Annotated in this window: 70 protein-coding genes and 5 pseudogenes (2 of these 75 only partly in view); 41 read left to right on the top strand and 34 right to left on the bottom strand. The window is 72.5% G+C overall.

Annotated elements, in window-relative coordinates; translation table 11 throughout:
- The 3 genes in view from K4G22_RS27615 to K4G22_RS27605 are tightly spaced (at most 17 nt apart) and all read right to left on the bottom strand, a layout consistent with a single transcriptional unit that may run on beyond the window.
- On the bottom strand, positions 1 to 2,314 hold the beginning of the coding sequence (locus K4G22_RS27615) for a type I polyketide synthase (protein ID WP_228083179.1). It extends 6,113 nt beyond the left edge of the window; 2,314 of the gene's 8,427 nt are visible here — the first part of the coding sequence; its start codon is at positions 2,312 to 2,314; its stop codon lies off the left edge, out of view.
- 13 nt (positions 2,315 to 2,327) lie between these two features.
- Positions 2,328 to 11,963 (bottom strand): type I polyketide synthase, encoded by a 9,636-nt coding sequence (locus tag K4G22_RS27610; protein ID WP_228083178.1) that lies wholly within the window; start codon positions 11,961 to 11,963, stop codon positions 2,328 to 2,330.
- Between the two features lie 17 nt (positions 11,964 to 11,980).
- Positions 11,981 to 20,044 (bottom strand): type I polyketide synthase, encoded by an 8,064-nt coding sequence (locus tag K4G22_RS27605; protein WP_228084246.1) that lies wholly within the window; start codon positions 20,042 to 20,044, stop codon positions 11,981 to 11,983.
- A gap of 393 nt (positions 20,045 to 20,437) precedes the next feature.
- Here K4G22_RS27605 and K4G22_RS27600 point away from each other — a divergent pair, with 393 nt between their 5' ends.
- The 5 genes from K4G22_RS27600 to K4G22_RS27580 all read left to right on the top strand — a co-directional run bounded on the left by K4G22_RS27600 (position 20,438) and on the right by K4G22_RS27580 (position 25,754).
- Positions 20,438 to 21,166: a response regulator transcription factor gene (locus K4G22_RS27600; protein WP_228083177.1), complete on the top strand. Its 729-nt coding sequence runs from the start codon at positions 20,438 to 20,440 to the stop codon at positions 21,164 to 21,166.
- A complete protein-coding gene (locus K4G22_RS27595) occupies positions 21,163 to 22,623 on the top strand; it encodes a sensor histidine kinase (RefSeq protein ID WP_228083176.1) in 1,461 nt (486 codons plus the stop codon). The genes K4G22_RS27600 and K4G22_RS27595 overlap by 4 nt, the downstream gene beginning before the upstream one ends.
- A gap of 133 nt (positions 22,624 to 22,756) precedes the next feature.
- On the top strand, positions 22,757 to 23,560 hold the full coding sequence (locus tag K4G22_RS27590) for a polyphosphate polymerase domain-containing protein (protein ID WP_228083175.1): 804 nt from the start codon (positions 22,757 to 22,759) through the stop codon (positions 23,558 to 23,560).
- Between the two features lie 11 nt (positions 23,561 to 23,571).
- Positions 23,572 to 24,258: a DUF4956 domain-containing protein gene (locus tag K4G22_RS27585; RefSeq protein ID WP_228083174.1), complete on the top strand. Its 687-nt coding sequence runs from the start codon at positions 23,572 to 23,574 to the stop codon at positions 24,256 to 24,258.
- Between the two features lie 2 nt (positions 24,259 to 24,260).
- Positions 24,261 to 25,754, top strand: a complete 1,494-nt coding sequence (locus K4G22_RS27580; RefSeq protein ID WP_228083173.1) for a CotH kinase family protein — start codon at positions 24,261 to 24,263, stop codon at positions 25,752 to 25,754.
- 25 nt (positions 25,755 to 25,779) lie between these two features.
- On the opposite strand, the gene K4G22_RS27575 is transcribed toward K4G22_RS27580, so the two are convergent.
- The 6 genes from K4G22_RS27575 to K4G22_RS27550 form a co-directional block, all read right to left on the bottom strand.
- Positions 25,780 to 26,460, bottom strand: coding sequence for an alpha/beta fold hydrolase (locus tag K4G22_RS27575; protein WP_228083172.1), 681 nt, complete (start codon positions 26,458 to 26,460; stop codon positions 25,780 to 25,782).
- A complete protein-coding gene (gene atzD, locus K4G22_RS27570) occupies positions 26,457 to 27,518 on the bottom strand; it encodes a cyanuric acid amidohydrolase (RefSeq protein ID WP_228083171.1) in 1,062 nt (353 codons plus the stop codon). Before atzD ends, K4G22_RS27575 begins: the two co-directional genes overlap by 4 nt.
- Positions 27,515 to 28,876: a nucleobase:cation symporter-2 family protein gene (locus K4G22_RS27565; RefSeq protein WP_228083170.1), complete on the bottom strand. Its 1,362-nt coding sequence runs from the start codon at positions 28,874 to 28,876 to the stop codon at positions 27,515 to 27,517. Before K4G22_RS27565 ends, atzD begins: the two co-directional genes overlap by 4 nt.
- Positions 28,873 to 29,559: a biuret amidohydrolase gene (gene biuH / locus K4G22_RS27560; protein ID WP_228083169.1), complete on the bottom strand. Its 687-nt coding sequence runs from the start codon at positions 29,557 to 29,559 to the stop codon at positions 28,873 to 28,875. Before biuH ends, K4G22_RS27565 begins: the two co-directional genes overlap by 4 nt.
- Before the next feature lie 180 nt (positions 29,560 to 29,739).
- Positions 29,740 to 30,453 (bottom strand): GntR family transcriptional regulator, encoded by a 714-nt coding sequence (locus tag K4G22_RS27555; protein ID WP_228083168.1) that lies wholly within the window; start codon positions 30,451 to 30,453, stop codon positions 29,740 to 29,742.
- Positions 30,454 to 30,575: 122 nt separating this feature from the next.
- The gene (locus tag K4G22_RS27550; protein WP_228083167.1) at positions 30,576 to 31,031 is read right to left on the bottom strand and encodes an Lrp/AsnC family transcriptional regulator; all 456 of its coding nucleotides are present in this window, start codon (positions 31,029 to 31,031) and stop codon (positions 30,576 to 30,578) included.
- Positions 31,032 to 31,165: 134 nt separating this feature from the next.
- On the opposite strand from K4G22_RS27550, the gene K4G22_RS27545 reads away from it, so the two are divergent.
- From K4G22_RS27545 to K4G22_RS27505, 9 genes are all read left to right on the top strand, one after another.
- Positions 31,166 to 31,609: a nucleoside deaminase gene (locus tag K4G22_RS27545; protein WP_228083166.1), complete on the top strand. Its 444-nt coding sequence runs from the start codon at positions 31,166 to 31,168 to the stop codon at positions 31,607 to 31,609.
- A gap of 320 nt (positions 31,610 to 31,929) precedes the next feature.
- A complete protein-coding gene (gene dxr / locus K4G22_RS27540) occupies positions 31,930 to 33,066 on the top strand; it encodes a 1-deoxy-D-xylulose-5-phosphate reductoisomerase (RefSeq protein ID WP_322785141.1) in 1,137 nt (378 codons plus the stop codon).
- Between the two features lie 114 nt (positions 33,067 to 33,180).
- Entirely contained in the window at positions 33,181 to 33,726 is a 546-nt protein-coding gene (locus K4G22_RS27535) for a hypothetical protein (RefSeq protein WP_228083164.1), read from the top strand.
- A 20-nt stretch (positions 33,727 to 33,746) separates the two neighbouring features.
- Positions 33,747 to 34,316, top strand: coding sequence for a SigE family RNA polymerase sigma factor (locus tag K4G22_RS27530; protein ID WP_228083163.1), 570 nt, complete (start codon positions 33,747 to 33,749; stop codon positions 34,314 to 34,316).
- Complete coding sequence (locus tag K4G22_RS27525; protein ID WP_228083162.1) at positions 34,282 to 34,995, top strand: hypothetical protein; 714 nt, start codon at positions 34,282 to 34,284, stop codon at positions 34,993 to 34,995. Before K4G22_RS27530 ends, K4G22_RS27525 begins: the two co-directional genes overlap by 35 nt.
- A 344-nt stretch (positions 34,996 to 35,339) precedes the next feature.
- Positions 35,340 to 36,014, top strand: coding sequence for a lytic polysaccharide monooxygenase auxiliary activity family 9 protein (locus tag K4G22_RS27520; protein WP_228083161.1), 675 nt, complete (start codon positions 35,340 to 35,342; stop codon positions 36,012 to 36,014).
- A 208-nt stretch (positions 36,015 to 36,222) separates the two neighbouring features.
- A complete protein-coding gene (locus tag K4G22_RS27515) occupies positions 36,223 to 39,744 on the top strand; it encodes a CHAT domain-containing protein (RefSeq protein ID WP_228083160.1) in 3,522 nt (1,173 codons plus the stop codon).
- Between the two features lie 4 nt (positions 39,745 to 39,748).
- Complete coding sequence (locus K4G22_RS27510; RefSeq protein ID WP_228083159.1) at positions 39,749 to 40,399, top strand: hypothetical protein; 651 nt, start codon at positions 39,749 to 39,751, stop codon at positions 40,397 to 40,399.
- Positions 40,400 to 41,044 (top strand): RES family NAD+ phosphorylase, encoded by a 645-nt coding sequence (locus K4G22_RS27505; RefSeq protein WP_228083158.1) that lies wholly within the window; start codon positions 40,400 to 40,402, stop codon positions 41,042 to 41,044.
- Here K4G22_RS27505 and K4G22_RS27500 read toward each other — a convergent pair.
- From K4G22_RS27500 to K4G22_RS27485, 4 genes are read right to left on the bottom strand one after another with little or no spacing between them, the layout of a single operon-like run.
- Positions 41,035 to 41,607, bottom strand: a complete 573-nt coding sequence (locus K4G22_RS27500; protein ID WP_228083157.1) for an FHA domain-containing protein — start codon at positions 41,605 to 41,607, stop codon at positions 41,035 to 41,037. The two genes, K4G22_RS27505 and K4G22_RS27500, sit on opposite strands and share 10 nt — an antisense overlap.
- Entirely contained in the window at positions 41,604 to 43,625 is a 2,022-nt protein-coding gene (locus K4G22_RS27495; protein ID WP_228083156.1) for an AAA family ATPase, read from the bottom strand. The genes K4G22_RS27500 and K4G22_RS27495 overlap by 4 nt, the downstream gene beginning before the upstream one ends.
- A complete protein-coding gene (locus K4G22_RS27490; RefSeq protein ID WP_228083155.1) occupies positions 43,622 to 45,289 on the bottom strand; it encodes a hypothetical protein in 1,668 nt (555 codons plus the stop codon). Before K4G22_RS27490 ends, K4G22_RS27495 begins: the two co-directional genes overlap by 4 nt.
- A complete protein-coding gene (locus K4G22_RS27485; protein ID WP_228083154.1) occupies positions 45,286 to 47,562 on the bottom strand; it encodes a protein kinase domain-containing protein in 2,277 nt (758 codons plus the stop codon). The genes K4G22_RS27490 and K4G22_RS27485 overlap by 4 nt, the downstream gene beginning before the upstream one ends.
- A 152-nt stretch (positions 47,563 to 47,714) precedes the next feature.
- Between K4G22_RS27485 and K4G22_RS27480 the strand changes: the two genes are divergently transcribed.
- Complete coding sequence (locus K4G22_RS27480; RefSeq protein ID WP_228083153.1) at positions 47,715 to 48,407, top strand: 4Fe-4S single cluster domain-containing protein; 693 nt, start codon at positions 47,715 to 47,717, stop codon at positions 48,405 to 48,407.
- An 18-nt stretch (positions 48,408 to 48,425) separates the two neighbouring features.
- Here K4G22_RS27480 and K4G22_RS27475 read toward each other — a convergent pair whose 3' ends face one another.
- Positions 48,426 to 49,565 (bottom strand): macro domain-containing protein, encoded by a 1,140-nt coding sequence (locus K4G22_RS27475; RefSeq protein WP_228083152.1) that lies wholly within the window; start codon positions 49,563 to 49,565, stop codon positions 48,426 to 48,428.
- A gap of 291 nt (positions 49,566 to 49,856) precedes the next feature.
- Between K4G22_RS27475 and K4G22_RS27470 the strand changes: the two genes are divergently transcribed.
- Genes K4G22_RS27470 through K4G22_RS27460 form a run of 3 tightly spaced genes read left to right on the top strand, consistent with a single transcriptional unit; the run spans position 49,857 to position 52,702 of the window.
- On the top strand, positions 49,857 to 50,498 hold the full coding sequence (locus K4G22_RS27470; RefSeq protein WP_228083151.1) for a hypothetical protein: 642 nt from the start codon (positions 49,857 to 49,859) through the stop codon (positions 50,496 to 50,498).
- A 1-nt stretch (position 50,499) separates the two neighbouring features.
- Positions 50,500 to 51,264, top strand: coding sequence for a hypothetical protein (locus K4G22_RS27465; protein WP_228083150.1), 765 nt, complete (start codon positions 50,500 to 50,502; stop codon positions 51,262 to 51,264).
- Positions 51,239 to 52,702 (top strand): hypothetical protein, encoded by a 1,464-nt coding sequence (locus K4G22_RS27460; protein WP_228083149.1) that lies wholly within the window; start codon positions 51,239 to 51,241, stop codon positions 52,700 to 52,702. Before K4G22_RS27465 ends, K4G22_RS27460 begins: the two co-directional genes overlap by 26 nt.
- A gap of 23 nt (positions 52,703 to 52,725) precedes the next feature.
- Here K4G22_RS27460 and K4G22_RS27455 read toward each other — a convergent pair whose 3' ends face one another.
- The 8 genes and pseudogenes from K4G22_RS27455 to K4G22_RS27425 form a co-directional block, all read right to left on the bottom strand.
- Entirely contained in the window at positions 52,726 to 54,399 is a 1,674-nt protein-coding gene (locus K4G22_RS27455) for an AMP-binding protein (RefSeq protein WP_228083148.1), read from the bottom strand.
- 77 nt (positions 54,400 to 54,476) lie between these two features.
- Complete coding sequence (locus tag K4G22_RS27450; protein ID WP_228083147.1) at positions 54,477 to 55,388, bottom strand: SDR family oxidoreductase; 912 nt, start codon at positions 55,386 to 55,388, stop codon at positions 54,477 to 54,479.
- A gap of 88 nt (positions 55,389 to 55,476) precedes the next feature.
- Positions 55,477 to 56,139, bottom strand: a pseudogene (locus tag K4G22_RS32075) (alpha/beta fold hydrolase); the annotation flags it as partial.
- 246 nt (positions 56,140 to 56,385) lie between these two features.
- Positions 56,386 to 62,739, bottom strand: a pseudogene (locus tag K4G22_RS27445) (SDR family NAD(P)-dependent oxidoreductase); the annotation flags it as partial.
- A gap of 38 nt (positions 62,740 to 62,777) precedes the next feature.
- On the bottom strand, positions 62,778 to 69,311 hold the full coding sequence (locus K4G22_RS27440) for a type I polyketide synthase (RefSeq protein WP_228083145.1): 6,534 nt from the start codon (positions 69,309 to 69,311) through the stop codon (positions 62,778 to 62,780).
- Between the two features lie 83 nt (positions 69,312 to 69,394).
- On the bottom strand, positions 69,395 to 79,429 hold the full coding sequence (locus tag K4G22_RS27435) for a type I polyketide synthase (RefSeq protein ID WP_425336817.1): 10,035 nt from the start codon (positions 79,427 to 79,429) through the stop codon (positions 69,395 to 69,397).
- Between the two features lie 78 nt (positions 79,430 to 79,507).
- On the bottom strand, positions 79,508 to 107,806 hold the full coding sequence (locus K4G22_RS27430) for a type I polyketide synthase (protein WP_228083143.1): 28,299 nt from the start codon (positions 107,804 to 107,806) through the stop codon (positions 79,508 to 79,510).
- A gap of 61 nt (positions 107,807 to 107,867) precedes the next feature.
- Positions 107,868 to 154,928: a type I polyketide synthase gene (locus tag K4G22_RS27425; protein WP_228083142.1), complete on the bottom strand. Its 47,061-nt coding sequence runs from the start codon at positions 154,926 to 154,928 to the stop codon at positions 107,868 to 107,870.
- A gap of 407 nt (positions 154,929 to 155,335) precedes the next feature.
- Between K4G22_RS27425 and K4G22_RS27420 the strand changes: the two genes are divergently transcribed.
- Complete coding sequence (locus tag K4G22_RS27420; protein ID WP_228083141.1) at positions 155,336 to 155,806, top strand: nuclear transport factor 2 family protein; 471 nt, start codon at positions 155,336 to 155,338, stop codon at positions 155,804 to 155,806.
- 45 nt (positions 155,807 to 155,851) lie between these two features.
- The gene (locus K4G22_RS27415) at positions 155,852 to 156,274 is read left to right on the top strand and encodes a nuclear transport factor 2 family protein (protein ID WP_228083140.1); all 423 of its coding nucleotides are present in this window, start codon (positions 155,852 to 155,854) and stop codon (positions 156,272 to 156,274) included.
- 112 nt (positions 156,275 to 156,386) lie between these two features.
- Here K4G22_RS27415 and K4G22_RS27410 read toward each other — a convergent pair whose 3' ends face one another.
- On the bottom strand, positions 156,387 to 157,808 hold the full coding sequence (locus tag K4G22_RS27410) for an NAD(P)/FAD-dependent oxidoreductase (RefSeq protein WP_228083139.1): 1,422 nt from the start codon (positions 157,806 to 157,808) through the stop codon (positions 156,387 to 156,389).
- Positions 157,809 to 158,354: 546 nt separating this feature from the next.
- A pseudogene (locus K4G22_RS32070) lies at positions 158,355 to 158,657 on the bottom strand (MarR family transcriptional regulator); the annotation flags it as partial.
- Positions 158,658 to 158,714: 57 nt separating this feature from the next.
- Here K4G22_RS32070 and K4G22_RS27405 point away from each other — a divergent pair.
- The 4 genes from K4G22_RS27405 (at position 158,715) to K4G22_RS27390 (ending at position 163,003) form a co-directional block, all read left to right on the top strand.
- Positions 158,715 to 159,635, top strand: coding sequence for an ABC transporter ATP-binding protein (locus K4G22_RS27405; RefSeq protein ID WP_228083138.1), 921 nt, complete (start codon positions 158,715 to 158,717; stop codon positions 159,633 to 159,635).
- Positions 159,632 to 161,239, top strand: a complete 1,608-nt coding sequence (locus tag K4G22_RS27400) for an ABC transporter permease (protein ID WP_228083137.1) — start codon at positions 159,632 to 159,634, stop codon at positions 161,237 to 161,239. The genes K4G22_RS27405 and K4G22_RS27400 overlap by 4 nt, the downstream gene beginning before the upstream one ends.
- Before the next feature lie 155 nt (positions 161,240 to 161,394).
- Entirely contained in the window at positions 161,395 to 161,826 is a 432-nt protein-coding gene (locus tag K4G22_RS27395; protein WP_228083136.1) for a PPOX class F420-dependent oxidoreductase, read from the top strand.
- 133 nt (positions 161,827 to 161,959) lie between these two features.
- Complete coding sequence (locus tag K4G22_RS27390) at positions 161,960 to 163,003, top strand: LacI family DNA-binding transcriptional regulator (RefSeq protein ID WP_228083135.1); 1,044 nt, start codon at positions 161,960 to 161,962, stop codon at positions 163,001 to 163,003.
- A gap of 14 nt (positions 163,004 to 163,017) precedes the next feature.
- On the opposite strand, the gene K4G22_RS27385 is transcribed toward K4G22_RS27390, so the two are convergent.
- Positions 163,018 to 163,449, bottom strand: coding sequence for a MarR family winged helix-turn-helix transcriptional regulator (locus K4G22_RS27385; RefSeq protein WP_228083134.1), 432 nt, complete (start codon positions 163,447 to 163,449; stop codon positions 163,018 to 163,020).
- 155 nt (positions 163,450 to 163,604) lie between these two features.
- On the opposite strand from K4G22_RS27385, the gene eno reads away from it, so the two are divergent.
- The 4 genes and pseudogenes from eno to K4G22_RS27370 all read left to right on the top strand — a co-directional run bounded on the left by eno (position 163,605) and on the right by K4G22_RS27370 (position 167,150).
- Positions 163,605 to 164,882: a phosphopyruvate hydratase gene (eno, locus tag K4G22_RS27380; protein ID WP_228083133.1), complete on the top strand. Its 1,278-nt coding sequence runs from the start codon at positions 163,605 to 163,607 to the stop codon at positions 164,880 to 164,882.
- A 23-nt stretch (positions 164,883 to 164,905) separates the two neighbouring features.
- Positions 164,906 to 165,739 carry a GNAT family N-acetyltransferase gene (locus tag K4G22_RS27375; RefSeq protein ID WP_228083132.1) on the top strand — a complete coding sequence of 278 codons (834 nt, stop codon included), beginning with the start codon at positions 164,906 to 164,908 and terminating at the stop codon, positions 165,737 to 165,739.
- Between the two features lie 188 nt (positions 165,740 to 165,927).
- A pseudogene (locus K4G22_RS32065) lies at positions 165,928 to 166,053 on the top strand (helix-turn-helix domain-containing protein); the annotation flags it as partial.
- 383 nt (positions 166,054 to 166,436) lie between these two features.
- Positions 166,437 to 167,150 carry a hypothetical protein gene (locus K4G22_RS27370; RefSeq protein WP_228083131.1) on the top strand — a complete coding sequence of 238 codons (714 nt, stop codon included), beginning with the start codon at positions 166,437 to 166,439 and terminating at the stop codon, positions 167,148 to 167,150.
- 110 nt (positions 167,151 to 167,260) lie between these two features.
- On the opposite strand, the gene K4G22_RS27365 is transcribed toward K4G22_RS27370, so the two are convergent.
- Positions 167,261 to 167,743 (bottom strand): hypothetical protein, encoded by a 483-nt coding sequence (locus tag K4G22_RS27365; RefSeq protein ID WP_228083130.1) that lies wholly within the window; start codon positions 167,741 to 167,743, stop codon positions 167,261 to 167,263.
- A 225-nt stretch (positions 167,744 to 167,968) separates the two neighbouring features.
- On the opposite strand from K4G22_RS27365, the gene K4G22_RS27360 reads away from it, so the two are divergent.
- The 7 genes from K4G22_RS27360 (at position 167,969) to K4G22_RS27330 (ending at position 171,775) form a co-directional block, all read left to right on the top strand.
- Positions 167,969 to 169,150, top strand: a complete 1,182-nt coding sequence (locus tag K4G22_RS27360; RefSeq protein WP_228083129.1) for a helix-turn-helix domain-containing protein — start codon at positions 167,969 to 167,971, stop codon at positions 169,148 to 169,150.
- Positions 169,151 to 169,261: 111 nt separating this feature from the next.
- A complete protein-coding gene (locus K4G22_RS27355; protein ID WP_228083128.1) occupies positions 169,262 to 169,483 on the top strand; it encodes a hypothetical protein in 222 nt (73 codons plus the stop codon).
- Positions 169,480 to 169,689 carry a DUF7848 domain-containing protein gene (locus tag K4G22_RS27350; RefSeq protein ID WP_228083127.1) on the top strand — a complete coding sequence of 70 codons (210 nt, stop codon included), beginning with the start codon at positions 169,480 to 169,482 and terminating at the stop codon, positions 169,687 to 169,689. The genes K4G22_RS27355 and K4G22_RS27350 overlap by 4 nt, the downstream gene beginning before the upstream one ends.
- A complete protein-coding gene (locus tag K4G22_RS27345; RefSeq protein ID WP_228083126.1) occupies positions 169,686 to 170,057 on the top strand; it encodes a DUF7848 domain-containing protein in 372 nt (123 codons plus the stop codon). Before K4G22_RS27350 ends, K4G22_RS27345 begins: the two co-directional genes overlap by 4 nt.
- Positions 170,058 to 170,078: 21 nt before the next feature.
- On the top strand, positions 170,079 to 170,495 hold the full coding sequence (locus tag K4G22_RS27340; protein ID WP_228083125.1) for a hypothetical protein: 417 nt from the start codon (positions 170,079 to 170,081) through the stop codon (positions 170,493 to 170,495).
- Positions 170,496 to 170,515: 20 nt separating this feature from the next.
- The gene (locus tag K4G22_RS27335) at positions 170,516 to 170,920 is read left to right on the top strand and encodes a hypothetical protein (protein ID WP_228083124.1); all 405 of its coding nucleotides are present in this window, start codon (positions 170,516 to 170,518) and stop codon (positions 170,918 to 170,920) included.
- A 117-nt stretch (positions 170,921 to 171,037) separates the two neighbouring features.
- The gene (locus K4G22_RS27330; protein ID WP_228083123.1) at positions 171,038 to 171,775 is read left to right on the top strand and encodes a VOC family protein; all 738 of its coding nucleotides are present in this window, start codon (positions 171,038 to 171,040) and stop codon (positions 171,773 to 171,775) included.
- Between the two features lie 231 nt (positions 171,776 to 172,006).
- Here the strand turns inward: K4G22_RS27330 and K4G22_RS27325 are convergent, their stop codons facing one another.
- Positions 172,007 to 172,909 carry a LysR family transcriptional regulator gene (locus K4G22_RS27325; RefSeq protein ID WP_228083122.1) on the bottom strand — a complete coding sequence of 301 codons (903 nt, stop codon included), beginning with the start codon at positions 172,907 to 172,909 and terminating at the stop codon, positions 172,007 to 172,009.
- Between the two features lie 753 nt (positions 172,910 to 173,662).
- Here K4G22_RS27325 and K4G22_RS27320 point away from each other — a divergent pair.
- From K4G22_RS27320 to K4G22_RS27295, 6 genes are all read left to right on the top strand, one after another.
- Complete coding sequence (locus K4G22_RS27320; protein ID WP_228083121.1) at positions 173,663 to 174,784, top strand: Gfo/Idh/MocA family protein; 1,122 nt, start codon at positions 173,663 to 173,665, stop codon at positions 174,782 to 174,784.
- Positions 174,781 to 175,707, top strand: a complete 927-nt coding sequence (locus tag K4G22_RS27315) for a DUF6807 domain-containing protein (RefSeq protein WP_228083120.1) — start codon at positions 174,781 to 174,783, stop codon at positions 175,705 to 175,707. Before K4G22_RS27320 ends, K4G22_RS27315 begins: the two co-directional genes overlap by 4 nt.
- Positions 175,659 to 176,444, top strand: a complete 786-nt coding sequence (locus tag K4G22_RS27310; protein ID WP_228083119.1) for a cupin domain-containing protein — start codon at positions 175,659 to 175,661, stop codon at positions 176,442 to 176,444. Before K4G22_RS27315 ends, K4G22_RS27310 begins: the two co-directional genes overlap by 49 nt.
- A 724-nt stretch (positions 176,445 to 177,168) precedes the next feature.
- Positions 177,169 to 178,113: a carbohydrate ABC transporter permease gene (locus K4G22_RS27305; protein ID WP_228083118.1), complete on the top strand. Its 945-nt coding sequence runs from the start codon at positions 177,169 to 177,171 to the stop codon at positions 178,111 to 178,113.
- Positions 178,106 to 178,993: a carbohydrate ABC transporter permease gene (locus tag K4G22_RS27300; RefSeq protein WP_228083117.1), complete on the top strand. Its 888-nt coding sequence runs from the start codon at positions 178,106 to 178,108 to the stop codon at positions 178,991 to 178,993. The genes K4G22_RS27305 and K4G22_RS27300 overlap by 8 nt, the downstream gene beginning before the upstream one ends.
- Before the next feature lie 60 nt (positions 178,994 to 179,053).
- Positions 179,054 to 180,376: an ABC transporter substrate-binding protein gene (locus K4G22_RS27295; RefSeq protein ID WP_228083116.1), complete on the top strand. Its 1,323-nt coding sequence runs from the start codon at positions 179,054 to 179,056 to the stop codon at positions 180,374 to 180,376.
- A 47-nt stretch (positions 180,377 to 180,423) separates the two neighbouring features.
- On the opposite strand, the gene K4G22_RS27290 is transcribed toward K4G22_RS27295, so the two are convergent.
- The 7 genes and pseudogenes from K4G22_RS27290 to K4G22_RS27260 all read right to left on the bottom strand — a co-directional run.
- Complete coding sequence (locus K4G22_RS27290) at positions 180,424 to 183,282, bottom strand: helix-turn-helix transcriptional regulator (RefSeq protein WP_228083115.1); 2,859 nt, start codon at positions 183,280 to 183,282, stop codon at positions 180,424 to 180,426.
- A gap of 135 nt (positions 183,283 to 183,417) precedes the next feature.
- Positions 183,418 to 192,765 carry a type I polyketide synthase gene (locus K4G22_RS27285; protein WP_228083114.1) on the bottom strand — a complete coding sequence of 3,116 codons (9,348 nt, stop codon included), beginning with the start codon at positions 192,763 to 192,765 and terminating at the stop codon, positions 183,418 to 183,420.
- Between the two features lie 241 nt (positions 192,766 to 193,006).
- Positions 193,007 to 200,365, bottom strand: a pseudogene (locus tag K4G22_RS27280) (type I polyketide synthase); the annotation flags it as partial.
- Positions 200,366 to 200,445: 80 nt separating this feature from the next.
- A complete protein-coding gene (locus K4G22_RS27275; RefSeq protein ID WP_228083112.1) occupies positions 200,446 to 206,958 on the bottom strand; it encodes a type I polyketide synthase in 6,513 nt (2,170 codons plus the stop codon).
- A 234-nt stretch (positions 206,959 to 207,192) separates the two neighbouring features.
- Positions 207,193 to 218,307 carry a type I polyketide synthase gene (locus tag K4G22_RS27270; RefSeq protein WP_228083111.1) on the bottom strand — a complete coding sequence of 3,705 codons (11,115 nt, stop codon included), beginning with the start codon at positions 218,305 to 218,307 and terminating at the stop codon, positions 207,193 to 207,195.
- 50 nt (positions 218,308 to 218,357) lie between these two features.
- On the bottom strand, positions 218,358 to 224,942 hold the full coding sequence (locus tag K4G22_RS27265) for a type I polyketide synthase (RefSeq protein ID WP_228083110.1): 6,585 nt from the start codon (positions 224,940 to 224,942) through the stop codon (positions 218,358 to 218,360).
- 28 nt (positions 224,943 to 224,970) lie between these two features.
- Positions 224,971 to 230,686: the 3' portion of a type I polyketide synthase gene (locus tag K4G22_RS27260; RefSeq protein WP_425336816.1), read on the bottom strand. Its footprint extends 2,126 nt past the window's final position; only the last 5,716 of its 7,842 coding nucleotides appear in the window; its start codon lies beyond the right edge, outside the window; it ends in the stop codon at positions 224,971 to 224,973.

The raw sequence follows: 230,686 nt of genomic DNA, 5'->3' as shown, positions 1-230,686 counted from the left end.
CCCCCAACACCGCCCCGATCTCCTCCCGCACCCCATCCACATGCGCACTGTGCGACGCGTAGTCCACCGGCACCCGCCGCGCCCGCACCCCCCGCGCCACCACCACCCCCAAAAACTCCTCCAACGCCACCGAATCACCCGCCACCACCGTCGACCCAGGACTGTTCACCACCGCCACCCCCAACCGACCACCCCACGGCACCAACGCCACCTCCACCTCCGCCACCGACAACGCCACCGACGCCATCCCCCCAGAACCCGCCAACGACAACAACGCCGCAGAACGCCCCGTCACCACCCGAGCACCATCCTCCAACGACAACACCCCCGCCACACACGCCGCCGCGATCTCCCCCTGCGAATGCCCCACCACCGCATCAGGACGCACCCCATAGGCACCCCACAACGCCGCCAACGACACCATCACCCCCCACAACACCGGCTGCACCACATCCACCCGCTCCAACCCCGGCGCACCCACATCCCCACGCAACACCCCAGCCAACGACCAATCCACAAACGGAGCCAACGCCACCTCACACTCAGCCACCGCCCGAGCGAACACCTCCTCCCCCTCCAACAAACCCCCCGCCATCCCCACCCACTGCGAACCCTGCCCCGGAAACACCAACACCGTCCGACGCCCCTCCACCGCACGACCCCGCACCACACCAACCCCCAACCGCCCCCCAACCAACCCACCCAAACCAGCCACCAACCCCGAAACCCCCACACCCAACACCACCGCCCGCTCCTCAAACACCGCCCGGCCCCTGGCCAGTTCGCGTGCGATCACCGCCGGATGCGCCGTCTCGGGCACGGCCGTGGCCAGTCGGGCGGCCTGTTCGGCCAGGGCCTGGGGGGTGCGGGCGGAGAGCGTCCAGGGGATCACGGCGGGCGTCTTCGGCGCCTCGTCGGAGGGGGCCGACTCCGGTGCGGTCGGGGGCTGTTCGAGGATCACATGGGCGTTGGTGCCGCTGACGCCGAAGGACGACACGGCGGCGCGGCGCGGCCGGTCGGCCGCCGGCCAGGGCCGCGCCTGCGTCAACAGCTCGACGGACCCCGCCGACCAGTCCACATGCTCGGACGGCTCATCGACATGCAATGTGCGGGGCAGCAGCCCATGCTCAAGGGCCAGCACCATCTTGATGATCCCCGCAACCCCGGCGGCGGCCTGCGTGTGCCCGATGTTGGACTTCAACGACCCCAACCACAGCGGCACTTCACGATCCTGACCATAGGTGGCCAGCAGCGCCTGTGCCTCGATCGGATCGCCCAGACGCGTCCCCGTCCCATGCGCCTCCACCGCGTCCACCTCATGAGCCGCAAGCCCCGCGTTCGCCAACGCCTGCCGAATCACCCGCTCCTGCGCCGGACCATTCGGCGCCGTCAACCCGTTGGAGGCGCCGTCCTGATTGACCGCACTCCCCCGCATCACCGCGAGCACCGGATGACCGTTCCGCCGCGCGTCCGACAACCGCTCCAACAACAACATCCCCCCGCCCTCGGCCCAGCCGGTGCCGTCGGCAGCCGCCGCGAACGCCTTGCACCGCCCATCAGGAGCCAACCCCCGCTGCCGCGAGAACTCGATGAACTCACCAGGCGTCGACATCACCGTGACCCCACCCGCCAACGCCAGATCCGACTCACCCGAACGCAACGACTGCGCCGCCAGATGCACCGCCACCAACGACGACGAGCACGCCGTGTCCACCGTCACCGCCGGCCCCTCGAACCCGAACGTGTAGGCCACCCGACCCGAGGCGACCGAGCTGGCGTTCCCGGTGCCCAGGAAACCCTCAAGTTCGCTGGGCACCGGGTGCGCCAGGTCCTGGTAGTCCTGCATGTTGGAGCCGGCGAACACGGCGGTGCGGGTGCCACGTAACGCGGTGGGGTCGATCCCGGCCCGCTCGACGGCCTCCCAGGCGACCTCCAACAGCAGCCGCTGCTGCGGATCCGTCGCCAACGCCTCACGCGGCGACATCCCGAAGAACTCGGCGTCGAATCCCCCGACATCGTCGAGGAAACCGCCGTGCCGGCTGTAGGAGGTGCCGGTGTGCGCCGGGTCCGGGTGGAAGAGCCCCTCCACGTCCCAGCCGCGATCGCGTGGCAGTTCCGAGACGACGTCGGCGCCGGCGTCCAGGACGGACCACAGTGCCTCGGGCGTGTCGACGCCGCCGGGCAGCCGGCACGCCATCCCGACGATGGCCAGGGGTTCGTTGCGCGCCTCCTCGGCGGCGTGCAGGCGCTTCCTGGTGTCGTGCAGTTCGGCGGTGACCCGCTTGAGGTAGTAGCGAATCTGGTCGTCACTCATGGTCCCTCGCCTCTCAGGAAATGCCCAGCTCGTTGCCGATGAAGTCGATGAGGTCCGCGTCGTCCGCGGCCAGCAGCCGGTCGCGGCTCACATCCGTGCCCGGGTCGCCGCCGCCCGGGTTTCCGCACCGTGCCAGCAGGTCCCGCAGCCGGACCGCCGCGCGTTCCCGGTCCGGCGGGGTGACCTCGGAGGCGGCCAACGCCGCGTCGAGCCGGTCCAGTTCGGCGAAGAGCGATGCCGCGGGGTCGGGGCGGGGCGCCAGCCGGTCCCGCAGATGGGTGGCGACCGCCGTCGGCGACGGGTGGTCGTAGAGCAGGGTGGCCGGCAGCCGGAAACCGGTCTCGGCGGCGAGACGGTTCCGCAGTTCGACGGCGCTCAGCGAGTCGAAGCCCTGCTCCCGGAACGGGCGTCCCGGCTCGACGTCGTCGGGCGAGGCGTGGCCCCGCACGGCGGCCACCTGGCCGCGCACCAGGTCGAGCAGGGCGTGCAGATGGTCCTTCTCCGGCAGCGCGGCGAGCCGTTCGGCCAACCCGCCCGCCTCCTGGCGGCGCGGCCCGGCCCCGCCGCCGGACGCGGGCGCCCGCCCTGACACGCCGGGCAGCTCGCCCAGCAGCGGGTGCGGCCTGACCCGCCCGTAGGTCGCCCAGTCCACGTCGAAGACCCCGACCCGCGTCTCGTCCAGGTCAAGGGCCCTGGAGAGCGCGGTGACGGCGATCTCGGGGTCCATCGGACGCTGTCCGTACCGGCGGAACATCGCCTCGCTGCGTTCGTCGGCGATGCCGCCCCCGCCCCAGAAGCCCCAGGCGATCGAGGTGGCCGGCAGGCCGTCGGCCCGCCGCTGCTCGGCGAGGGCGTCGAGGAACGCGTTGCCGGGCGCGTAGTTCCCCTGCCCGCTGATCCCGCAGAAGGCGGTGATCGACGAGAAGAGGACAAACGCCGACAGCGGCATGGAACGGGTCAGCTCGTGCAGGTTCCTGGCACCACCGGCCTTGACGCGCAGCGCGCGCTCCTGCTGGGCCACGGTCAGATCCGGGATCAACGCGTCGTCCAGCAGGGCCGCCGTGTGCACCACCGCGCTCAGCGGATGGCGGTCCGGGATGGCGGCCAGCACCTCGGCGAGCCGCTCGCGGTCGGCGACGTCGCACGCCGCGAAGGTCACCTCGGCGCCCGCCTCGGTGAGTTCGGCCGCCAGCGCGTCGGCGCCCGGCGCCTCGGCGCCGCGTCGGCTGAGGAGCAGCAGGTGGTCTGCGCCGGCGCGCGCCAGCCAGCGCGCCACATGTGCGGCAAGCGCCCCGCTGCCGCCGGTGACCAGCACGGTGCCGCCTGGCCGCCACCGACGGCCGCCGTCCCGCGCCGGGACCGGCGCCTGGACCAGCCGGCGGACCAGCACGCCGCCGGCGCGGACGGCGAACTCCCGCTCGTCGCCCGGCGCGCCGAGCACCTCGACCACCCGGGCGACCGACCGCTCGTCCGGCGCCGCCGGCAGATCGATCAGACCTCCCTGGCGCTGTGGGCTCTCCACCTCGGCGATGCCGGCGAAGCCCCAGGTCAACGCCTGTTCGGGGGTGCTGATCCGGTCTCCGGGGCCGGCCATCTGGGCGCCCCTGGTCAGGGTCCACAGAGGAGCGGCGCCCGCGAGGTCGTCCAGGGCCTGGACCAGCCCCAGGCCGGCAGCGGCCGACCAGGGGACCCCGGGGTGGTCGGGGTGCGCGCCGCTCTCCAGGGCCAGCAGGGACAGCACGCCGTCGCCCGGTCCTCCGGCGTCCTCGATGTTCCGGGCCAGCGCGTGCCGGTCGGAGTCGGCTTGTTCGACCGGCACGATCCGCACCCGGTCCCGTCGCGCCGTCAGCCCGTCGACCAGGGCGGTGGCCCAGGGGTCCGCCGCCCGTCCCGCCGGGACGAGCAGCAGCCAGTCCCGTTCGGCGGGCGGCCGGGTCGACGGCCGGCCGGCGAGGGGCCGCCACAGCACGCGGTAGCGCCACGAGTCGGCGGCCGTCGTCGTCCGGGTCCTGCTCCACCACGCGGAGAGCGCGGGCAGCACGGTGGTGAGCGACGACTCGTCGAGCCCCAGGGTTTCGGCGAGGCCGTTGGCGTCGCCGTCCGCGACCGTCGCCCAGAACGCGCCGTCGGCCGAGCCCCGCGTGGCGTCCTCGCGGGCGGGTTCGACGGGGGTGAGCCAGTACCGCTGCCGTTGGAAGGCATAGGTGGGCAGGTCGACCGCGCGCCCCCCGCTTCCTTCGAACACCCGCTCCCAGCTCACCTCCTGTCCCCCGGCGTGCAGCCGGCCGAGGGCGGCCAGCACCGTTGTCGCCTCCGGGTGATCGCGGCGGAGCGTCGGCACCGCGATGTGGTCGCCTGGCAGTGCCTCCCGCACCAGGGTGGTGAGGACGGCGTCGGGGCCGATCTCGATCCAGCCGCTGGTGTGCGGGGCGAGGGCCTGGACGGTGTCGTGGAAGCGGACGGGCTCGCGGATATGCCGCACCCAGTGATCGGGATCGGTGACATCCCCACCCGCCACCAACGGAATACGCGGCGCGTGATACGTAAGCCGACGGGCCGTGGCCGCGAACTCCTCAAGAATCGGATCCATCAACGGCGAATGGAAGGCATGCGACACCTTGAGCGACGTGGTCTTCCGCCCCAGACCCCGAAAATGCTCACCCACCGCCGCAACCGCCGCCGCCTCCCCCGAAACCACCACCGCACGAGGCCCGTTCACCGCCGCGACACCCACCACCGACGAGAGCAACGGAAGAACCTCCTCCTCCACCGCCTCAACCGCCGCCATCGCACCACCCGACGGCAGACCATCCATCAACCGAGCCCGCGCCGACACCAACGCCACGGCATCCGACAACGACAACACACCCGCCACATGCGCCGCCGCGATCTCCCCCACCGAATGACCCGCCACCGAATCCGGAACCACACCCAGGCTCTCCAACAACCGGAACAACGCCACCTCGATCGCGAACAACGCCGGCTGCGTGTGGATCGTACGGTGGACGGCATCCGGCTCCCCCACGTCGAACACCACCTCCCGAAGCGAACGACCCGCCAACCCGGCCAACCGCCCGTCCACTTCGGCACACACCTCGTCAAAAGCCCCGGCGAACACCGGGAAGACACGGTGGAGTTCAGCCCCCATCCCGACACGTTGACTGCCCTGACCCGTGAAGAGGAACGCGAGGCCGCCCGGGGTCACGACCTCGCGGACCAGTCCGGTGGCCGGCCGGTCGTCGGCGAGGGCTCGCAGCCCCGTCAGCAGCTCCTCCTCGTCGGAGCCGATGACCACGGCGCGGTGGTCGAGGGCGTTCCTGGTGGTCGCCAACGAGTAGCCGATGTCGACCGGGTTGGCCCGCCGCTCGCTCAGGGCCGTGGCCAGTCGGGCGGCCTGCTCGGCCAGGGCCTGGGGGGTGCGGGCGGAGAGCGTCCAGGGGATCACGGCGGGCGCGCTCGGCGCCTCGTCCGACGGGGCGGACTCCGCCGGTGCCTGCTCCAGGATCACATGGGCGTTGGTGCCGCTGACGCCGAAGGACGACACGGCGGCGCGGCGCGGCCGGTCGGCCGCCGGCCAGGGCCGCGCCTGCGTCAACAGCTCGACGGACCCCGCCGACCAGTCCACATGCCCGGACGGCTCATCGACATGCAACGTCCGAGGCAGCAGCCCATGCTCAAGGGCCAGCACCATCTTGATGATCCCAGCGACCCCGGCAGCCGCCTGGGTGTGCCCGATGTTGGACTTCAACGACCCCAGCCACAGCGGCACTTCACGATCCTGACCGTAGGTGGCCAGCAGCGCCTGCGCCTCGATCGGATCCCCCAGACGCGTCCCCGTCCCATGCGCCTCCACCGCGTCCACCTCACGAGCCGCAAGCCCCGCGTTCGCCAACGCCTGCCGAATCACCCGCTCCTGCGCCGGACCATTCGGCGCCGTCAACCCGTTGGACGCACCATCCTGATTGACCGCACTCCCCCGCATCACCGCGAGCACCGGATGACCGTTCCGCCGCGCGTCCGACAACCGCTCCAACAACAACATCCCCGCACCCTCACCCCAGCCGGTGCCGTCGGCAGCCGCCGCGAACGCCTTGCACCGCCCATCAGGAGCCAACCCCCGCTGCCGCGAGAACTCGATGAACTCCCCAGGCGTCGACATCACCGTGACCCCACCCGCCAACGCCAGATCCGACTCACCCGAACGCAACGACTGCGCCGCCAGATGCACCGCCACCAACGACGACGAGCACGCCGTGTCCACCGTCACCGCCGGCCCCTCGAACCCGAACGTGTAGGCCACCCGACCGGAGAGCACGCTGCCCGCGTTCCCGATGCCGAGGTATCCCTCCAGCTCGTCGGGCGGCGACTGCGTCCGCCCGTAGTCCTGGACATTGGTCCCCGCGAAGACCCCGGCCCGGCTGCCGCGCAGGCTCGCCGGGGCGATGCGGGCCCGTTCGACGGCCTCCCAGGCGACCTCCAACAGCAGCCGCTGCTGCGGATCGGTCGCCAACGCCTCACGCGGCGACATCCCGAAGAACTCCGGGTCGAACTCGGCCGCCTCGTAGAGGAACGCCCCCCGGCTGGTGGTCGACTTCCCGACGCGGGCCGGGTCCGGATCGAACAGGTCGGGATCCCAGCCCCGGTCCGTGGGGAAGTCCGCCACGGTGTCGACGCCATCGGCGAGCAGTCGCCACAGCGCCTCGGGCGAGTCGGCCGCGCCGGGGAACCGGCAGGCCATGCTGACGAGGGCGATCGGCTCGTCGGCCGGGGCGGTCGGCCCGCTCGCCGGCCGCGTCCCGGTGGCGCCGCCGGCATTTCCTGGCAGCCGCTCGTCCAGATGGGCGGCCAGCTCGGCAGGGGTGGGGTAGTCGAAGGTCAGGGTGGCGGAGAGGTCGACTCCGAGGAGGTCGGTCAGCCGGTTCCGCAGCTCCACGGCGGTCAGCGAGTCGAAGCCCAGATCGCGGAAGGTGCGGTTCGCCTGGACGGCCCCCGGGGCGGTATGCCCCAGGACCTCGGCCACGGCGGTGCGGACCAGGCTCAGCAGCGCCGTCCGGCGCTCCTGGGGAGCGAGCCCGACCAGCCGTTCGACACCCGAAGTCCCCCGCTTGACCGGCGACTTGGTGAGCCCGCGCAGCACGGACGGCACCCCGGCCGCCCGCACGGCGGCGGCATCGAGCCGGAACGGCAGCAGGACCGGGCGCTCGCCGCGCAGCCCCGCGTCGAACAGCGCGAGACCGGCATCCGGCGTCAGAGGGCGGAAGCCGAGCCTGGCCAGTCGGCCACGGTCCGTGTCCGTGAGGTGCGCGGTCATCCCGCCGTCCGAGGTCCATGGGCCCCAGGCGAGGGCGGTGGCGGGCAGCCCCTGGGCGTGCCGGTGCTGGGCGAGGGCGTCGAGAAACGCGTTGGCCGCCGCGTAGTTGGCCTGCCCGGCCGTGCCGAAGGTGCCGGCCGCCGACGAGAAGAGGACGAAGGCCGCGAGGTCGGCGTCGCGGGTCAGTTCGTGCAGGTGCCAGGCGGCGTCGGCCTTGGGACGCAGCACGGCGGTGAGCCGGTCGGGGGTGAGGGTGGTGAGGGTGGCGTCGTCGAGAACGCCCGCCGTGTGGATGACGGCGGTGAGCGGATGGGCGTCGGGGATGGCCGCCAACAGCGCGGCCACCGCTGCCCGATCCCCGACGTCGCAGGCCACGGCCGTGGCCTCGGCGCCCGCTTCGGCCAGCTCGGCGAGCAGTCGGTCGGCGCCGGGTGCCTCGGCGCCCCGGCGGCCGGTCAACAGCAGCCGGCGGACGCCGTGTTCGGCGACGAGATGGCGGGCCGTCAGCCCACCGAGCGTGCCGAACGCGCCGGTGACCAGCACGGTGCCCGCCGGGTCGAGGGGACGTCCGGCGCCCGCCGTCGGGCGGGAGCGGGCCAGTCTGGGCACAAACGCCAGCTCGCCTCGGAGCGCCACCTGCGGTTCGCCGGTCGCACGGGCGACGGCGAGGGCACGCGCGGGAGCCTCGTCCCCGGCGTCGGGCGCCACATCGAGCAGCAGGACGCGCCCGGGGTGCTCGGTCGCCGCCGTCCTGGCCAGCCCCCACACCGCCGCGCCCGCCGGATCGGGGGACTCGTCGTCGCGCACCGCCACCGCGCCCCGGGTGAGCACCGCCAACGGCCCTTCGTTGGGGGGCTCTTCGAGCCAGGCGCGGAGGCCGGCCAGCACCTCGGCCGTCGCTCGGCGCGCCGCCTCCCGCGGTGCCTCGCCGGCCGGCTCGGGGGCGCGCAGCCAGACCACGTCCGCCTCATCGGCGTCGGGCGTCGGCCCCTCTTCGGCGGTGGGGACCTCGGTCCACCGCAGCTCGTGGAGCGCCTCCAGATGGGCGACGGTGGGCGCGGGGCCGAAGACGACCGAGCCCAGATCGGCCAGCGGTTCGCCGGCGGGGGTGAGCAAGGTCAGCGCCGCGCGGTCCTGGCCGGTGTGCGCCACCCGCACCTGGCCCGCTTCGGCGCCCGGCGACCGAAGCGTCACATCGTGCCAGGCGATCGGCACCGTCCCGTCCGGGGCCACGGACCGCACGGCGTCGTCCAGCAGCGCCGGGTGCAACAGGAAGGCTTGGCCCGCCTGTTCGGGCGGCAGCGCCACCTCTCCCGCGCTCTCGCCCGGCGTCGGCGTCGCCGCCGGCTCCGTGCCCAGCCGGCCAGCGGCGTGCCTGCGCCATTCGCCGTCGCCGTCCGGGCGGGCGTGCACGGTGAACGCGCCCTCGCCGTCGACGATCACCTGGAGTTCCAGGCCCCCGGTCTCGGGGACGAGCAACGGCTCGTGGGCGACCAGCTCGCGCACCGCGTGCCGGTCGGTGTCCACGCCGACGCGCAGGGCGAGTTCGACCAGGACGGAGCCGGGGACCAGTGCGCCACGGTCGAGCCAGGCATGGCTTCCGGGGGTGAGACGGACGGTGTGGATCTCGGTGTCGGTGTCGGCGGGTCGGGTGGTGGTGGGCAGGAACGGGTGGGTGTTGTCGTGGTGTTGGTCGGTGGTGGGGGTCAGCCAGTAGCGGGAGCGTTGGAAGGGGTAGGTCGGGAGGGCGACGGGTCGGGGTCGGAGGGGCTCGAAGAAGGCGCGCCAGTCCGGGGTGAGCCCCCGGGTGTGGAGACGGGTGAGCCCGCTGAGCAGGGAACGGACCTCGGGCAGGTCACGCCGCAGCAACGGCGTGGCGTCAGGCGCGTGCGGGGTGAGCGTGGCACCGGGCCCGACCTCGACCATGACGCCCACACCATGCCCACCCAGAGCAGTGAGGTGATCATGGAAGCGGACGGGCTCGCGGATATGCCGCACCCAGTGATCGGGATCGGTGACATCCCCACCCGCCACCAACGGAATACGCGGCGCGTGATACGTGAGCCGACGGGCCGTGGCCGCGAACTCCTCAAGAATCGGATCCATCAACGGCGAATGGAAGGCATGCGACACCTTGAGCGACGTGGTCTTCCGCCCCAGACCCCGAAAATGCTCACCCACCGCCGCAACCGCCGCCGCCTCCCCCGAAACCACCACCGCACGAGGCCCGTTCACCGCCGCGACACCCACCACCGACGAAAGCAACGGAAGAACCTCCTCCTCCACCGCCTCAACCGCCACCATCGCACCACCCGACGGCAGACCATCCATCAACCGAGCCCGCGCCCACACCAACGCCACGGCATCCGACAACGACAACACACCCGCCACATGCGCCGCCACGATCTCCCCCACCGAATGACCCGCCACAAAACCCGGAACCACACCCCAACTCTCCAACAACCGAAACAACGCCACCTCAACCGCGAACAACGCCGGCTGCGTGTGAAGCGTCCGATTCAACACCCCGGCATCACCACCCCACAGCACCCCCCGCAACCCCGGATCAAGCTGCTCCAACACCCCATCCAACGCCTCACCAAAGACCGGAAACGCCTCCGCCAACCCACGCCCCATGCCCAGATACTGAGCACCCTGACCCGGAAACAAAAACGCCACACCACCCGAAACCGGCTGACCAACCACCCCCGCACCCCCCGCCACCGCCGCCAACCCCGCAAGCAACTCCCCACGATCACCAGCGACCACCCCCGCCCGATACCCAAACACCGCACGCCCCGTCGCCAACGCGAACCCGACATCCACCGGCGGAACCTCGGAGCCCCGGACCAACGCGCCCAACCGCGCCGCCTGTTCGGCCAGCGCCTCGGGGGTCTTCGCCGACAGCACGACCGGGACTGGCCCCGTCGTCTCGGGCCGCGACTCGACCGTCTCCGCTGGTGGTGCCTGTTCGAGGATGAGATGGGCGTTGGTGCCGCTGATACCGAAGGACGACACGGCGGCGCGGCGCGGCCGGTCGGCCGCCGGCCAGGGCCGCGCCTCCGTCAACAGCTCGACGGACCCCGCCGACCAGTCCACATGCCCGGACGGCTCATCGACATGCAACGTCCGAGGCAGCGTCCCCGTTCGCATGGCCAGGGCCATCTTGATGATCCCAGCGACCCCGGCAGCCGCCTGCGTGTGCCCGATGTTCGACTTCAACGACCCCAACCACAGCGGCACCTCACGTCCCTGGCCATAGGTGGCCAGCAGCGCCTGCGCCTCGATCGGATCCCCCAGACGCGTCCCCGTCCCATGCGCCTCCACCGCGTCCACCTCATGAGCCGAAAGCCCGGCATTCGCCAACGCCTGCCGAATCACCCGCTCCTGCGCCGGACCGTTCGGCGCCGTCAACTGGCTGCTGGTGCCATCGGAGTTCACCGCGCTGCCCCGGATCACGGCCAGGACGGGATGGCCGTTGCGCCGGGCGTCGGAGAGCCGCTCCAACAGGAGCAGCCCCGCGCCCTCGCCCCACCCCGTCCCGTCGGCCGCCGCCGAGAACGACTTGCACCGCCCGTCAGGAGCCAGCCCCCGCTGCCGGGAGAACTCCAGGAAGAGCCCCGGGGTCGGCATCACCGTCACCCCGCCGGCGAGCGCCAGACCGCAGGCGCCGTTGCGGAGTTCCTGCGCGGCCAGATGGACCGCGACCAGCGAGGACGAGCACGCGGTGTCGATGGTGACCGCTGGCCCGTTCAGCCCCAGGGTGTAGGCGATGCGGCCCGAGGCCACGCTGGTGTGACCGCCGGTGAGCAGATAGCCCTCGGTGCCCGCCGTCTTCCCCTCGTGCAGGCGGGGGCCGTAGTCCTGTGCCGACGCGCCGGCGAAGACCCCGGTGGCGCTGCCGCGCAGCGTGGTCGGATCGATCCCGGCATGCTCCAGCGCCTCCCAGGCGACCTCAAGCAGCAGCCGCTGCTGCGGGTCCATCGCCAGGGCCTCACGTGGGCTGATCCCGAAGAACTCGGCGTCGAACCCGGCCACATCGGAGAGGAACCCGCCCTCCCCGGCGATGGAGGTACCGGGACCGCCGTCCGGGTCGTGCAGGCCATCGACGTCCCAGCCACGGTCGGTCGGCATCGGGCCCACCGCGTCGCGTTCCTCGGCCACCAGACGCCACAGCTCGTCGGCGCTCGCGACTCCACCCGGGTAGCGGCAGCCGACGCCGATCACCGCGATCGGCTCGGTCCGCTCCGACTCGACTTGGTGCAACCGCTGCCGTGTGCGGTGCAGATCGGTGGCGACACGGTTGAGATACGTCCGGAGCCTGTCGTCGTTGGTCATCGAAGTCCCATCGGAGATCAGGAGATGCCGAGTTCGTTGTCGATGAAGTCGAAGATCTCGTCGTTGGTGGCCGAGCTGATCCGGTCGGTGAGATCGGCGGGCGCCGAGCCGCCCGGTGCGGCCGGTGGCTCGCCGAGTCGGGTGAGGAAGTCCGAGAGCCGGCCGACCAGTCGGACGCGCGTCTCGTCGTCCGGCGCGAGCCGCGTCAGCACCGCCTCGATGCGGTCCAACTCCTCGGTGGGGTCCGGCGTTTGGGGGCGTGTCAGCAGGCTCCGCAGGAACTCCGCCAGGGCCACGGGGGTGGGATGGTCAAGCAACAGCGTGGTGGGCAACGGCAGTCCGGTCTCACGGGTGAGCCGGTTGCGCAGGTCGATCACCGTGATGGAGTCGAACCCGGAGGCGAGGAAGCCTCGTTCGGGGTCGACGAGGTCGGGCGACGGGTGGCCGGCCACCACGGCGGCGGTGGTACGGACATAGGCCAGCAGCCGCGCGCGCTGCTCGCGCGCGTCGAGGCGCGCCAACTCGTCGACGAGGCCGGCTCCTCCCGGCGTCGGCCGGCCGCCGGGGCGCCGCCCCGGGCCGCTCGCCAGTCCGGCGAGTATCCCGGGCGTCTCCTCCGCGCTCCCCGGCAGCGCGAGCCTGGCCGGGACCAGCAGGGGCCGGCCGCCGCCCAACGCGCGGTCGAACAGCTCCAACGCGGACTCGGTGGCCATCGGGGCGAGCCCCTCGCGGGCCAGTCGGGCGATGTCCCCCTGGGACAGATGGCCGGTGATGCCGCTGGCCTCGGCCCAGTACCCCCAGGCGAGGGCGGTGGCGGGCAGCCCCTGGGCGTGCCGGTGCTGGGCGAGGGCGTCGAGGAAGGTGTTGGCCGCCGCGTAGTTGGCCTGCCCCCGGACGCCCAGGAGCCCGGAGGCGGACGAGAAGAGGACGAAGGCGGCGAGGTCGGCGTCGCGGGTCAGTTCGTGCAGGTGCCAGGCGGCGTCGGCCTTGGGGCGCAGGGCGGTGGCGAGTTGGTCGGGGGTGAGGGTGGTGAGGGTGGCGTCGTCGAGAACGCCCGCCGTGTGGATGACGGCGGTGAGCGGACGCGCGTCGGGGATGGCCGCCAACAGCTCGGCGACGGCCTCCCGGTCCCCGACATCGCAGGCGGCGACCGTCACCGTGGCGCCCGAAGCGCCGAGTTCGTCGACCAGCGGGCTCGCGGCGGGCGCCGATGGCCCTCGGCGGCTGGCCAACAACAGGTGCCGGACGCCGTGCCGGGCGACCAGGTGGCGCGCGACCAGCCCGCCGAGAACACCGGTGCCGCCCGTGATCAGCACGGTGCCCTCCGGGTCGAACGCGGCCGTGGTCGGGGCCGGCGGCGTAGCGCGCCTGGCGAGCCGGGGGGTGCTGAACGAGCCGTCACGCCAGGCCAGTTGGGTCTCGCCGGTGGCCAGCGCCGCCCGCGCCACCGCTCGCGGCTCGGTGACGGCGTCACGGTCGGTGACGGTGGCGGTGGCGCGGTCGGTGGCGGCGTCGCGGTCAAGGTCGAGGTCAAGGTCGAGGTCGAGGAGAACCACCTGGTGGGGCAACTCCCGCTGGGCCACGCGGACCAGACCCCAGACCGCGGCGGCTGCCGGGTCGGGGGCCCGATCCCTCGCCCGCGCGGCCACCGCGTTCCTGGTGACGACCACGGCGGGCCGATCGGCTGGCAGGCCGGTCAGGAAGCGCAACGCCCGCTCGGTGGCCAGACGCGCCTCCTCGGCCGCGTCCCGCCCCTCGGTGACCACCTCGTGCACCAGTGGATCCGCCGTCAGCAGCGCCGCCGGATGCGGGACGGTCGCCCAGTCCACGGTGTAGAGGGTGCCCCGGGCGGCCGACGGCGGCGGGGCCATGTCGCCCAGGACCACCGCGTCGATGGTGAGCACCGTCACGCCGTCCGGGTCGGTGGCGTGCACCGCGACGGTGTCCGGGGTGAGCGCGGTGGTCCGGAGTCGCAGCGTGGCGGCCCCCGCCCCGGACAGGCGCACCCCGCGCCAGCCGACGGGGCTCCGGCCCTCCGCTGCCACGGCCCGCCAGAGCCCGTCCCACAGCTCGGGGTGGAGTGCGAAGCCGTCCGGCTGCTCGCCCTCCGAGAGGCTCAGCTCGACGTCCTCGGTGCCGGCGGGCGGGCTGGTGGGCTGGGGGCCGTCCGGTTCTGCTCGGCCGGTCAGCAGCCCGTCGGCGTGCCGGATCCACTCCTCGGCCGGCTCGTTCTCGTCGACCTCGCGCCGGGCGAAGCATGCGACCGTCCAGCGGCCGGTCTCCTCCGTGGCCGAGACGATCACCTGGAGTTCGAGGCCGCTGTCCTCGGGCACGGCCAACGCCGTGTGCGCGGTGAGTTCGGAGACGACCGCGTCCAACTCGCCGGCGGCGTACAACGCCAGTTCGAGCAGGACGGCGGTGGTGTCCGCCGCGCGGCCGGGGGCGAGGCGGCCGGTGTGGATCCGGGTGTCGGTGTCGGCGGGTCGGGTGGTGGTGGGCAGGAACGGGTGGGTGTTGTCGTGGTGTTGGTCGGTGGTGGGGGTCAGCCAGTAGCGGGAGCGTTGGAAGGGGTAGGTCGGGAGGGCGACGGGTCGGGGTCGGAGGGGCTCGAAGAAGGCACGCCAGTCCGGGGTGAGCCCCCGGGTGTGGAGACGGGTGAGCCCGCTGAGCAGGGAACGGACCTCGGGCAGGTCACGCCGCAGCAACGGCGTGGCGTCAGGCGCGTGCGGGGTGAGCGTGGCACCGGGCCCGACCTCGACCATGACGCCCACACCATGCCCACCCAGAGCAGTGAGGTGATCATGGAAGCGGACGGGCTCGCGGATATGCCGCACCCAGTGATCGGGATCGGTGACATCCCCACCCGCCACCAACGGAATACGCGGCGCGTGATACGTGAGCCGACGGGCCGTGGCCGCGAACTCCTCAAGAATCGGATCCATCAACGGCGAATGGAAGGCATGCGACACCTTGAGCGACGTGGTCTTCCGCCCCAGACCCCGAAAATGCTCACCCACCGCCGCAACCGCCGCCGCCTCCCCCGAAACCACCACCGCACGAGGCCCGTTCACCGCCGCGACACCCACCACCGACGAAAGCAACGGAAGAACCTCCTCCTCCACCGCCTCAACCGCCACCATCGCACCACCCGACGGCAGACCATCCATCAACCGAGCCCGCGCCCACACCAACGCCACGGCATCCGACAACGACAACACACCCGCCACATGCGCCGCCACGATCTCCCCCACCGAATGACCCGCCACAAAACCCGGAACCACACCCCAACTCTCCAACAACCGAAACAACGCCACCTCAACCGCGAACAACGCCGGCTGCGTGTGAAGCGTCCGATTCAACACCCCGGCATCACCACCCCACAGCACCCCCCGCAACCCCGGATCAAGCTGCTCCAACACCCCATCCAACGCCTCACCAAAGACCGGAAACGCCTCCGCCAACCCACGCCCCATGCCCAGATACTGAGCACCCTGACCCGGAAACAAAAACGCCACACCACCCGAAACCGGCTGACCAACCACCCCCGCACCCCCCGCCACCGCCGCCAACCCCGCAAGCAACTCCCCACGATCACCAGCGACCACCCCCGCCCGATACCCAAACACCGCACGCCCCGTCGCCAACGCGAACCCGACATCCACCGGCTCGGCGTCCCCCTCGCGGACGAACGCGCCCAACCGCGCCGCCTGGTGGCGCAACGCCGCTTCGGAGCGGGCGGACAGCAGCACGGGCACCGGCGTCCCTGGGCGCGGTGGCCGCTCGTGGCCCTGGGCCAGTGGCGCCTGCTCCAGGACGACATGGGCGTTGGTGCCGCTGATACCGAAGGACGACACCGCCGCACGGCGCGGCCGGTCGGCCGCCGGCCAGGGCCGCGCCTGCGTCAACAGCTCGACGGACCCCGCCGACCAGTCCACATGCTCGGACGGCTCATCGACATGCAGGGTTCGGGGCAGCAGCCCCGCGCGTAATGCCATGACCATCTTGGTGATCCCGGCGACGCCGGCGGCGGCCTGGGTGTGCCCGATGTTCGACTTCAACGACCCCAACCACAGCGGCACTTCACGATCCTGGCCATAGGTGGCCAGCAGCGCCTGCGCCTCGATCGGATCCCCCAGACGCGTCCCCGTCCCATGCGCCTCCACCGCGTCCACCTCATGAGCCGCAAGCCCCGCGTTCGCCAACGCCTGCCGAATCACCCGCTGTTGGGCAGGACCGCTCGGCGCGGTCAGACCGTTGGACGCACCGTCCTGGTTGACCGCACTCCCCCGGATCACCGCGAGCACCGGATGGCCGTTCCGCTGGGCGTCGGAGAGCCGCTCCAACAGGAGCAGCCCCGCGCCCTCGCCCCACCCCGTCCCGTCGGCCGCCGCCGAGAACGACTTGCACCGCCCGTCAGGAGCCAGCCCCCGCTGCCGCGAGAACTCGGTGAACATGCCGGGCGTGGCCATCACGGTCGCGCCGCCGGCGAAGGCCAGATCGCATTCGCCCGACCGCAGCGACTGCGCCGCCAGATGCACCGCGACCAACGACGACGAGCAGGCGGTGTCCACCGTCACCGCCGGCCCCGCAAGGCCCAACGTGTAGGCGATGCGGCCCGAGGCCACGCTCACCTGACTCCCGGTGAGGGCGTAGCCCTCGCTCCCGTCCCTCGCCTGATGGAGGCGGGGGCCGTAGTCCTGCTGGGTGGCGCCCACGAAGACGCCGACGGGTGCTCCGGAGAGCGTCCCGGGATCGATGCCGGCGCGTTCCAGCGTCTCCCAGGTGACTTCGAGCAGCAGTCGCTGCTGGGGATCGGCGGCCAGCGCCTCGCGAGGGCTGATCCCGAAGAACCCGGCGTCGAACCCGGCCACATCGGAGAGGAACCCGCCCTCCCTGACATAGGAGGCTCCTGGGCGCTCGGGGTCCGGGTGGTACAGGCCGCGCAGGTCCCAGCCACGGTCCTCGGGGAACGGGCCGACCGCGTCGCGTTCCGCCACGACCAGGTCCCACAGCTCCTCGGGGGTCCGCACGTCGCCGGGCCACCGGCCCCCGACCGCGACGATGGCCAGGGGCTCGTCGCCGTGGCGCGTCGCGGCGGCGGCAGGCGCCGGAACGCCGCCGGTGCCGGACAGTTCGGCGGCGAGCCGCTCGACGACGGCGCGGGGACTCGGGTGGTCATAGGTGAGCGTCGTGGGCAGCGGCAGGCCGGTGGCCTCGGCCAGCCGGTCGCGCAGCTCCACCGCCGACACCGAGTCGAAGCCGAGATCCTTGAACGACCGGCTGGGGTCGACGGCGGACGCGTCGGGGTGGCCGAGGACCAACGCCGTGGTGTCGGCGACGAGTTCGCCGACCGGTTGGGACGATATGACGCGCGGGGGCGCCTCCTCCGCCGTCCCCACCGGGGTGGGGGTGGCGCGGCGATGGCCGGTGTCCAGCCAGTGGCGGACGCGTTGGAAGGCGTAGTGCGGCAGATCGACCCGGCTTCCCGTGACGCCCGACGCCCGTGGCCAGTCGACGGCGCCGCCCCGCGCGTGCAGGGCCGCCGCCGACAGCAGGAACCGCCGCTGGCCGCCGTCCCCCCGGCGCAGGGTGCTGACCGCCGCCGCGTCCGGGTGGCGCTCCAGGAGCTGCCGCAGCCCGGCGGCGAGCACGGGATGGGGGCTGGCCTCCACGAAGCGGCGGTGGCCGTCGGCCAGCGCGGCGGCGACCGCCAGGTCGAAGCGGACCGGCTCGCGGAGGTTGCGGTACCAGTAGGGGGCGTCCAGCTCGGTGGTCGCCAGCGGGCCGCCCGTCACCGTGGAGTAGAAGGCGACGGGAGCGTCCGTCGGCGTGATCCCGGCGAGCGCGGCGAGCACCGGCTCCCGGACGGCCGTCACCTGGGGGGAGTGCGAGGCGTAGTACATGGGGATGCGCCGGGCGTCGACACCGCGTGCGGCGCAGTCGGCCAGCAGTGCGTCCAGGGCCGCCGGCTCTCCGGACACCACGCTGCTCACCGGCCCGTTGACGGCGGCGACGCCGAGCCGGTCCTCGTAGCCGCGCAGCAGCTCCGTCACCTTCTCGACCGGCAGCGGGAGCGAGGCCATGCCGCCCCGTCCGTCCAGGCGGGCGAGGACCCGGCCCCGGGTCGCCACCACCCGCGCCGCGGCCTCCAGGGAGAGCGCGCCGGCCAGGTGGGCGGCGGCGATCTCGCCCTGCGAGTGGCCGATGACCGCGTCCGCCTCGACGCCCGCGTGCTGCCAGAGCCTGGCCAGGGACACCATGACCGCGAAGAGCAGCGGCTGGACGACGCCCGAGTCGGTCCAGGCGGGCGCGCCGGGGGCGCCGTGCAGGGCTTCGGTCAGCGGGAAGTCCAGATGGGGGCCGAGGGCGTCGGCGCAGTCGTGGAAGTGGCCGGCGAACACCGGGCTCTCGGCGAGGAGTTGGGTTGCCATGCCGGGCCACTGGGAGCCCTGTCCTGGAAAGACGAGGACGGTGCCGCCGGCGCCCGCGTCGGCGGTGCCGCGCACCAGGTTCGGTGCCTGGCCGGCGGCGCTGATCGTCCGCAGGCCGTCCAGCAGTTCCGCGCGGCTTCCGCCGACGGCCACCGCCCGGTGCTCGAAGGCGGCCCGGGTGGTGGCCAACGAGAGCGCGATATCGCCGGCCGCGACGCCGGGCCTGGCGGTCAGGTGGTCATACAGCCGCTGTGCCTGGGCGCTCAGTGCCTCGGCGGTGCGGCCGGAGAGGGGCCAGGCCAGCGGCTGCGAGTCCGCCGGCGGGCGGGGGTCCGCCGGTGCGGGGGCGGTCGGTGCCTCGGCCAGCACGAGGTGGCAGTTGGTGCCCCCGACGCCGAAGGAGCTGACCCCGGCGATCCGGGGGCTCTCGGGCTCCGGCCAGTCGGTCGCGGCCGGCTGAACCCGCAGCCGCAGCTCGTCGAGCGGGATCTCCGGGGGCGGTGCCTCGAAGTTGAGGCTGGCCGGCAGGGTGGCGTGCCGGATGCTGAGCGCCGTCTTGAGCAGCCCGACGATCCCGGCGGCGCCCTCCAGATGGCCGACGTTGGTCTTCGCCGAGCCCACCAGGAGCGGCTTCCCCTCGGGCCGGCCCCTGCCGTGGACCGCGCCGAGGGCGCGCGCCTCCGCCGGGTCCCCGGCGCGGGTTCCGGTGCCGTGCAGTTCGACGTACTGGACGGCGTCGGGCCGCACGCCGGAGCCGGTGAGGGCCGCCCGGAGCAGCTCGGCCTGCGCCTCGTCGCTGGGCACCGTCAGATCCTCGGCGGCCCCGTCGTTGTTGACGGCACCGCCGAGGATGACGCAGTGGATCCGGTCGCCGTCGGCGACCGCGTGGCTCAGCGGCTTGAGCACCACCAGGCCCCCGCCCTCGCCCCGGACATAGCCGTTGGCCCGGGCGTCGAAGGTGTGGCAGCGGCCGTCGGGGGAGAGCGCGCCGAAGCTGGCCGCCGTCAGGGTGCTCTCCTCGGCCAGGATGAGGTTCACCCCGCCGACGAGGGCGATCGTCGACTCCCCGCTCGCCAGGCTCTCGCAGGCGAGGTGGACCGCGACCAGTGACGACGACTGGCCGGTGTCCACGCTGAGGCTGGGCCCGCGGAGGTTCAGCGCGTGCGACACCCGGTTCGCCAGGAGCGCCCGGCTGAGGCCCGTGAGGGTGTGCCGGCCGATCGCCTCCGGCGGCTGCCGGTGCGCCAGGACGGCGTAGTCGTCGGCCATGGCGCCGATGAACACGCCGGTCCGCTCGCCCCGGACGCGGTCAGGGGCGATGCCGGCGTCCTCCAGCGCCTCCCAGCTCAGCTCCAGCATGAGCCGCTGCTGTGGGTCCATCGCCGCCGCCGCCTTGGGTGAAACACCGAAGAACGCGGCGTCGAAGTGGTCCACCTGATCGATGAAACCCCCTTTCCAGGTGCGGGAGAAGGAGTCTCCAAAACGTGTCGCCGGAGCATCGGTAATCGCGCTCTCGCCGTTTTTCAACAGCTTCCAGAACGCCTCGGGGGAAGAGGCACCGGGTAAGCGGCAGGCGATTCCGACAACCGCTACCGGCTCCTTCTCTGCGTCTTGTTTTCCCTGGCAGGAGAGATGCTGCACGTGCTTCATCATCACCCTCACGGTGGACAGACCTCCAGCCGGTCAGCTGGCTGAAAACGGCATGGAAAGCACCTGGAGGAACGCGAAAAGGCGTGGGAGGAGGGGCCTCGTCATCATTGACGGAATGCGGTGGACTCACGACTCACGGCCTGGACTCATGCCGCGTCGGCTTCGAACACCCTGGCGATGCTAGGCGCGTGGCAGCCGGCCGAGCAACCCCCCTTAGTTTGCCCGGGGAATACGCCTAGGGGATGTGCTTCGCGAGGCAGGGGGACACCGCAATAACCACTTCACACGCGGGATAGGTCACGGAAAGGTCGGCTTCCCCACGCCCTTCCCCTTCCCCCGGCGCCCGGGGTGTCCTCGGCGTGTGCGTCCTGCCGGGTGGGCGAGGATCGGTCCATGCACCCGCATCTGACGACCGAGGGATCCGCTGGCGGCGGGGCCCGGATCCTGATTGTCGAGGACGATCCCAACATCCTCGAACTCCTCACCGCCTCACTGGAGTTGAACGGCTTCACCGCCCATGGCGCGGCCGACGCCAGAGCCGCGGTGCGGACGGCGGGGACCCATGCGCCGGACATCGCGATGGTGGATGTGACGCTTCCCGACCGCAGCGGCCTGAAGCTGGTGGGCGACCTGCGCGGCCTCGTGCCGGACCTGCCGGTGCTCTTCCTCACGGCTCGGGACACCGTCGAGGACCGGCTGGCCGGCTTCAGGGCCGGCGCGGACGACTATGTGACCAAACCGTTCAGCCTGGAGGAGGTCGCCTTCCGGCTCCGGGCGATCCTGCGCCGCACGGGTCGGGCCGAGGACCGGGCGGAGCCGTTGCGCTACGCCGATCTGGAGCTGGACGAGGACGCGCACGAGGCGCGGCGGGACGGGCATCCGGTGCGGCTCTCCCCCACCGAGTTCGCCCTGCTGCGCTATCTGCTGCTCAACTCGGGCCGGACGGTCACCAAGTCCCAGATCCTGGAACAGGTCTGGGGCGGGCAGACCGAGGACACGCGGGTGGTGGAGACCTACATCAGCTATCTGCGGCGCAAGGTCGACTCCCTGGGACGCCCGCTGATCCAGACCGTGCGGGGCATCGGCTACAGCCTGCGGCTGACGCGGGAGGACCGGCGATGAGCGGGGGGCGGTTCCGGCTCTGGCCGCGCGGTCTCGGCGCCCGGCTCACCCTGGCCCTGCTGTGCCTGACGGCGGTATGCCTCCTCGCCTTCGGCGCGGCCGGCACCGTGCTGCTGCGGCACTCGTTGATCGACGAGGTGGACGACCAACTCGCCGGCCTGCCGATCAGCGCCAGCCCCGCTCAGCCCCCGCCGGCGGAGGAGCGGCCTCCGCCCTTCCCCACCAGCCTGCGGGCCATCGAGCTGGACGACTCGGGCGAGGTGGAGCGGGTGGTCGGGCGGACCTCGGCCGACGAGGCGCTGCCCGACCTCTCCGGCTGGAGCCTCGATCGGCTGCGCGCGGCCAGGGGCGAGCCGTTCACCGTCCCCGGCACCGAGGGGGACGGCTCCTGGCGTGTGTTGACCGAGCCGGAACCGGACGGCGGCGTGCGGGTCGTCGCCCAGTCGCTGGACGACGTGGACGACACCCTCAGCCGGTTGGTGATCATCGAGACGGCGGTCGGGCTGACCCTGCTGCTGGCGCTCGGGGCGGGCGCCGTGGCGACGGTCCGCCTCCAGCTGCGCCCGCTGCGGGAGATCGAGCGGACCGCGCAGGCCATCGCCGGCGGCGACCTGGACCGGAGGGTCCCGGCCCAGGACCCGGCGACCGAGACCGGCCGGCTGGGCGCGGCGCTCAACACCATGCTCGGCGAGCTCGCCCAAGCCCTGCGGGAGCGCGACCGGTCGGCCGAGACGACGAGGCGCTTCGTGGCGGACGCCTCCCATGAGCTGCGGACGCCGCTCTCCTCCATCGTCGGGTTCGCCGAGCTCTACCGGCAGGGGCGACGTAGGGGGGTGGTCGCCGAGGACCCGCGCACCGAGCGCTGGATGTCCAGGATCGAGGAGGAGTCCCAGCGCATGGGGACCATGGTGAACAACCTGCTGATCCTCTCGCGGTTCGACGAGACGCCCCATCTCCAGCCGTCCGACGTGGAGTTGGGCGAGATCGCGGCGCGGGTGACGCGGGCGGCCAGGGAGCGCGCGCCGGGGGCGGTGCTCGAACTCCAGGTGTGCGAGCCGGTCTTCCTGGTGGCCGACAGCGAACGGGTGCGCCAGGTGCTGGAGAACCTGGTGGGCAACGCGCTCACCCACACCCCGGCGGGCACCCCGGTACGGGTCGAGGTCCTGCGCGCCGGCCACCCGCCGCCGCCCGGCCCCGTCACGGTGGGACAGCTGCCGCCCGGGGTGCGGGAGGTCGGCGTCATCACCGTCCGGGACAGCGGCCCCGGCATCCCGCGCGACGAGCTCCCCCGGCTCTTCGACCGGTTCTACCGGGCCAGCACACCCCAGGGGCGCAGCGGCGCCGGGCTGGGCCTCGCCATCAGCGCGGCCTTCGTCGCCGCACACGACGGCCGGCTGTCCGTGGACTCCGCCCCCGGCCGGGGGGCCGTCTTCACCGTGGTGCTGCCCCTCGGCTGAGCCGGAATCCCGGGTCGGCGGCCGGCGCCACGGGGCGGGCCTCTCAGGGTTCTCTCAGGATGTTCTCCGGGTTCTCCCACACTCGTCGTGTTCCATTCCCCTTCGTGTCACCAGGAAGTGGAAGGGAGCCGCCATGCCGCCGGCGGGCACATATCGACTGCACGCCTTCAACCGCTACGAGCTGAAGTACCTCGTCCCGGCCTCCCAGGTCGACGAGATCCGCCAGGAGATCGCCGCCCGGATGCGTCCCGACGGCCACGCGGGCGCGCATGGCTACGGGGTCTGGAGCGTGTACTACGACACTCGGGGCCTGCGCTTCTACTGGGAGAAGATCGAGGGCCTCCGCTTTCGCCGGAAGCTGCGCATCCGACGCTACGGCCCGCTCGGGCCCGCGCCCGACGACGCCCCGGTCTCGGTGGAGATCAAACAGCGGGTGAACCGGGTCACCCAGAAGCGCAGGGTGTTGCTGCCGTACGACCTGGCCAGGGAACTCTGCGACGGGCGGCGCCACATCAGGCACCCGGACGCCGACCAGGGCTTCGTGGACGAGGTGCTGGAGCTGGTGCAGCGGCTCGACCTGCGGCCCACGGCGATGACCGGCTACCGGCGTGAGCCCTATATGGGCATCGACGCCGACCTGGGCCTGCGGATCACCTTCGACCACCGGATCCGGGGCCGGGACCGTGATTTCGATCTGCGGGCCGAGAGCGAGAGCCGCTACATCGTCAACCCCCATCTGGTGGTGATGGAGGTCAAGGCGAACGAACGGGTCCCCTACTGGACCACCGACCTCGCCGCCCGGTTCGGCCTCCAGGTGCAGCGCATCTCCAAGTACTGCCAGAGCGTGGAGACCTTCGGTCGCGCGCCGCGCTCCGTCTTCCATGTCCCGGAGGCCGAGGACTCGGCCCGCCCGACGGCGCGGGACGCGCATCTCTAGAGAGGACTCGTATGGAACTCGACTTCGGGATCACCGATCTCTCCGGCACCTTCAGCGTCCTGGACGTGACGGTCGCCCTCTCCCTCGCCTTCGTCGCCAGCCTGGTGGTGGCGTGGACCTACCGGGCCACCCACCGCAACATCTCCTACAGCCAGAGCTATGTGCACACCCTGATCGTCCTGGGGATGCTGATCGCCCTGATCATGCTGGTGGTCGGCTCCAACATCGCCCGGGCCTTCGCCCTGGTCGGGGCCCTGTCCGTGGTGCGGTTCCGCAACGCGATCAAGGAGACCAGGGACGTCGGCTTCATCTTCCTGGTGATGGCCATCGGCATGGCCTGCGGCACCCGCTTCTACGCGCTGGCCGGCATCGCCACCCTGCTGATCTGCGCGGTGATCCTGCTGATGCACAAGTTCAACTGGTTCGCGCTCAACGTGCAGCGCCAGGTGGTCAAGGTCCAGGTGCCGGCGGACGACTTCGACTACGGTCCGAGCATCGACGATGTGCTGCTGCGCTTCGCCGACGAACACGAGCTGATCAGCACCGAGTCCGTGCGCGGCGGGACCATCGTGGAGATGGCGTACACCGCCCGGCTGAGGAAGAACGTCAAGCCGGCCCAACTGGTCCAGGCGCTCCGCCAGCTCAACGCCGGGCAGAAGGTCGCCGTGCTGACCGGCTACGACCAGACGGATCTGTGACCGTGGCCGGCCACACCGGCGCGGGACGCCGCCCGCCGCGTCATCTTCTGCCGCTCCGGCTGCGGCGCCACTGGAAGGCGCTGGCCGGCGCCGGAGCCGTCCTTCTGCTGCTCGTCCTGGTGCTGGGCGAGACGCGTGTCCGCCCCTACATCAGCTCCGAGTTGGTCGCCGACGAGGCGATCACCCAGAACATCGAGGGCGAGGGCGATCTCTTCGACGACGGGGAGCACACCATCGAGATCACCTTCAACGAGGACGAGTACGCCGACATGCTGCGCGTCTTCCGCGAGGAGGGCGAGAAGCAGTTCATCAGCGCCGACATCGTCATCGACGGCACCGTCGTCAACGACGTGGCGCTGCGCCTCAAGGGCAACTCCACCCTGATGAGCCTGCGTTCGGGCGGCGGGGACACCGGCCCCGGCGAAGGGGCGGGCCCCGGCGGGACAACGCTCTCCGAGGACGAGCCCGAGAGGCTGCCCTGGCTGATCAGCTTCGACGAGTACCAGACCGGACGCGGCTATCAGGGCCGCACCGAGATCGCGCTGCGCCCCGGCACCGCCACCTCGGACACCGCGCTCAACGAGGCGTTGGCCCTGGCGCTCACGGCGGCCGACGGGCAGGTCGCCCAGGACTTCACGTTCACCTCGGTCTCCGTCAACGGGGACGAGTCCGTGCCCCGGCTGCTGCTGGAGTCGCCCGACGAACCCTGGGCCGCGGAGGTGGGCGACGGCGTTCTCTACAAGGCGCGCGCGGGAGGCTCCCTCGCCTACCTGGGCGATGACCCGACCGACTACGAGGAGGCGTTCCGCCAGGTCAACGGGATCGGCGGCCAGGACCTGACGCCGGTGACGCGGCTGCTGCGGTTTGTGAACGAGTCGGACGACGAGGAGTTCGCCGCGGAGTTGGCGAACCACCTCGATGTGGAGTCCTTCGCCCGCTACCTGGCCACCCAGTCCCTGATCTCCAACGGCGACGCGATGGACGGCCCCGGCAACAACTACTACCTCTGGTACGACACCGAGGAGGAACGGTTCACCGTCCTCTCCTGGGACCTCAACCTGTCGTTCGGCGCCATGGGCGGCCCGGGCGGCGGCCAACCGCCCGAGGGCATGGAACTTCCGGACGGCATGGAGTTGCCCGACGGCGTGGAACCGCCAGAAGGGGGTCGGTTCCCCGGCGGGAGGGAACCGACCGAGGGCATGGAGCCGCCCGACGAGATGCCCGAGGGTGGGCCCGGCGGCGGCAGCGGTGCGTTGAAGGAGCGCTTCCTCGCCGATGACACCTTCCAGGAGCTCTACGAGCGGGTGTACGCCGAGATGTACGAGGAGCTGATCGGCGGCGGGGTGGCGACGGAGGTCCTGGGCTCCCTGACGGAGCGGGCCGACCGCGCCGGCGACGAAGGCGCCACCGCCGCCGGGGAGCAGCTCGCCGAGCGGCTCGCCGCCGTCACGGAGACGCCGAGCGAGAGCTCGATGTTCGGCGGCCGAGGAGATTAGCGGGGCCGCCGCCGCCCGTCGGCGCCTACCGCTGCGACTGCCAGGACTCGTCCTTCGGACGCCCGGACGAGGTCGCCTCGGCATGGGCGAGGACGACGTCGGCGAAGGTGGCGGCGGCCTCCAGGTGTGCGGCGTGGGCCGCGCCGGGGAGCGTGGCCCAGGGCACGCCGCAGTGGCGGCCGAGGGCCCGGACGGAGGCGTGCCGCGACGGTGGGGAGTCGGCGCCCGTCGTCAGCAGCACCGGGCCGCAGCCGGCGGCGGGCGGGGCCGGTTCGAAGGCGCCGAACATGGCGAACTCCCGCTCCACGACGCCGACTTCCGCCGGCGCCTGGGCCTCCGTCCAGGCCGGCCCGTAGAGGGCGCGTCCGAAACCCGCTACGCCGTCGGCGGCCAGCCCCTCGGCGACCTGGGCGAGGAGCCCGGGGGCCAGCGAGCCGGCGGCCGGCTCGTGCAGCACCGCCGCCCGCAGCGGCACGCCACGCGCCGCCAGTTCGAGGCCCAGCGTGGCGCCTCCGCTGACGCCGGCGACCACCGCGTCGGCACACAGCTCGCCGAGCGCGGCGACCTCGGTGTCCAGGTCCCCCGAACAGGGCCGGTCGGGGCGCACCACCTCGTGACCGGAGCCGGCCAGCCGACGCAGCACGGCGTCCCAGACCCGCGATGTCGTGGCGGCGCCGTGGATCAGCACCAGGCGGGGCCGGCTCATGGGGCGGGCACCCGGTAGACGACGGTGACGCTGCCGCCGCCCGGCGGCCCCTGGTGTTCGGCGCCACCGGAGACATACACCGCCGTCGTCCCGGCCAGCGCGGAGAGCAGTCCGCCGACGGCGGCCCTGGCGTGCCGGGTCGAGTTCAGATCGGAGTCGGTCAGCATGGTGTGGCGCGCGCCCCTGATCGTGCCGGACGGGTCCGCCTCGGCCTTGGCGAACACCTGCACCACCTCGCCGCCCTCGGCGTCGACCCGCGCGAAGAGGCGCTGGAGCGAATCGAGGTCGATCGCGTCGCGCATGACCCCGTGGACCGCGCGAAGGGGACCGCCGACGGCGCCGCTGGTGCCGAGCACCAGCACATGGCAGTCCGTCAGTTCCGCCCCGGCGCTGGCGGACGCGCGTGCGGACCAGACGTCGGCCGCGTGCCGCCCGGCCAGCGCGTCCAGGGCGGCGTCCTCGGCGCACTCCCCCAGCGAAAGCGCGATGCCCAGGGACGCGGCGGCGCGGGAGCGCGCCATCGACTCGTAGGTGTCCTCGGTGACGGGCTCGGCGCCGGCGGCGCGGCAGGCGGCGACCCGTTCCGAGGTGAGCAGCGGGCACTTGACCAGCACCATGTCCACCTCGTCCGGGGTGAGGCCGAGTTGTTCGGTGAGGGTGTCGACCACCTCCCGCACGGCCGTGAGCTGCGGCTCCCCGCCGATCTCGGCGGGTTCCAGGTCGCGGGTGCGCCCGACGGCGGCGACGAGCCCCCGGTCGTGTCCCGGGTGGGGCCCCGGATCGGCGACGAAGAGGTTCACATGCGGGCTGAGGACGCCCTCGGTGCCGCCGGAGAAGACGGTGACGGTGTCGTCGGGCAGCAGCGGTTCCCAGCGGGCGGCGGCGAGGCCGCGGGAGAAGTCGTTGACGCAGCCGTTGCCCTCCGTCTTGCCGACGACGGCGAGCACGTCGCCGAGCGTGCGACCGGCGGCGGCGAGCGCGTCGGCGGGGGTGAGATCGCCGGGGTCGGCGGTGGGCAGCCGCAGCAGGTCGACGGGCACGGGGGCGGGCCGGGTCATACGCGTTCCTTCGTACGGGGTGCGGTGAGGTGGTGGAAGAAGAGGTTGAGGACGAAGGCGACGATGACCGCGCTGGAGATCGCGCCGCCGGCGATGATGCGGAACCAGGAGGGGAAGCCGTCGTAGAGCGTGGGCGCGACGACGGGGATCATGCCCGTGCCGAGGGCCAGCGCCACGATCAGTCCGTTGTGCGTGCCGTCGTACTCGACGGCGCCGAGGGTGCGGATCCCGGTGATGGTGACCATCGTGAACATCACCAGGCTGACGGCGCCGATGACGGGCCCGGGCAGCGAGGCCACGGTCTCGGCGAGCTTGGGCATCAGGCCCAGCGTGACGAGCAGCACGCCAGCGGCGGCGGTGGTGAACCGGCTGCGGACGCCGGTCATCCGCACCAGGCTGACGTTCTGTGCGAACACGGTGTCGGGGAACGAGGTCGCCGCGCCCGCCACCGCGCCCGAAAGGCCGTCGGCGGCCAGCCCGCGCGCCAGGTCGGCGCGGCTCACGGGGCGGCCCGTCATGTCGCCGACCGCCATCAGGTAGGCGGTCGACTCCGCGAAGATCACGAGCATGACCACGCACATCGAGGCGACGGCTGCCAGGGGGAACTCCGGAGCGCCGAAGGGGAACGGCTCGGGCAGTCCGAACCATCCGGCGCCAGCGACCGAGCCGAAGTCGGTCATCCCCAGGAACACGGCGGCGCCGGTGCCGGCCAGCAGCCCGACGAGCACGACGGTCTGGGCGAGGAAGCCCCGGGCGAAGCGGGTGAGGACGACGATGAGGACGATCACGCCGGCGGCCAACGCCAGCTTGTCGGGGGCCGCGTAGTCGGGATCGTCGGGGTCGTCGCCCGCGATGAGGCCGATCGCCTTGCCGACGAGCGAGAGGCCGATGATGGTGACGGCCGTGCCTCGGACGACCGGCGGGAAGAACCGCACCAGCCGCGCGAACGGCCAGGCCACCAGCATGCCGAAGACACCGGCGGCCAGCATCGCCCCGTAGACGGCCGGCATTCCGTACTCGCCCTGGATGGCGATCATCGGGGTGACGGCGGTGAACGAGGCGCCCGCCACGACCGGCAGCCTGGCGCCGAACAGCCGGGACAGGCCCAGGCTCTGCACGATGGTGATGAATCCGGCGACCAGCAGGTCGGCCGCGATCAGCAGGCCGATGGTGGCGGTGTCGAGGCCGACCGCGGCGCCGAAGACCAGCGGCACGGCGACGCAACCGGTGTACATGACGGCCACGTGCTGGGCGCCGAACGCCCAGAGCCGGAGCGGCGTCGGGCGGGCGTCGACGGGGTGGACGTCCCCATCGGTGGGGGTGGTGCCGGACGTGGTCCCGGTGTTCTCCGCGCTCACGGGGTCTCCTTCAGCGCGGCGAGCCACTGGTCGCTGGTGGCGACGGCGCCGAAGACGCCGCCCTGCGTGCTGATCATGTTCAGGGCCGCCTCGTGGTTGCCGCGCTCGGTGGCGCCGGTGCAGTCGGACAGCAACAGGCACTCGTAGCCGCGGTCGTTGGCCTCGCGCATGGTGGTGTGCACGCAGACATCCGTGGTGATGCCCGTCAGCACCAGGTGGGTGATGGCTCGGGTGCGCAGCAGGAGATCCAGGTCCGTGGCGTGGAAGGAGCCCTTGCCCGGCTTGTCGATGACCGGTTCGCCCGGTTCCGGGGCCACTTCGGGGACGATCTCCCAGCCGGGCTCGCCCCGCACCAGGATCCGGCCGCACGGTCCGGCGGAGCCGATCTCGGCACCCACGCGCGCCGAGCGCCAACGCTTGTTGGCCGGCAGGTCGGACAGGTCGGGACGGTGGCCCTCGCGGGTGTGGATCACGGTCATGCCGGCCTCGCGGGCGGCGGCCAGCACCCGCGCGGTGGGTTCGAGCCCCGCACGGGTGAGCGAGATGTCGTAGCCCATGGCGTCGACATATCCGCCGGGGCCACAGAAGTCGGTCTGCCAGTCGATACACAGGAGAGCGGTACGGGCGACGGTCATATCGCCGTCGTAGGGCCAGGCGTAGGGGGTGGCGTCGACGGAGGCCATGGTGTCGGTTCCTTTCGGCCGCTGGCGCGGGCGGGACAGCCCGTTGGGGAGGGGATGACCGGCGCGGCGATTCGTCCGCCATGTCCGTGTGTTGGCGGGTTTCAGGGCGCGCTGAGGGCAGGGGGGAGCTCCAGAGGGCGGTGGCGGAGGAGGAGCGGGGAACCTCGGGTCTCGGGGGTCTCAGTCCTGGTGCAGCGCCATCTGCGCGATGGCGTGGGCGGCGCGCCTCTCGACGACATCGAGGGAGTCCCCGATATGCCGGCGGAGCGCGGTGAGCGCCTCCGGCAGCCGCCCGGCGAGGACATGCTCGACGATGTCGAGATGTTCGACGACGGTCAGCTCGACGCGGTCCTCGGTGAGGTAGTCGTACATGCGCGCCGGCCGGATCCGGGCGGTGACGGACTCCAGCGTCTCGGTGAGCCGGGGGTTGCCCGACGAACGGAGCAGGGTGTGGTGGAACTCCTCGTCCCGGAGCACGAATCCGGGATCGGGCGCGGGCGGGTCGGCGCGCAGCGCCCGCCAGTGGTCGCGCAGCGGCTCCAGCAGAGCGGCGTCGTGCCGCACCCCGTCGGATTCCAGGGCACGGGCGATGCCCCGCAGTTCCACGGTGACCCGCAGTTCGTACAGGTCGCGCAGCTCGGCGAGGTTGAGCCGGACGGTGTAGAAGCCGTCCGGCGTCCGCTGGAGCAGTCCGTCGGCGACGAGCCGGACCATCGCCTCACGGACGGGGGTGCGGGACACGCCGAGCCGCTGGGCGAGGTGAAGCTCGATCAGCCGGCTGCGCGTCCCGAACTCGCCGCGCAGCAGCAGGTCACGCAGTGCGGCGTAGGTCTCCTCGCGGCGGTTGCGCCCGGCCCGCCGGGGCGCGGGCGCCCCGGTCGGCTGTGTCGACATCGGAGTATGCACGGCTGCATCCATAGCGGGGACCCTAAGCAGCCCCAGTTTCCCCGGCTTTGATCGCTTGTTTCCGCGCCGTTACGCACTCGGGGGCGCGGGGCCACCTCGCTCCCGGGGCGTCACGGTGCCCGGGGGCCCCGGTACGGAAGGGGCTCGCTGTAGACGATGTTGGTGGTCGTACCGCCGAACTGGGCCAACGCGTCCACGACCTGTTCCAGCGCCGGCATCGAGGGCGCGGCCACTTTCAGGAGGTAGCAGTCGTCGCCCGTCGTCCGCAGGCACTCCAGGATCTCGCGGCGCTCATCGAGCAGTTGGCGCAGTGGCTCATGGTGGCTGCCGGGGTACTTCAACCGGATCACGGCGAGGATCGGGCGGCCCACCCGGGCCAGGTCCACCCGGGCGCGGTAGCCGGTGATCACACCGGTCGCCTCCAGCCGCCGGACGCGTTCGGTGGTGGCGGAGGCGCTGAGACTCACCCGGCGGCCCAACTCGGTCAGCGGCAGCCGGCCGTCGTTCTGGAGTTCGGCGAGTATCGCCCAGTCCGTGGCGTCGAGGTTTTCGGGATTCTCGGTCATCTGCTGAAAGTACCGGCAGATCCACGGCGTGCGGGCGTGAACGCGGGGAGGGTCGCCTTCACATGGCGCCGTTCACCGGCCTAGATTGGGCGACCGTTCCCCTTTCCCCCGCCCACTTCCCGGGAGCTTCACCGATGATCGACACACATCAGACGGCCTTCCTGCGCCGGGCCGTCGGCCTGGCCGCCGAGGCCAGCGCCGGCGGGAACCCGCCCTTCGGCTCGCTGCTGGTGGGCCCGGAGGGAACGGTGTTGGCCGAGGAGCGCAACACCACCGTCACCGAACGGGACATCAGCCTCCATCCCGAGCTGAAGCTGGCCGTCTGGGCCGCCCGCGAACTCGACGCGGCGACGGCCGCGGCCACCACGATGTACACCAGTTGCCAGCCGTGCGGAATGTGCGCGGGCGCGATCGAGCGGTCGGGGCTCGGCCGGGTCGTCTACGCGCTCTCCACCGAGCAGTTGGGGGCGCTCAAGCCCCCGTCCACGCCCCCGGCACCGCCCTCCCCCGCCTTCGCGTCGGACGGGCCGTATCTGCTGGCGGAGGCCAGGGTCCCGATCGAGGGCTACTACACCTGACCGCCGAAATCGCCGCACCCCGTTGTGCCACGTATTCTCGAACAGCCCATTTCCTCGTGGGAGCGGAGCAATTCGAGGCCCGAGACGCTTTCCCCGTTTACCGACCGGCCTGGCACTCCTTTCCTGTTTGAGAGGCAAGATGCATTTCTGCTGAATTTTCGGCATCGCAGCTCTGCTACACTCGCGCCCTTGCCAGGGCGGGGGCGTGGGCCTAGAAGAGTAGTTCCACAGGATGCGTCCGCACTCGATGTCGAGGGGTTTATATGCGAACGGTCGTGGTTCTGGGTTCCACGGGGTCGGTCGGTACTCAGGCCCTGGATGTGATCCGGCGCAATAGGGATCGATTCTCCGTCGTCGGCCTCGCGGCCGGCGGAGACCGTGTCCAACTGCTGGCCGAACAGGTCCTGGATATGCGGCCTTCGGTGGTCGCCGTCGCCAAGGAAGCCGCCGCCGGGGCCGTGGCGGACGCCATCGCGGCCGAGGCGGGCAAGCGCGGCCTGACGGCCGGTGAGTGGGCGCCGCCGAGGATTCTCCGTGGCGCCTCCGGAGTCGAGGAGATCGCCGCCGCCCCCGCCGATGTGGTGCTCAACTGCGTCACCGGCGCCCTCGGCATCGCCGCCACCCTCGCCACGCTGCGCGCCGGCACCACACTTGCCCTCGCCAACAAGGAATCCCTCATCGTCGGCGGCGAGTTGGTGAAGCGCGAGGCGCGCCCCGGGCAGATCGTCCCGGTCGACTCCGAGCACTCAGCGCTGGCGCAGGCGCTGCGCGGCGGCCGGCGCGAGGAGGTCAGCCGGCTCGTGCTGACCGCCACCGGGGGCCCGTTCCGTGGGCGCGGGCGCGCCGAGCTGGAGAACGTGACGGTCGAGCAGGCTCTGGCCCACCCGACCTGGAGCATGGGCCCCGTGATCTCCATCAACTCGGCGACGCTGGTCAACAAGGGCCTGGAGGTCATCGAGGCTCATCTGCTCTTCGACATCGCCTACGAGGACATCGTCGTCATGGTCCACCCCCAGTCGATCATCCACTCGATGGTGGAGTTCTCCGACGGCGCCGCCCTCGCCCAGGTGAGTCCGCCGGACATGCGCCTCCCGATCTCGCTCGGCCTGACCTGGCCGGACCGGGTCCCGGGCGCGGCGAAGGCGTTCGACTGGACGCGGAGCCAGACCTGGGAGCTGTCCCCCCTGGACTACGACGCCTTCCCCGCCGTCGCGCTGGCCCGGCAGGTCGGCGACGTCGGCGGCAGCGCGCCGGCGGTGTACAACGCGGCCAACGAGGTCTGCGTCGACGCCTTCCTGGCCGGCCGGCTGCCGTTCCTCGCGATCGTGGACACGGTGGCCAAGGTGGTCTCGGAGCTGGGGGACTCCTCGGCCGGCAGCCTGGAGGACGTCTTCGCCGCCGACGCCTGGGCCAGGAAGCGCGCCCAGGAGCTGGGAGCCGAAGCCGCGACGCGCTGAACGCGGCCGGCACGCCCCGCCGGCGCCGCGAAGAAGTTCCGGGCGGACGGATAGGTTCCGCCGTCCGGCCACGTCTGAGTCTTGACCGAACAACGCGAAGCCCGTGGAGGGTTCATGACTGGACACAAGACGCTCAGGCGCGCCGTACTCGCCGGCACCGCTGCCGCCGCCGCGATGGTGGTGCTGCTGCCGCAGGGGGCCCAGGCCGGCGGGATGGACCTGATCGAGGTCGACCCCTACGAGGCCGTGGTGATCAACGACGCCTTCGTGATGGGTCTGCTGCCCGAGGGCGACCAGAACTACGTGGTCTCCTCGCCCGACTCGTTCGACGAGAACGTCGAGGCCGCCAAGGGCTTCCCCGGCAGCCAGATCCTCCCCGACAGCATCGGCGTCGGTGTCTATGGCGAGGACGACGAGATCATCCTGATCGAGGGCGTCTGGCGGCTCGACGAGGGCGTGCCGTTCATCACCGTCACCCCCGAGGGCCAGGACTGGGGCTACGGGGCGCAGCCGGTGGCGCTGGAGGATGAGGACGGCTGGGGCACCTTCTACTTCGACCCGGCCGCCTGGGACGTCGTGGGCGTCGACTCCTACACGATCACCGCGAGCGACGCGGACGGAGAGGTCTTCGACGAGCTTGAGGTCTCCCTGAACTTCTGACGCGACCTCAGACGAAGCCGATGACTCGTGCACCCGAAGCCCAGGACGCCGACTTCAGGACCTTCGCGGTCAGCAGGTGGCCCAGGCTGCTGCGGACCGCGTACCTGCTGACCGGTCACCACCATGACGCGGAGGACCTGGTCCAAGTGGCCCTGGTCAAGGCGTACGCACGGTGGGACCGCTGCGTACGGGCGGCCGATCCGGACGCCTATGTGTGGCGGATCATGATCAACGCCCATCGCGACCGGATCCGTGGGCTTCGGGTGTTCGAATGGCTGACGACCCGGTTCCCGGAGCGGACCGCCCGGGACCGGGTCGAACCGCTCCTCGCCCGAGACGTGTTATCGGCCGCGCTGCGACGCCTCCCGCCTCGGCAGCGCGCCGCCGTCGTGCTGCGCTATGTCGAGGACCGCAGCGAGACCGAGGTCGCCGCGCTGCTCGGCACCCGGGTGGGAACGGTGCGCAGCCGAACCGCGCGGGGTCTGGAGAAGCTGCGCGCCGATCCGACGGTCGTGGACCTGCGGCCACCGACAAGGGGAAAGGAGGCGGCTGACCGTGCCGAAGCGGGAGAGCGAACCGGACTTCGCTGACGAACTACGCGGGGCGGCCGAGGCGTTGGACGTCGGGCCGGCACCGGTCGACGAACTGATCCGCCGGGGCCGGGCGCTCCGGAGGCGGCGCCGCCGGCTGGCGGTGACAGGCGCGGCGTCGGCCGGTGTGCTGGCGGCCGGGCTGGCGGCCGGCCTGGCCTGGACCCCCGTCGGCCCTGGCTCCGCCGACCCCGCGCCGCCGGCCGGCCGGACGTCGCCGCCGTTCCCGGACGACGACGAACGCCGGGAGGTACGCCCCTACGAACGGCTGGCGATCAACGACGCCTTCGTGATGGGTCTGCTGCCCGAAGGCAACCAGAACTACGTGGTCTCCTCCCCCGCGTCCTTCGACGAGGACATGGCGGCGGCCAGGGGCCACTTCGGCGACAACCTCGGGCCGCGCAGCGTCAGCGTCGGCTACCAGGCCAACGACGGCGACGTCCTCCTGATCGACGGGGCCTGGCGGTTGGACGAGACGCCGGCGCGGATCCTGATCGAGCCCGAGGGGTGGGGAGACCCCCTTCCGGCCACCCTGGTACAGCTGGCCGGGGAGTCCGACTGGGGCGTCTACTACCTCGACGCCGGCCGCCATCCGGGCTTCCCCGGCGAGTTCCGGGTGGTCGCCTACGACGCCCAGGGCGAGGTACTCGCCGAGAAGGACGTGTCCAGCTTTTTCTAGGGCACGTCGTTGGGATCTTGTCGGATCAGCCTGCGGCTCCCCCGGCCCGGCGGCTGGGAGGTGCCCCCATGACGCGGTGGATCGCGGGGCTCCGGATGGCGGCTCGCCCGTCGGGTCCCCCGGACGAGGTCCGGGTCGCGAGCCCGGGAGGATCCCCACGACGCGCCCCGGGGCACCATGCCGCCGGTGTCGCGCGGCTTCGCGCGCCCGCGCGGAGGGCCCGCCGACCTGCCGTCTGTTTCAGCGGTGTGTCGGCGGGTAAGGTCCGGTTGAATTTGGGAGCGCTCCCAACCCGGAAACGCATCACCTTCCCCACCCCCTTCCGGAAGACGGAGACCGCAACGATGTATGCAGACACCCCCACACGGCGCTGGACCCTGCGCGTGATCACCCCGGTGCTGGCGGCCATCATCGGCCTGATCGCGCTGTTCCTGAGCCCGTGGAGCGACACGGCCAAGGCGCACGGCTCGATCGTGGACCCGGCCGGCCGCGCCTACGGCTGCTGGGACCGCTGGGGCAGCGACCACATGAACCCGGCCATGGAGCAGGAAGACCCCATGTGTTGGCAGGCGTTCCAGGCCAACCCCAACACCATGTGGAACTGGATGAGCCTGTACCGGGAGAACCTGGCAGGGAACTGGGCGGCGATCCCCGACGGCAAGCTGTGCAGCGCCGGTGACGCACAGAGCGGCCTGGCCACCTCGCTCGACAACCCGGGTCCCTGGACCCCGACGAACGTCGGCAGCGACTTCAGCGTCCACCTGTACGACACGGCCAGCCACGGCGCGGACTTCTTCGAGGTCTATGTCACCAAGCAGGGCTACGACCCGACCACCCAGGCCCTCGGCTGGGGCGACCTCGAACTGGTGGAGACGACCGGGGCCTACCCGCCGGCCTCCGACATCACCTTCGATGTGAGCGCCCCGGGGCGCAGCGGCCACCACATCGTCTACACCATCTGGCAGGCATCGCATCTGGACCAGACGTACTTCATCTGCAGCGACGTCAACTTCTCCTGACCGCACCACGGTTGAGGGACGCTGAGGAGCGCGCCCGCCGGGCCCCTGGCCCGGCGGGCGTTCGCGTGTCGGGACGGGGGGCCGAACTGGGCGTTGACTGGGCGTTTTCCGTCGGATCCCGCGCACGCGCGGATGAGGGCCCGGGGAAACGGCCAGGATGAATGCGGAGCACGGAAGCCAGGCGCGGGAGCCGGGGAGGGATGAACGGATGGACGAGGAGCTGGCGCACGCGCTGGAGCGAGCGGACCGGATGTTGCCGTCGATGGACCCGGAGAGGACGTTCGGGTCCCCTCGGCGCGAGCCGACGACGTCCGCGCAGCTGGACCGGACTCTCGGTGAACTGGCTCACGCCGAGCGGGAGTTGTCCGACAACGCGGCCCATGCCGCGCTGGTTCGAGCCCGGCTCGGCTGCCTCTACGGCAAGCGGTATCTGGGCGGGACCGGGACAGCCGGGGATCAGCAGGAGGGGATCCGGCTGCTCCGTGCCGCGCGGGAGGTGGCCGGGCCAGGCGGGCTGACGGAACGGGAGCGGCTGCGGGCGGCGTTGGTGCTGGCGACGCTGCTGCTGCCGATGCCGCAGCCCGCGCCGGGCGGCGGCGTGCCGGAGTTCGAGCGGGTGGTGACGTGGGGGGTGCGCGCCTCGCAGAACGCCCCCCGGCTCAGAGCGGATACCGCGGAGGCGGACCGGCTGCTCGGCGAGTTGGAGGCGGCTCGGCTGCCGGAGCCCCTGCCGAACGAGGTCGCCCGGCTGCGCGCGGTGCTCCGCTCGTTGTCCTCGTTCGCGCTGCTGGGCGATCTGCCGGGTCTTACGGGCTTCGGCGAACGGCTGTTGCGGGAGCGGCCCGGGCTGGGCGCCGGGGGCGACATGATGCGGGCGGTCCTGGGCATGATGCGCGGGAAGCCGGCCATCCCGCCGCCCCCGGCACAGCCGGAGCAGCCGACGGGGACGCCCCAGAGCGAGACGGCGCTGGCGATGGAGGCGGCGGCGATCTCGCTGATGGGCGAGGTGGCCTCCCCCGGCCTGGTGGGCACGGAGCGGCTGGGTGAGCTGATCGCCACCTTGCAGTCCTCACCCCAGATCGCCGGCGACCCGCTGGGCGCGAACGCGGACCGGGGGATCGGCGCCATGGGCGAGGCCATGATGGCGATGCGCACCGGGAACACCGATCTCGTCGACCATGCGCACGAACTGCTGGGCCGGGTCGCCAAGGACCTCCCGGAAGGCCATGAGCTGGCCCTGGCGATGCGCGCCGTGCAGGGCGTCCTGCCGTCGCTCGGGGTGCACACCCGGGGGAACCTCCAGGACGAGGCCGAATCGGCGCGCCGGCTTGAGGCGTTCGCCCCCGAGCCGATCCGGGACGTCGCCGCGCTGCCAGGAACGCCCGACGTCCGTCGGCTGACGGTGATGGCCAGGGCGACGTTGCTCACCCTGCGGCTGCGGCGGATCTTTCTGAGCCGGGAGGCTCACACGGCCGAGGTGGAGGAGCATCTCGCCGAGCTGCGCCGCCTGGTGGAGCAGACGGACGAGCGGGACGAGATCTTCGGACCGATCGTCGCCCAGCTGGTCTTCGCCCATCTGCTGCGCGCCGCGCGGCGGGGCACCGTCGAGGACGCGCGCACGGCGGTGGGCCTCGTCGAGCGGCTGCGGGAGAACGAGGCGGCGCCACGGTTTGTGCACCAGCTGCTGGAGATGCTCTGGCCCGTGGTGTTGGCGGCCTGCGCCATCCTGGAACGGGATCCGAAGCGGCTGCTCGACGTGGTGGAGCGGGGCAGGGCGACGCTGGGGACGTCCGTGCCGATGGCGGCGAGCCAGCGGGCGATGAGCCGGGGAGCGCTCGCCGAGACGCTCGGCACCCATCATCTGTTGACCGGGGATCGGCGGAGCCTGGACGAGGCGATCGTGGAGATGCGCCGGGCCAGGGAGGAGCTGGCCGAGGACGTGGACAACCACGCCGCGCGGCTGCTGCTTGAGTCCCTGGCGCGGCTGCACGGGGAGCGCGGCGATCCGGCGGCCGGCGACCGGGAGGCGGCGATCGAGGCCGGGTTCGCGGCCCTCTATGTGACGGCCGACGATGTGCTGATGCAGCTGGGCGCCGAGCACGGTCTTGAGATGGCGCGGGGCGGGGCGGAGCAGGCGCTGCGAGTGGCGGGGTGGGCCGTCGCCGAGGGCGATCCGGCGGAGGCGGTGCGCGCCCTTGAGGTCGGTCGGGCGCTGGTGCTGCGTGCGGCGGCGGCGTCGGTGGGGGTGCCCGAGCAGTTGGCGGCGCTGGGCCGGCACGAGTTGGCCGAGGAGTGGCGGCGGGGTGTGCCGCCTGGCAGCGGTGGCTCGTCGGTCCACGAGGGGCTTTCGGCGGCGCTGCTCGCCGAGGTCGAGGCGGGCGCGCCGATGCCGAGCCGGCTGCGCCGGCGGGCGCTGGACGCGCTGCGGCCCGGGCGGGAGGGGCGGCGGACGCTGCTCTCGGTTCCGGCGCTGCCCGAGCTGGTCGCCGGGGTCGAGGCATCGGGGGCCGACGCGCTGGTGTATCTGGTGCCGGGCCGGGGCGAGGAGGACGGCGCGGCGCTGATCGTCAGGCGGTCGGGGGACGGGGGCGCGGGGGGCACGGGGGTCCTCCCGCTGCCCGGTCTCGCCGGCCCCGGGCGGCGGCCGTTGGACGCCTATCTCCAGGTCGCCGCCCGGCGTTCCTCGGCGCGTTCGCCGGCCGCCGACCGTGCCTGGGAGGCGGCGCTCGATGATCTGTGCGTCTGGGCCGGCCCCGCGGTGGTGGCGCCGCTGCTGGATCGGCTGGCGGCCGACGGCGTCGCCAGCGCGCCCACCCGGGTCGTGCTGGTGCCGTGCGGGAACCTGGGCGTGGTGCCCTGGCATGCCGCCCGGTTGGCGTCGAGGTATGCCTGCCAGGTCGCGGTGTTCAGCTACGCCGCCTCGGGGGCGCAGTTTCTCGACGCCATCGGGCGGACCCGGTCGGATCCGGGGGCGCGTCCCGTGCTGGTCGCCGATCCCCGTCTCGATCTGCTGTGGGCGGGCGACGAGGTCACCACGCTGCGTTCGGCGTTCTACGAACGGGCCGCGCTGTACGGGGAGTTCGCGATCGAGCCGGCCGAGGAGCCGCAGGGTGCGGGCACTCCGGACGAGTTGCTCGCCGTCCTCCCCGGGGCGCCTCGGGGCGGCGAGCCGGCGTCGCTGCTGCATATCGCCTCGCATGGCGAGGCCGGTGCGCGTCCCACCGTCTCGGCGCTCGTCCTGGCCGCCCCGGAGGGGGCGGCGGACGACGCGGGGCTGCTCACGGTCTCCCGGCTGCTGGACCGGCCCGGTGGTGTCGCCGCCGGCGAGCCGGGGCCGCTGGTGGTGCTCAGCGCGTGCGAGACGGACCTGAGCCGCCGGGACCACGACGAGGCGCTCACCCTGACCACCGCGTTCGTGGCACGGGGAGCCACGGACGCGGTCGGTTCCCGGTGGACGACCAGGGACGGCGCTTCCGCGCTGATGATGGCCGTGTTCCACCACCATCTGGCGGTGGACGGGTTGGCCCCGGCGGACGCGCTGCGCGCGGCGCAGCTGTGGATGTTGGATCCGGCGCGGCGTCCACCGCCGGGCGTCGAGGGGGAGTTGGCGCGGGAGGCGCGCCAGCCGTTCCTCGACCGGGTGCCGGTCTGGGCGGCGTTCATCCATCAGGGCAGCCCGCGCCCCGGCGGCGTCGGGGAGTTCGGGGGCAGCGGCGAGGAAGGGGAGTGAACGGGTGGACGCCGAGGAGCTGATCGGCCTGCTGGCCCGCCAGCGGGACCATCTCAGGGAGAACCTGACGCCCCAGGCGCAGGGCGATCTGCTGGACGCCGTCGGCGCGTTGCGGCGGGCCGGTGGCGACGAGCGGGAGCGGCGGCGCGCGCTGAACCGGGTGCGACGGGTGCTGTTGACGCTGCCGTTGGACAGCCAGGTGCGGGAGGAGGTGGACAACGGGGTGCGGCTGGATCCGGGCAGCTCCGTGGTCGACGCGGCGCGGGTGGACGAGCTGCTGCGCCTGCTGACGCCCCCGGGGGAACAGGACGGGACGGACGACGCCGCCACCTGGGAGATCCTGCGGGCGGCGCATCGGCGGCTGCTGGCCGCGCCGTCCCGGCCGGCGCCCGGCGCACAGGAGGGGCTGATCCGGCTGCCCGATCCGGAGCGGGGCGTCCGCTGCCCCGAGTTCCAGTTCGGCCCGGACGACCGCCCGCGGTCCGTGGTGCGGCGGGTCAACGCGCTGCTGCTGGCCGACGAGGATCCGTGGGGCGCCGCCGACTGGTGGTTGGGCGGGAACCGCTGGCTGGAGGGGGTCCCGGCCCAACTCGTCGGCGAGATCCCGGACACGCTGCTGATCGAGGCGGCGCGCGCGCTGGTGGAGGGGGACTGAATGCCCGCCTATCCGCCGCCCCGCGGGCTGACCCCGAACCTGACGGAGCTGCCGGCCGGCACGGAGCTGTGGCGCTGCCACCGCAGCCGCTACCAGGCGACCGGCTTCAACCCGGTCAGCGTGCACACCCACTTCGGGGGGAACCGCTTCGACGGCACGACCGACGATCCCTATCCCTATCTCTACGCGGCCGACGAGCCGGCCACGGCGCTGGCCGAGGTGTTCCTGCGGTCGCTGGCGTTCGGCGGCCCGCACGGCGAGCGGCTGGTCCCCCGGGCGCAGGCCGACGGCTACGCCCTGTCGCGGCTGGCCACCACGGCGCCGCTGAGGCTGATCCGGCTGGTCTCGGAGGAGGACCTCGCCCGCATCGGCCAGGACTCCTGGCTGCTGGAGGCGGAGGGGCCCGGCGCCCCGCAGACGCGGTACTGGGCGCGGGCGTTGCGCCGCGACGCGCGGGGGGCGCACGGCATGGTGTGGCAGTCCCGCCGCCGCAGGTCGGGCCTGGCCTACGTGCTCTTCGGCGACCGCTGTGCGGAGAGCGCGGTCAAGGCGGAGCCGACCGTGACCCATGACCTGTCCACGGCGGCGGGCCGCCGCCGGGCGAACGCCTGGCTCGCCCCGCTGCGGGCCGCGATTCACCCCTGACCGTGGAGGCGGATCGTGCCGCGCACCCGGCGGCCGAGGCCCAGCTCGTCGTGGTCCCGCAGGCGGCGGGGCTCGGTGGGCTCGACGCGCCGGCCGTTGATCCAGGTGCCGTTGAGGCTGCCGGTCCCGGTGCCGTCGGCGACCCAGGCGGTGCCGTCGTGGTCCACCGTGAGGGTGGCGTGGCGGCGGGAGACGCCGGGCGCGCCGGTGAGGCCGGGCGCGGTCGCCGGGGCCCAGGCCGGGTCCCGGCCCAGCCGCAGCGGGCGCCCAGGCCCGGCGACGGCGCGCAGGCGCGGGGCGTCCAGGGTCAGCACCAGATGGACGCGGGGGCTGGTGCAGATCGGGCAGGGGGTGACGCCGCCGGGCACGGGGTGGTCGCAGTTCCAGCAGGGCGCGGCGGCGGGCACGGCCGCCGGCGGTTCCTCGGCGGGGGCGGCTTCGTCCGGCGCCTCCGCCGGACCCTCGTCGTCGGGGAACGGCTCGTCCCATTCGTCGTCCCAGCCGTCCCAGCCGTCCCGTTCGTCCCCGCCGTCGCGTTCGTCCCGGCCGTCGCGTTGGCTCATGGCCGGGTGGGGCGCCGGATGTCCAGGCGGAGCCGCACGGTTCCGTCCCCTCGCTCGTCCACCGAGGTCACCGTGACGACGCTGTGCTCCGGCAGGTCGCCCGCGTCGAAGAGGGCTCTGGCCAGCGGGTTGACCAGCGCGGTCTCCAACTCGTTGCCGATGCCGCGCCCGCCGTTGTCCAGCCGCGCGGTGCAGCGCCCGGCGAGCCGTCGCCGCGCCTCCGGGTCGAGGCGCAGTTCGAGGCGTTGGTCGTCGCGGAGTCGGGCGGCGATATTGCCGATCTGGAGGTCGAAGATGCGGTGCGCCACCTCGGCGCCGATGAAGTCGAAGACCACCACGTTGCCGCCGAGCCGGTTCATCAGCTCGGGGCGGCCGACCACCTCGGTGAAGTGCCGTTCGACGTTGGCGTGCACGGTCGCGGCCAACGCGTCGTAGGGCGTGCCCGGTTCGACGACGCGCCGTTTGAGGCCCGTCGTCGGGTCCTCGGTGAGGACGCCGAGGTTGGAGGTGAAGATGATGACGCACTCGCTGAAGTGGGTGGTGATGCCCTGTCCGTCGGTGAGCCGGCCGTCCTCCAGCACCTGGAGGAACTTGTCGAGGACGCCCTTGTCGGCCTTCTCGATCTCGTCGAAGAGGACGACGCGGAACGGGTCGGTGCGGACCGCGCTGGTCAGCTCGCCGCCGGCCTCGTAGCCGACGTAGCCGGGCGGGGCGCCGACCAGGCGGTCGGCGGAGTGCGGCGCGGAGAACTCGCTCATGTCGAACCGCAGGCACGCCTCCGGACTGCCGAAGAGCACGGTGGCGACGGACTTGGCGAGCTCGGTCTTGCCGGTGCCGGTCGGCCCGGCGAAGAACAGCACGCCCCGCGGCCGGTGCCCGGGGTTGGCGGCCTGCGCGCCCGACAGGCCGAGGGCGGCCCGCTTGAGGATGTCGGTGGTCTTGACGACCGCCGGCTCCTGTCCCTTCACCCGGGAGCGGATGAACTCCTCCCCCGCACGGATCCGCTCCCTGACGTGCCCCCGGCGCCAGGGGTTGTCCTCGACGCCGAGCCGGTAGACGCGGACGGCGTCCGGCATCCGGGTCAGCGGCCAGGCCCGGTCGGCGGCCAGCCGTTCGCACTCGCGCATGGCGCGCAGCGTGAGCCCGTCGGCCGACCTGGCGAACTCCTGGACGGCGCGCGTCACCTCGGGCCCCAGCGGGGTGGCGGCCGGAGCCGGTGGGTCGGCCGGCTTGCGCAGGCCCGGCGGGAGCGGGTCGGCCGTGCCGGCGGCCTCGGCGAGCCGGATCCTGGCCAGCCGGCCGCGCTCCTCCAGGTCGGGCAGCGGCACCCCGATGGTGCGGACGCGGTCGCTCCCCGAGACCAGCCAGATGGGCAGGTCGCGTTCGCCGTCGGCCAGCCAGATCACCGGGTTGTAGAGGTCCCGGCCCGTGGTGGGGTGGGTCAACGGCGTGACCTCGTCGGCCAGTTTGAGGCAGCCGAGGAAGAAGTCCCGTTCGGCGTCGCTGAGTCGGTTGACGTCGGTGGGGATTCTCGCCGCGTAGTCGATCAACAGGGCGAGCCGCTGCGGGGGTTCGCTCTCCAGCGCCGTCGGCTCGGTGCGGTCCGCGCCCTGCCGGGGGCGGCGGGGCGCCTCGGCGCCGGTGGCGACGGCGCGCAGCAGCGGGCCGAGCTCGTCAAGACGGGGGCTGCGGTCGGCGCGCAGCAGCCGGCCGCGGTAGCGGCGGCCGACCCGGCCCCGGCCGAGGAGCCGCTCGACGTCGGGCAGGGCGCTGCCGGGGTGGACGGTGAAGCCGTCGACGGCGTCGTAGCGCACCAGGGCGCCATAGCCCCGGTGGCGGAGGATGTGCCAGAGCAGCCCGGCCATGTCCGTGGTGCGGTCGCGGCCCCGGTGGACGACGAGGTAGTCGTCGCGGACATTGCCGTGCAGCACGAACTGGGCGTGGACGGCGAGGGTGGCGTCCACCTCCTCGGCGAAGGAGGGCAACCGCCGGTCGGCCGTCTCGCTGGTCCTGGTCACGGGCGCTCGTTCCCCTCACCGTGGGTGCGGTGCCTGGCCCTCGGGCCCGGCCGGTCGTCGCGGGCCCGGGCGGGATGCGCGGCGTGGCGCGGGCGGCGGCCCTCGGCGTCCGGGTGGCGGACGCCGGCGACGGGCCGCCCCTCCTCGTAGCTGACGTCCAGCGGGAAGCCGGCCCGCTCCGCGGCCTCGGCCAGCGCGGCGAGGTGGGTGCCGGCCTCCCGGCAGCGCGCGTGGTCGAGCGCGCGGGCCGCGTCGGTGTCCTCGTGGTGCTCCCTGATCCGGTGCATGGTCAGCATGCGCAGCACCCCCGCCCGGTCGACGACCAGGCGCAGCCAGTGCTCGCCGCCCCAGTCGCGCGGTGCCCACTCGATGTGCCGAATGCCGGGCGCCACCTGAGTGTCCGTCACCCCCGCCTGGTCGCCGGCCTGTTGCTCCAGGGTGCGGTGCAGGAGTTGGCCGACGTAGAGGCGGGTGAGGGCGGTCTCGCGTTCCGCGACCCGGCTGGCGATCTCGGCGCGCTGCCTCGGGGTCACCGGGGCGCCGCGCGCCACCGCCGCTTCCAGGACGGCGAGTTCGGACGGCGGCACCGGCGGTGGCGCGGCGCCGTCCGGCAGCTCGGGCAACGGGTCGCGCAGCACCCGGAGTTGCTGGGCCGCCCACTCGGCGGTCTCGCGGCGGTCCTGGGCGCGCCAGTTGGCCGCGTAGGCCAGGTCGCGTGCCTCGGCGAGATGGCGGGACGCCGCGACGGGGCGGGCGGGGGCGAGCTCGACGGCGTGGCCGATCGCCGTCTCGATTCGGGCGAGTTCGGTGGGCGGCACGTCCAGGTCGAGGCCGGCCAGCAGCTCGGCGCCCAGCTCCGCGGCGCGTTCGGCGGTCACCACATCGGTGTCGGGCGCGGCGGTGTAGGGGGGCAGCGCGGCGCCGGCGGCGGCCTCGCCGTCGGCGGCGGCGTAGGCGGCGAGGGCGCGTTCGCGGCGCTCGCGCACCCGGGCCGCGCGGTGTGCGGCATCGTCGTCGCGGCCGACCACCCGCAGCGTCGGCGAGGCGGCGCGCAGCGTCCGGAGGGCGAGCGCGGACTCGGCCGCCCGCACCGCCAGGTCGGTCTCGGCGAGCCACGCGTGCACCTGGGAGATCCGCAGCCCGGTGGGGTCGAGCGCCGCCGGCAGCGGCGGCGGCTTCGGTCCCCCGCCGCCGGGGCCCGGGCCGGCATCCGGTCCCGGGGCGGTCGCCGTCCTGGCCCTGAGGGTGTCGATGCGCGCGTTGGCCCGTGCCACGGCGAAGATGGCGTCCCGCCACACCTCCTCGACGCGGCGCGCCTGTTCGCGGTCGGCGAGGAGTCCGCGCCGCGCCTGCTCGGCGCGCAGGGCGGCGTCGGCGAGCATCCGGGTGCCCGTCATCGCGGCCCTGGCGGCGAGCAGCGCCCCGCTGAGCGCGCCGAGGCCGATCAGCGCGGCCCCGGCGAGTTCGAGGAGCTGGTCGGCGACGGCCTCGCCGAGCTCGCCGGCCGATGGCAGGTCGAGCGACGGCAGCTGGACGGACGGCACATCGACGGCGGGCGCGTCGAACGACGGCGCCTCGAAGGACGGCGCGGTGGCGACCGGCGGCGGGTAGGCGACGTCGGGCACGACGAAGAGGATGTCGGGGATGGCGACGCCAAAGCTCATCGCGGCCTCCCGAGCGCGGTGGTGGACGGGGCGTCGAGCCGGCGCCAGGTCCACCAGCCGACGGCGAGCACCGTGGCGAGTGGCCAGAGCCAGGCGACGGCGGTGACGGTCGTGACGAGGAGCGCGACCACGCCGGCGAGGGCGACGGCGCCCAGCAGCCGGTTGCGGCGGGCGAGCCGCGCCAGTGGGGCACCGCCCTCGACGAGCCGCCCGGCGAGGGAGCGGCGCGGATGGTAGGCGAGGGCGCCGATGCGGAAGGCGGCCAGCAGTTCGAGGGCCAGGATCGCGGCGAGGCCGGGGACCGCGCCCGCCCAGGCGAGGACGACGCTCTCCTGCGTGGCGAGCCCGGCGACATCGGAGACGCCGATGAGGAAGATCCACGGGAAGGTCACCGCGACGGCGCCGGCCGCCGCCCAGCCGAGCGCGACGGGCCGTTGCTGGACGTTGAGCCAGGCCACGGCGTGCAGATAGTCGGCGTCACGCCGGCGCCCCTCCTCCCGTGCGCGCCGCTCGGTTCTCGCCGCCCACGCCTCCTCCTCGGCCAGGCCGGCGAGTTGGTCGGCCAGCAGCAGCCGCAGCGGGTCGCGGCGGTCGGCGACCAGCCAGCCGAACCAGGGGACCGGTTCGGGCAGCCGCCGCAGCCGGCGGGTGGCGCGCCCGTCCAGCAGCGCGCGGCAGCGCTCGGGGGCCGCCGCGGTGTGGAGCAGTCGCGCGGTGAGGCGCGCGTCGGTCGCGGTCAGCTCAGGGTGCTCGCGCAGGCGTCGGCGCAGGGTGGGGAACTCGGCGCCCAGCGCGTCCACGGCGGGCCGCCAGCGCCGCAGCGCCTCCCGCCACGCCGTGTCGACGGCGGTCAGGCCATGGCCGCCGGGGCGGGCTTCGAGGAGCGGGAGGATCGCGTCCCGCGCCAGGTCCTCGACGACGGACCTGGCGCGTTCGTCGTCGTCCTCCTCGGCGCGGGCCGCGAGGTCGGCGAGGCCCAGGGCGGGGTCGACGGCCTCGCCCCTGAAGGTCGGTTCGAGGGGCGGCGCCAGCCAGCTGATCAGCCGGACCTGGGTGGTGGGGCCCGGTGCCCGTTCCAACAGGCGAAGGAGCGCGTCGAGTTCCTCCCTCGCGGCCTCGTCGTAGCGGGGGGCGGCGGCGAACTGGCGCAGCCAGTCGGTGAACGCGTGGCGGGTGCGGCGCCGGCCGAGGGCTCGTTCGGTCTGCCCCCAGTAGGTGTCGAACGCCATGCCCAGCTCGGCGGGGTCGGTGAACTCCCGCCCCATGAAGGGGAACGGCGTCACGGTGCCGCCCGTGGCCCGTTCGGGGGGCGGCCAGTCCCTGAGGTCGATGGGCGGCGAGCCGCCGGCCAGCCACTCGGCGACCTGGTCACCGCTCCAGCGGGTGTCGGGATCGCGGGTGAGCAGGCCACGGCAGAGAGCGTGCAGCCTGGGGTCGGTGACCAGCGACAGCTCGGGCGGCCTGGCGGACAGCTCGATGGGGACATAGGCCCCGTGGGTGTGCCGCACCGGGTGGGCGCCGCCCGCGAGTTCGGCGACCACCATGCCGAGCGACCACCAGTCGTCCGACGGATGGATCAGCTGGTGGTGGAGCGCGGCCTGGGGTGAGAGGTAGGGGTAGGTGCCGCCCCAGGGGGCGTGCTCGGCCGGCCAGGGGGATGTCGCCGCCGCGCCGGGTGGGCGGGCCCTGGCGCCGGGGCCGGACGGCCGGGCGGCGAGGGAGAAGTCGACGAGCGTCAGCCGGGGGTCGGCCGGGTCGAGGGAGCCGAGCACGATGTTGGCCGGCGTCACATCGCGGTGCACGAAGCCATGGGCGTGGAACGCGCCGAGCGCGGCGTGGAGTTGCTCGACGACCGCGCGCACCAGCGGGGCGGGGGCCGGCCCGGGGCGGGCCCTGCGGTACTGGTCGAGGTCGGTGTCGCCGAAGGACGGCGCGATCTCGTAGGGGTGACCGTCCGCATCGCCCGTCTCCGTCAGACGGGTGGTGTGTGGGAGGCGTCGGGTGCGCAGCAGCCGCAGGACGTCGGGGTCGGGCGGCATGGCGCGGTCGTACCACTTCACCACGTGATCACCGCCCCCGCCGGCCGGCGTCTCCTCGGCGCCGGCGCCCCGGCCGGTGCGCAGGACGCGGAAGACGGCGGCCTGCCCCGGCCGGGTGGGGGTCCGCAGCACGTCGGTGAGCCGGAACCGGCCCCTGAGCCGGTGCGGAAGCCGGGTGATGTCGCCCCGGGCCTCGCCGTCCGGCGGCGGCTCGTATTCCGTGGGATCGGTCATGGTGGCCCCTCCCTCATTCCCCATCACTGTGGCAAGGGACTGGCAGCGTAACGGCGAATTCCGCGCGCTCTCCGGTGCGTTCCCGGGCGTAAACCGTCGGATTGCGGGGCGCCGGGGATGGAATTCGGGTGCGGGTGGAAATGCTGACGGCCATGAGGTCCGAGGAAGAAGAAGTGCGAGACGGCGGCCCCGGGTGGGTGGCGCGGATCAGCGGCGTCCACTTCCCGGTGACGGTGCTGGGCCCCGGGCGGCGCCTCGGCATCTGGTTCCAGGGCTGCCCGTTGGCGTGCGCCGGCTGCATGTCCCGGCACACCTGGGATTCGGCGGGCGGACGCGCGTGGCCGGTGGCGGAGCTGTTGGCGCTGTGGCGGCAGGCGCTCGCGGCCGGGGCCGAGGGTCTGACGGTCAGCGGTGGCGAGCCCCTGGCCCAACCGGCGGCGCTGGCCCGTCTGTTGGCGGGCGCCGCCGGGGCGCGTGGCGCGGCGGACGCCGATCTGCTGCTCTACACCGGCTACACGGAGGCCGAGATCGCCGCCGACGAGGCGCGGACGCTGGCCGTCGGGGGCGCCGACGCGCTGGTCACCGGCCGCTATGTCGCCGCCCGGGCCACCGACCTGGTCTGGCGCGGCTCGGCGAACCAACGTCTCGTGCCGCGAACGCCGTTGGGCGCGGCCCGCTACGCCCCACATCTGACCCGGCGTTCGGGCCCTCGCGCCCTCCAGATCGTCGGGCGCGGCGGCGCCCTCGCCCTGTACGGGGTGCCGCGCCCCGGCGAACTCGACGCCCTGGAGGTCGAGTTGGGCGAGGTCGGCGTCGGGTTGACCGATCCCAGCTGGCGTGTCTGACGCCCGGCAGGGGGCCCGTTACGCCGCCGGGTCCAGTTCGGCGATGGACTCGGCCGTCGCGCGGTTGCGGACGACCAGATGGACCGTCCAGGAGGGGTCGCGGGTGAGCTCCTCGTGGACCGCCCAGCCGATCCAGCTCGCGCTGGTCCCGGCGGAGACGCCGCCCCGGCCCGCGCCCATCAGCGGGAAGCAGATCGAGGACAACGGCGGGTCGAACGCGGCGCGTTCGGCCCGGGCCAGCGCGAAGGACTCGCGGACGGCGCGGGCGATGTCGCCGGGCGCCACCTCGTAGCCCTCGCGTTCCGCCAGCGGGACGGCCACCGCGGCGTGGTAGATCCGCCGCACGCCCTGCTCGGACATCGCGCCGGACGAGGTGGCGGCCACAGTACCGGGCCTGACCGGCAGCCCTGGACGGCCGAACCGCCGTACCCAGGCACTCAGTTCGCGGACCAGGACATCGTCCACGATCTCGCCGGACGCGTTCCGCAGGGCGCAGGCGCGGCGCAGCGCGCCGGAGAGGGTGGGCCAGAAGGTCTTGGACATCTCCAGATAGACGTTCTCGGAGGAGACGATGATGTCCACGTTCCGCAGCAGATCGACCGGGGAGACGTGCAGCACAAAGGGCACGGGCGCGTCGGCCACCGTGGTCTCGACGGTGAACGGCGGTGCGGCGTCGTCCCGTTGGGCCTCCGGCGCCTTCCGGGGCGGGGGCCCGGCCGCGGGTGGCGCCTCGGCGGGGGCGGAACGCCGCCCGTGGTCACGGCAGAGCGCGAGCACCGCCTCCGCCAGCTGGTCGAAGACCTGGGTCTCCTGCCGTTTGCGGAACGTCTCGGTGCTCACCCGGTACACCTCGGCCGCCGCCTTCCTGCGGTCGAAGGCGGTCGCGCCCCGGTATCCGGGGACGAGGCCGTAGGTGCGGGCCGCCGCCCGACCGAGCGCGTCCTGGTCGCCGAGGCGCCGCGCGGCCTGCCGCAGCAGCGCCTCGACGCCGGCGGGCGCGTCGTCGGGGCCGGCGGAGAGAGAGCAGGCCACGGCGGCGGCACGCAGTGCCGGCAGCGGGAGGCTGCGCAGCCCCGCGAGCCCCGGGCGGCGCAACGCACGGAGATCCTCGACGAGTTCGGCGTGGGTGGGGGGATCGGACAGCGTTTCCTGACCCATGCGTACCAACATAGAGCGTATGCGCGCCTCCGGCGCGTGACTCGACCCAACCGCGCGCCGCCGGCCCCCCGTTCACCACCGCCCTGGACACCGTGGCCGGCCGCCTTCGGGGCGAACACCGGTCGATTGCCGGGCTCTTTCCGTTCTCCGAATTCCGCCGGGCATCAGCGTGCTAATGCTTCATTAGCGCGTGTGAAGCCGAGGTGGTATTCGCCGTCGTGGCGTAGGCATCGGAGCCGATATGTGAACGAGGGAAAACGGGAGAGACGACGGGAGAGAGGGGGCGTCACCATGATCAGGACGGAGAACGTGAACCGGGTCGTCCGGCAGGCCGCGGCGGGCCGCTGGGCGCTGCGCGGGGCGCGTAGGCAGGGGCTGCGGGACGGGGCGCGGGGGCTGCCGCACGTCCCGCGGCCGGGGCCGCTGCCGTTGGCGGCGGGGAGCGCCGTCAGCTCCTATGTGACGGAGCAGCGGGCGACGGCGGGGCGCGCGGTCGAGCAGTTGCGATCCCGGCTGTTGCACCGGGAGTGGCGGCTGGTGACCGAGATCCGCTACCAGGCCGTGCAGGTGGTGACGCACTACGACGCGCGCGGGCTCACCGCGCCGGCGGCGCTGGCGCGGTTCGGGCAGCGGGTCGGCGAGTGGCGCACCAAGGCGGAGGTGTGCCGCTACCGGGCCGGCGCCGTGACGGAGCAGTTCAACCAGCGGATCGCCTGCTACTGGGACGCGGTGCGACACCACCACCGGGACGTGCCGGATCCGGCGCCCGCCTATCTGGCGCACTGGGCCCCGGCCCCCGTCGAGTTGGACGCGACCTGGCTGCGCCCCGACGGCTGGCTGACCCTGACGGACGGCACGTCCGTCTCCGCCACGGGCCGGGCGCTCGAACTGCTGGACGGGCACGGCAGGACCACGCCGAGGGGGGGCCGTTGAGATGGCCGGGACCGACCGCGTCGGGCGCCGCCTCACCGCCGCCGCACTCGCGGCCACCGCGCTCGCCTGGACGGCGGGCTGCGGAGCCGTCGGCGACGCCCTCGGCACCAGGGTCGACCGCTATGACACGGCCTGCGCCCTGCTGATCGACGGCTCGGGATCGGGCGGCGAGGCGCCCGACGGGTTCGACGCGCGCGCCAAGCTGGAGACGGCGCTGCCGGCCTTCCTCTCCGACCTGGAGTGCCGCACGCTGGCGTACGCCCCCATCACCCGCGCGTCGGAGGGCTCGATCTGCCAGGCCGAGCCCATCGATCTCGATCCGGACGCGGACTCGACGCTGGAGCGGGACGATGTCCGCGCCGCCCAGCAGGCCGTCGCGGGGGGTCGCGCCGTGGAACTCCTGGACTGCGCGCGGGAGCACAGCCCTGGGTCCGATGTGCTGGGCGCCCTGGACCGGGTCTCCACGGCCGCGCCCGACGGCGGCGACCCGTTCCATGTCCTGGTGGTCAGCGACTTCGTGCAGCGGGACGGCTCGTTCACGCTGCCGCGGGAGGATCTGACGACCCGGGAGTCCCGCGCGGCGGTGATCGACGGTCTCGGCGAACGGGGCCGGCTGCCGGAACTCACCGCCACGACCGTGTATCCCAGCGGCTACGGCATGCGGCTCAGCCAGGACTCCGACGCCTACGAGGACTTCGACGCGTTCTGGACGGAGCTGCTGGAAGGGCGGGTGGGCGCCGATGTCGACACCGGCTACCAGCACTGATCCGGGCGGCGGCCGACGCCCAGGGGCCGGCGATGGCCGGGCCAGGGGCGTCCCCGGGGCCCGGCGGGCGCGCACCCCACGGGAGCGGCGCACGCCCCTGTTCGGGGGCGAGCGCGATCCGCTCGACCACCCGGCGCTGCTGGCCCGCTGCCGGCGGGAGGGCAGGCGGGCCGCGCGTCGGCGGCTGTTCGATCCCTGGGTGCTCTCGGCCGAGGGGCTGCTGCCCCGGCTGGCGTCGCTCGCCGCCGAGCGCGACCGGCGGCGGCAGGCGCTGCTCAGGCGCGCCGCCGAGCGGCGCGGCACCGCCGAGCGGGCCGCGGCCGGCGCCAGGGCCGAGGCCCAGGCGGCTCAGGACGCCGCCCGGCACACGGCGGCGGAGCGGGCCGAGCGCGAGGCCCATCTGACGGTCACCCGGGCGCAGTTGGACCGCCTCGCCCGGGAGGCGGCGGGCCGTCGCGCCAGCCGGGAGGCGGTCACCCGCTGGCTGGAGCGGCGCGACACCCGCGGCGCGCCGGACGGGGGCGGGGCCGCCGACCGGGACGTCCCGGACGCGGACGGCGACATCGGCGCGGACATCGGCGGGAACCGGGCCCCGGTGCCCGGGGGCGAGCCCATTCCCGTGCGGTGGGAGGGCGAGAGCCGCGGCGGGCTGTCGCGGCGTGGCACCCTGGCGCTGCTGGTCTGCCTGACGCTGGTCGAACTCCCCATCTACTGGACCGCGTTCCGCCGGCTGCACGGCACCGGCGACGCGGCCTCCAACCTGCTGACCGCGACGTTCACGCTCGCCGTCGGCGCGGTGATGATCGCCGTCCCGCACATCCTCGGGCGGCTGCTGCGGGCGCTGCCGGCCACCGGCGCCAACCGGCTGTTGGCCGTGCCGGCGCTGGCGCTGCTCGCCACCTGGGCCTATGCCTGCTGGGTGCTGGGCAGCCTGCGCGGCAGCCTGCTGGCCGAGGAGCGGGCACCCCTGGTCGTCGATCCGGACGAGGCCGCGTTCCTCCCGCCCGAGCTGCGTGAACCGTCCAGCGTGCTGGCCCAGTTGAACATCGGCGAGCAGACGATGAGCCTGATGTTCTTCGCGCTGCTGCTGCTCTCCGGGGGCGTCGCCTTCCTGCTGGGCCTCGGCGTCTCGCACCCGTATCTGGCGGCCCACGGCCGGACGTCCGACGCGCGGCGGCGGCTGGCCGCCGAGGAGCGGACGGCGGCGGCCACCGCGCACCGCGCCGCCGCGCGGGCCGGCACCCTGCCGGCCGAGGAGTCGGCGCGGCGGGACGCGCTGGACGCGGCGCTGCGCGAGGTGGACGACCTGTACGAGGCGGCGGCGCACGCCTACCTCGACGGGTTGGCCTCGGCGGCGCGCGACCCCGCGGTCACGGAGGCCGCCATCCGCCTCTCCGGCACCTGGCCGCTCCTCCCCCGCCCCGCCACCGCCGACTGACCACCGGCGGGGTGCCGTGCGGCTCAGTCGTCGTCGCGGTACTCCCCCGCCGGCCGGTCGGCGGCGGCGGCCTGGTCGCGGAGCGCCACGCGGCGGATCTTGCCCGAGATGGTCTTGGGCAGTTCGGCGAACTCGATCCGCCGGACGCGTTGGAACGGCGCCAGGCGCGCCCTCGCGTGCGCGAAGACGGCGCGGGCGGTCTCGGCGTCCGGCTCCCAGCCGGGCGCCAGGGTGAGATACGCCTTGGGCACCGCCAGCCGCACCGGGTCGGGCGCCGGCACCACGGCGGCCTCGGCCACCGCCGGGTGCTCGATCAGCGCGCTCTCCAACTCGAACGGCGAGACGCGGTAGTCGGACGCCTTGAACACGTCGTCGGAGCGGCCCACATAGGTGAGGTAGCCGTCGCCGTCCCGCGCGGCGATGTCCCCCGTGTGGTAGTAGCCGTCGGCCATCGCCTCGGCGGTCAGCTCCGGATCGTCCCGGTAGCCGGTCATCAGCCCCAGCGGACGCGCCGCCAGGTCGAGGCACAACTCGCCCTCGTCGCCCGGCTCTCCGGTGGCCGGGTCGATCAGGGCCACCCGGTAGCCGGGCGCCGGGCGGCCCATGGATCCCGGCTTCACCAGCTGGCCGGGCGGGTTGGCGACCTGCACGGTGGTCTCGCTCTGCCCGAACCCGTCGCGGATGGAGACCCCCCACGCCTCCCGCACCCGGTCGATGACCTCCGGGTTCAGCGGCTCGCCCGCGCCGACCACGATCTGGGGCGGGCGCCGCAACGCGCTGAGGTCCGACTGGATCAGCATCCGCCAGACCGTCGGCGGCGCGCAGAAGCTGGTGACGCCGCAGCGGTCCATCTCGCTCATCAGCCGGCCCGCGTCGAACCGGGTGTAGTGGTGGACGAAGACGCACGCCTCCGCGTTCCATGGCGCGAACACGTTGCTCCAGGCGTGCTTGGCCCAGCCGGGCGAGGAGATGTTGAGATGCACGTCGCCCGGGCGCAGCCCGATCCAGTACATCGTGGACAGGTGGCCGACGGGGTAGGAGAGATGGGTGTGCTCCACCAGCTTGGGCCGGGCCGTGGTGCCCGAGGTGAAGTACAGCAACAGCGGATCGCCGCCCGCGGTCGGCCCGTCAGGGGTGAACGTGGCGTCGGCGGTGTGGGCGTCGGCGTAGGAGTGCCAGCCGGGCACCGGGCCGCCGATGACGATCCGGGTCCAGTCGCCCGCCACCTCGGCGAACTTCTCGATCCCCGAGGCGCCGGCGACCACATGGCGGACGCCGCCGCGCGCCACCCGGTCGGCCAGGTCCCTGGCGCCGAAGAGCGGCGTCGCCGGGATCAGCACCGCGCCCAGCTTGATCGCGGCGAGGAAGGTCTCCCACAGCTCGACCTGGTTGCCCAGCATCAGCAGCACCCGGTCGCCACGCCGGACGCCGCGCTCCCGCAGCCAGTTGGCGACCCTCGACGACCGTTCGGACAGCTCGGCGAAGGACCACACCCGGTCGGTGCCGTCCTCCTCCACGATCCACAGGGCGGGTGCGTCGTTGCCGGCCGCGATCACGTCGAACCACTCCAACGCCCAGTTGAACTCGTCGAGTTCGGGCCAGCGGAAGTCGGCGTAGGCGGTGGCGTAGTCGTCGCGGTGGGCGAGAAGGAAGTCGCGGGCCGCGCGGAAGGCGGCCGTACCGGCTGTCGAGGTCATGGGGGAACGTTGCCCGAACCGACCCGCCGATGGCTACCCGGGCGACACCGGCCGGCCGGCCGGTGTCGCCGACGGGGTCAGCTCTCGGACTCCTGGGCCATCCGGCGGCGCTGGGTGGCCATGAACACGTCGAGCCGGTGGTCGCGTTCGGTGGCAGGCGGCAGCGCGCTGAACAACGCCTTGGCACGTTGCGCGAGTTGGCCGGCCGTGGAGCGGTCGGTGATGGCGAACGTGGCGCCGGACCTCACCGCCTCGACCACGAGGGGGCCCACGTCGTCCGGGTCGGCGCCGAGGTTGCGCAGGAAGCTGGTCTCGTCCCGCTCCCGCCGGTCGTCGCGCTCCCGGTCCTCGGTGGTCGCGTCGGAGCGGGGAGCGGCGAGGTCGCGGGCGGTGCGGGAGGTGGCGGCGAGGTTGGTCGCCACCGCTCCCGGGCAGAGCACGGTGACCCCGATGGGGTGGCCCTCCAGCGCGAGTTGTTTGCCGAGGGCCTCGGAGAGGCCGACGACGCCAGCCTTGGACGCCTCGTAGATGGTGGAGCCGCCGGCGGGGGCGAGCCCCACGCCCGACGCGGTGTTGACCAGATGGGCCGGCTCGCCGCGCGCCATCAGCCTGGGGAGGAAGGTCTGCACCCCGTTGACGACGCCGCCGATGTTGATCCCGACATAGAGGTCCCACAGCTCGTAGGACATCTCCGCCAGCGAGAGCGGCCCGCCGATGCCCGCGTTGTTGACCAACAGCGTGACGGGGCCCAGGCGTTCCTCGGCCTCGTCGGCGATCCGGGCGAACGCGGGGCGGTCCCGCACGTCGAGGACGAACGCGGCCACGGAGGTGTGCGCGGACAGTTCGGCCTCGGCCTTGTCGAGCGCCTCCTGGTCGATGTCGGTGATCGCGAGTCTGACGCCTTCCCTGGCGAAGGCACGGGCGATGCCCAGGCCGATCCCCTGGGCGGCGCCGGTGATGAACGCGGTGCGCCCGGCTAGGTCGAGCACGGTGTGCCCCTCTCTGCTGCTTCGTCGCTGTGCTGCTGTCGAGTGCTCGGGCCACGGCCAGAGCCACGGCCGGGCCCGCCCGCGCGGCTCACGCCTCGAACCGTTCGCGCAGCCACCCGTCCAGGACGCCGGCGGTGTGGCTGCCGCCGGTGCCCTCCATCACGGAGAAGTGGTTGCCCGGCACGGCGATCGACGTGTGCGGGAACTTCCAGTCGGCGACGGAGTCCTCGCCGTCGGAGGTGGGGTCGATGCGGTCGCTGGCACGCAGCACCAGCGTCTCGGCGGCCACCTCCCTGGCCTCGAACCGCAGGTCCATGTAGCGGGCGCGGGCGGTGACCCAGGCGTCGCCCCAGTCCTCGCCCAGCTGGTCCTGCTGGCCGCCCCGGTCGAGTACGCCGCTGGAGATGTTCTTCACCCAGGAGTTGTCCTCGTTGTAGTCGTCGAGGTCCATCCAGTGGGTGTCCACCATCACCAGGGCAGTGGGGTCGGCGCCCAGCTCCTCAAGCCGGTGGGTGATGGCGTTGGCGAGGAATCCGCCGATGGAGTAGCCGACCACCACGAACGGGTCGTCACCAACCGCGCGGCGGATCGCCTCCGCCTGGGCGTCGACGAGCGCCTCGATCCCGGTGGGCAGCTGCTCCCCGCTCTTGAAGCCCGGCAGCGCCAGCACGGACAGCGGGCGGCTCTCGGTGAATCCCGCCGCGAAGGACGAGTACTGGTAGGGGCTGGGCTTCCAGGCGAACGTGGGCACGCACACCAGCCGTGGCTGGCGCGGGCCACGCGCCAGGGTGGTGAGCCCCGGCAGCTCGTCGATGTCCTGGGCCGAGGTGAAGTGCGGCCGGAAGTCGGCCAGTCGCAGCATCACCTCGTGGAGCTGGGGGCCCTTCCCGATGGCGAACTGGCTCTGCCAGAGCGAGCTGATCGACTCCGGCTTCGGCGGCGCCGCCTGGGCGGGCGCGCTGGGCGCGCCCCCGGTGCCGAGGGTGTCGCGGAGTTGCTCGGTCAGGTGCCGGGCCAGCGCCACCGGCGTGGGGTGCTCGAAGATCAGCGTGGGGGCGAGTTCAAGCCCGGTGGCGGCGTTGAGCCGGTTGCGGAGTTCGACGGCGGTGAGCGAGTCGAAGCCGAGCGCGAGGAACTCCCTTCCGGTGTCGATGCCTTCGGGGTCGGGGAAGCCCAGCACCACCGCGATATGGTCGCGCACCAGGGCGAGCAGGGCCTGTTCGCGTTCGGCGTCGCCGAGCCCGGCGAGCCGGCCGCCGAGCGATCCCGGGTCGCCGGCCGGCGAGGTGACGGCGGCGCGTTCGGCGGTGCGGCGCTGTGCCGGGGGCCGGATCAGCGCCCGCATCATCGCGGGCAGCGCGGTGGCCGAGCCGGCCGCGGCGGCCAGCCCCCGGATGGCGGCCAGGTCGAGGCGGGCGGCGACCAGCATCGGCTCGTCGGTGCGGACCGCCGTGTCGAAGAGCGCGTTGCCCTCCTGCGCGGTGAGCGGCACCAGTCCGTTGCCGGAGATCCTGGCCCGGTCGCGACCGCCGAGGTGCCCCGTCATCCCGCTGGCGTCGGCCCAGAAGCCCCACACCAGCGAGGTGGCGGCGAGACCACGGGCGCGCCGGTGGTGGGCCAGGGCGTCGAGGAACGCGTTGGTGGCCGCGTAGTTGGCCTGCCCCGGGGAGCCGAACACGCCGGACGCCGAGGAGTAGAGGGCGAACAGGGCGAGGTCGGCGTCGCGGGTCAGCTCGTGCAGGTTGACCACGGCGTCCACCTTGGGCCGCCACACCTGGCGCACCTGTTCCTCGGTGAGCGCGTCGAAGACGCCGTCGTCCAGCACGCCGGCAGCGTGGACGACGCCGGTCAGCGGGTGGGCGGCGGGGATGCCGGCCAGCACGGCGGCGATCTGGCCGCGCTCCGCCGCATCGCAGGCGACGATCTGCACGCGTGCGCCCAACTCATGGAGTTCGGCGGCGAGTTCGGTGGCACCCGGGGCCGCGAGGCCGGTGCGGCTGGTCAGCACCAGCGAGGTCACGCCGTGTTCGGCGACCAGATGGCGGGCCAGCAGCGCGCCCAGCGTGCCGGTGCCGCCGGTGATCAGCACCGTGCCCTCGGGCCGGAGCCCGGCGGGCACGGTGAGCACGATCTTCCCGGTGTGCCTGGCCTGGCTCATGAAGCGGAACGCCTCGGGGGCGCGCCGCACATCCCAGGTGGTGAGCGGCAGCGGGTGGAGCACGCCCGCCTCGAAGAGCCGCACGATCTCGGTGAGGATCTCGAAGACGCGCTGTTCGCCGGCCTCCCCGAGGTCATAGGCGCGGTAGCTGACGCCGGGGTGCTCGGCGGCGACCCGTTCGGGGTCGCGGATGTCGGTCTTGCCCATGGACGCGAACCGGCCGCCGCGCGGCAGGAGTTCCAGGGAGGCGTCGACGAACTCCCGGGCGAGGGAGTCCAGTACGACGTCGACGCCGGCGCCGTCGGTCGCGGCCAGGAAGGCGTCCCTGAAGTCGAGATCGCGGGAGGAGGCGATCCGCTCCTCCGCCACGCCCAGCTCGGCGACGGCCCGTTGCTTGGCCTCGCTCGCGGTGGCGAAGACCGTCGCGCCCAGGTGCTGGGCGAGCTGCACGGCGGCCATGCCCACACCACCGGCCGCGGCGTGGATCAGCACCGACTCGCCGGGCCGCACGTCGGCCAGGTCGACGAGGCCGTAGTAGGCGGTGAGGAAGGCGACCGGCACGGAGGCGGCCCGTTCGAAGGACCAGCCGTCGGGGACGCGGACCACGGCGAGCGCCGGGGTGCTGGCCAGCGGGCCGAAGCTCTTCGGGATCAGGCCCATCACCCGGTCGCCGACGGCCAGTCGGGTCACCTCGGCGCCGATCTCGACGACCACGCCGGCGGCCTCGCTGCCGAGCGGCGCCTCCTCGGGGTACATGCCGAGGGCCAGCAGCACATCGCGGAAGTTGAGGCCGGCCGCGCGCACCGCGACCCGTACCTCGTCGGGCCCCAGCGGTTCCGTGGCCGCCGGGGTGGCGACCAGCGCGAGGTCCTCCAGGGTGCCGGAGCCGGTGCCGCGCAGCGCCCAGCCGGCCGTGTCGGCCGGCGGCACCAGGCCGCCGCCCGCTGCTCGCACCAGCCGGGGCACCAGGGCCTGTTCACCGCGGATCGCGAGCTGTGGCTCGCCGCCCGCCATGGCGGCGAGGACGGCGGCGACCAGCTCCTGTTGGGCGCCGGCGCCCGGGTCGACGTCCAGCAGGACGAAACGTTCGGGGTGTTCGGCCTGCGCGGTGCGCAGCAGCCCCCAGACCGGGGCGTCGCGCAGATCGGTGACGTCCTGTCCCTGGCCGGTGGCCACCGCGCCCTGGGTCACCACGACCAGCCGGGACGCGGTGAGCCGGTCGTCGGCCAGCCACTCCTGGGCGGTGCGCAGCAGCTCCACGACGACGTCGGCGCTCGCCTCGGCGTCGGGGCCGCCGGGGGCGCACGGCAGCAGCATCACGGCGGGCGCGGGGACGCCGGCGTCCAGCACGGCCCGCAGGGACTCCAGATCGGGGTAGGCGTCCACGGCCATGCCGGCCGCGTGCACCGCCGCACCGATGCCGAACGCCTCCTCGCCGAGGACGGCCCAGACGCCGAAGGGGACGCTGTCGGTGTCGATGGGCAGCGGCGTCCAGTCGACGCGGAACAGGGATTCGGTGCCGGCCTGGTCGTCCGTGGCGAGCTGCCCCGGTGTCACCGGGCGCAGCACCAGGGACTCGACCCGGGCCACGGTCCGCCCGGAGGGGTCGGCGGCGACGAGCGAGACCTCCTCGGGCCCGGCGGAGCGGATGCGCACCCGCAGTCCGGCCGCGCCGGTGGCGTGCAGGGAGACACCGCTCCAGGCGAACGGCAGCAGCAGCGTGCCACGGTCCGCGTCGGTGGCCGCGACCGCGTTGGCGTGCAGGGCGGCGTCCAGCAGCGCGGGGTGGATGCCGAAGCGCCCGGCGTCGGCCTGCGCGGACTCGGGCAGGGCGACCTCGGCGAAGATCTCGTCGCCGCGCCGCCAGACCGCGCGCAGCCCCTGGAACACGGGGCCGTACTCGTAGCCCGCCTCGGCGGCGGCCGGGTAGAACGCGGTCACATCAACCGGCTCCGCTCCCTGCGGCGGCCAGACGGCCAGATCGGGCTCCGGCGCGGGGGCCGGCGCCTCCGCCGTCAGCACGCCCTCGCCGTGGCTGGTCCAGGGCAGCTCGGGATCGGCGTCCTCGGCGCGGGAGTACACCCGCACCGAGCGGCGCCCGGCCTCGTCCGGCAGGCCCACCACGACCTGGAGCTGAACCCCGCCGTGCTCGGAGAGCAACAGCGGTGCCTGCAAGGTCAGTTCACGCAGCTGACCGCAGCCCACCTCGTCGCCGGCGCGCAGCGCCAGCTCGACGAAACCGGTGCCGGGCAGCAGCACGCCGCCCCGTACCGCGTGGTCCGCCAGCCAGGGGTGGCCGCGCAGCGACAGCCGGCCCGTCAGCAGCACCCCGCCGTCGACGGCGAGGGTGACGGCGGCGCCCAGCAGCGGGTGACCGGCGGCGGTCAGCCCCGCGCCGCTGACATCGACGTCGTCGGCGCCGCTGTCCAGCCAGTAGCGCTGACGCTGGAAGGGGTAGGTGGGCAGGTCGACGCGGCGCACGGCGCGGCCGGCGTAGAACGCGGCCCAGTCAACGGGGCCGCCGCCCACCCACAGCTCGGCGGCCGAGGCGATCAGTCGGGCCGCCTCGTCCTCGTCGCGGCGGAGCGTGCCCACCACGACCAGCGGTCCCGCCCTCCGCTCCTCGGCCACCTCCTGGGCGCTCATGGTGAGGACGGGGTGCGGGGAGACCTCGACCAGTCGCCGGTAGCCCTGCTCCAGCACGGTCGTCAACGCGTCGGCGAAGCGCACCGGTTGGCGCAGGTTGCGGTACCAGTAGGCGGCGTCCATCTCCGCCGTGTCCAACGGCTCACCGGTCACGGCCGAGATCAACGGAACATTCCCCGCCCGTGGGCTGATCGGGGCGAGATCCGTCAGAATCCGCTCCTCGATCGCCGCCACATGCCCCGAATGCGACGCATAGTCCACCGGAACCCGACGCGCCCTGATCCCCGCCGCCTCAGCCACACCCATCAACGCCTCAAGACCAACCACCTCACCCGCCACCACCGTCGCCGAAGGCCCGTTGAACGCAGCGACCGACACCCCGCCCATGTCGGACAGCAGCTCAGCGACCCGCTCCGAACCAGCCGCCAGCGACACCATCCCACCGGACCCGGCCAGCTCACGGATCGCCGCAGAACGCAACGCCACCACCCGCGCACCATCCTCAAGAGACAACCCACCCGCCACCACAGCAGCCGCTATCTCACCCTGCGAATGACCCACCACAGCCGACGGAGACACCCCCACCGACTCCCACACAGCCGCCAGGGACACCATCACCGCCCACAACACCGGCTGCACCACATCAACCCGCTCCAACCACCCCTCGTCCTCACCCTCCAACACCCCCACCAACGACCACTCCACAAACGGCCCCAACGCCGCCTCACACTCACCCAACCGCGCCGCGAACACCGGCGACGAGACGAGCAACCCACGCCCCATCCCGATCCACTGCCCACCCTGACCCGGGAAGAGGAACGCGACATCGGTGCCCTCGCCGCTGGTGCCGCGCGTCGCGTTGATCGCCGGAAGGTCGCCGGCGACCGCGCGCAACCCCGCGGTCAGCTCGCCCGTCTCCGTGCCCCAGACGACGGCCCGGTGCTCCAGGGTGGCGCGCTCGGTGAGCAGGCTCCAGCCGATGTCCTCGGGTTCGGTGCCTTCGGCGCCTTCGGCGAGGTCGGCGACCCGTTCCGCCTGGGCGGTCAGCGCGGCGGCGCCCCTGGCCGAGACCGGCCAGGGCAGGACCGGCGCCGTCCAGGCGCGCGGCCCGTCGCCCGCGTCGGGGACGAGGGGCTCCTCGCCCGAGGCGTCGGCGGGTGCCTCCTCCACGATCAGATGCGCGTTGGTGCCGCTGATGCCGAATGAGGAGACGCCGGCGCGGCGGGGGCGCTCGCCGGCCGGCCAGGGGCGGGCGGCGGTGAGGAGCTCCACGGAGCCGGCCGACCAGTCGACCTTGGGGGTCGGCTCGTCCACATGGAGGGTGCGCGGCAGTACGCCCTCGCGCAGCGCCATCACCATCTTGATGACGCCCGCCACGCCGGCGGCGGCCTGGGCGTGGCCGATGTTGGACTTGATGGAGCCCAGCCACAGCGGCCGGCCGTCGGGGCGGTCCTGGCCATAGGTGGCCAGCAGCGCCTGCGCCTCGATCGGGTCGCCCAGGGTGGTGCCCGTGCCATGGGCCTCGACGACGTCCACCTCGGCGGCCGAGAGCCCCGCGTTGGCCAACGACTGTCGGATCACCCGCTGTTGGGAAGGCCCGTTGGGCGCGGTCAGTCCGTTGGACGCGCCGTCCTGGTTGACGGCCGAGCCACGGATGACGGCGAGCACCCGGTGCCCGTTGCGGCGCGCGTCGGAGAGCCGCTCCAGGAGCAGCATGCCGACGCCCTCGCCCGGCCCGAAGCCGTCGGCCGCCGCCGAGAAGGCGCGGCAACGGCCGTCGGACGAGGCGCCCTTGAGCCGGCTCTGCAAGACGAAGCTGGTCGGCGTGCTCATCACGGTGACGCCGCCGGCGAGGGCGAGCGAGCACTCGCCGCCGCGCAGCGCCTGGGAGGCCAGGTGCATGGCGACCAGCGACGAGGAGCAGGCCGTGTCGACGGAGACGGCGGGGCCCTCAAGGCCCAGGGTGTAGGCCACCCGGCCGGAGACCACGCTGGGCGAGTTGCCGGTGCCGAGGAACATCTCGATCTCGTCGGGTGCCTTGACGATCCGGCTGGTGTACTCGGACGGCAGGGTGCCGGTGAAGACGCCGATCTGGCTGCCGCGCAGCGCGGTGGGCGCGATGCCGGCGCGTTCGAAGGTCTCCCACGAGGTCTCCAGGAGCAGCCGCTGCTGCGGGTCCATGGCGAGCGCCTCGCGCGGCGCTATCCCGAAGGGCGCCGGGTCGAACGAGGTGGCGTCCCTGAGGAACCCGCCCTCGACCACATAGCTCTTGCCCGGCTGGTCCGGGTCCGGGTCGTAGAGGCCGTCGAGGTCCCAGTCGCGGTCGGTGGGGAACTTCTCGACGGCGTCGACCCCCTCGCGCACGACCCGCCACAGGTCCTCGGGCGATTCGACGCCGCCGGGGAAGCGGCAGGCCATGCCGACGATGGCGATGGGCTGGTGCTCCTCCAACTCCTTGACTCTCCGACGGACTTGCCGCAGGTCGGCCGTCGCCCGCTTGAGGTAGTCACGAAGCTTCTCTTCGTTGTTCATCCCTAGGTCACCTATTCAGGCCGTGTCGTGAGAGGGGGATCGTCGTGGGGGGATCAAGGAGTGCCGAGTTCGTCTTCGAGGAGGTCGAAGAGTTCGTCGTCGGTGGCCGCCGCCAGATCGTCATCGTCGTCGGCTGGGGGCGGCGCGGACGAGGTGTCCTTGAGCCTGGCGAGTGTGGCGCGCAGGCGGTCGACGATCCGGTCGCGCGCGATGTCGTCGGGGCTGGCGGCGTCGAGCGTCGCGTCGAGCCGGTCCAGTTGGGCGACGAGGGGCGGCGTGGTGTCGGCGTCGGTCACCACGAGTTCGGAGCGGATCAGCCGGGCGAGCGCCAGCGGCGACGGATGGTCGAAGATCAGCGTGGCGGGGAGGCTGAGGCCGGTCGCGGTGTTGAGCCGGTTGCGCAGTTCGACGGCGGTGAGCGAGTCGAAGCCCATCTCCTTGAACGGCCGTTCCGCGCCGACCGCTTGCGCGTTGGCGTGCCCCAACACGGTGGCGACGTTGCCCCGGATCAGATCGAGTACGGCCTTGTCACGCTCGGTGTCGCCGAGGGCGGCGAGGCGGGCCGCCAGGGCCGTGCCGCCGCCGGTGGCGGCCGTCGACCGGGCGGTGCGGCGGGTCGGGCCCGTGCGGACCAGGGCCCGCATCAGCGGCGGCAGCAGCGCCTGATCCGCGGGCGCGGTGCCCGAGCCGAGGTCAAGGCGCGCGGTGACGAGCAGCGGCTCGTGGGTGCGAACGGCGGCGTCGAAGAGCGCATGGCCCTCGTCCGGGGTCAGCGGCACCAGTCCGTTGCTGGAGATCCTGGCCCGGTCGCGACCGCCGAGGTGTCCCGTCATCCCGCTGGCGTCGGCCCAGAAGCCCCACACCAGCGAGGTGGCGGGCAGCCCCAGCGCGTGCCGGTGCTGGGCCAGGGCGTCGAGGAACGCGTTGGCCGCCGCGTAGTTGCCCTGGCCGGGGGCGCCGAAGAGGCCGGCCACGGACGAGTAGAGGGCGAACACGGCGAGGTCGGCGTCGCGGGTCAGCTCGTGCAGGTTGACGGCGGCGTCGATCTTCGGCCGCAGCACCCGTTGGAGCTGCTCCTCGGTGAGCGAGGCGAGGACCCCGTCGTCCAGCACGCCGGCGGCGTGCACGACGCCGGTCAGCGGGCGGTCGGCGGGGATGGTGTCGAGGACCTTGGCGAGTTGCTCGCGCTCCGCCGCGTCACAGGCGGCGATCTCCACCCTTGCCCCCAACGCCCTGAGTTCGGCGGCGAGTTCGGTGGCGCCGGGGGCGTCGGGACCGGTGCGGCTGGTCAGCAGCAGCGAGGTGACGCCGCGCTCGGCGACCAGATGGCGGGCCAGCAGCGCGCCCAGCGTGCCGGTGCCGCCGGTGACCAGCACCGTGCCGTTCGGGTCAAGGCCGGCGGGCACGGTGAGCACGATCTTGCCCGTGTGCCTGGCCTGGCTCATGAAGCGGAACGCGTCGGGGGCGCGCCGCACATCCCAGCTGGTGAGCGGCAGCGGGCGGAGCACGCCCGCCTCGAAGAGCCGCACGATCTCGGCGAGGATCTCGCCAATGCGGTCCGGGCCCGCCTCGCCCATGTCGAAGGCGCGGTAGCGGACCCCGGGGTGCCGCCCCGCCACCTGTTCGGGGTCGCGGATATCGGTCTTGCCCATCTCCAGGAACCGGCCGCCGCGCGGCAGGAGTTCGAGCGTCGCGTCGACGAACTCCCGGGCGAGGGAGTCCAGTACGACGTCCATCCCGGCGCCGTCCGTGGCGGCCAGGAAGGCGTCCCTGAAGTCCAGATCGCGGGAGGAGGCGATCCGCTCCCCCGCCACGCCCAGCTCGGCGACGGCCCGTTGCTTGGCCTCGCTGGCCGTTGCGAACACCCTGGCGCCCAGGTGCTGGGCGAGCTGCACGGCGGCTATGCCCACACCACCGGCGGCGGCGTGCACCAGCACGGACTCGCCGGGCCGCACGTCGGCCAGGTCGACGAGGCCGTAGTAGGCGGTGAGGAAGGCGACCGGCACGGAGGCGGCCCGTTCGAACGTCCAGCTCTCGGGGACGGGGGCCAGGACCCGGGCGTCGGTCACCGCGAGGGAGCCGAAGCCCTTGGGGATCAGGCCCATCACCCGGTCTCCGACGGCGAGTTGGGTGACTCCCGCACCGATCTCGACGACCACGCCGGCGGCCTCGATGCCCATCTCGCGGTCGGCGGGCGCCATGCCGAGGCCGAGCAGCACATCCAGGAAGTTCAGCCCGGCCGCGCGCACGGCGACCCGTACCTGTCCCGGCGGCAGCGGCGCCTCGGCCTCGGGGGCCGGCACCAGCGCCAGGGACTCCAGGGTTCCGCCGCCCAGCGCGTCAAGCCGCCAGGCGCTCTCCGCCGGCGGCACCAGGCCGCCGCCCTCGCCGACGCGGTTCATCCGGGGCACCAGCACGGCGCCGCCGCGCACGGCGGTCTGCGTCTCGGCGTTCCGCAGCGCCACCTCGACGGCCCGCACGAGCTCCTCGGCCGGGCCATCGGCGGCGGTGGGGTCGAGGTCCACCAGCAGCAGCCGGCCCGGGTTTTCCGACTGGGCGGATCTGATCAGGCCCCACACCGCCGACAGCGCCAGGTCCGCGTCGGCGTGGTTCTCGTCGGTCGCGATCGCGCCCCGGGTCGCCACGACCAGCTGGGAGGTGGCGGACCACTCGTCGGCCAGCCACTCCCGGACGGTGTGCAGGGCGTCGAGGACGGAACGCGTCGCGGCGCGGGCCGGCTCGTCCGCCAGGGCAGCCGGGATGGCGGGGGCGAACACGATCACGGGGGGCGGCGCGGCGCCGGCGTGGTCGGCCGCGGGGTCGAAGGCGGCCAGACCGAGGCCGAGCCGGTCCTCGCCCAGCACGGCCCAGTCGGCGAGCGGCGCGACGTCGGGCTCCGAGGCGGCGGCGTCCGGCTCGGCGGGCGTCCAGGCGACGCGGAAGAGCCCGTCCCGCACCGGTCCTGAGGCGGCGGCGAGCTGCCCCGCCGTCACCGGGCGCAGCACCAACGACTGGGCGTGGGCGACGGGTTGACCCGTCAGATCGGCGACGAGAACGGCCAGCCCGTTGGCGCCGGCGCGGCTGATCCGCACCCGCAGGGCGTGCGCCCCGGTGGCGTGCAGGGAGACGCCCGTCCAGGCGAACGGCAGTGCCAGGCCGTCGTCGGTGGTGCCGAAGGCGCCGAGGCTGTTGGCGTGCAGGGCGGCGTCCAGCAGCGCGGGGTGGATGCCGAACGCGGCGGCCGAAGTGTGCTCGTCCTCCGGCAGCGCGACCTCGGCGAAGACCTCGTCGCCGCGCCGCCAGACCGCGCGCAGCCCCTGGAACACGGGGCCGTACTCGTAGCCGATCTCGGCGGCGGCCGGGTAGAACCCCGTCACATCAACGGGTTCGGCGCCCTGTGGCGGCCACACCAACAGTTCGGCGTCGTCCGGCAGAGCGGGCGCCTCGGGCGTCAGCACGCCCTCGCCGTGGCTGGTCCAGGGCAGCTCGGGATCGGCGTCCTCGCCGCGGGAGTACACCCGCACCGAACGGCTCCCCGTGTCGTCGGGGGGACCCACGACGACCTGGAGCTGAACGCCGCCTCGCTCGGGGAGCAACAGCGGCGCCTGCAAGGTCAGTTCACGCAGCTGACCGCAGCCCACCTCGTCGCCGGCGCGCAGCGCCAGCTCGACGAAACCCGTCCCGGGCAGCAGCACGGTGCCACGCACCGCGTGGTCCGCCAGCCAGGGGTGGCCGCGCAGCGACAGCCGGCCCGTCAGCAGCACCCCACCGTCGGACGCGAGGGCGACGGCGGCGCCCAGCAGCGGGTGTTCGGCGGCGCCGAGGCCGAGGCCCCCGGCGTCTCCGGCGAGCAGTTGGGGCTCCAGCCAGTACCGCTGGCGTTGGAAGGCGTAGGTCGGCAGGTCGACCCGCTGGACGGCGCGGCCGGCGTAGAACGCGGACCAGTCGACGGAGGTGCCGTTGACCCACAACTCGGCCGCCGAGGCGATGACTCGAGCCGCCTCATCCTCATTGCGGCGCAGAGTACCGACGACCACGCCCGACGCGCCGGCCGCCTCCACAACCTCCTGCACCGGCACCGTGAGAACCGGATGCGGGGAGACCTCGACGACGCGGCGGAAACCCTGCTCGACCGCGTGGTTCAGCGCGTCCGCGAAGCGCACCGGCTGACGCAGGTTGCGATACCAGTACGCGGCGTCCATCTCCGCCGTGTCCAACGGCTCCCCGGTCACGGCCGAGATCAACGGAACACGTCCGGTCCGTGGGCTGATCGGGGCGAGATCGGTCAGAATCCGCTCCTCGATCGCCGCCACATGCTCCGAATGCGACGCATAGTCCACCGGAACCCGACGCGCCCGCACCCCAGCCGCCTCAGCCACACCCATCAACGCCTCAAGACCAGCCACCTCACCCGCCACCACCGTCGCCGAAGGCCCATTGAACGCAGCGACCGACACACCCTCAACAGAACCGAGGAGTTCCACGACCCGCTCCGGACCAGCCGCCACCGACACCATCCCACCACTACCGGCCAGCTCACGGATCGCCGCCGACCGCAACGCCACCACCCGCGCACCATCCCCAAGAGACAACCCACCCGCCACCACAGCAGCCGCTATCTCACCCTGCGAATGACCCACCACAGCCGACGGAGACACCCCCACCGACTCCCACACAGCCGCCAGCGACACCATCACCGCCCACAACACCGGCTGCACCACATCAACCCGCTCCAACCACCCCTCATCCTCACCCTCCAACACCCCCACCAACGACCACTCCACAAACGGCCCCAACGCCGCCTCACACTCCCCCAACCGCGCCGCGAACACCGGCGACGACACAAGCAACCCACGCCCCATCCCCACCCACTGCCCACCCTGACCCGGGAAGACGAACACCGTGCCGGCCGCCGCGTCGGAGCCGACCGAACCCGCGACGGTCGGGGTTCGCAGGCCGTCGACCAGCGTGTCGGCCGTGTCGCCCCACGCCACCGCGCGGTGTTCCAGCACGGCACGCGAGGAGAGCAACGCCCAGCCCACATCGGCCACTTCGGCGTCGGCGCCATCCATGGCGTCCGCGAGTCGTTCGGCCTGGGCGGCCAGCGCCTCCGGGCCACGGGCCGAGATCAGCCAGGGCAGCACGGATGACCGCCACACCGGCTCGCGGTCCGCGGCGACGACCACCGGGCCTGGCGCGTCCTCGGCCGGGGCCTGCTCGACGATGATGTGCGCGTTGGTGCCGCTGACGCCGAACGAGGAGACGCCGGCGCGGCGGGGGTGACCGTTCTCCGTCCACTCCCTGGCCTCGGTGAGCAGCTCCACCGCGCCGCTCGACCAGTCGACATGGGGCGTCGGCTCGTCGATGTGCAGGCTGCGGGGCATGGTCCCGGCACGCATGGCGAGGACCATCTTGATCACTCCGGCGACGCCGGCAGCGGCGCCCCCGTGGCCCAGGTTGGACTTGATGGAGCCCAGCCACAGCGGCCGGCCGTCGGGGCGGTCCTGACCGTAGGTGGCCAGCAGCGCCTGCGCCTCGATCGGGTCGCCCAGGGTGGTACCCGTGCCATGGGCCTCGACGACGTCCACCTCGGCGGCCGAGAGCCCCGCGTTGGCCAACGCGTCGTGGATGACCTGGCGTTGGGCCAGCTCGTTGGGGGCACTCAGGCCGTTGCTTGCGCCGTCCTGGTTGGTGGCGGAGCCCCGGACGAGGGCCAGGACGCGGTGCCCGTTGCGCTGGGCGTCGGAGAGGCGTTCGACGAGGAGCATGCCGACGCCCTCGGACCAGATGGTGCCGTCCGCCGCGGCGGAGAACGTCTTGCAGCGGCCGTCGCGGGCGAGCCCGCGCTGCTGGCTGAAGGCCGTGAACGGGGTGGGCGTTGGCATCACGTTGACGCCGCCGGCGAGCGCGAGATCGCAGTCGCCCTGGCGCAGGGACTGCACCGCGAGGTGCAGTGCCACCAGTGAGGAGGAGCAGGCGGTGTCGATGGTGACGGCGGGTCCCTGGAGGCCGAGCGCGAAGGCGACGCGGCCGGAGATCACACTGGCCATGGTGCCGGTGGCCACGAATCCGTCCACGCCGGGCGGGACGGCGCGGCCGGTGGCGTAGTCGGAGGACACGGCGCCGGCGAAGACCCCGGTGCGGCTGCCGTGCACCGCGGTCGGCGCGATGCCGGCCCGTTCGAACGCCTCCCAGGACGCCTCCAGGAGCAGCCGCTGCTGCGGGTCCATGGCGAGGGCCTCGTTCGGGGAGATGCCGAACGCCTCGGGGTCGAAGTGGCCGGCGTCGTGGAGGAAGCCGCCCTCGACGACATAGCTCTTCCCCGGCCCGTTCGCCTCGGGGTCGTAGAGGTCCTCGGGCCAGGCCCGGTCGGTGGGGAACGGGCTGATGGCGTCGATGCCCTCGGCGACCAGACGCCACAGCCCCTCGGGGGATTCCGCGCCGCCAGGGAAGCGGCACGCCATGCCGACGACGGCGATCGGCTCATGTTGGCGCGCTTCCAACTCCTGCGTGTGGCGGCGCAGTTGGCTGAAGTCGGCAGTGACCCGCTTCAGGTATTCACGAAGCTTCTCTTCGGTGGTCGCCATGGTCGGCACTCCTACGGAACGGGGCGGAACGTCTGGGGTCAGGAGGGAAGGTCGGGCGCCGGTGGTGGCGCCCGACACGCCCGTCAGGGCTCACCCAGCTCCCGGTCGATCAGGTCGAACATCTCGTCGTCCGAGACGGAGTCGAGGACCTCGTCGGTGAGGACGGTGGTCTCGGGGGTCCGGTCCGAGGGGGCGGCCTCGTTGCCGAGGCGCCATGCGAGGCTCTGGAGGCGTTTGGCGACGCGGGCGCGGTCCTCGTGGGCCGTGTCGAGGTCGGCGAGGGCGCTGTCCAGCCGTTCGATCTCGTCGAGGATGCGGCTGCCCGGGGTGTCGGCCGGGGTGAGCCGGCTGGCGAGGTAGCGGGCGAGCGCGGTGGGCGTCGGGTGGGCGAACGCCAGCGTGGTCGGCAGGTCGAGGCCGGTCTCGGCGACGAGGCGGTTGCGGAGTTGGACGGCCATCATGGAGTCGAAGCCCAACTCCTTGACCAGTCGGTCGGGTTCGACCTCGCGTGCCGAGGCGTGGCCCAGCACGGCGGCGATCTGCTGGCGCACCAGCAGCGTCAGGGCGCGTTCCCGTTCGGTGTCGTCGAGCCCGGCGAGTCGCTGGGTGAGCACCGCGCCGGCCTGGGCGTCGGCGGTGGCGCCGGCGGCGACGCGGCGTCCGGTGGGCGGCGCGGTCGCGGCGGCCAGGCCGCGCAGTTCGGCCGGCAGGGTGCCGTCGGCTGCGGCGCGGCGCAGCGCGCCGGGGTCGAGACGGGTGGCGACGGCGATCGCCCGGTCGTGGTGGATGGCGCGGGCGGCGCCCTCGGCCAGCCATGGGAGCGCCCTGGGGTCGCCTTGGGCGGCGGCCGTGCCCGGCCAGTGGGCGCCGGTGACGACGACGGCCGGCAGGCCGTGGGCGTGCCGCCGCTGGGCGATGAAGCCCAGCCTGGCGTCCGGGAGTTCGGCGCAGCAGACCACCGCGACGTCGGGGGTTTCGGCGGTGAGCCGGTCCAGCCGGTCGAAGGTCGCCGGGCTTCCGGTGGTGTCGACGATCGCTCGCAGCGGACGGTCAGCCGGGGTGGCCGCGAGGAGCGCGGCGAGGAGGTCGCCGTCGTCCGGGTCGCCGGGGGCGGCGGCCAGCGTGGTGGCTTCGGCGGCCGACTCGGCTGCCTGGGTGACGAGTCGCTCGGCCGCTGGGCCGGCGACGACCAGCCGGGGGCCGGCGGGGTCGGCGGCCAGCCGGTGGACGACGGCGGCGGCGAGCGGCCCGCTGCCGACCACCAGCACGGTGGAGCCGGGGGTGAGCCGGTCGGCCGCCGGGGCGGGCTCGGGCAGCGCGGTGATCCTGGGCACCAGCAACGCCTCGCCACGGACGGCGAGTTCGGTCTCACCGGTGGCGGCGGACGCCACCGCGCGCGGCAGTTGGTCGGCCGCGATATCGGCGTCGAGGTCGACCAGGAGCACCCGCCCCGGCGCGGTGCGGACGAGGTGGTGGACGTCGGCCCCTTCGGGGTCGGTGAGCGGCTCGCCCGGGGTGGTGGCCACGGCGCCGCCGGTCACCACGGTCAGCAGCGAGCCGGCCAGCCGCTTCTCCGCGAGCCAACCGTCCAGCAGTCCGGGGGTGTTGGCGGCGGGCGGGCGGACGGCGAGGACGACATCCGGCGCCGGCACGCCGGCGTCCAGGACGGCGCGCAGCGCGGCCAGGTCGGCATAGGCGTCGACGGCGTGGCCGGCGTCCTGGACGGCGGCGCCGGCGCCGAGCCCGTCCTGGCCGAGCACGGCCCAGCGGAGCGCGGCCGGCGGCTCGTCGGCGTCCAGCGGCTCGGGCAGCGACGTCCAGGCGCGCGCGAAGAGTTCGGCGCCGTCGCCGGTCGCCGCCGCGACGGTGCGGGCGAGTTGGTCGGCGGCCACGGTGCGCCGCACCAGGGTCTCGACGGTGGCGACGGGCGCCCCGGCCGGGTCGGCGAGGAGGATGGCCAGGCCGTCGTCGCCCACCGGGGTGAGGCGGACGCGGAGTTCGGTCGCGCCGCCGGCGAGCAGCGTCATCCCGTTCCAGGCCATGGGCTGGCGGATCGTGCCGGGTTGGGCGGGGGCGCCGACGCCGGCGGCCTGGAGCGCGGCGTCGAGGAGCGCGGGGTGCAGGCCGTAGCGGGCGGCGTCGGGGTGCTGGTCCTCGGGCAGTCGGGCCTCGGCGTAGGTCTCGTCGCCGCGCCGCCAGACGGCGTGCAGGCCCCGGAACGCGGGGCCGTAGCCGTAGCCGGCGGCTTCGGCGACCCGGTAGAAGTCCGCGAGGTCGACGGGCTGGGCGCCGGCCGGTGGCCAGGCCGTCAGGTCCTCGGCCGGTGCCGGCGCGCCGGCGGGGGCGAGGACCCCTTCGGCGTGACGGGTCCACGGCTGGTCGGCGGGGGCGCCGGCGGGACGTGCGTAGACGCCGAGTTCGCGGCTGCCGTCTTCGGCGGCGGGGCCGACGACCAGCTGGATCTGCGCCTGTCCTTCGGCGGGCAGCGCCAGTGGCACGAGCAGCAGCAGCTCCCGCAGCTGGCCGCAGCCCACCTCGTCACCGGCGCGGATGGCGAACTCGGTGAACACCGAGCCGGGCAGCAACGCGAGCCCGGCGACGGTGTGTTGGGCGAGCCAGGGCTGGTCCCGGACGGTGAGCCGGCCGGTGAGCAGCAGCCCGTCGCCGGCGGCCAGCGGCACGGTGGCGCCCAGCAGCGGGTGTCCGGTGTCGCCGAGGCCGAGCCCGGCCGGGTCGGCGGCGGCCGAGCCGGCCGCGTTGAGCCAGTAGCGGCGACGCTGGAACGGGTAGGGCGGCAACTCGACGTGCCCGGCCCGGTGTTCGCCGAGGAGCGCGCCCAGGTCCACGTCCACGCCACGCACCCACAGCTCGCCGGCGTTGGCGACCAGCCGTTCGGGCCCGTCCTCGGCGCGGCGCAGCGTGCCGACGGCGGTGGCCTGGGCGCCGGCCGCCTCGATGATCTCCAGCATCGGGACGTTGAGCACCGGATGCGGGGAGACCTCGACCAGCGCGGCGCAGCCCAGGTCGAGTGCGGTGCGCACGGCCCGTTCGAACTCGACGGTCTCGCGGAGGTTGGCGTACCAGTAGGCGGCGTCCATCGCCTCGCCGTCCTGGACCTCGCCGGTGACCGTGGACACCAGGGGCACCCGGGAGGCGCGCGGCTGGACGGCGGCGGTGGCGGCGAGCAGCTCCTCGCGCAGCGCGTCCATCCGGGGCGAGTGCGCCGGGTGGGTGCCGGGGACGCGTCGGCACCAGACGTCCTCGGCGGCGAGCAGGGCGGCGAGTTCGTCGAGCGCGGCGAACTCGCCGGAGACCACGATGCCGGTGGGGCCGTTGACGGCGGCGACGGAGAGCCGGTCGGGCCAGCGGGTCAGCCAGGCGTCGACCTGGTCGCGGCCAGCGGCCACGGTCAGCAGGGTCCCGCTGTCGCGGGTGGGGGCCACCAGCGCGGAGCGGGCGACGACGACGCGGGCGGCGTCCGGGAGGCTGAGCGCGCCGGCGACGGCCGCGGCGGCGAGTTCGCCCTGGGAGTGGCCGATCACGGCGGTCGGCACCACGCCGAGCGCCTCCCACACGGCCGCCAGGGAGACCATCACCGCCCACAGCAGCGGCTGGAGCACCTCGACGTCCTCCGGCCAGTCCGGCTCGGCCGCGCCGGTCAGCACCTCGGTGACGGACCAGTCGACGAACGGCGCGAGCGCCGCCTCGCACTCGGCGAGGCGGGCCGCGAAGACCGGCGACGAGGCGAGCAGATCGCGGCCCATGCCGACCCACTGGGAGCCCTGTCCTGGGAAGACGAAGGCGACGCCGCCGGCAAGGTCGGCCTGGCCGACGACCAGGTTGCCGGCCAACTCAGCTTCCGCGCCGGCGGTCTCCTGGGACGGGTCGAGGGAGAGGGCGGCGGCACCCGCGGTGAGCGCCGCGCGGTCGCGACCCCACACCAGCGCGCGGTGGTCGAACCTGGCGCGGCGGGTCAGCAGCGCGTCCGCCACATCCGCGGGGTCGGCGTCCAGGTCGGCGACGTGCCGGGCGAGGCGTTCGCCCTGCGCGCGCAGCGCGCCGGCGGCACGCCCCGACAGCGCCCAGGGCAGCACGGCCGGCTCGAACGGCGCGGGCCCCTCCCTGGTGACGGCGGGTTCGGCGGCGGGTTCGGCGGCGGGCTCCTCCAGGATGATGTGCGCGTTGGTGCCGCTGATCCCGAAGGAGGAGACGGCGGCGCGGCGCGGCCCGGCGCCGGCCTTCCAGGGGCGGGCGGCGGCCAGCAGCGCGACCGGCCCCGCGGTCCAGTCGATCAGCGGAGACGGTTCCTCGACGTGCAGCGTCCGGGGCAGTTCCTGGGCCTGCATGGCCATCACCATCTTGATGACGCCCGCGACGCCGGCGGCGGCCTGGGCATGGCCGATGTTCGACTTGACGGAGCCCAGCCACAGCGGCCGGTCCGCCGGCCGGCCCTGACCGTAGGTGGCCAGCAGCGCCTGCGCCTCAATGGGGTCACCCAGCGAGGTGCCGGTGCCATGCGCCTCGACCGCGTCCACATCGGCCGTCGTCAGCCCGGAATTGGCCAACGCCGCCCGGATCACCCGCTGTTGGGAAGGCCCGTTCGGCGCCGTCAGCCCGTTGGACGCGCCGTCCTGGTTGACCGCCGAGCCCTTCACCACGGCCAGCACCCGGTGCCCGTTGCGGCGCGCGTCGGAGAGCCGCTCCAGGAGCAGCATGCCGACGCCCTCGGCGGGGCCGAAGCCGTCGGCGCCGGCGGCGAACGCCTTGCAGCGGCCGTCGGCGGCCAGGCCCCGTTGGCGGCTGAACTCGACGAAGATGCCGGGTGTGCTGAGCACGGTGACACCGCCGGCGAGCGCCAGATCGCTCTCACCTCGGCTGAGTGACTGGGCCGCCAGGTGCAGCGCGACCAGGGACGCCGAGCACGCCGTGTCCACGGTGACGGCGGGGCCCTCCAGGCCGAGGGTGTAGGAGACCCGCCCCGAGGCGACGCTGGCCGCCGTGCCGGTGCCGACGACGCCCTGCAACTCCTCGGGAACCTGGGTCGCCGAGGAGGAGAGGCTGTTGGTGAGGGCGACGATTCCGGTGTAGACGGCGGTCTGGCTGCCGTGCAGCGTCGTCGGGTCGATGCCGGCCCGTTCGACGGCGTCCCAGGACGCCTCAAGGAGCAGCCGCTGTTGCGGGTCCATGGCGAGGGCCTCGCGCGGCGAGATGCCGAAGAACGCGGCGTCGAAGTCCCCGGCGCCGGTGAGGAACCCGCCCTCTCGGGTGTAGGTGGTGTGTGGCCGGTCGGGGTCCGGATCGTAGTAGTCGTCGATGTTCCAGCCCCGGTCGTCCGGGTAGCGGGTGATGGCGTCCCTGCCGTCGGCGACCAGCCGCCACAGGTCCTCGGGCGATTCGACGCCGCCGGGGTAGCGGCAGGACATGCCGATGATGACGATCGGGTCGTCCGCCGGGTCGCCGCCCCGCGCGACGCGCCCCACGGCGCCGGCCGGGCCCGCCGCGCCCTCGTTCGGGAGCAGTTCGGCGCGCAGGAAGCGGGCGACGGCGAGCGAGGTGGGGTGGTCGAAGACGAGGGTGGCGGGCAGCGCGAGACCGGTCGCCGCGATCAGGCGGTTCCGCAGCTCGACGGCGGCCAGCGAGTCGAAGCCCAGTTCCTTGAACGGCTTGTCGCGGGCGACGGCCCGCCCGTCACGGTGCCCAAGAACGGTGGCGACCTGGCCGCGCACCAACTCCACCAGGGTCTTCTCCCGCTCCGGCACGGCAAGGCCCAGCAGGCGGTCCACCAACTCGCCACCCTGCTCCGCCTGTTGTCCGCCGCCGGCGCGCTCCGCCAGGCGGCGGACCTGCGGCAGGTCGCCGATCAGCGGGCTGGGCCGCAGCGCGGCGAAGACGCCGGCGAACTGCTCCCAGTCCACGTCGAAGACGCTGACCGCGCGGTCCCCGCCGCGCACCGCCTGTCGCAGGGCGGTGAGCGCCAGGGCCGGCACCAGTGGCGTCAACCCCGAGCGGCGCATGCCGCGTTCGACGGCCTCCGTTCCGGTGGCCATGCCGGCGCCGGCCCACGGGCCCCAGGCGACGGAGACCGCCGGCAGGCCCGCCTCCCGGCGCCGCTCGGCGAGCGCGTCGAGGAAGGCGTTGCCGGCCGCGTAGGCCGCCTGCCCCGGCGATCCGAAGGTGCCGGCGAAGGAGGAGAACAGTACAAAGCTGGACAGTTCCCGACTTGCCGTCAGCTCGTGCAGGTTCAGCGCGGCGGTCACCTTGGGCCGCAGCACCCGGCGCATCGGCTCGGGGGTGAGCGTGTCCAGCAGTCCGTCGTCCAGCACGCCGGCGGCGTGCACGACGGACGTCAGCGGCCGGTGCCCGGGGATGTCCGCCAGGACCTGGGCCAGCCGCTCGCGGTCGGCGGCATCGCACGCCGCGAGGGTCACCTCGGCGCCGGCGGCGCGGAGTTCGTCGGCCAGCGCCGAGGCGCCCGGCGCCTCGGCACCGCGCCGGCTGAGCAGCAGCAGGTGTTCGGCACCGTTCTCGGCGAGCCAGCGGGCCAGCTCGGCGCCGATGCCGCCGGTGCCGCCGGTGACCAGCACGGTGCCGGCCGGCGGCCACGCGGCGCCGGCGGACTCCGGCGGCACCGGCGCGTGCGCCAGCCGGCGGGCCAGCGCGCCGGAGCGGCGCACCACCGCCTGGTCCTCGCCGCCGCCGGACAGCAGCCCGGCCAGCAGGCGAGCGCCTCGCTCGTCCAGCTTCTCGGGGAGATCCACCAGACCACCCCACCGCTCGGGCGCCTCCAGGCCGACGACCCGGCCCAGGCCCCAGAGCATCGCCTGCGCGGCGTCCGGCGCCGGATCGCCGGCCGCTCCGGCGACCGCACCCCGCGTGACGCACCACAGCGGGGCGACGACGCCCGCGTCGGCGAGCGCCTGGGTCAGCGTCACCGTGGCGGCCAGGCCATACGGCAACTCGTCGTCGGCGAGCGCCGGCCCCTCGGCCAGGCCCAGCAGCGACAGCACCCCGGCGAACGGGGGCGCGTCCTCCTCCGGCGCGGCGCCGGCCGGCAGTTCGAGCAGCAACTCAGCGAGGTGGTCGGCGAGTTCCATCCGGTGCGCGCCGGCGGCGTCCACGGTGAGCGGCTCCACCACCGCGCCATGGGCGGTCAGCGCGGCACGACAGGACTCGACCAGCTCGGCGTCGGTCGCCGCCGACGGCGCGACCAGCAGCCAGGTGCCGCCGCGCAGCGCGGGCGCGGGCGGCTCGACGGGCTTCCACTCCACCCGGTACCTGTGGTCCCCGGCGAGCCCCCGTTCGCGCCGCTCGCGCCGCCAGGAGGAGAGCCGCGGCAGCACATCGCGCAGCGAGTCGCCGCCGTCCACCTGGAGCGCCTCGGCGAGCACGGCGAGGTTCTGCTGTTCGACGGCGTCCCAGAATCGCGCCTCCTCCGGGTCGACGACGGCGGCCTCGTCGGCGACTGGCGCGTCCTGGAGCCAGTACCGCTCCCGTTGGAAGGCATACGTCGGCAGCTCGACGCGGCGCACCGACCGGCCGGCGAACGCGGCCCGCCAGTCCACCGAGACGCCCCGCGTCCAGACGCGGGAGAGCGCGGCGGTGAATGTCGCCACCTCGTCGCGTTCGCGGCGGGTGGTGGCGACGAACGCGGTGGTGGTGTCGTCCTCGGGCAGGCACTCCGCGCCCATCGCAGTCAACGTGGCGTCCGGGCCCAGCTCCAGGAACGTCGTCACGCCCGCCGAGCGGAGAGCACTGACCCCGTCGGCGAATCGCACCGTGGCGCGGACATGTGCCACCCAGTACTCGGCGGTCGCGATCTCGACGCCGGCCTCCTGGCCGGTGACATTGGAGATCACGGGAAGCGCGGGCGCACGGTAGGTCAACGCCCCGGCCGCCCGCTCGAACTCCGCCAGCATCGGCTCCATCAACCGCGAGTGGAACGCATGCGACACGGTCAACTTCCGTGTCTTCACGTCCTCTTCGGCGAACGTCGCACGCAACGCCTCGATGGCGGCCTCATCGCCGGCGACCACCACCGACTGCGGACCGTTGACGGCGGCGATATCGAGATCGGTCAGCCCGCGAACCGTCTCCTCCGACGCCTGCACGGAAAGCATCGCCCCGCCCGAAGGCAACGCCTGCATCAACGACCCACGCGCCGCCACCAACCGACAAGCATCCGCAAGGTCGAAAACCCCAGCCACATACGCGGCGCTGATCTCACCGATAGAGTGACCGGCGACAAAGTCCGGCCGCACCCCAAACGACTCCACCAACCGCCACAACGCCACCTCAACCGCGAACAACCCCGCCTGAGTGAACACCGTCCGATCCAAGTCACCGCTGGTTTCGTCGTTGAGCACCTCACCCAACGGACGCGGCAACAACCCATCGAACCCCGCACACACCTCACCCAACGCCTCCGCGAACACCGGGAACACGGCAGCGAGCTCCGCACCCATCCCAGCCCGCTGCGCACCCTGCCCCGTGAACAACAACGCCAACCGACCATCCACCACGGACTCCGGCGCCAACGACCCCAGCCCAGCGATCAGTTCACCAGCATCCCGACCCCACACCACCCCACGCGCCGACAACCCCGCCCGCCCGTTGACCAGCGACCAGCCCACATCCGCCGGCTCCAACTCCCCCACCACCGCAGCCAACCGCTCCGCCTGCGCCACCAACGCCGCACCCGTGTGGGCGGACACCGTCCAGGGCATCGCGGGGAGCACGTTCCCCGGGATGACGGTGGCGGGCGATTCGGCGTCGTGCGGGGCCTGCTCCAGAATCACATGTGCGTTGGTGCCGCTGATGCCGAACGACGACACCCCGGCCCGGCGCGGCCGGCCCTCGGCCACCGTCCACTCCCGCGCCTCCGTCAGCAGCGACACCGCGCCGGAGTCCCAGTCCACGAACTCCGAGGGCGCGTCCACATGCAGGGTGGGCGGCAGCACCCCGGCCCGCATCGCCATCACCATCTTGATGACGCCGGCGACACCGGCCGCCGCCTGAGTGTGGCCGATGTTGGACTTGATGGAGCCCAGCCACAGCGGCCGGTCCCCGTCCCGCTCCTGACCGTAGGTGGCGAGCAGCGCCTGGGCCTCGATCGGGTCGCCCAGCGAGGTGCCGGTGCCATGCGCCTCGACGGTGTCCACATCGGCGGCCGTGAGCAGCGAACTCTCCAACGCCTGGCGGATCACCCGCTGTTGGGAAGGACCGTTCGGCGCAGTCAACCCGTTCGACGCACCGTCCTGGTTGATCGCCGAGCCCCGGAGCACGGCGAGCACCCGATGCCCGTTGCGGCGGGCGTCCGACAGCCGCTCGACCAGCAGCATCCCGGCGCCCTCGCCCCATCCTGTGCCGTCCGCCGCCGAGGCGAAGGACTTGCAGCGGCCGTCGGCGGCCAGCCCGCGCTGCCGCCCGAACTCCACAAAGGTCGCCGGGGTCGACATCACGGTGACGCCGCCGGCCAGCGCCAGATCACACTCGCCGTTGCGCAGCGCCTGAGCCGCCAGATGCAGCGCGACGAGCGACGACGAGCACGCCGTGTCCACCGTCACCGCCGGGCCCTCAAGGCCGAACGAGTAGGCCAGCCGCCCGGAGAGCACGCTGCCGGCCGTGCCGGTGCCGATATAGCCGCCGACCTCGTCCGGCAACCGCGTCAGCCGGCTGCCGTAGTCGTGGTACATCAGGCCGGCGAAGACCCCGGTGCGGCTGCCGCCCACCGAATCGGCCGGGATGCCGGCCCGTTCGAACGTCTCCCAGGTCGTCTCCAGCAGCAGGCGCTGCTGCGGGTCCATCGCGAGGGCCTCACGTGGCGCGATGGCAAACGGTTCGCCGTCGAACTCCGCGGCCTCGTAGAGGAATCCGCCCTCGCGGGTGTAGGTCCGTCCCGGCACCCCGGGCTCCGGGTCGTAGAGGCCCTCGACGTCCCAGCCACGGTCGCCGGGGAACTCGCCGATCGCGTCCGAGCCCGTGCTCACCAACCGCCACAGGTCCTCGGGCGAGTTCACCGCGCCGGGGTAGCGGCAGGCCATCCCCACGATCGCGATCGGCTCGCGGTGCGCGGCGAGGAGCTGCCGGTTCTGCTTGCGGAGTTGCTTGGTCTCGGCCAGCGAAGCCCGCAGGGCCTCGACGATCTTCTCGTTACCGATGGGTGCCGCCATGAGCGTTCAGCTTTCTCGTGGATTCGGTCAGGAGTCGGAGTCGCCGAGTGCCATCCGCACGAGGTCGTCGACCTCCATGTCGGCCAGGCCGAGTTCCGGATCGTCCCCGGACGACGCTGTCTCCTCGTCGTCCGCCGGCTGGGCCAGTCGCAGCAGGGATTCCATCAGCCCCGACGCCCGGAGCTGGGCGAGCGGGATGGAGGCCAGCAGCTGGCGGACCTCCGCGTCCCGTGAATCCTCCGGCGGGCCGGCGCCCTCAGGGACGAGCTGCCCGACGAGCGCCCGAGCGAGCCCGGCCGGCGTCGGGTGGTCGAAGACGAGGCTGGCGGCCAGCCGCAGCCCGGTGGCGAAGCCGAGCCGGTTCCTCAGGTCGACCGCCGTCAGCGAGTCGAAGCCCAGCTCCTGGAACTGCCGGTCCACGTCGACGGCGACGGCGTTCGGATGCCCGAGAACGTGGGCGACCTCGCCGCGCACCAGGTCCGTGACGACGCGCACCCGCTCCGCCTCGCTCAGCCCGGCCAACCGCTTCCGCAGTGCCGCCGGATCGTCGGCGCCGGTGACGCCGCCGGCCGTAGCGCGCCGCACCCGGGCGCGTACCAGACCGCGCAGCATGCCGGGCAGCAGCCCACGCTCCGCCTGCCGCCGCAGCACCGACATGTCCAACGGGGCCCCGACCAGCAGGGGTTCACCGAGGACGAGGGCCTCGTCGAAGAGCGCGAGCCCCTGCTCCCGCAGCAGCGGCACCAGTCCGCCGCCGGCCATCCGCTCCCGGTCGGCGGTGCTCAACTCCCCCGCCATGCCGCCGGTCTCGGCCCACGGGCCCCAGGCGAGGGAGACGCCGGGCAGGCCGAGTGCGCGCCGGTGGGCGGCGAGTCCGTCGAGGAAGGTGTTGGCCGCCGCGTAGTTGCCCTGACCCGGCCCGCCGAGGACGCCCGCCGCCGAGGAGTAGAGCACGAACAGGGACAGATCCGCGTCCCGCGTCAGTTCGTGCAGGTTGACGGCCGCGTCGATCTTCGGCCGCAGCACCCGTCGCACCTGATGGTCCGTCAGCGTCGCGATCAGCCCGTCGTCCAGCACGCCGGCCGCGTGCACCACTCCGGTGAGCGGATGCTCGGCCGGAATGACGTCGAGGACCTTGGCGAGCTGGTCGCGCTCCGCCGCGTTGCAGGCGGCGATCTCCACGCGCGCCCCCAACCCACGCAGCTCGTCGGCGAGTTCGCGGGCGCCGGCGGCGTTGACGCCGGCCCGGCTGGTCAGCAGCAGCGACCTGACGCCATGGCGTGCCACCAGATGCCTGGCCAGCAGCCCGCCCAACGCGCCGGTGCCGCCGGTGATCAGCACGGTGCCGGGGAACGCGTTCGGCTCGTCCGTTCGCCCGCCGGCCGTGCCGACGACCCTGGCCAGCTGGGGGACGCGCGGCTGACCGTCCCTGACGAGGACCTGCGGCTCCTCCGCCGCGATAGCCCGCGCGACCACGTCGGTCACGGTGCTCTCCTCGACCCCGACATCGGGGTCGAGATCCACCAGCAGGAACCGGCCGGGGTTCTCCGTCTGTGCGGAGCGCGCCAGCCCCCACACCGGCGTGTGCATCAGATCCCTCACATCGTTGCCAGGTCCGGCTACCGCACCCTGAGTGACCACCGCCAGACGCGACAAGGCCAACCGCTCATCAACCAAGCAGGTGCGCAGGACGGCCAACACCCCAGTGACGGCCTCCCCACCCCCTACGTTCAGCGGCCGGTCGTCGTCGGCCGACGGCAGGCAGGGAAGCAGCAGCACGGCCGGCGCGTCCTCGCCAGCGTCCAGCGCGCTGAGGAGGGCGGCCATGTCCCGATAGCGGCGGGTGACTCCGGCCCCGGCGAACGCGGCGGAACCCAGCACGGCGCAGTCGGCGGCGGGCATGTCGCCACCACCGGCCAGCGGCGTCCACTCGACCCGGAACAGCGCGTCCGAGACGGGGTTGGCAGCGGCGGCGGCCAGTTGTTCCCCGGTCACCGCGCGCAGCAGCAACGAGCCGACGGCGGCCACCGGACGACCGGCGGTATCGGCGACCTGAAGTGCGATTTCGTTGTCGGCGGCCGGCACGATGCGCACCCGCAGGGCGCTGGCGCCCGAGGCGAGCAGCGAGATCCCGGACCAGGCGAACGGCAGCCGCACTCCGTTGCCGCCCTCGCGTTCCTTGGCCTCGGACTCGGTGTCGGCCGAGGCCAGGCCGTGCGCGTGCAGCGCGGCGTCCAGCAGCGCCGGATGCAGACCGTAGCGCGACGCCCGGCCGGCCTCGTCCTCGGGCAGGGCGACCTCGGCGAAGATCTCTTTGCCATACCGCCAGGCGGCACGCAACCCCTGAAACACCGGTCCATACCCGTAGCCCGAGTCGGCGAGCGTCGCGTAGAGCCCGGACACGTCGACGGCCTCCGCGCCCGCCGGCGGCCAGACGGCCAAGTCCTGGGCTTCCGGCAGCTGTTCGGGCTCGCGGTCGAGGGTGCCCTCGGCGTGGCAGGTCCACGCGTCCTCGGTTTCGGCGTTCTCCGGGCGGGAGTAGATCCGCACCTCGCGACCACCCGCCGCGTCCGGCCCGCCAACCACGACCTGCACCTGAACGGCGCCTCGCTCGGGCAGCGCGAGCGGTGCTTGGAGCGTCAGCTCCCGCACCTGCCCGCACTCCACCTCGTCGCCGGCGCGGACGGCCAGCTCGACAAAGCCGGTGCCGGGGAAGAGGACGGTGCCGGCGATGGCGTGGTCCGCCAGCCAGGGTTGCAGCCGCGCGGAGATACGGCCGGTGAGGACGACCCCGTCCTCACCCGCGAGGCTGACGGCGGCCCCCAACAGCGGATGCCCGGCGGCACCAAGACCGAGGCCCGTCGGATCGCCACCGGTCTCGCCCTCCAGCCAGTAGCGGCGGCGCTGGAAGGCGTAGGTCGGCAGCTCGACCTGGCGCAGGGACCGGCCGGCGAACGCGGCCCGCCAGTCCACCGAGACGCCCCGGGCCCAGACCCGGGAGAGCGCGGCGGTGAACGTCGCCACCTCGTCCCGTTCACGGCGGGTGGTGGCGACGAACGCGGCGGTGGTGTCGTCCTCGGGCAGGCACTCGGCGCCCATCGCGGTCAACGTGGCGTCCGGGCCCAGCTCCAGGAACGTCGTCACCCCGGCCGAGCGCAACGCACCGACCCCGTCGGCGAACCGCACCGTGGCGCGGACATGCCGCACCCAGTAGGCGGCACTCCCGATCTCCACGCCGGCCGGCTCACCCGTCACATTCGAGATCACGGGAAGCGCGGGCGCGCGGTAGGTGACGGACTGGGCAACCTCCTCGAAGGCGGCCAGCATCGGCTCCATCAACCGCGAGTGGAACGCATGCGAGACGGTCAACTTCCGTGTCTTCACGCCCTCTTCGGTGAACGTCGCGCGAAGCCGCTCGATGGCGGCCTCGTCGCCGGCGACGACGACCGATTGCGGACCGTTGACGGCAGCGATATCGAGATCGGTAAGCCCGCGAACCGTCTCCTCCGACGCCTGAACAGAAAGCATCGCCCCACCGGCCGGCAACGCCTGCATCAACGACCCACGCGCCGCCACCAACCGACAAGCATCCACAAGGTCGAAAACCCCAGCAACATAAGCCGCCGTGATCTCACCAATCGAATGCCCCGCCACAAAGTCCGGCCGCACCCCAAACGACTCCACCAACCGCCACAACGCCACCTCGACCGCGAACAACCCCGCCTGAGTGAACACCGTCCGATCCAGATCGCCGCTGGTTTCGTCCTTGAGCACTTCACCCAACGGACGCGGCAACAACCCATCGAACCCCGCACACACATCACCCAACGCCTCCGCGAACACCGGGAACGTGGCGGCGAGTTCCGCGCCCATCCCAGCCCGCTGCGCACCCTGACCCGTGAACAACAACGCCAACCGGCCGTCCACCACGGACTCCGGCGTCAACGACCCCAGCCCAGCGATCAGTTCACCAGCGTCCCGACCCCACACCACCCCACGCGCCGACAACCCCGCCCGCCCGTTGACCAGCGACCAGCCCACATCCGCCGGATCCAACTCCCCAGCGGCCTCGGCCAGGCGTTCCGCCTGCGCCACCAACGCCGCACCCGAATGGGCGGAGAGCACCCAGGGCACCACCGGTGCCGGGTCCCCCGGCAGGACGACGGTCTGTGTCGAGGTGTCGTCCGGCGCCTGTTCGAGGATCACATGGGCGTTGGTGCCGCTGATGCCGAACGAGGAGACACCGGCCCGCCGTGGGTGGCCGTTGGCCTTCCACGGCTGCGTCTCCCGGAGCAGCGCGACGGTGCCGCCGGACCAGTCCACCTGGTTGGTCGGCTCGTCCACATGCAGCGTCTGCGGGAGCTGCCCGTGTCGCAGGGCCATCACCATCTTGATCAGGCCGGCGGCGCCCGCCGCCGCCTGGGTGTGGCCGATGTTGGACTTGATGGAGCCCAGCCACAGCGGCCGGTCCTCGGCGCGGTCCTGCCCATAGGTCGCGATAAGGGCCTGTGCCTCGATCGGGTCGCCCAGCCGGGTGCCGGTGCCATGCGCCTCGACCGCGTCCACATCGGCCGTCGTCAGCCCGGCGTTGGCCAACGCCGCCCGGATCACCCGCTGTTGGGAAGGACCGTTCGGCGCAGTCAGGCCGTTCGACGCGCCGTCCTGGTTGACCGCCGAGCCCTTCACCACGGCGAGAATCTGGTGCCCCTTGCGACGGGCGTCCGAGAGGCGCTCGACCACCAGGACGCCGACGCCCTCGCCCCAGCCGGTGCCGTCGGCCGCCGAGGCGAACGGCTTGCAGCGGCCGTCAGCCGCCAGGCCGCGCTGCCGGCTGAACTCGACGAAGGCACCGGGTGTGGCCATGACGGTGACGCCGCCCGCGAGGGCCATCTCGCACTCGCCGTTGCGCAGCGCCTGAGCCGCCAGATGCAGCGCGACCAGCGACGACGAGCACGCCGTGTCCACCGTCACCGCCGGGCCCTCAAGGCCCAGCACATAGGCGACCCGCCCGGAGATCACGCTGGTCGTGGTGCCGGTGAGCGCATAGCCCTCGGCGCTGTCGGAGATGCGCTGGAGGCCCGTGCCGTAGTCGGACTGGACGCCGCCGACAAAGGTGCCCACCGCTCGGCCGCGCAGCGACGCCGGGTCGATGCCGGACCGTTCCAGGGCCTCCCAGCTGACCTCAAGGAGCAGCCGCTGCTGCGGGTCCATGGCGAGGGCCTCGCGGGGTGAGATGCCGAAGAAGTCCGCGTCGAATCCGGATGCCTCGTGGACGAAGCCGCCGTCCCGCACATAGGAGGCGCCGGAGGTCTCCGGGTCCGGGTCGTAGAGGCGTTCCAGATCCCAGCCACGGTCGACGGGGAAGGGACCCATCGCGTCGACGCCTTCGGTGAGTTGCCGCCACAGCTCCTCGGGGGAGTCCATGCCGCCGGGGAACCGGCAGGCCATGCCGACGATGGCGAGCGGCTCGTCGGTGGCGACGGCGGCGCGCTCTGTCGGCTCGTCCAACTCCGCTGTGCCGCCGCCAAGTTCGCCGAGCAGGAACGCGGCGAGCGCGGCCGGCGTCGGGTAGTCGAAGATCAGCGTGGCGGGCAGGCTGAGCCCGGTGGCCGCGTTCAGCCGGTTGCGCAGCTCCACCGCGGTGAGCGAGTCGAAGCCCAGGTCCTTGAACTGCCGCTCGACGTTGACCCCTTGGGCGTCGGCGTGCCCGAGGACGGCCGCCACATGGGTGCGGACCAGCTCGGACACCAGTGTCACCCGATCGGCGGCGGCCAGCCGCGCGAGTCGCGCGGTGAGCGAGGACGGGCTGCCCGTCTCGCTGGTGGCGGTGCGCCGCCCGGTGACCCGGATCAGGGTGCGGAAGAGCGGCGGCACGGCCTGCGCGCCGCCGGCCTGGGCACGGGTGCGCAGCGCGGCCAGGTCGAGCCGGATCGGCATGGTGACGGCCTCGTCGAGGCCCCGGGCGAGGTCGAAGAGCGCCAGTCCCTGGGCCGAGCCGAGGGGGGCCAGGCCGCCGCGTGCCAGGCGGCTGAGGTCGGCCTGCGACAGGTTGCCGCTGACCGCGCTGGCCTGCTCCCACAGGCCCCACGCGAGGGAGGTCGCGGGCAGGCCGTTGGCCCGGCGGTGGGCGGCGAGCGCGTCGAGGAAGGTGTTGGCCGCCGCGTAGTTGGCCTGTCCGGCGTTGCCGAGGATGCCGGCCGACGAGGAGTAGAGCGCGAAAAGCCGCAGGTCGGCGTCCCGGGTCAGTTCGTGGAGGTGGATCGCCGCGTCGATCTTCGGCCGCAGCACCCGTTCGATCCGCTCCTCGTCGAGCGAGCCGAGCATCGCGTCGTCCGCGATGCCGGCGGCGTGGACCACGCCGGTCAGCGGGTGGTCGGCCGGGATGGCGGCGAGCACGGCGGCCAGCTGGTCGCGGTCGGCCGCGTCACATGCCGCGACCCGCACACGGGCGCCCAACTCGGCTAGTTCGGCGGCGAGTTCGGTGGCACCCGGGGCGTCGAGGCCGGCCCGGCTAGTCAGCACCAGCGAGGTCACCCCGTGTTCGGTGACCAGGTGGCGGGCCAGCAGCGAACCGAGGGTGCCCGTGCCGCCGGTGATCAGCACCGTGCCGTTCGGGTCAAGGCCGGCGGGCACCGTCAGCACGATCTTGCCGATGTGCTTGGCCTGGCTCATAAAGCGCAGGGCGTCGGGGGCGCGCCGCACATCCCAGGTGGTGACCGGCAGCGACCGCAGTCGACCCCGGCCCAGCAGGTCGACGATCTGCCGCAGCATCTCGTTGATGCGGTCGTGGCCTGCCTCCAGCATGTCGAAGGCCCGGTAGGTGACGCCGGGGTGTTCCCGCGCCACCTGTTCGGGGTCGCGGATATCCGTCTTGCCCATCTCCAGGAACCGCCCGCCGCGCGGCAGGAGTTCCAGCGACGCGTCGACGAACTCCCGGGCGAGGGAGTCGAGTACCACATCCACACCGGCACCATCGGTACCGGCCAGGAACACATCGCGGAAGTCCAGATCACGCGAGGACGCGATCCGCTCCCCCGCCACCCCCAACTCCCGCACCACCGACTGCTTCGCCTCACTCGCCGTCGCGAACACCCGCGCACCCAAATGCTGCGCGACCTGCACAGCCGCCATCCCCACACCACCGGCGGCGGCATGGATCAACACCGACTCCCCAGCCCGCAACCCAGCCAGATCCACCAGACCGTAGAAGGCCGTCAGATAGACCACCGGCACGGAGGCCGCCCGTTCGAAGGACCAGCCCTCCGGCATGGGCACGACCAGCCGCGCGTCGACGACCGCCAACGAGCCGAAGCCCTGGTGGATGAGGCCCATCACCCGATCGCCCACGGCCAGTCCGGTGACGTCCGCGCCGACCTCGACCACCACACCGGCGGCCTCGCTGCCGAGCATCACCTCACCCGGATACATCCCCAACCCCATCAACACATCACGGAAGTTCAACCCCGCCGCACGCACCGCCACCCGCACCTCACCCACACCCAAACCACCCAACACCCCAGGAGCCGGCACCAACGCCAACGACTCCAACGTCCCACCACCCAACACATCCAACCGCCACGCCACCTCACCCACCGGCGGCACCAACCCCCCACCAACCGCCGACACCCGCACCAACCGAGGCACCAACAACACCCCACCCCGCACCACCACCTGCGACTCACCACCAGCAACCACCCGCCCCAACACCGAAACAACACCATCCACACCCGGCTCCACGTCCAACAGGACGATCCGGCCCGGGTTCTCGGACTGGGCGGTTCGGATCAGGCCCCAGATCGGGGCCGTGGCGAGGTCGGCGACGTCCTGTCCGTGCCCGACGGACACGGCACCTGAGGTGACCACCAGCAGGCGGGAGCCGGCCAGCCGCTCGTCCGCCAGCCAGTCGCGCACCGCGCGCCACGCGGCGAGCGTTCCCTCCCTGGCGGCGTCCGCCAGATCGCCGGCCGCCGCGCCGCCGCAGGTCAGGACGAGGACGCGGGGCGCCGGGCCGTCCTCGGCCGGCTCATACACCGGCAGGCCAAGCCCCCACGTGTCGTCGGTCCCGAGCAGCGCCCAAGTGCCTCGTTCGGCCGGCTCGTTCGCTTCGTCGGTCTCGCCGGCCTCGCTGACTTCGGCCGGAAGCCAGTCCAGTCGGTAGAGGGAGTCGGGAGCCGCCGTGCTCGCCGAGGCGAGTTGGCCCGTGCTCACCGCGCGCAGCGTGAGGGAGTCGATCTGGGCCACCGGTCGGCCGGTGGCGTCGGCCAGCGCGATCGACGCGCTCTCCTGGCTGTGGACCGTGCAGTGAACCCGCACCGCCGTGGCGCCGGTGGCCCACAGGGACACCCCGGACCAGGCGAACGGCAGCCGCAACTGCCCGTCGTCCTCGGGGTTTCCGCCGCCGGCGGCGCTGAGGCCGTGCGCGTGCAGCACGGCGTCCAGCAGCGCCGGGTGGATGCCGAAGCGGCCCGCCTCGGTCCCTGTGGACTCCGGCAGGGCGACCTCGGCGAAGATCTCGTCGCCGCGCCGCCAGGCGGCCCGCAGGCCTTGGAACACCGGGCCGTACTGATAGCCGGCCTCGCCGATCGCGGCATAGAAGCCGGAGACGTCGACCGCCTCGGCGTCGGCCGGGAGCCACTGGGTGCGGGCACTCTGTTCGGCCGGGGCCGCCCGCTCCAGGTCGAGCAGCCCATCGGCGTGGCAGGTCCATGCCTCCTGCTGGTCGGCGCTCTCGGGGCGGGAGTAGATCCGTACCTCGCGCCGGGCGGCCTCGTCGGCGCCGCCCACCACGACCTGGAGCTGAACGGCGCCGCGCTCGGGGATGACCAGCGGTGCCTGGAGGGTGAGTTCCCGCAGACGGGTGCAGTCGACCTCGTCGCCGGCGCGGACGGCCAGCTCGACAAAGCCGGTGCCCGGGAAGAGGACGGTGCCGCCGATGGCGTGGTCGGCCAGCCACGGGTGGGTGCTGAGGGCGAGCCGGCCCGTCAGCATCACGCCGCCCTCGGCCGCCAGATTGACCGTGGCGCCCAACAGCGGATGCCCGGCGGCGCTTTGGCCAAGCCCGGCCGGATCACCACCGGTCTCACCCTCCAACCAGTAGCGACGCCGCTGGAAGGCATACGTCGGCAAATCGACCTGGCGCAGGGACCGGCCGGCGAACGCGGCCCGCCAGTCCACATCCGCGCCCCGGGCCCAGACCCGGGAGAGCGCGGCGGTGAACGTCGCCACCTCGTCCCGTTCACGGCGGGTGGTGGCAACGAACGCGGCGGCGGTGTCGTCCTCCGCGAGGCACTCGGCACCCATGGCAGTGAGGGTGGCATCCGGGCCCAGCTCCAGGAACGTCGTCACCCCAGCCGAGCGCAACGCACTGACGCCGTCGGCAAACCGGACGGTGGCCCGGACATGCCGCACCCAGTAGGCGGCACTCCCGATCTCCACCCCGGCCGGCTCACCCGTCACATTCGAGATCACGGGAAGCGCGGGCGCACGGTAGGCCAACGCCCCGGCCACCCGCTCGAACTCCGCCAGCATCGGCTCCATCAACCGCGAATGGAACGCATGCGACACGGTCAACTTCCGCGTCTTCACGCCCTCTTCGGCGAACGTCGCACGCAACGCCTCGATGGCCGCCTCATCGCCGGCGACCACCACCGACTGCGGACCGTTGACGGCGGCGATATCGAGATCGGTAAGGCTACGGACCGACTCCTCCGACGCCTGCACGGAAAGCATCGCCCCACCGGCCGGCAACGCCTGCATCAACGACCCACGCGCCGCCACCAACCGACAAGCATCCGCAAGGTCGAAAACCCCAGCCACATAAGCCGCCGTGATCTCACCAATCGAATGCCCCGCCACAAAGTCCGGCCGCACCCCGAAGGACTCCACCAACCGCCACAACGCCACCTCAACCGCGAACAACCCCGCCTGAGTGAACACCGTCCGATCCAGATCATCACTGGACCCCTCGGCCAACACCTCACCCAACGGGCGCGGCAACAACCCATCGAACCCCGCACACACCTCACCCAACGCCTCGGCGAACACCGGGAAGACAGCGGCGAGTTCCGCACCCATCCCAGCCCGCTGCGCACCCTGACCCGTGAACAACAACGCCAACCGACCATCCACCACGGACTCCGGCGTCAACGACCCCAGCCCAGCCACCAGTTCACCAGCGTGCCGACCCCACACCACCCCACGCGCCGGCAGCTCAGCACGGCCAGTCGCCAGCGACCACCCCACATCCGCCGGCTCCAACTCCCCCACCACCGCCGCCAACCGCTCCGCCTGCGCCACCAACGCCTCACCCGAATGGGCGGAGAGCACCCAGGGCAGAACGGGGAGCCGGTCGCCGGGCAGCACCACGGCCGCCGGCTCGGCGTCCGCCGGCGCCTCCTCCACGATCACATGCGCATTGGTGCCGCTGATGCCGAACGAGGACACACCCGACCGGCGCGGACGGCCCTCGTCCGTCCACTCCTGGGGCTCCGACAGCAGCGACACCCCGCCCGCCGACCAGTCCACATGCTCCGATGGGGCGTCCACATGCAACGTGGGCGGCAGCACCCCGGCCCGCATCGCCATCACCATCTTGATGACGCCGGCGACGCCCGCCGCCGCCTGGGTGTGGCCGATGTTGGACTTGATGGAGCCCAGCCACAGCGGCCGGTCCCCGTCCCGCTCCTGACCGTAGGTGGCCAGCAGCGCCTGGGCCTCGATCGGGTCGCCCAGCCGGGTGCCGGTGCCATGCGCCTCGACCGCGTCCACATCGGCCGTCGACAACCCGGCGTTGGCCAACGCCGCCCGGATCACCCGCTGTTGGGAAGGACCGTTCGGCGCCGTCAGGCCGTTCGACGCGCCGTCCTGGTTGACCGCCGAGCCCTTCACCACGGCGAGCACCCGGTGCCCGTTGCGGCGCGCGTCGGAGAGGCGCTCGACGAGGAGCATTCCGACGCCCTCGCCCCAGCCGGTGCCGTCGGCCGCCGAGGCGAACGGCTTGCAGCGGCCGTCAGCCGCCAGGCCGCGCTGCCGGCTGAACTCGACGAACGTGTTGGGCGTGGGCATCACGGTGGCACCGCCGGCGAGCGCCAGATCGCACTCGCCGTTGCGCAGCGCCTGGGCCGCCAGATGCAGCGCGACCAGCGACGACGAGCAGGCCGTGTCCACCGTCACCGCCGGGCCCTCAAGCCCCAGGGTGTAGGCCACGCGGCCGGAGGCGAGGCTGACCATGGTGCCGGTGCCGATAAAGCCCTCGACCTGCTCGGGAATGCTGCTCAGCCCGGTGGCGTAGCCGGTCCCCAGCACGCCGGCGAAGACTCCCGTTCGGCTGCCGCGCACCGCCTCGGCGGCGATGCCCGCCTGTTCGAAGACCTGCCAGGACGCTTCGAGGAGGAGCCGCTGCTGCGGGTCCATGGCGAGGGCCTCGCGGGGCGAGACGCCGAAGAAGTCCGCGTCGAACTCCGTCGCGTCGTAGAGGAACGCGCCCTTTCGGGTGTAGCTGGTGCCGTGCCGCTCCATCTCGGGGTCGTAGAGGCGCTCGATGTCCCAACCCCGGTCGGTCGGAAAGTCGCCAACCGCGTCCGTGCCCTCGACGACCAGCCGCCACAGGTCCTCGGGCGACTCGACGCCGCCGGGGAACCGGCAGGCCATGCCGACGATCGCGATCGGCTCGTCACCCGGGTGGGTGGTGGCCACCACGGCGCCCGCCTGGTCGGCGACCTCGCCCCAGACCTCCTGGAAGACAAAGGCGGCGAGCGCCCCGGGGGTGGGGTGGTCGAAGACCAGGGTGGCGGGCAACCGCAGGCCGGTGGCCGTGGTCAGGCGGTTGCGCAGCTCGACGGCGGTCAGGGAGTCGAATCCCAGGTCCTTGAAGCGGCGTTCGGGGTCCACGGAGAGCGGATCGGCGTGTCCGAGGACCGCCGCCACCTGGGTGCGCACCAGCTCCAGCACCGTCTGGACGCGTTCGTTCTCGGCCAGCGAGGCGAGCTGCCGGCGCAGCGTCGACGCCTCGGCGCCGGAGCCCGAGCCGACCGCCGAGCGGCGGGCGCGCGGGGGGCGGACCAGTCCGCGCAGCAGACCGGGCACCGTGCCCTGGTCGGCCTGCGCCTGGAGCGCCGCCTGGTCGAGCGGGGTCGCCACCAGCAGCGCGTCATACGCCCTGCTGGCCGCGTCGAACAGCGCCAGTCCATGGTCGGACGACAGGGTCGGCACGCCGTTCTTGGCCATCCGGGCCCGGTCCTGCTCGGCCAGGTCGGCGGTCATGCCGCTGGCCTCGTCCCACAGGCCCCAGGCCAGCGAGGTGCCGGGCAGGCCGTGGGCCCGACGGTGGGCGGCCAGGGCGTCCAAGTAGGTGTTCGCCGCAGCGTAGTTGGCCTGCCCCGCGTTGCCGAAGACCCCGGCGGCTGACGAGTAGAGAACGAACATCGACAGGTCGGCATCGCGGGTCAGTTCGTGCAGGTTGACCGCCGCGTCCACCTTGGGCCGCAGCACCCGCCGCACCCGCTCCGGCGTCAACGAACCCACCAGGCCGTCGTCCAACACGCCGGCCGCGTGCACCACACCCGTGAGCGGGAACTCCACGGGCACGGCGGCGAGCGCGCCCGCCAACCGCTCACGGTCCGCCGCGTCACAGGCGACGATCTCCACCCGCGCGCCCAGGTCCGCCAGCAGGTCGCGGAGTTCGGCGGCGCCCGGTGCGTTCAGTCCGGCGCGGCTGGTCAACACCAGCGACCGCACCCCGTGGCCCGTCACCAGATGCCGCGCCAACAGCGCGCCCAACGTCCCCGTGCCGCCGGTGATCAGCACCGTGCCACGGGGGTCGAGCGGACGGGGCACGGTGAGCACGATCTTGCCGGTGTGCTTGGCCTGGCTCATGAAGCGCAGGGCCTCGGGCGCGCGCCGCACATCCCAGGTGGTGAGCGGCAACGGCCGCAACGCACCGTCCTCGAAGAGCTCCACGAGCGCCGCGAGCATCTCGCCGAGCCGGACGGGACCGGCGTCTAGCACGTCGAACGCCTGGTAGGCGACACCCGGATGGTCCTGGGCAACCTGCTGGGGGTCGCGGATATCGGTCTTCCCCATCTCGACGAACCGGCCGCCGCGCGGCAGCAGGTCGAGGGACGCGTCGACGAACTCCCGCGCGAGGGAGTCCAGTACGACATCGACACCGGCTCCGTCGGTCGCGGCGAGGAACGCGTCGCGGAAGTCCAGATCCCGGGAGGAGGCGAGATGCCGCTCGTCCACGCCGAGGCCGCGCACCACATCCCACTTGGGTCGGCTCGCCGTGGTGAAGACCTCGGCGCCGAGGTGCTGGGCGAGCTGTACGGCGGCCATGCCCACGCCGCCCGCGGCGGCGTGGATCAGCACCGACTCCCCGGCGCGCAGCCCGGCCAGGTCGACCAGGCCGTAGTAGGCGGTGAGATAGACGATCGGAACGGCCGCGCCCTGCTCGAACGTCCAACTGTCCGGCATCCGCACCACCGTGCGGTGGTCGGTGACGGCCAGCGGCCCGAACGAGCCGGGGATGATGCCGAACACCCGGTCCCCCGGGGAGAGTTCGGCGACGTCCGCGCCGACGTCGACAATCACGCCGGCGGCCTCACCGCCCAGGTTGGCCAACCCCGGGTACATGCCGAGGCCGATCAGCACATCGCGGAAGTTCAGCCCCGCCGCCCGGACGGCGACCCGCACCTGCCCCGGCTCCAGCGGAGCGGTGACCTCGGCGCCCGGCAGCAGCGCCAGGCTCTCCAGGGTGCCGGCGCCGGTCGACTCCAGGCGCCAGGCCGGCTCGTTCACGGGCGGCAGCAGCGCCCCGCCGGCACCGACGCGCGCCAGACGCGGTGCCCTCGACTGGGCCCCACGAAGGGCGAGTTGCCCCTCCCCCGCGGCCAGCGCGGCGCTGACGGCACCGACCACCTCGCTGATCTCCGGAGCCTCGACACCCTGCTCCGGGTCGAGATCGAGAAGCAGCAGCCGGTCCGGGTTCTCGGACTGCGCGGAGCGGACCAGGCCCCACACCGGGGCGATGTCGAGACGGCGCACGTCCTCCCCCGGCCCGGTGGCGACGGCGCCACGGGTGACGACGACCAGCCGCGCATCCGCGAGTTCCTCCCGGCCCAGCCACTCCTGGACGACGTTCAGCGCCTCCAGCGTCCCGGCCTCAGCGGCCCGCGCCGGATCGCCCGCGCGGGCCGGAGGGGACCACAGGACGACGGAGGGCACCGCGTCGCCTGTGCCGATCAGGTCGGCGAGGGCGGCGGCGCGCAGCGGAAGCGCGTCGCCGAGGCCGTACTGGTCCTCACCGAGGAGGGCCCAACCGGCCGTCGTGGCCCCGTCGTTCGCAGCGTCGGTGCGCAGCGGCGCCCAGTCGACGCCGAAGAGCGCGTCCCGTTCAGGGCCGGCGTCCGCCGCGAGTTCCCCGGCGGTCATGGCACGCAGCACCAGCGACTCGACGCGCGCCACTGGCTGGCCGGCGAGGTCCGCCGCCTCGATGGAGACGGCGTCCGGCCCTGCGGGAGCGATCCGCACCCGCAGGGCAGTGGCGCCGGCGGCGAGCAGCGAGACACCCGTCCAGGCGAACGGGAGCCGCGCGCCCCCCTCGGCGGCCAGTGGGCCGAAGCCGGTGGCCTGGAGCGCCGCGTCGAGGAGCGCCGGGTGGAGGCCGAAGCGCACGGCCTCCGGCAGCGCCTCCTCCGGCAGCGCGACCTCGGCGAAGACCTCGTCACCGCGCCGCCAGGCCGCGCGCAGCCCCTGGAACGCGGGACCATAGCCGTAGCCCGCCTCGGCCATCGCCGAGTAGAAACCCGACACCTCGACCGGCTCGGCGTCGGCCGGCGGCCAAGCCGCGAGGTCGGCGACCGGTTCGCGGACGGCGGCCTCGGATGTCTCGGGCGCGAGCAGCCCCTCGGCATGGCAGGTCCATGGCTCGCCGGCGTCGGCACTCTCCGGGCGCGACCACACCCGCATCTCGCGCTGCCCGGCGCCGTCGGGGGCCCCGACGACAACCTGCACCTGGACCGCTCCGCGCTCGGGCAGGACCAGCGGGGCCTGGAGCATCAGTTCGCTCAGTCGCCCGCAGTCGACCTCGTCGCCGGCGCGGACGGCCAGTTCGACAAAGCCGGTGCCGGGCAGCAGCACGGTGCCGCCGACGGCGTGGTCGGCCAGCCACGGGTGGGTCCGAAGCGAGAGCCGCCCGGTCAGCATCGCGCCGGACTCGGCCGCCAGATGCACGGCGGCGCCCAGCAGCGGATGCTCGGGGGCGACCAACCCCGCACCGCCGACATCGGCGGCCCCAGCCGGAGCTTCCAACCAGTACCGCTGGTGCTGGAAGGCATAGGTCGGCAGATCAACCTGGCGCACCGACCGTCCGGCGAACGCGGCCCGCCAGTCCACCGAGACGCCCCGGGCCCACACGCGGGAGAGCGCGGCGGTGAACGTCGCCACCTCGTCCCGTTCACGGCGAGTGGTGGCGACGAACGCGGCGGTGGTGTCGTCCTCCGCGAGGCAGTCGGCGCCCATCGCGGTCAACGTGGCGTCCGGGCCCAGCTCCAGGAACGTCGTCACCCCGGCCGAGCGCAACGCACCGACGCCGTCGGCGAACCGCACCGTCGCCCGAACATGCGCCACCCAGTACTCGGCACTCCCGATCTCCACCCCGGCCGGCTCACCCGACACATTCGAGATCACCGGAAGCGCGGGCGCGCGGTAGGTGACGGACTGGGCAACCTGCCCAAAGTCCGCCAGCATCGGCTCCATCAACCGCGAGTGGAACGCATGCGAAACCGTCAACGTCCGTGTCTTCACGCCCTCTTCGGTGAATATCGCGCGCAACGCCTCGATGGCGGCCTCGTCGCCGGCGACCACCACCGACTGCGGACCGTTGACGGCGGCGATATCGAGATCGGTCAGCCCGCGAACCGTCTCCTCCGACGCCTGCACGGAAAGCATCGCCCCACCGGCCGGCAACGCCTGCATCAACGACCCACGCGCCGCCACCAACCGACAAGCATCCGCCAGGTCGAAAACCCCAGCCACATAAGCCGCCGTGATCTCACCAATCGAATGCCCGGCGACAAAGTCCGGCCGCACCCCAAACGACTCCACCAACCGCCACAACGCCACCTCAACCGCGAACAACCCCGCCTGAGTGAACACCGTCCGATCCAGATCATCACTGGTTTCGTCGTTGAGCACTTCACCCAACGGACGCGGCAACAACCCCTCGAACCCCGCACACACCTCACCCAGGGCCTCGGCGAACACCGGGAAAGCGGCAGCAAGTTCCGCACCCATCCCAGCCCGCTGCGCACCCTGACCCGTGAACAACAACGCCAACCGGCCATCCACCACGGACTCCGGCGTCAATGAATCGAGCCCAGTGATCAGTTCACCGGAATCCCGACCCCACACCACCCCACGCGCCGGCAACCCCGCACGGCCAGTCGCCAACGACCACCCCACATCCGCCGGCTCCAACTCCCCAGCGGCCTCGGCAAGGCGCTCCGCCTGCGCCACCAACGCCTCACCCGAATGAGCAGATACCGCCCAGGGCAGAACAGGGAGCCGGTCACCAGGCAGCACCACAGCACCCGGCTCGGCATCCTCCGACGCCTCCTCCACAATCACATGCGCATTAGTCCCACTAATACCAAACGACGACACCCCAGCCCGACGCACCCGACCCCCATCCGCCACCCACTCCCGCGCCTCCGTCAACAACGACACCCCACCCGCCGACCAATCCACATGCTCCGACGGCGCATCCACATGCAACGTCGACGGCAACACCCCATACCGCATCGCCATCACCATCTTGATCACACCCGCAACACCCGCAGCCGCCTGCGTATGACCAATATTCGACTTCACCGACCCCAACCACAACGGCCGATCACCCGACCGACCCCGCCCATACGTCGCCAACAACGCCTGCGCCTCAATCGGATCCCCAAGAGTCGTACCCGTCCCATGCGCCTCCACCACATCCACATCACCCACCGAAAGACCCGCATTAGCCAACGCCGCCCGAATCACCCGCTGCTGCGACGGACCATTCGGCGCCGTCAACCCATTCGACGCACCATCCTGATTCACCGCCGAACCCGCCACCACCGCCAACACCCGATGCCCAAGACGCCGCGCATCCGACAACCGCTCCACCAACAACACCCCAACACCCTCACCCCACCCCGTACCATCCGCCCCCGAAGCAAACGACTTACACCGACCATCAACCGCCAACCCACGCTGCCGCGAAAACTCAACAAACGTCCCCGCCGTCGGCATCACCGTCACACCACCAGCCAACGCCAAATCACACTCACCCTGCCGCAACGCCTGCGCCGCCAAATGCAACGCCACAAGCGAAGAGGAACAAGCCGTATCCACCGTCACCGCAGGGCCCTCAAGGCCAAACGTGTAAGCGAGCCGGCCGGAGACCACGCTGCCGGATGAACCGGTGCCGACAAAGCCCTCGATCTCTTCGGGGATCCGGCTCAGTCGGGTTGCATAGTCGAAGTACATCGCGCCGGTGAAGACGCCGGTGCGGCTGCCGCGCACCGACTCCGCCGGCACACCCGCCCGTTCGAACGCCTCCCAGGACGCCTCCAACAACAACCGCTGCTGCGGATCCATCGCCAACGCCTCACGCGGGCTGATCCCGAACAACGACGCGTCGAACTCCGCCGCGTCATAGAGGAATCCACCCTGGCGCGTGTAGCTGGTGCCATGCCGGCTCGGGTCCGGGTCATAGAGCGCGTCGAGGTCCCAACCACGGTCGGTCGGAAAGGTGCCGATGGCGTCGCCGCCGGAGCTGACCAACTGCCACAGCTCCTCGGGCGAGTTCACCCCGCCCGGGTAGCGGCAGGCCATGCCGACGATCGCGATCGGCTCGTCCGAGACGTCTCTGGTCGCGACGACGGCCGCGTCGGCGTCCAGGCCGAACACCTCTCGCTGCACAAACGCCGCGAGCAGCACGGGAGTTGGGTGGTCGAAGACCAGTGTGGCGGGCAGCCGTAGGCCGGTGGCGGCGCCGAGCCGGTTGCGCAGTTCGAGCGCGGTGAGCGAGTCGAAGCCCAAGTCCTTGAACTGCCGCTCGCCGTCGACCTCGTGGGCGCCGCCGTGTCCGAGCACGGCCGCGACCTCCGCGCGGACCAGATCGAGGACGAACCGGTCCCGTTCGGTCCGCTCCAGGCCGGCCAGTCGGCGCCGCAGCGCCGACTCCTCCAGTCGGGCCCCGCCCAGCCCGGCGGCCGTGCGGCGGGCTCGCCGGACGCGCACCAGGCCGCGCAGGAGTTCGGGAACGGGGCCACGGGTCGCCAGGGCGTTGAGCGCGGACAGGTCGAGCGGGTTGGCGACAAGCAGGGCGTCGTCGACGGCGCCCGCCGAGTCGAAGAGGGCGAGCCCCTGCTCCGTGGTCAGCGGCACCATCCCGCCCTGCGCCATGCGGGACCGGCTCTGTCCGCCGAGCCCGCCGGTCATGCCGCTGGTCTCGTCCCACAGGCCCCAGGCCAGCGAGGTGCCGGGCAGGCCATGGGCCCGACGGTGGGCGGCCAGGGCGTCCAAGTAGGTGTTCGCCGCAGCGTAGTTGGCCTGCCCCGCGTTGCCGAAGACCCCGGCGGCTGACGAGTAGAGAACGAACATCGACAGGTCGGCATCGCGGGTCAGTTCGTGCAGGTTGATCGCCGCGTCCACCTTGGGCCGCAGCACCCGGAGGAGACGTTCGCCGCTCAGCGAGGCGAAGAGGCCGTCGTCCAACACGCCGGCCGCGTGCACCACGCCCGTCAACGGGTGGTCGGCGGGCACCCGTTGCAGCACTCCGGCCAGTTGGTCGCGGTCGGCCGCGTCGCAGGCCACGACCTCGACGGTGGCACCGGCCGCGGTGAGTTCGGCGACCAACTCGGCCACGCCGGGCGCGTCTTCGCCCCTGCGGCTGGTGAGCAGCAGCGAACGGACGCTGTAGCGGGCGACCAGATGTTGGGCGAGGACGGCCCCCAGGGTGCCGGTGCCGCCGGTGATCAACACAGTGCCGTTGGTGTCCAGGCGCCCCCACGGCGCGGCGACGCTCTCTGTCCCATCGCCCGCGCGGGCCAGCCTCGGCACCAGCACCGTGCCGCGCCGCACCGCGATCTGCGGCTCACCGGTGGCGAGCGCGGCGGCGACCTCGGAGTCGGGGTCGGGGGCGCCCGAGGGGTCGAGGTCGATCAGCACGATCCGGCCCGGGTTCTCCGACTGCGCCGAACGCAGGAGCCCCCAGACGCCGGCGTGGTCGAGGTCGGTCACGTCCTCGTCCGGGTGCACGGCGACGGCACCCCTGGTGACCACGGCCAGGCGGGTGTCCGTCAGGCTCTCGTCGGCGAGCCAGTCCCGGACGGTCTCCCAGGTCCGCAGGGTCACGGCGGCCACGCGCTCCGCCGTGCCGGTGCGGGCGGGATCTGCGGGAGTCGACTCGTCGACCAGATGCCGCACCACGGTGGGTGGTGCCTCGGCGGCGGTGTCGCCGGGCTCGGCGGTCGTCCACTCCAGCCGGAACAACGAGGCGCCGGCGCCCGCACCGGCGGCCACCTGCTCGGGTGACACCGGTCGGACGATCAACGAGGCGACGTCGGCGACGAGTTGACCGGACGTGTCGGCCACCTGGATCGCGAGGGCGCTGTCCCCGACCGGCAGAAGCCGCGCCCGGACGGCGGCGGCGCCGGACGCCGCGAGCGTCACCCCGGACCAGGCGAACGGCAGCCGAAGCTCACCGTCGTCCGCCCCGGACAGCCGGCCGGCGTGCAGCACGGCGTCCAACAGCGCGGGGTGAATGCCGAAGCGGGCCGCGGCGGACTGCTCCTCCTCCGGGAGTGCCACCTCGGCGAAGATCTCCTCGCCGCGCCGCCAGGCGGCCCGCAGCCCCTGGAACACCGGGCCGTAGAGATAGCCGGTCTCGGCGGCGGACTGGTAGAGGCCGGAGACGTCCAGCTCCTCGGCGTCGGCGGGCGGCCAGACGTGTAGTTCGGGCGCGGTCACCGGAAGCGGCGCCTCGTCGTCCGACACGAGCACGCCGTCGGCGTGGCAGGTCCATGCTTCGTCGGGCGAGGCGTTCTCCGGGCGGGACCAGATGTGCAGCTCGCGCTCCCCGGTCCTGCTGGCGGCGCCCACCATCACCTGGACGGCGACGCCGCCCCGCTCGGGGACGACCAGGGGTGCCTGGAGGGCGAGTTCCCGCAGACGGGTGCTGCCCACCTCGTCGCCGGCGCGGACGGCGAGCTCGACAAAGCCGGTGCCGGGGAAGAGGGTGCTGCCGGCGATGGCGTGGTCGGCCAGCCACGGGTGGGTGCTGAGGGCGAGCCGCCCCGTCAGCATCACCCCGCCCTCGGCGGCAAGGGTGACGGCGGCACCGAGCAGCGGATGGCCGGCCGCGACCAGGCCGGCAGAGCCCACGTTCGACGCACCGCCCTCGTCGCGCAGCCAGTAGCGGCGGCGCTGGAAGGCGTAGGTCGGCAGGTCGACCTGCCGCAGGGACCGGCCGGCGAACGCGGCCCGCCAGTCCACGTCCGCGCCCCGGGCCCAGACCCGGGAGAGCGCGGCGGTGAACGTCGCCACCTCGTCCCGTTCACGGCGAGTGGTGGCGACGAACGCGGTGGTGGTGTCGTCCTCGGGCAGGCACTCGGTACCCATCGCGGTGAGGGTGGCGTCCGGGCCCAGCTCCAGGAACGTCGTCACCCCGGCCGAGCGGAGAGCACTGACGCCGTCGGCGAACCGGACCGTGGCGCGGACATGCCGCACCCAGTAGGCGGCGGTCGCGATCTCGACGCCGGCCGGCTCACCCGTGACATTGGAGATCACGGGAAGCGCGGGCGCACGGTAGGTCAGCGACTCGGCAACCTCCTCGAAGTCGGCCAGCATCGGCTCCATCAACCGCGAGTGGAACGCATGCGACACGGTGAGCGTGCGGGTCTTCACGCCCTCTTCGGTGAACGTCGCGCGAAGCCGCTCGATGGCGGCCTGATCGCCGGCGACGACGACCGATTGCGGGCCGTTGACGGCGGCGATATCGAGATCGGTCAACCCTCGGACCGTCTCCTCCGACGCCTGAACGGAAAGCATCGCCCCACCCGAAGGCAACGCCTGCATCAACGACCCACGCGCCGCCACCAACCGACAAGCATCCGCAAGGTCGAAAACCCCAGCCACATAAGCGGCCGTGATCTCACCAATCGAATGCCCCGCCACAAAGTCCGGCCGCACCCCGAACGACTCCACCAACCGCCACAACGCCACCTCAACCGCGAACAACCCCGCCTGAGTGAACACCGTCCGATCCAGATCGCCGCTGGTTTCGTCATTGAGCACCTCACCCAACGGACGCGGCAACAACCCATCGAACCCGGCACACACCTCGTTCAACGCCTGGGCGAACACCGGGAAAGCGGCGGCGAGTTCCGCACCCATCCCAGCCCGCTGCGCACCCTGACCCGTGAACAACAACGCCAACCGACCATCCACCACGGACTCCGGCGTCAATGAATCGAGCCCAGCGATCAGTTCACCGGCATCCCGACCCCACACCACCGCACGCGCCGACAACCCCGCCCGACCGTTGACCAACGACCACCCCACATCCGCCGACTCCAACTCCCCCGCCACCGAGGCCAACCGCTCCGCCTGCGCCACCAACGCCTCACCCGAATGAGCAGATATCGGCCAGGGCAGAACAGGGAGCCGGTCACCAGGCAGCACCACAGCACCCGGCTCGGCATCCTCCGACGCCTCCTCCACAATCACATGCGCATTAGTCCCACTAATACCAAACGACGACACCCCAGCCCGACGCACCCGACCCTCATCCGCCACCCACTCCCGCGCCTCCGTCAACAACGACACCCCACCCGCCGACCAATCCACATGCTCCGACGGCGCATCCACATGCAACGTCGACGGCAACACCCCATACCGCATCGCCATCACCATCTTGATCACACCCGCAACACCCGCAGCCGCCTGCGTATGACCAATATTCGACTTCACCGACCCCAACCACAACGGCCGATCACCCGACCGACCCCGCCCATACGTCGCCAACAACGCCTGCGCCTCAATCGGATCCCCAAGAGTCGTACCCGTCCCATGCGCCTCCACCACATCCACATCACCCACCGAAAGACCCGCATTAGCCAACGCCGCCCGAATCACCCGCTGCTGCGACGGACCATTCGGCGCCGTCAACCCATTCGACGCACCATCCTGATTCACCGCCGAACCCGCCACCACCGCCAACACCCGATGCCCAAGACGCCGCGCATCCGACAACCGCTCCACCAACAACACCCCAACACCCTCACCCCACCCCGTACCATCCGCCCCCGAAGCAAACGACTTACACCGACCATCAACCGCCAACCCACGCTGCCGCGAAAACTCAACAAACGTCCCCGCCGTCGGCATCACCGTCACACCACCAGCCAACGCCAAATCACACTCACCCTGCCGCAACGCCTGCGCCGCCAAATGCAACGCCACAAGGGAGGAGGAGCAGGCGGTGTCGACCGTCACCGCAGGGCCCTCAAGGCCAAACGTGTAAGCGACGCGGCCGGAGAGGACGCTGCCGGAGTTGCCGGTGCCGAGGAAGCCCTCGACATCGGACGGCACCTCGCGCAGGCGGCTGGCGTACTCGTGATACATGACGCCGGCGAAGACCCCGGTGCGGCTGCCGCGCACCGATTCCGCCAGCACACCCGCCCGTTCGAACGCCTCCCAGGACGCCTCCAACAACAACCGCTGCTGCGGATCCATCGCCAACGCCTCACGCGGGCTGATCCCGAACAACGACGCGTCGAACTCCGCCGCGTCATAGAGGAATCCGCCCTGGCGCGTGTAGCTGGTGCCATGCCGGCCGGGCTCCGGGTCGTAGAGCGCGTCGAGGTCCCAACCACGGTCGCCGGGGAACTCGCCGATGGCGTCGCCGCCGGAGCTGACCAACTGCCACAGCTCCTCGGGCGAGTTGGCCCCGCCCGGGTAGCGGCAGGCCATGCCGACGATCGCGATCGGCTCGTCGTGGATGGCGGCCAGCGGCAGGGTGGCGGGGACGCCGGTCTCGTGGCCGCCGACCTCGTCGTGCACAAATGTGGCCAGCGCGGCCGGCGTTGGGTGGTCGAAGATCAGCGTGGCGGGGAGTCGCAGACCGGTGGCCATGGTCAGGCGGTTGCGCAGCTCGACGGCGGTCAGCGAGTCGAAGCCCAGTTCGTTGAAGGGGCGTTCGGCGTCCACGGCGTGTGCGTCGGCGTGGCCGAGCACCGCGGCTATGTGCGACCGGACAAGGTCGAGCACCAGCCGGGCGCGCTCGGGCGCGTCCAGGCCGCGCATCCGCTCGGCGAGCGGCGAGTCCGCGCCGGCGCCCGCGCTGCGGCGGCCCGGGGCGCGGGTGACGAGGCCGGAGAGCAGCGGGGGCACGCCGTCGGCGGCGGCGCGGGCCCGCAGCGCGGGCAGGTCGAGACGGACGGGGACGAGCAGTGCGTCATCCGTGCCGAGGGCGGCGTCGAGGAGTTCGAGCCCCTGGGCGGCGGAGAGCGATAGCAGTCCGCTCTGGGCCATTCGGGACCGGCTCTGCTCGTCGAGCTGGCCGGACATGCCGCCGTCCTGCTCCCACAGGCCCCAGGCCAGGGAGACGCCGGGCAGGCCGTTGGCGCGGCGGTGGGTGGCCAGCGCGTCGAGGAAGGCGTTCGCCGCAGCGTAGTTGGCCTGGCCGGGGCCGCCGAAGACGCCGGCCGCCGAGGAGTACAGCACAAACATCGACAGGTCGATATCGCGGGTCAGCTCGTGCAGGTTGACCGCCGCGTCCACCTTGGGCCGCAGCACCCGCCGCACCTGCTCCGGCGTCAACGAGCCGACCAGCGCGTCGTCCAACACGCCGGCCGCGTGCACCACACCCGTGAGCGGGAACTCCACGGGCACGGCGGCGAGCGCGTCCGCCAACCGCGCGCGGTCCGCCGCGTCACAGGCGACGATCTCCACCCGCGCGCCGTCCGTCTCCAACTCGTCCACCAGTTCGGCGACTCCCGGTGCGTCGGCGCCGCTTCGGCTGGTCAACACCAGCGACCTGACGCCGTGCCCCGTCACCAGATGCCGTGCCAGCAGGGCGCCCAACGTCCCCGTGCCGCCGGTGATCAGTACCGTCCCCGGCAGGCGGGGGTCCGTCGGGTCGTTGTCGGTCGCCGGCGCGTCGACCCGGGTGATGCGCGCGGCGTGCGGCTGGTCCTCACGGACCGCTGTCTGTGGTTCGCCGCAGCCCAGGGCGGCGGTGATGCCGGCGGCGGCGTCGACGGTGGGGTCGAAGTCGAGATCGATCAGCACGATGCGGCCCGGGTTCTCCGACTGGGCGCTTCGCACCAGTCCCCAGACGGCGGCTGCGGCCGGGTCGGACAGCTGCTCGCGGGGGTCGGTGGCCACCGCGCCCTGGGTGACGACGGCCAACGTCGCGCCGGCGAGGCCGGGTTCCGCCAGCCAGGCCTGGACGGTGTCGAGCGTCCGCAGCACCAACTCCTCGGCGGAGCGCGCCATTCCGTCCCCGCCGGCGCCCTGCGCGGGGTGGACGACGACCGACGGCCGTTCGGCGTCGGCGGCCAGCAGCGCCGCGACATCCTGGTAGGCGGGGAGACCAAGGGCGAACGTGTCGGCGCCGAGCACGGCCCATTCGGTCGCCGGCGCGACCGGCCGGCTCGCGGTGACGGGGCGCCACTCCAGCCGGAACAGCGCGTCGCGGGTGGCGGCGGAGGCGGCGGCCAGCTGGTCGGCCGAGACGGGGCGGGTCACCAAGGAGGCGACGTCCAGCACGGGACGGCCCTCACCGTCCGCGATCTGTAGGAACATGCCCTCGGGGCCGGTGCGCCCCAGGCGGACGCGTACCACCCCGGCGCCGACCGCGCGCAGGGAGACGCCGGACCAGGCGAACGGGAGACGCAGCGCGTCGTCATCACCGCCGGCCAGCCGGCCGGCGTGCAGCACGGCGTCCAACAGCGCGGGGTGGATGCCATAGCGGCTGGCCTGAGTGCGCTGGTCATCGGGGAGCGCGACCTCGGCGAAGACCTCGTCGCCGCGCCGCCAGGCGGCCCGCAGGCCCTGGAACACCGGGCCGTAGCCGTAGCCGGCTTCGGCGGCGGCCGGGTAGAAGCCGGAGAGTTCAACCGGACTGGCCCCGGCCGGCGGCCAGGCCGTCAGCTCCAACTCCGGTAGGGACGTTGCCGGTTCGTTCTGGTCGAGGATGCCGTCGGCGTGGCAGGTCCATGCCTCGTCGGTCTCGGTGTTCTCCGGGCGGGAGTAGATCCGCACGGGGCGACGTCCCGCGCCGTCCGGGGCCGAGACGACGACCTGCACCTGAACGGCGCCGCGCTCGGGCAGCGCGAGCGGCGCCTGAAGGGCCAGCTCGTGCAGATGCGGGCAGCCGGCCTCGTCGCCGGCGCGGACGGCGAGCTCGACAAAGCCGGTGCCGGGGAAGAGGACCGTGCCGCCGATGGCGTGGTCCGCCAGCCACGGGTGGGTGCTGACGGCGAGCCGCCCCGTCAGCATCACGCCGCCCTCGGCGGCCAGCGAGACGGTGGCGCCCAACAGCGGGTGCCCGGCGGCACTTTGGCCAAGCCCGGCCGGATCGGAACCGGCCTCGTGCTCCAGCCAGTACCGCTCCCGCTGGAAGGCGTAGGTCGGCAGGTCGACCTGCCGCAGGGACCGGCCGGCGAACGCGGCCCGCCAGTCCACATCCGCGCCCCGGGCCCAGACCCGGGAGAGCGCAGCGGTGAACGTCGCCACCTCGTCCCGTTCACGGCGGGTGGTGGCAACGAAGGCGGCGGCGGTGTCGTCCTCCGCCAGGCACTCGGCACCCATCGCGGTCAACGTGGCATCCGGGCCCAGCTCCAGGAACGTCGTCACCCCGGCCAAGCGGAGAGCTCTTACCCCGTCGGCAAACCGGACCGTGGCCCGGACATGCGCCACCCAGTAGGCGGCGGTCGCGATCTCGACACCAGCCTCCTGGCCGGTCACATTCGAGATCACGGGAAGCGCGGGCGCACGGTAGGTCAACGACTCGGCAACCTCCTCGAAGTCGGCCAGCATCGGCTCCATCAACCGCGAATGGAACGCATGCGAGACGGTCAACCGCCGTGCCTTCACACCCTCTTCGGTGAACGTCGCGCGCAACGCCTCGATGGCGGCCTCATCGCCGGCGACCACCACCGACTGCGGACCGTTGACGGCGGCGATATCGAGATCGGTCAGCCCGCGAACCGTCTCCTCCGACGCCTGCACGGAAAGCATCGCCCCACCCGAAGGCAACCCCTGCATCAACGATCCACGCGCCGCCACCAACCGACAAGCATCCGCCAGATCAAAAACCCCAGCAACATAAGCGGCGCTGATCTCACCAATGGAGTGCCCGGCGACAAAGTCCGGCCGCACCCCAAACGACTCCACCAACCGCCACAACGCCACCTCAACCGCAAACAACCCCGCCTGAGTGAACACCGTCCGATCCAGATCCGACGAGCTGGACCCCTCGGCCAACACCTCACCCAACGGACGCGGCAACAACCCATCGAACCCCGCACACACCTCACCCAACGCCTCCGCGAACACCGGGAACGCGGCAGCGAGTTCCGCGCCCATCCCAGCCCGCTGCGCACCCTGACCCGTGAACAACAACGCCAACCGACCATCCACCACGAACTCCGGCGCCAACGACCCCAGCCCAGCCACCAGTTCACCAGCGTCCCGACCCCACACCACCCCACGCGCCGACAACCCCGCCCGCCCGTTGACCAGCGACCAGCCCACATCCGCCGGCTCCAACTCCCCCACCACCGCAGCCAACCGCTCCGCCTGCGCCACCAACGCCGCACCACCGCGTGCCGACAGCACCCAGGGCAGCATCGGAAGCGCGTCACCGGGCACCACCACCGGCTCCGCCGAGGTGTTCTCGGGGGCCTGCTCCAGGATGATGTGCGCGTTGGTGCCGGAGACGCCGAACGCGGAGACGCCCGCACGGCGCGGGCGGTCGGTCTCGGGCCAGGGGCGTCGCTCGGTCAGCAGTTCGACGGCGCCGGCGGACCAGTCCACGTGTTCCGACGGCGTGTCGACGTGCAGGGTGGGCGGCAGCACGCCCTCCCGCAGGGCCATCACCATCTTGATCACGCCCGCGACACCGGCCGCCGCCTGCGTGTGGCCGATGTTGGACTTCACCGACCCCAGCCACAGCGGCCGGTCCCCGTCCCGCTCCTGACCGTAGGTGGCCAGCAGCGCCTGGGCCTCGATCGGGTCGCCCAGCGAGGTGCCGGTGCCATGCGCCTCGACCGCGTCCACATCGGCGGCGTCCAGCCGGGCGCTCTCCAACGCCTGCCGGATGACGCGCTGTTGGGAAGGCCCGTTCGGCGCAGTCAACCCGTTGGACGCACCGTCCTGGTTGACGGCCGAGCCACGCAGTACGGCGAGCACCGGGTGGCCCTTGCGGCGAGCGTCGGAGAGGCGTTCGACGAGGAGCAGGCCGATGCCCTCGGCCCAGCCGGTGCCGTCGGCCGCCGAGGAGAACGGCTTGCAGCGGCCATCAGCCGCCAGCCCGCGCTGCCGGCTGAACTCGACGAAGACACCGGGGCTGGGCAGGACGGTGACGCCGCCCGCGAGGGCCATCTCGCACTCGCCGTTGCGCAGCGCCTGGGCCGCGAGATGCAGCGCGACCAGCGAGGAGGAGCAGGCTGTGTCGATGGTCACCGCGGGGCCCTCAAGGCCCAGCGTGTAGGCGACGCGGCCGGAGAGGATGCTGGTGGCGACGCCGGTCATGGAGAAGCCCTCGGCGGCCTCCGGTACCCGCAGCGTGTCGATATAGCCGAAGTGCGCGCCGCCCACGAAGACGCCGGTGCCATGGCCCTTGAGGGAGGTGGGCGCGATGCCGGCCCGTTCGAACGCCTCCCAGGCGGTCTCCAGCAGCAGGCGCTGCTGCGGGTCCATCGCGAGGGCCTCGCGTGGTGAGATGCCGAAGAAGTCGGCGTCGAAGTCGGCCGCGTCGTAGAGGAATCCGCCCTGGTCGGCGTAGCTGGTGCGCGGGTGGTCGGGGTCGGGGTGGAACAGTTCGTCCAGGTTCCAGCCACGGTCGGTGGGGAAGTCACCGATGGCGTCGGTGCCTTCGGCGACGAGCCGCCACAGGTCCTCGGGTGTGTTCACTCCGCCGGGGAAGCGGCAGGCCATGCCGACGATCGCGATCGGCTCGTTGCTCCTCGCCTCGGTGAGCGCCAGGCGCTGGCGGGTCTCCCGCAGGTCCGCCGTCACCAGCTTGAGGTACTCGCGGAGCTTCGCTTCGTTGCTGGACATTCTGCTTCGTCTCCAGGGACGTTCGTGGTGGTGCTACGGGAGTGACGGAGTGGAAGGCGCCTCAGCCGAGGCCGAGTTCCTTGTTGATCAGGTCGAACATCTCGTCGTCGGTGGCGACTTCGAGCGACGCGGGGCCGCTGTCCGCGTCGTCGAGGTCCATCTCGGGCGCGGACTCGCCGTCGAGCTTCCAGAGCAGCGACTCAAGTTGCTTGACCATGCGGGCGCGTTGGGCGTCGTCGAGCGGTGCCGAGGTGAGTACGGACTGGAGTCGTTCGAACTCGGTGAACGCCGTTGGCTGGGAGGGGTCTTCGGCGGCGTTCCCGGCGGGGAACCGCTCGTCGAGGTGGGCGGCGAGCGAGGCAGGGTTGGGGTAGTCGAAGACGAGGGTGGCGGGCAGTCGCAGGCCGGTGGCGCCGCTGAGGCCGTTGCGGAGTTCCACGGCGGTCAGCGAGTCGAAGCCGAGGTCGGCGAACTCCCGTTGGACGTCGACCGTTTGGTTGGCGCCATAGCCGAGGGCCGCCGCGACATGGTGGGCGACCAGGTCGGTGAGGAAGGTGGTGCGCTGTTCCCCGGTGAGGCCGGCGAGCCTCTGTGCCATGGCGGGCCCGGTGGTGTCGGTGGCGCGCTCTGTCCTGCTGGTCGTGGGTCGGCCAGTGGCGGTGGCCGCCGGCAGGACACCTCGGAGCACGGCGGGCAGGAGGCCGGCTCGGGCCTTGTCGCGCAGCGCGGCGGTGGCGATGGCGGCGGCCACCAGCAGCGGTTGTTCGCTGTGCCGCGCGGCGTCGAGGAGGGCGAGGCCGGTGTCGGCGGTCAGCGGCTGGATGCCGGACTGGGTGATCCGGTCGAGTTCGGCCTGGGTGAGGGCGCCGGTCATGCCGCTGGTGTGCTGCCATAGCCCCCATGCCACGGAGGTGGCGGGCAGGCCCTGCGCCCTGCGGTGGTGGGCGAGGGCGTCGAGGAACGCGTTGGCCGCCGCGTAGTTGCCCTGTCCGGCGCCGCCGAGGACGCCTGCGATGGAGGAGAAGAGGACAAACGCGGCGAGTTCGCTCTCCCTGGTCAGTTCGTGGAGGTGGAGTGCGGCGTCGACCTTCGGGCGGAGCACGGTGGCCAGTCGCTCAGGTGTGAGGGTGGCGACGAGGCCGTCGTCCACCACCCCGGCGGTGTGGAAGACGCCGCTGAGGGGGCGGTCGGCCGGCAGTCCGGCCAGGAGCGCGGCGAGCGCTTCGCGGTCGGCCGTGTCGCAGGCGACGACCTCGGCGTGCGCGCCCAACTCGCGGAGCTGGGCGATGAGTTCGGCGGCGCCCGGCGCGGCCGGGCCGCGCCGGCTGGTGAGCAGCAGGTGGCGCACGCCGCGTTCCGCCACCAGGTGGTGGGCCAGCAGGGCGCCGAGCGCGCCGGTGCCTCCGGTGACGAGGACGGTGCCTTCGGCGAGCCGGTCGTCGTTCCCGGTGCCCTTTCCTGGCGTGGCCGTCTGCGGGGTGATGCGCGGGGCGCGTGTCTCGGCGCCTCGGATGGCGACCTGGCCCTCGTCGTGGGCGATGGCGCGGGTCACGGTGTCGACGATGGACTCGTCCGCGGTGCCCCGGGTCTGGTCGATGTCGACGAGCAGGAAGCGTCCGGGGTTCTCCGTCTGGGCGCTGCGCAGCAGCCCCCAGGTCGGGGCGCCGGCGAGGTCGGTGACGTCCTCGTCGGGGCTGGTGGCGACGGCGCCGCTGGTGACGACGACCAGTCGGGTCTCGGCGAGCCTGGGGTCGGCGAGCCAGGTGTGGACGACGGCCAGCGTGGCGTGCGTCGCGGTGTGCGCGGCGGACACCCGGTCGTCGGGGGTGTGCTTGGGCGAGCTGGGCGTGAACAGCATCATCTCGGGAGCCGGGATGCCCGCGTCGAGGGTGGCGGCCAGATGCTCCAGATCGTCGTAGGTGCTGACCATCATGTCGGCGTACTGGAGGGCGGCGCCGGTGGCCAGCGGGTCGGCGCCGAGCGTGGCCCAGGTGCTCCACGGCACCTGCTCCTCGTGTTCCGGCGCCGGCAGCGGTGTCCAGTCGACGCGGTAGAGCTTGTCGGTGTGGGCCGTCGTGGTGAGCTGCTCGGGCGAGATCACGCGGAACGCCAACGAGGAGGCGGTCAGGACTGGTTGACCCACCGGGTCGGTGACGGTGACGGCCATCGCGTCGGTGCCGGCCGCGCTGAGGGCGACTCGCACCCGGCTGGCACCGCTGGCGTGCAGGGTGACGTCGTTCCAGGAGAACGGCAGCCGCAGGGCGTTGCCGCCGGTTTCGATGTAGCGGCCGGCGTGCAGCACGGCGTCGAGGAGTCCGGGGTGGATGCCGTAGCGGCCGGCCTGTCCTTCCTCGGCCTCCGGCAGGGCGACCTCGGCGAAGATCTCGTCGCCGCGCCGCCAGGCGGCCCGCAGCCCCTGGAAGACCGGGCCATAGCCGTAGCCGGTGGTCGCGGCGAGTGGGTAGAGGCCGGTGACGTCGATCTCCTCGGCGCCGGTGGGCGGCCAGACGAACAGGTCGGGGCCGGTGGGTGCCGGCGCCTCGGGGACGAGCAGCCCTTCGGCGTGGCTGGTCCATGGCGCGTCGGTGGCGCTGTCGGGCCGGGAGTGGATGCGGAGTTCCCGCTGGCCGCCGGCGTCGGGGGCGCCGACGGTCACCTGGAGGGCGACGCCGCCGTGTTCGGGGAGTGCGAGCGGTGCCTGGAGGGTGAGCTCCCGCAGGTGGGCGCAGCCGACCTCGTCGCCGGCGCGGACGGCGAGCTCGACAAAGCCGGTGCCGGGGAAGAGGACGCTGCCGCCGATGGCGTGGTCCGCCAGCCACGGGTGGGTCCGCAGCGAGAGCCGGCCGGTCAGCATCGCACCGTCGTCGGCGGCCAGTCGCACGGCGGCGCCAAGCAGCGGGTGGCCGGCGGCGGCGAGGCCGAGCCCGGCCGGGTCGCCACTGCCTGCCGCGGGGCGCAGCCAGTATCGCTGCCGCTGGAAGGCGTAGGTCGGCAGGTCGACGCGGCGCAGGGACCGGCCGGCGAACGCGGCCCGCCAGTCCACGTCCGCGCCTCGGGCCCAGACCCGGGAGAGCGCGGCGGTGAACGTCGCCACCTCGTCCCGTTCACGGCGGGTGGTGGCAACGAACGCGGCGGCGGTGTCGTCCTCCGCGAGGCACTCGGCACCCATCGCGGTGAGGGTGGCGTCCGGGCCCAGCTCCAGGAACGTCGTCACCCCAGCCGCCCGCAACGCACCGACCCCGTCGGCAAACCGCACCGTCGCCCGGACATGCCGCACCCAGTAGGCGGCGGTCGCGATCTCAACGCCGGCCTCCTGGCCGGTCACATTGGAGATCACGGGAAGCGCGGGCGCGCGGTAGGTCAGCGACTCGGCAACCTCCTCGAAGGCCGCCAGCATCGGCTCCATCAACCGCGAGTGGAACGCATGCGAGACGGTGAGCCTGCGGGTCTTCACACCCGTTTCGGTGAACGTCGCGCGCAACGCCTCGATGGCGGCCTCGTCGCCGGCGACCACCACCGACTGCGGACCGTTGACGGCGGCGATATCGAGATCGGTCAGCCCGCGAACCGTCTCCTCCGACGCCTGCACGGAAAGCATCGCCCCACCCGAAGGCAACCCCTGCATCAACGATCCACGCGCCGCCACCAACCGACAGGCATCCGCAAGGTCGAAAACCCCAGCAACATAAGCGGCGCTGATCTCGCCAATGGAGTGCCCGGCGACAAAGTCCGGCCGCACCCCAAACGACTCCACCAACCGCCACAACGCCACCTCGACCGCGAACAACCCCGCCTGAGTGAACACCGTCCGATCCAGATCCGCAGAGCTGGACTCGTCGGCCAACACCTCACCCAACGGACGCGGCAACAGGCCATCGAACCCGGCACACACCTCGTTCAACGCCTGGGCGAACACCGGGAACGTGGCGGCGAGTTCCGCACCCATCCCAGCCCGCTGCGCACCCTGACCCGTGAACAACAACGCCAACCGACCATCCACCACGGACTCCGGCGCCAACGAACCGAGACCGGAACGCAACTCCTCAGCGTCCCGACCCCACACCACCGCACGCGTCGACAACCCCGCCCGCCCGTTGACCAGCGACCAGCCCACATCCGCCGGCTCCAACTCCCCCACCACCGCGGCCAACCGCTCCGCCTGCGCCGCCAGGGCGTCGGCGCCACGGGCGGACACGGGCCAGGGCAGGATCGGCAGCCGGTCGCCTGGCAGCACCACGGCGCCGGGCTCCGCGTCCGCCGGGGCCTGCTCCAGGATGATGTGCGCGTTGGTGCCGGAGACGCCGAACGCGGAGACGCCGGCGCGGCGCGGATGGTCCGTCTCGGGCCAGGCGACCGACTCGGTGAGGAGACGGACGGCGCCGGCGGACCAGTCGACGTGGGGCGTCGGCTCGTCCACATGCAGGGTCGGCGGCAGCTGGCCGGCGCGCAGCGCCAGCACCATCTTGATGACGCCGCCGACGCCGGCGGCGCCCTGGGTGTGACCGATGTTGGACTTCAACGAGCCAAGCCACAGCGGTTGTTGCTCGTCCCGGCCCTGCCCGTAGGTGGCGAGCAGCGCCTGGGCCTCGATCGGGTCGCCGAGGGTGGTGGCGGTGCCATGCGCCTCGACGGCGTCGACATCGGAGGTGGTGAGCCGGGCGCTGACCAGGGCCTCGCGGATGACGCGTTCCTGGGACGGGCCGTTGGGCGCGGTCAGGCCGTTGCTGGCGCCGTCCTGGTTGATCGCCGAGCCCCGGATGACGGCGAGCACGGGGTGCCCGTTGCGGCGGGCGTCGGAGAGGCGCTCCAGCAGCAGCATGCCGGCGCCCTCGCCCCATCCCGTGCCGTCGGCCGAGGCCGCGAAGGAGTGGCAGCGGCCGTTGGCGGAGAGCCCGCCCTGGCGGGAGAACTCGATGAAGGCGCTGGGCGAGGCCATGACGGTCGCGCCGCCGGCGAGCGCCAGTGAGCACTCGCCGTTGTTGAGGGAACGGGCGGCCAGGTGGATGGCGACCAGCGAGGAGGAGCAGGCCGTGTCGATGGTGATGGCCGGGCCTTCAAGGCCGAGAGTGTAGGCGACACGGCCCGAGATGACGGCGGCCGAGCTGCCGGTCACGCGGAAGCCCTCGACCTCCTTGGTCTCCTGCTGGAGCCGCTGGTTGTAGTCGTGGCCGACGACGCCGGCGAAGACCGCGGTCTTGCTGCCGCGCAGCGCGTCCGGGTCGATTCCGGCGCGTTCGATCGCCTCCCACGCGGTTTCGAGGACGAGGCGCTGCTGCGGGTCCATGGTGAGGGCCTCGCGGGGGCTGAGTCCGAAGAACGCCGCGTCGAAGTCGCCCGCGTCGTGGACGAATCCGCCCTGCCGGGTGCGGCTGGTGCCGAGGCGGCCCGGCTCGGTGGAGAAGAGCGCCTCCAGATCCCAGTCACGGTCGGTCGGGAACTCGGTCATGGCGTCGGTGCCGGTGGACACCAGTCGCCACAGGTCGTCGGGGCCGGTGACGCCGCCGGGGTAGCGGCAGGCCATGGCGACGACGGCGATCGGCTCGTCTTCGGTGGTGGCGGGGAGGGGCGCCGTCTCCTGCTCGGCGGGGTCGGTGGGGTCGTCGCCCAGCAGCGCGGTGCGGAGGAAGTCGGCGAGCGCCTCGGGCGTCGGGTGGTCGAAGACGACGGTCGCCGGCAGCTTCAGCCCGGTGGCCGCGCCGAGCTTGTTGCGCAGTTCCACGGCGGTCAGCGAGTCGAAGCCCAACTCCCGGAAGGCGCGGTCGGGTTCGACGGCCTCGGGGCCGCCGTGCCCGAGCACCAGCGCGGCCTGGGTGCGCACGATGTCCCGCAGGATGACGCCGCGTTCGACGGCCGTGGCGGTGGCGAGGCGTTCGGCGAGCTCGCTGTCGACGCCGGCGGCGAGGGTCTCGGACTCGGCCGCGGCGCGCCGCGCCTCGGGGATGTCGGAGAGCAGCGGGCTGGGCCTGGCCGCGGTGAAGCCGACGACAAACCTCGACCAGTCGATATCGGCCACGACCAGGTCCGGCTGCTGATCGCGAATGGCGTGGTCCAGGGCCTTCAGGGCCAGGCGTGGCTCCATCGGGGACAGGCCACGGCGCCGCAGCTGGGCGCCGCCTTCGCCGCTGCCCATGCCGCCCTCGTCCCACAGGCCCCAGGCGACGGAGGTCGCGGGCAGGCCACGGGCGCGGCGGCGCCGCGCGAGGGCGTCCAGCCGGGCGTTGGCAGCGGCGTAGGGGCCCTGGGCGCGTCCGCCCCAGATCGCCGCGCCGGAGGAGAACAGCACAAAGGCGTCCAACTCGGCGTCGGCGCCGAAGAGTTCGTCCAGATAGGCGGCCCCTGCGGCCTTCGCCGAGGCGGCCTCGACGAGTTCGGCAGGGCCGGCGTCGTCCAGGGCGACGGTGGTGGCCATGCCGGCCGCGTGGAAGACGGAACGGAACGGGGTGCCGGCGGCAGCCATGTCCGCCACCACCTGGGCGAGCGCCTCGCGGTCGGCCGCGTCGCAGGCGGCGACGGTGGCCTCGGTGCCCAACTCGGCGAGCTCCGCGACGAGTTCGGCGGCCCCTGGGGCGTTGAGGCCACGCCTGCTGGTGAGCACGACGCGATCGACGCCATGGGCGGCGAGATGCCGGGCGAGGTGGGCGCCGACGGCGCCGGTGCCGCCGGTGATCAGCGCGGGGCCGCGCGCCGGCTCGGGCCGGCTGTCCTGGGTCGCGTCCAGCGGGTGGCGGCGCAGGCGTCGGGCGAAGAGGCCGGTGGCGCGGAGCGCGACCTGGTCCTCGTCGTCGCTGCCGGCCAGTACCCCGCAGAGCCGGGTGAGGGCGCGGTCCTCGGGGGCGGCGGGCAGGTCGATCAGGCCGCCCCAGCGGTCCGGGTGTTCGAGGGCGGCGACGCGGCCGAGGGCCCACACCATCGCCTGGGTCTCGTCGCGCGGTTCGTCGCCGCTGCCGGTGGCGACCGCGCCGGAGGTGAGGCACCACAGGCGTCCGGTGACGCCGGCGTCGACCGTGGCCTGGATCAGCGCCATGGTGGCGGGGAGCGCGGCGGAGAACGCGGGCTCGTGCTCGCCGCCGTGGTCCTGGTCGGCGAGGGCAAGGCTGGAGAGGACGCCGGCGATCGGCCGTTCCCCGGCGGCCTCGGCCAGCCATGCGGCAAGCGTCTCGCGGTCGGCGGTGCCGTCCGGCACCGGCAGGTGCTCGACGGTGGCGCCGTGCTCAGAGAGCGCGCCGGTGAGGGCCTCGGTCCAGCCGTTGGCGGCGCCGGCCGGGGTGAGGAGGAGCCAGGTGCCGGTCAGACGTGGCGCCCCGGTGGCGTCGGGCAGCGGGGTCCAGGCGACGCGGTAGCGCCAACCGTCCACGGTGGACAGCGAGTTGCGCTGGCGACGCCAGGAGGCGAGTTCGGGCAGGACGCTCTGCCAGGAGTCACGTTCGCCGTCGACGGCGAGGGTCGTCGAGAGCGCGTCCAGGTCCTCACGTTCCACGGCCCGCCAGAACGCCGCCTCGACGGAGTCGGTGCGCGGGGCGCCGCTCTCCGCGTCGGTGTCGGCGTCGATGGCGCGCTCGATCCAGTAGCGCTGGCGTTGGAAGGCGTAGGTCGGCAGGTCAACCCGCTGGACGGCGCGGCCGGCGTAGAACGCGGACCAGTCGACGGAGGTGCCGTTGACCCACAACTCGGCCGCCGAGGCGATCAGTCGAGCCGCCTCGTCCTCGTTGCGGCGCAGGGTGCCGACGACCACGCCCGACGCGCCGGCCTCCTCCACAACCTCCTGCACCGACATGACGAGAACGGGGTGCGGGGAGACCTCGACGACGCGGCGGAAACCCTGCTCAACCGCGTGGTTCAGCGCGTCCGCGAAGCGCACCGGCTGACGCAGGTTCCGGTACCAGTACGCGGCATCCATCCCCGCCGTGTCCAACGGCTCCCCGGTCACGGCCGAGATCAACGGAACATTCCCCGCCCGTGGGCTGATCGGGGCGAGATCCGTCAGAATCCGCTCCTCGATCGCCGCCACATGCTCCGAATGCGACGCATAGTCCACCGGAACCCGACGCGCCCGCACTCCAGCCGCCTCAGCCACACCCATCAACGCCTCAAGACCAGCCACCTCACCCGCCACCACCGTCGCCGAAGGCCCATTGAACGCAGCGACCGACACCCCGCCCATGTCGGACAGCAGCTCAGCGACCCGCTCCGGACCAGCGGCCAGCGACACCATCCCACCACTACCGGCCAGCTCACGGATCGCCGCCGACCGCAACGCCACCACCCGCGCACCATCCTCCAACGACAACCCCCCCGCCACCACAGCAGCAGCGATCTCACCCTGCGAATGCCCCACCACCACCGACGGGGACACCCCCACCGACTCCCACACAGCGGCCAGGGACACCATCACCGCCCACAACACCGGCTGCACCACGTCAACCCGCTCCAGCCACCCCTCGTCCTCACCCTCCAACACCCCCACCAACGACCACTCCACAAACGGCCCCAACGCCGCCTCACACTCACCCAACCGCGCCGCGAACACCGGCGACGACACAAGCAAGCCACGCCCCATCCCGATCCACTGCCCACCCTGACCCGGGAAGACGAACACCGACCCCGAACCAGCATCGGCACCCACCACACCACGGACCACATCACCCGGCTCAGAACCCCACACCACCGCACGGTGATCCAACACCGCACGCGAGGAAAGCAACGCCCACCCCACATCCACCGCGTCAAACCCAACCGCCACATCCGACAACCGCGCCAGCTGTGCGGTGAGCGCCTCCGGGTCGCGGGCGGAGACCACCCATGGCGCCACGGGGGTCTCCGTCAGGGCCGGTTCGCCGGAGATCACCAGCGGGCTGGTGGCGGCGGCCTCGACGTCGGCCGGGGGCTGTTCGACGATGACATGCGCGTTGGTGCCGGACATGCCGAACGCGGAGACCCCGGCGCGGCGCGGACGGTCGGGCGTCGTCCACTCCCGGTCCTGGTCGAGGACCCGGACCGTGCCGGATGACCAGTCGACGTGCGGCGTCGGCTCCGCCACGTGCAGGGTGCGCGGCAGCACGCCGGCGCGCAGCGCCTGCACCATCTTGATGACGCCGGCGACGCCGCCGGCGGCCTGGGTGTGGCCGATGTTCGACTTGACGGAGCCCAGCCACAGCGGCCGGTCCGCCGGCCGGTCCTGACCGTAGGTGGCCAGCAGCGCCTGCGCCTCGATCGGGTCGCCGAGCGGGGTGCCGGTGCCATGCGCCTCGACCGCGTCCACGTCGGCCGTCGTCAGCCCGGCGTTGGCCAACGCCGCCCGGATCACCCGCTGTTGGGAAGGCCCGTTGGGGGCGGTGAGGCCGTTCGACGCACCGTCCTGGTTGATCGCGGAGCCGGAGACCACGGCGAGCACCCGGTGCCCGTTGCGGCGCGCGTCGGAGAGCCGCTCCAGGAGGAGCATGCCGACGCCCTCACCCCATCCCGTGCCCTCGGCGCCGTCGCCGAAGGCGCGGCAGCGGCCGTCGTGGGCCAGCCCGCGCTGCTTGCTGAACTCGATGAACGCGCCGGGCGTCGACATCAGGGTGACGCCGCCGGTCAGCGCCAGCTCGCATTCGCCGTTGCGGAGCGACTGGACGGCGAGGTGCAGGGCGACCAGCGACGAGGAGCAGGCGGTGTCGACCGTGACCGTCGGCCCTTCGAGGCCGAGGGCGTAGGCGATCCGGCCGGACACGACGGCGGCGGACGAGCCGGTGGCGTGGTAGCCCTCGACGAGTTCGGCGGCCTCGCTCAACAGGGTGCTGTAGTCCTGGAGGTTGGAGCCGACGAAGACAGCGGTCTTGCTGCCGCGCAGCGCGTGCGGGTCGACACCGGCGCGCTCCAGGGTCTGCCAGGACGTCTCCAGCAGCAGCCGCTGCTGCGGGTCCATCGCGACGGCCTCGCGCGGCGAGATGCCGAAGAAGCCGGCGTCGAACTCGGCGGCGTCGTGCAGGAAGCCGCCCTCGCGGACATAGGAGGTGCCGGGGCGTTCGGCGTGCGCGTCATAGAGCGCGTCGAGATCCCAGCCCCGGTCGGTCGGGAAGGAGGTGATGGCGTCGGTGCCGTCGGCGATCAGCCGCCACAGGTCCTCGGGGGATTCGACGCCGCCGGGGTAGCGGCAGGCCATGCCGACGATGGCGATCGGCTCGCGGGTTCCGATCTCGACGGCCGGTGCGGCCTCCGTGCTGTGCTGCTCCTCGGCGCCGAGGAGTTCGCCGCGCAGGAAGTCGGCGAGGGCGTGCGGCGTCGGGTAGTCGAAGACCATGGTCGCGGGCAGCGTGAGGCCGGTCGCGGTGTTGAGCCGGTTGCGCAGTTCGACGGCGGACAGCGAGCTGAAGCCGAGGTCCTTGAACGTCTGGGCGCCCTCGATCCGGTCGACGGAGGCGTGGCCGAGGACGGCTGCCGCCTCGGCGAGGACGAGGCCGGCGATGTGCCGCCGCTGCTCGGCTGCGGGCAGCCCGGTCAGGTGCCGCACGAGGTCCGAGTCGCGCGGCGCTGGCGTCCGCTCCCCGGTGTCGGGAGCCTCGAGGTGGCGGCGCGCCGCCGGGAGGTCGGCGAGGAGCGCGCTGGGGCGGGTCGCGGTGAACGCGGGGACGAACCGCGCCCAGTCGACATCGGCGACGGTGACGGTGACGTCGCCCTGTTCGAGGGCCTGTCGCAGGGCGTCGATGGCCAGCTCGGGCCGCATGGGGCGGATGCCGAGCCGCAGCATGTGCTCGACCTTGTCGTCGGTGACCATGCCGCCGTCGGCCCAGGCGCCCCAGGAGACGGCGGTGGCGGCCAGGCCCCGGGCGCGCCGCCGCTCGGCGAGCGCGTCGAGGTGCGCGTTGGCGGCGGCGTAGCCGCCCTGGCTGCCGCTGCCCCAGATGCCGGAGACGGAGGAGAAGAGGACAAACGCGTCGAGCGCGCGGTCGCCGAGCAGTTCGTGCAGGTGGTTGGCGCCGGCGACCTTGGCGGCGAGGACATGGTCCAGTTCGGCCTCGTCCATGTCGGCGACGGCGGTGAACTGGCCGACGCCGGCGGCGTGTACGACGGTGGTCAGCGCGGGCCGGTGCGGGGCGCCGTCAAGGTTGGCGTCGAAATCGCCGTCAAGGTTGGCGTCGAGGTCGGCCAGCAGGCGGGCGACCGCGGTCCGGTCGCTGATATCGCAGGCGACGACGGTGGCCTCGGCGCCCAACTCGGCGAGTTCGGCGACCAGTTCCGCCGCACCGGGGGCTTGCAGGCCGCGTCGGCTGGTCAGCACGAGGTGCTGGGCGCCGCCGCGGGCGAGCCAGCGTGCGACATGGGCGCCGAGGCCGCCGGTGCCGCCGGTGACCAGCGCGGTGCCGGTGGGGCGCCAGTCGCGGGCGGGGCGGGCGTCGTCGGCGAGCGGGGCGTGGGCGAGGCGGCGCAGGAAGACGCCCGATGCCCGGACGGCGCACTCGTCCTCGCCGGCGGTGTTGGCCAGCACCTCGGCGTACCGCTGGGCGGTCGCGGTGTGGATGTCGGCCGGGAGGTCCACCAGGCCGCCCCAGCTGCGCGGGTGCTCCAGGGCGAAGGTGCGTCCCAGGCCCCAGAGTTGGGCGGCGGCGGGGTGCTCGGCGCGGTCGGCGGGGGTGGGGGCGACCGCTTCCCGCGTCACACACCACAGGGCGGCGTCGAGGCCGGTGTCCACGGTGGCGCGCATCAGGGCGAGCGTCGCGCCGAGCCCGGCGGTCACCGCCGGGTGGTCGGGGAGCGGCTGGTCGGCGAGCGCCAGATAGGAGAGGACGCCGGCGACGGGGCCGTCGGCGGTCGCCTCGGCGAGGAGCGTGGCGAAGCCGTCGCGGTCGACGGTCGCCGGGTCCACGGTGCGCCGCAGGACGCGGGCGCCCCTGCCGGCCAGGGCGCCGAGCGAGGCGGCCGTCCAGTCGGCGGCGTCCCCGTCGGCGGGCTCGATGACCAGCCAGGTGCCGGTGAGCGGCGCGGTGGGCAGCTCGGCGACGGGCTGCCAACTGACGCGGTAGCGCCACGTGTTGGTGGTGGCCTGGTTCTGCTGGGCGCGCCGCCAGCTGGCGAGGGCCGGCAGCAGCGCGTTCGGCTCGGTGCCGGGCGGCAGGTCAAGGCCGAGTGTGCCGGCGAGGTCGCTCAGGTCGCCGCTCTCCACGGCCGCCCAGAACCGGGCGTCCACCTGGTCTCCCGCCGCCGAGGTGGCGGGCTCGTCCCCGGCGGGGGTGGCGGCCGGCAGCTGGAGCCAGTACCGCTCGCGCTGGAACGGGTAGGTGGGCAGCTGCACCGTGCGGGCGCCGGTGCCGGTGTAGTGGGCGGTCCAGTCGACCGTCACCCCACGGACATGGAGTTCCGCCAGGGCGTGCAGGAATGTGACGGGTTCCGGCTGGTCGCCCCGGAGCGCGGCGGCCAGCAGCGGCGGGGTGGCGTGGGCGCCGTCGGCGACGGTGTCGTCGGCTTGCGTGGCTTCCGTGGCTTCCGTGGTGGCGACGGCGGTCAGGCAGTCGTCGGCCATGGCGGTGAGGGTGCCGTCGGGGCCGAGTTCCAGGAACGTGGCGACGCCCTGGGCGCGCAGCCAGCGGATGCCGTCGAGGAACCGGACGGGCTGCCTGACATGCCGCACCCAGTAGTCGGGCGACGTCAGCTCCGCCGCCGAGGCGGCCGTGCCGTGCAGGTTGGAGACGACGGGGATACGCGGCTCGTGGTAGGTGAGGGTCCGCGCGAAGGCGGCGAACTCCTCCAACATGCCGTCCATGTGCGGCGAGTGGAACGCGTGGCTGACCCGCAGCCGCTTGGTCCTGTGGCCCCGCGTCCGCCACTCCTCGACGATCTCGCCCACCGCGTCCGCGTCGCCGGCGACGACGACGGAGTCCGGCCCGTTGACCGCGGCCAGGCTGACGGCGGTCTCCCGCCCGGTCAGGGTCTCGACGACCTCGTCCTCGGCGGCCTGGATCGCGGCCATCGCGCCACCCGCAGGCAGCGCCTGCATCAACCGGCCCCGGGCGGCGACCAGCGCGGTCGCGTCGGTGAGCGAGAGCACCCCGGCGACATGCGCCGCGGCCAGCTCGCCGATCGAGTGACCGGCGACGAAGTCCGGTCGCACGCCCCGGCGTTCGACGAGACGGAAGAGGGCGACCTCGACGGCGAACAGGGCCGGCTGGGTGTAGGCGGTCTGGTCCAGCAGCTCCGCCTCCGGGCTGCCGGGCGCGGCGAACACCACGTCGCGCAGCGGCCGTTGGAGGTGAGCGTCGAACCCGGCGAGGATCGCGTCGAGGTCGGCGGCGAACGTCGGGTCCGCCTCGGCCAACTCGCGTCCCATGCCCAGGCGTTGACTGCCCTGGCCGGTGAAGAGGAACGCGACGGAGCCGTCGACGGCATCGGTGGTGCCGCGCACGAGCTCCGGCGCGCTGCCGCCGGTGACGAGCGCTTCCAGCGCGCGCCGGGCCGCGTCCTGGTCGGCGGCGACGATCACCGCGCGGTGTTCCAGCGCGGCGCGGGTAGCGGCCAGTGAGTAGCCGATGTCGACGAGCGGCCGGGCGGCTCCGGCGGTGTGGGCCGTCAGTCGGGCGGCCTGGGCGCGCAGCGCCGGCCCGGTGCGGCCGGACATCGGCAGCGGAAGCGGCAGCGGCGTGGCCGGCGCGGCTGAGGGCTCCGGCTCGTTCGACTCGCTGGCGGGAACTTGTTCGAGGATGACATGCGCGTTGGTGCCGCTGATGCCGAACGAGGAAACCCCGGCCCGGCGCGGGTGCCCCTGTTCCTGCCACGGCTGGGCCTCGGCGAGCAGCGCCACGCCACTGGTCGCCCAGTCGACCTGGGGGGACGGATCATCGACATGCAGGGTGCGAGGCAGCACACCTTCCCGCATGGCCATCACCATCTTGATGACCCCGGCGATACCGGAGGCGGCCTGGGTGTGGCCGATGTTGGACTTCAACGAGCCCAGCCACAGCGGCTGGTCCTCGTCCCGGCCCTGGCCATAGGTGGCCAGCAGCGCCTGCGCCTCGATGAGGTCGCCCAGCGAGGTGCCGGTGCCATGCGCCTCGACGGCGTCGATATCGGCGGGGGTGAGCCCCGCGTTGCTCAGGGCCTGCCGGATGACGCGCTGCTGCGAGGGACCGTTCGGCGCGGTCAGCCCGTTGCTGGCGCCGTCCTGGTTGATGCCCGAACCGCGCACGACGGCCAGCACCTGATGGCCCCGGCGGCGCGCGTCGGAGAGCCGCTCGACGACCAGGACACCGACGCCCTCGGCCCACGCGGTGCCGTCCGCCTGCGCGGAGAACGTCTTGCAACGGCTGTCAGGAGCGAGCCCGCGCTGCCGGCTGAACTGGATGAACATCGTCGGCGACGGCATCACCGCGACACCACCGACAAGGGCCAGATCGCACTCGTCCTGACGCAGCGCCTGAGTGGCGAGATGCAGCGCGACCAGCGCGGACGAGCACGCCGTGTCCACGGTGACCGCCGGGCCTTCGAGGCCGAACGTGTAGGCAAGGCGGCCGGAGGCGACGCTCGCCGCGTTCCCCAGGCCGAGGAAGCCCTCGACGCTCTCGGGGATCTCCGGGAGGCGGGAGGCGTAGTCGGCGGACACCATGCCGGCGAAGACACCGGTCTGGCTGCCACGCAGCGAGGTGGGCGGCAGTCCGGCGCGCTCCAGGGCCTCCCAGGAAGCCTCAAGGAGGAGCCGCTGCTGCGGATCCATGGCCAGCGCCTCACGCGGGCTGATCCCGAACAACTCCGGATCGAACTCGGCCGCGTCGTAGAGGAATCCACCCTCGCGGGCATAAGTGGTGCCCGAGTGGTCCGGGTCCGGGTCATAGAGCGCGTCCAGGTCCCAGCCGCGGTCGGTCGGGAACGCCCCGATCGCGTCCACGCCCTCCTCGACCAGCCGCCACAGCTCCTCGGGCGAGGACACCCCACCCGGGAAACGGCACGCCATCCCGACGATCGCGATCGGCTCGTCCACGGCGACCGCGGCACGTGATGCCGCCCCCGACGAGGCGACGGCTGTCTCGTCCGCGCCCTGCCACACCTGGCCCAACACAAACGCACCCAGCGCCGTCGGCGTCGGATAGTCGAACACCACACCCGCCGGCAACCGCACGCCGGTGGCCGCGTTCAGCCGGTTGCGCAGCTCCACGGCCGTCAGCGAGTCGAAGCCCAGCTCCTTGAACGACCGTTCGGCCGCGACCGCCTGCGCGGAGCCATGGCCCAGGACGGACGCCACATGGCCGCGCACCAGGTCCACCACATGGCGTTCCCGCTCGCCAGCGGTCTCAAGACCGGCGAGCGCGGTGGCGAGCGCGCCGCCGCCAGCCACACCGGAGACGGCCTCCACGGACCGCCGGCAGGAGACCCGCACCAGCCCTCGCAGCAGCGAGGGCATGACGGCGCCGCGTTCCGCACGGCCCCGCAGCCCGGCGACGTCCAGCCGCGCCGCCACGACCAGCCCCTCGTCCACACCACACGCCACATCGAACGCGGCGAGCCCGTCGGCGGTGGAGAGCGGCTGAAGGCCACTGCTGGCCATCCGCCCCAGCTCGACGCTGGTCAGGTGCCCGGTCATACCGCTGGACTCATCCCACAGGCCCCAGGCGAGTGAGGTGGCGGGCAGACCGTTGGCCCGACGATGCGCCGCCAACGCATCCAAATAGGCATTGGCCGCCGCATAATTCGCCTGCCCCGGATTACCGAACACACCCGCAGCCGAAGAATAAAGAACAAACATCGCCAACCCAGCATCCCGCGTCAACTCATGCAAATTCCACGCCGCCTCCACCTTCGGCCGCATCACCCGCCGCAACTGCTCCAACGTCAACGAACCCACCAACCCGTCATCCACCACACCAGCCGCATGCACCACACCAGTCAACGGAAACTCAACCGGAATCGCAGAAAGCACCAACGCCAACTCACCACGATCAGCAACATCACACGCCACAACCTCCACCCGCGCACCCAACCCAACAAGCTCCCCCACAAGCTCAACAGCACCCGGCGCATCCAAACCAGCACGACTCGTCAGAACAAGAGACCTCACACCACGCTCAACCACCAAATGACGAGCCAACAACGAACCAAGCGTCCCCGTACCACCCGTAACCAACACCGTGCCATCCGGATCAAGACCAACCGGCACCGTCAACACAATCTTGCCAACATGCCTAGCCTGACTCATAAACCGAAACGCATCAGGCGCCCGCCGCACATCCCAAGACCGCACCGGCAACGGACGCAACACACCCCGCCCAAACAAAACCAACAACTCCCCAAGCATCTCCCCAATCCTATCCGGACCCGCATCCCGCATATCAAACGCCTCATACACAACACCCGAATGCTCCCGAGCAACCCGCTCCGGATCACGAATATCCGTCTTACCCATCTCCAAGAACCGCCCACCACGCGGCAACAAATCAAGAGACGCATCAACAAACTCCCCCGCCAACGAATCCAACACCACATCCACCCCAGCACCACCCGTAACAGCCAAGAACGCATCCCGGAAACCCACATCACGCGAAGAAGCGATCCGCTCCCCCGCCACCCCCAACTCCCGCACCACCGACTGCTTCGCCTCACTCGCCGTCGCAAACACCGTCGCACCCAAATACCGCGCCAACTGCACAGCCGCCATCCCCACACCACCAGCAGCCGCATGCACCAACACCGACTCCCCAGCCCCCAACCCAGCCAAATCCACCAACCCGTAATACGCCGTCAAAAACACCACCGGAACCGAAGCCGCCTCCTCAAACGACCACCCCTCCGGCATCCGCGCCACCAACCGACCATCCACCCTCGCCAACGGACCAAACCCACGCTGAATCAACCCAAACACCCGATCCCCCACCCCCACATGCCCAACACCCGAACCCACCTCAACCACCACACCAGCAGCCTCACCACCCAACACCGCCTCCCCCGGATACATCCCCAACCCCATCAACACATCACGAAAATTCAACCCACCAGCACGCACCGCAACCCGCACCTCACCCGCACCCAACACACCCCCCGCACCCGGCTCCGCCACCAACGCCAACGAATCCAACGTCCCCCCACCCACCGACTGCACCGACCACGCCACCTCACCCACCGGCGCCACCAACCCACCACCAACCGCCGACACCCGCACCAAACGACCCACCAACACCACACCACCCCGCACCACCACCTGCGACTCAACCCCAACGAGCGCGGCATCGACGGCCACCGACAGATGCCCCTCGGCACCGGGCTCCACGTCCACCAGCAGCAGGCGGCCGGGGAGTTCGGACTGAGCCGAGCGCACCAGGCCCCAGACCGAGCTGCGCGCCAGATCGGTGACATCCTCGCCGGCCGCCGCGGACACGGCGCCCCGCGTCACGATCACCAGACGGGAGTCCGTCAGCCGTTCGTCCGCCACGAACTCCTGTATCAACCGCAGGACCTCGCCGGCCGCCCCGACCGCGTCCCCGTCCACATCGCCCACCAGTGGCAGCAACACCGTCGAAGGCGCCGCGCCGCTACCCACCTCGCTCAGCAGCTCCGCCAGATCCGCGAAACGCACCGCCCCCACGCCGAGCGAGTCCTCGCCCAGCACCACCCAGTCCACGGCGGCGCTTCCGGCACCGTCGCCCCCGGTCGCGACCGGGGTCCACTCCAGGCGGAAGAGGGCATCCAGCTCCGACGCGCCACCAACGGCAGCCGTCAACTGATCGGCCGACACCGGCCGCAACGCCAACGACTCCACCCGAGCCACCAACCCACCAGCACCATCCGCCACCACCAACGAGAACGCATCCGAACCCGCCGGCACCAACCGCACCCGCACCGACACCGCACCCGACGCCACCAACGACACACCCGACCACACAAACGGCAACCGAAGCTCGCCGTCGTCCACCATGGACAGCCGGCCGGCGTGCAGCACGGCGTCCAACAGCGCCGGGTGGATGCCATACCTGGCCGCGGCGGAGTGCTCCCGCTCCGGCAGCTCGACCTCGGCGAAGACCTCCTCACCACGCCGCCAAGCCGCACGCAACCCCTGGAACACCGGCCCATACCCATAGCCGGCGGCCTCGGCCTCCGCATAGAACCGGGAGACGTCGACCGGCTCGGCATCCCGCGGCGGCCAAACCGTCAACTCCGTCGCGGTCGGGTCGAGTTGCTCGGATGCCAGGACGCCCTCCGCGTGCATGACCCAGAGCTGCTGGTCGGCCTGGGCGCTCTCCGGGCGGGAGTAGATCCGCACCTCACGCTGCCCGGCGTCATCCGGACCACCCACCACGACCTGCACCTGAACGCCACCACGCTCGGGCAGCACCAACGGCGCCTGGAGCGTCAACTCCCGCACCTGCCCACACTGGACCTCGTCACCCGCGCGCACAGCCAACTCGACAAACCCCGTGCCGGGGAAGAGCACCGTGCCACCAACCGCGTGATCGGTAAGCCACGGCTGACCGCGCAACGAAAGCCGACCGGTCAGCATGACGCCACCCTCGCCCGCGAGGCTGACGGCCGCGCCCAACAACGGGTGGCCCGCGGCGCTCTGGCCCAGACCGACCAGATCCCCGCTGGTGTCACCCTCCAGCCAGTAGCGACTCCGCTGGAAGGCATACGTCGGCAGCTCGACCTGGCGCAGGGACCGGCCGGCGAACGCGGCCCGCCAGTCCACATCCGCGCCCCGGGCCCAGACCCGGGAGAGCGCGGCGGTGAACGTCGCCACCTCGCCGTGCTCACGGCGGGTGGTGGCAACGAACGCGGCGGCGGTGTCGTCCTCCGCGAGGCACTCGGCACCCATCGCGGTGAGGGTGGCGTCCGGGCCCAGCTCCAGGAACGTCGTCACCCCAGCCGCCCGCAACGCACCGACCCCGTCGGCGAACCGCACCGTCGCCCGAACATGCGCCACCCAGTAGGCGGCACTCCCGATCTCCACCCCGGCCGGCTCACCCGTCACATTGGAGATCACGGGAAGCGCGGGCGCACGGTAGGTCAACGACTCGGCAACCCGCTCGAACTCCGCCAGCATCGGCTCCATCAACCGCGAGTGGAACGCATGCGACACGGTCAACTTCCGTGTCTTCACGCCCGCTTCGGCGAACGTCGCGCAAATCCGCTCGACGGCGGCCTCGTCGCCGGCGACCACCACCGACTGCGGACCGTTGACGGCGGCGATATCGAGATCGGTCAGCTCTCGGACCGTCTCCTCCGACGCCTGAACAGAAAGCATCGCCCCACCCGAAGGCAACCCCTGCATCAACGACCCACGCGCCGCCACCAACCGACAAGCATCCGCCAGATCAAAAACCCCAGCAACATAAGCGGCGCTGATCTCACCAATCGAATGCCCGGCGACAAAGTCCGGCCGCACCCCAAACGACTCCACCAACCGCCACAACGCCACCTCAACCGCGAACAACCCCGCCTGAGTGAACACCGTGCGATCCAAATCATCACTGGACTCGTCGGCCAACACCTCACCCAACGGACGCGGCAACAACCCCTCGAACCCCGCACACACCTCACCCAACGCCTCCGCGAACACCGGGAACGCGGCGGCGAGCTCCGCACCCATCCCAGCCCGCTGCGCACCCTGACCCGTGAACAACAACGCCAACCGGCCCTCGACGACCCGCTCAGACGTCAACGACCGCAGCCCAGCCACCAGTTCTTCGGTGTCCCGGCCCCACACCACCGCACGCGAGGTCAACTCCGCACGGCCAGTCGCCAGCGACCACCCCATATCGGCGGGGTCCAACTCGCCAGCTGCCTCGACCAGGCGCTCCGCTTGCTCGGCCAACGCCCCCTCGGTCCGGGCGGAGAGGGTCCAGGGGAGGACGGGGAGCCGGTCGCCCGGCAGGACGACCGCACCCGGCTCGGCATCCTCTGGCGCCTGCTCCACAATCACATGCGCGTTCGTCCCCGAAGCACCAAACGACGACACACCCGCACGCCGAGGACGCCCCGTCTCCGGCCAAGACCGCTCATCCCTCAACAACTCAACCGCACCCGCCGACCAATCCACATGCTCCGACGGCTCATCAATATGCAAACTCCGCGGCAACACCCCCTCCCGCAACGCCATCACCATCTTGATCACACCCGCAACACCCGCAGCCGCCTGCGCATGACCAATATTCGACTTCACCGACCCCAACCACAACGGCCGATCATCCGCCCGACCCTGCCCATACGTCGCCAACAACGCCTGCGCCTCAATCGGATCCCCAAGAGTCGTACCCGTCCCATGCGCCTCCACCACGTCCACATCACCCACCGACAACCCAGCACTCCGCAAAGCCTGCCGAATCACCCGCTGCTGCGACGGACCATTCGGCGCCGTCAACCCATTCGACGCACCATCCTGATTCACCGCCGAACCCGCCACCACCGCCAACACCCGATGCCCAAGACGCCACGCATCCGACAACCGCTCCACCACCAAAACACCAACACCCTCAGACCAACCCGTACCATCCGCCGCCGAAGCAAACGACTTACACCGACCATCAGCCGCCAAACCACGCTGCCGACTAAAATCAATAAACGTCACCGGCGTCGACATCACCGTCACACCACCAGCCAACGCCAAATCACACTCACCATTACGCAACGCCTGCACCGCCAAATGCAACGCCACAAGCGACGAAGAACAAGCCGTATCCACCGTCACCGCAGGACCCTCAAGACCAAACGTATAAGCCAAACGACCCGAAACCACACTCCCAGACGTCCCCGTCCCCACATACCCCTCAACATCCTCAGGAACCCGAGTCAAACGACTCGCATAATCGTGATACATCGACCCCGTAAACACACCCGTCCGAGAACCACGAACCCCATCCACCGAAATACCCGCACGCTCAAACGCCTCCCACGACGCCTCCAACAACAACCGCTGCTGCGGATCCATCGCCACCGCCTCACGCGGCGACACCCCAAACAACTCCGCATCAAAATCCGCCACATCATACAAAAACCCACCCTCACGCGCATAACTCTTCCCCCGCGCATCCGGATCCGGATCATAAAGCGACTCATCCCAACCACGATCCACCGGAAAACCACCCACCGCATCCCCACCCGCACGCACCAAACCCCACAAATCCTCCGGCGAACCCACCCCACCCGGATAACGACAAGCCATCCCCACAATCACCACCGGCTCATCCACCACACCAGAACCCGCCACAGCCCCCGACACCACCTCACCCACCACACCAGAACCCATCAACTCACCCAACACAAACCCCGCCAACGCCACCGGAGTCGGATAGTCAAACACCAACGTCGCCGGCAACCGCAACCCCACCAACTCACCCAACCGATTACGCAACTCCAACGCCAACAACGAATCAAACCCCAAATCCTTGAACGCCCGCTCCCCACCAATCACCTCACCCGACACATGCCCCAACACACCAGCCACCGCACCACGCACCACCTCCAACACCACACCCAACCGCTCACCCTCCACCACACCCGCCAACCGCCCAACCAACCCAGAACCACCAACCACACCACCCCGCACCACACGCCGACCACCCACCGACACCAACCCACGCATCACCGACGACAACCCACCACCACGAGCCACCCCCCGCAACACACCCCAATCAAACCGAACCCCCACCACCAAACCACCCAACCCCACACCCACATCAAACGCAGCCAACCCCTCATCCACCGACAACCCCACCACCACACCACCCGCAACCCCCACACCACGACCCAACACACCACCCGTCAACCCCGACTCCACACCCCACAAACCCCACGCCAACGAAACACCCGGCAACCCCAACCCACGCCGATACGCCACCAACCCATCCACAAAAGCATTCCCCGCCGCATAATTCCCCTGACCCGCATTACCAAGAATCCCGGCCGCGGAGGAATAGACGGCGAACAGCGTCAGATCGGCGTCACGGGTGAGGTCGTGCAGATGCAGCGCGGCATCCACCTTCGGGCGCATAACGGAATGGAGGCGCTCCTCGTCGAGCGACGTGATCAGTCCGTCGTCGAGTACGCCGGCCGCGTGCACCACCCCGCGCAACGGGAACTCCGCCGGCACCAACGACAACGCCCGCGCCAACTCCTCCCGATCAGCCACATCACACGCCACCACCTCAACCAACGCACCCACCGCCCGCAACTCCTCAACCAACCCCACCGCACCCTCAGCCGCCAACCCACGACGACTCGTCAACACCAAAGACCGCACCCCACAACGCACCACCAAATGCCGCGCCAACAACCCACCCAGCGTCCCCGTACCACCCGTAACCAACACCGTCCCACCCACATCAACCACACCAACCGAGGAATCCACCCCAGAAACCCCAGCCCGCACCAAACGCGGCACCACCAACCCACCACCACGCACCGCCACCTGCGGCTCATCCAACGCCAACACCGAACCCACAACCGACGCCACATCCCCCGCAGCCCCAGCCCCAACCTCCTCAGGATCAAGATCCACCAAAACCAAACGCCCAGGATGCTCCGACTGAGCCGACCGCACCAAACCCCACACCGGCGCAGCCACCAGGTCCACCACACCCCCACCACCAGCAGCCACCGCACCCCGCGTCACCACAACCAACCGACCATCCACAAACCGCTCATCCGCAAGCCATCGCTGCACGGTGTCGAGCACCCGAGCGGAGGCCGTGTGCACGAGGCTGGCCAGCTCGCCATCCACCGCGTCGTTGGTCCCGTTGCCACCCACGGGCAGCACCACCACCGGCGGCACCTCACCGTCGAGCAGCTCGCCGAGCTCCGTGACGCGGCGCACCCCGAGACCGAACCGGTCGTCGTTGTCGTCGAGCGACACCCAGGTGTCCGGCGCCGGAACCGTCTCGTCGGCGTCGGCGGAGACCAGGCCCGACGCGGTCCAGTCCAGGCGGAAGAGCACATTGCCGGCGTCGGCGCCGCCGGCCGCCGCAGCCGTCAACTGCTCGGCGGAGATGGGGCGCACGGACAGCGATGCCACGCTGGCCACCGGCTGGCCGGTGCTGTCGGCGAGGTGCAGAGACAGCGCGTCCGCGCCTCGCGGCAGCAGTCGGACCCGCACCGAGGCGGCACCCGCACCGAGCAGGGACACCCCGGACCAGGCGAACGGCAGGCGCACGTCCTCCCCGGTCCCGGCGGCGAGACCGTTCACGTGCAGGGCCGCGTCCAGGAGCGCCGGGTGGATGCCGAACGCGGCGGCCGAGGCGTGCTCCTCCTCCGGCAACGTCACCTCGGCGAAAACCTCCTCGCCCCGCCGCCAAGCCGCACGCAACCCCTGGAACACCGGCCCATACCCATAGCCAGCCGCAGCGACCTCAGCATAGAAACCAGAGACATCGACCGGCTCGGCGCCAGCAGGCGGCCACACCGTCAGATCCGGCCCCGCCGCCGCGTCCACCGCCCCGGCGACCAGCACACCCTCGGCATGGCACACCCACGCGTCACGCGCGTCAGCGTCCTCACCTCGGGAGTAGACGCGCACATCCCGACGTCCCGCACCGTCCGGCGCGGCAACGGCGACCTGCACCTGAACGGCGCCGCGGGTCGGAAGCACCAGAGGGGCTTGCAGCGTGAGGTCGGCGAGCTGCGGGCACTCGACCTCGTCGCCGGCACGGATCGCGAGCTCGACGAAGCCCGTCCCGGGGAAGAGCACCGTGCCGCTGACGGTGTGGTCGACCAGCCACGGGTGGCTGCGCAACGACAGCCGACCCGTCAACATCACACCGCCATCCGTGGCGAGCGTGACGGACGCGCCCAGCAGCGGGTGGCCGGCGGCGGTGAGACCGGCACCGCTCACATCGGCCCGGCCCATCTCCTCGACCAGCCAGTACCGCTGGCGTTGGAAGGCGTAGGTCGGCAGGTCGACCCGCTGGACGGCGCGGCCGGCATAGAATGCGGACCAGTCAACCGAGGTGCCGTTGACCCACAACTCGGCCGCCGATGCGATCAGTCGAGCCGCCTCATCCTCATTGCGGCGCAGAGTGCCGACGACCACGCCCGACGCGCCGGCCGCCTCCACAACCTCCTGCACCGACATGACGAGAACGGGGTGCGGGGAGACCTCGACGACGCGGCGGAAACCCTGCTCGACCGCGTGGTTCAGCGCGTCCGCGAAGCGCACCGGTTGGCGCAGGTTGCGGTACCAGTACGCGGCGTCCATCTCCGCTGTGTCCAACGGCTCGCCGGTCACGGCCGAGATCAACGGAACATTCCCCGCCCGTGGGCTGATCGGGGCGAGATCGGTCAGAATCCGCTCCTCGATCGCCGCCACATGAGCAGAGTGCGACGCATAGTCCACCGGAACCCGACGCGCCCTGATCCCCGCCGCCTCAGCCACACCCATCAACGCCTCAAGACCAGCCACCTCACCCGCCACCACCGTCGCCGAAGGCCCATTGAACGCAGCGACCGACACACCCTCAACAGAACCGAGGAGTTCGGCGACCCGCTCCGGACCAGCGGCCACCGACACCATCCCACCGGACCCGGCCAGCTCCCGGATAGCCGCCGACCGCAACGCCACCACCCGCGCACCATCCTCCAACGACAGCCCACCCGCCACCACAGCAGCCGCTATCTCACCCTGCGAATGCCCCACCACCACCGACGGCACCACCCCCACCGACTCCCACACAGCGGCCAGCGACACCATCACCGCCCACAACACCGGCTGGACAACGTCAACCCGCTCCAACCACCCCTCGTCCTCACCCTCCAACACGCCCACCAACGACCAGTCCACAAACGGCGCCAACGCCGCCTCACACTCACCCAACCGCGCCGCGAACACCGGCGACGAGACAAGCAGCCCACGCCCCATCCCCACCCACTGCCCACCCTGACCCGGGAAGACGAACACCGAGCCCGCGCCGGTGTCGGCACCCACCACACCACGGACCGCATCACCCGGCTCAGAACCCCACACCACCGCACGGTGATCCAACACCGCACGCGAGGAAAGCAACGCCCACCCCACATCCACCGCGTCAAACCCAACCGCCACATCCGACAAACGCGCCAACTGCCCCGTCAACGCCTCCGCACCACCAGCGGAAACCACCCACGGAAGCGTCGCCCCCTCCCACACCGGACCACGATCCGCCGCGACCACCACCGCACCAGGCACCTCATCCACCGGCGCCTGCTCCACAATCACATGCGCATTCGTCCCACTAATACCAAACGACGACACACCCGCCCGACGACCCCCACCCCCATCCACCCATTCCCGCGCCTCCGACAACAACGACACCGCACCCGCCGACCAATCCACATGCTCCGACGGCTCATCAATATGCAAACTCCGCGGCAACACCCCCGCCCGCAACGCCATCACCATCTTGATCACACCCGCAACACCCGAAGCCGCCTGCGTATGACCAATATTCGACTTCAACGACCCCAACCACAACGGCCGATCATCCGGCCGACCCTGCCCATACGTCGCCAACAACGCCTCAGCCTCAATCGGATCACCCAAAGGAGTACCAGTCCCATGCGCCTCCACCACATCCACATCACCCACCGAAAGACCCGCATTAGCCAACGCCGCCCGAATCACCCGCTGCTGCGACGGACCATTCGGCGCCGTCAACCCATTCGACGCACCATCCTGATTAATCGCCGAACCCCGCACCACCGCCAACACCCGATGACCCTTACGCCGCGCATCCGACAACCGCTCAACAACCAGAACACCAACCCCCTCCGCCCACCCCGTACCATCCGCCCCCGAAGCAAACGGCTTACACCGACCATCAGCCGCCAACCCACGCTGCCTACTGAACTCAACGAAGATGCCCGGCTTCGGCATGACCGTCACACCGCCGGCCAGCGCCATCTCGCACTCACCATTGCGCAGTGACTGAACAGCCAGATGCAGCGCCACCAGCGAAGAGGAGCACGCCGTGTCCACCGTCAGCGCCGGGCCCTCAAGCCCGAGCGTGTAGGCGACGCGGCCGGAGATCACGCTCGTAGTGGTGCCGGTGAGGGAGAAGCCCTCGGCCACGTCCGGCGTGTGCTGGAGGTCCACGAGATAGCTCGGATAGCCGGCGCCGACAAAGACACCGCTGGCCGTGCCCTTCAGCGAGGTGGGCGGCAGTCCGGCGCGCTCCAGGGCCTCCCACGAAGCCTCAAGGAGGAGCCGCTGCTGCGGATCCATGGCCAGCGCCTCACGCGGGCTGATCCCGAACAACTCCGGATCGAACTCGGCCGCGTCGTAGAGGAATCCACCCTCGCGGGCATAAGTGGTGCCCGAGTGGGACGGGTCCGGGTCATAGAGCGCGTCGAGGTCCCAACCACGGTCGGTCGGGAACGCCCCGACCGCGTCCACGCCCTCCTCGACCAACCGCCACAGCTCCTCGGGCGAGGACACCCCACCCGGGAAACGGCACGCCATCCCGACAATCGCGATCGGCTCATCCACGGCGACCGCGGCACGCGACACCGCACCCGACGAGGCGACGACCGTCTCCTCAGCGCCCTGCCACACCTGGCCCAACACAAACGCACCCAACGCGGCCGGCGTCGGATAGTCGAACACCACACCCGCCGGCAACCGCACACCCGTCGCCGAAATCAACCGGTTACGCAACTCCACACCGGTCAACGAGTCGAAGCCCAACTCCTTGAACGACCGCTCAACCGCCACCGCCCGCGCGGAACCATGGCCCAGGACAGACGCCACATGGCCGCGCACCAGGTCCACCACATGGCGTTCCCGTTCGCTGTCCGTGCCCAGCCCTGCCAGCGTGCTGGCGAGCGCACCGCCGGCCGCGCCCGAGGCGGCTCCCACCGCGCGCCGGCCGGAGACCCGCACCAGCCCTCGCAGCAGCGAGGGCACGACGGCACCGCGTTCCGCACGGCCCCGCAGCCCGGCGACATCCAGCCGCGCCGCCACGACCAGTCCCTCGTCCACACCACACGCCACGTCGAAGAGCTTCAGGCCCTCGGTGGCCGACAGGGCGACGACTCCGGAACGTCCCAGACGAGCGACATCGGCCTCGTCCAGCTCGCCGCCCATGCCACCCACGCCGCCCCACAGGCCCCAGGCGAGTGAGGTGGCGGGCAGACCGTTGGCCCGACGATGCGCCGCCAACGCATCCAAATAGGCATTGGCCGCCGCATAATTCGCCTGCCCCGGATTACCGAACACACCCGCAGCCGAAGAATAAAGAACAAACATCGCCAACCCAGCATCCCGCGTCAACTCATGCAAATTCCACGCCGCCTCCACCTTCGGCCGCATCACCCGCCGCAACTGCTCCAACGTCAACGAACCCACCAACCCGTCATCCACCACACCAGCCGCATGCACCACACCAGTCAACGGAAACTCAACCGGAATCGCAGAAAGCACCAACGCCAACTCACCACGATCAGCAACATCACACGCCACAACCTCCACCCGCGCACCCAACCCAACAAGCTCCCCCACAAGCTCAACAGCACCCGGCGCATCCAAACCAGCACGACTCGTCAGAACAAGAGACCTCACACCACGCTCAACCACCAAATGACGAGCCAACAACGAACCAAGCGTCCCCGTACCACCCGTAACCAACACCGTGCCATCCGGATCAAGACCAACCGGCACCGTCAACACAATCTTGCCAACATGCCTAGCCTGACTCATAAACCGAAACGCATCAGGCGCCCGCCGCACATCCCAAGACCGCACCGGCAACGGACGCAACACACCCCGCCCAAACAAAACCAACAACTCCCCAAGCATCTCCCCAATCCTATCCGGACCCGCATCCCGCATATCAAACGCCTCATACACAACACCCGAATGCTCCCGAGCAACCCGCTCCGGATCACGAATATCCGTCTTACCCATCTCCAAGAACCGCCCACCACGCGGCAACAAATCAAGAGACGCATCAACAAACTCCCCCGCCAACGAATCCAACACCACATCCACCCCAGCACCACCCGTAACAGCCAAGAACGCATCCCGGAAACCCACATCACGCGAAGAAGCGATCCGCTCCCCCGCCACCCCCAACTCCCGCACCACCGACTGCTTCGCCTCACTCGCCGTCGCAAACACCGTCGCACCCAAATACCGCGCCAACTGCACAGCCGCCATCCCCACACCACCAGCAGCCGCATGCACCAACACCGACTCCCCAGCCCCCAACCCAGCCAAATCCACCAACCCGTAATACGCCGTCAAAAACACCACCGGAACCGAAGCCGCCTCCTCAAACGACCACCCCTCCGGCATCCGCGCCACCAACCGACCATCCACCCTCGCCAACGGACCAAACCCACGCTGAATCAACCCAAACACCCGATCCCCCACCCCCACATGCCCAACACCCGAACCCACCTCAACCACCACACCAGCAGCCTCACCACCCAACACCGCCTCCCCCGGATACATCCCCAACCCCATCAACACATCACGGAAGTTCAACCCACCAGCACGCACCGCAACCCGCACCTCACCCGCACCCAACACACCCCCCGCACCCGGCTCCGCCACCAACGCCAACGAATCCAACGTCCCCCCACCCACCGACTGCACCGACCACGCCACCTCACCCACCGGCGCCACCAACCCACCACCAACCGCCGACACCCGCACCAAACGACCCACCAACACCACACCACCCCGCACCACCACCTGCGACTCAACCCCAACGAGGAGTGAGGAGACCGCCACCGCGATGGCCTCCTCCGAGACGGGAGCCGCCGGGTCCAGGTCGGCGAGGAACACACGGTCGGGCAACTCCGCCTGGACCGAGCGCACCAGACCCCACACCGGAGCATGGGTCAGGTCGGTGACATCCTCGCCCGGGCCGCCGGCGACCGCGCCGCGCGTGACAACGACCAGCCGGGCACCCGTCAACCTCTCATCCGCCAGGAACTCCTGGACCAGCTTCAGGACCTCGCTCGTGGTCTCCACCGCATCATCGCCGCCACCCGACAGCAGGGGCAGCACCACCGTCGCCGGCATGGCGTCCTCGTCGGCGGACGCCAACAGCTCCGCCACGCCGGCGAAGTCGCCCTGTGGCCCCAGAACGGCCCACTCCGGCCGCTGCGCCTCCAGCACGTCCCCGGGCTGAGCCTGAGCCGGGGTCCACTCCAGGCGGAAGAGGGCATCCAGCTCCGAGGCGCCACCAACGGCAGCCGTCAACTGATCGGCCGACACCGGCCGCAACGCCAACGACTCCACCCGAGCCACCAACCCACCAGCACCATCCGCCACCACCAACGAGAACGCATCCGAACCCGCCGGCACCAACCGCACCCGCACCGACACCGCACCCGACGCCACCAACGACACACCCGACCACACAAACGGCAACCGAAGCCCCTGGCTGCCATCGGTCAGCAGAGCGTGCAGGGCCGCGTCCAGCAGCGCCGGGTGGATGCCATACCTGGCCGCGGCGGAGTGCTCCCGCTCCGGCAGCTCGACCTCGGCGAAGACCTCCTCACCACGCCGCCAAGCCGCACGCAACCCCTGGAACACCGGCCCATACCCATAGCCGGCGGCCTCGGCCTCCGCATAGAAGGCGGTGAGGTTCAGCGCCTCGGCCTCCCGGGGCGGCCACGTCTCCAGGCCCGTGGCGGCGTTGGTCTCCGCGGCCTCGGCGACGAGGAGACCGTCGGCGTGGCAGGCCCACGCCTCTTCCGCCTGGGCGTTCTCCGGGCGGGAGTAGATCCGCACCTCACGCTGCCCGGCGTCATCCGGACCGCCCACCACGACCTGCACCTGAACGCCACCACGCTCGGGCAGCACCAACGGCGCCTGGAGCGTCAACTCCCGCACCTGCCCACACTGGACCTCGTCACCCGCGCGCACAGCCAACTCGACAAACCCCGTGCCGGGGAAGAGCACCGTGCCAACAACCGCGTGATCGGTAAGCCACGGCTGACCGCGCAACGAAAGCCGACCGGTCAGGACCAGGCCGCTCGCACCGGCCAGATTGACCGCCGCACCAAGCAACGGGTGCTCCGCCGCGCCAAGGCCGAGGCCCGTCGGATCGCCGCTGGTGTCACCCTCCAGCCAGTAGCGCCGCCGCTGGAAGGCGTAGGTCGGCAGGTCGACCTGGCGCAGGGACCGGCCGGCGAACGCCGCCCGCCAGTCCACGTCCGCGCCCCGCGCCCACACGCGGGAGAGCGCGGCGGTGAACGTCGCCACCTCGCCGTGCTCACGGCGGGTGGTGGCAACGAACGCGGTGGTGGTGTCGTTCTCGGGCAGGCACTCGGCGCCCATCGCGGTGAGGGTGGCGTCCGGGCCCAGCTCCAGGAACGTCGTCACCCCGGCCGCCCGCAACGCACCGACCCCATCGGCGAACCGCACCGTCGCCCGGACATGCGCCACCCAGTACTCGGCGGTCGCGATCTCGACGCCGGCCTCCTGGCCGGTGACATTCGAGATCACGGGAAGCGCGGGCGCACGGTAGGTCAGCGACTCGGCAACCCGCCCGAACTCCGCCAGCATCGGCTCCATCAACCGCGAGTGGAACGCATGCGAGACGGTCAACTTCCGTGTCTTCACGCCCTCTTCGGCGAACGTCGCGCGAAGCCGCTCGATGGCGGCCTCGTCACCGGCGACGACGACGGATCGCGGGCCGTTGACGGCGGCGATATCGAGATCGGTCAGCTCTCGGACCGTCTCCTCCGACGCCTGCACGGAGAGCATCGCCCCACCGGCCGGCAACGCCTGCATCAACGACCCACGCGCCGCCACCAACCGACAAGCATCCGCAAGGTCGAAAACCCCAGCCACATAAGCGGCGCTGATCTCACCAATCGAATGCCCGGCGACAAAGTCCGGCCGCACCCCAAACGACTCCACCAACCGCCACAACGCCACCTCAACCGCGAACAACCCCGCCTGAGTGAACACCGTCCGATCCAGATCGCCGCTGGTTTCGTCCTTGAGCACTTCACCCAACGGACGCGGCAACAACCCATCGAACCCCGCACACACCTCACCCAACGCCTCCGCGAACACCGGGAACGCGGCGGCGAGCTCCGCGCCCATCCCGGCCCGCTGCGCACCCTGACCCGTGAACAACAACGCCAACCGACCATCCACCACGGACTCCGGCGCCAACGAACCGAGACCGGAACGCAACTCCTCAGCGTCCCGACCCCACACCACCGCACGCGCCGGCAGCTCAGCACGGCCAGTCGCCAGCGACCAGCCGACGTCCGCCGCATCCAGCTCGTCGGTCGCGTCCGCGAGCCGGCCGGCCTGAGCCGTCAGGGCTTCCGCGTTGCGGGCGGAGAGGGTCCAGGGGAGGACGGGGAGCCGGTCGCCCGGCAGGACGACCGCACCCGGCTCGGCATCCTCTGGCGCCTGCTCCACAATCACATGCGCGTTCGTCCCCGAAGCACCAAACGACGACACACCCGCACGACGAGGACGCCCCGTCTCCGGCCAAGACCGCTCATCCCTCAACAACTCAACCGCACCCGCCGACCAATCCACATGCTCCGACGGCTCATCAATATGCAAACTCCGCGGCAACACCCCCTCCCGCAACGCCATCACCATCTTGATCACACCCGCAACACCCGCAGCCGCCTGCGCATGACCAATATTCGACTTCACCGACCCCAACCACAACGGCCGATCATCCGCCCGACCCTGCCCATACGTCGCCAACAACGCCTGCGCCTCAATCGGATCCCCAAGAGTCGTACCCGTCCCATGCGCCTCCACCACGTCCACATCACCCACCGACAACCCAGCACTCCGCAAAGCCTGCCGAATCACCCGCTGCTGCGACGGACCATTCGGCGCCGTCAACCCATTCGACGCACCATCCTGATTCACCGCCGAACCCGCCACCACCGCCAACACCCGATGCCCAAGACGCCACGCATCCGACAACCGCTCCACCACCAAAACACCAACACCCTCAGACCAACCCGTACCATCCGCCGCCGAAGCAAACGACTTACACCGACCATCAGCCGCCAAACCACGCTGCCGACTAAAATCAATAAACGTCACCGGCGTCGACATCACCGTCACACCACCAGCCAACGCCAAATCACACTCACCATTACGCAACGCCTGCACCGCCAAATGCAACGCCACAAGCGACGAAGAACAAGCCGTATCCACCGTCACCGCAGGACCCTCAAGACCAAACGTATAAGCCAAACGACCCGAAACCACACTCCCAGACGTCCCCGTCCCCACATACCCCTCAACATCCTCAGGAACCCGAGTCAAACGACTCGCATAATCGTGATACATCGACCCCGTAAACACACCCGTCCGAGAACCACGAACCCCATCCACCGAAATACCCGCACGCTCAAACGCCTCCCACGACGCCTCCAACAACAACCGCTGCTGCGGATCCATCGCCACCGCCTCACGCGGCGACACCCCAAACAACTCCGCATCAAAATCCGCCACATCATACAAAAACCCACCCTCACGCGCATAACTCTTCCCCCGCGCATCCGGATCCGGATCATAAAGCGACTCATCCCAACCACGATCCACCGGAAAACCACCCACCGCATCCCCACCCGCACGCACCAAACCCCACAAATCCTCCGGCGAACCCACCCCACCCGGATAACGACAAGCCATCCCCACAATCACCACCGGCTCATCCACCACACCAGAACCCGCCACAGCCCCCGACACCACCTCACCCACCACACCAGAACCCATCAACTCACCCAACACAAACCCCGCCAACGCCACCGGAGTCGGATAGTCAAACACCAACGTCGCCGGCAACCGCAACCCCACCAACTCACCCAACCGATTACGCAACTCCAACGCCAACAACGAATCAAACCCCAAATCCTTGAACGCCCGCTCCCCACCAATCACCTCACCCGACACATGCCCCAACACACCAGCCACCGCACCACGCACCACCTCCAACACCACACCCAACCGCTCACCCTCCACCACACCCGCCAACCGCCCAACCAACCCAGAACCACCAACCACACCACCCCGCACCACACGCCGACCACCCACCGACACCAACCCACGCATCACCGACGACAACCCACCACCACGAGCCACCCCCCGCAACACACCCCAATCAAACCGAACCCCCACCACCAAACCACCCAACCCCACACCCACATCAAACGCAGCCAACCCCTCATCCACCGACAACCCCACCACCACACCACCCGCAACCCCCACACCACGACCCAACACACCACCCGTCAACCCCGACTCCACACCCCACAAACCCCACGCCAACGAAACACCCGGCAACCCCAACCCACGCCGATACGCCACCAACCCATCAACAAAAGCATTCCCCGCCGCATAATTCCCCTGACCCGCATTACCAAGAATCCCGGCGAACGACGAGTACACAGCAAAGAGCTGGAGATCCATGTCCAGCGTCAGCTCATGCAGGTTGATCGCCGCATCGATCTTGGGCCGAAGAACGCGCTCAATTCGTTCGGCATCGAGATTCCGCACCAGTCCGTCGTCGAGTACGCCGGCCGCGTGCACCACCCCACGCAACGGGAACTCCGCCGGCACCAACGACAACGCCCGCGCCAACTCCTCCCGATCAGCCACATCACACGCCACCACCTCAACCATGGCCCCCACCGCCCGCAACTCCTCAACCAACCCCACCGCACCCTCAGCCGCCAACCCACGACGACTCGTCAACACCAAAGACCGCACCCCACAACGCACCACCAAATGCCGCGCCAGCAACCCACCCAACGTCCCCGTACCACCCGTAACCAACACCGTCCCACCCACATCAACCACACCAACCGAGGAGTCCACCCCAGACACCCCAGACACCCCAGCCCGCACCAAACGCGGCACCACCAACCCACCACCACGCACCGCCACCTGCGGCTCATCCAACGCCAACACCGAACCCACAACCGACGCCACATCCCCCGCAGCCCCAGCCCCAACCTCCTCAGGATCAAGATCCACCAAAACCAAACGCCCAGGATGCTCCGACTGAGCCGACCGCACCAAACCCCACACCGGCGCAGACACCAGATCCACCACACCACCACCAGCAGCCACCGCACCCCGCGTCACCACAACCAACCGACCATCCACAAACCGCTCATCCGCAAGCCAGGCGCACATCCGCTCCCACACCCGCAGCACCGAGGCGCGGGCGGCCGAGGCCGTATCGGTGCCATCGGTCCCGGCCGCGCACAGCAGGACCACGGAGGGTGCGGAACCATCGTCCGTCACGTCAAGGTCGGTCATGGTGGGCCCGGACAGGCCGAAGGTGTCCTCGCCCCAGACAACCCATTCGGCGGCGGGAACGGTCGCCGGCGTCGGCACCGCCGGCCAGTCCAGCCGGAAGAGTGTGTCGAGCCCCGCCTGCCCGGCCCCGGCGAGCTGGTCCTCGGCGACGTGGCGCAGCGTCACCGCGTCGACGGCGGCGACCGGTTCGCCGGTCGAATCAGCGATGCGGACGGAGACGGAGTCCTCCCCGAGAACCGCGAGCCGGACCCGCACCGAGGCCGCGCCGGCAGCGAGCAGGGAGACGCCGGACCAGGTGAACGGCAGACGCAGACCGTCGCCCGCGTCGAGCAGCATGGGGTGCAGGGCCGCGTCCAGGAGCGCCGGGTGGATGCCGAACGCGGCGGCCGGGGCGTGCTCCTCCTCCGGCAACGTCACCTCGGCGAAAACCTCCTCGCCCCGCCGCCAAGCCGCACGCAACCCCTGGAACACCGGCCCATACCCATAGCCAGCCGCAGCGACCTCAGCATAGAAACCAGAGACATCGACCGGCTCGGCGCCAGCAGGCGGCCACACCGTCAGATCCGGCCCCGCCGCCGCGTCCACCGCCGCGGCGACCAGCACACCCTCGGCATGGCAGGTCCACGGGAGTTCGGCGTCCGCGTCCTCCGGCTGGGAGTAGACGCGCACCTCCCGCTGGCCGGAGCCGTCGGCCGCGCCGACCACCACCTGTACCAGCACGGCTTCGCGTTCCGGCAGGGTGAGCGGCGCCTGTAGCGTCAGCTCCCGCACCTGGCCGCAGCCGACCTCGTCGCCGGCGCGGATCGCCAGCTCGACGAAACCGGTCCCGGGGAAGAGCACCGTGCCGCTGACGGTGTGGTCGACCAGCCACGGGTGGCTGCGCAACGACAGCCGACCCGTCAGCATCACGCCGCCGTCGCCGGCCAGCCGCACCGCCGCGCCCAGCAGTGGGTGCTCGGCCGCCGCCAGTCCGGCGCCACTCATGTCCGCTCGGCCGGCCTCCTCGACCAGCCAGTACCGCTGGCGTTGGAAGGCGTAGGTCGGCAGGTCGACCCGCTGGACGGCGCGGCCGGCGTAGAACGCGGACCAGTCGACGGAGGTGCCGTTGACCCACAACTCGGCCGCCGAGGCGATCAGTCGAGCCGCCTCGTCCTCGTTGCGGCGCAGGGTGCCGACGACCACACCGGCGACATCCGCGGTCTCCAGGATCTCCTGCACCGGCACCGTGAGAACCGGATGCGGAGAGACCTCCACGATGCGGCGGAAGTCCTGCCCCACGGCGTGGTCCATGGCATCGGCGAAGCGGACCGGCTGACGCAGGTTGCGATACCAGTACGCGGCATCCATCTCCGCCGTGTCCAACGGCTCCCCGGTCACGGCCGAGATCAACGGAACATCCGACGAACGCGGGCTGATCGGAGCCAGATCCGTCAGAATCTGCTCCTCGATCGCCGCCACATGCTCCGAATGCGACGCATAGTCCACCGGAACCCGACGCGCCCGCACCCCCGCCGCCTCAGCCACACCCATCAACGCCTCAAGACCAGCCACCTCACCCGCCACCACCGTCGCCGAAGGCCCATTGAACGCAGCGACCGACACCCCCTCAACAGACCCCAACAGCTCCACGACCCGCTCCGAACCAGCGGCCAGCGACACCATCCCACCACTACCGGCCAGCTCACGGATCGCCGCCGACCGCAACGCCACCACCCGCGCACCGTCCTCCAACGACAACCCACCCGCCACCACCGCAGCAGCGATCTCACCCTGCGAATGACCCACCACAGCCGACGGCACCACTCCGACGGACTCCCACACAGCGGCCAGGGACACCATCACCGCCCACAACACCGGCTGGACAACATCAACCCGCTCCAACCACCCCTCGTCCTCGCCCTCCAACACCCCCACCAACGACCAGTCCACCCACGGCGCCAACGCCGCCTCACACTCACCCAACCGCGCCGCGAACACCGGCGACGAGACGAGCAACCCACGCCCCATCCCGATCCACTGCCCACCCTGACCCGGGAAGACGAACACCGACCCCGAACCAGCATCAGCACCTACCACACCACGGACCACATCACCCGGCTCAGAACCCCACACCACCGCACGGTGATCCAACACCGCACGGGAAGAAAGCAACGCCCACCCCACATCCACCGCGTCAAACCCAACCGCCACATCCGACAAACGCGCCAACTGCCCCGTCAACGCCTCGACACCACCAGCGGAAACCACCCACGGCAGCGTCGCCCCCTCCCACACCGGACCACGATCCGCCGCGACCACCACCGCACCAGGCACCTCATCCACCGGCGCCTGCTCCACAATCACATGCGCATTCGTCCCACTAATACCAAACGACGACACACCCGCCCGACGAACACCCCCATCCACCCATTCCCGCGCCTCCGACAACAACGACACCGCACCCGCCGACCAATCCACATGCTCCGACGGCTCATCAATATGCAAACTCCGCGGCAACACCCCCGCCCGCAACGCCATCACCATCTTGATCACACCCGCAACACCCGAAGCCGCCTGCGTATGACCAATATTCGACTTCAACGACCCCAACCACAACGGCCGATCATCCGGCCGACCCTGCCCATACGTCGCCAACAACGCCTCAGCCTCAATCGGATCCCCCAAAGGAGTCCCAGTCCCATGCGCCTCCACCACATCCACATCACCCACCGACAACCCAGCATTAGCCAACGCCGCCCGAATCACCCGCTGCTGCGACGGACCATTCGGCGCCGTCAACCCATTCGACGCACCATCCTGATTAATCGCCGAACCCCGCACCACCGCCAACACCCGATGACCCTTACGCCGCGCATCCGACAACCGCTCAACAACCAAAACACCAACCCCCTCCGCCCACCCCGTACCATCCGCCCCCGAAGCAAACGGCTTACACCGACCATCAGCCGCCAACCCACGCTGCCGACTGAACTCAACAAACATGCCGGGCGTGGGCATCACGGTGACGCCGCCGGCCAGCGCCATCTCGCACTCACCATTGCGCAGCGCCTGAGCGGCCAGGTGCAGCGCGACGAGGGACGACGAGCAGGCGGTGTCCACCGTCACCGCCGGGCCCTCAAGGCCCAGGGTGTAGGCGACGCGGCCGGAGACGACGCTGGCCGTGCCGCCGGTCAGGGCGTAGCCCTCGACGTTCTGGGATGCCTCATGCAGCCGGGAGCCGTATTCCTGGGCGATCGCTCCGGCGAAGACGCCGGTCTGGCTGCCACGCAGCGAGGTGGGCGACAGTCCGGCGCGCTCCAGGGCCTCCCACGATGCCTCAAGGAGGAGCCGCTGCTGCGGATCCATGGCCAGCGCCTCACGCGGGCTGATCCCGAACAACTCCGGATCGAACTCGGCCGCGTCATAGAGGAATCCACCCTCGCGGGCATACGACGTACCCGAGTGGGACGGGTCCGGGTCATAGAGGCCGTCGAGGTCCCAGCCACGGTCGGTCGGGAACGCCCCGACCGCGTCCACGCCCTCCTCGACCAACCGCCACAGCTCCTCGGGCGAGGACACCCCGCCCGGGAAACGGCACGCCATCCCGACAATCGCGATCGGCTCATCCACGGCGACCACGGCACGCGACACCGCCCCCGACGAGGCGACGACCGTCTCCTCCGCGCCCTGCCACACCTGGCCCAACACAAACGCACCCAACGCGGCCGGCGTCGGATAGTCGAACACCACACCCGCCGGCAACCGCACACCCGTCGCCGAGATCAACCGGTTACGCAACTCCACACCGGTCAACGAGTCGAAGCCCAACTCCTTGAACGACCGCTCAACCGCCACCGCCCGCGCGGAACCATGGCCCAGGACGGACGCCACATGGCCGCGCACCACGTCGACGACATAGCGCTCGCGTTCCTCGGTGCTCGGCAGCGCGGCGAGGGCCGAGCCGAGGAGTCCGTCCACGCCCGTGCCAGCGCCGGCTTCGGCCGTCCGTCGGCCGGCGATCCGCACCAGGCCGCGTAGCACCGAGGGCACGGCCGTGCCGCGTTCCGCACGGCCCCGCAGCCCGGCGAAGTCGAGGCGGGCCGCCATGACGAGACTCTCGTCCGCGCCGCAGGCGGCGTCGAACAGCCGCAGTCCTTCGGCGGGTTCGATGGCGACCAGACCGGAGCGTCCCAGGCGGGCGACGTCGGCCTCGTCCAGCTCGGCGCCCATGCCGCCGGGACCGCCCCAGAGGCCCCAGGCCACGGAGACGGCGGCGAGCCCAAGGTCGCGGCGGTGGGCGGCGAGCGCGTCGAGGAAGGTGTTGGCCGCCGCGTAGTTGGCCTGTCCGGCGTTGCCGAGGAGTCCGGCGCAGGAGGAGTACGTCAGGAAGAGCCGGAGGTCGGCGTCGCGGGTGAGTTCGTGCAGGTTCCACGCGGCCCTGGCCTTCGGTCGCATGACCCGCTGGACCTGCTCGGGCGTCAGCGAGCTGACGGTGCTGTCGTCCACCACGCCTGCCGCGTGGACGACGCCGGTCAGGGGGTGCTCGGCGGGGATGGCGGCGAGCACGGCGGCCAGCTGGTCGCGGTCGGCCGCGTCGCAGCCGACGATCTCCACGCGTGCGCCCAACTCGACGAGTTCGGCGGCGAGTTCAGTGGCGCCAGGGGCGGTCAGCCCGGCGCGGCTGGTCAGCAGCAGCGAGGTGACGCCGCGCTCGGCGACCAGGTGGCGGGCCAGCAGCGCGCCCAGCGTGCCCGTGCCGCCGGTGATCAGCACCGTGCCGTTCGGGTCAAGGCCGGCCGGCACCGTGAGCACGATCTTGCCGATGTGCTTGGCCTGGCTCATAAAGCGGAATGCTTCGGGCGCCCGCCGCACATCCCAGGACCGCACCGGCAACGGACGTAGCACGCCCGCCTCGAAGAGCCGCACGATCTCGACGAGGAGCTCCTGGGTGCGTTCCGGCCCGGCCTCGGCCACGTCGAAGGCCCGGTAGGTGACGCCGGGGTGTTCCCGCGCCACCTGTTCGGGGTCGCGGATATCCGTCTTGCCCATCTCCAGGAACCGCCCGCCACGCGGCAGGAGTTCCAGCGACGCGTCGACGAACTCCCGCGCCAGCGAGTCGAGTACCACATCCACACCGGCACCATCGGTACCGGCCAGGAACACATCGCGGAAGTCCAGATCACGCGAGGACGCGATCCGCTCCCCCGCCACCCCCAACTCCCGCACCACCGACTGCTTCGCCCCACTCGCCGTCGCGAACACCCGCGCACCCAAATGCTGCGCGACCTGCACAGCCGCCATCCCCACACCACCGGCGGCGGCATGGATCAACACCGACTCCCCAGCCCGCAACCCAGCCAGATCCACCAGACCGTAGAAGGCCGTCAGGAACACCACGGGGACCGAGGCGGCCTGCTCGAACGTCCAGCCCTCCGGCATTCGGGCGACCAGCCGCGCATCGACCACGGCCGATGTACCGAAGCCCTGCGGGATCAGCCCGAACACCGAGTCCCCGACGGCCACATGCTCGACATCGGCGCCGACCTCGACCACCACACCGGCGGCCTCGCTGCCGAGCATCACCTCACCCGGATACATCCCCAACCCCATCAACACATCACGGAAGTTCAACCCCGCCGCACGCACCGCCACCCGCACCTCACCCACACCCAAACCACCCAACACCCCAGGAGCCGGCACCAACGCCAACGACTCCAACGTCCCACCACCCAACACATCCAACCGCCACGCCACCTCACCCACCGGCGGCACCAACCCCCCACCAACCGCCGACACCCGCACCAACCGAGGCACCAACAACACCCCACCCCGCACCACCACCTGCGACTCACCACCAGCAACCACCCGCCCCAACACCGAAACAACACCATCCACACCCGGCTCCACGTCCAACAGGACGATCCGGCCCGGGTGTTCTGTCTGCGCCGACCGCAACAGACCCCAGACGGGGGCGGTGGGCAGGTCCGTCAGGTCACCGTCGCCGCCGGTGGTGACCGCGCCGCGCGTGGCCACGACCAGCCGCGTCTCGGCGTAGCGTTCGTCGGCCAACCATGCGGTCAGGGTGGACAGCACTGCGAGGACGGTGTCCGCCGCGGCCTCGGCGACGTCGTCATCCGACCCGTCCAACGTGAGGACGGGAAGCAGCACATACGAGGGAACGTTCCCGTCGCTGGCGAGTTGGTCGAGGTCCGTGCCGGTCCGAAGGAGGTCCAGGCCAAGGCTGTCGGTGCCCAGCACCGCCCAGTCCTCCGGCGACAGCGGCTCGTTGGCCGCGTCCGCGGCGATGGGCGTCCAGTCCAGCCGGAACAGGGAGTCCCGCTCGACCTGCTGCGAGAGCGAGAGTTGGCCGGCCGAGACCGGGCGCAGTGCGAGGGACTCGATCGCCGCCACCGGCTGGCCGGCGGCGTCGGCGACGGTGATCGTGTAGCTGTCGGCGCCGCCGGGGGTGAAGCGTGCGCGCAACTCGGTGGCGCCCGAGGCGGCGAGTGAGACGCCGGACCAGGCGAACGGAAGCCGCAGTCCGCGTCCCGCGTCAAGCAGCAGGCCGTGCAGGGCGGCGTCCAGCAGGGCGGGGTGCAGGCCGAACCGGGGCGCGTCGCCCTGAACCGTCTCCGGGAGGGCGACCTCGACAAAGACCTCGTCGCCGCGCCGCCAGGCGGCCCGCAGGCCCTGGAACACCGGGCCGTACTGATAGCCGTCCGCATGGGCGGTGGGGTAGAAGGCCGAGACATCGACCGCTTCGGCACCCTGCGGCGGCCAGGCCACCAGGTCGCTGCCCGCGATTGAGGGTGCCTGCTGGCCGAGGACGCCGTCGGCGTGGCAGGTCCACGCGTCCTCGGTTTCGGCGTTCTCCGGGCGGGAGTAGATCCGCACCGCCCGGTGCCCCACCTCGTCGGCGACGCCGACGACGACCTGTACCTGGACGCCGCCTCGCTCGGGCAGCGCGAGCGGTGCCTGGAGCGTCAGCTCCCGCACCTGCCCGCACTCCACCTCGTCGCCGGCGCGGACGGCGAGCTCGACAAAGCCGGTGCCGGGGAAGAGGACGGTGCCCGCGATGGCGTGGTCGGCCAGCCACGGGTGGGTGCTGAGGGCGAGCCGCCCCGTCAGCATCACCCCGCCCTCGGCCGCCAGATTGACCGTGGCGCCCAACAGCGGATGCCCGGCAGCGCTTTGACCGAGCCCGGCCGGATCGCCACCGGTCTCACCCGCCAACCAGTAGCGACGCCGCTGGAAGGCGTAGGTCGGCAAATCGACCTGGCGCAGGGACCGGCCGGCGAACGCGGCCCGCCAGTTCACATCCGTGCCCCGGGCCCAGACCCGGGAGAGCGCGGCGGTGAACGTCGCCACCTCGTCCCGTTCACGGCGAGTGGTGGCAACGAACGCGGCGGCGGTGTCGTCCTCCGCGAGGCACTCGGCACCCATCGCGGTCAACGTGGCGTCCGGGCCCAGCTCCAGGAACGTCGTCACCCCAGCCGCCCGCAGCGCACCGACCCCGTCGGCAAACCGCACCGTCGCCCGGACATGCGCCACCCAGTAGGCGGCGGTCGCGATCTCGACGCCGGCCTCCTGGCCGGTGACATTGGAGATCACGGGAAGCGCGGGCGCACGGTAGGTCAGCGACTCGGCAACCTCCTCGAAGGCCGCCAGCATCGGCTCCATCAACCGCGAGTGGAACGCATGCGAGACGGTCAACTTCCGTGTCTTCACGCCCTCTTCGGTGAACGTCGCGCGCAACGCCTCGATGGCGGCCTCATCGCCGGCGACCACCACCGACTGCGGACCGTTGACGGCGGCGATATCGAGATCGGTCAGCCCGCGAACCGTCTCCTCCGACGCCTGCACGGAAAGCATCGCCCCGCCCGAAGGCAACGCCTGCATCAACGACCCACGCGCCGCCACCAACCGACAAGCATCCGCAAGGTCGAAAACCCCAGCCACATAAGCGGCACTGATCTCGCCGATGGAGTGACCGGCGACAAAGTCCGGCCGCACCCCGAAGGACTCCACCAACCGCCACAACGCCACCTCAACCGCGAACAACCCCGCCTGAGTGAACACCGTCCGATCCAGATCGCCGCTGGTTTCGTCCTTGAGCACTTCACCCAACGGACGCGGCAACAACCCATCGAATCCGGCACACACCTCGTTCAACGCCTGGGCGAACACCGGGAACGTGGCGGCGAGTTCCGCGCCCATCCCAGCCCGCTGCGCACCCTGCCCCGTGAACAACAACGCGAACCGACCATCCACCACGGACTCCGGCGCCAACGACCCCAGCCCAGCGATCAGTTCACCAGCATCCCGACCCCACACCACCCCACGCGCCGACAACCCCGCCCGCCCGTTGACCAGCGACCACCCCACATCCGCCGGCTCCAACTCCCCCACCACCGCAGCCAACCGCTCCGCCTGCGCCACCAACGCCTCACCCGAATGGGCGGAGAGCACCCAGGGCACCACCGGAAGCGCGTCACCCGGGACCACCAGCGGGCCCGGTTCGGCGTCCTCGGGGACCTGTTCGACGATGACATGCGCATTGGTGCCGCTGATACCGAACGACGACACGCCGGCCCGGCGCGGACGGCCCTCGTCCGCCGTCCACTCCCGCTCGTCGGCGAGCAGCTCAACGGCGCCGGCGGACCAGTCCACGTGTTCCGAGGGGGCGTCGATATGGAGGCTGCGGGGCAGGACGCCCTCCCGCATCGCCATGACCATCTTGATCACGCCCGCGACACCGGCGGCGGCCTGCGTGTGGCCGATGTTCGACTTCAGCGAGCCCAGCCACAGCGGCCGGTCCTCGGCGCGGCCCTGGCCGTAGGTGGCGAGCAGCGCCTGGGCCTCGATCGGGTCGCCGAGGCGGGTTCCCGTGCCATGTGCCTCGACCGCGTCAACGTCGCCGGTCGCGAGGCCCGCGTTGGCCAACGCGGCGCGGATGACGCGCTGTTGGGAGGGCCCGTTGGGCGCGGTTAGTCCGTTCGACGCGCCGTCCTGGTTGATCGCCGAGCCCTTCACCACGGCCAGCACCCGGTGGCCGTTGCGCCGCGCGTCCGACAGCCGTTCCAGTACCAGGACGCCGACGCCCTCGCTCCAGCCGGTGCCGTCGGCCGCCGAGGCGAACGGCTTGCAGCGGCCGTCGGCGGCCAGGCCGCGCTGTCGGCTGAACTCGACGAACATGCCGGGCGTGGGCATCACGGTGACGCCGCCGGCGAGCGCCATCTCGCACTCGCCGTTGCGCAGCGCCTGAGCCGCCAGATGCAGCGCGACCAGCGACGACGAGCACGCCGTGTCGACCGTCACCGCCGGGCCCTCAAGGCCGAAGGAGTAGGAGACGCGGCCGGAGACAACGCTCGCGGCGCCGCCGGTCAGGGCGTAGCCCTCGACGCGTTCGGACGCCTCGTGGAGTCGGGTGCCGTAGTCCATGGACATGGCGCCGGCGAAGACGCCGGTGCGGCTACCGCGCAGCGAGGTGGGCGGCAGCCCGGCCCGTTCAAGGGCCTCCCAGGAGGTTTCCAGGAGCAGCCGCTGCTGGGGGTCCATGGCGAGCGCTTCGCGCGGGCTGATGCCGAAGAACTCGGCGTCGAAGTCAGGGGCGTCGTGGAGGAAGCCGCCTTCGCGGGCATAGGACGTTCCCGAACGTGACGCGTCGGCGGCGTGGAGGCTGTCGAGATCCCAGCCGCGGTCGGTCGGGAAGGGGGTGAGGGCGTCGCGGCCTTCGGTCACCGCGCGCCACAGGTCCTCGGGGGAGGTGATGCCGCCGGGGAGGCGGCACGCCATGCCGACGATGGCGATCGGTTCGTCGGACACGGCCGGTCCGGTGACCTGGATGGCGGTGTCCTCGTGCAGGTCGAGGAGGGCGGCGCGGAGGTGGGAGGCGAGGGTTTGGGGGGTGGGGTAGTCGAAGAGCAGGCCGGAGGGGAGGGGGAGTTCGGTGGCTGCGGCGAGGCGGTTGCGGAGTTCGACGGAGGTGAGGGAGTCGAAGCCGATGTCCTTGAAGAGCCGGCCGGTGTCGATGGTGTCGCCGGGGGCGTGGCCGAGGACGATGGCGATCTCTGCCGTCACTCGGTCGAGGACGGCGCGGCTCTGCTCGGCGGCTGTCAGTCCGGCGAGTCGTTGGCCCCAGGCGGTGACGGGCTCCGGTTGGGCGTCGAGAGGCTCGTCGTCGTTGGCCGGTGTGGTGGCTTCGGGGAGTTCGGGGGGTGTCTGGGCGATGGCGGTGGCGTTCTCGGGCCGCACCCAGTAGCGCTTGCGTTGGAAGGCGTAGGTCGGCAGGTCAATGCGGCGGACGGCGCGGCCGGCGTAGAGCGTGGTCCAGTCGACGGGGGTGCCGTTGACCCACAACTCGGCTGCTGAGGCAACCAGTTGGGATGTCTCGTCCTCGTTGCGGCGCAGGGTGCCGACGACGACGGCGGTGGTTTCCGAGGTGTCCAGCAGGTCCCGTACGGCCATCACCAGGACGGGGTGCGGGGAGACCTCGACGACGCGGCGGAACCCCTGCTCGACCGCGTGGTTCAGCGCGTCCGCGAAGCGCACCGGCTGACGCAGGTTGCGATACCAGTACGCGGCATCCATCTCCGCCGTGTCCAACGGCTCCCCGGTCACGGCCGAGATCAACGGAACATCCGACGAAGCCGGGCTGATCGGAGCCAGATCCGTCAGAATCCGCTCCTCGATCGCCGCCACATGCCCCGAATGCGACGCATAGTCCACCGGAACCCGACGCGCCCTGATCCCCGCCGCCTCAGCCACAACCATCAACGCCTCAAGACCAGCCACCTCACCCGCCACCACCGTCGCCGAAGGCCCATTGAACGCCGCGACCGACACCCCCTCAACAGAACCGAGGAGTTCGGCGACCCGCTCCGGACCAGCCGCCACCGACACCATCCCACCACTACCGGCCAGCTCACGGATCGCCGCCGACCGCAACGCCACCACCCGCGCACCATCCCCAAGAGACAACCCACCCGCCACCACAGCAGCCGCGATCTCACCCTGCGAATGCCCCACCACCACCGACGGCGACACCCCCACCGACTCCCACACAGCCGCCAGCGACACCATCACCGCCCACAACACCGGCTGCACCACATCAACCCGCTCCAACCACCCCTCATCCTCACCCTCCAACACCCCCACCAACGACCAGTCCACCCACGGCGCCAACGCCGCCTCACACTCCCCCAACCGCGCCGCGAACACCGGCGACGACACCAACAACCCACGCCCCATCCCGATCCACTGCCCACCCTGACCCGGGAAGACGAACACCGAGCCCGCGCCGGTGTCGGCGCCCACCACACCACGGACCACCTGTGCGGCGGCGTCGCCGGTGCCCACGGCGCGCATCCCGGCGACGAGTTCGTCGGCCGAGTCGCCCCACACCACCGCGCGGTGTTCCAGCGCCGAACGTGAGGAGAGCAGCGACCAGCCGACGTCCACCGGGTCGTGGTCGGCGACCACCGAGGCCAGTTGCCTGGCCTGCCGTTCGAGGGCCTGGGAGCCGCGCGCGGAGACCAGCCAGGGGAGGACGGGACGGGAGCCGGGAAGGGCGGGTTCGCCGGAGACGACCTGGGTGCGGGTGTCGGCGGCCTCGCTCGGCGCCTCGGCGAGCACGATGTGGCAGTTGGTGCCGCCCATGCCGAAGGCGGAGACGCCGGCGACGAGCGGCCGGTCGGTCCGTGGCCACTCGCCGTGTTCGGCTCGCACCCGGAGGCGCAGTTCGTCGAGGGGGATCTCCGGGTTGGGGCTCAGGTAGTTGAGGCTGGCGGGCAGTTCGCGGTGGTGCAGGGAGAGCGCGACCTTGAGCAGCCCGGCGATGCCGGCGGCGCCTTCGAGGTGGCCGATGTTGGTCTTGACGGAGCCGACGGCGAGGGGGTGGTCGGCGTCGCGGTCGGTACCCAGGGCTGCGCCGAGGGCGGCGGCCTCGACGGGGTCGCCGCGTCGGGTGCCGGTGCCGTGCAGTTCGACGTACTGGACGTCGCGGGGGTCGACGCCGGCCTGGGCGTAGGCGTCGCGGAGGACCTGCTCCTGGCCGTCGGTGGTGGGGACGGTGAGGCCCTCGCCGCCGCCGTCGTTGTTCATGGCGCTGCCGAGGACGACGGCGTAGACGGTGTCGCCGTCGGCGATGGCCGCTTCGAGGGGCTTGAGCACGACGAGCCCCGCGCCTTCGCCGCGCACATAGCCGTTGGCGCGGGAGTCGAAGGTGTAGCAGCGGCCGTCCGGGGAGAGGGCGCCGAACTTGGCGGTGCCGACGGTGCTTTCGGGGATCAGGTTGAGGTTGACGCCGCCGGCGATGGCGATGTCGCAGGCGCCGCTGCGGAGGTTCTCGCAAGCCAGGTGGATGGCGACGAGGGACGACGACTGGCCGGTGTCGACGGTCATGCTGGGGCCGCGCAGCCGCAGGGCGTAGGAGACGCGGTTGGCGATGATGCTGCGGTGGAGGCCGGTGACGGTGTGGGCGTTGATGTCCTGGGCGCCGTGCCGGTAGAGGAGTGTGGCGTAGTCGTCCCAGATGGCGCCGAAGAAGACGCCGGTCTTGGTGGTGCCGAGGGAGGCGGGGACGATGCCGGCGTGCTCCATGCCCTCCCAGCTCAGTTCGAGCATGAGGCGCTGCTGGGGGTCCATGGCGGCGGCTTCGCGGGGCGAGATGCCGAAGAAGGCGGCGTCGAAGCGGTCGACATGGTCGAGGAAGCCGCCCCAGCGGGTGTTCATCTTGCCGCGGCTGGAGAAGTCCTCGTCGAAGTAGGTGTCGGCGTCCCACCGGTCCGCTGGTATGGAGGTGATGGCGCTGGTGCCGGTTTTCAGCAGCTCCCAGAAGGCGTCCGGGTTCGGGGCGGCTGGCAGTCGGGACGCGAGGCCGACAATGGCTATTTGCCCGTCATACCTCTCGTTCTTCCGTCCGGGAATCGTGGTCGTGGCGGGGATGCCCGAATCTGCCACCAGAAGCTCCATAAGATCTCGGAATGCCCGGACGTGGCCTGAGGAAGGTGGTGCCCTCTGGGGAGCCCGGGAAAGGGGCCGCCGTGGCACCGGCCGGTGGGCCGTCTCCTCACGACACGAACAAGATGTGATCACCGTAGGAGAGCGAGTGGGGAAAGGAGTACCCCTAACCCGGCCGGCGGCGAATGTCGAGGGGTCGTGCGGACCGGACCTTCGAAATGGGTGGCGGGGCGGCGGAAAGCCGTGGTGGGGGCGGTGCGGCGGGTGGTGACGGTTGTCCTGGGCGGGGCGGGTAGGGGCTGTGCGGGCGCTTTAGGGGTTCCCCTGACCGGTGGTCCGCTGTGGGGTGGTCGGACGGGAAGAGGCTGGCCGCGGTGTGTCGCCGCCGGTCCCGTTCCCCTGCCGTCGTGTCTTTCCTGGGGGTCTTCTTGCCTGACGAAGCGACGACCAAGGAAATGGCCCTGGAGCACTGTCGCCGGGTCAATGCCGGGAAGTTGGAGGAACTGCTGAAGCTGTATGCACCGGCGGTGCGTTTCGAGGACCCCGTGGGGTCGGGTGAGCGTATCGGGCATGGCGCGTTGCGTTCTCATGTGAAGAACGCGATCGCGTGTCGGGTGAACGAGGTTCCGTTGGAGCCGGTGGGTTCGCCCAGTGGCAGGTATGCGGCGATCGAGGTGACGTCGACGATGAACTACCTACCGAATGGGCCTTTTGTTGCCAGGACGGGTGTTTTCGCGCCGCCGACTGATCCGGAGACGGCGCGTATGCGCATTTCGTGCGTCATGGTGATTCGCGTCGGAAACGACGGGTTGATCGACGATATGCGTTCCTACTGGGGGCCTTCGGATGTGGTCCTGTTGGAGGGTCCCGAGCAGTGACGATCTGTTGTTCGGGGACGACCCGTGGTTCGGAGGGGTGCCGCCATGGCTGACGACGCGACGCGCAAGGCTCTCGCGCTGGAGTACTGCCGTCTGCTGAACGCGGGCGATCTGGAGGGTGTGCTGGCGCTGTTCGACCCGCGGGTGACGTTCGAGGATCCGGTGGGCACGCCGCCGAGGGCCGGCAAGGAGGCGGTGCGGGAGTATCTGGCCGGGGTGATCGACGCGGGCATCACCGAGGTGCCGAGCGAGCCACGAACCTCGATGGAGGGCCAGATGGTGGTGCTGCCGGTCGCCGGGGAGATGGACGCGCCGCCCGAGGTGAACGCGCCGCCGGGGGCGCGGATGCGGTTTCGGATGGTGAGTCTGATCCGGGTGGGCTCGGCGGGTCTGGTCACCGAGGTGCGGGTGCTGGTGGGCCGGACGGACTGCCAGATCGTCGACTCGGCGGGCGTTCCCGTGGGTTGAGCGGCCCAGCGGTTGAACGGTTGAGCGTGGAGGACGGCCGGTCGCGGCCCGTCGGGGAGGAGTCCTCGTCGGGCCACGGCCGGCCGTTGTGCGTGGTGGGGACGGGGTCGGGTCAGTCCTGGTCGGCCGGGGCGTTCACCCGGGCCCACTCCTCGTCGGTGAGGGTGGGGGCGTCGGGGGCGGGGGTGGTGCCACCGCGCAGGGCGCCGAGGACGGCGGGCGACTGGAGGCTGGTGGCGGGGGCGGCCAGGGCGCTGACGCCGGCGACGGCGGCGGCGACGGGCGCCGTGTTGAGCCCGGCGGTGCAGACCAGTTCGGTGAACCGCTCCTGGCTGTTGAGCTCCTCCTCCAGACGGGGATCGTCCGCCTGGATACGGCAGTTGGGGTAGAAGACGTCCTGGGCGGTGGCCAGGTTCCAGGGGTCGTCGACGGCCCGGGAGATGCCGCGCTGGGCGGCGGCGGCCAGCTCGGGTGTGCCGAGGTTGCGTCGCAGGGCGCGGTCGAGGGCGGCTGCGCTGCGGGCCGCCGCCGACATGCCGTGGCCGTAGACGGGGTTGAAGCCGGCGACGGCGTCGCCGAGGGCGATGAGGTTCTCCGGCCGGACGGTGTCGCGTTCGTAGTAGCGCCGCCGGTTGGCGGTGCTGCGGGAGCCCTGGACGGGGGTGAGCGGGGTGGCGAGGCCGATGAGTTCGCTGATGAGGGGGTGGGCGAGATCCTTGGCGAAGGCGGTGAACCCGTCGACGTCGGTGGGGGGTTCGCTGCCCCGGGTGCCGGAGAGGGTGACGATCCACTGGCCGTCCTCGACGGGGAGGATCAGCCCGAACCTGCCGGGCTCCCTGGTGCGGTAGTCGCTGTGGACGCTGACCATGGGGAAGCTGTCGGCGGTGCGGCCGGGGGCGCGGTAGACGCGGGTGGCGTAGGTGATGCCGGAGTCGACGACGTCTTCCTGTGGCGCGGGCACGTCGAGGGCGTCGAGCCATTTCCCGAGCCGGGAGCCTCGGCCCGTGGTGTCGACGACGAGGTCGGCGGTGAGGTCGGTGGTGGTGTCCTGGTCGAGGTCGCGGACGGTGACGGCGGTGACGCGGGTGGCGTCGCCGAGCAGGGCGACGGCCTCGGTCCTGGAGCGGACGGTGATCTGCCGGTCGGCGAGGGTGAGGTCGCGGACGGTCCAGTCCAGGAGGGGGCGGCTGGCGGCGAAGAGGAACTGGGTCTCGGGGAACCGCTGTTGCCAGCCGTAGGCGGTGAGGGAGACCATGTCGCGGTAGACGCCGATGCGCCGGGCGCCGGCGGCCTGGAGTCGTTCGGTGGTGCCGGGCAGCAGGGACTCGATGAGTCGCGCGCCGCCGGACCACAGGAGGTGGGCGTGGCGGGCCTGGGGCAACCCCTTGCGGTGGTGGGGCCCTTCGGGGAGTTCGTCACGTTCGATGACGGTGACCTGGTCGAGATGCCGCCGCAGCACGCGTGCGGTCAGCATCCCGGCCAGTCCCCCTCCGAGCACCAGGCCGTGGGTGGTCCGGGTCACCGACAAGGTCATCACTCCGTTTCTGGCGCGGAAACCGCTGGGTACGAGGCGGACGTCGCGTCTTCGCGCGCGGGTTCGCTCGGCGGCTGGCCCGGGGCCGGTGCCGTCGTGGATCGCGTTCCGTGCCGCCTCTGGACGCCATGCTGGCCGGTGGCCGGGGGGTTCGGTAACCCTTGATTTACCCCTACCCCCCTATGCCCCGCCACCCCTGTCTTGGGGTTGGGCGCGGGATGGCCGGGCGGGGGGCCGATCAGTGGGTTCGTCCCCCGTTGTCCGGGTGACGGCGTCCGGCCGGATACCCCTACGCGTCGTCGGTGGCCCGCTCGGGCCCGCGCTCGGCGCGGTGGCGTCGCCACTCAAGGACGGTACTGTCCAGCCTGGGCATCGCGAAGAGGGCGAACTCCCGCATGGTGGCGAGACGTCGGCTGGCGGCTGTGCCGTCTTCGAGGTGGCCGATGTCCTCGGCGGCGCTCCTGGCGAACTCGCGGAGCCGGTCGCCACGGATGGCGAAGACGTCGGGCCAGGGTCGTCGAGGACCCGGTACCGCTCGCGTCGGGAGCCCGGGACGTTCTCCCGGGTGACGAGGCCGAGCCCGGAGAGGTGCTGGACGGATGTGGACACCGTGCCGGAGCTGACGCCGAGGCGTCGACACCGTTCGGCGGCGGTGAGCGCGCCCTCCTCCGAGACGACGGGCGCGGCGAGACCCCGTGCCGGCGTGCGGGAGAGACCGGTCCGCGCGAACCGGCCGCCGAGCCGTTCGACGACGTGTGCCTCCGCGGTGCTCGGCCCTCCGGCGGACTTCGGCGTCGCGTCACGTCCTGCTGTCAAGGCGACACCTCCTGACCCGAGACCCTGGGGCATTTCTCACAAATCATTCAATTATCGCAAAATCCCGAACACTACCCTAGTGTGGCGAACATGACAACGCAGATCTCAATGTCCTCTCTCGTCAAGACATTTGGCGCGACACGGGCGCTTGACGGCCTCGATCTCAAGGTCGAGGCGGGTGAGGTGCACGGATTCCTGGGGCCCAACGGCGCCGGCAAGACCACCGCCATCAGGGTCCTGCTGGGTCTGCTCAGGTCCGACTCGGGCACGGTCCAACTGCTGGGCGGCGACCCCTGGCGGGACGCCGTGGAGTTGCACCGGCGTCTGGCCTATGTCCCCGGCGACGTGACGCTGTGGCCCTCCCTCTCCGGCGGCGAGGTCATCGACCTCCTCGGCCGGCTCAGGGGCAAGGTGAACACCAGGCGCCGCGACGAGTTGATAGAACGGTTCGAACTCGACCCACGGAAGAAGGGCCGGGCCTACTCCAAGGGCAACCGGCAGAAGGTGTCGCTGGTCGCGGCGTTCGCCTCGGACGTGGACCTGCTGATCCTGGACGAGCCGACGTCAGGGCTCGATCCCCTGATGGAGTCGGTCTTCCAGGACTGCGTGGCCGAGGAGCGGGATCGCGGGCGGACCGTGCTGCTCTCCAGCCACATCCTGTCCGAGGTGGAGAAGCTCTGCGACCGGGTGAGCATCATCCGCGGCGGACGCACCGTCGAGTCGGGGACCCTCGCCGACCTGCGGCATCTCACCCGCACCTCGATCCAGGCCGAACTGGACACGCCCGCTGGGGACCTGTCCGACCTCTCGGGCCTGCACGACGTGCGGGTCGAGGGCAACCAGGTGGAGTTCGACGTGGACGCCGACCAGCTCAACGCGGCGATGAGCCACCTCACCTCGCTCGGGCTGCGCGGCCTGGTCAGCCGTCCCCCCACCCTGGAGGACCTGTTCATGCGCCACTACACCACGGCCGGGGACCGGGACGAGGCGGACGCGGAGGGAGTCCGTTGAAGGACTACGCCGGCACGGGTGAGCTGCTGAGGCTCGCCCTGCGACTCGACCGGGTCAGGGCGAGCGTGTGGATCGTCGGCATGGTGATCTTCACCGTCGCATCCGCGTCCGCCAACAACGACCTGTACGACACCGCCTCCGAACGCGCCACGTTCGCGGAGAGCGTGGAGAGCAACCCCGCGCTGCTGGCGCTCGGCGGCCGGGCGTTCGACCTGTCCACCACGGGCGGCATCAACGCCTACCAACTCATCGCGTTCATGGGCACGTTGATCGGCCTGATGAGCATCCTGCTGGTGGTGCGGCACACCCGCCTCGAAGAGGAGAGCGGCCGGGCCGAGTTGGCCGGCTCCGCGGTGCTTGGCCGCAAGGCGTGGCTCGCCAGCGGGCTGCTGCTGACCATCGGCGTGAACGTCGTCATCGCGGTGCTGACCGCGCTGGGCCTGATCGGCACGGGCCTGTCGGCGGGCGGTTCGATCGCCTACGCGCTGGGCGTCGCCGGCATCGGGGTCTTCTTCGCCTTCGTCGGCGGACTGGCCGCGCAGCTCACCGACGCGTCGCGCAGCGCCATCGGGATCGCCTCCGCCGTGCTCGGCGCCTCGTATCTGCTGCGGGCCGCCGGCGACGCGGCCAGCGGCACCGACGGCGGGCCGATGGCGAACCTGACCTGGCTCTCCCCCATCGGCTGGGCCGAGATGGCCCGCCCCTGGGCAGACGAACGCTGGTGGGTGCTGCTGGTGTTCGTCGCCGGCGTCGCGGCGCTGGTCGTCGGGATCGGCGCCCTGGTGGGCCGCCGCGATATCGGCTCGGGCGTGCTCAAGCCCAAGCTGGGGCCGGTCAGCGCCTCCGCCGGGCTGCGCAGCCCCCTCGCCCTGGCCTGGCGGCTGCAACGCGGCTCACTGCTCGGCTGGGGCCTGGGCTTCGTGGTGGTCGGCGCCGCCTTCGGCGCACTGGCCGAGGGCACCGTGAGCATCGCCGAGGACAACCCCGACATCGACCAGCTGCTGCGTGACCTCGGCGGCAGCGGCGACATCGTGGATGTCTTCCTGGCGACCATCATCTCGCTGACCGCCGTGATCGTGGGCGCCTACGCGGTGCAGTCCGCGCTCCGGCTGGCCGCCGAGGAATCCGGCCACCGCGCTGATCCGGTGCTCACCACCCCCGTGCGGCGACTCGCCTGGGCCGGCAGCCATCTGACGGTGGCGGCCGTCGGTACCGTGCTGATGCTCGGCCTGGCCGGCGCGGCGGCCGGCCTCGCCCACGGGCTGAACAGCGGCGACCTGGGCGAGGTGGGCAGCGTGACGGGCGCGGCGCTGGCGCAGGTCCCCGCCGTGTGGACGCTGATCGGGGTGTGCGCGCTGCTCTTCGGCCTCCTGCCCCGCTACACGGCGGTGAGCTGGGCCGTTCTGCTGGTGGCCCTGGTCATCGGCCAGTTCGGCGATCTGCTGAAGCTCGACCAGATGGTGCTCAACCTCTCGCCGTTCTCCCATGTCCCCGACCTCCCCGGGGGCGCCTTCGACGCGACACCGCTGCTGCTGCTCCTGGCGGTGGCCGCCGCGCTCACCGGCGCGGGCCTCGCCGGACTGCGGCGACGCGACATGGCGTGACCAGCCGACCAGCCGACCAGCCGACCAGCTCACCGGCGACCGCGACGGGCCGTGTCCCCACTCCCGGGGCAGGGCCCGTCGCACCGTGCCGCCACGGCGGGAGACGCAGCTCTCCCCTTGACTCTCACACCGATGCCAGGGTGCATGATCCCCCTATGACCAATACCCCGTTCGCCCCCCGCACGCTGCTCGCCGAGAGCCGCCTCGGCGTCCTGGCCACCATCAAGTCCGACGGCCGTCCCCAACTCTCCCCCGTCCAGCCCTACTACGACCGGCAGGCCGAGGTCATCCTGATCTCGACGCGGGAAGGGCTCGCCAAGACGGTGAACCTGCGCCGCGACGCCCGCGCCAGCCTGGAGGTGACCGGCGCCGACGGCCTGTCGTGGGCCACGGCTGAGGGCGTCGCCACCCTCACCGAGCCGGGCACCGACCCGCACGGGCCCGAGGTCGAGGCCCTGGTCGACTACTACCGCCGCGCCGCCGGCGAGCACCCGGACTGGGCGGAGTACCGCTCGGTCATGGTCGCCGACCGCAGGGTGCTGATCACCCTCGCCGTCGACCACGTCTACGGCGCCGACCTCCACTGACACCACCCGGCCCACCGTTCCGGAACCGAACGAAAATGCCCGTTCCCTGAGATCCCGACGAGGCACACTGGGACCCACGTTCAGCCGCGTGGTGGGATGCCCGTGCACCATGCCCGACCGAGAGGGACCGCAGATGCCGGAGCAGCCCGCGACGCGACCGCGCGAGGCGAAGAAGCCTCCGACCATCTACGAGGTCGCGCGGCTGGCCGGCGTCTCCCACCAGACGGTGTCCCGTTTCCTCCGCAAGGACCCGACGATGCGCCCCGACACCGTGCGCAAAGTCGCCCAGGCCGTCCAGGAGTTGAACTACCGGCCCAACCTGGCGGCCCGGTCCATGCGGACCCGCCGCACCAACCGGATCGCGGTGATCCTGCCCGACTCGACGTCCTTCGTCCCCACCCGCATGCTCAGCGGCGCCGCCGCGGCGGCGCACGAGGCCGGCTATCTGCTGGACGTGGTCGGCCTCGGCGGCGACGCCGCCGCGCGGGCCGCGCGGATCGGCACCCTGCTCCAGCCGGAGAACGTCGACGGCATTCTCTCCTTCACGCCGCTCGCCGAGAACATGGAGGGCCTGGCCCCCTCGGCGCTGCGCGTCCCCATCGTGGTGGACGGGGAGTACGACGACCACATGCGCTCCCGTGGCCTGCTCGCCGACGCCACCCCGGCCGCCGATATCGTCGCCTATCTGGCCGGCCTCGGCCACCGCCGGTTCGTCCATGTCGCCGGCCCCAGGAACTGGGCGTCGGCGTGGAACCGCCGCAGGATGTACGAACGGGCGGTCGCCGAACAGGGCCTGATCTCGCACGCGGTGGTCGACGGCGACTGGAGCGTCCGCTCCGGCTGGGACGCGGCCCGCGACATCGTCGCCGGCTCAGGCGTCACGGCCGTGTTCGCCGCCAACGACCAGGTCGCGTTCGGGGTGATCCGGGGCCTCCAGAGCCTGGACATCGACGTCCCCGGGGAGGTCAGCGTCTTCGGCTGGGACGACGACGAGCTGGGGCGGTACTTCGACCCGCCCCTCTCCACCGTCGCCGTCGACCGCGAACGTCAGGGCCGCGCCGCGTTCGAGCGGCTCCTCTCCCTCCTCCAGGGCGACCGCCCGGCCGCCCCGTTGGACACCACCGTCCTCAACCGGCTCGTCCCCCGGGGCTCCACCGGACCGGCGCCCTCGCCCTGACCTGGCGCCGCCGATCAGTCCTTCCCGTGCGCCGCGAGCCGCTCCACCAGCTCGATCCCCCGCGCCAGCGACTCCCGTTCGCTCGCGGTCAGTTCGGCCTCGATCGCGCGCGCGAGCCAGTCCGCCCTGCGCTCCCGCTCCTCCTCCAGCAGCGCCTGCCCGGCGGCGGAGAGCTCGACCAGGCTCTTGCGGCCGTCGGTCGGATGAGCACGGCGGGTGATCAGCCCCTGCTCCATCAGCAGCCCGACGGCGCGGGCCATGGACTGCGGGCGCACCCGCTGATCGGCCGCCAGCTCGCTGGTCGTCATCGCACCGCTGCGGTCCAGCGCGCCCAGAACGGCCACCTGGCCGAGCGGCATCTGGTCCTCACGCTTCACGCGTCGCGTGAGCTTTCCCATCGCGGTGCGCAGTTCGGCCGCGACGGCGGCGGATTCCGGAAGAGGCATACCAAATGTTAACGGAGCACAACTAAACAGCACGCCTGAACAGCGAAACTGAACAGCAGAACTGCACAGCAATGCTGTAGAGTCTCTCGTGTCGGGTCCCGCGCCACCGTCGCCGCAGCCGAACCCGGCACGCACGCGACAACGGGAAGGCCACCATGACCGCCATCACCTCCGTCACCGGCCGCCGCGTCCTCGACAGCAGGGGCAACCCCACCGTCGAGGTGGACGTGGAGCTGGCCGACGGGTCCGTCGGCCGGGCCGCCGTCCCCTCCGGCGCCTCGACCGGCGCCCGCGAGGCCGTCGAGCTCCGCGACGGCGACCCAGCCCGCTGGCACGGCAAGGGCGTCGACCACGCGGTGCACCACGTCAACACCGAACTCGCCGCCGCCGTCAGGGGCCGCGAGGCGGAGGACCAGCCCGGCCTCGACGCCGCCCTCGTCGCCACGGACGGCACCCCCACCAAGTCCAGGCTCGGCGCCAACGCGATCCTCGGGGTCTCCCTGGCCACCGCCAAGGCAGCTGCCGCCGCGCACCGCCTGCCGCTCTACCGCTACCTCGGCGGCTCCGACGCCCGACTGCTGCCCGTCCCGATGATGAACATCGTCAACGGGGGCGCGCACGCCGACAATCCCCTGGACTTCCAGGAGTTCATGATCGCCCCGACCAGCGCGGAGACCTTCGCCGAGGCCGTGCGGATGGGCTCCGAGATCTTCCACACCCTGCGCCGCGACCTCCTCGCCGCCGGGCACTCCACGGGGGTGGGCGACGAGGGCGGTTTCGCCCCCGCCCTGCGCACCGCCGAGGAGGCCCTCGACTTCGTGGTGACCGCCATCGAACGCACGGGCTACCGCCCCGGCACGGACATCGGCCTGGTCATGGACCCGGCCTCGTCCGAGTTCTTCCACGACGGCGTCTACGACTACACCGGGGAGGGAGTGCGCCGCACCCCCGCCGAACACGCCGACTACCTGGTCGAGTTGATCGACGCCTACCCCATCGTGTCGATCGAGGACCCGATGGCCGAGGACGACCTCGCCGGCTGGCGGGACCTGACGGCACGGGCCGGCGGACGCTGCCAGCTCACCGGCGACGACGTGTTCTGCACCAACGAGACCCTCCTGCGCGAGGGCATCGCCGCCGGCGTCGCCAACTCCGTCCTGGTGAAGGTCAACCAGATCGGCACCCTGACGGAAGCCCTCACCACCGTGAACACCGCCCACCGGGCCGGCTACACCGTCGTCATGTCGCACCGCTCGGGCGAGACGGAGGACACGACCATCGCGGACCTGGCGGTGGCCACGGGCTGCGGCCAGCTCAAGACCGGCTCGCTCTCCCGCTCGGACCGCACCGCCAAGTACAACCAACTCATCCGCATCGAGGAGCAGTTGGGCACCAGCGCCCAGTACGCCGGCGCGTCGGCACTACACCGCTGAACCCGGGTGCGGGATCATCGAACATGCCCTCCGACGCCTGGCACCTGACCGACGACCTCGACACCTTCGTCGCCCACACCGAGGATTTCCTCCGCTCGCGCCCGGCCCTGCACAACACCCCGCTCACCGTGATCAGGAGATGGCGGACCCGCCCAGGCACCTATGTTCCCGGGAACGTCCTCTTCGGCCGGCTGGAGTCGGCGGGCGAGATCCAGGCGATCTGCTACCGCCCGCCGTCCCAGCGGCTGACCCTCACCCCCCTCTCCCCCGGCCGGGCCAACGCCCTCGCCGCCCAGTTGGCCGCCCTCGGCCACCACCTCGCCGGCGTCACCGCCGACGAGGAGACCGCCGCCGCGTTCGCCGACGCCTGGCAACGCCACACCGGAGCGACGCCGACGCTCCCCTTCCGCATGCACCTCTACCGCCTCGGCACCCTCACCCCACCCGACCCGCGTCCGGAGGGCCACGCCCGGATCGCGGACGAGCGGGACCACGACCACCTGATCCGCTGGTGCCGTGACCTCGCCGCCGACCTCGGGGAGACCGTCACCGTCGACGCCCACTCCTGGCCAAGCACCCGCTTCGCCGAGAAGCGCTACACCTTCTGGCAGACCCCGGACGGCACCCCCGTCTCCATGGCCGGCGTCAACCCGATGGTCGCCGGGATGGTCCGGGTGGACCCCGTCTACACCCCCGCACACCTCCGTGGCCACGGCTACGCGGCAGCCGTGACCGCCGAGGTGAGCCGAGCGGCGAACGCCGCCGGCGCCACGGAGATCGTCCTCTTCACCGCCGCCGACAACCCCACCAGCAACGCCCTCTACCAACGCCTCGGCTACCAACGAGTCACCGACTGAACCCCCTACGACTTCACCCCTCAACCACGACGGGTGAACGGGCGCCCGTAGATCGGCACCTGACGCGTCGTCGACGGCTCGGCCGCCGTGCCGCTGAGGGGCGCCGTCGAGGAAGGGCCGACGTCGGGGAGGGCATTCCCGACTTATGCTGGCAGGGACTTGGCCCACCACACGGACGGGGTTCCGTCATGTTGGACGATGGCTTGCCCGGGGAGCGGCTGCGCGAGGCGCGGCGTGCGCGGGGACTGACTCAGGAAGGGCTCGCCGAACGTGCCGGGTTGAGCCTGGGCGTGGTGAAGAAGATCGAGCGCGGTGGCTCGGCCAGGATCGAGACCTACCACGCGTTGGCCCGCGCCCTGGGGGTGCGCACCAGTCGCCTCTTCGAGTCCGATCCCCCGCACCAGGAACGTCGAGGCGACGACGACAACCTGATGTTGCTGCCGCTGCGTCAGGCCATCGCCCCGCCGGTCACCGGGCAAGGGCCGCTGGACGTCGCCGACGGCGTGGACCCCGTGCCCGATCTGGCGCATATCCGCGCCGCCGCCGACCGGTTGGCCGAGGCGTACTACGCGGACTCCTACGGGACGGTCGCCGAATCGCTCCCGCGCTGCTGCGCTCCGCCCACCACGCCGTCCGGCACTTCGACGGCGGCCCCGAGCACGCCGAGGCCCTGCGGCTGCGTTCCCGGGTCTCACAGATGGCCGGCCGCTACCTGGTCCAGGTGCGGGCCTACGACTTGGCGCATATCGCCCTGCGTGACTCCGTCCAGGACGCCGCCACCGCGCACGACCAGGGCGGAGTGGCCGCGGCGGTCTACCAACAGGGCTGGCTTCTCATCCGACAGGGCCGGCTCGACGAAGCCGAACGCGTCTCGATCGCGACGGCCGACCAGTCCGAGCCCCGCATCTCGCGGGCGAGCCGCCCCGCGTTGGGCGCCTGGGGGAAACTGCTGGTGCACGCCAGCAGCGCCGCCGCTCGCAACAACCGGCCCCAGGAGGCCCGCGAGATGCTGCGCCTGGCCCGCACCGCCGGTGTCGCCCTCGGCGACGCGACCGCCGTGGACACCGCCACATGGGGCCGGTTCGACTGGCGAACGGTCGCCTACCAGGCGATCGAGAACCAGATGACGGCCGACCAGCCCGCTCGCGCACTGAAGTTGGCGGCCCGTATGCCGCCACCCCCCACGGCGTCCTTCGGCCGCCGACACCTGCTCGATATCGCCATGGCCCACGCCGCACTGGGCGAAGGCCCGGAAGCCACCGCCATCCTGACCCGACTCCACCGCCTCTCGCCGGAGTGGCTGCGCCACCAGAAGATGGCCACCGAGGTCTTCCGCCACATCCAGCGGCACCGACGCCACCGCATGACCAAGGACCAGGCCACGCTCGGACACTTCCTCGGGGCGGTATAACCGCCGGAGACCACGGAACGTGCCCCTGGGCGAGGAGCTGGCGTGCGTGGCACGTGGCCCCCGCGCGGCGGAACGATCCCCCTTGCCGATGGGCTGAACCGGGCCGACTCTCACCCCCGGGCGGCGCCGTCGGGCCAGATCACATCGACGGGGACCCCGGCCGCACGCGCCTGGTCAACGGTGTCGGCGGTGCCGCCCTTCCCGTTGGACGGGCGTCCGTCCCAGACCGCGACCAACCGATCGGCGCGGCGCAGGAGTTCCTTCCCGGCCGCTTCGTAGGCTTCCCGCCCGGCCAGCTCGAACGGCACGGTGACCACTTCGCCGGCGGCCTCGACCAGCCGGTCGAACCGCTGGGCATCCTGCGGCTTGACCTTCCGCTGCCGATAGTCCCGCCCCGGCACGACCACGACGAGCCGTCCCCCCAAGTCCAGCACCGCCTCGGCGAAGAGGGAGTCCGCCCCCGCCGCGATGCACGAGACGCCGACCACTTCCGCCGCCTCGTGCGGGGCCAACAACTCCCGCAGCGCGGCACGCACCAGAGGCACCGTTCCGTCTGTCAGGTCCATGTGCCCGGTAACTGCGAATGTCGTCATGATGCGCATTCCCTTCATTCTTGATCAGCTGGACAGTAGTTCTCGAAGGCGTTGACGAGCATCCCGAACAGGACCGGAGACCGACTGCCCCACGGTGTAGGGATACAGCCAGTCGCTCGGCCGTGGGCGCCCCCGGAAACGGTGTCTTCCGGTGTTTCGCCGACTCACCAGCGGTACCGTTTTGAGTATCTACGTCAGTACGGTGAGAAACGGAGGCATCCCCGTATGCCCGACACCATCGGCGACAGGCTGCGCGCCGCGCGGAAGCGGTCCGGCCAAACGCAACGCGAACTCGCACGGGCCAGCGGGGTCTCCTACTCCCTGATCCAGCAACTCGAACAGGGCACCCGTGACGACACGCGGATGGAGACGGCGCGAAAGCTTGCCTCCGCCCTCCGTGTTCCGACGACCCGCCTCGTCTCCGAGCAGCCGGAAGAAGGCGCGACAGCGGCGACCGTTGCGCAGTGGGCGGCGGTCCGCCGCGCCGCGTGCGGTGTCTTCGACCAGGAGGCCCCCGCCGAACCTCCGACCGTGGGTGGCCTCAAAGCGGCTCTTGACGCAACGGCACCGCTCTACAACGCCGGCCGTTTGCAGCAGTTGGGACTCCTGCTCCCGACCCTGATTCGAGACGCCGAAACCTTGGCCGAGCTTGATCCGGCAGGTCGCTCCCTCCAGGTGCGCACCATGCATCTGACCGCGTGGCTCCTCGTACAGACTCGGCAGTTCGACGTGGCTCATGACGTGGTGGAGCGCGTGATCTCCGAGGCGCCCGACCGGCTCCAGGCAGCGGCGGCCGTCAACACGAAGGGTTGGCTCCTACTCCGTCAGGGGCACCTGGCTGACGCTGGCAGCCTGGCGGAGAAGTGGGCCGACGAGTTGGAGCCTGCCCGTATGTCACGAGCCACCATGGGCGAGCTGCACGCCTGGGGCTCCATGCTGCTACGGGTCTCGGCGGCAAGTGTGAGAAACGCACGCGATGCCAAGGCGGACGACGCGTTGCGCCTGGCCAAATCGGTGTCTGTAGCGATGGGGCAGGAGCATGCCCCGCGCGAGGACCTGCAACGGACGTTCGGCCCCACGACAATCGCCATGAAGATGGCCGAGAGCGCGATGGTGCGGGATCGGCCGAACGAGGTACTGACGTTGGCGCAGCGTGTTCCGGACGGCGGTATCGAGGCGTCGATCTACAACCTGAACCGGCACAAGCTGGATGTGGCCGACGCCCAGACTCGACTGCGCCAGCACCACCAGGCCGTGGAAACGCTCCTCGGGATCATGCGCGATCAACCGGAGTGGCTGCCGAACCAACGGTACGCACGAGACATCGTGGGCCGCATCGTCGACCGCCGTAGGACGCTGACGCCCAAGATGCGCGTACTGGCGGACCAGGTCGGCCTACCCATGTAACGCTCCTTGTGACTTTCGGCGGCGCCTCGACGGAACGCCCATCGACGCCGCGTGTACGGCTCCGTAGTTTCGTGGACACAGACGGTCAGTCACGAACGTCAGGAGCCGACCATGTCTGATACTTCACGTCACACCCCTGGACAACGGCAACGCCGCGCCAATATCGCGGATGCGGCTGCGGGCATCGCCGAGGAGATGCCGCCCGACGCCGAGCCGGGCCTCAGCGACGGGCAGTTGGGGTCCGACCCGCATGCCGAGTTGCTCGCTCGGCTGCGGGCGCGGAATGCCGCCAGTGAGAGCAACTACCGGGTCAAGAGCGGGGAGTTGCCGTGAGGTTGGCGGAGCTCGCTCTCGATTCGGACCGGGCGACATCGTTCGTCATGGAGTGCGTGGCGTGCGGGTTCTTCGGGCCGAAGGGGCAGGACGCGGAGGACGGGGCGGAGTGGGCCGGGCAACACCTGGCCCTGCACCCGGATCACCTCGCGTACCGCGAACACGTCACCCGTACCTACCGGTTCGAGGCTGGTGCGGCGACGTGACCGGCAACCCGATCATCAAGGGTGCGGACTGGGTCCTCACCGATGAGCACGGGCCCGGGGCGCCCGACGGGATCTACGCCGTGGAGTGCATGACCTGCACCGCCCGCTCCCCCCTCTTCGACAACGACGCGCACCCCGTTGCCGTGTGGGCCAGCCAACACACCGCCCAGGAGCCGGGGCACGAGCTGTTCCTCGCGCGGGCGGAAAGGCACTGGCGCGTCGTCCGCCGCAGGCACGAGGACGAGAACCCGGGGCCGGCGCCGCAGAAACCCGTGGTCGCGTTCCTGGACCGCGCCTTCGGGCCGGCGTTCGTCGGGCTGATGTGCCTCTGCACCGCCCTGACCGGGTACCTCATCGCACTCAACTGACCACCAAGGACACACCACTTCATGGACATAACCTTTATGACGCTTGCCACCACCCGGGACGGCCACCTCCTCATGGTGCAGGGACGCGACGGCTGGACGCTGCCCAACGGCACCGTTCCGCGCGGCAGTTGTCCCGTTCTCACCGCACGACAGGCGCTCATCGACACCACCGGCTACGACCGGGGGGTGACCGACGCCTACGCGATCAGCGTCACCCACACCGATCCGGTGTCCCTCACCTACGTGTTGGACGGCGGGCACTCCCCCACCATCCCGTGCAACGCCCACAAGCACCTGCCGCCCACCGCCGGTTGGCTGCCGCTGCGCGAGCTGCACGAACCACCCCCGATCGTCCGCTACGCCCTCACCGCCGCCGCCCAACGGCGCCGCGTGCCCGTACTCGTCAACGGCGAACGCCCCGACGCCGCCTACACCTGAACGAAAGCGAAAGAACAGCAATGGCACCGCAGACCCGCGTCATCGTCCTGGTCACCACGCGGAACGGATACGTCCTCCTCCACCGCGACCAGCTGCCGCAGGCCACCGTCCCCAACCACGGCGACCTCGCCCTCACCGGCAGGCTCACCCTCGCCCGCCAGACCGGACACCTCGCCGACATCACCCACGCCTGGACCGTCCGCTCCATCGGCCCCGACAACGACGGCGAACTCTGGATCCTCAACGGCGGCGTCCACGACACCGTCCCCGACGCCACCGAGGACACCCACCCCCGCACCCGCTGGGCACCCATCACCACCCTCACCGAGAACACCGAACCAACGGCCGCCATCCAGGAAGCCCTCGACGCCATCGACGCGGGCATCAGCATCCGACTCCCCGCCGCCTCCCTCTCGGGCGGGTAGATCTCGCCGACCGCGTCGACGACTTCGTCACGCGTCCTGCCCTGGCCGCCGCCGGCGGTGTCGTCCTCGACGGCCGGGGCGGCGGCTGGTGATCGCGGCGGCTTCTAGGATCTGCGCATGGCGACAAGACTTGTGCAGATCAATATGAAGGCCCACGACGACTCCAAGCTCGGTCGGTTCTGGGCGGAGGTGCTCGGTTGGGGCGTCGACAGCGAGGCACCCGGTGTGACCAACCTCGAACCCGTGGGCTTCACCTACCCCGCCCCCGAGGCCGTCTGCATCGACCTCGTCGCCCGCCCGGAAGCCAAGACCGTGAAGAACAGGGTGCACCTCGATCTGGCCACCACCTCGACCGCCGATCAGGCGGAGTTGGTCGCGCGCTTGCGGGATCTCGGCGCGACACTCGCCGACGTGGGGCAGGGCGACGTCCCCTGGACGGTCATGGCGGACCCGGAGGGCAACGAGTTCTGTGTCCTGGAGCCCCGCCCGATCTACCAGGACACCGGACCGATCGCCGCGGTGGTGGTCGACTGCACCGACCCACGAGGGATGGCGCGGTTCTGGGGCCAGGCCACGGACTGGACGTCGCACGAGGTCACCGACGACCACGCGACCATGCGCTCTGCCCATGGTGTCGGCCCCTACCTGGAGTTCGTCCGTACCCCCGACGCCAAGAGCGGGTGGAACCGCGTCCACCTCGACGTCCGCCCCTACCCGGGCGACGATTTGGAAGCGGAAGAAGCCCGACTGCGCGCCCTGGGCGCCACCGATCCCGGTATCGACCAGTCCACGATCTCCTGGAGGATTCTGGCCGACCCGGAGGGCAACGAGTTCTGCCTCCTCGCTCCCCGCTGACCCTGGGCCACGGCTCCGGCCAGCGGCCAGTCAGCGCCCGGTCAGCGCCCGGTCCGCGCCCGGTCCGCGCCCGGTCCGCGCCCGGTCAGCGGCGGAGACCGCGTTGCGTCAGCGCATGCCGTCCCCACGTTCCCCTGACCGACCGCGCAGGCGTTCCGGCACACCGCTCGGTAGCCGGGCGCGACCCGTCGTCTCTCGTCAGGGCGACGCGGCCGACGCCGGGCTCAGCGCTCAGCCGCCCAGCCGCTGAACGCGGTCGCGGAGGGCGGTCAGCAGGGCGACCAGGGCGGGTTGGGCCAGGGAGATCTCACGGATGGCGGCATAGACCGAGCGGACCGGTTCGGGGTTGGCGACCGGTCGCACCACGATGTCCGGGTGCCGGTTGATCAGGCCGAGACGGGGGAGAACCGCGATGCCAAGACCTGCGGCGACAAAGCCCTGGGCCGTCATATGGTCCTCGCTGCGCACCCCGAAGTCGGGGGCGAAGCCGGCCGCCGCGCAGGCGTCGAGCAGGGGGTCGAGGCAAGGTCCTGGCCGTTCGCTGGCCACCCATGGCTCGGCCGCCAACTCGGCCAGGTCCAGCACCCGCCGGGCCGCGAGCGGGTGGTCGGCCGGGAGGACGGCCGCGAACGGGTCGTCCAGCAGGCGTTCCAGGCGCACGCCCTCCCGGGGACGGCCGGGGTCGCCGACGACCAGGGCGACGTCGGCCCGGCCGCCGCGCACCTCGGCGAGCGAGGCGGTGGGGTCGTCGACCAGCTCCAAGTCGATCCGCACGCCGGGGTGTTCGCCGCGCAGACGGGCCAGCGCTGGGGCGACAACGGCAGCGCCGGCCGAGGTGAAGTAGCGGATGGAAAGCTGGCCGGTGCGGCCGGCCTTCAGGTCGGCCAGGGCCGTCTCGGCCGCCGCGACGCCCCGGCTCAACATCCCGGCGTGCTCGCTGAGGAGCCGACCAGCGGCCGTCGCCCGGACCCCGCGCCCGGTCCGTTCCAGCAACGGGACGCCGGCCTGTCTCTCCAGGACCGCGATCTGCTGGCTCACCGCCGAGGGCGTGTAGCCGAGGTGGGCGGCGGCAGCGGTCACCGTGCCACTGCTGATCACCGCCCGGAGGATCTGCATCCGCCGCACGTCAAGCATGAAGCAAAGCTTAACGCCAGCCGCAGCAGCATTCGCTTGTCCTGTTGGACCCGGCGAGCAACCCCGAGTAGGGAGCAGCCACGCCCACACCCCCACACCCCAGCCAGCCGAACCACCCCCGTCACACCGCCGACCGCGTCGAGGGCATCGCCGCGTTCAACGACCCACACCGCCACCAGCCGAACCACCCCCGTCACCACCCACCAGCCCAGCCGCCGTCGCCCAGCCCACGCGAACCTGGAACCACCCACCCGAAACCGGCCAAACCCCAACCACCCACCCCCACACCCCAGCCAGCCGAACCACCCCCGCCACCCCCACCAGCCCGGCCGCCGTCGCCCAGCGCACCCGAACCAGGAACCACCCCACCCGAACCGGCGAAACCCCAACCACCCACCCCCACACCCCCACACCCCCACACCCCAGCCAGCCGAACCACCCCCGCCACCCCCCACCAGCCCAGCCGCCGTCGCCCAGCCCACCCGAACCTGGAACCACCCACCTGAAACCGGCCAAACCCCAACCACCCACCCCCACACCCCCACACCCCAGCCAGCCGGTCCACCCCCGCCACCCCCCACCACCCCAGCCGCCGTCGCCCAGCGCACCCGAGCCAGGGAACCGCGTGCCCGAGCCAGGGAACCGCGTGCCCGAGCCAGGGAACCGCGCACCCGAGCCAGGGTCTTGTGTGATCGATAACTCGCCTTCTAGAGTCCCTTACCGCAAGCGCTTTCTAAAACGAGGAGCCTCCGCATGCCCTCCCCTCCCTCCCGTCTGCGCGCCGCGATCGTCGGCACGGGTGGCATCGTCACCGGCAGCCACCTGCCGGCGCTGCGCGCGCACAGCGACCGCGTCGAGTTGGTGGCCGCCATGGACGTGGCGCCCGACCGGCTCGAAGCCTTTCTCTCGACGACCAGGGAGGCGGGCATGGCGGTCGAGGGATACACCGACCTCGACGCGATGCTCGGCGCGGCCCGGCCGGATCTGGTGCTGATCGGCACCCCGCCGTCCCTGCACCGCGAGCAGACCGTGGCCGCGCTGCGGGCCGGCGCCTGGGTGCTGTGCGAGAAGCCGCTGTGCCTCTCCCTCGCGGAGTTCGACGAGATCGCCGAGGCCGAACGCGCCACCGGCGCCCACGCGTCCGTGGTCTTCCAGCACCGCTACGGCTCCGCCGCCGCCCACGCCCGTGAGCTGATAGCCGGGGGCGAGCTCGGCGCTCCGCTGGTGGCCCACTGCCAGACCACCTGGCATCGGAACACCGCCTACTACGCCGTGCCGTGGCGCGGCCGGTGGGAGACCGAGGGCGGCGGGCCGACGATGGGCCACGGCATCCACCAGTTCGACCTGCTGTTGCATCTACTCGGCGACTGGACCGAGGTGCGCGCGATGGCGGCCCGCCTGGTCCACGACGTGGAGAGCGAGGACGTCTCCACCGCGTTGGTGCGCTTCGCGGACGGGGCGTTGGCCACCGTGGTCAACAGCGTGCTGTCCCCGGACGAGGTCAGCCGGATCCGGGTCGACTGCGCGGACGCGACGGTGGAGCTCACCCACCTCTACGGGCACGGCAACGACGACTGGGTCTACACGCCGCGCCCCGGCCTGGACGACGAGGCGCGGGTCGCGCGGTGGCGCACGCCGGCGGCTGACGTGCCCAGCTCGCACGCCGCGCAACTCGGCGCGCTGCTCGACGCCTACGAGCGGAACGTCGCGCCGCCCGGCAGTGGTGCCGACGCGCGGCGCACCGTGGAGTTCGCCGCCGCGCTCTACAAGGCGGCGTTCACCGGACAGCCCGTGTTCGCCGGCGAGATCGGCGAGGGCGACCCGTACTACTCGGCCATGCACGGCGACCACCCGGATTGGAGCCCCACCCGATGACGATCGAGGTCACCCACACCCATGGCGAGCGGATCACCGTCAGCGCCGGCGACGTCGAACTGTTGACGTATGTCTACCGGCCTGACGCGGACCCGTTCGAGTCCCGCAAGCCCTATGCCCACCCGCTGCGCACCCTCTCCGGCCAGTTGGTCTCCGGCTACCGGCCCAATGACCACCGGTGGCACAAGGGCCTCCAGATGACGGCCAGCCACCTCTCCGGTCAGAACTTCTGGGGCGGCAACTCCTATCTCGGCCCCGACCGGGGCTATCAGCGCGTCGACGAGCGGGTCGGCTCGATGCGGCACGACGGGTTCTCCGAACTGGCGGCCACGGGAGACCGGTTCCGGCTGACCGAGAACCTGACGTGGGTCGAGAACGGTGGCGCCGAGTGGGCCAGCGAGGAGCGCTCCATCACGGTGCACTCCGTCCAGCCGGAGAGCGGCTCCTGGGCGTTGGACTGGTCGATCCGGCTCACCAACACCCGTGCGGAACCGCTGCGTTTCGGTTCGCCGACCACGGCGGGGCGGGAGATGGCCGGCTACACCGGGTTGCAGTGGCGCGGGCCGAGGGACTTCACCGGCGGTGAGGTGTTCGGGCCCGAGGACGGGCTGGACGCCGAGGGGCTGATGGGCTCCCAGGGTCCGTGGCTGGCGTTCGGGGCGGTGCACGACGATGTCGACGCGCGCTCCACGCTGGTGTTCGCGCACGCCCCGGAGAACCTGGATCCGGCGCGGGCCGCGCACGAGTCCCACTGGTTCGTCCGGTCCACACCGATCCCGACGGTCGCGTTCTCCTGGGCGTTCTTCGAGGAGTTCGAGCTGGCGCCTGGGGCGACGTTCGCCTACCGCTACCGGGTGCTGGTCGCCGACGGCGGATGGGACAGGGAACGGGTCGCCCGCCACCTGAAGGGACTGGACTGGTGAGCCTGCCGAACCCGCTGCCGGGGGCCGTGGGCCTCTCCCATCTGCGGGCCTACGCGTGGGAGGCGGCCGACGGGGTGTGCGGCGGCAGCCCGCATCTGCATCTGGTGTGCACGGAGGCCTATGTGGTCACCGGCGGGCGCGGCGCGGTGCAGACGCTGAGCCCCGACGGCTACCGGGACACGCCGCTTAAGGCGGGCGCGGTGGCCTGGTTCACGCCGGGCACGGTGCATCGGATGGTGCAGGGCGGTGATCTGCGGATCACGGTGCTGATGCAGAACAGCGGCCTGCCGGAGGCGGGTGACGCGGTGTTCACCTTCCCGCCCGAGGTGTTGGCCGATCCGGAACGGTACGCCTCGGTGGCTCGGCTGCCGGCCGGGACGGACGCCGAGGTGGCCGAGGCGGCCCGCCGGCGCAGGGATCTGGCGGTCGAGGGCTACCTGCCGCTGCGGGCGGCGCTGCGCGAAGGCGACGCGGAGCCCTACCGGGAGTTCCAGCGGACCGCTGCCGGGCTGGTCAGGGAGAAGGTGCCCACCTGGCGTGAGCTGTGGCGGGCGGGTGCGCTGGCCACGGCGGAGCGCACGGGCGCCCAGCTGGACGCGCTGGAGGCGGGCGAGCCCGGCTATCTGGCGGAGGCGACCGCGTTCGACACGGCGCCCTCCCGGCTCGGGGGCTACGGCATGTGCGGACGGCGCGACGAGTACGAGGTGCCGGGCACCACGCTGCCGCGACACGGTTGAGCGGCGACCGGCCCGGGACGGGACCCCGGGCCGGTCGGCCGGCTTCCCGGCCACGTCGGCGACCCGTCGAACACCGTCACGCCGCGTGTTCAACGGGGGCGCCTCGGGGGCCCGCTCCGGGGGACGGAGAACGTCATCTCCCGGGTTGGTCCTATCCATTGACACTCAAAGTGAACGATCACTAGGGTACCGCCAACCGCAAGTGATCGATCACTCTCACACTGAGCCGCAGGAGTTGCCGTGTGCGTGACAGCACGGTCGGCCGACGATGGCGTGGCCGGTGGCGGCGGGGCCGCCGAGGACGGGCGCCCGCTCCCCCGGGCGCCCGACCCGGCACGCCAGCCCCCTGACTCACCGTGATCACAACCCTCGCGGGCCGAGGCGCGACCGGCGTCCTCCCCCCGCCCGGTGACCCGCCCGCGCGAACCACGCGCCCGGCGTCCCGGCAGCGCCGCCCCGGGACGTGGCCACCCCCACTGCCGCACCCGCTCCGCCGCACGGCCCCCGCCGCCGACCGACCACACCGGCCGGCGAACCAGCGCACCGGCCGCCCCCGTCCCCGCGTTCCGTCCCGGCCGAAGGCCACGGGTGGGAACGGGAGGCGAACCCCGCGCGGACAGCGGGCCGGAGGACTCCCGTCCTCGTCAACCCCACCCGGCAGAAGCACTCAACGAGGAGCGCCCGTGCATCCCCTATCGCTGTTGGCAGGAACGGACAGTGCCCGATGAGCGCGATGGGTGAACTCCGCTCCATCAAGCGGTCGCGCCACGGGCGCGGGGCGGACGGCCGAAACCGTGGTCGCCGCGACAACAAGGCGGCGCTGTTCTTCCTGGCGCCCTGGCTGTTGGGCCTGGTCGGCATCACGATCGGCCCGATGATCGCCTCCTTCTATCTGGCGTTCACCGACTACAACCTGCTCCAGGACCCCAATTTCACCGGCCTGGACAATATTCGGCGCATGCTGGAGGACGAGCGGCTGGCGAACTCGCTCCAGGTGACCTTCACCTATGTGCTGGTGTCGGTTCCGCTCCAGTTGATCGTGGCGCTGGCCCTGGCGATGTTGCTCGACCGTGGGGTGCGCGGGCTCTCCTTCTACCGGTCGGTGCTCTATCTGCCCTCGCTGCTGGGGGCGAGCGTCGCCATCGCCGTGCTGTGGCGGTTGGTGTTCGGCACCGAGGGGCTGGTGAACTCGGCTCTGGCGCTGGTCGGCATCGAGGGGTCGGGCTGGGTCTCCGATCCGGACACCGCGCTCGGCACGCTGATCATCCTGCATGTCTGGACGTTCGGCGCGCCGATGGTGATCTTTCTCGCCGGACTGCGGCAGATACCGCGCGAGTTGTATGAGGCGGCGTCGACCGACGGCGCCTCCCGGGTGCGGCAGTTCCGCTCGATCACGCTTCCGCTGCTGAGTCCGATCATCTTCTTCAATCTGGTGCTCGGGCTGATCGGGAGCTTCCAGTCCTTCACCCAGAGCTTCATCGTCTCGGGCGGTACCGGCGGGCCGAGTGATTCGACGCTCTTCTTCTCGCTCTATCTCTACCAGGAGGGCTTCACCAGCTTCCGGATGGGCTATGCATCGGCGCTCGCATGGCTTCTGTTGATCATGATCGGCGCCTTCACCGCCTTCAATTTCTGGGCCTCGAAGTATTGGGTTTTCTACAATGACTGACGCCCTGCGGACACACACCGAGTTGGACGGGGTGCGGCGTGCCCGCCGCACCAGGCGGCGGGTGACCAGCCTGTTGAAGCATGCCTGCCTGATCGCGATAGCCCTGCTGATGCTCTATCCGCTGCTGTGGATGGTGGCCAGTTCGCTGCGGCCGAACCAGGAGATCTTCACCAGCCCCGGGCTGTTGATCGACACCTTCGACTTCGACCACTACCCCACGGGGTGGAACGCGCTCAGCTACCCGTTCAACACCTATCTGTTGAACTCGGCGCTGGTGGTGCTGGGTTCGGTGATCGGCAACCTGATCTCCTGCTCGATGGCGGCCTACGCCTTCGCCCGGCTCGACTTCCGGGCCAACAAGCTGGCGTTCGTCGCCATGTTGATCACCATTATGCTGCCGATCCATGTGCTGATCATCCCGCAGTATGTGTTCTACGCCCAGTTGGGCTGGGTGAACACCTTCCTGCCGCTGATAGTGCCCAAGTTCCTCGCCACGGACGCGTTCTTCATCTTTCTCATGGTGCAGTTCATCCGGGGCATTCCCAAGGAGTTGGACGAGGCGGCGCGCATCGACGGCGCGGGCCACTTGCGGATCTATGGGCAGATCATGCTGCCGCTGATGGTGCCGGCGCTCGCCACCACGGCGATCTTCACGTTCATCTGGACCTGGAACGACTTCTTCACCCAGCTGATCTTTATGACGAAACCGGACCTCTACACGGTCCCGGTGGCGCTCCGGTCGTTTATCGACGCGCAGTCGAGCTCCAACTTCGGGGCGCTGTTCGCCATGAGCGTCGTCTCGCTGATACCGGTGTTCCTGGTGTTCCTGTTCGGTCAACGGTTCCTGTTGCGCGGTATCGCGACCACGGGCGGCAAGTAGCTGCCGAAAGGGGCGGAGGCGGCCGTGGAGCGGCGAAAGCCAAGAACGGAGAGGAAGAGCATGACCACACGTGTGCGGCGGCGCGTGCGCGCCGCCGGGGCCGCCGTCGGCGCGGGGCTGCTCCTGGCGTCCTGCGGCATCGGCGAGGGCTTTGTCGGCACCCCGGAGCTGTCCGACGGCGAGGTGACCATCACGTTCAACTGGTGGGGCGCGGACGCGCGGACGCAGTTGACGCTCCAGGCGATCGAGTTGTTCGAGGAGGAGTATCCGAACATCACGGTCGACGCGCAGTACGCCGACTGGAACGGCTACTGGGACCGGCTGGCCATCACCGCGGCGGCCGGGGAGATGCCGGACGTCTCGCAGTTCGACCAGCTCTATCTGGCCTCCTACGCGGAGCGCGGCGCGCTGCTGGAGCTGTCCAGGGTCTCGGAGTTCCTGGACACCTCGGCGCTGGGCGCTGAGATCCTGGACTCGGGTCGGGCCGACGGCTCCCTCTACGCGGTGCCGACCGGTGGCACCGCCAACGGGATCATCATCAACACCACGCTCTTCGACGAGTACGGCGTGGCCCTGCCGGACACCGAGAGCTGGACGTGGGAGGAGTTCCAGCGGGTCTCGGTCGAGCTGACGGAGGCGTCCGGGGGCGAGGTGCACGGGGTCACGCCGTTCGGCGCCGACTCGTTCAGCCTCACGGTGTGGGCGCGGCAGCACGGTGGTGAGCTCTTCGACGCGTCGGGGGACGTGGCGCTGGATCCGGAGATCCTCGCGGGGTACTGGCAGCGGGAGTTGGATCTGATCGAGAGCGGGGCGGCTCCGTCGGCCGGTCAGCTCAGCGAGATGCACGGGCTGCCGTTGGACCAGAGCTCGGTGGTGACGGGGCGGGCCGCGATGGCCTTCATCCCGGCCGGGCAGTTCAGCGCCTACCAGTCGGCGGGGCCCGACTTCGACTACGCGATCGCCGACTGGCCGACCGATGCGGACACGTCGCCGGGGTTCCAGTATCTGAAGCCGACGATGTACTGGGCCGCTTCCTCGACCACCCAGCATCCGGCGGAGGCGGCGCTGTTGATCGACTTCCTGACCAACGACACCCGGGTCGGCCGGCTGTTCGGGGTGGATCGCGGCGAGCCGGGCAATCCGGCGTTCCAGGAGGCCATCGCGCCGGATCTGGACGAGAGCGGGCAGGAGGCGCTGGCGTTCACCAACCTGATAGCCGAGGAGATCGACGACACGCCGCCGATCACGCCGCCGGGGGCCAGCGACATCGAGAACCTGCTGAACCGCTACAACCAGCAGGTGCTCTTCGGGGAGTCGTCACCGGATGACGCGGCGCGTGGCTTCATCAACGAGCTGGGGGACTCGATCCGCGCCGCCAGCTGAGCGCGGTGCGCGGCCCCCACCGGGTGGGGGCCGCGACTCCCGTGTGTTCAGGACAGTTTGGCCTGGCGCACGGCGAGCGCCTCAGCGAGCTCGTGGCGGGAGGTGATGCTCAACTTGCGGTAGGCCCGGTTGAGATGCCACTCCACGGTCTTCACCGTCACGAACAGCGCCCCGGCGATCTCGCGGTTGCTGACGCCCTCGGCGGCCAGGTCGGCGACCCGGCGCTCCTGGACGGTGAGGCTGTCCGCGCCGGCCTCGACGACCCGCACGCGCACGCCCATGGCGGACAGTTCGGATCTGGCCGTCTTCACCAGCCGCCAGGCGCCGCAGTCCTGCGCTATCTGGAGGCCGCTGTTGAGGCGGCGCCTGGCCTGGGTCAGCCGGTCCCTGCGGCGCAGCGCGGCGCCCAGGTCGACCAGGACGGTGGCGTAGTCCAGCAGGGCGTCGGTGTCGGTCAGCAGTTCGGCCGCCTCCTCAAGGCAGCCGACGGCCGGGCCTGGCATCGCCATCAGCGCTTCGGCGCGGAGCGCCGAGGCCAGCAGCCGGGGGGCGCCGAAGTGCCTGGCGCGGCCGGTCAGTTCGGCCACCAGGCGCTGGGCGCGCTCGGTGCGTCCGGCGCGGTGCAGCAGGATCGCGGCGTCCGCGGCGTAGAGCAGCGCGGGGCCCGGCACCTCCTCGCTCTCCAGGAGTTGCCCGCCGTGGAGGATGTCCTCGACCCCCGCGTCGAGATCGCCGACGGCCCCGTGGAGCCGGCCCCGGGCGAAGAGCACCGGCGCGTACATCACCGAGCGCTTGATGGCCGGGTCGAAGTCGTAGGTGCGTAAGAGGTTCTTGGCCGAGCCGAACTCGTTGCGCGCCGTGTGCACCTCGATCAGCGCGCCGACGGCGAAGACCGCCGTGGAGCTGCGCAGCCCGAACTCGCTGGCCTTGTCCAGCATCTGCCGGGCGTCGGCCTCCGCCTCGGCCAGCCGGCCGCGCTGGCAGCGCACCCAGGCCCGCACGGCGTGGTGGGCGTCCACGGCCATGACCCGGCCGCTCTCGTGTGCGTCGCCGGCGGCCCTGGTGAGCAGCCGGTCGGCCTCGACGAGGCGGTCGCAGCAGGCCAGGGTGCAGGCCACCTGCGACCAGAGGTAGGCGGACACGTCATGGGCGTGGAAGGCGTCGTCGCCGAACGCCCCGTTCAGCGCCTGGTCGGCCAACTCGCCGACGCGGGCGGCGGGTTCGCCCCGGCGGAGCGATTCGGCCATCCGGTCGACGGCGAGGATGCGCTCGACGCCCGCGGGCCGGTCCCGCTCCTCGTGGAGCCGGCGCAGGCTGTGCTCGGCCGCGTCCCGCCAGTGCGGGGTCTGCTGGGCGAGGGCGATCAGGGCCGTGTCGAGCAGCATGCCGAGATCGGGGTCCAGGTCGCCGACCTCGGCGCGCAGCCCGTCGACCAGCCGCACCGCCTCGTCGTTGCGGGCCGCCGCCATCAGCCCGGCCGCCAGGTCGAGGCCGATCCGCCCCCGCACCAGGGGGTCGTCGGAGAGGTCCAGCGCCTGGCGGAGGTGGCCGAGGGCGTCGGGCATCCGGGAGCGGAGTTCGGCGCGGCCCAGCTCGGTGAGGAGGTCGACGGCCTCGTCCGAGGAGGGCGACTCGTGCAGCGCCCGCGTCAGATAGGTGACCGCGACGGCGGCGCGGCCCTCTCCGACGGCCTTGCCCGCCGCCCTGCGCAGCAGTTCGACGGCGGTGTCGCAGCCCCCGACGTCGCTGCGCAGGACGTGTTGGGCGATATCGTCCAGCGACGCGGCGTCGGCGGCGAGGATGCGGGCGGCCCTGGCGTGTGCGGTGCTCCGCACGCTGACCGGGAGTTGGTGGTAGATCGCGGTCCGCACGATGGGGTAGACGAAGCGCGGCGGCACCTCGGGGCAGAGCAGTCCGCTGTCGGCGAGGGCGCCGAGCGCCTCGGCGGCGAGGGGCTGTTCGATGCCGGCGACCTCCAGCGAGTGCCGCAGGTCGGCCTCGGTGCCGAGCACCGCCATGGCCTCGACCAGGGCGACGGCCGGAGCTTGCAGCGCCTCCAGCTGTCGGAGCACGCTGCGCATGACCTTCGGCGGCGCCACGTCGAACACCCGGTCGGAGAGGATGTCGCCCTCGCCGGACTCGGCGGCGGACAGCTCGTCGATCAACTCCCGCAGGAAGAAGGGCGAGCCGCCGGTCACCTGGTGGCAGGCGCTGGCCAGGCGCGGGTCGGAGACCTTCCCCAGCCAGTCCCTGACGCATTCGGCGATGCCCCGCTCGCTCAGCGGCGCGAGCCGCAGCAGCCGGGCGGCGGGGTGCGAGACGATGCCGTGGATCACGCTGGCCTGGGGCCCGAGCCGCGCGGGGTCGGTGCTGAGGGCGAGCAGGATGGGGCGGCCGTCGAGCCGGGCGGCGAGATAGCGCAGGAAACGCAGCGACGGCAGGTCGGCGCGCCAGGCGTCGTCGAGCGAGAGGGCCAGCGGGGCCTGCTCGGCGAGGCGCACACACAGCCAGTACAGGCCGTTGAAGAGGGTGTGCTGCGCGGCCTCGCCGGTCCTGGGGGCGTCCCCCGCGTGCTGTTCGAGCAGTTCGGCCGCGGCCTTGGCCGGGCCGGAGAGCAGCCGGTCACGTTCCTCGGGGGACGCCGTCGCCAGCCAGTCCTCGAAGAGCTGCCGCACGACGCCGTAGGGGAACGCCTCCTCGATCTCCTGGCCCCGCGCCGTGAGCACGCGGAAGCCGGACTCGGTGACGCGCCGGTGCAGGAAGCCCATCAGGGACGTCTTGCCGAGTCCTGGCGCGCCCTCGACGAGGAGGAGCTGTTCGGCTCCGGCGGCACAGCGTTCGATGGCGCTGTCGATGGTGTTGAGTTCGTACTCGCGCTCGACGAGCACGACGTCTTCAGTTCGCATGGTGCAGGTACTCCACGGACACGCCGACGGTGGGGGGCGCGGAGCGGCGGGGGAGCCGCCCGCCGGGCTGGTCACGGGGTGGGGCGGTCGCGGCCGGCGGGCCGCGACGCCCGGGTAACACTCCTCGTGGGTCGCTCACTCGGTTCCCAGCTCCTTGTCGATCAGAGCGAGCAGGTCCTCGTCCACGAGGGGTCGGGGTCTCTCGCGAGCCCCGTCGGACAGCGTGATGTCCACGGTCGGTTCGCCCTTCGGCTCGAACTCGCTCAGCAGCTCCCGCAACCGATCCCCGATGACCCGCCGGTCGTCCGCCTCGGACGGGATCTCACGCAGCGCGGTGGACAGCCGGTCCAGCTCGGTGAGCACTCCCTGGGATGGGGACGTCGTCTGCTGGGGGAACAGTTCCGTGGCCAGCCGGTCAGCGAGCTGGGCGGGGGTCGGATGGCGGAAGATCACGGTGCTCGGCAGCCGGAGCCCGGCGGCGGCGTTGATCCGGTTGCGCAGTTCCACGGCGGTGAGGGAGTCGAACCCGATGTCGCGGAACGGCTGTTCCGGGGCGATGTCGCCGCCGGTGCCGTGCCGCAGCACGGTCGCCGCGTGGAGGCGCACCAGGTCCAGCAGGACGCGTCGGCGCTCCGCCGGGGCGGCGCCCGAGAGCCGTTCGGCCAGGGTGCCATCGCCCGAGGTGGTGGGCGCGTTGGCCGCCGGCTCGGCGCGCCGGCGGACGGTGCCGACCAGGCCCCTGAGCACGGCGGGGAGTTCGCCGGCCGCCGCCTGCTCACGCAGCCCGGCGAGGTCGAGCCGGGCCGCCACCAGGCCGGCGCCGCCGTCGGCGACCCCCTGGTCGAAGAGCGCGAGGCCCTCGGCGGCCTCCAGCGGGGCGACCCCGGTGCGGGACAGGCGCCCCACGTCCTGGCCGTCCAGGTGTCCCGTCATGCCGCTGGCCGCCTGCCACAGGCCCCAGGCGAGGGAGACGGCGGGCAGGCCGCGCCGGTGCCGGTCGCGGGCCAGGGCGTCCAACGCCGCGTTGGCCGCCGCGTAGTTGGCCTGGCCGGCGGTGCCGAGCACCCCGGCGACCGAGGAGTAGAGCACGAACGCGTCCAGGTCCAGGCCCCGGGTCAACTCGTCGAGCAGCAGGGCCGCCTCGGTCTTGGCCCGCAGCACCCGTTGGACGCGTTCGACCGTCATGGCCTCGACCGTGGCGTCGTCCAGCAGGCCGGCGGCGTGGATCACCGCGCCGAGCCGACAGTCCCCGGGGATGGCGGCCAGCAGGCCGGTCAGGGCCGGCCGGTCGGCGGCGTCGCAGGCGACCACCCGGGGTTCGGCGCCCAGTGCGGTGAGCTCCTCGACCAGTTCGCGCGCCCCGTCGGCGGCCGGCCCTCGCCTGCTGGTCAGCAGCAGGTGACGGACGCCGTGCCGGGTGACGAGGTGCCGGGCCAGCAGCGCGCCGAGCGTTCCGGTGCCGCCGGTGATCAGCACGGTGCGGTCCGGGTGCCAGGGGCGGCGGTTGGTCAGCACCAACTTGCCGACGTGCTGGGCCCGTTGCAGGGTGTGGAAGGCGTCGGGGGCCGCCTCCATGGGCCAGCTGGTGATCGGCGGCGGCGGGAAGTCGCCGTCGGCGAAGTGGCCGGCCAGCCGCTCCAGGGCGCCGGCGATGGCGTCCGGGTGCTCGGACATCAGGTCGAAGTACTGGTAGCGCACCCCGGGATACGCGGCGGCGACGGTGGCCGCATCCCGGATGTCGGTCTTGCCCATCTCCACGAACCGGCCGCCGCGCGGCAGCAGATCGAGCGAGGCGTCGGTGAAGTCGCCGGCGAGGACGTTCATCACGACGTCCACGCCCTCGCCGCCGGTGGTGGCGAGGAACCGGTCGCGGAAGTCGAGGCTCCGGCTGTTGGCGATGTGGTCCTCGGGCAGGCCGAGCGCGCGCAGGTGGTGGTGCTTGGCCGGGCTCGCGGTGGCGAAGACCTCGGCTCCGAGATGGCGGGCCACCCGGACCGCAGCCAGGCCCAGGCCGCCGGTGGCGGCGTGGATCAGGACACGGTCGCCCCTGCCCAGCCCGGCGCCTTCGACCAGTCCGAGCCACACCGTCAGATAGGTGACCGGGGCGGACGCGCCCTGTTCGAAGGTCCAGCCGTCGGGCAGCCGGATCAGCGTGCGGGCGTCGGCGACGGCCAGCGGGCCCATCGACTCCGGCAGCATGCCCATCACCCGGTCCCCGACGGCCAGTCGGGTCACCCCGGGGCCGGCCTCCACGACGGTGCCGGCGCCCTCGACGCCCACGCCCTCAAGGCCGGCCACCATCTCCAGGGCGACGACCAGGTCACGGAAGTTCAGCCCGGCGGCGCCCACCGCCACCCGCACCTGGCCCTCGGCCAGCGGTGCCTCGGCGCGGTCCGACGGCAGCGCCACGACGATGTCCCCCGCACCGCCCGAGGCGCCAAGCCGCCACGGCCTCTCCGGCACGTTCAGCGACGGCCGGGTCGCGCGGGCCAGCCGGGGGACGAACGAGCTCTCCCCGTTCACCCTGACCTCCGGCTCGTCACCGCCGCCCGCGACGGCGCTGACCGCGAACTCCGCGTCGTCCACGGCGTGTACCAGGGTGAACCGGCCCGGCTGCTCGTTCTGCGCGGTGCGCACCAGCCCGGCGACCGCGGCCTGTTCGGGCGCGTCGCCGGTGAGGGCGAAGACCAGCCGGGAACCGGTGAGCCGCTCGTCGGCCAGCCAGGTGGTCAGCAGCGTCAGGGCCGCCCCCACCGCCTCGGCCACGGGCCGTCCGGCCCGGACGGGCAGCACGACGGTGGCCGGCGGCGGCACGGGCAGCGCGCTCAGATCCCGCGCGTCCGGGTCGAGCACATACCGGTCGGCCGCCTCGGCGGCCGGCGGCACCTCGGCGGCCGGCACCCAGTCGATCCGGTAGAGCCCGTCCACGGGCGCGGCGGCGCTCTGGGCGGCCCGCATCTCAAGCGACTCGATGACGGCGATGACGCGGCCGGCGGCATCGGTCAGGCGCAGGCTGACGGTGTCGGGCCCCTGGGGGGTGATCCGGACGCGCGCGGTGGTCGCCCCGGTGGCGTGCGGCTCGACGCCGGCGAACGCGAACGGCAGGGCCACCTGTCCTGACGAGCGGTCCAGGGAGTCGAGCAGCGCGCCGTGCAGGGCGGCGTCCAGGAGCGCCGGGTGCAGACCGTGGTGCGCGGCCTCGGCCTGCTGGTCCGGGGCGAGCGCGACCTCGGTGAACACCTCGTCGCCGCGCCGCCAGGCGGCCCGCACGCCCTGGAACGCCGGGCCGTAGTGGTAGCCGAGGGCGGCCAGTCGCGGGTAGAGGTCCTCGATGTCCACCCGCTCCGCTTCGGCCGGCGGCCACGCGTCGGTCCCGGCGGGCTCGGCCGCCTCGGCGGGGGCGAGCACCCCGGTGGCGTGGCTGGTCCACGGCGCGTCCTGGTCGGCGTCCACGGGGCGCGAGTGGGCGGTGAAGGTGTGGGCGGCGCCCGCCGCGTCCTCCGCCGCCGCCACGGCGATCTGGAGCCGCACCGCCCCGCGTTCGGGGAGCCACAGCGGCGTCTTGAGGGTCAGTTCCGCGAGCCGCCCGCAGCCGACCGCCGCGCCGGCCCGCAGGGCGAGCTCGATGAAGCCGGTGCCGGGGAGCAGCGCCCGACCGTCGACGGCGTGATCGGCCAGCCAGGGGGTGGTGGAACGCGACAGGGTGGCGACCAGCAGCGCGCCGCCGCCCTCCGCGAGCGGCACCACCGTCTCGGCCAGCGGGTGGTCCCGCCGCTCCGAACCGGCCGCCGGGGCGGCCAGCCAGTAGCGCTGGTGCTGGAAGGCGTAGGTGGGCAGGTCCACCGCCTTGGCCCCGGGGTGGACGGCCGCCCAGTCGACGTCGGCCCCGCCGGCCCACGCCTGGGCCAGGGAGCTGACGAAGCGGTCGGCCCCGCCGTCGTCGCGCCGCAGCGTGCCGACGGCGACCACACCGGCGTCGGCGTTCTCCTCGATGGCCATGGCCAGCACGGGGTGCGCGCTGCTCTCGACGAACAGGCCGTGGCCCTGGTCGATGAGGGTCGCCACGGTGTCCGCGAACTCGACGGTCGAGCGGAGGTTGGTGTACCAGTAGTCGGCGTCCAACTCCGGTCCCTCCAGCGGCTTTCCCGTCACCGTGGACACGAAGGGCAGCCGGACCGGGCCGGGTTCGAGACCGTCCAGGGCCTGGAGCAGTTCCTCGCGGAGGATCTCCACCTGGGCGGAGTGCGAGGCGTAGTCCACGGCGATCCGGCGGACCCGGACGTCCTCCTTCTCGCAGTGGGCGACGAAGTCCTCAAGCGCCTCGACCTCGCCGGCCACCACCGTGGAGTGGGGGCCGTTGACGGCGGCGACGGAGAGCCTGCCCGCCCAGGGGGCGAGCAGCCGGGTGGCGTCCGCGCGCTCCAGCGCGACCGACGCCATGCCGCCCTGGCCAGCGAGGCGCTGCCGGATGGCGCGGGAGCGCAGCGCGACCACCCGGGCCGCGTCGGTCAGGGAGAGCGCGCCCGCCACCACGGCGGCGGCGATCTCCCCCTGGGAGTGGCCGACCACGGCGGCCGGCCGCACCCCGAAGGACTCCCAGAGGCGGGCCAGGGAGACCATCACGGCCCACAGCGCCGGTTGGACGACATCGACCCGCGCCAACCGCTCCTCGTCGGCCAGCACCTCGCGCAGCGACCAGTCCACATGGGGCGCGAGCGCCGCCTCGCAGTCGGCCAGCGCCTGCCGGAACACCTCGAACTCGTCGGCCAGGCGCAGGCCCATCCCGATCCACTGCGAGCCCTGGCCGGGGAAGACGAACACCGGGCCGAGACTGTCGGCGCCCGGGAGGGTCTGCCCGGCGACCACGCCGGGCGGGGGCTCGCCGGCCGCCAGTCCGGCGAGGCCGGCCAGCAGTTCGGCGCGCTGCCGGCCCGTCACCACGGCCCGGTGCCGGAACGCCGCCCTGGTCGTCGCCAACGAGAGGCCGATGTCGGCCGGCGGGGCCGCGTCATCGGCGGCGAACTCCCCGAGCCTGGCGGCCTGCGCCGCCAGCGCCTCGGCCGAGGCGCCGGAGAGCGGCCACAGCAGCGGCCAGGGCGCCGGCCCGGCCGGCTCGTCCGCCGGCTCGTCCGCCGCCGCCTGTTCGAGGATCACATGCGCGTTGGTGCCGCTGATGCCGAAGGAGGAGACACCCGCGCGCCGGGGGCGGTCGCGCTCCGGCCAGGGCCGGCCCTGGGCCAGCAGGGACACGGCGCCCAGGGTCCAGTCCACGTGCGACGACGGCTTGTCGACGTGCAGCGTCCTCGGCAGCGAGCCGTCCCGCATCGCCATCACCATCTTGATGACGCCGCCCACGCCGGCGGCGGCCTGGGCGTGCCCGATGTTGGACTTCAACGACCCCAGGTACAGCGGGTCGTCGGCGGTCCGCCCCTGCCCGTAGGTGGCGAGCAGGGCGTGTGCCTCGATGGGGTCGCCCAGCGTGGTGCCGGTGCCGTGCGCCTCCACGGCGTCGACGTCCCCCGCGGTCAGCCCGGCCGTGGCGAGCGCCCGGCGGATCACCTCCTGCTGGGAGGCGCCGTTGGGCGCGGTCAGGCCGTTGGAGGCGCCGTCCTGGTTGATCGCGGAGCCGCGCACCACGGCGAGCACCCGGTGCCCGTTGCGGCGCGCCTCGGAGAGGCGCTCCAGCACCAGCATCCCGACGCCCTCGGCCCAGCCGGTCCCGTCGGCGCCGGCGGCGAACGCCTTGCAGCGGCCGTCGGGGGAGAGACCGCGCTGGCGGCTGAACTCCAGGAAGATGCCGGGGCTCGCCATCACGGCGACGCCGCCGGCCAGGGCGATGGAGCAGTCCGACTGGCGCAGCGCCTGGGCCGCGAGGTGGAGGGAGACCAGCGAGGAGGAGCAGGCCGTGTCCACGGTGATCGCCGGGCCCTTGAGGCCCAGGGTGTAGGCGATGCGGCCGGAGAGGACGCTGTTGGCGCTGCCGGTGAGGAGTTGCCCCTCGAAGCCCTCGGGCGCCGCGTCGAGGCGGCTGCCGTACTCCTGGGCCATGGCCCCGACGAAGACGCCCGTCGGGGTGCCGCGCAGCGTCTCGGGGAGCATCCCGGCGCGCTCGATGGCCTCCCAGGAGACTTCGAGCAGCAGCCGCTGCTGGGGGTCCATGGTGAGCGCCTCGCGCGGCGAGATCCCGAAGAACGCGGGGTCGAACCCGGTGGCTCCGCCGAGGAAACCGCCCTGCCGCGTGTAGGAGGTGCCGCCGTGCTCCGGGTCGGGGTCGAAGAGGGACTCCAGATCCCAGGCCCGGTCGGTGGGGAAGTCGCCGATGGCGTCCTCGCCGGCGGCGACGAGCCGCCACAGGTCCTCGGGCGATTCGACCCCGCCGGGGAAGCGGCAGGCCATGCCGACGATGGCGATGGGCTCGTCGTCGGGGGTCGTGCCGGCCTGGCCCGTCCCGGTGCCCGCCGCGGACGGGGCGTCGTCGCCGGCGAGTTCGGCGCGCAGGCGCTCGGCGAGGGTGGCCGGCGTGGGGAAGGAGAACAGCGTGTCCGACGGCAGCCGCAGCCCGGTGGCGAGCCCGAGGCGGTCGCGCAGCTCGACGGACATGTGGGAGTCGAAGCCGGCGTCCTTGAACGTCGTCGCCTCGGCGACGCGGCCGGCGTCGCTCTGGCCCAGCACGGCCGCGGCGTGGCGCCGCACCAGGTCCAGCAGGCGTCGACGCTGCTGGGCCCGGTCGCCGGTCGCGAGCTCACCGGCGCGGGCGCCAGCCGCCGGGGTCGCGGTGTCCCGGTCGGGCGCCGCGACGGCGGGCGGCGGGGCGGTGACGTCGCCGGCGTCGCCCTCGGGCAGCCAGTAGCCGTCGCGTTGGAAGGCGTAGGTGGGCAGGTGGACGCGCCGCGCGCCCAGGCCGTCGAAGGCGGTCTCCCAGTTCAGCGACACCCCACGGGCCCACGCCTCGGCGACGCTCGCCAGGAACCGCCGGCCGCCGCCCTCCTGGCGGCGCAGGCTGCCGACGGCGGCGACCTCCACGTCCACCGCCTCGGCGGTGGCCACGATCGGGGCGCAGAGCACGGGGTGCGGGCTGGCCTCGACGAAGTGGGTGTGGCCCTCGGCGATCAGCGCGCGCACCGCGTCGGCGAAGCGCACCGTCTGCCGCAGGTTCCGCACCCAGTACCCCGCGTCCAGCTCGGCGCCGCGCACCACCTCGCCGGTCACCGTCGAACGCAACGGCACCCGGCACTCCCGCCCCCTCACCTCCGCCAGCGCCTCGGCCAACTCCTCCCGCACGCCCTCCACATGCTCCGAGTGCGAGGCGTAGTCCACCGCCACCCGGCGCACCCGCACCTCCGCGGCCTCCCAGCGCTCCAGCAGTTGCTCCAACGCGGCCACGCCGCCGGCGACCACCGTGGAGTCGGGGCCGTTCACCGCCGCGACGGAGACGCCGGGCACGCCGTCGAGCCACTCCTCGACGCCGGCGACCGACAGGCCGACGGACGCCATCGCGCCCCGGCCCGCCAGCTTCCTCGCGATCACCCGGGACCGCACCGCCACCACGCGAGCACCGTCGTCGAGGGAGAGCCCGCCGGCCACCACGGCCGCCGCGATCTCCCCCTGTGAATGGCCCACCACGGCCGCCGGCGTGACTCCGAACGACTCCCACAGCCGGCCGAGCGACACCATCACCGCCCACGACAGCGGCTGCACCACATCGACCCGCGACAGATCGCCCCGCAGCTCCTCCCAGACGTCCCAGTCCACCCACCGCGACAGCGCCGCCGCGCACTCCCCAAGCGCCGCGCCGAACACCGGGTAGTCCTCGGCCAGTTCGAGGCCCATGCCGGCCCACTGCGCGCCCTGCCCCGGGAACACCAGCACGGGGCCGGCCCCGGTGGTACCGGCGACGCCGCGCACGAGCTCGGGGGCCGGCTCGTTGGCCGCGAGGTCGGCGACGGACCTCAGCAGCTCGTCGCGGTCGGCGCCGACGACCACGGCGCGGTGGGCGAAGTGGGCGCGGGTGGTGGCCAGCGAGAGGCCGACATCGCCCGGCGTCACCTCGCCCGGGGCGGACTCCAGCGCGTGCCGCAGCCGGTCCGCCTGGGCGGCGAGCGCCCTGGCGTCACGTCCGGTGAGCACCCAGGGCAGCGGGCGGGCCGGCGCGGTGGTGCGGTGGGTGGCCCTGCCGCCCTCGGCGAAGTCGGCGAGCACCACGTGGCAGTTGGTGCCGCCGAGGCCGAACGAGGAGACGCCGGCGACGAGTTGGCCCGGTGTCGCGGCCCAGGCACCGTGTTCGGTCCGCACCCTGAGGTTCAGCCGGTCGAGCGGGATGCGGGGGTTGGGCGCGGTGAAGTGCAGGCTGGGCGGCAGCTCCCGGTGGTGGATGCTGAGCGCGACCTTGAGGAGGCCGACGATGCCGGCCGCCCCCTCCAGATGGCCCACGTTGGTCTTGACCGAGCCGACGGGCAGCGGGTCGCCGGCCGGGCGCCCCGCGCCCACCACGGCGCCGAGGGCCGCCGCCTCCACGGGGTCCCCCGTGGGGGTGCCGGTGCCGTGCAGTTCGACATAGCGCGCCCGGCGGGGGTCGGTGCCGGCCCGCTCGTACGCCAGCCGCAGCACCTCCTCCTGGGTCTCGGGGCGCGGGGTGCCGAGGGAGTCGCCGCCGCCGTCGTTGTTGACGGCGCTGCCACGGATCACGCAGTACACGGTGTCGCCGTCGGCGACCGCGCGCTCCACCGTCTTCAGGAGCAGCGCGGCGCCGCCCTCGCCGCGGACATAGCCGTCGGCCCCGGCGTCGAAGGTGCGGCACCGGCCGCTGGCGGCGAGCGCGCCCATCCGGGCCGAGGTCGCGGTGGAGCCGGGGGCGGCCACGAGGTTGACGCCGCCGACGAGGGCCGCGTCGATCTCGCCCGCGCGCAGGCTCTCGCAGGCGAGGTGGACGGCGACCAGCGACGACGACTGGCCGGTGTCCACGGTGAGGCTGGGGCCGCGCAGGCCGAGGGCGTAGGAGACGCGGTTGGCCAGCATCGCCCGGCGGGTGCCGGTGAAGGTGTGGTGGGTGAGCGCCGCCCCGCCCCGCCGGTGCGCGAGTTCGGCGTAGTCGTCCCAGATCGCCGAGGCGTAGACGGCGGTGCGGGAGTCGCGTATCCGGTCGGGGACGGTGCCGGCGTTCTCCAGCGCCTCCCAGGCCAGTTCGAGCATCAGCCGCTGCTGGGGGTCCATGGTGACGGCCTCGCGGGGCGAGATGCCGAAGAACTCCGGGTCGAACAGGTCCACGCGGTCGAGGAAGCCGCCCTGGACCGGGGTGTCGACGTGCCGGGCGCGGCTCTCGGGGAGTTCGCCGACCGCGTCCACGCCGTCGCGCAGCAGTCGCCAGAACTCGGTGGGGTCCACGGCCCCTGGCAGTCGGCAGGCGACGCCGACGACCGCGATCGGCGCCTGTCCGTGCGTCCGCGTCGTGCGTGCACCCTCTGAGCGTCCGGATTCCTTCGTCATGCGATGTGCTCCCGCCGGTGCCGTGGGGGGTCGTCTGCGCCGCCGCGACGGCGCCGTCGCGTCGCGGTCTGGTGATTCCGCCGGTATCCCGATTCGATTCTGTGGGCGGGCCGTGGCGTTCGCCCCGGAGTCGGCCCTGGGTCGGACCCCAGCCACCACCGGGGGTGGTGACCTGGGGCGGCCCTCGGGACGTGCCGGCGCCGGGCGTCCGAGCGGATCGGACGCCCGGTGCGCTCGGCCGTCAGCTGCGCTCTAGGTCGCTGAGGCCGTAGAGGACCTTCATGTTCTCGATGCGCCCCTCGGCGCCGACCTCGAAGATGTCGATCGCCCTGATGATGCCCCGGGGCCGGTCGGGGTCGGTGATGTCGTTGAGCGCGGCGGCCACGGGCGCCGCGATGGTCCGGCCGTCCAGGGCGGCGGAGAGCCGGCCCGGCTCGATCTCGATCTCGCTCGCCAGGACGACGTCGGTGAAGAACGCCCGGATCGCGGCTGCGCCCTCGTGCTTGGCCTGGCCGTAGGGGTCCTCGACCACGGCGTTCTCGTCGAAGAGGGCCAGCACGTCCTCCAGCTTGCCCGCGTTGAGCTTGGCGAAGTAGTCGAGAATGATGTCCTTGCGGCGCTGTTCGTCCAGCATGAGCTTCCTCTTGAAGGTTGGGGTGGGAACGGCGTTGTAGTGGCGGTAGTCGTCCGCGTCGTACGGAGCGGTCGGCTCGCCGAGCCAGTAGCGCTCCCGCTGGAACGCGTAGGTCGGCAGCTCCGTCAGGCGCACGCCCCGGCCCTGGAAGACCTCGGCCCAGGTGACGTCGCCACCGTGCTCGAAGAGGTCGGCCACGTCGTCCATCGCCTCGCGCGCACCGGGTGCGGACAGGACGAGGACCTCCGGGTCGGGGGTCGTGGGGGCGGCCGGCAGGGACCGCCAGAACTCGGGCTCGCTCACGTCGGCCGCGGTCACCTCGGCCCCGGTGCCGGCGACCCGCAGCTCAACGGCCGGGGTGCCGATCCGCACCCGGGCCAGGGTGCGGCCCAGCACCTCCGGATTCTCCGCGGCGCCGGCCGAGACCACGGCGGCGGCGTTCGCGAGCGGCAGCCAGCCGGCGGCGTGGACGGCGGCCGGGCCGCCCGCGCCCGAGACGAGCAGTTGGTCGGGCACCACGCCCCAGCTCTCGTAGAGCCGGAACAGCGCCACCTCCCAGGCGAAGGCGTCGGCCGCCGGGCCGCTCGCCTGGTGCAGGTCGAGTTCGCCCCTGGCCTCGTCCCAGGCGTCGGCGAAGACGGGGAACGTCTTGTACAGCTCGGTGTGGTCGCCCCCGTTGGCGCCGGCGAAGAGCACGACCGCCCGCCGCTCCTTGGTCTCCTGGTCGGTGAGGAGCACCGACAGGTCGGAGACCGGGCGGCTCTCCACCTCCCGCAGGCCGTCGACGAGTTCCCGCAGGTCACCGGCGACGACGACGGCGCGGTGCGGGAAGACCCCGCGTGACGACAGGGTGAAGGCGACGTCCTGGAGGGAGGCGTCAGGGCGGCCGGCGAGGTGCTCCCGTAGGCGGCGCGCCTGGGCGCGCAGCGCGGCCGGCGTCAGCCCCGAGACCGGGAACGGCAGGGGTTCGCCCGCCGGCTTCGCCGCCGGCTCCGGGTCGGGCTCCGGCTGCTCCAGGATGAGGTGTACCTGGGTGCCGCTCGCCCCGAAGGAGGAGACGCCCACCCGGCGGATGCGCTTGCGCTGCGGCCAGGGCTGGGTCTCGGTGACCAGCTCGACGGCGCCCGCGCTCCAGTCGACGTCCGTGACGGGCTTGCTCACGTTCAGCATGGCGGGCAGCGCGCCATGCCGCATGGAGAGGATGGCCTTGATGACGCCGGTGACGCCGGAGGCGTTCTGCGGGTGCCCGATATGGGATTTGACCGTACTCAGGCGCAGCGGCTCGGTGCGGTGCTGCCCGTAGGTGGCGAGCAGCGCCTCCAGCTCGACGGAGTCGCCGAGCCTGGTGCCGGTGCCGTGGCCCTCGACGGCGTCGATCTCCGCCGGCGCCAGGCCGGCGTCGGCCAGCGCGTGCTCGAACAGGTCCTGCATGGAGCGGGCGTTGGGGGCGGTCAGGCCGTTGCTCGCGCCCTTGTGGTTGACGGCCGAGCCACGGATGACCGCCAGCACCTGGTGCCCCAACCGGCGGGCGCGCGAGAGGCGTTCGACGGCGACCATGGCGCCGCCCTCGCCCCAGCCCGGGCCGTCGGCGTCGTCGGAGTAGGGCTTGCACCGGCCGTCCTCGGCGGCGCCGCCGGTCAGCTGGTGCCAGGCGTAGGGGAAGGCGAGGACGGTGACCCCGCCGGCGAGGGCGACATCGCACTCGCCGCGCCGCAGCGCCTGGGTCGCCAGGTGCAGGGAGACGGCGGACGAGGTGCAGCCGGTGTCGACGGTCAGCGTCGGACCGTTGAGGTCGAGCAGGTAGGAGAGGCGCCCGGACGCGAAGGCCGGGGCGACGCTGGCGCCGAGGTACGCCTGGCTCTCCTTGGGGATGCGGGGCCCGGGGTTGAAGCCCTGCGAGGTGATGCCGGTGAACGCGCCGACGCGGGTCTCCCGGTCCGCCCTCGGGTTCACCCCGGTGTGCTCCAGGGCCTCCCAGGCGAGTTCGAGCAGGATGCGCTGCTGCGGGTCGAGGACCACGGCCTCGTGGCGGGAGATGCCGAAGAACTCGGGGTCGAACTCGCTGACGCGCTCCAGCAGTCCGGCCTCGCGGATGCGGCGGACGGCGTCGCCGAGCAGCGAGTGCTCCTCCTCGTCGTCCGGGTCGCCCCAGCCCCGGTCCTCGGGGGGCGGGCCGACCATGTCCCGGCCGTCGATCAGCACCCGCCACAGCGCGTCGGGGTCCTCGATGCCGCCGGGGAGCCGGCAGCTCATGCCGACCACGACGATCGGGTCGTCGTCGGGTGCCACGGCCGCCGGCTTCGGCTCGGGGCGGCTCTCCACGGCGGTGCCCACGAGCTGGTCGCGCAGGAAACGCGCCAGGGCCGCGGGGTTGGGCTGGTCGAAGACGAGCGAGGCGGGCAGCTTGAGGCCGGTGGCGCCGGCCAGCCGCTTGCGCAGCTCGGTGATCGTCAGCGAGTCGAAGCCGATGTCGAGGAAGCGCTGCCGGGAGCCGATGGCTTCGGTGGTCTCGTGGCCGAGGACCGCCGCCGCCTGCTCCATCACCAACTTCAGGAGCAGCTTCTCCTGCGCGGCCGGCGAGATCGCGGCCAGGCGCTGGGCCAGCTCGCTGGTCGGTGCCTCCGCGCCGGTGGCGCCGGCGGCGCCGGCGTCGGCCTCCGCCTGGCGGGCGGCGCGGACGGCCGGCAGGTCGGACAGCAGCGGGCTGGGACGGGTCGTGGTGAAGCTGGTGGCGAAGGTCTCCCACTCCATGTCGGTGACGACAAGGGTGGTCTCGTCCTCCTCCACGACCTGCGGGAGGGCGGCGAGGGCGACCTCGGGAACCATCGCGCGCACGCCTCGCCTGCGCATGCTCTCCATGAACGCCGTGTCCTCGCTGAGCGCCCCGCTGTCCCACAGGCCCCAGGCGACCGAGGTGGCCGTGAGGCCCCGGGCGCGGCGCCGCTCGGCCAGCGCGTCGAGGTGCGAGTTGGCCGCGGCGTAGGCCCCCTGGCTGCCGCCGCCCCAGATCGCGGAGTGCGAGGAGAAGAGCACGAACGCGTCCAGCTCGTCGTCGGCGGTCAGCTCGTCGAGGTGGTGGGCGCCCAGGACCTTGGCGCCTCGGATGCGCCGCAGGTCCTCGGGGCGCATGGCGTCCAACGGCACGCCCTCGGTCGAGCCGGCGGCGTGCAGGACGGTGGTCAGCGGCAGGTCGGCCGGTATCCCGTCGAGCAGCGCTGCCACCTCGTCGCGGACGGCCACATCGCAGGCCGCGATGGTCACCCGGGTGCCGGTGGCGGCGAGTTCGGCCCGCAGTTCGCGTGCGCCAGGGGCCTCCTCGCCCGCCCTGCTGGCCAGCAGCAGGTGTTCGGCGCCGCGCCGGGCGAACCAGCGCGCCAGATGGGCGCCCAGGTTGCCGGTGCCGCCGGTGATCAGCACGGTGCCGGTCGGCCGCCAGGTGCCGGCCGGGGCCCGGTCGCCCAGCGGGGCCGGGAGCAGCCGCCGCCCGAGGACGCCGGTGGCGCGGATCGCGATCTGGTCCTCGTCGTCCGTTCCGCCCAGGACGGCGACCAGCCGGGACAGCGCCCGCTCGTCGAGCTCCTCGGGCAGGTCGACCAGGCCGCCCCAGATGTGGAACGCCTCAAGGCCGGCCACCCGGCCCAGGCCCCACTGCTCGGCCTGGTGCGGGTCTGGCGCGGGATCGGCCGGGGTCGCGGCGACGGCGCCCCTGGTGGCGTGCCACAGGGGCGCGCCGAGGCCGGAGTCGCCGAGCGCCTGGACGAGCGTCAGCAGATGTCCGGGCGCGGTCTCCTGGTCGAGGGAGAGCAGCGAGAGCACGCCGGAGAGGGTGGGCAGGGCCGCGCCGAGGTCGGTGAGTCGGGTGGCGAGGCCCTCCCGCGTCAGCGCCGGGTCGTCCAGGTGGACGACGACGGTCTCGGCGCCGCCGTCCCGCAGTCCGGCGGCGACGGTGGCGATCGTCTCGTCGCCCTCGGCCGGCACGACCAGCAGCCAGGTGCCGGCGAGTTCGGCCGAGGCGGCGGGGAGCGGCTTCCAGGTGACGCGGTACCGCCAGGAGTCGAGGGTCTGCCGGGTGCGGTTGCCCGAGCGCCATTCGGCGAGCGCGGGAAGCAGCTCGTCGAGGGGACGGTCGGCGGCGACGCCGAGTTCGGCGGCGAGCGCCGCGGCGTCGCCCTGTTCGACGGCCTCCCAGAAGCGGGCGTCGAGGGTGTCGCCGGCGGCCTGCGGGACGTCGGTCGACATCACGGCGGGTGCCAGCCAGTAGCGCTGCCGCTGGAAGGCGTAGGTGGGCAGCTCGCCGCTGGGGACGCCGGGGCCGGGGCAGAGGCCCGCCCAGTCGGCGGCGACGCCGGCGACCCACGCCTCGCCGACGGAGGTGCGGAAGTGTTCGGGGGTGCCCTGGTCGCGGCGGAGCGAGGCGATGGTGACGCCCTCGCCCTCGGTGGTCTCCTCGATCGAGGCGGAGAGCACCGGGTGCGGGCTGCACTCGATGAACACGGTGTGGCCGGCGTCCCACAGGGCGCGGGTGGCGCTCTCGAACTCGACGGTCGCCCGCAGGTTGCGCACCCAGTAGGCGGCGTCGAGGGTGGTGGTGTCGACGGGACCCTGGTCGCGGCCGACGGTGGAGTAGAACGGCACGCTGCCGGCGGCCGGCGTGATCTCGCCGAGCTCCCGCAGGAGTTCGTCCCGCACGGAGTCGACCTGGCGGGAGTGCGAGGCGTAGTCGACGGGGACGCGCCGGGCGCGGATGTCCCTGGCCTCGCAGACGGCGAGCAGCTCGTCGACGGCGCCGACCTCGCCGGCGACGACGGTGGACCCGCTGCCGTTGACGGCGGCGACGGACAGCCGCTCGCCCCAGCGCTCGATCAGCTCGGCGACCTCGGCGCGGCCCCTGGCCAGCGACACCATGCCGCCGGAGCCGGCGAGCCGCTGGCCGATGACGCGGCTGCGCAGCACCGCGACGCGGGCCCCGTCCGCCACGGTCAGCGCACCGGCCACCACGGCGGCGGCGATCTCGCCCTGGGAGTGGCCGACGACGGCGGCCGGCCGCACGCCGTGGGACCGCCACAGCTCGGCCAGCGCCACCATGACGACGAAGAGCACCGGCTGCACCACGTCGACCCGGGCCAGGTCGGGCGCGCCTGGCGCGCCGCGCAGCACCTCCTCGACCCGCCAGTCCACCAGCGCCTCGACCGCCGCCGCCGCCTCGGTGAACGCGGTGGCGAACTCGGGCGTGCCGTCGAGGAGTTCGACGGCCATGCCGGCCCACTGGGAGCCCTGGCCCGGGAAGACGAAGACCTCCCTGGTGGCCGTCTGGGCGGTGCCCTCGACCAGCCCTGGCGCGGCGCGGCCGGTGGCCAGGGCGTCGAGGGCGTCGCGCAGCGCCGCCCGGTCGGTGGCCACGAACGCGCCACGGCGGGTCAGCGCCGCCCGGCCGTGGGCCAGGGAGGCGGCGAGCGCCGCGGGCGTCGCCTCGGGGTGCCGGTCGACGTAGTCGGCGATCCTGGCGGCCTGGGCGCGCAGCGCCCGCTCGTCCTGGCCGGAGACCAGCAGCACGGCCGGGCCCCTGTCCTCGGCGGGGGCCGGCTCGGGCGCCTCGAAGCGCGGCGCCTCCTCCAGGATGACGTGCGCGTTGGTGCCGCTGATGCCGAACGAGGAGATGCCGGCCCGCCGGGGCCGCTCGCCCCGGACCCAGGGCCTGTTCTCGGTGAGGATGCGGACCTCGCCCGCGTCCCAGTCGATATGGGGCGACGGCACCTCGGCGTGGAGCGTCTTCGGCAGGGTCTCGTGCTGGAGGGAGAGCACCATCTTCATGATGCCGGCGGCGCCGGCGCCCGCCTGGGTGTGCCCGATGTTGGACTTGACCGAGCCGAGCCACAGCGGGTCGCCCGCACCCCGGTCCTGGCCGTAGGTGGCGATGAGGGCCTGGGCCTCGATGGGGTCGCCGAGCGAGGTGCCGGTGCCGTGCGCCTCGACGACGTCGACCTCGGCCGGCGTCAGCCTTGCGTTGTTCAACGCGGCCCGGATGACGCGCCGTTGGGAGGGGCCGTTGGGCGCGGTCAGCCCGCTGGACGCGCCGTCCTGGTTGACGGCGGAGCCACGCACCACGGCGAGCACCTGGTGGCCGTTGCGCCGGGCGTCGGAGAGGCGCTCAAGCAGCAGCACGGCGCTGCCCTCGGCGGAGCCGAAGCCCTCGGCGTCGGCGGAGAAGGCGCGGCAGCGGCCGTCCTCGGCCAGGCCGCGCTGGCGGCTCAGCTCCACCAGGCCGTAGGGGGTGGGCAGCACGGTGCCGCCGCCGGCGAGGGCGAGGTCGCACTCGCCCTGCCGCAGCGACTGGACGGCGAGGTGGAGGGTGACCAGGGACGAGGAGCAGGCCGTGTCGACGGAGACGGCCGGGCCCTCAAGGCCCAGGGTGTAGGCGACCCGGCCGGAGACGACGCTGGTCATGCTGCCGGTGCTGACATAGCCCTCGACCGAGGCCGGCAGCGCCTCCCAGTTGGTGGCGTACTCGGTGGCGATGGCACCGGCGAAGACGCCGGTGGCCGAGCCCTTGAGCGACAGCGGGTTGATGCCGGCCCGCTCCAGCGCCTCCCAGGAGATCTCCAGGAAGAGCCGCTGCTGCGGGTCCATCGCGAGGGCCTCGCGCGGGGAGATCCCGAAGAGGGTGGCGTCGAAGTCGCCGACGTCCTTGATGAAGGCGCCGCCCTGGACATAGGTGGTGCCCGGGTGGTCCGGGTCGGGGTGGTAGATCGCGGACACGTTCCAGCCGCGGTCCTCGGGGAAGGCGCCCACCATGTCCCGGCCCTCGGCGAGCACCTCCCACAGCTTGTCGGGGGTGTCGACGCCGCCGGCGAAGCGGCAGCCAAGACCGACGATGGCGATCGGCTCACTGGCCGCCGCGCGCAGCTTCTGGTTCTGCTTGCGCATCCGGTCCGCCTCGGCGACCGAGGCGCGCAGGGCCTGGAGCAGCTTGTCGGGAGAGGCTGTGGAGGAACCGCCCGATGCGGAAGGCGGGGTTGAGCTGGTCATGAGATTCCACTCCTCGACGGTCAGGATTCGTTGTCGCCCAGGACCAGGCTGATGAGGTCGTCGGCACTCATCTCGCCGATGGTCCGATCGGCCGTTGGGTCGGCGGCCGAACCGCCGGCGGACGGGTCGTCACCGCGTGCCAGCCGCAGCAGGACATCGGCGATCCCGGCCTCCTCGAAACGCTCCATCGGCAGGGTCGCCAGGGCCCGCCGGACCTCGGCCTCGCGGGCGTCCCCCGGTGTCTCGGGCTCGGTGTCGGGGGCGAGTTCGGAGAGCAGCAGGGCCGCGAGCGCCGCCGGCGTCGGGTAGTCGAAGATGAGGGTGGCCGGCAGCCGCAGGCCGGTGTCGGCGCTGAGCCGGTTCCGCAGCTCCACGGCGGTCAGGGAGTCGAACCCCATGTCCTGGAAGCCGCGTTCGGGGTCGATCGCCTTGCGCGAGCCGTGCCCGAGGATGGTGGCCGCCTGGCCCCGCACCAGGTCGGTCACCTCTCGTTCCCGCTCGGCGGCCGGCAGCGCGGCCAGCCGGTCGGTGAGGGAGGAGACCTGCCGGCCGGCGGCCTGCCGCCTGGCGGGCCGGACCAGGGCCCGCATCAGCGGCGGGATCTGCTCGGGGGCCGCGCCCTGGAGCGCCCGCACGTCGAGCGGGGCGGTCAACAGCAGCGGCTCGTCGGTGCGGAGCGCGGCGTCGAACAGCTCCAGGCCGCGCTCGCTCGACATCGGGGCCATGCCGCCGCGCGCCATCCGCTGGTGGTCGCTGTCGCTGAGGTGGCCGGTCATCTCGCTGGCCTGCTGCCAGTGGCCCCAGGCCAGCGAGACACCTGGCAGGCCGAGGCTCTGGCGGTGGTAGGCGAGGGTGTCGAGGAACGTGTTGGCTGCGGCGTAGTTGCCCTGGCCGCTGGCGCCGAAGAGGCCGGCCGCCGAGGAGAACATCACGAACCACTCCAGGTCCAGGCCGGCCGTCAGCTCGTGCAGGTGCACGGCGGCGTCCAGCTTGGGCCGCAGCACGCGGTCGACCTGCCCGGGCTCCAGGGAGTGGATCATGCCGTCGTCCAGCACACCGGCCGCGTGCACCACGCCGCTCAGCGGGGCGTCCTCGGGCAACGAGGCGAGGAGCGCGGCGAGTTGGGCGCGGTCCCCGGTGTCGCAGGCCGCGACGGTGACGTGGGCGCCGAGCTCGGCCAGCTCCTGGCGCGCCTCATCGGCGCCGGGCGCCCGCTCGCCCCTGCGGCTGACCAGCAGCAGATGGCGCACGCCGTGGCGTTCGACGAGGCGCCGGGCGATCAGCCGGCCGAGGGTGCCGGTGCCGCCGGTGATCAGCACGGTGCCGGTGGCCGGGGTGCCGGGCACCCGCAGCACGTTCTTGCCGATGTGCCGGCCCTGGGCCATCCAGCGGAACACCTCGGGGGCGCGCCGCATGTCCCTGGTGCGGATCGGCAGCGGCGCGATCCGGCCCTCCTCCAGGGCGGACACCACGAGGCGCAGGATCGCGTTGAGCCGCTCGGGCCCGGCCTCGGAGAGGTCGAAGGCGGCGTAGGAGACGTCGTCGCGGACGGCGCTCGCCTGCTCGGCGGTGCGGATGTCGGTCTTGCCCATCTCCAGGAAGCGGCCCCCCGTGCCGAGCAGCCGCATCGAGGCGTCGACGAACTCCCCGGCGAGGGAGTTCAGCACGACATCGATGCCGCGACCGTCGGTGACCTCGCCGAACTGCTTCTCGAAGACGAGGTCGCGGGAGGAGGCGATGTGGTCGTCGTCGAGGCCGAATCCGCGCAGCACATGCCACTTGTCGGGGTGGGCGGTGGCGAACACCTCGGCGCCCCAGTGGCGGGCGAGTTGGATGGCGGCCATGCCGACGCCGCCGGCGCCGGCGTGCACCAGCACCTTCTCCCCCGCGCTCAGCCCGGCGAGGTCGCCGAGCCCGTACCAGGCGGTGGCGAACGCGACCGGCAGGGACGCCGCCGTCTCCCAGGCCCAGTTGCGCGGCACGGGCACCAGGAGGCGTTCGTCCACCACGTTGACGGACGCGAAGGCGCCGGCGGTCACGCCCATCACATGGTCCCCCACGGCCACGCCGGTGACGCCGGCGCCGGTCGCCACCACGACGCCGGCGGCCTCGGCGCCAGCGGCGTCGTCGACCTGGAGCATGCCGAGGGCGGTCACCACGTCACGGAAGTTCAGGCCGGCGGCGCGGACCCGGACGCGGACCTGGCGTTCGCCCAGCGGCTCCCACACGTCGGGGGCGGGGTCGAGCGCCATGTCGTCCAGGGAGCCGGAGCCCGTCCAGGCCAGGCGCCAGCCCTCGTCGGCGGGCAGCACCAGGCCGGCGCCGGAGTCGATCCGCCGCAGCCTGGGCACCAGGGGCTCGCCGTCGCGGGTGGCGACGACCTCGCTCTCGCCGCAGTCGAGCGCGGCCCGCAGGCCGGTCAGGTCCACTCCCCCGGCGCCGGTGTCCAGCAGCCCGAAGCGTCCCGGGTGTTCGGCGGAGGCGGACCGCACCAGGCCGCGCACGGCGGCGGCGGTGAGGTCGCCGACCTCCTGGCCGACGGCGGTGGCGACCGCGCCGCTGGTCACCAGGACCAGCCGGGCGGACGTCCAACGGGCGTCGTCGATCCAGTCCTTGAGGAGTTCGAGGGTGTCGAGCACGGTGCCGCGCGCGGCGTCCGGGTCGACCGTGGGGACGTTGTCGGCGCGGATCGCCGGCGGGCAGGGCAGCAGCACCGTGCCGGGCAGGGGCCGGCCGGCGTCGACGGCCTCGGCCAGCTCCGGCAGGCTCCGGTAGGCCGGGAGCCCTTCGAGGCCGAGCCCCTGGTCGCCGGTGCCGTGCGGGGCGAGGACCGCGACGTCGCCGCTCGCGACCGCCGTGGCCGGCTGCCCCAGCGGCTCCCACGCCAGCCGGAAGAGCGCGTCGGAGAGGTCGGGGCCGCCGCTGTCGCCCGCGCCGCCGAGCGAGGCCACCGGCCGGTTGACGATCGACTCCACGGCGAGGACGGGCGAGCCGTCCGGGTCGGTGGCGCTGACGGTGAGCTTGCCGTCCTCGGTGAGCGCGGACCGCACCCGGAGCGCCGTCGCGCCGGTGGCGGCCAGGGTGAACCCGCGCCAGACCCAGGGCAGATGGACCTCGATGCCGTCGACCTGGTCGCCGGCGCGCAGCAGCCCGGTGTGCAGGACGGCGTCGAGCAGCGCCGGGTGGATGCCGAACGAGGACGCCGACTCGCGGTGCTCGTCGGGGAGTTCGACCTCGGCGAACACCTCGTCGCCACGGCGCCAGGCGGCTCGCAGGCCGCGGAAGGCGGAGGTGTACTGGTAGCCGGTGCCGGTCAGCCGGTCGTAGAAGTCCTCGGTGTCGGCGGCCTCGGCGCCGGCCGGGGGCCAGACGGTGGACTCGGGCGCCGGCACGGGCTGGCCGTCGTCGGCGAGCAGACCGCTGGCGTGCCGGGTCCACGGGGCGTCGTCCTCCCCCCTGGGCCGCGAGTGGACGCTGACCTGACGGCTGCCGGCCGGGTCCAGCGGGCCGACCCTGACCTGGAGCTGACGCTCCGCCCCCTGGTCCAGGATCAGGGGCGCCTCCAGGGTGAGTTCGTGCACATGCGGCAGGCCGACCTCGTCGCCGGCGCGGACCGCGAGCTCGGCGAAGGCGGCGCCCGGCAGCAGCACGCTGCCCTCCACGGCGTGCCCGGCAAGCCACGGCTGGGCGGTCAGCGACAGGCAGCCGGTGAGGACCACGGTGTCGCCGTCGGCGAGCGCGAGCAGCGCGCTGAGCAGCGGGTGCCCGGCCTCGGCGATGCCGGCGGCGCCGAGGTCGCCGACCCGCCCTGAGGGGGAGAGCCAGTAGCGGTCCCTGGCGAAGGCGTAGGTGGGCACTTCGAGGGCGGCGGGCGCGACGGGCAGCGCCGGCGTCCAGTCGACCGGCAGGCCGTGGGCGTGGGCCTGGGCGAGCGCGAGGAAGAACTGCGTGGGGCCGCCGTTGTCCCGCTTGAGGGTGGGCAGCACCACGGCGCTCGCCTCGGCCCGCTCGACGGTCTCCGTCAGGCCGAGGCTCAGCACCGGGTGCGAGCTGACCTCGACGAACGAGCCGTAGCCAGCGGCCAGCAGATGGTCGACGGCGGCCTGGAACTCGACCGGACGGCGCAGGTTGCGGTACCAGTAGTCGGCGTCGAGTCCGGCGGTGTCCAGGGGCTCGCCGGTGACGGTGGAGCAGAACAGCACGGGTGATTCGGTGGGCTCGACGTCGGCCAGCTGGCGGCGGAGGTCGTCCTCGATCTCCTCGATCTGCGGGGAGTGCGAGGCATAGTCCACGGCGATGCGGCGGGCCCGCACCCCGTCGGCCTCGCAGGCCGCGACGAGCGCTTCGAGCGCCTCGGGATCGCCCGCCACCACGGTCGAGTTGGGCCCGTTGACCGCGGCGAGCGACAGCCGCCCCTCCCAGGCGGCGATCCGCTGGGCGACGGCGTCGCGGGAGACCCCGATCGACGCCATGGCGCCGCGCCCGGCGAGCTTGGTGATGGCGGCGCTGCGCCGCACCACGACGCGCGCCGCGTCCCTGAGGCTGAGCGCCCCGGCGACATGGGCGGCGGCGATCTCGCCCTGGCTGTGGCCGACCACGGCGGCCGGCTCGACGCCGTGCGCGCGCCAGAGCGCGGCCAGCGCGACCATCACGGCGAACGACACGGGTTGCACGACGTCGACCCGGTCGAGCCCGGGGGCGCCGGGCGCCCGCGCCAGCACCTCCGTCAGCGACCAGGGCACCTCGGCGGCGAACGCCTCCTCACAGCGCGCGATCTCGGCGGCGAACACCGGGGAGGCGTCGAGGAGTTCGTGCGCCATGCCGGCCCACTGGGCGCCCTGCCCCGGGAAGACGAAGGCGACACGGCCCGGCTTGCCGACCGTCCCCGCCGTCACGTGGGGGGCCGGTTCGCCGGCGGCCAGCGCCCGCAGCCCGGCGACGAACTCCTCGGTGGTCGAGCCCACCACGACGGCGCGCCGGTCGAAGGCCACGCGGTGCCGGGCCAGCGCGTTGGCGACCGCGGCCGGCTCCAGGTCGGTGCGGGGCTCGGCGAATCCGGCGAGCCGCTCGGCCTGGGCCGCGAGGCTCTCGGCGGACTTGGCGGAGACCAGCCACGGCTGGACCGGGGTGCGCCAGCGGGTGGCGTCGGCCGCTTCCCCTCCGGCGTCGGCCGGCCGGGCGGGGGCTGACGGCGCCTCCTCGATGATGAGGTGACCGTTGGTGCCGCTGATGCCGAACGAGGAGACGGCGACGCGGCGCGGCTGGTCGCCCCGGGGCCAGGGCCTGGCCTCCTCAAGCAGCCGCACCTCGCCCGCGCTCCAGTCGATGTGCGGGGACGGCTCGTCGACGTGCAGCGTCCTGGGCAGCACCTCGTTGCGCAGGGCGAGGACCATCTTGATGACGCCCGCGACGCCGGCGGCGGCCAGCGAGTGGCCGATGTTGGACTTGATGGAGCCGAGCCACAGCGGGTCGGCGCCGGCCGGCCGCTGGCCGTAGGTGGCCAGCAGGGCCTGGGCCTCGATGGGGTCGCCGAGCGTGGTGCCGGTGCCGTGCGCCTCGACGACGTCCACGTCCTCGGGCGCCAGCCGGGCGTTGGCCAGCGCCTGCCGGATGACCTTGCGCTGGGAGCGACCGTTGGGCGCGGTCATCCCGTTGCTCGGCCCGTCGTGGTTGATCGCGGAGCCACGGATCACGGCCAGCACCGGGTGCCCGTTGCGGCGGGCCTCGGAGAGCCGTTCCAGGACCAGCACGCCGACGCCCTCGGAGAACGCGGTGCCGTCGGCCGCCGCGGCGAAGGAGCGGCAACGGCCGCTGAAGGTCAGCACGTCGAGGGTGCTCATGCTGGTGAACATGTCGGGCGTGGCCAGCACCGTCGCCCCGCCGGCGAGGGCGAGGGCGCACTCGCCCGCGCGCAGCGCCTGGACCGCCTGGTGGATGGCGACCATCGACGAGGAGCAGGCGGTGTCGACGGTGACGGCCGGCCCCTGGAAGCCGTAGGTGTAGGAGAGCCGGCCGGCGATGGAGTACATGCCGACGCCGGTGACGAGGTGGCCCTCGCTGCCCTTGATCTCCTCCTCGGCGCCCTGCCCGTAGGTGGTGGCCGTCGCGCCCAGGTAGACGCCGGTGAGGCTGTTCACCAGCTCGGTGGGGACCAGGCCGCCGCGTTCCATGGCCTCCCACGAGGTGGCCAGCAGCAGCCGCTGCTGGGGGTCCATGGTGAGCGCCTCGCGGGGCGAGACCCCGAAGAACCCGGCGTCGAACCGGTCCACCCCCCGCACGAAGGCGCCCTCGCCCTCGCTCCGCGGCCAGCCACGGTCGTCCGGGAAGCCGGAGACCGCGTCCCCCTCGTCGAGGAGGAACCGCCACAGTTCTTCGGGGGAGTCGGCGCCGCCGGGGAACCGGCAGCTCATCGACACGATCGCGATCGGCTCCTGCGCGGTGGCGATCAACTCTTCGTTCTGCTGGCGCAGTTGCTCGTTCTCGGTGAGCGATGCCCGAAGTGCCTCGATGATCTCATCGGAGGAGGTGGTCATGCCGGTGATCTCCGTTTCCCATTTCTGTGACGTCGATGGCCGTGCGCGCGGCGGTCGTCTCCCGGCCATCGGGCGCTTGTTGCTCTTCGACTCGGCACTCCGGGCGGCGGGGTGGCCCCTTCGGCGATTCTTGGCGACACGCTCCGCGCCCACCCCGGTACCCGCCCCCGGGCCGTACCCCAGAGTCGGGCCCGGGGGGTCTCCCGGGCCCGAACATCGGGTGCCCCGCGTCGGTCAGGGCTTGTCGCGCCGAAGGGCCCGGCTCACCAGGTCGGCGACGTCCATCGTGGCGATGGAGTCACGGGCCACCGGCTCGGCCTGGCGCTCCCCTGCCTCCTCCTGTCCGACCAGGCGGCGCAGGATGCCGAGCACGCCGGCGTCACGGAACGCCGCCATCGAGACCTCGCCGAGGGCGGCACGGAACTCCGCCTCGACCGGGTCCCCGGGTTCGGCGCCGGCCGGCTCTTCGACGTCGGCCAGCATCTCGCCCAGCAGGTGCTCGGCCAGCTCGGCGGGCCTTGAGTAGTCGAACACCATGGTGGCGGCCAGCCGCACGCCGGTGACCACGGTCAGCCGGTTGCGCAGCTCGACGGCCGTCAGGGAGTCGAACCCGGCGTCCCTGAAGGGCTGCCCCGCGTCGATCCGGGTCAGGTCCGGGAATCCGAGCACGACCGCGGCGTGCTCCCTGACCAGGTCGGTGAGCACCGACTGCCGCTCGGCGGCCGGCGTGGCCAGCAGCCGGGCGCGCAGCTCGGCCGCCTGGGAGGCGGCGCTGCCCTCGCCGGCCGTGCGCCGGGCCGGCGCCGTGACGAGACCCCGCATCAGGGGCGCCACCTGGCCGCCGGCGGCCGATCTGACCGTGGCCAGATCCAGCTGGACCGGCGCCACCAGGGGCGCGCCGTGGGCGAGCGCCGCGTCGAAGAGCGCCAGCGCCTCGCCGGCGGGCATGGGCCGCAGGCCGGCCCTGGCGACGCGCGCCCGGTCGCTGTCGGCGAGCGCGCCCGTCATGCCGCTGGCGTCCTCCCACAGGCCCCAGGCCAGGGAGACGGCCGCCTGCCCGCGTTCCCGCCGGCGCTCGGCCAGGGCGTCGAGCACGGCGTTGGCCGCCGCGTAGTTGCCCTGCCCCACGCCGCCCAACAACCCGGAGACCGAGGAGTAGAGGACGAAGTGCGTCAGGTCCAGCTCGGCCGTCAGCTCGTCCAGGTGCCGGGCCGAGTCGACCTTGGCGCGCAGCACCCGCTCGACCTGCTCGTCCGTCAGGGACTCGATCAGGCCGTCCTCGACGATGCCGGCGGTGTGGACCACGGCGCGCAGCGGCCGGTCGGCGGGAATCGAGGCGAGCAGCTCGACGACCGCCTCCCTGGAGCCGGCGTCACAGGCGACGATCCGCGGCTCGGCCCCCAACTCCTTGAGCGAGGCGGCCAGTTCGGTGGCGCCCTCGGCGGTGTCGCCGCGACGGGAGATCAGCAGCGGGTGCCGCAGCCCGTGTGTCGCCACCAGATGGCGGGCGAGCAGGCTGCCCAGGGTTCCGGTGCCGCCCGTGATCAGGACGGTGCCGTCGGGGTCCCAGGCGCGCGGCCTCAGCACGACCTCGCCGGTGTGTTCGGCGTCGCCCGCGAGGCGCAGCGCCTCGGGTGCCTGTCGCACGTCCAGGGCCCGGACGGGCGGGAACCGCAGCGCGCCGTCGCGCAGCAGCGCGACCGTCTCCCGCAGCCGCCGACCGATCCGGTCGCCCGACTCCTCGGGGAGCGCCTCCACCATCCGGTAGCTGACGCCCGAGTGGGCCGGGGTGACGGCACCCGACTGGTCGTCGCCGCCCAGATCCAGGAAGTGGCCGCCGCGCGGCATCAGGTCCAGGGTGGCGTTGACGGCCTTCCCCGAGAGGGAGTTGAGCACGATGTCGAAGCCCCTGCCGCCGGTCGCGGCGGCGAACTCCTGGTGGAAGTCCAGCGAGTGGGAGGACGCCAGGTGGGTGTCCTCCACGCCGAGTTCGCGCAGCGCGTCCCAGGTGGCCGGCGAGGCGGTGGTGAAGACCTCGGCGCCCAGATGGCGGGCGAGTTGCACGGCCGCCATGCCGATCCCGCCGGAGCCGCCGTGCACCAGCACGGTGTGCTCGGGGCCGATGTCGGCCTCGTCGACCAGCGCCGACCAGGCGACGAGGAACGGCCAGGGCAGCGCCGCCGCCTCCTCGAAGGACCAGCCGTCGGGGATGGGCACCAGCCAGCGGTGGTCGGCGGTGGCCTCGGTGGCGACGGCGTCGGGCAGCAGGCCGAAGACCCGGTCGCCCTGGGCGAGTCCGGTCACCTCGGCGCCGGCCTCCAGCACCACACCCGCGCCCGCCCGGCCCAGTACCGCGCCCGCCGGGGTCAGTCCGGCGGCGCGCACCGCGACGCGGACCTCGCCCGCGCCGAGCGGTTCCCGGCCGGCGTCGGGCAGCGGGACGAACGCCAGCTCTCCCCGGGTGCCGGCGGCACGGGAGGTGAGCCGCCAGGGGCCGCTCTCCGGCGGGGTCGGGACGCCGCCGACGCGGGCCCTGGCCAGCCGGGGCGCCAGCAGCCTGCCGCCGCGCAGCCGCAGTTGGTTCTCCCCGGTGGCCAGCACCTCGGCGATCCGGCCGGCGTCGACCGGGTCGAGGCCCGACTCGTCGTCCCCGTGGGTGTCGCTGTCGACCAGCACCAGCCGGTCGGCGTGCTCGTTCTGCGCGGAGCGCAGCAGGCCGGCGACGGCCGCGTGCGCGAGTTCGTCCGCGCGGGTGACGAACACCAGCCTGGCGCCCTGGAACCGGTCGGCGCCGACCCAGGAGCGGATCAGCGGCAGCACCCGGAGCAGCGTGCCCTGGGCGTCCAGGCCGGTGGCGACCGGGTGGACCACCAGTTCGGGCAGGTCGCCCCCGGCGAGCGCCGCGAGGTCGGCGACCTCACGCACCGTCGCCGTGGTGGCGGTGGCCGCCGCCGGCTCGGGGAGCGTCACCCAGTTCAGGGTGAACAGCGAGTCGTGGTGGCCGGTGGCCCGCCCGAGTCCTTCGACGGACACCGGGCTCAGCGTCAGGGCGTCGACGGACAGCACGGGTTGACCGGCACCGTCCGCCACGGTGACCGTCACCGTCTCCTGGTCGCCGCCCGGGGCGGCCAGGCGCACCCGCAGCACGGTGGCGCCGGTGGCGTGCAGCGCCGCGTCCCGCAGGGCGACGAGGCGCACCTGGCGGCCGTCGGCGCGCCAGCGGGCGACCGGCCCCAACACGGCGTCCAGCAGGGCGGGGTGAAGGCCGAACCCGGCCGTCGAGGCACCCTCGGCCAGCACCACCTCGGCGAGGACGTCGTCGCCGTGCCGCCAGAGCGCGCGCAGGGTGGCCACGCGCTCCCGCGGCTCCATACCTTCCCCGGCTTCCCCGGCTTCCCCGGCATGCGCCGTGACCTCGGCGAGGTCGACGGGCTCGGCGCCGGCCGGCGGCCAGGCGGCCAGCTCGGCACCGTGCGAGGCGCCGCCGGTGCCGAGGACGCCGGTGGCGTGCCGGGTCCACTCCGCGTCGGCCGCCGCGCCGTCCCCCTCTTCGTCCCCGACGCCGTACAGCGAGAACGGGCGCAGGCCCGACTCGTCGGCGCCGTCGACGACGATCTGGAGTCGCACTCCCCCGCGTTCGGGGATGACCAGCGGGGTGTGGACGGTGAGTTCCGCGATCCGGTCGCAGCCGACCTCGTCGCCGGCGCGGACCAGGACGTCCAGGAGCGCCGCCTCGGGCAGCACCTGGACCCCGTCGATCGGGGACTCCCTGGCCCACGGGTGCGCGGCGGGGGAAAGCCGCCCGGTGAGGAGCGCCCCCCGGCCGTCGGCCAGGGTGGTCGCGGCGCCGAGCAGCGCGTGCCCGGCGGACCGCAGCCCCAACTCGGTGACGGAGCCGGCGCTGCCGGGCAGGGCGCTGAGCCAGTAGCGGTCGCCCTGGAAGGAGTAGGTGGGCAGTTCGACGCGCTGTCCGTCGGCGCAGATCGCGGCCCAGTCCACCGTGGCGCCGGCGACCCAGGCGTGGGCGAGCCCCTCGACGAGCGCCCCTGGCTCGGCGCGGTCCTTGCGGGCGAGCGCCGCGAGCCGGACCGCGTCCGGCGAGGAGACGCACTGCGCCGCCATCCCGGAGAGCGTGCCGTCGGGGCCGACCTCGACGAGGTGCCGCACCCGCTCGCCCTCCAGGACGCGGACCGCGTCGGCGAACCGCACCGGCTCCCGCACATGCCGGACCCAGTAGTCGGCGTCGGCCCAGGTGTCGGCGGTGGCCCGCTCGCCGGTGAGGGTGGAGACCACGCCCAGCGTGGAGGCGCCGAAGCTCAGACCCTCCACGACCGCGCGGAACTCGTCCAGCATCGGCTCCATCAGCGGGGAGTGGAACGCGTGGCTCACCCGCAGCCTGCGGGTCTTCACGCCCCGCGCGGCGAACCGCTCGGCGACGGCGACGACCACCGCCTCCTCGCCGGAGACCACGGTGGCCTCGGGGCCGTTGACGGCCGCGATGCCGGCGGTCGACTCGTGTCCCGCGAGCGCGGCGCGCACCTCGTCCTCGGGCGCGGCGACGGCGACCATCGCCCCGCCCTCGGGCAGCGCCCGCATCAGCCGGCCGCGCGCGGCCACCAGCCGGGCGGCGTCGGCGAGCGAGAGCACCCCGGCGACATGCGCGGCGGCGATCTCGCCCACCGAGTGGCCGGCGACGAAGTCGGGGCGGACACCCCAGGACTCGACGAGCCGGTAGAGCGCCACCTCGTAGACGAAGAGCGCGGGTTGGGCCCACCGGGTGTCGTCCAGCGCCGCCGCGTCGTCGCCCCACACGACCTCGTGGAGCGGGGCCGGCAGCAGCCCGTTCAGCACGGCGCTCGCCTCGTCCCAGGCGCGGGCGAACGCGGGGAACGCCTCGTACAGCTCACGCCCCATGCCGAGGCGCTGCGCGCCCTGGCCGGCGAACAGCACGCCGGTCCTGCCGTCGTCGCCGCGCACCGCGCCGGTGACGACGCCTGGGTGCGCGGCGCCGGAGGCCACCGCGTCGACGCCGGTGAGCAGCTCGCCGGCCGAGCCGCCCACGACCACGGCGCGGTGTTCGAAGGCGGACCTGGTGGCGGCGAGCGACCAGGCCACGTCGAGCGGGTCGCGGCCCTCGCCGTCCCGGAGGAACGCGGCGATCCGCCGCGCCTGCGCGGGCACCGCCCGCTCGCCGCGCCCGGAGAACACCCAGGGCAGCACATCGGGGCGGGCGGGCGCCGCGGACTCGGCGGCCTCTTCGGCCGGCTCCTCGGCCGGGGCCTCCTCCAGGACGACATGCACGTTGGTGCCGCTGATGCCGAAGGACGAGACGCCGGCACGGCGTGGCTCGTCCCGCTCCGGCCACGGCCTGGCCTCGGTGAGCAGCTCCACCTGGCCCGCGGACCAGTCGATGTGTGAGGAGGGCTCATCGACGTGCAGGGTGCCGGGGAGTGATCCCGAGCGCATGGCCATCACCATCTTGATGATGCTGGCCGCGCCGGCGGCTGCCTGGGTGTGGCCGATGTTCGACTTGACCGAGCCCAGCCAGAGGGGTTCCCGGTCGGCGCGGTCCTGGCCGTAGACGGCCATCAGCGCCTGGGCCTCGATCGGGTCGCCGAGTGAGGTGCCGGTGCCGTGCGCCTCGACGGCGTCGATCTCCTGGGGCGTGAGCCGGGCGTTGGCCAGCGCCTGCCGGATGACGCGCTGCTGCGACGGGCCGTTGGGCGCGGTCAGCCCGTTGGACGCGCCGTCCTGGTTGACGGCGGAGCCGCGCACCACGGCGAGCACCGGATGGCCGGCGGCGCGGGCGCTGGAGAGGCGCTCGACCACCAGCACGCCGACGCCCTCGGCCCAGGCGGTGCCGTCGGCGGTGTCGGCGAACGCCTTGCAGCGGCCGTCGGGCGCCAGGCCGCGCTGCCGGCTGAACTCCACGAAGAGGTCCACGTCCGGCACGATGGTGACGCCGCCGACCAGCGCCATTCCGCACTCGCCCTGCCGCACCGCCTGCGCCGCCTGGTGCAGCGCGACGAGCGACGAGGAGCAGGCGGTGTCGACGGTGACCGCCGGGCCTTCGAGACCCAGCGTGTAGGAGATCCGGCCGGACATCACGCTGGACGCGTTGCCGGTCATCAGGAAGCCCTCGGTGCCTTCGGGCAGTTCGCCGTCGGAGGGGATGTAGCCGCGCTGGCCGCCGCCGATGAAGACGCCGACCGGGCTGCCCTGGAGCGCGGCCGGCGCGAGGCCGGCGCGCTCCAGCGCCTCCCAGGACACTTCGAGGAGCAGACGCTGCTGGGGGTCCATCGCCAGCGCCTCGCGCGGGGAGATCCCGAAGAAGCCGGCGTCGAAGCGCCCCGCGTCGTCGAGGAACCCGCCCTCGCGGACGTAGGTCTTGCCGGGGGCCTCGGGGTCGGGGTCGTAGATGCCGTCGATGTCCCAGCCCCGGTCGGTGGGGAACTCGGCGATGGCGTCGCGACCTTCGGCGACCAGCTGCCAGAGGTCCTCGGGGGACGTCACCCCGCCGGGGAAGCGGCAGGCCATCCCGACGATGGCGATGGGGTCGTCGTCGTCGGGGGTCCCGGCGGCTGGCAGCGCGGCGGGCCGGGGCTGTTCGGACCGGCCGAAGAGGCTCTCCTTGAGGAACGCGGCCAGCTCGTTGGGGGTGGGGTGGTCGAAGACCAGGGTGGCGGGCAGCGGCAGGCCGGTGGTCCGGCTCAGGCTGTTCCGCAGGTTGACGGCGATCATCGAGTCCACGCCCAGGTCCTTGAACGCCCGGGTGCCGGCGACGGCTTCGCCGTCCGCGTGGCCCAGGGCCATGGCGGCCTGGGTGCGGACCAGATCGGCCAGCTCGCGGTCCCGGTCGGCGTCGCCGAGCGCGGCGAGCCGCACCGCCAGGTCGGTGCCCTGGCCGGCGGCGGCCTTCTCGCCTCCGTCGAAGGCGCGCCTGGCCTCGGGGATGGTGGTGATCAGCGGCGCGATCCGGGAGACGGAGGTGGGCGAGGCGGCCACGTTCCAGTCGACGTCGACCACGGCCACCAGGCCGTCGTCGTCGCCGAGCGCGCGGGCGAGCCCGGCGATGGCGAGCTGCGGCGCCATCTGCGGAACGCCGTCCGCGCTGAGCCGTTCGCCCAGCTCGCCCTCGGTGAGTCCGCCGCCGCCCCACGAGCCCCACTGGACGGAGGTGGCGGTCAGGCCCTCGGCGCGGCGGTGCAGGGCCAGCGCGTCGAGGTAGTTGTTGGCGGCCGTGTAGTTGCCCTGGCCGACGTTGGGCAGGAGGCTGGCGAACGAGGAGAAGAGCACGAAGGCGGCCAGGTCAGCTCCGGCCGTCAGCTCGTGGAGATGGCGCGCCGCCAGGGCCTTGCCCGCGGCGACATGCCCCATGCTCTCGGGGGTGACGGTGTCCAGGATCACGTCGTCCAGGACGCCGGCGGTGTGGAACACCGCGCCGAGCGGCAGTTCGGCGGGGAGGTCGGCGAGCAGCCCGGCGAGCGCCGAGCGGTCGGCGACATCGCAGGCAGCGACGGTCACCCGGGCGCCCAACGCGGTCAGTTCGTCGGCCAGTTCGGCGGCGCCGGGGGCGTCGGCGCCGCGCCTGCTGGTGAGCAGCAGGTGCTCGGCGCCCTCGCGGGCGAGCCAGCGGGCGACATGGCCGCCGATGCCACCGGTGCCACCGGTGATCAGCACGGTGCCGCGCGGCGGGCGCCAGCCGGAGTCGCTGGTGCTGCCGGGACGCGGCATGCGGGTGAGCCGCGCCGCGTGGACGCCGGCGGCGCGCACGGCGACCTGGTCCTCGCGCGGATCGCCCAGCTCCCCGGCGAGGAGCGCGGCCAGCCGGGCGCCGGAGCGTTCGTCGACGGACTCGGGAAGGTCGACCAACCCGCCCCAGCGGTGCGGGTACTCCGTCGCGGCGGCCCGGCCGAGGCCCCAGGTGGCCGCCTGCTCGGGGTGGGTGAGCGGGTCGGCGGCGCCGACGGAGACGGCGCCCCGGGTGGCGAACCACAGCGCGGCGGTGACCTTCTCGTCCCCGAGCGCCTGGATCAGGGCCAGGTTGCCGAGGGTGCCGCTGGTGACGGCCGGCACGTCGGGGGCGGGGCTCTCGTCGAGGGCGAGCAGCGAGAGGACGCCGGCGATCGGGGTGTCCCCCACGGCGGTGACAGCGTCGGCGACGAGCCGGCGCAGCTCCTCCCGGCCGCTGCCCGCCGGCACCGTCAGCCTGGCCGTCGCCGCGCCGTGCGCCTCGATGGCCCCGGCGGCGCCCTCGGCCCAGGCGTGCTGGTCCGCGTCGGCCGGCAGGGCCAGCAGCCAGGTGCCGGTCAGCCGCCCGACGGCGGTGGACGGCAGGGGGTTCCAGTCGATCCGGTAGCGCCAGGACTCCAGCGCCGACTGCTCGCGGCGCCGGCGTCGCCAGGACGCCAACGCGGGCAGCACGCCGCCCAGTTCGTCGCCCTCGAAGGCCAGCGCGTCCGAGAGGGCCCGCACGTCCTGGCGCTCCACCGCGTCCCAGAACTCCGCCTCGGCCTGGTCGACCGGGCCGGCGGCCCGGCCCTCCACCGCGTCCCGCGCGGCGTGGTCGTAGGCCCAGTAGCGCTGGCGCTGGAAGGCGTAGGTGGGCAGGTGGACATGGCGCCGGGCGCCGCCGAGGGGCAGCACGGACCAGTCGACGTCGACGCCCCAGGACCACGCCTCGCCGAGGGAGAGCAGGAAACGTCCGAGGCCGCCGTCGCCCCGCCGGAGGGAGCCCACGGTCAGGGTGTCGGCGCCGGCGGTCTCCGCCACCGCCATCATCAGCACCGGGTGCGGGCTCGACTCGACGAACACCCGCTGGCCCGTCTCCGTCAGCCGCGCGACGACGTCGGCGAACTCGACGGGCTGCCGCAGGTTCCGCACCCAGTAGTCGGCGTCGAGGCCGGCGGTGTCGATCGGGCCGCGCTCGACGGTGGAGTGGAACGGCACATCGCAGGAGCGGGGCCTGATGTCGGCCAGGGCGGCGCGGAGTTCCTCGGCGATCTCGTCCACCTGCGGGGAGTGCGAGGCGTAGTCCACCGGGATGCGGCGGATCCTGATCTCCTCGGCCTCGCAGGCGGCGATCAGCGCGTCGACGGCCGCTGTCTCGCCAGCTATCACGGTGGAGCCGCTGCCGTTGGCCGCCGCCACGGTGAGCCGGTCGTCCCAGCGGGCGAGGAGCTCCTCCGTCGCCTCGCGGCCCAGCGCGACCGAGGCCATGCCGCCCCGGCCGGCCAGCCGTTCGCGGATCAGCCGGCTGCGGATCACGACGATCCGCGCCCCGTCCTCGGGGGTCAGCGCGCCGGCCACCACGGCGGCGGCGATCTCGCCCTGCGAGTGGCCGACGACCGCGCCGGGCCGCACCCCGAAGCTCTTCCAGAGCCCGGCCAGCGCGACCATCACCACATACAGCAGCGGCTGCACGACATCGACGCGGGCCAGCTCCTCGCTGTCCTCCGGGCCGCGCAGCACCTCCTGCGCCGACCAGTCGACCAGCGCCTCGACGGGGGCCGCGGCACGGTGGAACTCCTCGGCGAACCTCGGTGTGGAGTCGAGGAGTTCGACCGCCATGCCGAGCCACTGGGAGCCCTGGCCGGGGAAGACGAACACCGGCTGGCCGATGCCCTCGCTGACGCCGCCGACGGCGGCGTTCTCCGCCGCCTCGGGGGTGTCGTCGGCGATGGCGCGCAGCGCGCGCCGCAGTTCGGCGTGGTCGGCGCCGACGGCCACCGCGCGGTGGTCGAGCGCCGCCCTGGTGGTGAGCAGCGCGTGGGCGACGGCCCCGAGGTCCTCCTCGGGGTGGTCGTCGAGGTGGTTGAGCAGCCGGCCGGCCTGCTCCCGCAGCGCCTTGGGGGTGTGCCCCGAGAGCGCCCACGGGACGGGGGTGCCCTCGGGCAGCGCCGCCGGCTCGGCGCCGTCGGCGGCGGGCGCGGGCTCCAGCTCCTCCGTGACCTGCTCCAGGATGACGTGCGCGTTGGTGCCGCTCACCCCGAACGAGGAGACGCCCATCCGGCGCGGCTGCCCCCGGTCGGGCCACGGGGTGGGGGCGCCGAGCAGGGCCACGGCGCCCGCGTCCCAGTCGATCTTGGTCGAGGGCTGGTCCGCGTGCAGCGTCTTGGGGAGGATGCCGTGCCGCATGGCCAGCACGGACTTGATGACGCCGCCGACGCCGGCCGCCGCCTGGGTGTGGGCGACGTTCGACTTCAGCGAGCCGAGCCAGATCGGCCGGTCGGCCGGCCGGTTCTGCCCGTAGGTGGCGATGATCGCCTGGGCCTCGATCGGGTCGCCCAGCGTGGTGCCGGTGCCGTGTGCCTCGACGGCGTCGATGTGGTCGGCGGTGAGCCGCGCGTTGGCCAGGGCGGCCTCGATGACGCGCTGTTGGGACGGGCCGTTGGGCGCGGTGAGGCCGTTGGAGGCGCCGTCCTGGTTGATGGCGGAGCCGCGCACCACGGCCAGCACCGGGTGGCCCTTGCGGCGCGCGTCGGAGAGGCGTTCCACCAGCAGCATGCCGGCGCCCTCGCCCATGCCCATGCCGTCGGCGTCGGCGGAGAAGGCCCGGCAGCGGCCGTCCTTGGACATCGCCCGCTGGTGGCTGAAGCCCACGAAGCCGGCCGGCAGGGACAGCACGGCGACGCCGCCGGCGAGCGCCATCGAACAGTCGCCGAGCCGCAGCGCGTTGACCGCGAGGTGGAGGGCGACCAGCGACGAGGAGCAGGCGGTGTCCACGGTCACCGCCGGCCCCTCAAGGCCGAAGGTGTAGGCGATGCGCCCGGAGATGATGCTGGGCGCGCTGCCGGTGACCCGGTGCCCCGGGTCGCCCTCGGGCGTGTCGGTCTCCCCCAGGTGGTAGTCGAGCGGGTTGGTGCCGATGAACGTGCCGATGTCACCGCCGTGGGTGGACAGCGGGTCGATGCCGGCGCGCTCGAAGGTCTCCCAGGCCAGCTCCATGACGAGCCGCTGGTGGGGGTCCATCATCAGGGCCTCGCGCGGCGAGATGCCGAACAGGGCCGGGTCGAACTGGTCGACCCCCTCCAGGAAGCCACCGGACTGGACATAGGTCTTGCCGTGGGCGTCCGGGTCCGGGTCGTACAGCCCGTCGAGGTCCCAGCCCCGGTCCGTGGGGAAGGGGGACACCCCGTCCACCCCGTCGGAGAGAAGGCGCCACAGATCCTCGGGCGAGGCGACCCCGCCCGGGTAGCGGCAGGCCATCCCCACGATGGCGATGGGCTCCTGCTCTCGTGCCTGGACGGCGCTCAGTTCCTGCTGGGTCCTACGCAGATCGAGGGTGGCACGCCTGAGGTAGTCGAGGAGCTTCTCCTCGTTCTGCGGTGAGCTGGCGTCGTTGGGCATGGGGGTTCTCTCCAGTTGAAACCGGGTGGACGTTCCAGTGGGCGGGAAACTCAGGGCTGTCCCAGGCCCGTGTCGAGCATGCGGAACAGCTCGTCGGCCGACGCCGAGGCGACATCCACCTCGTCGGGCGCCGCCGCGTCGGCCTCCCGCGCGGACGACGTCTCCCTCGCCCGCTCGTTCCAACTCCACAGCAGGTTCTGGAGCTGCTTGGCGACCTGTTCGTGGGTGTGGTCGTCGGCGGTCACCGAGGAGAGCGCGGACTCCAGCTCGGAGAGCTGGTCGAGCACCGGCTGCGCGGTGGAGTGTTCCGTCACCAACAGCTCGGCCATCCGCCCGGCCAGCGCCTTGGGCGTCGGATAGTCGAAGACGAGGGTGGCGGGGAGCCGCAGCCCGGTGGCCGCGTTGAGGCGGTTCCTGAGGTCGACGGCCATCAGCGAGTCGATGCCGAGGTCCTTGAACCCCTTGTCCATCTCGATGGCGTCGGCGCTGACATGCCCCAGCACGACCGAGGCGTGCCCACGGACCAGCTCGGCGAGGAGCTGTTCCTGACGGTCCGGGGTGAGACCGGCCAGGCGCCGGGTCAACGAGACCTCTCCCGATCCGCCCTCACCCGCCGTGGTGCGCCGGGCGGGGGCGCGGACGAGTCCCTGGAAGATCGTGGGCAGGGTGCCGGCGGACGCCTGGGCGCGCAGCGCCGACAGGTCGAGACCCACCGGCAGGGCCACGGCCTCGTCCCTGGCCAGCGCGGAGTCGAACATCGCCAGACCCTGCGCGTTCGAGATGGCGGCGACGCCGCTGCGGGCCATGCGGGCCTTGTCCTCCCGGCTGAGCTGGCCGGCGAGCCCCGTCGACTCGGCCCAGTAGCCCCAGGCCATGGAGACGGCGGGGAGCCCCTGGGCGCGACGGCGCTCGGCGAGGGCGTCGAGATAGAGGTTCGCGGCGGCGTAGTTGGCCTGCCCCGGGCCGCCGAGCACGCCGGAGGCCGAGGAGAACAGCACAAAGGCCGCCAGGTCCATCTCGCGCGTCAACTCGTGCAGATGCAGGGCGGTGTCGGCCTTGGGCCGCAGCACCCGGTCGATGGACTCCTCGGTGAGGGCCCCGATCACGCCGTCGTCGAGCACGGCCGCCGTGTGGATCACGGCGGTCAGCGGGTGGTCGGCGGGGACCCCCTTCAGCAGCGCGGCCAGCGCCTCCCGGTCGGAGGTGTCGCACGCCACCACCGAGACCTCGGCGCCCAGTTCGACCAGCTCGTCCCGCAACTCCGCGGCGCCGGGCGCGTCCTGGCCCCGTCGGCTGGTCAACAGCAGGTGCCGCACGCCGCGCGTGGTCACCAAATGCCGCGCCAGCAGGCCGCCCAGCGATCCGGTGCCGCCGGTGATCAGGACGGTGCCCTCGGGGTCCCAACCTGTCGGCACGGTGAGGACGATCTTGCCGACATGGCGGGCCTGGCTCATGAAGCGGAACGCCTCGGGGGCCCGCCGCACGTCCCACACCCGGGTCGGCAGCGGCGTCAGCGTGCCGTCGCGCAGCAGCGAGGCGATCACGCCGAACATGGCGTGCTTCTTGTCCTTGGGCACATCGCCCAGGTCGAACGCCTCGTAGTGGACGCCCTGATGCGCCTCGGCGATCCGCTGGGGATCGCGGAGATCGATCTTCCCCATCTCCACGAACCGGCCGCCTGGCCTCAGCAGTCGAAGCGACGCGTCGATGAACTCCTCGGTCAGCGAGTTCAGCACCACATCGATGCCCTCCCCGCCGGCGACAGCGGCGAAGGCGCCCTCGAAGTCCAGCGTCCTGGACGACGCGATATGGGCGTCGTCAAGACCCATCGACCGCAGCGTGTCCCACTTGCCCTCGCTGGCCGTGGCGAACACCTCGGCCCCCAGGTAGTGGGCCAGCTGCACGGCGGCCATCCCGACACCACCGGCCGCCGCGTGCACCAACACCCGCTGACCGGCCCGCAGTCGTCCCAGATCGACCAGCCCGTGCCAGGCGGTCAGGAACGCGACCGGCACCGAGGCGGCCTGCTCCCACGTCAGCGACTCGGGGACCGGGGCCAGATCCCGTTGGTCGGTGACCGCGAGGGGACCGAAGCCGCCCGGCAGCAGACCCATCACCCGATCCCCCGGCACCAGATCGGTCACGGCGGAGCCGACCTCGACCACGACGCCGGCACCCTCGGTGCCCATCACCGCCCGGTCCGGGTACATGCCCAGGGCGATCAGCACATCACGGAAGTTGAGACCCGCCGTCCGCACCGACACCCGCAGCTCGTTCTCCCCCAGCGGCTCGACGGCCTCGGGGCTCGGCAGCAGCGCGAGGTTCTCCAGCACGCCGGGGTGCTCGCTGTCGAGGCGCCAGGCGGTGACGTCCCCGGGCGCGACGAGCGACCCGCCGGCGTCCAGGCGGGCGAAGCGCGGCACGAACAGCCCGTCCGCGCGCACCGAGAACTGCCCCTCGCCATGGCTCTCGAAGAGCTTCGCCGTGCCCGGCAGCAGCCGGGCGGCGTCCTCGTCCGACACGTCGGCGGCCAGATCGGCCAGGAGGAACCGGTCGGGGTGCTCGCTCTGCGCGGAGCGCAGCAGGCCGCTGACCGAGGCCGCCGCCGGGTCCCCGCCCGAGGCGGCGCCCCGCGTCAGCACGAGCAGCCGGGAGTCCGCCAGCCGCTCCTCGGCCAGCCACTCCCGCACCTCCCCCAGCACCCGCCCCAGCAGGGTCCGGGTCGCCGCGAGGGAGGTGGCGGCATCGTCGTCCGGGCCGACGCCCGCGTCCGGAACGGCCCACACCGCGACCTCGGGGACGGTGGCGCCCGCGCTCAACTCGGCGCGCAGGCCGGCGACATCGCGGTGCGTGGTGGGCAGCCCGAGGACGCTGTCCCCGCCCAGCACGGCCCAGCCGTCGATGCGCGGCGGCGTGGCGTCGGCCGCCTCGGGGGCCGCCGCCCACTCCAGGGAGTAGAGCGGCTCCGTGTGGGAGGCGTTACGCGCCTGCCGCAGCGCCTCGACGGAGACGGGGCGGGTGATGAAGGCCCGCACCGTGATGACGGGCTGCCCCGTGGGGTCCTCGGCGGTCAGGGTCACGGTGTCGTCCGCCTGGACGGTCATCCGCACCCGCAGGTCGGTCGCGCCGGAGGCGTGCAGGGTCACCCCGCCCCAGGAGAACGGCAGATGCTTCTCGCCGTCCTCGCCGATCCCGGCGAACGCGAAGATGTGCAGCGCCGCGTCGAGCAGCGCCGGGTGGATGCCGAAGCGGGAGGCGTCCTGGCGCAGCGCGTCCGGCAGCCGCACCTCGGCGAACAGGTCGCCCCCGCGCCGCCAGGCGGCCCTCATGCCCTGGAACGCGGGGCCGTAGACATACTCCGAGTCGGCCGCCAGCTCGTAGTAGCCCTCGGCGTCCAGGGCCTCGGCCTCCTCGGGCGGCCACACCCCGTTGGTCACGGGCTCCGCGGAGACGGTGCCGCCGGCCAGCGCGCCGCTGGCGTGGCGTATCCACTCCTCGGACTCCTCGGCCCCCTCCTGGCGGGAGAACACCCCGACCGAGCGGCGCCCGTTGGTGTCCACGCCGCCCACCACGACCTGGAGCCGCGCCCCGGCGTCGCCGGAGAACAGCAACGGCGCCTCCAGCGTCAACTCCTCGATGACACCGCATCCGACCTGGTCGCCGGCCCGCACCACCATCTCGACAAACGCCGTGCCCGGCAGCAGCACCACGCCGCCGACGGCGTGATCGGCCAGCCACGGGTGGGACGACAGGGACAGCCGGCCCGTCAGCACATGCTCGTCGCTGTCGGCCAGGCCGACCGAGGCCCCCAACAGCGGGTGGTCGGCGCTCGACAGGCCGAGCCCCGCCGCGTCCACCGTGCCGGCCGGGTCCGCGTGGTCGGCGATCCAGAACCGCTGCCGCTGGAACGGGTAGGTCGGCAGATCGGTCGGCAGATCGGCCCGCGCCGACACTCTCGGGAGCAGCGGGCCCCACTCCACGGGCAGGCCGTTGGCCCAGCCCTCGCCCAGGGACCGCACCCACCGCTCGGCGCCGCCCTCGTTCCGCCGCAGGGACCCGAGCACGGCGACATCGGCGCCCTCGGCCCTGGCCGTCTCGCCGAGCGCGACGTTCAACACCGGGTGCGCCGACACCTCGACGAAGCTCCGGAACCCGTCCGCGAGCGCCGCCCGCGTGGCGTCCTGGAACCGCACCGTGTTCCGCAGGCTCTCGAACCAGTAGCCCGCGTCCAACTCGGTGGTGTCCATCACCTGGCCCGACAACGGCGAGTAGAACGGCACCCGGCCGGGCAGCGGCGACACGGCCGCCAGCTCCGCCAGCACCTCGTCCCGCACGCCCTCCACATGCCCGGAGTGCGAGGCGTAGTCGATGGGAATCCGCCGCGCCCAGACGCCGCCTGACTCCCACCGCCGCAGCAGCTCCTCGATCTCCGGGACGCCACCGGCGACCGCGGTGGACTCCGGGGCGTTCACCCCGGCGACCGACACCCCGGGGACGCCCTCGATCCAGCCGGAGACCTCGTCGAGGGACAGCCCGACGGTCGCCATCGCACCGCGCCCCGCCAGCTTCCTCGCGATCACCCGGGACCGCAGCGCCACCACGCGGGCGCCGTCGTCGAGGGAGAGCCCGCCGGCCACCACGGCCGCCGCGATCTCGCCCTGCGAGTGCCCCACCACGGCGGCCGGGGTCACCCCGAAGGACTCCCACAGCCGGCTCAGCGACACCATCACGGCCCAGGACAGCGGCTGCACCACGTCCTCGCGCGACAGATCGCCCCGCAGCGCGGTCCACAGGTCCCAGTCGACCCACTTCGACAGGGCCTCGGCGCACTCCTCCAGCGCGCCCCTGAACACGGGGAACGCGTCCGCCAACTCAAGCCCCATGCCGACCCACTGCGCGCCCTGGCCGGGGAACACGAACACCGCGTCCGACCCCGAGCCGACGGCGCCCCTCACCACCTGACCGGCCGACTCGCCGCCCACCAACGCCTCAAGGCCGGCGGTCAGTTCGTCGCGTTCGGTGCCCAGCACCACGGCGCGGTGCTCCAGCGCGGCGCGGGCCGAGACCAGCGACCAGCCGATCGCGTCGACCGACACCTCGGGGCGTCCGGCCGCGAAGTCCCGCCAGCCGGCGGCCTGCGCGCGCAGCGCGTCGCCGGTCGCGGCGGAGAGCACCCACGGCAGGTAGGCCCTCGGCGCGTCGGACGCGGGCGCGTCGACCTCCACCACCGGCTCCTGGGCCGGCTCGGCCTCCGCCGCCTGCTCCAGGATGATGTGCGCGTTGGTGCCGCTGACGCCGAACGCCGAGACGCCGGCCCGGCGGGGGGCTCCGGTCTCCGGCCACGGCTGGGACTCGGTGAGCAGCGAGACATCACCGGCCGACCAGTCGATATGGGGCGTCGGCTCGTCGATGTGCAGCGTCCTCGGCAGCACGCCGTTCCGCATCGCCAGCACGGCCTTGATCACGCCGGCCACACCGGCCGCCGCCGCCGCGTGCCCGATGTTCGACTTGATCGAGCCCAGCCACAGCGGCCGGCCCTCCGGGCGGCCCTGCCCATAGGTGGCGAGCAGCGCCTGGCCCTCGATCGGGTCGCCAAGCGGCGTGCCGGTACCGTGCGCCTCGACGGCGTCGACGTCCCTGGCGGTGAGCCGCGCGTCGGCCAGCGCCTGCCGGATCACCCGCTGTTGCGAGGGCCCGTTGGGCGCGGTCAGCCCGTTGGAGGCACCGTCCTGGTTGACGGCTGAGCCGCGTACCACGGCCAGCACATGGTGGCCGTTGCGCCGCGCGTCGGAGAGCCGCTCCACCAGCAGCACGCCGACGCCCTCGGCCCAGGTCATGCCGTCCGCAGCGGCGGCGAACGCCTTGCAGCGGGCGTCGGGGGCCAGGCCGCGCTGGCGGCTGAACTCCACGAACACGTCGGGCTGCGCGAGCACGTTGACGCCGCCGGTGAGCGCGAGGGAGCACTGTCCGGCGCGCAGCGCCGCGACCGCGAGATGCAGCGCGACGAGGGACGACGAGCAGGCGGTGTCCACCGTCACCGCCGGGCCCTCAAGGCCCAGCGCGTAGGAGACCCGGCCGGAGAGAACGCTGGTCGAGGTGCCGGTCAGCCGGTGGCCCTCGATGGCGGTGATCTGCTCGCCCTCACCCGTGCCGTAGCCGCCGTAGGAGGCCCCGATGAAGACGCCGGTCTCGGTGCCCTTCAGCGACGCCGGGTCGATCACGGCCCGCTCGATCGCCTCCCACGACGCCTCCAGGAGGAGACGGTGCTGGGGGTCCATCGCCAGCGCCTCGCGCGGCGCGATCCCGAAGAAGCCCGCGTCGAAGTCCGTGACGTCCGGCACGAAGCCGCCCTCGCGCACATAGATCTTGCCGTGCGCGGCGGGGTCCGGGTCGTACAGCCCGTCGACGTCCCAGCCCCGGTCCTTCGGCATCTCCACGAGGGCGTCGACGCCGTCGGTCAGGAGCCGCCACAGGTCCTCGGGGGAGCTGACCCCGCCGGGGTAGCGGCAGGCCATGCCGACGATCGCGATCGGCTCGTGCGTCTGGTCCTCCAGGTCGGTGATCCGCCGGCGCGCCTTTTGGAGATCGGTGGTGGCCCGCTTCAGGTAGTCGCGCAGCCGCGTTTCGTTGCTCATCGTCTTGGTCACCTGTCCAGGAGGCGTGTCAGGGAGTTTCGAGCTGGTCGTCGAGCAGATCGAAGAGTTCGTCGTCGGAGGCGGACCGCACCGCGTCCTCGATCTCCTCGGCATCCGCGGGTTGCTTCTCGCCGTCCAGCAGCGCCACCAGGGCGCGCAGTCGTAGTGCGATGTCGTTCGGTACCCGCTCTTCGGCCGACAGGGCCGCCAGGGACTTCTCCAGGCGCTCCACCTCGGCGAACACCTCCGCGGCGCCGCCGGCCCCCTCCGGGTCCAGCAGCTCCAGGACGTGGTCGGTCAGGGCCTGGGGGGTGGGGTGGTCGAAGACGATGGTGCTGGAGAGCTTGACGCCGGTCGCCTCGCTGAGGCGTTTGCGCAGCTCGACGGCGGTGAGCGAGTCGAAGCCGAAGTCCTTGAACGGACGGCCGGGCGCGACTCCTTCGGCCGAGGAGCGCCCCAGCACGGCGGCGGCCTGGGCCCGCACCAGCTCCAACACCAGGCGGTGCCGCTCCTCGGCGCTCTTGTCCTCGATCCGCTGGGCGAACGCGGACCGCGACGACGATGACGCGCCGTCCGCCTCGGCCTCCGCCGCCAGCAGCGCGGCCACCTCCGGCACCGCCTCGATCAGCGGACGCCGCCTGGACATGGTGTAGGTGCGGGTGAAGGTGTCCCAGTCCACGTCGGCGACCGCGACAAACGTCTCGTCGTGGTCCACGGCCTGCACCAGCGCCTGGAGCGCCGTCTCGGGCGCCATGCCCGGCAGGCCGACACGGCGCAGGCCGGTTCCGGCCTCGTCGTTGGCGGCGATTCCCTCCCCGGCCCAGGCGCCCCAGGCCACCGAGGTCGCGGCCAGCCCCTGGGACCGGCGCCACTCGGCGAACGCGTCGAGATACGCGTTGGCCGCCGCATAGGCGCCGTGACCGGCACTGCCCCAGACCCCGGCGTTCGAGGAGAAGAGCACGAACGCTTCCAGCGAGTCGCCGAGCACCTCGTGCAGATTCCGGGTGCCCACCACCTTCGAGGAGACGATGGCCTCGTACTCCTCCGGTGTGGTGTCGACCAGCGGGACGGTGGGGACGACGCCGGCGGCATGGAAGACGGCGGTGATGTCCAGGCCGGCCAGTGCCTCGGCCAACCCCTCCCGATCCGCCACGTCACACGCGGCGATCGTCACCTCGACCCCGGCCTCGACCAACTCCCGCTCCAACTCCACCGCACCCTCGGCCGCCCGACCACGCCGACTCGTCAACACCAGACGCTCGGCACCGTTCCGCGCCAACCAACGGGCCACGAAACCGCCGATCCCGCCGGTGCCGCCGGTGACCAGGACCGTGCCCCGAGGCCGCCAGGACCGCACCGCCACACGACCACCCAACGGCCGCCGCACCAACCGCCGCCCCAACACACCCGAACCCCGCACCGCCAACTGATCCTCATCACCCGCACCACCCGACAAAACCCCCAACACCCCACGCCACACCAACTCATCCACCACCACCGGAACATCCAACAAACCACCCCAACCCCCCGGATGCTCCAACCCCACCACCCGACCCAAACCCCACACCTGCGACGCCTCCAACACCGACCCCACATCCGAACCCACCACACCCAACGCCCCACCCCGCGACACCAACCACAACCGACCACCAAACTCCACCTCACCCCACAACACACGAACCAGACCCAACACCTCCAACGGATCAACCGACAACGACACCACACCCACCACCGACGCCGCATCCACCTCCGTAAACACCTTCGCCACCACATCCAACCCACTCACCACCACCTCCGCACCCCAACCCCGCAACCGCTCCACCCACACATCCCGCTCACCCGACTCCGCACCAGCAACCACCCACGTCCCCGACAACGAACCGCCACCCCCAACCGAAACCGGAACCCAATCAACCCCATACCGCCAAGAATCCACCTCAGCCCGCGCCCGAGACCCCTCACGCCACACCCGCAACGCGGCAACCGCCTCCGCACCCAAATCCAACTCACCACGCTCCACCGCACCCCACAACTCCTCATCCACCCCACCCACCGAACGCACCGACCCCGACAACCAAAAACGCTCACGCTGAAACGCATACGTCGGCAAATCCACACCCGACACCAACACCCCACCACCCGAAGAAACCACCGAACTCCAATCCACCGACACCCCCGCCACAAACACCTCACCCAACGACACCAACAACCGACGCAAACCACCCTCACCACGACGCAACGTCCCCGTCACCACCGCATCACCACCCACCACCTCAACCGTCTCCCCCAACGCCACACCCAACACCGGATGCGCCGACACCTCCACCAACACATTCAACCCATCACCCAACAACGCACGCGTCGCATCCTCAAACCGCACCGTATTCCGCAAATTCTCAAACCAATACCCCGCATCCAACCCCGCCATATCCAACAACCCACCCGTCAACGACGAATAGAACGGCACCACACCCGAAACCGGCTCCACCCCAGCCAAAACCTCCAGCAGCTCGTCCCGGATCACCTCCACCTGCGCCGAATGCGACGCGTAATCCACCGCAACCCGCCTCGCCCGCTCCACCGACCCCAACACCAACTCCAACCCCTCCGGATCCCCCGCCACCACCACAGAACTCGGACCATTCACCGCCGCGACGGACACCCCCTCGGGCAACTCCAACTCCTCCACCGGCAACGGCACCGACACCATCCCACCCCGACCAGCCAACCGACCCGCGATCAACCGCGACCGCAACGCCACCACCCGCGCACCATCCTCCAAAGACAACCCACCCGCCACCACAGCGGCAGCGATCTCCCCCTGCGAATGACCCACCACCGCAGAAGGCACCACGCCGAAGGACTCCCACACCCGCGCCAACGACACCATCACCGCCCACAACACCGGCTGCACCACATCAACCCGCGACAACAACCCCTCATCCTCCAACGCCACCTCAAAATCAAAATCAACAAACGGCCTCAACGCCTCACCACACGCCACCATCGACCCCCGAAACACCTCAGAAGAACCCCACAACTCCCGCGCCATCCCCACCCACTGAGACCCCTGCCCCGGAAACACAAACACCACCCGAGCACCACCCGCCACCACCGAACCCTCAACCACCGACCCCACCGGCTCACCCAAAGCCAACCCACCCAACCCCACCAACGCCTCATCCCGATCCCCAGCCACCACCACACCCCGCCAATCCAACACCGAACGCCCACCCACCAACGCACCCGCAACCCCACCCACAGAACCAGAACCAGACCCCACAAAATCAACCAACCGACCCGCCACACCCCGCAACGCACCCTCGGACTTCCCCGACACCACCAACGGCACCACCCCGGAACCACCCACGACTTCCTGGGTCGGTTCCGCCCGCTGGTCGGTCTCCTCGGGGGCCTCCAGCACGATGTGCGCGTTGGTGCCGCTGATGCCGAAGGAGGAGACGGCGGCGCGACGGCGCCCACCGTCCTCCGCCCACGGCCTCGACTCGGTGAGCAGCTCCACGGCGCCGGCGTCCCAGTCGATATGCGAGGACGGCTCATCCACATGCAGCGTCCCCGGCAACACCCCGTGCCGCATCGCCATCACCATCTTGATCACACCCGCCACACCCGCGGCGGCCTGCGTGTGACCGATGTTCGACTTCACCGACCCCAACCACAGCGGGCCACGCTCACCCCGCTCACGCCCATACGTCGCCATCAACGCCTGCGCCTCGATCGGGTCGCCCAACTTGGTGCCCGTGCCATGCGCCTCGACGACATCCACCTCATGCGGGGCCAGCCGCGCGTTGGCCAGCGCCTGGCGGATCACCCGCTGCTGCGAAGGACCGTTCGGCGCCGTCAACCCACTCGACGCGCCATCCTGGTTGACGGCCGAGCCCCTGACGACCGCCAGCACCCGGTGTCCGTTGCGCCGCGCGTCCGACAACCGCTCAACCAACAGCAGACCAGCACCCTCCGACGGGCCGAAACCGTCCGCGTCATCCGCGAACGCCTTGCAACGACCATCGACGGACAGACCACCCTGCCGGCTGAACTCGACGAAGAGGCCCGGCTCGGACATCACCGTCACGCCGCCGGCCAGCGCCAGATCGCATTCGCCCTGGCGCAGCGACTGCACCGCCAGATGCAGCGCCACCAGCGACGAGGAGCACGCCGTGTCCACCGTCACCGCTGGGCCTTCGAGACCGAAGCTGTAGGAGAGCCGACCCGAGCCGACGCTGCCCGCGTTGCCGGTGGCCACATAGCCCTCGACCTCCTCGGGGATATAGCCGAGGCGCGAGGTGTATGCCTGCACGACGAGTCCGGCGAAGACGCCGGTGTTGCTGCCGCGCAGCGTGTCCACGTCGATGCCGGCCCGCTCGAAGACCTCCCACGCCGTCTCCAACAGCACCCGCTGCTGCGGATCCATCGCGAGCGCCTCACGCGGCGAGATCCCGAACAGCTCGGCGTCGAACCGATCCGCCTCCTCAAGGAACCCACCCCTGCGCACATGGCTGGTCCCCGGATGCTCGGGATCCGGGTGATAGAACCCCGTCGCGTCCCACTCCCGCCACTCCGGCGGATCGGAGACCACTTCGCCGCGCTCGTCCACCAACCGCCACAGATCCTCCGGCGAACCGACCCCGCCCGGGAAACGGCACGCCATCCCCACGATCGCGATCGGCTCGTCCGAGCCCGCCGTGGTGGCGACCACGGCCCGCGTGGCGGGGCCGGCGGCCTTGGCCGCCCCGCCCAGCGAGTCGGCGAGTTCCTCACCGAGCAGCCCGGCGAGGCGGGCCGGCGTCGGATAGTCGAAGATCACCGTCGCCGGAAGGCGCAGCCCGGTCGCGGCGTTGAGACGGTTCCGCAGCTCGACGGCCATCAGCGAGTCGATGCCGAGTTCCTTGAAGCCGCGCCCGGCCTCGATCGTCTCCGTGCCGGCGTGTGCGAGCACCACCGAGGCGTGCTCGCGCACCAGGTCGGTGAGCACCTGCTCGCGACGGGCATCGGACAGCCCGGCGAGCCGCGCCACCAGCGACGACTCACCGGCACCCGCACCGGACTCGGCGACGGCGCGCCGCACCGGCACCCGCACCAGACCGCGCAACACCGGCGGCACGCCGCTCTCGGCGGCCCGCGCCCGCAGTACCCGGGTGTCCCACCGGACCGGCACCAGCAGGGCCTCGCCGGCCTCCAGCGCCGCGTCGAACAGGGCGAGGCCCTCCTCGCGGCTGAACGGCAACAGGCCGCCACGTGTCATCCGCGCCCGGTCCTCGCGGGTCAGCTGGCCCGTGATGCCGCTCGCGTCGCTCCACAGGCCCCAGGCCATGGACGAGGCCGGCAGCCCGGCCGCGCGGCGCCGCAGCGCCAACGCGTCCAACCAGGCGTTCGCCGCCGCGTAGTTGCCCTGGCCAGGTCCGCCGAAGATGCCGGCCATCGAGGAGAAGAGCGCGAAGGCGGCGAGGTCCATGCCGCGCGTCAGCTCGTCCAGATGCAGCGAGGCGTCCAGCTTGGGCCGCAGCACCCGGTCCACCTGCTCGGCGGTGAGCGCCTCGACGACGCCGTCGTCGGCGATGCCGGCCGCGTGCACCACAGCCGTCAGCGGGTGGTCGGCCGGAATGCCGGCCAACAGCGCCGCCACCGCCTCCCGTTCGGCCGTGTCACACGCCACCACCGACACCTCGGCACCCAACGCCGCCAACTCGTCCCGCACCTCGACCGCGCCTGGGGCCTCCAGGCCG

It is taken from the genome of Streptomyces profundus, assembly GCF_020740535.1.
In the GTDB taxonomy this organism is placed as follows: domain Bacteria; phylum Actinomycetota; class Actinomycetes; order Streptomycetales; family Streptomycetaceae; genus Streptomyces; species Streptomyces profundus.
This window is presented reverse-complemented; position numbering and strand designations above follow the sequence as displayed.

Excerpts from the sequence above, each read along its gene's own strand:
- K4G22_RS27610 (WP_228083178.1), bottom strand. The coding sequence starts at position 11,963 with ATGACCAACGACGACAGGCTCCGGACGTATCTCAACCGTGTCGCCACC.
- K4G22_RS27605 (WP_228084246.1), bottom strand. The coding sequence starts at position 20,044 with ATGAAGCACGTGCAGCATCTCTCCTGCCAGGGAAAACAAGACGCAGAG.
- K4G22_RS27600 (WP_228083177.1), top strand. The coding sequence starts at position 20,438 with ATGCACCCGCATCTGACGACCGAGGGATCCGCTGGCGGCGGGGCCCGG.
- K4G22_RS27595 (WP_228083176.1), top strand. The coding sequence starts at position 21,163 with ATGAGCGGGGGGCGGTTCCGGCTCTGGCCGCGCGGTCTCGGCGCCCGG.
- K4G22_RS27590 (WP_228083175.1), top strand. The coding sequence starts at position 22,757 with ATGCCGCCGGCGGGCACATATCGACTGCACGCCTTCAACCGCTACGAG.
- K4G22_RS27585 (WP_228083174.1), top strand. The coding sequence starts at position 23,572 with ATGGAACTCGACTTCGGGATCACCGATCTCTCCGGCACCTTCAGCGTC.
- K4G22_RS27575 (WP_228083172.1), bottom strand. The coding sequence starts at position 26,460 with ATGAGCCGGCCCCGCCTGGTGCTGATCCACGGCGCCGCCACGACATCG.
- atzD (WP_228083171.1), bottom strand. The coding sequence starts at position 27,518 with ATGACCCGGCCCGCCCCCGTGCCCGTCGACCTGCTGCGGCTGCCCACC.
- biuH (WP_228083169.1), bottom strand. The coding sequence starts at position 29,559 with ATGGCCTCCGTCGACGCCACCCCCTACGCCTGGCCCTACGACGGCGAT.
- K4G22_RS27555 (WP_228083168.1), bottom strand. The coding sequence starts at position 30,453 with ATGTCGACACAGCCGACCGGGGCGCCCGCGCCCCGGCGGGCCGGGCGC.
- K4G22_RS27550 (WP_228083167.1), bottom strand. The coding sequence starts at position 31,031 with ATGACCGAGAATCCCGAAAACCTCGACGCCACGGACTGGGCGATACTC.
- K4G22_RS27545 (WP_228083166.1), top strand. The coding sequence starts at position 31,166 with ATGATCGACACACATCAGACGGCCTTCCTGCGCCGGGCCGTCGGCCTG.
- K4G22_RS27535 (WP_228083164.1), top strand. The coding sequence starts at position 33,181 with ATGACTGGACACAAGACGCTCAGGCGCGCCGTACTCGCCGGCACCGCT.
- K4G22_RS27530 (WP_228083163.1), top strand. The coding sequence starts at position 33,747 with ATGACTCGTGCACCCGAAGCCCAGGACGCCGACTTCAGGACCTTCGCG.
- K4G22_RS27520 (WP_228083161.1), top strand. The coding sequence starts at position 35,340 with ATGTATGCAGACACCCCCACACGGCGCTGGACCCTGCGCGTGATCACC.
- K4G22_RS27515 (WP_228083160.1), top strand. The coding sequence starts at position 36,223 with ATGGACGAGGAGCTGGCGCACGCGCTGGAGCGAGCGGACCGGATGTTG.
- K4G22_RS27505 (WP_228083158.1), top strand. The coding sequence starts at position 40,400 with ATGCCCGCCTATCCGCCGCCCCGCGGGCTGACCCCGAACCTGACGGAG.
- K4G22_RS27500 (WP_228083157.1), bottom strand. The coding sequence starts at position 41,607 with ATGAGCCAACGCGACGGCCGGGACGAACGCGACGGCGGGGACGAACGG.
- K4G22_RS27490 (WP_228083155.1), bottom strand. The coding sequence starts at position 45,289 with ATGAGCTTTGGCGTCGCCATCCCCGACATCCTCTTCGTCGTGCCCGAC.
- K4G22_RS27485 (WP_228083154.1), bottom strand. The coding sequence starts at position 47,562 with ATGACCGATCCCACGGAATACGAGCCGCCGCCGGACGGCGAGGCCCGG.
- K4G22_RS27480 (WP_228083153.1), top strand. The coding sequence starts at position 47,715 with ATGAGGTCCGAGGAAGAAGAAGTGCGAGACGGCGGCCCCGGGTGGGTG.
- K4G22_RS27475 (WP_228083152.1), bottom strand. The coding sequence starts at position 49,565 with ATGGGTCAGGAAACGCTGTCCGATCCCCCCACCCACGCCGAACTCGTC.
- K4G22_RS27470 (WP_228083151.1), top strand. The coding sequence starts at position 49,857 with ATGATCAGGACGGAGAACGTGAACCGGGTCGTCCGGCAGGCCGCGGCG.
- K4G22_RS27465 (WP_228083150.1), top strand. The coding sequence starts at position 50,500 with ATGGCCGGGACCGACCGCGTCGGGCGCCGCCTCACCGCCGCCGCACTC.
- K4G22_RS27460 (WP_228083149.1), top strand. The coding sequence starts at position 51,239 with ATGTCGACACCGGCTACCAGCACTGATCCGGGCGGCGGCCGACGCCCA.
- K4G22_RS27455 (WP_228083148.1), bottom strand. The coding sequence starts at position 54,399 with ATGACCTCGACAGCCGGTACGGCCGCCTTCCGCGCGGCCCGCGACTTC.
- K4G22_RS27440 (WP_228083145.1), bottom strand. The coding sequence starts at position 69,311 with ATGGCGACCACCGAAGAGAAGCTTCGTGAATACCTGAAGCGGGTCACT.
- K4G22_RS27430 (WP_228083143.1), bottom strand. The coding sequence starts at position 107,806 with ATGTCCAGCAACGAAGCGAAGCTCCGCGAGTACCTCAAGCTGGTGACG.
- K4G22_RS27415 (WP_228083140.1), top strand. The coding sequence starts at position 155,852 with ATGGCTGACGACGCGACGCGCAAGGCTCTCGCGCTGGAGTACTGCCGT.
- K4G22_RS27410 (WP_228083139.1), bottom strand. The coding sequence starts at position 157,808 with ATGACCTTGTCGGTGACCCGGACCACCCACGGCCTGGTGCTCGGAGGG.
- K4G22_RS27405 (WP_228083138.1), top strand. The coding sequence starts at position 158,715 with ATGACAACGCAGATCTCAATGTCCTCTCTCGTCAAGACATTTGGCGCG.
- K4G22_RS27395 (WP_228083136.1), top strand. The coding sequence starts at position 161,395 with ATGACCAATACCCCGTTCGCCCCCCGCACGCTGCTCGCCGAGAGCCGC.
- K4G22_RS27390 (WP_228083135.1), top strand. The coding sequence starts at position 161,960 with ATGCCGGAGCAGCCCGCGACGCGACCGCGCGAGGCGAAGAAGCCTCCG.
- K4G22_RS27385 (WP_228083134.1), bottom strand. The coding sequence starts at position 163,449 with ATGCCTCTTCCGGAATCCGCCGCCGTCGCGGCCGAACTGCGCACCGCG.
- eno (WP_228083133.1), top strand. The coding sequence starts at position 163,605 with ATGACCGCCATCACCTCCGTCACCGGCCGCCGCGTCCTCGACAGCAGG.
- K4G22_RS27375 (WP_228083132.1), top strand. The coding sequence starts at position 164,906 with ATGCCCTCCGACGCCTGGCACCTGACCGACGACCTCGACACCTTCGTC.
- K4G22_RS27370 (WP_228083131.1), top strand. The coding sequence starts at position 166,437 with ATGGCCGGCCGCTACCTGGTCCAGGTGCGGGCCTACGACTTGGCGCAT.
- K4G22_RS27365 (WP_228083130.1), bottom strand. The coding sequence starts at position 167,743 with ATGACGACATTCGCAGTTACCGGGCACATGGACCTGACAGACGGAACG.
- K4G22_RS27360 (WP_228083129.1), top strand. The coding sequence starts at position 167,969 with ATGCCCGACACCATCGGCGACAGGCTGCGCGCCGCGCGGAAGCGGTCC.
- K4G22_RS27355 (WP_228083128.1), top strand. The coding sequence starts at position 169,262 with ATGTCTGATACTTCACGTCACACCCCTGGACAACGGCAACGCCGCGCC.
- K4G22_RS27340 (WP_228083125.1), top strand. The coding sequence starts at position 170,079 with ATGGACATAACCTTTATGACGCTTGCCACCACCCGGGACGGCCACCTC.
- K4G22_RS27335 (WP_228083124.1), top strand. The coding sequence starts at position 170,516 with ATGGCACCGCAGACCCGCGTCATCGTCCTGGTCACCACGCGGAACGGA.
- K4G22_RS27330 (WP_228083123.1), top strand. The coding sequence starts at position 171,038 with ATGGCGACAAGACTTGTGCAGATCAATATGAAGGCCCACGACGACTCC.
- K4G22_RS27325 (WP_228083122.1), bottom strand. The coding sequence starts at position 172,909 with ATGCTTGACGTGCGGCGGATGCAGATCCTCCGGGCGGTGATCAGCAGT.
- K4G22_RS27320 (WP_228083121.1), top strand. The coding sequence starts at position 173,663 with ATGCCCTCCCCTCCCTCCCGTCTGCGCGCCGCGATCGTCGGCACGGGT.
- K4G22_RS27315 (WP_228083120.1), top strand. The coding sequence starts at position 174,781 with ATGACGATCGAGGTCACCCACACCCATGGCGAGCGGATCACCGTCAGC.
- K4G22_RS27310 (WP_228083119.1), top strand. The coding sequence starts at position 175,659 with ATGGGACAGGGAACGGGTCGCCCGCCACCTGAAGGGACTGGACTGGTG.
- K4G22_RS27305 (WP_228083118.1), top strand. The coding sequence starts at position 177,169 with ATGAGCGCGATGGGTGAACTCCGCTCCATCAAGCGGTCGCGCCACGGG.
- K4G22_RS27300 (WP_228083117.1), top strand. The coding sequence starts at position 178,106 with ATGACTGACGCCCTGCGGACACACACCGAGTTGGACGGGGTGCGGCGT.
- K4G22_RS27295 (WP_228083116.1), top strand. The coding sequence starts at position 179,054 with ATGACCACACGTGTGCGGCGGCGCGTGCGCGCCGCCGGGGCCGCCGTC.
- K4G22_RS27290 (WP_228083115.1), bottom strand. The coding sequence starts at position 183,282 with ATGCGAACTGAAGACGTCGTGCTCGTCGAGCGCGAGTACGAACTCAAC.
- K4G22_RS27285 (WP_228083114.1), bottom strand. The coding sequence starts at position 192,765 with ATGACGAAGGAATCCGGACGCTCAGAGGGTGCACGCACGACGCGGACG.
- K4G22_RS27275 (WP_228083112.1), bottom strand. The coding sequence starts at position 206,958 with ATGACCACCTCCTCCGATGAGATCATCGAGGCACTTCGGGCATCGCTC.
- K4G22_RS27270 (WP_228083111.1), bottom strand. The coding sequence starts at position 218,307 with ATGCCCAACGACGCCAGCTCACCGCAGAACGAGGAGAAGCTCCTCGAC.
- K4G22_RS27265 (WP_228083110.1), bottom strand. The coding sequence starts at position 224,942 with ATGAGCAACGAAACGCGGCTGCGCGACTACCTGAAGCGGGCCACCACC.